Source organism: Carnobacterium sp. 17-4 (assembly GCF_000195575.1).
In the GTDB taxonomy this organism is placed as follows: domain Bacteria; phylum Bacillota; class Bacilli; order Lactobacillales; family Carnobacteriaceae; genus Carnobacterium_B.
The window spans coordinates 1073872-1304557 of the sequence record NC_015391.1 but is presented as its reverse complement, the minus strand read 5'-3'; the positions used below and the strand labels follow the sequence as shown (position 1 = coordinate 1304557).

The window sequence follows — 230686 nt, the reverse complement described above, 5'->3', positions numbered from 1 at the left end:
GTTAGAAGATTTAGCCATTGAAGGTGTACAAGTCTTTGATTCTAGAAGTACTCATATACCATCATCATTATGGAAAATTGAAGAAGCAGACTTTGTCTTTTTTGATCAACTTAATGTTGAAAAATACGCTCATCTTTTATCAGAGAAGAGTTATAGTCACGCATTAACGACTCCTGAATCCTTTTCACAATTTGAAATGAGAACGACTCAATTGATTTTTGTCGACTGTCCTTCTGATATTGATTCGATCAAAGAACTTTTAGCTCAGTCTAGTCCTGAAAAAATTATTGCTTGTTTTTATAGCCGAGAAGAATTGTATTTAAATGGAATGCCAAATCGTAGTCAATTTGGACAAGTTTTTAAGTACACGGCAACACATGTCGATATTGATGTTCGTAATAAACTGAATTTATTAGCTTCTCATTTAAAAATAAAAGAAAATAATTTAATTTTTATTATTTCAGTGTTTTTAGAGATTGGATTTGTTACAATAACAGATGGTGTTATGAATGTCGTTACAGACGTTCAGAAAAAAGAATTAGAGCAAGCAGCAGCTTATCAAAAACGACTAAAACAAATTCAATCTGAAAACTTTTTTGTTTACAGTCATTTTTCTGAGTTGGAGAATTGGATGAAACAACAAATAAAAGCAACACCTTAAAATTGAATGGAGGAAAAGTTTCAATGGATTTAAAAAAATATATTGCAGATGTCCCTGATTTTCCTGAAAAAGGCATTATTTTTCGTGACATTTCTCCTTTAATGGCGGATGGAGAGGCATACCGTTTTGCCACGAACGAAATTGTGAAATATGCTAAAGACAAAGGCGTTGAAATGATCGTTGGCCCTGAAGCGCGCGGCTTTATTGTTGGCTGCCCGGTAGCTTATGAAATGGGAATCGGCTTCGCTCCTGCACGTAAAAAAGGGAAGTTGCCTCGTGAAACAATTGAAGTTACGTATGGTTTAGAATACGGAAAAGATACCTTGCAGATCCATCAAGATGCCATCAAACCTGGTCAAAAAGTTCTTGTTTGTGATGATTTATTAGCAACGGGTGGAACGATTGCTGCAACAATCGAGTTGATTGAAAAACTTGGTGGAATAGTTGTTGGAACTGCTTTTCTAGTTGAATTAAAAGACTTAAATGGTCGTGACAAAATTAAAGGATACGATATTTTAGCTTTAATGGAGTATTAATACCATTTAGCAAAAAAGGAGAGTGGTACAAAAAGCGTTTAGGCCCGAATAATTGGAACGAATACGCGCAGTATGGTCATTGACCATCGAGCATTATTCGTGAAATGGACGTCGGGTCTGCTTTTTGGAGCACGTTTTAGAATAGATATTCGTATATAGAGAAGAGGCTGGGATTTTTGTTCCAGCCTTTTTTTTGCGTTATTTTTTTGTAAAAAATGACATCCTTCTTTAATTGCGGAAATTATCTATAGAATATGAACATTTCGCAATAGAAAAGGAGAGTGTGACATGCAAACAACAAGTCTAAATCAGATGCTATTTCATTTAACTTTATGTAAAGGAATTGGTGCAACGAGCCGCATTCGTATGCTCTCAGCCTTAATAGATAACCCTTATTTAACCGCTTATGAACTAGCTAGTTGTGCCCAACTAAATTCAACAAAGACAAGATTATTTATAGATAGTTTTGCTGCTGTTGATTTAGAGAAAAACTTGGACGAGTACGATAATAAGCAAATCAAATGGATTTCTATTTTGGATAAAACGTATCCTGAATACTTAAAGAACATCTATAATCCACCGGCATTGTTATTCTATCAAGGAGATCTTTCGTTGCTCAATCAGCAATTACTTGGCATCGTTGGATCTCGCTTGACTAGTTCGTATGGCGAAAAAGCATTAACACTTTTATTGCCTGAATTGATTAGTCATGAGATTACAACGGTAAGTGGGTTAGCTAAAGGAATTGATAAAGCAGTTCACCAGAAAACCATTGAACTAGGCGGACGGACGATTGGCATCATAGGGACGGGGTTAGATCACTACTACCCTTTTGAAAATGAATCGCTGCAAAGAGAAATCGCTAAGAATCATTTACTAATCTCTGAGTACCCATTAGGAACTAAGCCATTGAAACACCATTTTCCGATGCGCAACCGAATTATTGCGGGCCTTTCATTAGGCACATTGGTCATTGAAGCTAAGTATCGCAGTGGCAGTTTGATCACAGCTAATTTAGCCCTGCAAGAGGGCCGTGAAGTTTTTGCTGTGCCTGGAAACATCACAAATCCTTATTCAGAAGGTACCAATGATCTAATCCTACATGGTGCAAAATGCGTCTTAACGCCACAGCATATCTTAGAAGAACTAAATAGATAAAAAAGTAAAAGCGCGCTTCAAAGAAACAGCTCAACTGTTTTTTTGAAGTTTTTTTTAGTGCCAAGAATAAAAGTGTGAAATGGTAAAAAAGGAAAGGTTTTCAATGGGAGAAAACTGTTTTTTTCTTCTATTATATGCCATCTATTTTCACAAATATAAATAAGGATGGTTGACAAAGTGCCTAAAGATAGCATAAGATGATTAACGATTTCAATTATAGATTAGAGAACGACTGAATTAGTAAAAAATTACGCTCATTTGAGAGGAGCATTTCATTGGCATATAAATACCTGGTGATTGTAGAATCACCTGCTAAAGCAAAAACAATTGAAAAATATTTAGGTCGAAATTATAAAGTTGTAGCTAGCCTAGGACATATTCGTGATCTTCCTAAAAGTCGTATGGCAGTGGATGTTGAAAATAATTACCAACCTGAGTACATTTCTATACGAGGAAAAGGTCCGTTAATCAAGGAATTAAAAAAATACGCAAAAAAAGCTGAAAAAGTTTTTCTCGCAGCTGACCCGGATAGAGAAGGGGAAGCAATTGCATGGCATCTAAGCTTTTTATTAGGACTTGATGTAGAAGACAAAAATCGTGTGGTTTTTAATGAAATTACAAAGGACGCTGTAAAAAATGCCTTCAAAGAACCACGTTCCATTAATATGGACTTGGTAAATTCACAACAAGCTCGAAGAATATTAGATAGACTTGTTGGATATACCATCAGTCCAATTTTGTGGAAAAAGTTAAAAAAGGTTTAAGTGCAGGGAGAGTACAATCTGTAGCGTTAAAGCTGATTTGTGAACGAGAAGATGAAATCAATCGATTTGAACCGGAAGAGTATTGGTCAATCGGTGCTAATTTCAAAAAAGATAAGAAAAAATTCAAAGCTAATTTTTATGGTTTAAAAGGAAAAAAACAAGCCTTGAGCAATGCTGAAGATGTCCAAAAAATTATTAAAGAATTGGATGGCGATCAGTTCGAAGTCATGTCAGTTACGAAAAAGGAACGGTTAAGAAATCCGGCGCTTCCGTTTAAGACAAGTAGTTTGCAACAAGAAGCCGCAAGAAAATTAAATTTTAGAACACGTAAAACAATGATGGTTGCTCAACAACTTTATGAAGGAATTTCGTTAGGCCGTGGTGGGGCTGTCGGTTTGATTACGTATATGCGTACCGATTCCACCAGAATCGCTCTTTCGGCTAAAAATGAAGCCGCGGAATACATTATCAAAGAATTTGGACCAGAATACGCAGCATCTAAACCTCGAATTGGAAAAAAAGCTGAAGGCGACCAAGATGCTCATGAAGGTATTCGTCCTTCCAGCGTGTTACGGACACCAAAAGAAGTTGAAAAGTATCTGACAAAAGACCAGTATAAATTGTATAATCTGATTTGGTCACGATTGGTAGCCAGTCAAATGACACCTGCTGTATTTGATACCATGAAGGTCGATATTGCTCAAAAAGATGTTTACTTTAGAGCGAATGGGTCTAAAGTGAAATTTCCTGGTTATCAAAAAGTCTATATTGAAGGCAATGATGAAGGTAAAGAAGAAAAAGATAACTTGCTACCAGAGATGGAAAAAGGCGATAAAGTTAAGTCGATCGATATCGAGCCAAAACAACATTTCACTCAACCACCTGCTCGCTTCTCTGAATCGACATTGATTCGTGTGCTGGAAGATAACGGTGTAGGTCGTCCTTCTACGTATGCTCCAACATTGGAAACCATTCAACGTAGGTATTATGTTAAACTCCAAAACAAACGTTTTGAAGTAACCGAACTGGGGGGGATTGTGAATGGGCTTATTAATGAGTTCTTCCCTCAGATCGTGGATGTTCACTTTACTGCAGATATGGAAAAAAATCTGGATGAAGTCGAAGAAGGCAATAAAGAATGGGAAAAAGTTATTGATCAATTCTATCAACCATTTGCTGTGGAAGTCGAAAAAGCAGAAGAGAATATGGAAAAAGTTCAGATCAAAGATGAGCCAGCCGGATTTGACTGTGAGCTTTGCGGACATCCAATGGTGATTAAGTTGGGTCGTTATGGAAAATTTTATGCATGCAGTAATTTTCCGGATTGCCGTAACACTAAACCCATTGTGAAAGAAATAGGTGTAGCTTGTCCAGTATGTGGTGAAGGGCATGTAATTGAACGGAAATCAAAGAAAAATCGTATTTTTTATGGCTGTGACCGTTACCCAACATGCGAATTTGTATCATGGGATAAACCAGTTGGACGCAGCTGTCCGAAATGCGAACATTATTTAGTAGAGAAAAAAGCAAAAGGCAGCAAGCAAGTCATCTGCAGCAATTGTGATTATAAAGAAGAAGTCCAAAAATAAAATAGCTAAATAAAATAAATACTAGTTAAGTTTGAGTAGAAATGGCTCTCACTTAACTAGTATTTTTGCATCTAAGTCAAGAGTCCTTCATAAATTCATCCATATTTAATAACGATTGTTTAAAAATAGCTGAATTGTTTTAAAATTCAATTAATTTAAATCTTAATCGATTGTAATCTAAATATTTGTATGATAAAGTAGCTTTGTTGTAGGAGTGGAGGGATTATTCTTGATAGATCAAACGATTAAAGAGACATTCTTACAGTATTTGATTATTGAAAGACACTATTCTGAGCTGACTAAAAAAGCGTATCAAGAAGATATCACTCATTTTGAATTATTTTTAAATCAAACAGGGGATACGGATTTTAATAGCGTGACTCTTCAGGATGTACGTATCTATTTAGGTGAATTAAATGAACAAGGGTTAAGTCGAAACAGTATTTCAAGAAAGATTTCGAGCTTACGCGCATTTTTATCAATTCTTATTAAAAAATCAGCTAGTTAAAGACAATCCGTTTTCTTATGTCCATCTCAAAAAGAAAACGCTTCGTTTGCCTAAGTTTTTTTATGAAAAAGAAATGGATGCTTTATTTGAAGCAGTAAAAGGAGATGGCCCGCTAGATTTTCGTAATGAAGCCATCCTCGAAGTGCTGTATGGTACTGGTATACGAGTGAGCGAATGTAGTGGCATTAAGTTAAAAGACATTGATTTTGAATTAAGTGTCTTATTGATCCGTGGTAAGGGGAATAAAGAGCGTTATGTTCCATTTGGCCATTATGCGGCTGTTGCTATTCGCGATTATATGGAAAAGAGCCGTACTCCTTTAATGACAAAACACAAACGGATTCATGATTTTTTATTTGTTAATCATCATGGTGACCCAATAACGGCTACTGGTATCGAATATGTCCTAAACCAAGTAATTAAAAGAAGCAGCTTAACTTCTGATATCCATCCGCATATGTTGCGTCATTCCTTTGCGACCCATTTATTGAATAATGGAGCTGATATGCGGACTGTTCAAGAACTATTGGGCCATGCGAGTTTATCTTCAACTCAGATTTATGCTCATGTGACTAAGGATCTTTTACAAAAAAATTATCGCCAATTTCATCCAAGAGCCTAAGGTTTGGATAATTGACTGGAGGAAAAAAACAATGACAGAATTTCATGCAACAACTATTTTTGCTATTCAGCATAATGGAAAATGTGCAATGGCCGGAGACGGTCAAGTAACTATGGGCGAACAAGTAATCATGAAAGGCACTGCTCGAAAAGTTCGTCGCATTTATAACGATGAAGTGTTGGTCGGGTTTGCTGGGAGTGTTGCGGATGCTTTTACTCTAGAAGAAAAATTCGAAGCCAAATTACATGAATACAAGGGAAATCTAACTCGTGCAGCTGTAGAATTGGCTCAAGAATGGCGTTCTGATCGTGCAATGCAAAAACTTGAAGCGTTACTGATCGTAATGAACAAAGAAGAGATGTTGATGGTATCAGGTGGCGGAGAAGTTATCCAGCCAGACGATGGAATATTAGCCATTGGGTCAGGTGGAAACTTTGCACTTGCTGCTGGACGAGCGTTAAAAAAACTTGGGAAAGATTTAACAGCAGCTCAAATTGCTCAAGAAAGCTTAACAACTGCTGCAGACATCTGTGTATTTACGAATCACAATATTATTGTTGAAGAACTATAAGGAGTGAACTAAATGATGACTAAAGAAGACATGACTCCAAGAGAGATCGTTGCTGAGTTAGATAAATACATTATTGGACAAACAATGGCTAAAAAGTCAGTTGCTGTCGCCTTACGCAATCGACAAAGACGTTTAAAATTAGATGAAGCTATGCAAAAAGAAATCACACCTAAAAATTTGTTAATGATTGGTGCAACAGGGGTTGGTAAAACAGAGATTGCTCGACGTTTAGCTACCATTGTTCGAGCGCCATTTGTAAAAGTGGAAGCCACTAAATTTACAGAAGTCGGCTACATCGGACGAGACGTTGAATCTATGGTGCGCGATTTAGTAGAAGCTTCGATTCAAATTGTAGAAAAACAACAATACTCACAAGTCTATTCTCGAGCAGAAAAAAATGCAATCGAGCGTATTGTAAAAATACTGATACCGGGGATAAAAAAAGAAAAACGACAAAGCACTAGTAGTAACCCTCTTGAGTCGATGTTTAAAAATATGGGAGTAGATCCTAATCAATTAGCTCCACAAGCTGAAGAAGAGGAAGAAGAAGTAACGGAAGCCATTTCGACAGACCGTGAAACAATGAAACAACAAATTCGTAATGGCCTTTTAGATGAAAGGGAACTGACGATACAAGTAGAAAGTCAAAAAAAATCAATGAACTCTCCTATGGGTGCCGGATTGGAACAAATGGGTATTGATTTAAATGAAACTTTAGGTGCTTTACGTCCAAAGTCAAAAGTTAAACGTACGGTTACTGTAAAGAAAGCCATTGAACTGTTTATCCAAGAAGAATCAGCTAAATTAGTCAATCAAGAAGACATTCAATCGATGGCTGTAGATCTGGCACAAAATGCCGGCATTATCTTCATTGACGAGTTTGATAAAATCACCTCTAAAAATGAAAATAGTGGGACTGTCTCTCGAGAAGGTGTCCAACGAGACATATTGCCAATCGTTGAGGGGTCACAAGTTAGCACAAAATATGGTCCAATTCAAACCGACCATATCTTATTTATTGCTTCTGGAGCGTTCCATGTCTCTAAACCAAGTGATTTAATTCCTGAATTGCAAGGAAGATTCCCTATTCGTGTAGAGTTAGATGATTTAACTAAAGAAGATTTTGTAAAAATTCTAACAGAACCAGATAATGCGTTACTCAAACAATATATTGCGATGTTAGGGACTGAAAATGTCAACATCACTTTTACGTATGAGTCGATTGAACGGTTAGCTGACATTGCTTATCAAGTAAACCATGAGACGGATAATATCGGAGCCAGACGTTTGCATACGATTTTAGAAAAATTACTAGAAGATTTATTATTTGAAGCACCTGATATGCAAATGGGAGACATTACCATTACTGAAAATTATGTCAACGAAAAAATTGAACACATTGTAGAAGACAAAGATTTAAGTCGCTACATTTTATAAAAAGAATGATGGAGGCTTCTCATGAATGATTTACTGCAAAAAATGCGCAAAATTAATTACCTATTACAAACAAAGGGTGGCGTTGTAAAGAAGGATTCGTCAACGGATGGAAAATTAGCTTTCACTGATATGGCGATTGTATTAGGCGATATTCTTAATGCAAACACGTATTTGATTGATGACGCTGGAAACTTGCTCGGCTATCATGAAAAACATGAAATCAATAACGAACGTGTGAAACAAATGCTCGTGGATGAAAAATTCTCCGAAAAGTATACACGCAGTATGTTAGAAATTTATGAAACAAGAGCCAATATTGATATTGAAAGTGACTATACCGTCTTTCCAATTGAAACAAGAGATATGTTTGTAGAAGGCTTGACAACAGTCATTCCTGTTTTTGTAGCAGGGCAGCGATTAGGGACACTTTTACTCGCACGTTTGCAACCAGTGTTTGACGACGCTGATTTAATCTTGGGTGAGCATGCAGCAACGGTTGTTGGAATAGAGATTTTATTTAAGAAGTCTACTCAAATCGCTGAATCTGCTCGCAATACGGCAACTGTTCAGATGGCGATCAAGACGCTGTCTTATAGTGAACTAAAGGCTATCAAGGCTATTTTTGAAGAATTAGATGGTACTGAAGGTCGCATAACAGCTTCTAATGTGGCGGATAAAGTTGGAATCACCCGTTCGGTCATTGTTAATGCCTTGCGTAAGTTAGAATCTGGCGGCATTATTGAATCCAGATCATTAGGAATGAAAGGCACCTATATTAAAGTACAGAATGAAAAATTTATTGATGCATTAGAGAAAGAATCGATCTATTAATGAATTTTAAAGTATAAAAAGTAATCCTTTAACTTAACAGTATTAAAGGATTGCTTTTTTACATCCGTATAATTCCGTAACAATAGAAAGAATGAGTTGCAAATGAGGAGGCAGATAAAATTGATCACATTAAAGAATGAGCTGTTAACGGTATCTATTTCTACAAAGGGTGCTGAACTTCAAAGTATCAAACGTACAGATGAAGGGTTAGAATACTTATGGCAAGGAGACCCAGATTTTTGGGGTAGAAAAGCTCCTGTTTTATTTCCAATTGTTGGGCGTTTAAAAAATGATGAATATCGTTACAATGGAAAAACCTATGCATTAAATCAACACGGATTTGCAAGAGACAGTGATTTTCAAGTAGAAGAACAAACAGAGACGACTGTGCGGTTAACGACCACTTCTTCATTGCAAACAAAAGAACACTATCCATTTGATTTTCAATTATCGTTAACGTATACCCTGAAAAAAAACACGGTTAACGTCAGCTATTTTGTAAAAAACACAGACGAATCTGAAGTAATGTATTTTTCTATTGGAGGCCATCCTGGATTCAATGTTCCACTGACTAGTAATACCACGTTTGAAGATTACTATTTAGCTTTCTTACCTAGACGATCTCGCCGTCAAATTCCATTAGTCGGTCCATACTTAGACTTAGAAAGTACCACATTAGCTCAAACCAATACAGAGATCGACTTAAAAAGAGCTTTATTTGATAATGACGCTTTGATTTATGAAACCAAAGGAAAAAATGTTTTTTCAATCAACTCTGAAAAAACAACTCATTCCGTATCAATCACTTTTGAAGGCTTTCCCTATACAGGTATTTGGTCCCCTCCTAAAAAAGAGGCTCCTTTTGTTTGTATTGAGCCGTGGTATGGGATTGCAGATTCAAGTGAGTTTACAGGTGAGTTGAATGACAAACTTGGTATACAACAACTAGAGGGTGCAGAGTCATTTTCTGCTAACTATACGATCTCTCTAACTTAAATGCAGACAAAAAGGAACTGAGACATGATGTCCCAGTTCCTTTGATGTTACGTTCTATTAAAAAGAATCTTTCTCGTCTTTTTTATACCCTAAACCAAATGGAACTTTACTTTCTGTACCATTCCGGATACGTTTAATATTTTCTCGATGTCTATAAATAATAAAGAGGGTCAAGATAAACGCAATTGTTGTTAAGATCCAATCCCCGATAAATAAACTCGAAAGGGTAATGAGTGGTAATGAGATCATACTTGACAGACTTACCATTCTGGTTAAGAATAATAAGACTAAGAATAGACACACACTGTAAATAAAGAATGGTGGGTTGTAGGCTAATAAAACACCTGCACTTGTAGCCACCGCTTTGCCACCTTTAAATTGAGCAAATAAGGGGTAAGTATGACCAACTATAGCTCCTAAACCGATAACCATTGGATTGATTGGCACATGAAACAATAAAGGCAAACAAGCAGCCAGTGTTCCTTTTAATACATCAGCCAACAATACGACTGTTCCAGCAGTTTTTCCTAATACTCTAAATGTATTTGTTGTTCCAGAGTTTCCACTGCCAAACTGACGGATATCTTTTCCGTAAATCTTTTTCCCAACCCAAACACCTGAAGGAATTGAACCTAGTAAATAAGCAATAATAAACATGAGTATGATTTTAATCAACAAACTTCTCTCCTTGAAATGCAGTATACATAGATTAACGTATTCATCATTTTACCATTTATCGTATTAGAAGGCTAGATAAAAACCGTTTTATTCACAAAGGCCAATGAACGCTAAATAAGGACCTTTTCTCCGCTGGCTTGCAATTCAAAAAAATAAATAGTTTAATGAGAAGAGAATTCTTCTTGTTTTAAGGCGAACGTATTTTCGGTTTTTATAAAAAAAACTACTGTTTAGTGCTTTCTATTCCTTAAAATATAGAGTATGATTAAAAAGGTGCTTCACTAAAATGAAGCAGTTGATTGATGCTAGTATGGGTTAACCTTACTGGAGAATTAAAAAGAGACTAGAGAAAACTTTAAGATAAAGCAAGAAACTACTTGTGTCCAGCTAAAATAATACCCATTGTTTTGTTGAATAGATAAGTAGGAATCACTTTATGTTTAAAGCCTTAAGGAGTTTTAGTATGCCAAAAGAGTTAAATAAAGAGTATAACGATGATTCGATCCAAGTACTAGAAGGATTAGAAGCGGTAAGAAAAAGACCGGGTATGTACATTGGATCTACGGATGCACGTGGTTTGCACCATTTAGTTTATGAAATAGTGGATAATTCAGTTGATGAAGCATTATCTGGCTTTGGAACTGAAATCGATGTAACATTGCATAAAGACAATAGCATCAGTGTCAAAGATAATGGGCGCGGTATGCCAATTGGAATGCATTCATCTGGCATCCCTACTGTCCAAGTTATTTTCACGGTATTGCATGCAGGAGGTAAGTTTGGCCAAGGCGGCTACAAGACTTCAGGAGGTCTGCATGGTGTGGGAGCAAGTGTGGTTAACGCATTATCTGAATGGCTTACCGTTACCATCATTCGTGAAGGCGTCCATTACCAACAAAAATTTGTTGAAGGTGGAAAAGCCAAAGGATCTCTAAAGAAAATTAAAACCAATAATGAAAAAAATGGAACCATTGTGCACTTCAAGCCTGATCCTACGATTTTTACCACGACTAATTTATCGTACGATGTATTGGCAGAACGTTTAAGAGAATCGGCTTTCTTATTAAAAGGTTTGCGCATAACCCTAACCGATGAACGAAACGAACAATCAGAAGTTTTTTATTACGAAGAAGGAATTAAAGAATTTGTCAGCTATTTGAATGAAGACAAAGACAATTTAACACCCGTAGCTTACTTTGAAGGCGAAAATAACGAGATTGAAGTTGAATTTTCTTTTCAATACAATGACGGCTATTCTGAAACGATTTTATCTTTTGTTAACAACGTACGGACAAAAGATGGTGGTACCCATGAAGCGGGTATGAAGACAGCTATCACGAAGACTTTTAATGAGTACGCGCGTAAAGTTAATTTACTGAAAGAAAAAGAGAAAAATTTAGAAGGTACAGACTTTAGAGAAGGTCTAGCAGCCGTTATTTCCATTCGTATACCAGAGAATCTTTTGCAATTTGAAGGTCAAACGAAAAGTAAATTGGGTACTCCGCAAGCAAGGTCGGCTGTAGAGACGGTTGTAAGTGATCAACTAAACTTTTATTTGATCGAAAATGGCGATCTTAGCCAACAATTGATCCGTAAGGCACTAAAAGCAAGAGAAGCGCGTGACGCAGCTAGAAAAGCGCGTGAAGAAAGTCGTAATGGAAAAAAACGCAAAAAAAATGACACCCTTTTGTCTGGCAAACTAACGCCAGCTCAAAGTAAGAATGCTAAGCGTAATGAATTGTACTTGGTTGAGGGAGATTCAGCTGGTGGTTCGGCAAAACAAGGCCGAGACCGTAAATTTCAAGCCATCTTACCTCTTCGTGGGAAAGTAATCAACACGGAAAAAGCTAAATTGCAAGACGTTATGAAAAATGAAGAAATCAGCACTATGATCTATACGATCGGTGCAGGTGTTGGACCAGAATTTGATATTGCAGACTGCAACTACGATAAAATCATCATCATGACCGATGCGGATACCGATGGAGCGCATATTCAAACACTGTTGCTAACGTTCTTTTATCGTTACATGAAACCTCTTTTTGAAGCGGGAAAAGTCTATTTAGCTTTACCACCGTTATATAAATTATCAAGGGGTATTGGTAAAAAAGAAAAAATTGCTTATGCATGGACAGATGACGAGTTAGTTCAAGTCACAAAAGATTTTGGCAAAAATTATATTTTGCAACGCTACAAAGGGCTAGGTGAAATGAATGCGGACCAACTATGGGATACAACAATGAACCCAGAAACTCGCACATTAATCCGAGTGAAAATTGACGATGCTGCCCAAGCTGAAAAACGTGTCTCCGTCTTAATGGGAGATAAAGTAGAACCTAGACGTAAATGGATCGAATCTCACGTAGAGTTTACTTTCGAAGAAGGCGGCAGTATTTTAGAAAACAGTCAAATTATGGATCAAATTGAAACAGTAGATGAAGGAAGTGTCGAAGATGGAGAATAGAGCGGATATTCAGGAATTGACCCTGGAAGAAGTAATGGGAGATCGTTTTGGACGCTATTCAAAATATATTATTCAAGAACGAGCTTTACCAGATATTCGGGATGGTTTAAAACCGGTTCAACGTCGCATTTTATATGCAATGAACGTAGAAGGCAATACGTCAGACAAAGGATTTAGAAAATCGGCTAAGACAGTGGGAAACGTAATCGGGAATTATCACCCGCATGGGGACAGCAGTGTCTATGAGGCGATGGTCCGATTGAGTCAAAATTGGAAACAACGAGAAGTTTTGATTGAAATGCACGGGAACAACGGGAGTATGGATGGAGATCCACCTGCAGCTATGCGGTATACTGAAGCACGTTTATCAAAAATATCTGCTGAGTTAGTAAGGGATATCGACAAAGAAACCGTTGATTTTGTTTTAAACTTTGATGATACAGACGAAGAACCAACCGTATTTCCAGCTAGCTACCCTAATTTACTTGTAAATGGGGCTACTGGAATCTCTGCAGGTTATGCAACAGATATCCCTCCTCATAATTTAGGAGAGGTAATTGATGCAACGGTTCACTTAATTGATCATCCAGATGCATCTGTATCAGATTTAATGCAGCATATTAAAGGACCTGATTTTCCAACTGGAGCTATTCTACAAGGTGTAGCTGGAATAAAACAAGCTTATGAAACTGGAAAAGGAAAAATCATTGTCCGTTCTAAAACCCGAATCGAGGAAGTTAGAGGCGGTAAAGAACAGATCGTTATCAATGAAATTCCTTATGAAGTAAATAAAGCTGTTTTAGTTCGTAAAATGGATGAAATTCGGTTGAATAAAAAAGTTGACGGTATTGCCGAAGTCCGTGATGAATCCGATCGTAACGGTCTTCAAATTGTAGTTGAATTAAAAAAAGAAGCAAATGCAAAAGGAATTTTAAATTATTTATTGAAAAATACTGATTTACAAGTTGCTTACAATTTTAATATGGTTGCCATTGATAAAAAAAAGACCTAAGCAATCTGGAATCAATAGAATGATTGAGGCCTATCTAGAGCATAAACGAGAAGTGCTTACTAGAAGAACGAATTACAATCTTCGTAAAGCTGAAAGTAGACAACACATCGTTTCTGGACTAATTAAAGCTTTATCTATTTTAGATCAAGTAATTGACGCTATTCGCAGCAGTAAAGATAAAAAAAATGCAAAAGAAAATTTGATTGAACGTTTTGATTTCACTGAAATCCAAGCTGAAGCGATTGTTTCTTTGCAACTGTACCGATTGACTAATACCGATATCACAGCGTTAGAGAATGAAGCAGCTGCTTTAAGCAGAGCTATCATATCTTATAACAAAATTTTATCAAGTTCTAAAGAGTTAGATAAAGTGATGAAAAAGGAATTAGCTGAAGTGAAGAAAAATTACGCTTCACCTCGACTTACTGTTATTCAAGATCAAATCGAAGAATTGAAAATTGATACTGAAGTTTTGATTGCTTCAGAAGAGGTTATTGTTTCAGTTACAAAAGAAGGATACATTAAGAGAACCAGTCTGCGTTCATATGGTGCTTCTAAACCTAATGAGTTAGGAATTAAAGAAGGAGATTACCCACTCTATATTCAACAGCTGAATACATTGAATCATCTTTTGATATTTACTAGCAAAGGGAATATCATTTACCGTCCAGTTAATGAAATTTCTGATTTAAGATGGAAGGACATGGGAGAGCATTTATCACAAAATATTGCTTTTTCTGCCGATGAAACAGTTGTGAAAGTTTTTGGTATTACGCAGCAACTACCTCAAGCAACATTTACCTTTATTACTAAAGAGGGGTACATTAAACAAACAGCTGTTTCAGAATACGTTATTGGGCGTAATTATAAGAATAAATCTTTTTCAGCAATAAAACTTAAAACAGCTACGGATGAACTGATAAATATTATTCATACAGAAAATCCATTGTTAAAAGATGTCTTCTTAGTCACTCATAGAGGATTTGGCTTGCGTTATTCTTTAGAAGAAGTTCCAGTTGTCGGTTCAAAAGCGGCTGGTGTAAAATCAATCAATCTTAAAGAGGGCGACTATGTTATAAATGGCGTTTTAATAGATGTTGAAGCTTCTAAAAAAGAGTTAATGATTTTAACGCATCGTGGATCAATTAAAAAAATGAACATTCTTGATTTTGAATCACTAGGCAGAGCTAAACGAGGGTTACTGCTCTTAAGAGAATTAAAGAAAAATCCTCATCGTGTAGCTTTTGCTTTTGAAGTATCTAAAGAAGACCATTATGTTATCTTAACCTCAAAAGGGAAAGAAATTCCGTTATCTAGTGCATCCTATGCCATAAGTGATCGTTATTCAAATGGATCATTTATTTTGGATGAAGTAGCCGATGGAACACCTATCGAGATCAAAAAAGATTTATTAGTTAAAGAAACGAAGTAGAGAAAAGGTGTAGCCTAACAGCTACACCTTTTTTGGTCTGTTTTATAATTTAGTAGTACAGTTTGTATTTTTGTGAAAAAGTGTACAAAAATAAAAAGATATTAAAAACAACAAAAATACCTTTAAACCCTTTAAATTAATGTTTATTAATGATTAAATATCATTTTAGTAACTAAAATCAATTGATTTGTTTTTAGTTCGTGTTATAATGAGCATGAAGAATCTGTTAGATTAGTTCAACAGATAAAAAGGAGGATGTTTGAATATGGAACAATGGAAAGGCTTTAAAGGAAGAGTATGGCAAGAAGAAATCAATGTACGTGACTTCATTCAACAGAATTACAAACCTTATGATGGGACAGATGAATTTTTAGAAGGTCCTACAGAAGCTACTGAATTATTATGGAAACAAGTAATGGAACTGAATACTAAAGAACGTGATGCAGGCGGAGTATTAGATATGGATACTAAAGTTGTTTCCTCTATCACTTCTCATGAAGCCGGTTACTTAAATAAAGAACTAGAACGTATTACAGGATTCCAAACCGATAAACCTTTTAAACGTGGGCTACAACCCTTTGGTGGTATCCGAATGAGTGAACTAGCAGCAGAATCATATGGGTATGAAATCGATCCGGAAGTTTCTCATATTTTTAGAGATTACCGTAAAACACATAACCAAGGAGTATTCGATGCTTACACACCTGAAATTCGTGCTGCAAGACGTAGTGGTGTAATTACCGGTTTACCAGATGCCTACGGACGTGGACGTATCATTGGTGACTATAGACGAGTTGCTTTGTATGGTGTTGATCGTTTGATTGAAGAAAAGAAAAAAGATTTAGCCGATAAAGGATACGGCACTATGAGTGAAGACATCATACGCGATCGTGAAGAATTAAATGAGCAGACTCGTGCTTTGAATGAATTGAATGAGTTAGGAAGAATTTATGGATTTGATATTTCACGACCAGCTCAAACTGCACAAGAAGCTTTCCAATGGTTATATCTTGGTTATTTAGCTGCTGTAAAAGAACAAAATGGAGCTGCAATGTCTCTAGGACGTACATCTACATTTTTGGATATCTACATTGAACGTGATCTAGCACAAGGCATCCTTACTGAAGCTGAAGCACAAGAGATCACAGACCATTTTATTATGAAATTACGTTTAGTAAAATTTGCACGTACTCCAGAATACAATGATTTATTCTCAGGTGATCCTACATGGGTGACGGAAGCAATTGCTGGATTAGGTGATGACGGAAGACATCTGGTAACAAAAAACAGTTACCGTTTCTTACACACACTCTCTAACTTAGGACCTGCTCCAGAACCAAACTTAACAGTATTATGGTCTACAAGACTTCCTGAGAACTTTAAAAAGTTTTGTGCAAAAGCTTCTATTACGTCAAGTGCGATCCAATATGAAAATGATGACATCATGCGCTTAGAGTGGGGCGATGATTATGGAATTGCTTGTTGTGTTTCAGCTATGCGTATTGGGAAACAAATGCAGTTCTTCGGAGCACGTGCTAACTTAGCCAAAACGCTCTTGTATGCAATCAATGGTGGGGTAGATGAAAAAACAAAAGATCAAGTTGCTCCAAAATACCAATCAATTACTTCAGAGTACTTAGACTATGACGAAGTAATGGAAAAATACGATGTATTATTAGAATGGATTGCCGGATTGTATTTAAATACTTTAAATATCATTCACTTTATGCATGATAAATATTCATATGAACGCATTGAAATGGCGTTACATGACAGTGATATTATGAGAACAATGGCAACAGGTATTGCAGGTTTCTCCGTAGCAGTTGACTCATTATCTGCAATCAAACACTCAAAAGTAAAAACAATCCGTGATGAAAATGGCTTGGTAGTCGATTATGAAATCGAAGGCGATTATCCTAAATTCGGGAACAATGATGACAGTGTAGATGATATCGGAATTTGGTTGTTAAAAACATTCATGTCAAAAGTGAAAAAACATCCAGCATATCGTAATGCCGTTCATACTACTTCAATTTTAACGATTACATCTAATGTAGTTTATGGTAAAAAGACAGGAAATACACCTGACGGACGTCGTTCTGGAGAACCATTTGCACCAGGTGCGAACCCAATGCATGGCAGAGATACACATGGAGCTTTAGCAAGTTTAACTTCTGTAGCTAAAATTCCTTATAAATACTCACTAGATGGTATTTCAAATACGTTCTCTATTATTCCTAAAGCTTTAGGTAAAGAAGACGACATCCAACAAGAAAACTTAGCAAGTCTATTAGATGGTTATGCTAAAAAAGGCGGTCACCATTTGAATGTTAATGTCTTTAACCGCGAAACATTAGTTGACGCGATGGATCATCCGGAAAATTATCCACAATTAACTATCCGTGTGTCAGGTTATGCAGTTAACTTTATTAAACTAACGCGTGAACAACAATTAGATGTTATTAATCGTACAATGCATGATAGCATGTAACGTTTAAAATAAAAAAAGGAGTCGTCGACATGACTGAGCCAGCAATTGGGTACGTACATTCAACTGAGAGTTTTGGATCGGTTGATGGACCAGGTATTCGTTTTGTAACCTTTATGCAAGGATGCCGTATGAGGTGCGAGTTTTGCCATAATCCTGATACATGGAACATGGGAGGCGGAACACCTTATACAGCAGATCAATTACTAGAAGAAGCTTTATCCTATAAAGATTATTGGGGCAAAAAGGGTGGTATCACCGTAAGTGGAGGAGAGCCGCTCTTGCATATCGATTTTCTTATTGAGTACTTTAGAAAGGCCAAAGAAGAGGGAATACACACAACTTTAGATACTTGCGGGCAACCGTTCACCTATGAAGAACCTTTTTTTAGTCGTTTTGAAGAACTCATGAAGTATACAGATCTGCTTCTATTTGATATCAAACACATTGACAATGAAAAGCATAAACGTTTAACGATGCACGGTAATGAAAACATTTTAAATATGTCTAGTTATTTATCAAAAATAAATAAACCGGTTTGGATCCGTCATGTATTGGTACCTGAGCGTTCAGATGATGATGATGACTTGATCCGTTTAAGTGAATTCATTCATTCTTTGGGAAATGTCTATAAAGTTGAAATATTACCTTATCATAAACTAGGTGTTTATAAATATGCTGCTTTAAATATTCCTTATAAATTAAAAGATATTGAACCACCAACACTTGAACGTGTAGAAAATGCGAATCGTCTACTACGTGTGCACGAGTATATAGGCTACCAAACACTATAGAGACAAAGAGGAGAAATAGGCTGATGTTTTTCAGTTTCATTTCTTCTTTTTTTCATTTTTTTATTGAAAATTAACATAATACTAGCTAAAATCGCTCATTTGAGATAAAATTTTAGTGTTAGTTATAGTTTAAAGGAGAGATAATAATATGAGTAAAGTTTTAGTTTTTGGTCATAAAAATCCAGATACAGATGCGATTACATCTGCCATTTCATTTGCTTACCTGCAAAAAAAACTAGGTTTTGACGCAGAAGCCGTTGCATTAGGAGAAGTAGGCGAGGAGACACAATATGCTTTAGACCACTTTAAAGTTGAAGCTCCACGTGTTGTAGAGACAGTTGCAAATGAAACAGATAAGGTTATGCTGGTAGATCACAACGAATTCCAACAAAGCGTAAAAGACATTGCGGATGTGGAAGTTTTATCTGTAGTTGATCATCACCGTATTGCTAATTTCGAAACAGCAAATCCGTTGTATTATCGTGCAGAACCTGTAGGATGTACAAATACAATCATTGCTAAATTATTTAAAGAAAAAGACATCACGATTCCTAAAGAAATTGCTGGATTAATGTTATCTGCCATTGTTTCAGATACGTTACTATTCAAATCACCAACATGTACAGATGAAGATATCTCTATTGCAAAAGAACTTGCAGTTATTGCTGATGTTGACATTGATTCATATGGCTTAGAAATGTTGAAAGCTGGAACAAACTTAAGCGATAAATCAGCAGCAGAATTATTAGATATGGATGCTAAAAGTTTCCCAATGGCGGATAAAAATGTTCGTATTGCACAAATTAATGTAGTAGATGTGAATGATGTTCTTTCAATCCAATCAGAATTGGAACAAGAGATGTTAAAGGAAAATCAAGCTAAAAATTATGATTTATTTATTTTAGTTGTGACAAACATCTTAGACAGTGATTCAGTAATCTTAGCATTAGGAAATCCAATCAACGCAGTAGAAGAAGCTTTTAATATTTCTTTAGAAAATAATCGTGCTTTATTAAAAGGTGTGGTTTCACGAAAAAAACAAGTTGTGCCACAATTAACTGAAGCATTAACAAAATAAAACAAAAAAGCTAATTCATGACTAATTTAGTTGTGAACTAGCTTTTTTTGTTTTATAAAGGAAAGATCTTACTTAAACGGTTTGTGTATTGAAAGAATAAGAACTAAAAGTCATTTAAAAGCAATTAACGGACAATGATCAACAAAAGAATGCTAATTGATCTTAAAAGTGCTCAAAATCGACACGAAAAAACGAGAAATCCTAATTTAGAACAACATAACTACTTTGTATAATATATATTATGTAAACTAGAAAAAAAGATGAAATTAGCAAACTGATTAACAGGCCCATTATTCTGGTCCTTCTCTCTTTTAGTTATAAACAACCCTTTTTATATAATCCGAATTCATTTTAGTCCAAAAAAATAAATTCTTTAAATTTTTATAATACTTGGATAAACAAACTTACGCTAACGAGAAAAATATTGCACGTAACTTTCTCGTTAATCATAATTGTAGACAGATTTAAATTTACTTCAATTTAGCTGCTGACTAATTCCTGTAGTTTTAAATCTTTTTATAACTGGCTGATTTAGTTTTACGTTTTAATATTGAAATTAATTTTGATCTATTTATGAGCTTCAAGAAATATTAAAACGGCTAATTATTCTTTAGATAAGCTTATCTAGACTAATCAGTTATTATAAGCCATAAATATCAACTTGTTTTTAGCGGTCTTTATGGCTTATTATTCAGGAGCTACCAACTCCAATTTAATCCTGTCTGGATCTTCAAAGAAAACAGCATAATAATTTGTTCCTCCTGCAAATGGGTGTTTTTCAGGATACAGAATTGTAATGCCTTTTTCTTCCAGTTTTTTCGTCATTTCATCGACCTGATACCGTGATTCTGCATGGAAAGCCAAATGATTAAGACCGACTCTACTACGATGATATGGAACATCTAAAAATCGGTCTTCTGTTTGTACAAAAACGATATAAGTATCCTTTAATTTCCAACTTCGCCCGTTTTCCCAATCTTGAAAAGGTACGTAGCCTAAATCTTCCAGAAACCAACCCCAAAATGTTACCGTTTTGCTTAAGTCGGATACGTAGAGCTCAATATGGTGAAGCAATCCTGTTGACAATGACCATACCTCCTTGTCTTTTCTTTAAATTTTACCACAATGAGAAACGAGATTCCTTAATTAGTGAAGCTCTCTCCTACTATTCGACGTAAAAAGAGAGGAGAGAAGGTTATTTCTCCTCTCTCCCCCCTACTTTTATGCTTGTTTTTGTTTCTCGTAATTAATATGATCGTATTTATCTGGGTTCTCTTGAAACTTCCAAACAACATCAGTAACTAATTTGTCCAATAACTGTTCGGCGATTCCATGACCTCTTAAACTTTCATCTACTAATGTATGGTCGGCAACGATATAGTCTTCATCTGTTTCTTCTTTTTTAAATTTATTATCCAATACACTCATCTTCTCTTTTATTAATACAGTTCATATACCTTATCAAACAAGTCCTTTTCAGTTTCGATTTGGCCCTTATTCCCTATTACGACCACCGTGCTCTCTTCCAATACGCTGTCTAGGCCCTTATTAAGCATCTTTAAGGCATTTGAATCAACCGCTAGAATCTCTTCCTTCAAATGAACTAACTCTTCGCGAGTCACGCCTGTTTTCAGACGATTGAATGCGGTTAAACCTTTGCTGAAAGCAGATTTCGGCTGTTCCATGGGACTAATCGTGCCAATAATGTATTTTAATAGCTCGCTGTCAGACAACTTTATTTGTGCTACATAGTTAGGCAAACCTTTATAAGTTTCCAACGTTTTACGGATATTGGGGTCACGATAAGAACTCAAGGCAAACTGACCAGTTCGTTGATGGTTATACAGCGAACCATAAGCACCACCTTTGACACGGATCTCATTCCACAAGTAACTGTAACGAATAGCTGTTGCCAATACTTTCGCTGCTCCAGTGTAATCAAATTTATCGTTGGCATTTGAAGCAACAGCTACATAATTCACGTCTTGAGCAGTGACATAAGCTTCATGTTGCTTTGCACCCGGCTTAATGACGGCTGGTTCACCTAATTCAGCACTAGGCAACTCAGAAAATGCTGCTTGTAATTTTTCTTTGACCAGTACTCCTCGATCTTTCTCACCGACGTATAAAATGTTCAAGCGATTTTTATTCAGTAAACCGTTTACTGTCTGCAGGATACGCTCTGTTACCTCTTTTGACTTATCGGATTGCAAATCAGCACGAATGTCTTTCAAAAAATGGAATTGATCCATTCCGCTAATCAGTTCATTTAATTTGGCCGAATATTTTACTTGACTCAATGCCCGATTTGCAGCTAGAACATGAGAACTGGAATTAATGCGTCGTTCGAAATTAGAAATCAGCTGTTGAGTGATTTTCAAAATCTCATCTTTATTTTCAAATTGCGTGTGGCACATGATTTCTTGCATTAATGTGACCAACTCTTCAAAAGAAGACTCCAAAGATTTTCCGCGTAAAATAAAATAAGGTTGCAACTGTCCTGCTTTATCTTCATAAATGTCTAGCTTTCCGTAAATGCCGCCTGTGTACAGATCTTTTTGACGTTGCAAAGTTGCGACATCATATTTATCAGTGGCTAGCTTACCAAGCAGATGACTCAATAAACTCAACCACTGATATTCTTCAGCTGCAACATCTTTCAAATCAATGTACAAACTAAGGTAGTCAATGCCAGAAGTGAATTGTTCAGCCTGATAAAAATGAGTTCCTTCATTAAAAGGAATTTCTGTTAGTGGATACTCTTCTACCTGTGTGCTTAAATCTTCTTTTGTCAATGTTGGAATCTTTGCTAAATCTTCCGGTTTATCCGGCGCTTCTTGACGCTTGATCAACTCTTGTGTTTGAGCTATCATTTTGTCGATTTCTTCTTTTGATAGATTAGCTTTATATTCTTGCAATTGCTGATGAGTTTTCGCTTCAAATTGATCGCTTTTACCAGGTTCAGCTTTTAGAATCACTGCAGTACGCAAAGGATTGTTTACTAGTTTTTCTTTGATCAGTTGCTCAAAATACCCCCTACCTGCCAATTCTCCTAGTTCTTTCAAATAGCCTGAAAATTGCAAGTTCACATAAGGACTCTTATCATACAGCCAAGATTGATAAGCATTGATGGCATAAATGACTCCACGTGGGTTGTCTTCCGAAATAGCGGCTTCTTTCGTTTGAAAAGTAATTTTATTCAATGCTGCATTAATCAGCCCTTCATCGATTCCTTCAGTCATTAACTGCTTTAAAGTCTCTTGAACAACTTCTTTGAATCGAGTCATCTTAGAGGCATCAGAATATTTAGCAGTGATTATAAACCCCGTTGGATAGCCAAAATCAGCAACGCCACCTACTATGTCCCCACCTATATCCGCATCCAATAAAGCTTTTTTAAGCGGTGATTGATTATTGCCAAATAAAATTTCTTCCAAAACCTCTAGTCCATACTTATCCAGTACATCATTCGGTTCAGACACATGCCACCCTAAAGCCAAATAATCTTTTCCTTTAGGGTTGTCCCCTGCAGTTATTGAGTAAGTATCTTCAAATACCGCATCATCAGGTACAGCTGGTTCAAAAGATAAGTCGACTTTTTCACTCTGTTTGCCTGAGCCACTGAAATAGTCCTCTAATGCAGCAAAAGTTTCTTTTTCATCTATGTCTCCATATAAGACAGTCAGAGAATTACTTGGGTGGTAATAAGTTTGATGGAAAGCAACAAATTCTTCTTGTGTTAAACTAGGGATGGCTTTTGGATTTCCACCAGATTCGTGACGGTAAATACTGTTGGGATACAACTGATGAGTCAAATGCTGTTGAACTTGTCTTTCAGGAGAGGCTGTCGCCCCTTTCATTTCATTGTAAACAACGCCTTTATAAATCAGGTCATCTTCTGCTGACTCTAAATGATGATGCCAACCTTCTTGTGCTAATATTTGTGCATTATCGTAAAAATTCGGCTTGAACACAGCATCTAAATAAACATTCATTAAATGCATAAAGTCTTTTTTATTAGTTGAAGCAACTGGATAAATTGTCTTATCTGAAAAAGTCATTGCATTGACGAACGTATTCAATGACCCTTTGACTAATTCAACAAATGGTTCTTTTGAAGGGTATTTTTCAGATCCATTTAAAACTGAATGCTCTATGATATGAGCAATCCCGTTATCGTTATACGGAGGCGTCTTAAACCCAATCGTAAACGCCTTATTGGAATCGTCATTTGCGAGATAAAGAACCTTTGCTCCTGTCTCAACGTGTTCATAAATGGTTCCCACGGATTGAATATCCGGTAACTCTTGTGTCTCAATTTGCTTAAATGCCATAGAATTCTCCTTTTCCTTATGCATAATGACTTTATTCTACACCTTGTCCTTATAGTTTATAATATATAAGGGAATAAAAGCTACCTTGATTATTTAAGTACCTATTCCAAAGCCCAATGATTCAACAAAAAGCGAATCTCAACAATTGATTCCTTTACAGCTGCATCATCAGAAAATAAAGAAGTAACTGACGATAATCAACAAAGTGCTCAATAAGGTTCCCAGTAAATAGTATTCTGCAAACTGAGGATTTTCTGAAATTTTATTGTACCGAGCAATCGACTTCGCTGTCAGAACAAATCCAATGGCAGTAAATTGATTAGCATACAGCATCAGCAAAATAAAGAAGCGTTCAAAAACACCAATCAACGCCCCCGCACTTGGGATTCCCTCATCTACTTGATTTTCATTGGTTGGGCGATAGTGATTCAATACTTTTTTTATAGTTACACTGCATGGCCGGATCATCAACAATAGAATCAATATCCATGACAATATATTTTTCATATCCAAACCTAAACTGCTCGACAAGGTTTCTAATCCTGGCATATATTCAATCTCTATAGAAGATATTGTGATAGAGACAACTGCCGCAAGTAATACAAGGATGTGTAACCCTTGGTCTACTAGAAAGATAGCCGTATCTTTATTATTATGAATGAAAAAGCGATTCGTAATAATAAATTTCAGACCATCAATCATGAAATGCAGCACTGAGACCCCTATAGCCACTTTTAATAAAGGCCAACTAAAAATAGGAATAATCACCCCTACCATAGTGATCAAATAAATAAAACAATGGAGCACTAATTTCTTACCAGATACTTCCTTTTCTCTAGCTAACACAGACGATTGGAAATAAAAGTCTCCCAAGATATGTCCGATAAATAATACTATCCCTACGACTTGATTCAACTACTCATCCTCCTCAATATCCTGAACTAAAAAGTGGCTAGCTTCTATCAAAGCTGTTTTATAGGTATAATATTTCGCTGTATTCAGAGCTTTGTTAACGCTAGATTGGCCAATCCCTAATTCTTCAGCTGTCTTATACTGATTTTCTCCATGCGTGAAATAAGCATACATAACTTCTTTTTGTCTAGCGGACCACTTTGATTTCAATGCTGTGGCCAGTGACAGAATAGTATTCAATAGCTGATCTGTTTGTTGGTAGCCTTCTCCGGAACAAATCATCATATTGGTCTCTCTTGTGGTATATTTATTTTCATTTCCTTCAATGGTTTCAATCATTTGCCTTGCGCGGTGGTAGGCTGTGCCATCCATCTCCATAGAATTATCTCGTTGGATGGTTGTACTGATATCGCCTAAGCCAATGCCAAATCTTAGTTCAATTGGAGACAAGGCCAATTCGATTTCAAAAATAATGCTTAAAATCACTTGTTTATTTTTTAGTAATCCTTGGAAGCTGTCTCCTAAAGTAATAATGAAATTAGAAGCAATGTCCTCTGCATATTTCTCATTTATTATTTGCAAAATAGAATGAAATTGTTCTTGCACTTCTTTTCGATCCGCAATTTTACGAGAGTCTTTAATATCTCCTATAATGGCTGCATATGGAGTCCTTACAGTTTTTCTGGTCATCTGATCACCTCTTTCTTTGATTATACCATAAGATTCACCTTAAAGTGAATCTTTATATAAAATTCATCTAAGACTGAATCTTTAGAGGAAACTTTATTAATTAGCGCTAAATCGTTCTATGTAGTTAACCATAATTTAATTATGTTAACTACATAGAACTGTAAAAAAATTCAGATCCTTTACCTCTTCCTATTAGTACTTGAGAAAAGTGTCTACTTTCTTAAAAAAGGCTCTAATACATTACGTTTTTCGTAAATACTGTAAATTTTATATCGTTGTTGAACTGAATATTTTTCAACATGATGTAGAGGTTGCGGTGATTAAGAGTAAAATTTTCTTGAGAGGAATTACTGCTGAATTATTATAATTAATGAAAAAACCAAAATAATTATTTTGGTTTTAAAGTATTTTGCTATTCTTTTAATTTAGGACAAAATGTATTTATGAATTATTTTTAGATTTTTTTCGTCTTAGTTAACCTTTTAAATTTACTTTAAAAAACGAATCTTTTTTGTAATCGTCTAAGTCTAAGTTTTCTTTTGATAAATCAGTTGTTAAATCAAGATTCTTATTGATTTTAGAACCTTTTTTAAGACGAGCTTGGAATTTTTCTTTCATTAAAACTTCAATATTTTTAAGATCTGGGTATTTTCCATCTTTTTCTCCTGCAGCTATGATAGCCAACACCTCAATATAGCTCATAGAAAGCGCTGTTGTGATGATTGCTGCGGTTGAACCGCTAATGACTCCTCCAACAACTGTACCGGCTCCAGGTATCATTTTTATCACATTTGAAACGATGTACCTTCCTGCAAAAGTTGCTCCCCCTGTCCCTCCTATTGCTGCGACAAGACTTGCAATGGTAGATTTGTCCATTGAAATACCAAAAATAGCTGTGATATGAGCCAATAAGGTTACTTGCATAGGAACAAGAACAGATGCGTCAGAAAAAGGTATTGGCAAAAATCCAACACCGAAAGATGTCGCAATGTATCTCAACGCCCAAGTACGAGCAGCATTAGCTTTTCGTGCTATATCTACTTGTTGGGCGTTATTAAAAGCTTTTTTTGCCTCTTCAGGTATAATTTCAAGACTCATTTCAATCAATTCTTTTAAACCAAATGCTGGAACAGAAAACTCTTCAGTTACTTTAAACTCTTCAGCCATAATAGATATTACGCCATAGATTGGCAGATTAAGAGCTTCAATATACTCTTTAAATAGTTTTGCAGGTTCTCCGATTGATTGAGTTAAAATGATAACTACAGGAATTTTTTCACTCAATTCGCTGATCAATTCAAGCTCTGTGGGTTCTATACGCGATGAATTTGCATTAATACAGTAGTAAGCTAAGTGTATTTCTTCTTTGATACCTAATTTTTTATTTTCATTAATCGTCTCAAAAATTTCATTTTTAATTTCTTTTTGAACTTCAAGACTTAGTTCCAACCCCCTGGTATCATATAACACCAATGGTACTCCCTCTTTAGAAATACGTCTTAAATGTTTCGTAATCGGTCTTCCAATTCCGGTCAAAGCAAGATTCTCTCTAAAAACATTATTAATTAAGGTACTCTTCCCTACCCCAGTCTTCCCAACGACCATAACATTAACAGGGGTCATTTTTTTTAATTCGTCTTCAGTTTTATTTAAAATATCTTGTACCATATTAAAATTCTTATCTAAATTTTTCATCTTACCCCTCCATTTATTAAAAAACTATCTTATAGATCTATATAGTTTATCTTACCATTATCTCTATTCTGAAGAAATAGATACGTATCTATCATTTATTACCTACAAAAAAACCTAACTGCAAATAGTTTTGCAGTTAGGTTTTTTTAAATTTTTTATTGTTTATCATTTTCTTTTAGTTCTTCTACTTTCGTTGGTTGCCATCCTTGATCATCTACCCAATTCAAGTAAACGCGGTAAGTTTTTGTTTGGCTACTATCTGAAACAGTTGCTACTACCTGCTCTGCCCCACCATTTTCAACCCACCATTCGATCATATCTGATTCACTTAAACCTGTTGCCACTGCAGCAGCTTTTTTGATTTCGGCACGATCTTGAGAACCATTATTAAAGTCTGTTGTATGTTCTCCTTGTTGTTCCGTAGCTATTGGATCCCAGTCACCGGTGTAAGCTTCTGTCACATTCTCATCAGAAGGTTCGGTTTCATTTGTTTCAACCGACTCGGATTCAGATTCTTCACTTTCTTCTGACTCGCTTGATTCACTTTCAGATGACTCTGATTCAGAACTACTTTCAGAACTGCTTTCAGAACTTTGAGAGTCACTTTGAGTTGATTCAGCGCTGTCTTTTACAATCATGCTAGAACTTTCAGTTGTGCTTTCTTGTGGCTCATCTCCGCCACTGAAAAGTGACATGATGATTAGTACGACAACAACCAGTGCAGCGACTACGACTGCAAAAGTTAATATTTTTATCGTTTTTCTTTCTTTATCATATTTATTTGAACGTGTACTTTTTTTATTGCCTTTAGGATCCTTCATACGTAATTCCCCAATCTTTGAAATGATTTATTCTGTTTTTATTTTTTGAAAACTTCTTAAGCTAGTATACCATTGAATTGGATTAATTACGTTAAGCTAGCATTACTATTCTATTTCGTTTTTTCATTTTTTTGTTAGTTTGTAATTTAGTTTGTAATAAGGCTTGAATAGTGATTTTAATTGAAAAAGTAAAAGATCCATGCTAAACTATACATGAAAAGAGAGATATGCGTCAACATACCCCTCTTTAGAATAGAACCGTTAAAGACGGCAGCTACTATAGAACATAATACAAAAAGTAATCGTCCTACTCGCTAAAGCTTAGACGGTTACTTTTTTTTGTTTGACGAGATTTTTAAAACAAGAGTTGCAAAAGCTAATGCAAACATCAGTGCCTCATAAATGCTCATGAGTTTTCCTTTCTAGGGAAAGCCCAAACAAAAACATTGGCATCACCCCATTTTACAAGAGTTAGCCACCGCCTTAAACTTTTCTACGTTTTAAATTATACCATAGGCGAAAACAAAAATAAAATGAAGACGAAACGTTTGTTCGTTTTAAATCCCTTTATTGGAATATCTTCTAATATCTATTATACTAAAAGTGAACGATGACATTTCAACTATAGATTGGAGATAAATAAAATGACTCAGAAAATTCGAATTGGATTGGTTGGCTACGGTAATATTGGTAAAGGTGTTGAACTAGCAATCAATCAATTTAACGATATGGAAGGTGTTGCGGTCTTTACTAGACGTAATCCTGAGGATGTAGACTCAAACTTGCCTACAGTAAGTATAGACAATATTTTAAATTATAAAGATGCTATTGACGTTTTACTACTATGTGGCGGATCAGCTACTGACTTGCCACAACAAGGGCCAGAGTTAGCAAAACATTTTTCGACCATTGATAGTTACGATAATCATGGGAAAATTCCAGCATACTTTGAATCAATAGATCTTGCTGCTAATAGCGGTCAAAATGTTAGTATTATCTCAGTAGGTTGGGATCCAGGTTTATTTTCGCTTAACCGTGCATTATTTGAAGCTGTCCTACCCGTTGGACAAACGTATACCTTCTGGGGAAAAGGCCTTAGTCAGGGACATTCAGATGCTATTCGTCGTGTTGCGGGAGTAAACAAAGGGGTTCAATATACTGTCCCTCTTGATCAAGCTTTAAATGAAGTCCGCACAGGTCAAAATCCTGAACTTACAACTCGAGAAAAACATATGCGGATTTGTTACATTGTTTCTGATGAAGGAGCAAATCAAGCAGAGATCGAAAATACGATCAAAACTATGCCAAATTATTTTGAACCTTACGAAACAGTCGTTCACTTTATTGATGAAGAACAATTTGAAAAAGATCATCAGAAAATGCCTCATGGTGGATTTGTTATCCGAACTGGAGAATCTGAGACCGGAAGTAAGCAAAAAGCTGAATTCCAACTTGAATTAGAAAGTAATCCTGAGTTTACTTCTTCTATCTTGGTGGCTTACGCAAGAGCTGCAGTTAAGTTTAAACAAGAAGGAAAAACTGGTGCTTTTAGTGTATTGGATGTTCCAATGACTTACTTGTCAGATAAATCTCCTGCACAATTAAGAAAAGAATTGCTATAATAATAAAAAATCCTTAGAAGAGGTTAACTCTTCTAAGGATTTTTTAATTTTGCGTACTAAATTTCTTTAAGGGGCGTGCGATAATAGGTGCAATAATAGCTGCTGCTATCGCCTCACCTACTCCATTTGTTAAGACAACTGTCCCTAAAACTCCTAACAGGTTTGAGTAGTCTACCTCTAACATAGAAGCATAAGTCTCACCATAAATAACATAGATTAACCCTAATACCATTACTGTATTTGTTAATGAAGCTAAGATAGAAGAAATAATCATTGCTGTTGAATCTTTAGCTACTCTTTTTTTTAATACATTATACGTATACCCAGCTACAAAACCAACAAGAATACGCGGAAGGATCGCAATAATGGGATTCCTCCATAAAAAATAATCAAATGGCGAAGCAGGCATTGTAAAGGCTTTAATCATACGGGTAATTCCCCAAACCGATCCAATAATCATCCCATCTTTTGTTCCAAGTGTAATGGATACTACAATAACCGTAATATGAATGATTGTAGGATTTAAGGGAGGAATAGGAATGTACCCTAATAATGGAACGAAATTTTGAATAATAATAATAGCTGTAAGAATACCTAAGATAGCTGTTCTATAAGCATTCCTATTTTTTTTGTACATCTTAACCCTTCTTTCTTTGGAAAAATCTACATTCAGTGTATATACTGTTATTTTACATTAATTTGTACATAATATCATTATAAATCTCTCTAGTCCTCAACTCGTCTAAAGAATGAGAGATTTCCTATCTGAGTATGATTTAACTATTAATTTCTACCGTTAATATTACTCTTTTATTAAACATACAATGTCTTTGCGCGTACAAAAAAAGAAAAGTCCTAATATATTGAGCTTCAAAATTAAGCATTTGCTCATATTTTTGAAGCATAACTTTAGGAACTTTTCCCATTTCATTAAAAAATATTCTGTGAGCTTTATTTATTTAGCTGGCTCAAATGCTGGCTCTAGATGTCCGATTTTTGATAATTCATCCAAGTAATCATAAACTTCTTGAGATGTAAAAGCTTCAAGCAACGCTTGAATTTCAGCTGAATCTTGATTGTCTTCACGAGCAATCAATTGTAGCGCAAAGGTATAGTCTTCGTCCTCTTCTAATAAAACAGCATCTTCTGTTTTCAGTCCAATACTATCAATGTAAGTTGGGTAGTTAAAAACCAATTCTACTCCGTCTTCATATGCACCTGTTAAGTTTAATAAATCAATGTGTGTAAAAGTTAAATTCTTAGGATTTTCTGTGATATCTTCTACGGTTGCTTCATGGTTGTCTATTTCGGGATCCAGTGTAATCACTTCGTAGTGATCTAATATAGATAATGCTCTAGCTTCATTAGAAACGTCACTAGGAATCGCTACTTCAGCCCCATCTTCAAGTTCTTCGATTGAATCATAAACAGGTGAATAAAATCCTACAACTGGATTATAAATAGTTTGAAGAGCCACCAAATTTCCATCTCGTTCAGTATTGAATTTTTCCATAAATGGTTTATGTTGCGCAAAGTTCGCATCTACCTCATCATTAAGTAAAGCTTCGTTGTATTGAATGTTATCAGATACTTCGACTAACTCCACTTTGTAAGGTTCAGCAATTACCTCTCCGGCAATGTCAACAATATCGGTCATTGGTGGCAAATGTGATGCTACTTTGATGACAATCTCTTCTTGTTCAGCTGATCCATCAGTAGTTGCAACCTCTGATGAACTGCCTGAATCTGAATTACCTGTACCGCATGCTGCTAAAACTAATGCCAAACTACTTAAAAACAACCCTTTTTTTATCATTAAATTCTCTCCTTTTGAAAATAAATTGTGTTACCTTTTATCGATCTTGTGCGCAATTTTTAGTCCTAACCATTGCACTAAGACGACAAAAATAATAATAATGATGATTGCTGTATACATAATATCGGTTTCATATCGTTGATAGCCATAGCGAATCGCAAAGTCACCAATTCCCCCTCCGCCAACAACTCCCATAATAGTAGAATAGGAAATAAAACTAACAAAAGCTGTAGTGAACCCAATCAATAACGAACTTCGTGCTTCTACATATAAAAATTTCCATACCAGTTGTGGGATAGTTGCGCCCATAGACTGAGCCGTTTCTAATACACCTTTAGGCACGTCAAGCAAGGACTGCTCAACAAAACGTGCATAAAGTACGATCGCAATAAGCATCATTGGAAATGAAGCAGCTATTGGATCCCCTGTTGCACGTCCATAAAAGTGACGAATAGCTGGCTGCATGGCAATCACTAATAATAAAAAGGGAAATGAACGGATAATATTGACAAAAATATTGGCTAATTGATAGAGAAAATTATTTTCCATTGGTCTTCCTTTTGCCGTTAAAAAGAGCAAGGTCCCCAAAGGCAGTCCTAAAAGAATAGCAGCAACCATAGAAAAGCCCATCATAATGGCGGTTTCGTAGAGGCTTTCTATCAAATTTGGAGCGTGATCAATCATGCGCTCAAGATAAATTTCCAGCGAATCAGACATTTCCTAACACCTCCAACGCCCTTTGGTGGTAAGACTTAAAGACTTTCTGCTCATTTTTACGTGTTACTTGAATAGTATCAATCAATCGTCCCTTTTCGATCACTGCAGCACGTGTGCATAATTCTTTAATCACTTCTAACTCATGCGTCACGATTACTACAGTCATTCCGAATTCTTGATGAGCCCTCTTTAGCACATCGACGATTTCCTTCGTTGTTCCCTGGTCTAAAGCAGACGTTGGTTCATCACAAAGTAGGATGGTGGGTCGTGTAATCAATGCGCGCGCGATACCGACACGTTGCTTTTGTCCACCGGAAAGCTCAGCAGGATAACTAATGCGTTTATCATTCAATCCAACAAAATCCAATACGGTTTCAATCGGTAAAGTGTGTTTGTAATCATATAGTTCTAAAGGCAACAGGATATTTTCTTCAACAGTTTTATTGCTGAGTAAATTAAATTGTTGAAAGATCATACTGATTTTTTTTTGATAGAGTCGTAATTCTTTTTTAGATAGTTGCTGAATATCTACATTGTCAACGATTATTTGACCCTCATCCGGCTTTTCTAGGGCATTAATAAACCGCAATAAGGTTGACTTTCCTGCTCCGCTTTCTCCAATAACACCAAAAAGTTCATTTTTTTCAATAGACAAACTCACCTGATCAACAGCTTTGAATGCTCCATTTTGTCCAATGAATCCTTTTGAGACCCCTTTCAACTCAATCATTTAGAAACACCTCCTATTGTTATGAAACTGTTCCTGTTCATTAAGATAGATAACTAGCGCAAGGGTCATTTCATCTCGTTAAACTAGAGAACTTAAGTAGCATTCTGTTCTTTCACACAAAAATTAGTATAGTTTTTTTCAAAACTAGAAGCAATAAAAGGTCTAATTTTTTAAATGGCTAAAAAAATAAAATTTAGTAAAACTTGAAGTAGAGCGTTTTTTCAGCTTACTTTTTCTTAAATATAATGCTATAAAAACAATGTTGTTCCTAATAGTCTTTTAAAGTCATCTATCTTAATGTAGTGAACCTAGAAATACTAATATTCCTATTTCTTTAGCAAATTTTATTGAGTATTTCTCATTATTTAAACGGTCTAGGTGCTAAAAAGTCCAATAAAAAAGGAGTAAGACATTTGTCTTACTCCTTTTAAAACAAATACAATTAAGTTTGTTTATTCAAATGATGCAATGTACTGTTTCATATAATCAGGAAGATCTGGCGGTCTGCGACTTGAAACAATATGTCCATCTGTAATAGCTGCAGTATCATGCCAAATGGCTCCGGCATTAGTCATATCATCTTTAATTCCAGGAGTACTTGTAACGTTTACGCCATTAAGAATTCCTGCTGAGATCAGTACCCAACCAGCATGGCAAATTTGTCCGATAGGTTTCTTTTGTTGATCAAAATATTGAACGAATTCAATAACTTTTGGAAAACGTCTTAATTTATCCGGCGACCATCCTCCGGGAACTAAAATGCCATCGTATTCTTCTTTAGTAATTTCTTCAAAACTATAATCAGACGTTACCGGCACTCCATATTTCCCATGATAAACGGTATCTTTCTTTTCGCCTACTAAATGTACAACAGCTCCAGCTTCTCTTAAACGCAGGACCGGGTACCACAACTCTAAATCTTCAAAATCATCACTGACTAAAGCAATAATTTTTTTATTTTCTACAGACATCTTTTTATTCCTCCTCAACAATTCAATATATGACTATCATTAGTTTATCAATTCTACTAAAGGACTGCAAATCTTGGAGAACTTAAATCTTATCTTCAATAAACTCTTCCATTAACTCCCGAACGGGTTCGCTTCCATAATCGTTGATAAAATCTTCTAAAATACCTAAAAAGATGCTTCCTTTTTTAGCAGTTCCTTCGCTTTCATCTTCAAAAAAACGAATAAAATAATTTTGATAATTTTTGTATCCATCTACAAATCCTAAACTTTTTATAAATCGATTTTCTTCTACTTCAGCTTCTAAATGAATATCTTGTTCTTTCAGTTCTTCACTCTGATTGATGATAAGTTCTATCAATTCATCTTTCGTTAAACCATTAAGTGTTTTTGGATCCATGTATTCATCTCCTTCGGTTTCAATCTTCCTTCATAATTGTAACTGCTTTTGAGCGAATTGCAAAAAACTTCTACTTTTCTACTTGGAAAGATTGAATGCTTCGATTGACCCTGCCCATTAAAACAAGTAAAAGTTGTTTTTCATCATCAGGCCAGCTTTTAAAAATAGTACTGTATGCTTTCTCAAGTTCAAATGAAACCATTAAAAGCAATTGTCGTGCTTCAGGAGTTACTGAGAGTTGACTAACTCTTTTGTCGATTCCTTGTTCCTTTAAAATAAACCCTTTTTTTCTAATGCTTTAATTTGACGACTTAAAGTTGATTTATCTAATTCAGAATGGTTGGTCAATTCATTTAAGGTTATTTTTTCATCTTTTATAAAAGACATAATCAAGAATCCTGATTTAGTTATCTTATGTTTAGCAAGTAATTGTTTTTCTAATTTAGCATAACTTTGACTAAATTTTGTGAAACGTTGGATCAACGAATGTATTGGAATTTCAGGATGATTATCCATTTAAACACTCCTATCTAGGGTCTGTTGCATTATACAACTAATATATATGTATTATACAACTATCGATTGAAATTGTACACTGAAACAAAATAGTCCAAGGCACATGCCCTGAACTATTCGTTATCATTGTATTTTGGTATTGTAATTTGTTTAACGACTTAATAAAAGTTCATCCGATAATTGACTATTAGAGTCTGTGGCTGTTTGAAAAAGAACCAGTACATCTGGAACGGTTAAGCTCTTTTTTTCTTCTCCAGATAAATCAACGATCACTTTTCCACCATCTAGCATAATTAATCGATTGCCATATTTTAACGCATCGTTCATATTATGTGTGATCATCAGAGCTGTCAATTCTTCTTGCTCAATTCGTCTTTTAGTCAGTTCTAAAACAACTTTTGCTGTTTTGGGATCTAACGCTGCTGTATGCTCATCTAATAATAAAAGTTCTGGTTTATTCATCGTTGCCATTAACAGTGCAATAGATTGGCGTTGACCACCAGACAGTAATCCCATTTCGCTATCCAAACGATTTTCTAAACCTAAGCCTAATTCAGCTAAGACCTGTTTAAAGTACTCTCGCTCCTTATCCGATGTTCCTTTTCGAAGAGAACGTTTCTTTCCTCTACGATAAGCAATAGCCAAATTTTCACCTACAGTCATTCGAGGAGCTGTTCCCATAACAGGGTCTTGAAAGACACGACCAATTGATTCCGCACGTTTTTCTTCTTTCAAAGGAGTTAAATCTTTCTCTCCCAACAGGATAGAGCCTTTATCGATCATAAAATTACCAGCAATGCTGTTTAACAACGTCGATTTCCCAGCTCCGTTTCCACCAATAATCGTAATAAAATCACCTTTTTTTACTTCTAAGTTTAAATCATTCAACACGGTGTTTTGATTAGGTGTTCCTTTATTGAATTGTTTTGTTAGTCCTTTTAATGATAAAACTGGTGTATTAGTAGTCATCTTACAACAACTCCTTTTTTTGGAAGAAATTCAAATTATATTTTGTACGTATACTTGGTAATGCTAGACAGAAAGCTAAAATGATTGCTGAAATAAGTTTCAAATCATTTGGCTGTAATCCGATCAGTAAGACGAACATGATGATAAAACGATAAATAATCGCTCCTAAAATGACACAAATCAGACGGTTAACAAAAGATAAATTTCCAAAAATCACTTCACCAATAATAACTGAAGCTAGACCGATAACGATTGTCCCAATGCCCATACTGATGTCAGCATAACCATTGTCTTGAGCAATAAGTGCTCCTGCAGCGGAAATCAGTCCATTTGAAAGCATAAGTCCGAGTATTTTAGTTTGATTGGTAGAAATTCCCAATGAACGTGCCATTTTTTCATTATCACCAGTTGCGATAACAGCTTGACCCAATTCTGTTTTGAAAAATAAGACCAACAATGTAATCACGATACAAACAAGAATGATTCCTAAGAAAATCGTATCAAATTGGCTAGGTAGATTAAATCCAGTAAAGAAATCGGTTAATCTAGCCTCTCCAAGTAAACTCAAGTTAGCTCGTTTCATGATACGCAAATTAATAGAATATAAACCAGTCATTGTTAATATTCCTGCTAATAATCCAGGAATATGAGCTTTTGTAATAAGAAACCCGGTAACTGCTCCAGCCAAAGCTCCTATGACGAAGGCAATGGCGGTTGCAATTAAAGGATGAACGCCTGAAATAATAAGTTGAGCACATACTGCAGCTCCTAAAGGAAAGGAACCCTCTGCTGTCATATCTGGTAAATTTAAAATACGATAAGTAATGAATATGCCTAAAGCCATCATGCCCCACAATAATCCTTGTGCTGTTGCTGTAACAATTAAATCCATTTGATTTCCCCCATTCTAGTTAATTAAGCTATTCTTTGGCTTTTTCCAATACCTGAGTTGGAATAGTAAGACCAAGCTGTTCAGCTTTTTCTTCATTGATGATGATATCCCCTTGATCGAGATAGCGAATAGGAGTAGTTGCAGGATTTGTATCACCATTTAAAATGGCTACTACCATTTCACCGGTCAAACGACCTAATTCGTATTGATCTAATCCAACAGTTGCTAAGCCGCCTTCTTCTACCATAGTATCTACAGCTGGAAAAACTGGAATCAGATTTGAATCTGCAGCGGACACTAATGTGTTCATTGCACTAGCTATAGTATTATCAGTAGGAACCCATATAGCGTCAACTTGTGCAGCTAAGGTAGATGCCACCTGAGCAACATCGTTCGTTGAAGAAACCGTCATGACTTGAGTATCCAATCCCATTTCTTCAGCAATCTCAATGGCTTGTTCAGCTTGCACAATTGAATTGTCTTCACTTGATGAATATAAAATACCGATTGTTTGAGCTTCTGGTAGAATTTCCTTGATCAAGGAAAATTGTTCTTTAATGGGTGTTAGGTCACTCACCCCTGTAATGTTCCCACCAGGAGCTTCATTGCTTTTGACTAAACCAGAGCCCTCAGGATCCGTAACAGCACCTAATACGATAGGAATATCTTGAGAGCTGTTCGCTAATGCTTGAGCCGAAGGAGTTGCTATACCGACCATCACATCAGCTCCTCTACTAACAAATCGAGTACTCATCGAATTTAAGTTGCTTTGGTCACCTTGAGCATTTTGAAAATCCAATGTCATCGTTTCCCCGTCAATATAACCCGCATCGTTTAGCTCATCTACAATTCCTTTATAAATGAGGTCAAGAGCTGGATGACTTGTCAGTTGTAGAATACCAACCATCGGTTTTTCCTTTTTTGTAACTGTTTCAGTTTTAGTAGTAAAAAAAGCAACCGTTAAAAGTGCTACTAAACAAATAATGAAGCCAATCATTTTTTTCATTTCCTTCATCCTCCAATAATGATTAAATTTTATTTAGCCTTACCAACAAAAGCGCCATCGTTTCATTTCCATTGTACACACCCCAGTAATCAAAATAAAAAAACAGCTGCCACAAATAATCCGTGGAAGCTGTTTTTATGCAAAACAAAATCCACATAGAAATAGAATTAAGTATTCTCTCTACGTGGATTGGAAGTCTAGCCTGTCTTCAAATAAACCAACATAGATACATACATTCAGTACACTGAAGGTTGCATCTATGAGCGTTCTCATGGATCAACCTATCTATCTTGGCTTTGCCAACTGCTATTCAATTGTCCATTATAAGATAAGTTATTTAGCATCCTGAGAACTCCTTTGCTGTTTTTCTATTACGACAATCTTACTAGTTGTATAGTGACGTGTCAAGCAATAAAATGAGAATTACATGAACAATTAACAATCTGATAAATAGATCGGTCTGTCTGATCTAGGTTGTAGTGGTCTATTTGTTTTCCCAACATTTCGTTTAAATGCTTGGAGTAAACCTTGTCTCATATATGTTTGGTGCCGGAACACAATCCAATCTACTGGGCCTGACGTTGGAGGTGTGGTTAATGATCCAGTATAATGATAAAACTGTTTTTTTTCTGGCAATAGACGGGACAATTCGATTGGAACAGTCAAGCCTCTTTCCGCGATACGCGGATGTAAAGCCTTCTCATCTATTGCTGCTAATGTAGTATTCATCGGGCGTTCTGAAGGCAATACAGTGACTCCTACAACGAGAAGATCATTTTTCACAGAACGGTGCACCAAATGAAATTCTAATGGAAAAGATTCTTGGTTAATTTCATGCTCACTTGGCAAATGAAAATGAAGATCTTCTAAAAAATATTTTTTATGCTTAAAGGTAACAAAGTTTACTTTTTCATTTGTTTTTGGCGATAAATGAACCGTATGGTTAAAAAACGATGATTCAAATAACGTTCTATTGTAATCAAATCTCAGTGAATACTGTGAGATAGTTAAGTTTGCTTGATTATCATCTAATGCGATTGGCGATTGCAAACTTTCTGTTTCTGCTTGATAAAAGGCCGAACAAATGGTTTTCCAATTGCCTGGACCTCTATCTCCTTGGTAATTCCATTCCATTTGTTTCCCTCCTAGAGTTTCCAATAGTTATTGTATCTTTTTTTATTCTTAATATGCAACTATTTGTATCCAACTTTCTACTAACCATTTTTAATAAAAAAATGGTATACTGATAAATACAGCACGATTAAGGCTGATTTAGTTAAAAAGTTAAATAGAATCGATTCAACTAATCGATCATGAAAGAAGGGAAATACATGTCATTTGATGGTATTTTTACCCATGCGATGGTAAATGAGTTAAGCGAAGCATTAAAAAATGGACGAGTGTCAAAAATCCATCAACCTTATCCAAATGAGATAGTTGTTGTTATGCGAGCAAATGGGAAGAATCACAAATTACTCTTATCTGCTCACCCAAGCTATGCACGTATTCAACTAACAGAGATTCCTTATGAAAATCCTAGCTCTCCTCCAAATTTTTGTATGATTATGAGGAAACATCTTGAAGGAGCTATCTTAGAAGACATTCAACAAGTAGGCAATGACCGTGTCATTCATTTTAGGTTCAAGAGCCGTGATGAAATTGGCGATGTTCAAAATGTTATCTTGATTGTAGAGTTGATGGGCCGACACAGTAATATTCTTCTGATAGAGCAAGATACACAGCGTATTTTAGATACGATCAAACATGTACCGACGAGTCAAAATTCATTTCGTTTTATTATGCCCGGTGCTACCTACCAATCTCCACCTCACCAAGATAAATTGAATCCCTTTGAAACAAGCAGTTCTGAATTAGCTGAACTAATAACAGCTTTTGAAGATCCAGATTTGCCTTATGAAAAAAGATTGCAGCAAATTTATCAAGGAATCGGTGCGGATACGGCAAAAGAACTCTTTTACCGTAGTGAAAATAATGTGGAAAATTTATCGGTCTTATTTGATTCATTTATGGATACTGTGCGCAGTGGAAATATCTCTCCGACCTTAACGATCGGTTCTAAAAAAGAATTTTTTACCCCACTTCCTTATCTAAGTATCGAAGGAGAACATGTGGGTTATCCTTCTTTAAGCAAACTGCTTGATAAGTATTACGAGAGTAAAGCAGATAGAGACCGTGTTCAGCAGCAAGGATCAGATTTAATTCATTTGATTCAAGTCGAACTTCAACGAAATAAGAAAAAAATGAAAAAACTTCAAAAGACGCTTGATGAAACTGAATTAGCCGATGAATACAGAGTTCAAGGTGAATTGTTAACAGCTTATCTCTACAAGATGACTAAAGGACAAAAAGAAGTTACGTTAACCAATTTTTATGATAATGAAAAACCTATGACGATTTCTCTTGATCCTAGAAAAACACCTTCTCAAAATGCACAAAAATATTTTTCAAAATATCAAAAATTAAAAAATGCTATTGCCTATGTTAATGAGCAAATGCGCTTAACTAAAGAAGAAATCGATTACTTGGAGTCTGTCTCAACACAACTAGAATTAGCTACTCCAAAAGATATCGCTGAGATTAAAGAAGAATTAATACAACAAGGCTATATGAAGAAAAAGAAATCCAAGAAAAAACAAAAACAAGCTAAATTAAGTCAACCGGATCTTTACCGTTCTTCCGATGGCACACCAATTTTAGTAGGGAAAAACAATTTGCAAAATGATCAATTAACACTTAAAACTGCTCGGAAATCAGATATTTGGTTGCACACCAAAAACATTCCAGGTTCACATGTGATCATTCAGTCTGCTGATCCTAGCGAAGAAACAATTTTAGAAGCGGCTAATATAGCTGCCTACTTCTCTAAGTCACAGCTGTCTGCATCTGTTCCAGTAGATTATGTCAACGTGAAAAAAATTAAGAAACCGAATGGAGCAAAACCTGGTTTTGTTATCTACGAAGGTCAACGTACAGTCTATGTTACCCCAGATAAAGAGTTAGTTAATCGCTTAAAAGAATAATTCTTACACTCATTTTTAAACTTAAAAGTAACGCATCCCTACTGGAATACTAGGGATGCGTTACTTTTTTTAGTTGTTCAACCAATTCACTGGATCTTTTTTCCATTCTTGTAACAGTGCTATCTCAGACTCTTTAATTATTCCTCTTTCAAAAGCTGTTTCAATCAGTGCAGAATAATGAGTTAACGTAACTAATGGAAGCCTATTTTTTTCAAAATTTTCTATTCCTTGCGGCAGCTCATAATTAAAGATGGCTGCTACACCTAGAATATCTGCGCCTTCATTAGCTGCTGCCTGCGCAGCTTCGATGACACTTCCACCTGTAGAAATTAAATCTTCAATCACAACCATTTTTTGATTATCCGATATTCGACCTTCAATTTGATTCCCTTTACCGTGATCTTTTGCCTTGCTACGAATGTACACCATAGGCAAATTCAGCAATTCGGCTACCCATGCAGCATGTGGAATGCCTGCAGTAGCTGTTCCAGCAATGACTTCTACTTCTGGATAGTGGGTAGTAATCATTTCAGCTAACCCCTTTGCTATTTCTCGTCTTACGGCTGGATAACTCATCGTAATACGATTGTCACAATAAATCGGACTTTTCATTCCACTAGCCCAAGTAAAGGGATCTGTTGGATTTAAACTTACTGCGTTAATTAATAATAGTTGTTCAGCAATTCGTTTTTCATTAGTCATGTTTCTTATCGCCTCCTTGCCATTGCTCTTTTATTGCATGATAGGCAGCCACCGGATCAGCTGCTTGTGTGATGGGACGACCAACAACGATCATAGATGCACCGCTTTCTCTAGCACTCGACGGTGTAGCAATCCGTTTTTGGTCGCCAACATCTGATCCAGCTAAACGTATACCAGGTGTGACACATAAAAATTCTTTTCCAGTCGCTTCCCTGATACTTTTCGCCTCTAGAGCTGAACAAACAACACCGTCTAAACCAGCAGACTGAGTTAATTTAGCATAATGAAGAACACTTTCCATTAAAGATACAGAAATCAACTGGTATTGCTGCATCATAGTTTGTGTTGTAGATGTCAATTGAGTGACCGCAATCAATTTAGGCGGTTGGTTGCCTGTTGGAGTACCTGAAAGTAACCCCTCCATTGCAGCTTCCATCATGGATTTACCGCCAGCAGCATGGACATTGATCATATCGACGCCCATAGCTGCTATTCCCTTCATTGATCGTTGAACAGTATTTGGAATATCGTGCAGTTTTAGATCTAAAAAAACATCATGGCCTAATTGTTTAAGTTGCGTTACAATTTCAGGACCATTTTGGTAAAACAGTTCCAGGCCAACTTTAACAAATAACGGTTCATCCTTAAACTGGTCTAAGAAATGAGTTACTTGAGGTAACGTTGAGAAATCTAAGGCAATGATTGGTCTACTTTCCATCTCTTTGCCCCTCCTTTACTTCTTTCACTAATGATTCAATCGACTCAATACCGAGTTCATCCATTCGTTTAGGTAAAGCTTCAATTAATTCTTTGCAAATCATTGGATTAGCATAATTAGCTGTACCGATTGCAACTGCGCTAGCTCCAGCCATGAACATCTCAAGCACATCATCCACGGTTGAAATACCACCCATTCCAATTATTGGAATGGAAACTGCACGAGATACTTGATAGACCATACGGATAGCGATCGGCTTGACAGCTGGACCGGAAAGTCCACCGGTTTTATTTGCTAAGATCGGCCTTTTGGTCTCAACATCAATACTCATTCCCAATAAGGTATTGATCATGCTGATACCGTCTGCTCCACCTTTTTCAGCAGCTTGAGCGATTTCGACAATATTGGTTACATTTGGGGTTAGTTTAATATAAATCGGAACCGTAGAAACAGTTTTTACTGCTCTTGTGATGTCATACACTGATTCAGGTTTAGAACCAAATGTTAACCCGCCCTCTTTGACATTGGGGCAGGATACATTGATTTCAAGTGCGCGAACGGTTGGTGATTGACATAGTTTTTTTGTAACTTCAATATATTCTTCAACTGTTGTACCGGCAACACTAGCAATCACGGGTGTATCAAATTTAGCTAACAACGGTAATTTCTCAGCTACGATTACGTCCACTCCTGGATTTTTTAAGCCTACCGCATTTAAAACGCCATTTTCTAAATGATGATAACGCGGATTCGCATTTCCTTCTCGTGCATCAATTGTCGTTGACTTGATAATAATGGCTCCTAATATATTGTAGTCATATTGATCCAAATAGAGTTCGCCAAACCCAAATGTTCCACTGGCTGGCATAATAGGATTTTTCAAATCTAATCCTGGTAATTTTACTGCTAAGCGATTCATTTTCTAACCCCCGTTTAGTTCTTTTTTATCCTTATTTCAAAAAATTCTTACTTTATAATGGACTAGTCATAAAATTACGCGATTCAAGGACCTTAAGAATAGCCGATACTGTATCGAGTGATGTTAGTAAGGGAATGCCTTGTTCAATGGCTGTTTTCCGAATGATTTCTCCATCATTGACCACTCCAATTCCTGTAGTCATCGTATTAATCACTACTTGAATGGCATTTCCTTGAATGAGGTCCAAGACCGTTTCATCGGCATCTTGCTGTAGCTTAGCCACAATTTGAACCGGTAGATGGTGTTCGGCAAAAAACTCCCCTGTTCCTTCAGTCGTCACTATCGTATAGCCAATGTCGTAAAATCGCTTAGCTAAAATCAGGGATTCTTCTTTGTCTTCATCGGAAATCGTAAACAATACCGTTCCGTGATCATGCAAATGCATGTAGCTTCCTTCAAAAGCTTTATAAAGCGCCTTTTCCATCGTGGTATCACTTCCCATGACTTCTCCTGTAGATTTCATCTCTGGTCCTAATATGGCATCTACTTTTTGCAGTTTTGTAAATGAGAATATTGGAGCTTTCACGTGAATCAAAGTCGACTCTTTATATAACCCATTATTGTAACCTTGTTCCTTAAGAGATTGACCTAAAATTGCTTTAGTTGCAACTTGAGCCATTAAGATCCCTGTGACTTTGCTTAAAAATGGCACGGTCCGACTTGCTCGAGGGTTAACTTCTATGACGTAAACAGTGTTGTCATGCAGGACAAATTGAACGTTCATCATGCCGATACAATTCAAACCGAGTGCCAATCGAGTGGTGTAATCTACAATCGTATCTTGAATCTCTTTTGATAAGGTTTGTGGAGGATACACCGCCATCGAATCCCCAGAATGGACGCCTGAACGTTCGATGTGTTCCATGATCCCAGGGATAAGAACTGTTTCACCATCGCAGATAGCGTCTACTTCAACTTCTTTTCCTACTAAGTAGCGGTCAATCAATACTGGGTGTTCTGGAGAAGCCTTTACAGCATTTCGCATGTAATTTTCTAAATCTGGCTGAGTATCCACAATTTGCATACCCCGACCGCCTAAAACGTAACTTGGACGAACCAAAACGGGGTATCCAATCCGATTCGCAATGACTACTGCTTCACTTTCGGTTGTAGCCGTATCCCCTAAAGGTTGAGGTACCTGTAGTTCATTTAGTGCTTGTTCAAATAAATTTCTATTTTCTGCGCGATCTAAATCTTCTACACTCGTTCCTAATAATGTAATACCCATGTTCGTTAGTGGTTCTGCTAGGTTAATGGCTGTTTGCCCTCCGAACTGAACAATGACACCTATTGGCTGCTCTAGACGAATGACATGCATGACATCTTCTAGTGTCAAAGGTTCAAAATAGAGTTTGTCTGAAATGGAGAAGTCCGTTGAAACGGTTTCTGGATTGCTGTTCATGATAATCGCTTCATATCCTGCTTGTTGGATGGCTTTAACAGAATGGACCGTCGCATAATCGAATTCAACTCCTTGTCCGATTCGAATGGGACCTGACCCTAGTACTAAGACAGATTTTTTATCTGAGACAATGCTCTCGTTTTCTTCTTCATACGTACTATAAAAATAAGGCGTATTGGAATCAAACTCTGCAGCACAAGTATCGACTGTTTTATAAACAGGGACGATGTCATTTTTGTAACGCATGTTCATTACCGCACGCTCATCGGTATTCCATAGTTTTGCAATTGCGTTATCTGAGAAGCCATATTCTTTGGCTGTAACCAATACATCAATAGCGTTCACATTTTCTTTCAGTTCATCTTCCAACTCCACAATATGAAGCATTTTGTCTAAGAAAAACAAATCGATCTTGGTTAAATTGGCTAAGTCTTCAATGGTGTACCCACGACGAATACCTTCTGCAACATAGAATAAGCGATCATCCTCAGCTTTGATAATTTTTTCAATCAATACTTCGTCCGTTGCTAGTGAAGCTTCTTCTAACAAGATATGAGAGACACCTATTTCGAGTGAACGTACCGCTTTTAATAAGGCTTCTTCAATTGTCCGGCCGATCGCCATAACTTCTCCTGTAGCTTTCATTTGAGTTCCTAATCGACGGTCACCTTGTTCAAACTTATCAAATGGCCAACGCGGGATTTTTGCGACAACATAATCTAAAGCCGGCTCGAATTCAGCATACGTTGTTCCGGTCACTGGGTTTTTCATTTCATCCAAAGTTAAACCGACAGCAATTTTTGCCGCTAGCTTAGCAATCGGGTAGCCTGTTGCTTTACTTGCTAATGCTGAGGAACGACTGACACGTGGGTTTACTTCAATGATGTAGTAGTTAAAGCTATCTGGATCAAGTGCTAGTTGAACATTGCACCCTCCTTCAATACCTAAAGCGCGAATGATTTTTAATGAAGAGTCACGCAACATTTGGTGTTCTTTATCTGTTAGGGTCTGCGTCGGAGCAAAGACGATGGAATCTCCTGTATGGATCCCAACAGGATCAAAGTTTTCCATATTACAGACGACGATCGCATTGTCATTTTTATCCCGCATGACTTCGTACTCGATTTCTTTGTATCCCGCAATACTGATTTCGACTAGACATTGGTTTACTGGCGATAATTTCAATCCATTTTTAACGATTTCTTTCAACTCTTCCTCGTTATCACAAATTCCTCCACCAGTCCCTCCCATTGTAAATGCCGGGCGAACGATTAAGGGGAAACCAATTTGTTCAGCAAACATCAATGCTTCTGCAACGGTATGAACGATCTCACTTTCAGGAACGGGTTCATTCAGTTCTTTCATCAGTGTCCGAAACAGATCTCTGTCTTCAGCTTGATCGATAGCACTTAATTTTGTTCCCAGCAATTCAATGCTCAACTCTTCTAGTATGCCAGAATTGGATAATTCCATAGCCATATTTAGTCCTGTTTGGCCACCTAATGTGGGTACAATGGCATCTGGACGTTCCTTGCGCAAGATTTGTGAAACAAATTCTAATGTGAGGGGTTCGATGTACACTTTGTCGGCAATTTCTTTATCCGTCATAATGGTCGCTGGATTTGAGTTGACCAATACGACTTCATAACCTTCTTCTTTTAATGCTAGACACGCTTGAGTACCTGCGTAATCAAATTCAGCTGCTTGACCAATAATGATCGGTCCTGATCCAATAACCATGATTTTAGTTAAGTCTATCCGTTTAGGCATTCTTTTTTGTCTCCTTCCAAGCGTCCATTAATTCCATAAATTGATCAAATAAGTGTGCTGCATCATGTGGTCCTGGTGCTGCATCTGGATGATACTGGACACTGAAGACTGGGTGATAGCGGTGCTTAACACCTTCGACTGTTTCGTCATTTAATTCGATGTGCGTCACAAGCAGTTTTTCTTTATCGATCGAGGCTGCATCAACAGCATACCCATGATTCTGTGAGGTGAAATCAATTCTTCCTGTTGCGATCTCTTTCACCGGATGATTAAAGCCGCGGTGACCAAACTTCATTTTAAATGTACTGGCTCCATTTGCTAAAGCAATCAATTGATGTCCTAAACAAATACCGAATACTGGAAGCTTTTCTTGGATTTCTTGGATCATGGTTAATACATGCGGCAATGATGTAGGATCTCCTGGTCCATTGGTCAACATGACCCCATCTGGTTGTAGACTCAATATGGTTTCAGCACTTGTATTGTATGGCAAAACCGTCACGTGACAGTCTCGTTTGTTTAATTCGTTTAAGATACTGTGTTTCAGTCCAAAATCAATGACAACGACGTTTTTTCCCTTTCCAGGGCTAACATAAGAACGAGTCGTAGAAACTTGGGCAACTTGATTAGAAGGCAGCACTGTCGCTTTCAACTGATCAAATGCATGTCTGATATCATCTTCTGCATCAATGATCATGCCGCGCATAGTACCGTGTTCTCGGATGACCCGTGTTAGCTTCCTTGTATCAACGCCAGCTAAACCAGGAATTTTTTTATTTTTTAAAAATTCATCTAAACTCATTTGACTTCTCCAGTTTGAAGGAACGCGGGCAAATTCTTTTACGATGACCGCTTTTGTGGTGGGATCAATGGATTCATAATCGTCACGATTGATCCCTGCGTTTCCAATCAATGGATAGGTGAAGACTAACATTTGGCCATTGTAGGACTGATCCGTAATAGATTCTTGGTAACCGGTCATTCCGGTTGAAAAAACGACTTCTCCGGTTGCGTCACTTGCAGCCCCAAATCCTCTTCCTTTAAAAACACTTCCGTCTTCTAGCAGCAATAATCGATTCATTGTACGGATCCCTCCTGATAAACTAATTTTCCATCAACGAATGTCATTGTGGTCGTCCCTTTAGCAGACCATCCTATAAAAGGTGTGTTCGTGGCCAAAGAATGAAAGTCTTCGGTTAAAATCTCTTTAGACGTTGAGAGATCGAAAAAGGCTAAATCGGCTTTTTGACCGACTTCAATCGTTCCACCGTCTAAATGAAAGAGTCTTGCTGGTTTATAGGCCATCCAATCAATAAGTTGAGCAAGGGATACGATGCCTTTTCCTACTAGGTGTGTATATAGTAAGGAAAAAGCTGTTTCACTGCCTACGATTCCAAAAGGCGAATCTACCATTCCACCAGCTTTTTCTTCTTTGCTATGTGGGGCATGGTCGGTTGCGATTATATCGATCGTGCCATCCAACAAACCGTCGATTAATGCTTGGCGGTCTTCTTTCCCTCTCAACGGAGGATTCATTTTATAGATACTGGTATCATTTGGAATGTCATCTTCTGTCAACAATAAATGATGGGGTGCAACTTCAGCAGTCACATGGATACCCGCACGTTTTGCATCCCGAATGACTCTTACGCTTTCTTTCGTTGAGACATGACAGACATGGTAATGAGCGCCAGTTGCTTCACTAAGCAATACATCTCGGGCAATTTGACTCGCTTCAGCCACATTTAAGATTCCTGGCAGTCCTAATGTTTGATTGCGTGTGCCTTCATGCATGACGCCTCCAAACAGTAAGGAATCATCTTCTGTATGTGCCACGATAATGGTGTTGTTTTTTGCGGCTTCTTTCATAGCTAAATACATCGTACCGGCTGTCTGCACACCTACTCCATCATTGGTAAAGGCAAATGCTCCAGCTTCTAACAACTCTTTTTGATTGGTTAATGTTTCACTACGTAGACCCATTGTAATTGGCGCATATTGTTTGACCTTTACTACAGCATCTCGAGCAATTTTTTCTTGAAGAGATTGCATTCTCTCAGTTGTATCCGGTTCTGGTTGAACATTGGGCATAGCGCAAACCGTTGTGAATCCGCCACGTGCGGCTGCCATCGTTCCTGTCTTAATGGTTTCTTTATACGAAAACCCCGGTTCTCTTAAATGAACATGGACATCAATCAAGCCGGGAGCAACTAGTGCTCCGCGAGCGTCGATGACCTTATCCGTATCTTGGATAAGCGATGTTAAATCTGATCCAATAGCTTGGATCTGTTCTCCATCGATCAACAGTTCAATGGGCTGATAGTCTTCATTTTTGGTTAACATAATGGCATTTTTAATCCAGATCGTCATGGCTTCATCTCCTGAGGTAAATTTATAAAGGTGTTTTGCTGTTCGCTCTTCCCACTATGATGGCTTCTAAAATTGCCATTCTGGCGTAGACGCCATTCGACATTTGAGTCACGATTCGTGATCGTTCACACTCAACCAGTGAGCTTTGTAACTCCACATCACGGTTGACTGGTGCAGGATGCATCAAGATTGCGGAAGGTTTCATATTCTTTTCGCGTAATTCGTTAATGCCATATTGATCTAGATAGCTGGCGATCAACGCATCGTTATAAGATTCATGGCGTTCATGCTGTACACGTAAGAGCATGATCACGTCGGCTTCACAAATAAGGTCATCCACTGCCGCGTATTGGCCGTACTCTTTAAAAGAGTCATCTATCCATTCAGTCGGACCAGAGAAGAGAACCTCTGCACCCAGTCGTTTTAGCATATGCATATTTGATTTAGCTACTCTGGAATGTTTTAAATCTCCAATGATAGCGATCTTTAAGCCGTCAAAATGACCGTATTCTTCGTAAATGGTCATTAAGTCCAATAAACATTGGCTGGGGTGTTGGCCTGTTCCATCTCCGCCGTTAATGATGGAGCATTTAATGGATGGGCTATTGATTAATTCAGTATAAAAAGCTTCTTTACTGTCACGAATAACGGCAATTTCCGTTCCAAGTGCGGACATGGTCAATACCGTGTCGTAAAGGCTCTCTCCTTTTTTGATGCTGCTTGTTGAAGGTTCAAAGTCAATGATTTCGATGCCCAATTTTTTTTCAGCCATTTCAAAACTTTTGTGTGTGCGTGTACTGTTCTCAAAGAATAAATTCACCGCGTAAAGTGGCTCCATTACTTGAGCAGAGATCGTCCCTTTTTTAAATTGTGACGCCCGCTTGATCAACGTTAGAACCTCTTCATTTGTTAGATCTTCTACTGAGACAAAATGGTCTAAAGAAATTGTTGCAGAAATTTTTTCCATTGTCTTTTCCTCCTTATCATTTTTAAAGTCTAGTGGAGTGGAAATTTGTATAAAAAAAGAACCTAAAGTTTTGTGGAGAATTTTAGGTTCTAGAATAATTCCCTTCTGCTTGTGCAGCACTTCCAGTATGGAATCAGGGTACGATTATAGTAGTGACCTTATTAGTCTCACAGGACTAATTTAAAGTTTCACTTAGCTTTATTTAGTTATTTTTTGGATGAGCACATGATCTTCGCCATCCAGTTCTTGAACGCCAACTTTAATTTGTTCTTCTAAGGAAGTAGGAATGTTTTTACCAACAAAATCGGCACGAATCGGCAATTCTCTGTGCCCTCTATCAACTAATACAGCCACAGAGATTTTACTTGGGCGACCGATGTCCATCAGTGCATCTAGTGCCGCTCTAATCGTCCGGCCAGTAAACAATACGTCATCAACTAGAATGACTTGCTTGCCTTCAATAGAAACCGGAATATCCGATCCGTTTATCGTAGGTTCATTATTGTCGTTCATTTCATGGACGTCATCTCTATAAAGTGATATATCTAACTCACCCACAGGGATCTCCACGTTTTCCAACTGTTTCATGCGTTCAGCAATTCGCCTTGCAAGGTAAATGCCCCGCGTTTTGATCCCAACTAGAACCAAGTCTTCAATTCCTTTGTTTCTTTCGATGATCTCATAAGTGATCCGAGTCAATGCGCGTTTTACAGCAGCTTGATCGACTACTTCTACTTCTGATTTAATTGACATATCTTCCCCTCCAACTTTTCATATCGCTTTAATAGGATTGGCCAATAAAAAATGCCCTCCTAACCTTTAATGGTCAAAGAGGGCATATTACTGTTGAGTAAATATAAGAGAAGGTACGTTCACCTTTTCTTACTATGCTCCTTCTTAGTCTCACAGGACTAGGATTAAAGGATAAGTTTATTTTTCTGTCACTTATGACTATATAGAACGTCTCTAAAAAAGTCAAACAAAAAATTTAGACATTTCTTAAGTCGTTTAATGTATCTTCAAACAACTTAGGTAAAGGTGCTTCAAAAGTTAAGAATTCACCAGACGTTGGGTGTTTAAAACCTAATGTCGTTGCATGCAAGAACTGTCCCTTGCCTTCTAATGTTTTTCTTGGTCCGTATATTGGGTCTCCTGCTAAAGGATAACCAATGTATTTCATGTGCACACGAATTTGATGTGTTCTACCCGTTTCTAATTTCAATGAAACCAATGTAAAATCTTTAAAGCGTTCAAGAACGGTAAAGTGCGTTACAGCTGCTCTTCCGCCATCAATGATGTCTTGTTTTTTGCGGTCTTGTTTTGAACGGCCAAGTGGAGCATCAATCGTTCCTTTTTCATGAGGGATCACACCATGCACTAAGGCAATGTATTCTCTTAATGACGTTTTGTCTTTTAATTGAGCAGCTAATTTTTCATGTGCAGCATCATTTTTAGCAACCATTAATAAACCTGAAGTATCCTTATCGATACGGTGAACGATTCCTGGACGTATCGTTCCGTTGATACCAGACAAATCAGTGATGTGGTGCATCAATGCATTCACTAATGTTCCTGTTTGATGACCAGCAGAAGGATGGACAACCATTCCTTGTGCTTTATTCACGACTACGACATCTTCATCTTGATACACGATTTCGATTGGGATATCTTCTGCAAGCACCTCTAAAGAAACAAGCTCTGGTTCAACGATAGCAATCTCGTCTCCTGGTTGTACTTTATAATTAGCTTTCATTTTTTCTCCATTTACAGAGACGTTTCCTTCTTTGATCCATTGTTGAATGTGCGAACGTGTAATAGACGGCAATAAGTCTGTCAAGACCTTATCTAAGCGACCTGATTCTTCGTTAATAATAAAATTATGTTCTTGTAACATGTTTGATCTCCTTCTTTAAACCCTTAATTTATATTTAAATAATGGTTTAGCGTTTCTTTTTTTCATTTCTTTCGTCTATGAAAACAAAAATAATCATTAAAAATACTCCGATACTTAATGACATATCGGCTACGTTAAAAATCGGAAAATTAATAAATTCCAAACGAACCATGTCGATAACATATTCAAATCGAATACGATCAATAAAATTCCCTATTGAACCAGCTAAAATAAGTGCTAAAGCAATTGAAAATAACCGACTTTGCTTACCATATTTTTGCAAATAATAAATAACAAAGCCAATTACTATAATCGTTATAATATAAAAGAACCACATTTGGCCTTCTAAAATGCTCCAAGCAGCTCCGTTATTTTGAATGTACATCCATGATAAGACATTTGGAACAACTTCTACAATTTCATATAAGTCAATGTTTTGCACGGTTAAAAATTTAGTGAACTGATCAACGGCCACTATGATGGCTGCTAAGATATAATATATGAACATATTAGCCCTCTCTTTACCTCATTCTGTTTTCCACTTACTTACCCATTTTACATGATTCTATACGTAAGAGATAGTTTTTTATTTTTTCCTACTTATCCTCTTTAATATTAAATAACGGGTCATATTGCTTTAGAAAACAGGAAGCGTTTGCTATAATGGTTAAAGTTATTGATTAAATGAAAACGAAAAAAATGTGCTTTTTCGTTTGTTTTTTCTTTACTTTGATGTTTTCTAAATTAAAAAAGGAGTTTTCGTACAATGAAAAAAAGATATTTAGTCACAAATTTATTTGCTGTTTCCTTATTCTTGACAGCTTGCGGCAACGATGATGTTGCAAAAGCATTGGAATCCACCACCTCTGTCGAGACTCAAAATGAACAGATCGTAAATGACTTAAATGCCATTTCAGAACAAGAAAAAAGTTTACAGGGAACGTTTGAAACGACGCTTTCTGAAGACGATTCATTAAGCACTTTAGCGGATAAGTCTTCTGCTGTTTTTGAAAATGTTGAGACTCGTTCCTCTTCCCTTTCCGAATTAAAAGAGACGGTTTCTGCGATGAAAGAAGAACAAGTTCTCCTAGCAGAAAAAACAAGTGATAAACTGCCGCAAGAAGAACTAACGGCATTATCTACAAACATAGAAGAACTGACCGCTAGCTTAGAGGAGTATATCGCTCATTACGAAACAGTATTAGCCGAACAGGAAACCTATTTTTCAGATTTAGGCAAAGAAGAAGCCACTTATGAGACCCTTACTGCCGGTATCGAAACCATTAATAAATCTGATGCTGAAACAAAAGCATTATTGGCTAAACTTGATCAAGAACTTGTTGCTGTGCAAGATACTCAAGCTCAATCAACAGCGTCTCTTAACGATTTAAACGAATCATCTAAATCTAAATAAGCACATACTAAAGGAGTCTTTGAAAATGAAACCTATTCTATTAGGAGTATCTCTTATGAGCGCTCTTATCTTAAGCGGATGTCAAACTGCTGATACGTCAACTGACGATTCGACCACTTCTTCGCTTGCTTCTAACACAAGTGAGACTCAATCGAGTAGCACAGAAGAATCTTCTACAAGTGAACAAAGCAGTGAAGTCCAAAGTTCAATGGAGTCTTCCGAGCAGCCTTCTGATAAACAAGAAGCATTTCGGTACCACATTAACCCAACCACCTCAGTTGTAGAACCAATCGATGAGGCCGTTGACCCTAAAGTAGCCCTTTTAACTTTTGACGATTCTCCTGATCAACACGCAGTGGAAATAGCTGAACAATTGAAAGCAATCAATGCACCTGCCATCTTCTTTGTTAACGGTATGTACATAGAATCAGATGAAGGTAAAGAAAAGTTGAAACAAATTTATGATATGGGATTTGAAATTGGAAATCACACCCAAACACATCCTAATTTAAGTACCATCAGTCCAGAAAACCAACGCGAAGAAATCTTACAAACCAATCAATTGATTTATGAAGTAACTGGTGAAAAACCGCGCTTCTTTCGTGCCCCTCATGGCGTAACGACGGAAACATCTGATGCTATAATGGCTGAAGAAGACATGGTTTCAATGAACTGGACGTATGGATACGATTGGGAAGCAGATTACCAAACAAGTGAAGCTTTATCCGGTATCATGTTAAACACGGAATACCTAAATAATGGAGCTAACCTATTGATGCATGATCGTTCATGGACGAATGGAGCCGTCATTTCTATTGCTGAAGGCTTAATCGAAAAAGGGTTTACCCTAGTTGACCCTAATCTTATTGAATCACCTGAAAGAGAGGAATAAAAAAGTATGAAAAAAAGTGCATCATTTTGGCTGGGATTACTAGCAACAGCGAGCATTGGTTTCGCTCCTCTTGCAGTATCAGCTGAAGAAAATCCTGAACCAACTTTATTAGAAATCAACTCAGAACCAATCCTCAGAACACCTGTTGAGTTTCCTTCACAGTTTACATACGATAGTGGCATCACTATCGAGTATCCTGAGAATGGCGTAAAAGGAATTTACGTAACAGCTTATTCAGCTGGTGGAACAGATAAAATGAAAGAATTGATTAATTTTGTTAATACCAGTGGACTAAATGCTATGGTCATTGATGTCAAAGACGATGTTGGAAAAATGACAATGGATCTTCAATCTGAAAATGAAATTGTTCAAAAAAGTACAGAAGAATTCGTGACTGATCCAGCGGCTATGATGAAACAATTAGAAGAAAATAAAGTCTACCCTATCGCTCGTGTCGTTGTCTTTAAAGACACTTTACTAGCTGAAGCTAGACCGGAACTTTCTTTCAAAAAAGCGGATGGCAGTGTTTGGAAGAATGGCAATGGCGACGCTTTTGTTAATCCTTTTTCTAAAGAAGTATGGGATTACAACGTTGAAGTGGCTAAGCAAGCTGCTAAAATGGGCTTCAAGGAAATCCAATTTGATTATGTTCGTTTCCCAGAAGGTTTCGAAAATGAAAGTGATTCATTAACCTATACCCGTGGCGACTATGAGACTAGCGAATTAGATGATATTCAACAACGTGTTGAAGCAGTAACTGATTTTGTTGAATACGCTCGCGAAGAGTTAAAACCGTATGACGTTGAAGTATCCGTAGATATTTTTGGTTATGCAGCTACAGTTCCCGAAGCTCCTGGTATTGGACAAAACTTTGCTAAAATCTCAGAAAATGTCGATGTCATTTCATCAATGATCTACCCAAGTCACTGGAATTCTTACTTTGGTATCAGCAAACCTGATTTAGAACCTTATAAATTAGTTGCTGAATACATGAAAGTTGAAAATAACTTGCTAGCAGGCTTAGAAACACCTCCTCAATCCAGACCTTGGATACAAGATTTTACAGCTTCATACTTAGGTGCAGGAAATTACCAAAATTATGGTGCCCCTCAAGTTGAAGACCAAGTAAGAGCCTTACACGATGCTGGCGTAAATGAATTTTTACTATGGGATGCATCCAACACCTACACTGAAGGCGTTAATTACAATATGGAATAAAATGACAGTTTCTCATCTCTTGAATTTGTAAACAAAGAACCCCCCTCTAAAATTAGAGGGGGTTCTTTACTTTGAGTGATATGTAAACTAAAGAGTATTATCATCTTTACTCTCCATTTTATAAACCCAATCCATTTACAGTAAAGCGACATTCTTTATTTCAACTAAATCTATTCGTTTACTAGAAATGATTATCTTCTTACCAAACACCATTTGTCTTAGGGATTTTTCTGTTTTTCATTTAATTGACATCTTTTATCGTTAACTTTTTTTCTGGCGTAAAACTAACATAATCATAAATTTCTTCACCATCAATAAAGCTACGATACCCTACTTCAGCTGAATAATAATCAATAGATTCATCATTCAATTGCTGTTGGATTGCCTTACCCTGCTCCAGCATCTGCTCTTTTGTCAAGTCGCCTTTATCCATTCCCGTCATAATGAGAATAGGCTTTGGGGTTTTCAATTGTGGTGTCCATTCCTCAGCAACATTACCATAAACCTCTACATCTGTTGAGACTCCATCGATTTCTGGAACTTTTTCCTGAAGAAGCGCTAAAATATACTGCTCTGCCTCTTGATTTAATTTGTTTGACGCCTCTTTATCTATGCTGGATACGTGGATCGTATCGTCAAGGATTTCATACGGTTCGAAAGCGGAGACATCGAACGGATAGATGGTTTCAACTCCTATCGAATCCCTTGCCACTACATTAAACCGAAAAGTGTCATCAACCCATCCATATTCTGCCAACCGCTTGATCTCGTAGTCCATGTCCGGATACGCTTGTTCTAAAAACTCCTCTAGACTCTCCTTTGATCTGTTTTTCTCAATTGGATTTCCGCTCATTTGTATATAGGCGAACCCTACGATAGCAATTAATGAGATTGCCACCACACTGTATATTATTTTCTTTTTCATGATTAATTTTCCTCCTTTATTTTAAGAATACAATAGCCGATGAAGACTCCGATAATTGTAAACACTAAATACATGATCAGTGAAACCAGGACTATCAGAACTCCATCCGAAAAACTTTCAGTATAGAATTCACCGAACGAATCTGTCATATATATCAGGCAATTCCAGACGAATGTCGGCACAACTGCAAGTAATACAGCAACGAGGGTCGAACGGTAAAACAGATAGGTTACTGCCCCTAAAATAGTGTAGGACAAGATAAATCCTGAGCTATTATTCATAACTGTTGTACCGAGCGCTAATACAAACGCAATTGTTACAAAGAATATTTGTATCGTTGTTAATCGTAAGGTTATTTTTTGGATCATCTTTTTGGAAGGCTCACCTGTCTTCACTTCAGCAGGTAGAGGGATATGGGAATTTTTTGCGATATGCCGGCATTCTTGACATCTTTTCAAATGCTCTTCGATAAACTCTTCCGTATCCGGATGCAATAATTTTTCTTCGTATAACGGTAACAGATCTTGCAAAATTGCACAATCCTTATCCTTATTCATAGTGTCACCTCCATTAGTTTTTGAATTTTTAATTTCAAGCGATGAAATGTCACACGCGCGTAGTTTTCTGATTTACCAATCAATGCGCCGATTTCTAAAAAACTCAGCTCTCCATATATGCGCAACAATACGATTTCTCTTGCAACGTCATCCAATTTTGAAATATGGTGCAAAAGTATTTTTGTATCTTCATTGATTTCCGTCAACCCTTCTAATGAATGAATTTCAGTTTCTGGAATTAGTGCGAGTTTTTGCATTAAGCTTTGCTGATACTTATTTTTGCGGTAATACTTTTTCAACAAATTAATGGCAATCGAAAATATCCATGTCGATAAGGTGGAATGACTATTAAAAGATGTTATATTTTTACACGCTTCATAAAAGGTGTCCTGGCAAAGATCTTGAGCAGTCGCCTGATTTCCTGTCTTAGCATAGAAAAACGCATATATTTTCGGATAGATCTTTTCGTATTCTTCCTCAAGCCTATTCATAACTGCCCTCTCTTTCTTGCTGTTCATAGTATTAATACCTTGACTAGCTATTTCGTTACAAATTTTTTAAAAATAATTTATCTTCTACCTATCATTCTATAGCTTTTATTAATGAAAGTTTTAAAAATATTTTGTGAATCTCAATCAAAGGTTAAAAACAAGCTCTTTCGAACGACAAAAAAAGAGGATTTCGGACCAAAGTACCGGAATCCTCTGTATTCTCTTCCTTCGTATTTAAACAGCTTCTGATAATTAAAAATTATGTACACTTTATATATCTTCAAAAAATCCTATTTTTACTGCAAAAGAGCTTATTTTGACTGTATTATTCGGAAGCGTTTACTTAGATAATAAAGATAGAATTATCAAATAGAAAAGGAGATAGACTATGAAATTTAAAAATCCGATTATCAGCGGCTTTTACCCAGATCCAAGCATTTGCAGAGTGGAAAACGACTTTTATTTAGTGACCAGTACATTCGAGTATTTTCCTGGTGTACCGATTTTCCATAGTACCGATTTAGTGAATTGGGACCAAATAGGTCATTGTTTAACGACAACACAACAGTTACCTTTGAATGATACACCAAGTTCTTGTGGAATTTATGCACCTACGATTCGTTATCATGAGGGTGTATTTTATGTTGTGACAACAAATGTATTAGAGGGTGGGAACTTTTTCGTTACAGCTATCAATCCAGCCGGCCCATGGTCAGAACCTATTTGGTTTGAAAATAGCCAAGGAATTGATCCGTCGCTATTTTTTGATGAGGACGGCAAATGTTACCTAACTGGAACAAGTGGCAACCATGAAAAATCTGGTATCTATCAAGTGGAAATCGATATAAAAACTGGGAAATACTTATCTGAACGGAAATTTATTTGGGAAGGAACTGGCGGAGCTTTCCCGGAAGGGCCACATCTTTATAAGATAGGGAAGTATTATTACTTAATGATTTCAGAAGGAGGAACAGAGTACGGGCACATGCTGACGATTTCTAGAAGTAAGAATCTCTATGGACCCTTTGAAAGTTATGAAGGGAACCCGATCATGACCCATCGTAGTAAGAATCATCCGATACAAGCAACCGGTCATGCTGATTTAGTACAACATACAGATAGTTCTTGGTGGGCTGTTTTCTTAGCATTTAGACCAATTGGGTATCCAAAGAAACATCATTTAGGACGCGAAACATTCTTAGCTCCCATAACGTGGACAGAAGCTGGATGGCCAATAGTTGGAGACAACGGCATTATTGGTGAAGAAATTGAAAGTGAGTCTATTACATCAGCACAACATGTGGAATGGAAAGAACGAGATGATTTTGATCAATCTGTATTAGATTTTAAGTGGATCTTCAGAAGAAACCTGCTTAAAGAAAATTATCTATTGAATGGTGAAGAAGGTTTCTTAAGTTTGATTGGTTCGTCAGCAACCTTAAGAGATACTGCGACACATACTTTCGTTGGTCGCCGACAAGAACATTTTGACTGTGAAATTTCAACATCGCTTCAATTTAAACCGCAAGATTCAGAAGAAGCTGGACTGACGATTTTTGCTAATGAAAATTTCCATTATGAAATCGGTCTAAGAAATATGAACGGAAAAACAGAAGTCTTTTTCAGAAAAAATATTGGTTCAATAAGTGTTATTGAAAAACAGTTGGATTATGAAGAGAATACAATTGAATTCCGTATCATATCTGATGCTGAATGCTATAGCTTTGAGATCGTTTCGCCAACTGGTGACGTCACTAGTTTAGGGACTGGAGAATGCGGCTTGTTGTCAACCGAAGTAGCAGGTGGATTTACAGGGAATGTCTTTGGGTTATATGCAACTGGTAATGGTGAACAAAGCCGCAATGAAGCTCGATTCAACTGGTTTAACTATAAAATAGCTAGAAAATAGTAAAGCTACTTTAGTTGTTTAGTTTGTTTTTTGATTTAAATATAATATATGATTGAATACATCAAACATTCGAAAAAGTAATGTATCTATTAACATCTGTTGCTAGCCTACTCTTTGTTTTAGTTACTTTGCTCTCTATTTCGGAACCTACTTTAAAGTCCATCAACATTTAGTAATTTTCTATCTGCTGTGTCCACATATTTTCATCGATGTAGCCACGTCTTTATTTCTCTTGTAAATAGTAATTGCCAAATCTCTTCCGCAATGTGTGCGTGCTTATATCCTCTCTTCTTAACTATTTTAAGACAGACACTTTTGTTAAGGGAGATTGTGTCTACCATACTTTAAATGACAATTAAAAAATTAATTTTTAATTTATTTCTTCTTCTGTCTCTGATAAGTTCAATTATAGTAAGCGCTATAGCGGTATATAATGCTCCGGCGATAAAGTCTTGATTTACTATATACTCTATTGAAATACCAATAAGACTAGTAAATACCATTATTAGTATAATATTAGCATACGGGTGCTTTTCTGCAAATTCTTTATATTTATTAAACATAAACTCACCTCTAACCTATATAGTTACTTCATAGCTACTTCGTTTTGTATTTAGTTGCAACATGTTTTTCTGCTGCATTATACTATTTGCTCATATAAAATTATACCCAACCATTTATATCCCATTCTTTTGCAACTGCAACTCCTAGTTTAATCCATCCTGATGCTGCAGGTCTCATTTATTTTTAGAATTGTTGTTAGTTGAAACATAAACGTTACTTAATTTTATTCTCACTTTTTTTTATTGCATTTGCGACTTGAATTTCTATTGAAACCCCTGTTTCTCTCTTAGTTTTTATCATATTCCCAAATACGGTGACACCCATTTCTGATAAGACAAACAAAGTGCTAAGAATAAATCCACTAACGGCTATATATTTTAACATTAATCATCTCTCCTTTTTATCGCTATCGCTATTAAAAAAAGTATTTATTATAAGATTAGTTTAACATTATGCTAATTTTTTATTTCTTTAAACGGTATTATCTTAAAAAATGAAGTTAAAGTGTTGTGGAGTTCTATATGAGAAATATTTGCTCTTACCCTTTTTATGTTAAATAATTAATTATCGTATATATCAGCAAGATAGCACATATAACAACGACAACTATTTCAAGTACACTATATATTTTAGGTATTTTTTTATAGTTCAACCAAATATTATAACTAACTGAAGGTATACCTATTAAAAAAACAGAATAGTTAAGAGACTGTCTTCACCAGGGGTTCCTGGGAAAATTAGAACTATTGTAAAAATGATAGTCATAATTATTAAAAATGAACCTGCTTGTTTTACTGGAGCCATTAAATTACTTCTATTCATTTAGTTTATAATATACCTTAGCGATCTTTATAGATGTGAAGGAAGGAGTATTTTTTTTTAGTCCTCTAAATCTGATTTTCGCAGGAGATAATAACCTAGAATAATTAAAAAATAGCCAAAAATAAGTTCTGTATTTAATACAGCCAAAATAGCCCCACAAAAAATAAGAATCGATATAACCTGATAACAATTTCTTTTAGTTATTTTTTTCATTATGATATCTCCCATAACCATTCTCCTAACCTGGTAGTTCATAATCAAATTATCTATCTAATCTACTAGAACTAAAAGAACGTGCTGGTTTACATGGTAGCAACCAATGGTTGCTACCATGTAAACCAATGCGTTATAGTCATTGATCCTTACTTTCAGTATGATAGAGATAAGTAAAAGGTAAGAAAGAAGATCTTTGTTATTAGGCGGAAAATTAAAAAGTAGTCGAGTCAAAAAATGTAGCAGAACAGTTACATATTTCAAGACAATTTATTTCCAAATAGAAAAATGACATCAGCTATCCTGACTTAGATAAATTGGTTAAATTGAGTACCTATTATCAAGTTTCAATTGACCATTTATTAAAAGATAAGCCCTAATAAAAAACAGAACCGCCTAAAGGATAAAGGAGTGACAATAAAAATGAAAAAAACTAAATTAAGCCGATTAAAAGAAGGGTTTTTATATGCCTTGCTTTATATAGGATTCAAGGGAACCAAAAACCTCATTTTTGATTATGGAGAAACGAGTCAACTTTTCCTTGAATTAAGCCACGCACCAAGGTATGTACTTGGAGTAGTTACCCTTACTATCTTAGGATTATGGCTCTTTATTGGTTTACTAATTGGAGGAGTATTAATTATTTCAGATGTCTCTAAAAGATAATGACTTTAATTTACTACAGTAGTTTACAAAGTACACGAAAGATCAAACTACTAACAACGATTTTAGTATGACTATACGTTTTTAGTTACCTAGCTCTCAATTATGGAAGGTATTTCTAGGACTAACTCTATATATTAAACTTATAGACCAGAAACAACAGCCCAACGAATCAAACTCCATAAGATAGTTAATAAAGCACTTAAACCAATAATAAATAAACTATCAAAAAGATACTTATATTTTTTTGATTTTGAATAGTTGTTGAAAAGATAATAGGCACTAAAAATAATGACTCCACGTATAACATGTAAAATACTTAATGGCTCATTAAAAAGAGTATGGACTAGCAACACATAACCTAACGTTCCTCCGATAATAAAAAACCATACATTGTTAAAAATTGAAGCGACTTTAATTTTTTTATCTATATCTTCAACAATATCGGATTCCTCCAACAATAAATTATCTAAAGATAAATCATATAATTGAGCTAATCGAATTAAACTGTAAATATCAGGGAATGTTTTCCCGGTCTCCCAATTTGAAACTGATTTTTGAGAGACAAATATTTTTTGTGCTACTTGTTCTTGAGTTAACTTTAGCTCTTTTCTTTTTTGTTTCAAAATTAAATTAATTTCCATAGTTCCTCCCTAAAGTTTCTGTAGTGGATAACTGATCCTGATATTAAATTTACTTTCTAACTAGATAGATAACAATAGAAAGAGATTACTAATCCTTTAAAGCCAACGTTTACACAGTCATTATTTAGTTTATTATAGTAAGGTTAACTAGTAGAAAGAAGGAAAACATTTGTCAGATAAAGTAAAAAAATTTCTTAAAACATTCGCTTATTCCTATTTATCATTTATATTAGTCCTTTCAGGTACTAAATTTATGGTTATGTTGAATAATAAAGAGACTATAAAAAGTACATTTACTTCAGGATTTTTCTATAGTTTAATTTGGACTATTCCCTTGCTAATGATAATCGTGTTGATTAGAGTAGTTGTCATTAATTATAGAGAAAAAAAGCATAAATAATTCGATTGTGTTTATTTTAAAATGATAAAAAAAACTAATCGAAAATTTAACAGTATCTCCTTATAATAGTTGCCGGTAGTCTGATTATTAATTGGGTTGCAAGACATTCAAAAGGAACAGTAATTAATAGTTTGCAAAAAAAATTGATTATACCTTAAATAGGTAGCTATGATAACTGAAATTATTTATACTTAAAAGAGAAAATTAACCAGGAGGAATGATTATTTTGATAGGAACACTTAGAGATTTCCATGCTAATTATAAAGCGATTATTCATTCAGAAAAATTAAGTAACTGTAAAAAGAACGACTTACTTAGAAATGTTCTAGCTGACATTGAAATTGTCTTTTTTGGAACACATGATCAAGAACAAAATCTTATTCAACAACAGGAAGAGGCTCAACAACTTTATAATGACATTAGAACGAATTTTCTTGCTTGTTAAGGTAAAAAAAAGTCGACAGTGATACTAATCTGTCGGCTTTTTCTATTGCAAAAGTATTAAAAACCTAGTCTAAAATTAAGTAATGTCTCGCTAATTTCATCTTCATTGATCCCAATATAGTGTTTTGTTATTTTCTCGCTGCTGTGACCGAGTATTTCCATCAGTGTGGCCACGTCTTTGGTTTTCTTGTAATAAGTGGTAACCAAACGTCTTACGCAGCGTGTGCGTGCCAATATCGTCTCTTCCTAACAGCTTAGCGACCTTTTGAAACATCTGATAGACCATATTGACTTCTATATGCCCACCTTTAGTACTAGGAAGCAAATAATCCTCTGATTCTAAGTCTTTTGTATAGTCTTTGATCAAGTCCTGAAGACTACTCAAATACAAAATACAAATTTCCCCTATTTTTTTCTCGACGATTCAAGGACTTTTCGAGGAAATAAGGTCTTTTTTCTTCAATTTCACGATATCTGACATGCGTAACCCGCTATTAATGCCAATCAAAAAATAAAAAAACATCCCAATCTGCGTTTTTGTTGCGTCTCAAACAGAATAAAAAGTCGTTTATTTCTTGCTGCGTGCGTAATGGTTGGACGTTATAACTCATTATGACCCCACTTACTTTTAACAAAAAAAATAATTTTAGATATAACGTAAAAGTAAATTACATAGAAGATTAAAAAGTATCCCCAACGAACTAAACTATTTCCTACTGTTAAAAAATCTAGCCTAGGTAACTGACTTTGAGTGAGAAAGGTTAAAAAAATAGCCAGAATAACTGTTACAATTGTTAATAAAATATCTTTTGTTTTTTCCTTCATCTCAAATCCTCCATAATTTAAATTTGAATACCTGATTTTGTTTAACATACCACATAATCGTGTATTGAAGACCTTTAAAAAAAGAACTCTGTTTTAATAGGATTCCCTATACACTATTTCACATGAGATAGTGTATCAAAGAATTATTTTATATTATCAAGAATCTTTGCTGCTACAGGCAATAAAGATTCTGTTTTATATGAAATAAGTAACCTTTTAACAACATCTTCATGAAATTCTATTTCTATGGAATCTTTAATATCCTTTGTTACCTTTTCCAAAGTTGGAACTTCATTGTGCATATTATAAATAGCTAGTATTTTATCAATAGCAGCTATTTGATCGGTTGTTAAATCCATTTCAAGATACCATAATTGACTGGAATCAATCTCGAGCTTCTCACAAATTTGTGATAAAACAGATTTTATTAAATTAAGGTCATTGCATAGTTCTTGATTTTCGTATTTCATTAAACTACTCACTCCAATTCTAATAGTTATCCGTTAGTTAATGTTTTTACAGCACCCGATACACGATTTCATCTAATTTTATGTATTAAATTTTGAAAATAATATGGATTAACAGCTAAATTTTATTATAGTAATAAAGATATGTAACTAGTTGTGAAAAAAAAGTGAGAATGAAAACAATCCCAAAAGCTACAGCTGAACCGATAAGAGCTGCACCGATAAGTCCATTTATTCTACCTAGATACCATACAATAACAGCGACAATCACAAGAATAAAAGAAGCGATTTGAATAATTATAATCGAGGCATTAGCAGATTTTAAATTGACGAGTTCTTCTCTTTCGTCTTTTTCTTGTTCCGCTCTTTTTGCTTGCTTATAACTTAAGCTTTCCTGAACAAGCCAAAAGCCAACAAACGTATCAAATACTAGATGCATAAGGACCTTTACAATTTCCCCACCGCTCATGCTGTCAAAGAAAAAAATTAATTCCCTTACAGAAACTAAAGATAGCAATAAAAAAAATATTCCTAGCCAAAACGTTTTTTTATTATAAATTTTATTTTTCATTTTCTACATTCTCCTCCAAACAATATAATTCTTCGATTGTTGTTCCAAAAACAAGAGCTATTTTATAAGCGAGCATAAGAGAAGGATTATAATTTTCTTTCTCTAAAGAAATAATGGTTCTTGAAGAAACAAATACTAAATCAGCTAGTTGTTGTTGAGTCATATTGCGTATATTCCTATACTCTTTCACTCTATTTTTCAAAATAAATCTTCTCCCTTTTTGTGAAGCATACTTCACGTGAAGCTTGATTCACATTTTAATGATAATATGATAGACTGTCAATAGTTATTTGAATTTTAGTTAATAAAAATTATTTAAAAGAAAAAAAAGAACCTTGAATCAACAAGGTTTTAGATACATATTTTTATGGAATTTCATGTATCACTTTAATGAATATAAAAAATAAGAACTACTTTTATTTGTAATGAAGTATTATCAATTAAATTTTTAAGGAGTGATAAAATGAATATGTTTCAAGAAGCCTTAAGATATATAAATAAAACAATTTATGAACCAAAACAATTAACGGTAGAATATATTCAAGAAGAAAAGCAAAATTCTGAATATGGTGCTGGTGTTTTTAGTTTATCTTCTAAAACTATTCGATTTAGAGTTGCGAAAATCACACCTACAAAAATAGGACAGTTTGTTGCTTTCTGGGAAAAAGATAGCAACAATAAAAACCGTCCTTTTTTATCTGAAGAATCACCTGAGTTATTAGTTGTAACAACTTTTAAAAATAATAAAGAATTTGGACAATTTGTTTTTCCAAAAGAAATTCTTGTTGAAAAAAACATACTTCGATCTCCCTCTACTACAGGAAAATGGCTATAAGAGTCTACCCTATTTTGGATACACCAACTAGCAAACAAGCAATGAACACTCAAAAATGGCAATTACCTTATTTTGTTGACATGAGTACTCTTAATCAAGAGTCTATAGATAAAATAATTAACCTTTACTCTTTGTAATTTAAAGAATAATAAAGAATAAACGCAAAAAATCACCTTATTAAAGCAAGGTTCTGGATACATGAATCTATCTAATTTGATGTATCTTTAGAGATAAGCCTGAACTCCAATTAACTGAAGTTAAACCACTAAATAAATACAATTCCCAGAAGGTTCATAAGTTACAAAAGAATCGTTTTTTTCTGTTACAAGTGCACCAATACTCTTCAACTGAGCGATCACCTTATTCCTTGCTTCCTCATCAGCTAAGATGGTTGTAAACGAATCAAGACCAACACTATTCGAAGAGGGTGCTGGTGCGCCAACTCCCATCCACGTGTTCAATGCGATATGGTGATGGTATTTACCAGTAGAGATGAATAGCACCTGATCACTATAGCGGCTAACCACTTCAAATCCAAGCCCTTTACTGTAAAACAAGAGATGACATTTCTAGATAATACAGGTTATTAGGTTGCCTATTCTTTTCTTTGTTCAAGCTCTAGCCGTTTGCCTGTTTAATCTGTTCCTGTAAATGGTTGGATAAATTTTCAAAAGAAACCGATTCAATCCATTTACAAAAGGAATTTTTCCGTATAAACTTATCCATAATAGCAGTTCTTTATAGCGGTCTTGGATAAGTCCTCTTACCAGCCATTATAAAGGATTTTTTGATTTCCATATGAAAATCAGTCTGTTTATTTTTAGTGCACCACTGATTATCGCCAATTTATTTGGTTTACTCGATTAAGGAGGAGATAGAATGTTTGAATTAGATCATATTGTTCACTATACAAATAATCCCGAAAAAGCTGCTTCAACATTAGAAAAATTGGGAGTCTATTCTAATCCAGGCGGCCGCCATGAACAATTCGGAACTTACAATATTCTCAGCTATTTCGATAATTTAACTTATATTGAACTAATTGGTTCGTTTGATAAAGAGTTGGTTAAGAAGAGTGCAAAAGAACCATATACCTTATGGAATCAATTTGACAAACACCATTACCAAGATAATCTTGAACGTATTGCGCTGCGTCATAACGACTTGAATGCCGTTTCCAAACGTCTCAAACAATTCAATTTAGACGTTTACGGACCATATCCTTACAGCCGTAAAACACCAGATGGAAATGAAATCCATTGGGAACTCCTCTATGCCATTGATAAAAATAGTGACCTCACCTTACCGTTTTTCATTGATTGGAAAAGATCAAATTCAGAACGCGAAGCAGAATTAAAGGAACAAGGGAGTATTAAACCACACAAACTTGGTGATTTAGCCATTCAATCAGTTGGATTTGCTGTTAAAGATGCAGAAGCTGCTGCAAATAAATGGGCTCAGTTTTTTGAGTTTGAAACTGGTGAAAATATAATTAACGATGATTTGAATGCAGAAGGAAAATCATTGATTGTTGAGAATAAATCATTCGTTTTCTATGAACCAAAAGGCGAGGGGATTGCTCAACATTATTTAGAGGAACAAGGTGAGGGGCCTTTCCTAATTACTATTACTGGATCATCTGAAGAAAAAACGGTTGAAATAAACGGTACTTTGTATCATTTTAAGAACTAACCTATTCAAAAATACTCTACACGGGTTGGATAATTCACTCAAACCGTGTAGGGTACTTCATTATGATCATTATTCAAAATCTTCACTCAAAATTTCCACACGTTCTTCAAAAGATACTTCGTGATGGATTTCGCGTAATTTTTTTAATACACTACTTTATGTAAAATAATGTGTTTTAGGCCACAAGGATACAAATATCCTTGTGGCCTGTTTTATCAATACCTGATTTTATGGAATTTACTGTCAATTTTTAAAGTAAATTATTTTTGTATCCGAAGAATTAAAACCCTTTATTTTAATTTTTTCTAGCACTTAGAATAAACCTTGATGTTTCTTGTTCATCATTCTCTTTTTCCGCATCATAAAAGATGTCTGACTGGATGTTTTGAAAGCCTATCTCTGATAAATCAGCAGTTAATACAGCTCTATCTATTCCATGTCCACTTGCTTTTTCTTCTGGTCTTTCCATTTCAATAATCAGTAATTGTCCATCTTCATTTAAGGCATCATAAAGTTTTGTTAATAGTTTATGGCTGTCGGAAATGTGATGCAATACTAAAGAAAGGATAATGGTATCTGCTTTATAGGGAAGATGACCGTCTTTTTCAATATCTAGACAAAGTACGGACGCTTTTTTAGTATCTATATCTGCTAATTTCTTCTCAACCTGTTCAATCATTGCTGGAGATGCATCTACAAACAACATAGATTCAAAATCCTCTAACAAATCTAGTCCTACATTTCCTGTACCGCAACCGAAATCTATAGCTGTCTTTGTATGATTTTTATCTAACAAACTGCGTATAGCTTCGGTAGAAAGTTTTGCCATATCCGTATTTTTTGCTGTATCGTATTTTGCTGCCAATTGATTAAATTGATTTATATGTCCCATTGCTTTCACTCCGCTCTTTTTTATAGATCTATTTATATTTCTTGAAAAGCTTCCTCACAAGAGTCCGCTATAATCCCTGCGCCTGCCATATGACCTTGACTGGCAGAAACAATTAATTGAGAAGGCCCTGTTATTTCTCCAGCTGCGTAAATACCTTTGATATTCGTGTGTCCCATCATATCCGTGACAATAAAGCCTGCTTCGTTGACTTCTATGCCCAATTGTTCAACAAAAGGAAAGTTAGTATCCAATACTGTTGTACAAAAGCCACCTGATCTGCTGTTTTCTTCTCCGTTTTCGAAGACAATGCTCTGAAGTTCTCCACCTGTACCTTTTAATTCAACGATACTTTCTTCGATCAGGCGAATATTATTTATTTCCAAAACTTTCTTCTGCTCAGCAGTAAAAACGCTGTTTCCGTTAGTGGCCACAATCAGATCATCTGTCCAATTTTTCAATAATTTAGCAACATGTATAGCCTGAATCGATTCTGCTATGAGTACCAAGGGTCTGTCTTTCATTTCCCATCCATCGCAGAAAGGACAAGAGAAAATACTATTTCCGTAATACTGTTCAATTCCTTTCACATCCGGAAGTGTCTCTTTCACTCCTGTAGCTAAAACGATATTTTTAGTCTGAATTGTTTCCCTTGACTCGGTGGTCAACTTAAATGAGTTTTCCAGCGTTTTTTCAATAAATAGAATTTTGTCATTTTTGATAGAAATGGTTGGATAGTTTAGTAAATCTCTTCTGCCTTCTTTTCTGAAATCTTCTGGCTTAATTCTATCTCTCGTTAAAAAAGCGTGAGTTTCATGTGTCACAGCATTTCTAGGTTTTTCTTCATCGATAAGAAGCACCTGATTTTTACCTCTTCCGGCTACTAAAGCAGCACTCATACCTGCTGGACCTCCACCGATTACAACAACGTCTATCATCTTTTCTCCTCCTATAAACTCTATTAAAGACCTTTAATATCTACAATTAGCATAAAAATTAGCGAAACACTAATTTTTTTCTTGCCTTTGCTTCAAAATATCCGCAATTGTCTTGCGTGCAAGTTCATCTTTCAGCTTATCCTCTGCATCTGCTACTGCACGTTCGATCAAACAGTGTCTATTCCACTTACCATCATGAGACATCGTACAGTTCAGTAATGATTCATACCCTTCAATTGCTTGAATAATATCAAGAAATGTACATTCTTCTGGTGAACGCAGTAACCGGTATCCACCTTTTACTCCCGGAGTTGATACGATCAATCCAGCTTTTGATAATTTTGTCAGTATTTTTGACAAATAAGTGGGGGATATTTTTTGGCGTTTGGCTAAATCTTCTACCCTGACTGCTCCACTGGTAGATTCCATTGCCAAATGAACCATAGAATGTAAAGCATAGTTTGTAGCTTTTGAGTACTTCATTTTGCTCTTCCTTTAATTACAGATTCATTTTGTCTTTAATTGAATATAAGGTAAATCTAACTTAAAGTCAACACATTTTTTATAAGATACGAAAATGAATCAGTCATAAAAAAACTTTTTAAGACCTGGTTTTAAAAACACGCTTTTAAGCAATTTCATGTATTACTTAAAATATATAAATTAACTAGTTTTTATAATAGAATCTAGATTATCACTTTGTGACGTTTAAAGAAAAATAAAGTTTAAATCTTACTTTTTTTACTTATCAGGACACTAGAGATAAGGATACATAAAATAGAATAAGCGAATAAACAGATTAATCCACCTGTGAAGTTAATATGTTCATTAATTACAGGGAAATCTTCTGTCCCATATGTAATTACTTTTGTTAAATCAAAATAAGTGATAAGTAAATTAATAAAATATTATCGAAAATGCACTTGTCGCATCAGATACACAAATGAATAAAGATTATTAATAAAAAATAAGGATTCTATTACCTTTTGGGCAGTAGAATCCTTATTTTTATTAAGTTATAAATTAATTTAGAGTGATACAGTTATTGTTTAGCTAATCTTTAACAATCGAAGTCCGTTTAGTATAACAACCAAAGTACTTCCTTCATGAACGATCACACTAATTGCTATATCCGTTAATCCTAATAAGCTTACGATAATTAGAAAAGCTACGACTATCATTGAGAATATGATATTTTGCCAAATAACTCGATTCATTTTTAAAGAAATCTCATGAGCTTTTACCAATTTGGATAAATCATTTTTCATCAACACTAGATCAGATACATCTACTGCAACATCCGTACCATCACCCATAGCAATTCCGACATCTGCCTTCACAAGAGCAGGTGCGTCATTCACACCATCTCCCACCATAGCGGTTATGCCATAGTGTTCCATTTGTTCATTGATAATTTCAGATTTATCTTCTGGCATGACGTTCGCAATTACTTGGTCTATTCCTAATTGTTTACCAACAGCTTGCCCTGTCATTTCAGAGTCCCCAGTAATTAAAGTGGTATGGATACCACACTTCTTAAAGTGCTCTATTGTTGCCTTCGCATTTTCACTTGGAATATCCATTAATGCTATCAGACCAATTACTTTTTCATTTTCTGATACGTATACAACCGTATTACCTTCTGAAGCCCATTCTTTATTCAAACGTGTATAGTCATCCGATACAGCTTCAAAGGAAGTTGGTTTGCCTATACGATAAGTTTTTCCGTTATAATCGCCTATTAAACCTTTTCCAATCTGATTTTCCACTTCAATTGCTAGTTTATTTTTTGGCTCAAACTTGTCTAAAATAGCACTTGCTAACGGGTGATTTGATTCTTTTTCAAGAGCCACTATGATATCAATAATATTTTCCTCATTCACAGAAGTAGCAAAATAATAATTTGTTACTTCTGGTTTGCCATTAGTTAAAGTTCCTGTTTTATCAAAGGCAATGGCTTGAATATCGGCTAATTGAGACAAATAGGCACTTCCTTTTGAAAGTACGCCTCTTTTTGCTAGATTAGAAGTGGCTGACAACGTTACAGATACGGTAGCTGCTGCTAAAGCACACGGAGAAGCTGCTACTAAAAGGACTAATCCTCTATAAATACTTTGTGACCAGGTCAAATCAAAAAGCATAGGAGCAAGTAAAATGACAAGCGGGATTGCAATTAAAACAAATTTAACATACTTAGGCTCAAACTTTTGGATAATACTAGACACTTTTGTTTGATTCTCTTGATTTTGATTCACTAGTTGTAAAATCTTTGAAAAGACAGTATCGTTATTCTCTTTTGTAACTTTCATAGTAAACGTACCAGTTCCATTAATTGTACTCCCAAAAACTCCGTCTCCCTTTGACTTCTCTTTAGGCATACTCTCACCATTAATAGAAGACTCATCGATCGACGTAGAGCCAGATACTATCACTCCGTCAATAGGTACTTGGTCACCGTTTAAAACTTGGAGTTTATCTCCTACTTTTAACTCATTAACATTAACAATTTTTGTATTGCCATCTAGCATGATTAACCTAGCAGTTGTTGGATTCATTTCTAGCAACTTGGTAATTTCCCTTTTACTTCTTCCTTCAGCATAATCTTCAAGAAAGTGTGCACCAGAGAAAATAAGGATCAATAACGTTCCTTCCCAAAAATTTCCTATCAGAGAAGCACCTATTGCAGCTACTCCCATTAAAATATGAGAATTAGGTGTAAATTTGTGTTGGATTCGAGAGTTCTCGATCGTTTCTCCAATTCCTTCAAGAACAATGACATGATAGCCAGCACTAATTGAAGCAATGAAAAATAAACTATTTTGTAATAAACTATTTTCTCCGTTTAAAAATAACGCAATAAGCGACAATGCTAAACCAATAAAGTACAAAGTAACTGGCATATTGCCATGATCATGGTCATGATTTTCGTGTGAGTGTTGTGCTTGAATCTCTTTCATTTTTATCACCTTTCTTAATAAAACTATTATTTTTGGAATCGTAATGTTTACGAATTACATTTGAATGAACATTCATATGTCTACACGTTCATTATATGCCGCTATGTATGATTTGTCAAAAAAATGTTATCTTATTTACTTAGTAAAGATACTCTACTCTAAAATAGCTCTCCTTATAGAAAAAACTTGCTTTATAAAAATCTTATGATAATCTAAACATGAACGAACACACATATGAAGGGGAGGAAATCTTATGAAATCATCATTAACTTCTCCATTAACAAATGAAGCTATTCAAGAGGTAAGTAAAATATTTAAAATGATTAGTGATCCTACACGACTTTCTATTTTATTCCTCTTGCAGAAAGAAGAACTTAGTGTTGGAGCTATTGCACAGTCTTTAAGTATGGAACAATCAGCAATTTCTCACCAGTTAAAAACTTTAAGGACTTCAAGATTAGTAAAATCAAAAAGAGCTGGTAAAAATATGATTTATAGCCTTGATGATCTTCATGTATTTAGTATTCTTGAGCAAGTTTTAACTCATATCGAAGAACAAGAGCAAGAAAAATAAAGACTAACTACAAGGTTAAAATGATCTTACAATTCATTAGTTCAAAATAAAAAAAGACAGCGAGATTTTAACTCGCTGTCTTTTTTCACCTTCACTATCGTAATTATTTATATAAAATTTAATAACATTTGAATCGTACCATTTTCAATCAATATATAAATTCCTAAACCAACAAACACGATAGGAACAATGATTTGTTCATATTTTTCTAACTTTTTGGAAACAAAGGAAATTTTGGTTGATTTGTAACTGATAAAGCAAATAATCGCAACAGAGAGCGCGAATACAATTAAAGCAATAAATAATTTCCGAAACAGCTAACGAGGTAAAGAATGGAATATAAATTCCTGAATTATCGCTACCAGAAGCAATTGTTATTAAGTCTACTGTCCAAAATACATGATTCTATCTAATATCAGATATTTACTTCTTATATCGATTTTAACGAAGTTAGGTAGTTATTTTGTCATTTCATAACTTGTATCAATCAAACTATATATTTCTTCATCCGAAACGGTTCCATCTAAAATAACCGTTAACCAGTGTTCTTTATTCATATGGTATGCACGGGAAAATCCTTCTCGTGATGACAAAGGTGCAACCATTTCAGGTTCACACTTTATGTCTAATATATCAATAACTTCATCGCCTTCTAAACCAACTTTGTTTTTAGGCACATTCATGATAATAGCATACCATTTTTTATTATGCTTATGCCGTAACACTTCATAACTTGGAAATTTATCCCACAAATGCTCTGAAATAGTTTTATAGTTTTCTTCTGCGTATCTTAAAACATCTGAACGAGTAACCATACTATTACCTCCCACAAATTTAATTATAAATATATCACATTTTGTCAAAAGGGCAAATGAAATAGTATTTTCATATAAACCTTCCTCCTATTTCTAAAATAAAATTTAAACTAAATGAATTCATTCAATTTATATCCTTCTATAAACAGACATCGAAATAAGTTTTTTTTTAGGTAAATATTAGAAATTATGATCACCTTGTATCTTGGAAACCCCAAGAAATTGCATATGAAAGAAAACCTATACAAATTACAAGTGTAAGTAATACTACTCCTGAAACAAATAAATTTAGTTCAGTATAAAATGGTGGATTGAAGTATTCTGAACATACTTTTACTTGCTTATAATTCATCTTCTATCTTATTGACATATTGAAACATACATATGATAGCTTACTTAATTTTTAAATATTTCTTTTGAAAAGTTCGGTAATCATTACTATGATATTGCTTACATTGTTACAGCTTTAATCTTTAAAGAATTTATATAACTCCTCGTAAGTCTCTTGAGGTGCTTCTTCTGCTAAATAATGCCCACAATTTATTCCACGTCCTTGTACTTCATCAGCCCAATCTTTCCAGACTGACAACACATCATACCAGTCAGGAAGTTCACCTTGATCACTCCACAATGCCAGAACCGGACAACTGATTTTTCTTATTCCTCGGTCCTCCTCATCTAGTTTAAGGTCGATAGAAGCACCCGCCCGATAATCCTCGCACATTGCATGGATCGTATCAGGCTGGCGAATACAGCGTAAATAATCAGCTAATGCTTCAGGATGAAATAGACTTCTGTCTCCTTGGAAATAGAAGTTATCTGGATTTTCTCCAATCATCTTTTCAGGAAAATCGAAGGGCTGTGCTAGAAAGAACCAATGCCAGAATCCCATAGCAAAGTCTTTATTAGTATGCTTAAACGCTTCTCCAGTGGGGATGATGTCTAGGATAGCAAGCTTTGTAATAGCTTCAGGAAAATCAAGTGCTAAGCGATAGGCACATCTACCACCTCTATCGTGTCCTGCAACAGCAAATTGGGTAAATCCTAGATATTTCATCACAGCTATTTGATCTCTTGCCATTGCTCGTTTGGAATAAGGAAAATGATCTATCGTTGTTGGAGGTTTAGAACTGTCCCCATATCCCCTCAAATCAGGCATAACGACTGTAAAGTCTCTAGCCAAAAGCGGAGCGATAAGATGCCACATCATGTGAGTTTGGGGATGACCATGTAGAAGCAGCAACGATGGACCTTCACCACCATAGCGTAAACGAATTTTAACTTCACCAGTATCTACCGTTTTTAGTTTAAAGTCTTCGAATAGCATCTTTTCACTCCTTTGATAGTTATTCAGTTAAATGTACTTTATTTTAAAGTGATTTAAAAGTAAAAAGTCCAATCTTAAGTACAACAAAATTGCTTTAATTTCATCTTCAATGATTCAGATATTGAGAAAGAACAAAAAATCGAGCTGTTATACATTTTAGAAATGTATAACAGCTCGATTTTAATTTTTTTTATAAGTGTATTTCCTAATTTTAAAATTAAATCATACCTAACAGTTTTCCTAAGAAGAATACGATCAAACAAATAACACCTAAGTACAAAGCAAAGTATTTAAATACTTTTTTAGTGATTGCACCTTCTTGTCCAATCAAACCTGTAGCTGCAGTTGCTACAGCTATACTTTGAGGAGAAATCATCTTACCAGCTGTTGCTCCCGCCATGTTAGCTGAAGCCAACCAGTATTCATTCGCACCTAACGATTGAGCAGCATTAACTTGCAACGATCCAAAGAGAATGTTCGCATTTGTATCACTACCCGTAATAAATGTACCAACGGCTCCAATTAGAGGAGATATCAATGGGAATAAAGATCCTGTAAAAGTAACAAGCGAGGTTGATAGTACACTGATCATACCACTATATCCCATTAATTTAGATAGGGCTACGATTGCGCTTACAGTCACAGCGGTATTTTTAAGCTGCTTGATCGTACTCCAAAGAATGCCAGTAATTTTGCTAAAAGAAACACCTTGAATCAATCCACCTAAATAAGTTGCTAAGATAATCAATGTCCCTGGAGTAGTCAACCACTTGATCACATAAGGTTTTGCACCTTCTCCAGAATAGATTACAAATGAAGACTGTATTTTTCCCAATGTACCACTGATGGCCGGGAATAAAGATGAAGATAAAATGATAAATAGAAAAACAAAAATATAAGGCAGACAAGCTTTAAAAGCTACCGAGAAGGTAACTGATGACTTTCCTACGTGATCATTATCTTTAATCAAGTAAGGAGAATCTTCTGGCGTTTTTACAAAACGGGCCGCCAAGACTGTGACCAAAATACAAATTAAAGAACCAATAACAGCCGGCAACTCAGGACCAATGTAGCGAGCTACAAAAATCTGAGGCAAACCAAATGCAAGCCCTGATAATAAGGTGATCAGAGTAACGCCTTTTAATGATTTTATGCTTTCACCTGTCAGCATAACTAAAATAAAGGGAACGATTAGAATAAGCAAGAATAACTGCAATGAGACTATATAAGATGTTTGCATAACCTCCAGCCCTCCTGCTTGAGCTAATGAGGTTACAGGCAATCCTATTGCTCCAAATGCTGTTGGGGTAGTATTCGCAATCAAACAAATAACAGCTGCCATAACTGGGCTTACACCTAATGAAGCTAGAATTCCAGCCGGGATTGCAACTGCCGTACCAAATCCAGCAATTGATTCCAAAAACCCACCAAATCCCCAAGCAATCAGTAAAACCAATACTCGCATATCTTTGGAGACTCCTGTCAACAATTGGTTGATAATTTTCATACTTCCAGAATAAGTAGCTAAATTATACGTGAATAAAGCGGCTACAATAATATAAACGATTGGCCAAATGCCATTAATAACGCCTTCTAATGTTGCTGTAAAAGCATCAATAATTGGGAAATCAAAACCAACGATGCTGATTCCAAGTGTAAGAAGCAGTCCAATCAAGCAAGCTTTTGTACCTGGCATCTTTAGTACGCCAAGTGAAATGATTAGCCATGCAATAGGCAGTACTGCAAGTAATGTCTGTAATATCATAATTTTTTTCCTTCCATTATCCGTTTTTTATTAAGTGAGTTTCAGAGCTTGATTCTTTTATATAAGTGCATTTTTTTCATCTTTCATAAATCCTCTGCTCCACTTAATATGTAGCGATGCCGTTTAGTCGGCACCGCTCCCTCAAATTCACATAAATTTATTTTTTCATATCAAACAAACGAGCATTTTTAACGTCTTCTATCGTTTGAGTTCCAGCTAATTGCATAACACGTCTCAGGTCTGTTTCGAAGTAATCTAAAACAGATTTAACGCCTTTCCATCCGCCTAAAGCTAATCCGTATAATACTGGACGACCTACAGCCACAATATCTGCACCGCTTGCTAAAGCTTTGAAAATGTGTTCTCCACGACGAATACCGCTGTCAAATACAATTGGAACACGACCAGCAACAACTTTAGAAATGTTTTCCAAAGTATCAAATGATCCAGGTGCACCATCTAATTGACGTCCACCATGGTTGGATACCCAAATACCAGCTGCTCCTGCACCAATCGCTAATGAAGCATCTTCAGGAGTTTGAATTCCTTTAACAAATACTGGCAAACCTGAGTAATCTGAAATGAACTTCACATCACTTGGAGTGATTTTTTGTTTGGATTGAGCATAGATATTGTTCAAAGACATATTCTTCCCTGATCCAGTCAAGTAACGAGAAACAATTGGCATACCGAATGGGTAAACAAATTTATTCAGCATATCTTTTTCACGATTACCACTTAACGTCGAGTCCGCTGTTAAGATGATCGCTGTCGCACCATCAGCTTTAGCTTCATCAAGAATATTTCTATTCATTTCATCATCTTTACTCATATAAATTTGGAACCAACGTGGATTGCCTTTCAAGCCATCTTCGATTTCTTCAAATGTAGCTCCTGAATAAGCACTGATAGACATAATCGTACCGCCAAATTCAGCGATTCCTTTAGCTGTTCCTGCTTCTTTTGTTTCATGAGCTAACCCATGAGCTGCAATAGGCGCCATAATAAAAGGTACTTTAATGTCATGTCCTAAAATAGAAGTCGATGTGTCCGGATTTTCTACATCAGCTAATACACGAGGCAGAATTCCTTTGTGTGACCAAGCTTCATTATTTTGTTTTAATGTGAATTCATCTCCTGAAGCACCTGACATATAATCAAATCCGCCAGCTGGAACGACTTCACGAGCTCTGTCTTCAAGTCGATAAGCGCTTATTACTTCAATTTCTTGCTCTACTGTTGGTGCATCGTATTTAATCGTTTGTTCATTTGCCATAAATTGTCAACCATCCTTTTTATATAATGAGTTTAAAATTTTATCCCTAAGTTTTAAACAGCCATTTCAATTTATGAGAGGAGCTTCCTAAAGCGCCTCTTTAGCAACTAGGTCATCCAATCTTGAATACTTTGAAAACTGTTTAATCCCTTTAAAAATGTCACACCTTTCACCATTAATTTGGAAGCGCTTCAGTACATGTATTACTTTATCACGTTCCTTTACACTTAGAAAATATCGTTTTTTTATGGTATGATAAATAATATTTATGTAAAGATAGTTTAGTATACGTTTTGCTTATGTTATTAAATTCACAAAAACCTACAGGAGGAAACGATGAACCTACAAGATTTAGTTTACTTTAATCAATTGGCTGAAACCTTGAACTTTACTGCAACAGCAGAACATTTTTACGTCTCTCAGCCTTCCATTTCGATGGCTTTAAAACGCCTTGAAAAGGAACTTGAAACGGTACTGATAGATAGAAAAAGACTTCACAAACATTTACGTTTGACAGAAACTGGTGAAATTTTATTTAAGCATTCAACCCATATTTTGCAAACAGTAGAACAAGTTAAAGAAGAAATTCATGATTTAAAAAATCAGGTCGTTTACTTTGGCTTCTTACCAACCATTGGCGGCCATTTCATGGCAAAATTAATGCCACATTTAACAAAATTCTCAGCCTCTATGAAACTCATCGAAAAAGAAAGTTCCGATGTGATGTTGGATTTGGTATGCAAAGGTCAAGTTCCATTGGCCATTATTGGGAGCGATCGCCCTACTTTTTCAGCAGAAAATTTATTACAAGTCCCTTTGCGAACAGAAGAAATAGCGCTTTGGGTATCCCCTGACAATCCTTTAGCCAAGAAAAGTATCATCATGGCATCAGAGCTTCAAGATGAGCTATTTATCTCCTTAGCGCAAGGTTACACCCACCAACGTATTTTTGAAGAGTGGACTAAAAACAACCAAATTAAACAGCCACAGACTCTTTATACTAAGGAAATCCAAACGGCATTGTCCATTGCTTCTTCCACTAATATGGTTGCTTTTATGAGCGATATTTTAGTAGATGATCGCCCACGGCTAGTCAGAGTTCCCATTGAAAATGCGCCTCACTTTTACATTAGCCTCATCGTGAATAAGGACCACCACAACATCACATATTTCCAAAAAGAATTCAATGAAGCAATGATTGAATTCGCTAAGACCTTCAATAATCGTTGAATTTAAATTTATGTAGCAAAAAGTTCTACTTAATTTTGGCACAAATATTTTAGCTATTCACATAGTAGCTTATTTTATGAACGATATCCTGTTTCCTATCAGAAATAAAATTTTCTAAAAAGAATATAACTACTGTTAATATAATTAATTTAAAAATATTTCCCTTAGAATCTTTTAAAAAATACAGAAAAAAAAGAACCTTGTTAAGAAAAGGTTCTAGATACATATTTCTATAGAATTTTATGCATCTAAATAAATTTATCTGTCGCTATATGCCTCTAACCAATGATGAGGTTGTAATTCTTTTAATGTTTTAAATAACAAAATATTATCTTTTGTAGTGACTGCTGCTTTTACATCTGATTCCCAATAAACTAAACGTTCTTGGCACGTTCCACATGGAGTTAATATTTTGAATGGAGCACTTTCATTTTCTCTAACCACACAGATGCTATGTGTAACAGAAGTATCCAATTTGTGTGCTTCTAATATTGATCCTGTCTCCATACATAACTCAGTTGAAGCATTCAAAACATCTGGAGATACACTCGTTAAAATTCGATTATTTTTTGTATACATAGCAGCTGCGCCACCCCAACCTTTAGGGTATCTTTTTTCTATTAATTCTATAGCTGCCTGGTATAAAGATTCTTCTATATTCATTGTATTCCTCGCTAACTTTAGATTTTGTGGGTAACGTGAACCTCCTAATTTAATATTTACTGATAAATATATTTTCTATGTCCAATCTCTAATCTTAAAATAGTGACCGTTTCATCATTGATATCATGAGATATGAGTATGCTTAAAATCATCTAAATATTTTAATTCATATCCAAAAACAAGAAGTACGCATGGAGCAATTAAATTATGAGCAAAGTTATAAATATAGGCTCCAATTTGCTTGTTAATTAAGTAGCTCAACAAAGATATGTCGATTAAAAAGAAGAAGATCAGCAGCACAAAAGCGGACGAAAATCCTTTAAATCTTCATTTGTGTGCTTTCTATAACCATTTTTATTTCTTTCAGGAACTAAATTTTTTTGATCCTCGTAATATCTAATTGTAGATTTACTTGCTCCTGTAGCAGATAATAATTCTCCTATATTCATTAAAACAGCTCCTCTCTTTAAATATACTGTAACATTCAACTATACTTTAAGGTCAACTAATAAAATAATCTTTACAATTTTAAAAGGTATTGTAGTTATGTTTTCAGTGCTTATCTATAGTAAAGTTGTTAGTAGAATCATAAATCGCATTCAAAAAATAAAATAAACCTTACTTTACCTATTTTCTAGATATATATTTTATTATTAGATTCACAAATCATTAAGGAGAATAAAATGAAGATCAGAAAGTTGAATAAATTTGAAGATAGGCCGTTCAATCTTCTATTATCAGCAGATCCTTCTCAAAATAGTATCAATGATTATGTTTTGTAGCTGAAGAACAACAAAATATTATTGGTGTATTTGTACTTCTTCCCACACTTTTCATAATAAAAAAGAGAATAGATGCTATTAAACATCTACTCTCTTTTAAAAAAAATATCGACCAATTTTTTTATGATGGAACAGATATGATTTCTCCTGTATCCAGTAAACATAGATAGGTTTCAGTGACTTTTTTATCTAAAATAGATTCTAATGCAGATCGGTATAAATTCATTTGACCTTTATACTTCTCTAACATTTTCTCACCTGATTGTGATCCATAATGACTGACTCTATCTGTTTTGTAGTCAAATAAAACAATGTGATCCTCTAACTCGATATAGCCGTCAATAATTCCGTGAATCAATATTTTATCTTCAGCGTCGCCATTCATATCTGTAAACAGTTTTTCAGCTTCTAATAAGAGTGAGAACGGTTCTTCACGATGGACATCTTTTGAAAAATCAATGATCATTTTCCCAAGCACAGTTGTAAAAAACTCTTCTACTTGTTCAACATTAACTTTTGAAGCAACGTCTTCTTTTAAGACGCCATTTTTTATCAATGAAGCAATCAGGGTTTCAAGTGTTTCTTTGGTAGGAGCCGTGCTTAAATCAATAGCTTGCATCACGGAATGCGTTGCCGTTCCTATTTCTGCATTTGAAGGAGCAGTTAATTCAGCCATAAACAGTGGTCGATCTAAGGTTTCTTCAACATAACGGTTTCGATTTCTCGGTTGATTGATATCGATTTTAACCATTTGATCGCTTTCCGGCTCTTCAAATAACCGTTTGATTTCTGAAACCGATTGATAACTTGTTGTATGAGAAGCCCCTTCATGCTCGTAAATGTAATTCATCAATTCTAACGCTTTTTGAACGGTGCGTTTTTTGGGTTGTTCAGTCTCAGAAATTTTGTCTTGTAGCTGATCCAATTTCTCTAACCAGTTTTCATCCGTTCCATTGTCTTTTGAAATCAATTGTTCTTGAATCGCACTTTCATCATAAAAGTGAATACTAAAATGGGCAGATTGATTGGTAATGGCTCCATTTCTGGCACTGACAGAGATCTCCTCGTTTTGACTTGAAGGATGACGAACAAGGGATAACCCGATCCACTTCATTAAACTACTAGCAGTAAACCGAATATCGGCTGGCAAGACGGTTGGATTGTGGGAACTAACGACACCCCATTCTTTCCACGCTGCTGCTTCATCTTTATACGAACCCACTAAAAACAACTTTTCTTCTGCACGTGTCAATGCCACATATAATTTCCGCATTTCTTCAGATAACAATTTCGTTTTCTTCTCCACTTTTAAAGCGATTTCCGGTAAAGAAGGGTATCGAATGCGACGGTCCAAATCTTTAAAATCTGTTCCCACTCCATATTGTTCGTTAAAAATGTAACTTTTTTTGATATCTTGCAAATTAAATTTTTTCGTTAAATCTAATACAAAGACGACTGGAAACTCTAACCCTTTACTTGCGTGGATCGTCATCACTCGAACAGCGTTCTCATCTTCAGATATAGCTGTAGGCTCTGCCAGATCTTTGTCTTTTTCTTGCATTTTTTCGATGAATCGTACAAATTGAAACAGCCCTTTAAAACTTGTTTTTTCATAGCTAGATGCACGCTCATATAAAGCATGCAAATTAGCTTTGCGCTGTTTACCCGAACTCATTCCTCCAACATAGTCTAAAAAGCCTGTATCATCATAAATCGTCCATATTAGTGCAACTAAATGGTCTCGTCGAGCAATTTCACGCCATTTGTTCAACCGTGTTAAAAACATGTCGATTTTTCCATATAAATTTGATGTAAAACGACTCGCTTTTTCTACACCTGGGTAAGATTGATAGAACGTTTTTAAGGCATCAAAGTAATCCCCAGTTTTTTGGCTAATCCTAATTGAAGCCAATTCATTCTCATCTAACCCAACAAGTGGCGAACGCAACACTGCAGCCAAGGGAATATCTTGATAAGGGTTATCAATGACTTTCAGCAAAGACATCATGATTGTGATCTCAGTTGTTTGAAAGTAATTTTGCGTGTCGTTTACTTGAAGTGGAATAGCCAATCGTTTGAACATTTCCATTAATACTAAGTTATTCTTTTTAGTCGGTGTCAACAAAACAATATCTCGATAATTAATTGGCCGCGTTGTTTTAGCCCGTTTATCATAAATTGGAAATTGAGTTTGGATCAACTCTTGGATTTTTTGGCCGACCATCAATAATTCGCCTTCCGTTTTATCTTCAATCCGCATATCCCAATTAACCGATTCTGTTTCTTCTTCCTCATCTTCGGTGTCATTGGTGCCTTTTTCGTAGATCAAAAGTTCCGGTTGGTGTTTTTGCAATTCTGGAAAACCCGTAAAACCCTGTACGAGTTTAGCTGCTTCATCATAATCCATTTGTCCAACTGCTTTATCCATTAGTTGTTCAAAGACTAAATTAGTGAATTGCAGTACTTCACCTCGTGAACGGAAGTTTTCAGCCAGTATAATCCTTTCACCTAATTGGTGGTGCTCGTACTGTTCATATTTTTTTAAAAATAATCCTGGATCAGCTAAACGAAACGAATAAATAGATTGTTTCACATCCCCTACCATGAACAAGTTTCCTTGATCTGATTGATCATGGGCCAACCAACGCAATATATTTTCTTGAAGTTGATTGATATCTTGGTATTCATCAACCATGACTTCTTTAAATTTGTCTCGATAATGCTTCGAAGCTTCAGTTGGAATCCAGTTTTCCTCATTGAACTGAGCCAGAATTTGAAGAGTCAAATGTTCTAAATCATTAAAATCTAATAGGTTCCGTTCATCCTTGCGCTGACGAAAAGCCTCCGTGAAGAGTTGTGTCACACGTGCCATTTCTTCAACCAAGGGAGCAGCACTTAGCATTAAGTCGATTTGTTCTTGAGGAGAGGCAGAGAAATAATCATTAGCTAATTCTTTAAAACGAGCTTTATACTGATCACGTAACCCCTTCATTTCCTCAGCTGTTTCTTTTATTGCTTCATCGGTTCCCTTTTTGATTGCTTTCCAACGAGCAAATTCAAAGTTTTTACAGCAATTATACGCTGCTTGATAATTGTGTTCGTTGATATGCGCTTGAATTTCTTGCAACGCAATCCATTCACTGCGAACCAAATCGGTTTGGTTTTTTAGCTCTTCAGTACCTTCACCTAGTTGAGCAGCAACTTGAGAAAGCTCGACTAGACTGTCTAACACCGATAAAATTTGAGGTTTTAACAGTTCTTTAAATAAAACACCAGTCGTTAAATCATTTTCTTCTACTTGGTATAAATAGGATAATTGTTCTAGCCACACAGCAGGTCTAGGGTTAGCTCTTGAAAATTCATACAATGAGAAAATCAAGTCCGTTAGACCCGCATCGCTACGATCGTTGGAGTACGAAGCTGTCAAATCTTTAAAAAGGGTGTCTTCTTCTCCGTATAACTCTTCTCTTACTTCTTCCCAGACACTTTCTTTAAGTAAAAGGATCTCTGTTTCATCCGTCAATAGTCTAAATATAGGATCTAAATTAATCAAATAATAATAACGACGGATAACTTGAAGACAAAAAGCATGCAATGTACTGATTGACGCTTGGTGGATTAAGGTTACTTGTCGAGTAAGGTGTCTTTTTAACTCCATATCGCTTTCAGATGTGACTGCTTCTTGGATCGCAACTTGGATCCGAGCCTTCATTTCTTTCGCGGCTGCTTCTGTATAAGTCACGATCAGCATCTCATCAACATTGGTGCCGGATTTTATTTTTTCAATCACACGTTGAACAAGAACCGTTGTTTTACCTGAACCCGCCGAAGCAGACACAAGTATATTATGGCCTTCTTCATAGATTGCCTGCCATTGTCCATCGGTAAAATGACTGTTTTCGGGTTTTAGCGGAAGTGGGTTCATCATTCTTCATCTTCCTCCTCTTCTTGCATTTTCTTAAGTATATCTTCTCTTTTTAACGATTCCATCCGACGATAATTATTTTCAGGCAACATCGCATCAAATTGTGAAACCGCACGTAATGGTCCATTAACGGTAGGAATAAATTGCCTTTTTTCATAGAAAGGATTCAATGTATTTACTCCTTCTACGATTTTATTGCCGGCATCAACAATCAGTTTTTGATTGTGTTGGCGTAACGCAGTCATTTCATCTAGCGTGACAAATTTGTTCGATTTTAAAGCTTCACTTTTCAATTGATTAAAGGGATACACAAGTGAGGTTTTTGTCGGTTCAATTGTTGGATCTAATGACAAGAGCATATCTTCATCTTCAAGCAACAATCCGTCCATTTTATAGGATTTTAACAACTCATTGATATATGCGTCTTCATCTAAAAATGTTCCTTTTTTCATAAATGGATTGGATACATGCAAATAAAACGCACCTGCAGGTTTAGCTTCATGTCCAATCAATCCAACAGCATTTTGAAGAGCCGTATCCAAGTACGTGATCATTTGCATGGCTAGACCATAATAAGCATCCTGGTAATTGAATTTATGCGCGCTTGACTTGTAATCTACTACACTTAGGTAATAGTCATCACCTAAGTTCATGGCATCCACTCGATCGATTTTTCCACGTAAATGTAGGGTTCCACCATTGTTAAGTGGAAAAGATAATCCTTCAATGCCGGTTTGATTCGCAACTTGCCCGAATAAAACTTCTGTTTGAACATTTTTCATATTTGTCCGTCGGCTTTGATTGCCGATGACCCACACCATTTTTTTAATCGTTTGTCCTAGTTGGTCACGAATATACTTCATGCGATTTGAAGCATTTAAAATGGAGAATTTCGGTTTTCCATAAAGTTCAGTTAGCACTTCTGATGTCAATTGTTCCAGCATGTCTTCCGTTAATTGATCAAAGCTGAGATTCTTTTGGATTATCTGTTTAAACAAGTGATCCAACGCATCATGAAAGAATTCTCCCGTACCGGCTGGAGACAGCTCAAAAACATCTCGTTCTTGTAACTTCAATCCATATGTCAAGAAATGACCATAATGATCTGCATAAAAAGCTTCTAAACGAGAAACAGATAAATAGAGATCTTTGCCATACAGGTCTGTTGCAATGGTACTTTTCAAGGGTACTGGTAGGTTTTTCTTAACCAAACTAACAAGTAAATGGTTAAAGTCACGAGCCACTTGTTTATCTCGTTTAAAGAAAGTATAAAGATTTTGCCAAAATAAACTTAACTGACCTTTTTGGTCTTGCTCTTTGCGCAAAATCATCAACAACTGACTGATTGTTGTTTTTTTCGTTCCAACAAAATCCATTAATTCTTTATCGGATGGATTTTCTAGTGATGTGACATCCATCAATTTGGCTTGGATTGGAAGATGAAACGCTTTTGCTATCCTGTCCACATAAGGCGATAATTTCGGACCATTCTTCGTTTCATCGCTGGTCGGGTAACTAAAAATCAATTTCTCAGAAGAATCTAAAAAGGCTTGATAAGCAATAAACGGTTCAGAAGCCATAACCGCTTCAACAGTTGGTTTTAAATATTTTGTATCGTCTAGGAATTGTGAAAAGAAATCCCGGTCTTCTTCAGTTAAAATACTTTTATTTTCTGTTTTAGCCGGCAAGTGGGCATCGGTTACTCCCAACATGAACGTAACTTTTGCTGTCCCAATACGTGTTCCTTCAATACCTGAAAAAGTTACTTGATCAATACTTGGTGGAACCATGCTATAAGTTGCATTATCAAACCCAGTCATTAAGATCGCATAGAAACTATCCAAGTTGAACGGTTCCTCTCCCAACACTTCTACATATTCATCTAAAAGTTGCAAAAAAGTTTGCCATGTTTGTTCGTGTTTGCGTGCTTCTTCAAGATCGTTGTCTTCAATCGCTTGATCTCTCCAAAAGCCTATTTGATCTTTAACTCCAATATTTTCCATAAATACATACAGTTCTTTTGCAGCATCTTTACTGGTTTGCGCTTTTTCTAATCGGTTGAAGAATGGAACCAACAGCCCTGTCAGATCCGTTTTAATGGAATTGGCAATCTGTTCAATCCGCTGATCATTATCCGACTGAAACTCGGCATCTTCATAGAAGTAGCGTGTGTAGTGCCAAGGATCTGATTTGGTCCATTGGTACCCCTCATAACCATAAGATAATAATACATTTTCCGTTACATCCACTCGTTCTCTAAACTGTCGTGCACGGTGCACCTGCTGACTCACCCGTTGTGCGCGTTCTTTTGAAAGAACTTCTTCCCCTTCGCTTTTCGGAATTACTAACTCTGTTCTAAGAAGCCGCATCACATCTGCGTATCGCCAATTGCGTTTGTAAATGCTGACTAAAGAGTCAATCACTTCAATAAGCGGATGTTGATTCATCAATTCTGCACTATCAACGAATAACTCTATATCGTGACTGCTAAATAATGGCTCTATGATGGCTAAATAATCATCCATATTACGAGTCAATACTAAAATATCCTTATAACGGTAATTGCCAGTGGCGACCAATTTACGAATTTCTTTGGCCACATGTGTGATTTCTGCTTGTCTATTCTCTGCAGCCCATATCTCAATACAATTGCCCATTGCGTCAAGACCGTCTACTCGTTCATTGTTTGCGGGAGTCAATTGGCTAGTCTCAACCCAAAATTCTTCCAGTTGATTTAATTCCCCACAATAAGCCTCATCAACTTCTTGGATTAGCTTGTCTTTGTAGACTGGAACATTATTTTGGCGTGCCAGTTGATACAATTTATAATAGGTTGCTCCGGATGTCTGAAACAAGTTATGCATTTCCGGTTTTTCAACGGCATATGCTTTATCTGACGTCAGCGCGATTGTCACTTTCTTAGCAGCTTTCATTAAGGCCAAAATAAGTGCTTGTTCTTGAGCAGTAAATTGATAGTAACTCTCAATGTAAAATGTGGTTTGGGATAAATCCAACTCTTCCACTTTTTGAATCAGCGCGGACACGATATCTTCAGACTCGATATATTTATTCAATAAAGCTGCATCAAAAGCTTGATAAATTAAGGATAAATCTTGTAATTTTAATTTAAAATCCGCTTCTTTAGGTGAAGTACCTAGACTAAACATCATATGATTCAAATCTGCTTGTGCAATCCGCCCGCTGCGTAATTCTAAAAACAGATCTGTCATTTGCTGAACAAATCCATCTTTGCGGACTTCACCACGGTAGATGGTTAACTCTTCTTCATGTTCGATCAATAATTTACGGATCAGCATCGATAAACCTGTTGTGGTTAATTGTGGCTTAGCGTAAATATCTGTATCTTTTAACCAGTACCACGCTAATCGTGTAAAACTAAATACCTGTAAATGCATCATACCCATAATCGGCTTCTTTTCAAAATAAGGGTAGTGACTAAGTTTTTCTAAAATGGTCATTTCAGCCTGGAATTTAATATGGTCCGGAACTAAATAAAAAATAGACTCTTCCGTTTGTTTAGTCAGGCTTTCTGCTATCTCATCCAATAGTACCGAACGTTTATCACGATTCGCACGGCCTAACACAAATTGCAATCCCATCTTATTTCGCACATCCTCTCATTCAACTTCTCTGTCTCTCATTTTAACATACGCAAAAAAATAACGAGAGAAGAAACGTAATCTAACATCAACATTCATTTTTACCTTTTCATGGAAGAGTGAGTGCTATTTCTTGCTTCACTTGTTCGTGAAACCACCTTTGACGGAAGAGTGACGCTCATTTAGCCTGTCACTCTTCCGTGTAGAGCTGTTTCATGGAAGAGTGACACCTATTTTATGCTCCACTCTTCCATGAACAAACATTTTGTCGTCGAATTTGTTAACCGAATTGCTTCTGGCTAATTTTCTAGACGAAAAAAGGCTGAGACAAATGTCCCAACCCACTATCCATTAACGGTTAACATACACCAACAAGAAAACAGCAAAGGCAGCTCCTAAAGTATAGATTGTTTTAAACGATCGTTTCATTGTTTTATGTCGAAATGTTTTCATACTTATCAGACCACCAAAGCCACCGCCAATAAGACCTAAAAGTAACAGCGTCTTTTCAGGAATTCTCCATTGTCTTTTTACAGCTTTTTGTTTATCTATATACATCAGCACAAACAAGAGGCTATTGCATATAAGAAGATAACTCATTACAAAAATCATTCTTAAACTCCTTTTACAGCATTCAAACGCGCGATCTCTACGATTACGGCAGTAGCTTTTTCCATACTTTCAACGGCTACAAATTCATAACGGCCATGGAAGTTTTCTCCACCAGCAAAAATATTCGGCGTTGGAAGTCCCATAAAGGAAATTTTAGAACCATCTGTACCGCCACGAATGGGTTCGATGATTGGTTCGATAGACAGATTTTTCATCGCTTCTTCAGCTAGATCCACTACGGTCATATCTTTTTCAATGATTTCTCCCATGTTGTAGTAAGAATCATTTAAGTCAATTGTGATTCGTTCGCTGCCATATTCTTTATTTAACATAGCCGCTTGTTCTAGCATAAAGGCTTTACGCGCTTCGAATTTTTCACGGTCATGGTCTCGAATAATATAAGTCAACGTTGCTTCATCTACTTCACCAGTTATTCCAACTAAATGGTAGAATCCTTCACGGCCTTCAGTTTTTTCAGGAACTTCATCTTGAGGCAATAGCGCATCAAAAGCCATTCCAATTTTCACTGCATTAACCATCGTATTTTTTGCAGTACCTGGATGAACATTTTTCCCCTGAATCTTAACAATTGCTGAGGCTGCATTGAAGCTTTCAAATTCTAATTCTCCAATAGGACCACCATCCATTGTGTAAGCAAATGTAGCATTGAACCCTGGAACATCAAAACGATCTGCTCCGATACCGATTTCTTCATCTGGACCAAAACCAACACGTATATCGCCATGTTCAATCGAATCATCATTAATCAAAATTTCCATAGCTGTCATGATTTCGGCAATTCCCGCTTTATCGTCGGCTCCTAATAACGTCGTACCATCGGTTGTGATCAACGTTTGGCCAATATAATTTTTTAGGTTAGGAAAATCTATAGGATCTAAAACGACTTGTTGTTCTTCGTTTAAAACAATCGCTTCTCCATTGTATTGCTCATGGAATTGCGGATTTACATTTTCTGCATTAAAATCAGCTGTATCCATATGTGCAATAAAACCAACAGTCGGAACTTTTTTAGCTGTATTACTTGGCAATGTTGCAGTCACATAGCCATTGGTTTCATTATAAGAAATATCACTTAGACCAATGTCTTTTAATTCTTTCATTAACGTCTTAGCAAATGCCACTTGGCTTTGAGTTGATGGAATAGTTGAGCTATTTTCATCAGAACGTGTTTCTGTTTTCACATAACGAATAAAACGAGGGACTAGATTTTCATACATAGAAGATAACTTCCTTTCAACGTTGTTTTTTAGATAAATTCATAAGGATCTGTATTTAATTCTGATTGGATGATGTCAAAATCCCATTCAAGATCAGATTTCCACTCCGTAAACAGTTCAACCAATTTTGGTTTACATATGCTTTCAATGTGATGACCAGGATCGATGACACTTAACCCGTCAGCTAACATATCATGAGCTGTATGGTAATAAACATCTCCAGTGATAAACACATCTGCTTTTTTGCTTAAGGCATCTGGGTAATAGCTTCCTGCATCCCCACCACAAACTGCAACACGTTGAATCAGTTTATCTTTATCCGGGGTTACGTAGCGTAAGCCCGATACACCAAAAGTTTCTTTAACCTTTTGAGCAAACTCCTGAACAGAAATAGGTTCAGCTAAATTCCCTATTCTTCCAAGACCATATTCATCAACGAAATTCTCAATCGTATACAAATCATACGGCGGTTCTTCATAAGGGTGAGCTTCAAATAAGGCTTTTTCAATTGTTTGTGTTAGGTGTTCAGGAAAAACAACTTCAATTCGAACTTCCGCTACATGTTCAGGTTCATCGATTTCTCCAATGGTCGGATTAGCATGATTGATTGGTGTGAAGCGTCCAACACCTTCAAACGTATACGTACAATCCTTGTAATTCGGACCGATTTGACCCGCTCCTGCAGCGGTTAATGCTTTTCGAACCTCTTCTTCATTTTCTTTCGGAACAAACACTGCAATCTTTTTATAGGCCAGTCTTTTCGTGACATGTAAAATCTCAGTTTCTTTTAAGTTCAACTCATCTGCTAACCACGTGTTCATCCCATTTGTAGCCACATCTAAATTTGTATGCGCAGCATAGACGGTTATATCGTTTTTCAATAGATCTGCATACATCTTCGTTTGTGCATCATCTGTGGCTAAATTTTTAAGCGGGCGGAAAATAGGTGGATGATGTGCAAAGATAAAGTCAACGTGTTGTTCAATGGCTTCTTGCACCACTTCTGGACGAACATCTAACGTCACCATTATTTTTTTTATGGGCTTCTTTAACGTTCCAACAGCTAAGCCAACCGGGTCTCCAGCTTCAGCTAAATATTTTGGAGCAAATGATTCAAATTTTTGGATAAACTCACTTCCATAAGTCTTAGTCATTTTAGCACCTCTTCTATTTTTTGAATTTCTGCTTGGATTTTTTGAATTTTAATTGTTTGATCCACACTTGAATGCGTTAAACTATCTAGAATATAGCGGTTTTTTTCTAGTTCTTTTTGCCATTTCTTTTTAAAGATAGCAGAATTTTCCTCTTTTAGATGAAAACCAAACGTTAAGTAAGTTTCAGTTACAGTTTGTTTTGATAACGGATCTTTCACTGCCACCATCACTTCATAAATTTTATTATTTTCTTCAATGATTTCTTCAGCCGTAATCGTGTACTCATGATCGACCAACCATTCACGCAAGGTTCTTTCTCCTACGTTCGGTTGCAAGATTAAGCGTTCCTTACCTGTCAAATGACCTTTTTTAAATCCATTGTCCAAGATAGAGGCAATTAAGTAACCGCCCATGCCGCATATCGTAATCGCAGTTACATCATCTTCAGGAGACAAAACTTCTAACCCATCCCCTAAACGCACACTGATTTGGTCTGTTAAACCAAGACGTCGCACTTGGTTTTTTGCTGCTTGGAAAGGGCCCTCTACAACTTCTCCTGCAATAGCAAAAGTAATACGATTGTTACTCGCTAAAGCACAAGGCAAATAAGCGTGGTCAGAACCGATATCGGCTAAACGATCACCCGGTTCGACATAAGACGCCGCTCTGCTTAAACGCAGCGATAATTGACTTTCGTCCATACTCATCACTTCTTTCTTTTCATGATCATTGTTTATCCTTGGAAGAACTCTTCATCCATTAAATAACCTTCTGCAGCATCTTTTGAATTAAAAACTCCTTCAACTTGATCATTCGGTAAAGTAACGACCCATGTAGGATTATCATAAACTAAACGCAAAACATCTCCGTTATTGTCAAACCATAATTCAGAATAGCCTTCTTCGTATCCGTCAGCTGTTTTCTTTAAATGAGCAATCGCTTGATCCACTAAAGAACGAATTGTTGCTTCATCTTCATCTCTTACAGAAATATAGCCTTTATCCGTTTCTTCTTTAGGTAAATATCCTGCATAAATCAAAGCATTTCCATTCGGGTGAAGGAAGCGCACAGCCATTGTCTTAGGCACTGCACTGTCTTTAAAATGGTAATTCAAACGATTCATTGATACTTTTGTTGCTGTTAATTCTTCGTAGCTATCAAAAATAGCCTTTTTTTCTTCAAATGATAACATGTCATTCATCCCTTCATTCCTACATCGTCTATTATTATAACAGTTTTTTCTTTCATTCGTTGAGTTTTATCTCTCAATACGAAAGAAGGCCGTCCAAATAATGTTGATTTTGGACGACCTTCATCTATTCTTATTCTAAGAAGTCTTTTAATTGTTTTGAACGGCTAGGGTGACGTAATTTGCGAAGTGCTTTAGCTTCGATTTGACGAATACGCTCGCGTGTTACACCAAATACTTTACCAACATCTTCAAGAGTACGATTACGTCCATCATCTAAACCGAAACGCAAACGAAGTACATTCTCTTCACGATCTGTAAGAGTATCTAGTACATCCTCTAGTTGTTCTTTTAGCAATTCATAAGCAGCGTTTTCTGCTGGACTTGTCGCATCGTGATCTTCAATAAAGTCGCCTAAGTGAGAATCATCTTCTTCTCCAATAGGTGTTTCTAAAGAAACTGGCTCTTGTGCAATTTTTAGAATCTCACGAACTTTTTCAGTTGGAAGATCCATTTCTGCTCCGATTTCTTCAGGAGTTGGTTCGCGGCCTAAATCTTGAAGCAATTGACGTTGGATACGAATCAGTTTATTGATTGTTTCAACCATGTGCACCGGAATACGAATTGTACGTGCTTGGTCGGCAATCGCACGTGTAATTGCTTGACGAATCCACCAAGTCGCATAAGTTGAGAATTTAAATCCTTTTTTATAGTCGAATTTTTCAACAGCTTTCATTAATCCCATGTTTCCTTCTTGGATCAAATCTAAGAACTGCATACCACGCCCAACATAACGTTTAGCAATACTAACAACTAAACGTAAGTTAGCTTCTGCAAGACGTTGACGTGCTTCTTGGTCGCCTTCTTCAATTTTTATCGCTAATTCAACTTCTTCAGCAGCCGTTAATAAATTCACCCGTCCAATTTCTTTCAAGTACATTCTAACGGGATCGTTAATTTTAACTCCAGGAGGAGCCGTTAAGTCTTCTGGTTTTTCTGCTTCTCTTTCAGCTTTCATTTCTTTGAGTTTCAGTTGTCGAGCTGTCGGACCACCATCGTCTCCAACTACTCCAACTCCTGCATCTTCAATCGTTTGGATCAATTGATCCATTTTTACAGCATTTAAAGAAAAAGGAGTTGCTATTTTATTTGTTAACTCATCGTAATGAATAGTTCCTGCTGCTTTATACTCTTTGATCAAACTCTTTACTTCACTATCATACGCCTTTTTTGTTGTCAGTTTTTTTTCAGCCATTAAAAAGCCTCCTCTTTCAATCTTACTCGTACATATTATGAACCATTTTTATTTATTTTTCAATAAACGAGATAAATTAACTACTTCGATCATCAACACACGAAGCTGCTCTTTATCGCCTCGCCTGGATGCTTCTTTCAATGCATCTTGTTTTTCTTTCAATTGCAATTGAAGTCCAGATTTCCTAGAGATTACATCTAAATAATCTTCTATTTCTCTTGTCGAAACTTCGCTGCTAATTGATAACAGTTCAATTTCAACGATTAAATTTTTCAATTCCGGTTCTTTTACAAAATCAATAAACGCATCGATCATACCTTCATTAGCTGTGTGTTCTCGAAAGCTTTCATACAAAATAAAGACCATCTGATACTCATCGTGTACAAAATGAAAGTCATCTGCAGCATTCCTCAAAATAATCCAAGCTTCTTCAAAATGAAATAACCGATTTAATAATAATCGCTCTGCGTGTTCAATATTAGTCGGTTTCCTTTTCTGGGTCTGCACTTGCGGGTAATTTGCCTCAGCAGGATGATTCTGCTGACTTTGCTGTTGTTTTTCTTTTGTTCGCTTATTACGAGACTCGTGGAATTTCTGTTGAAACTGTTCTTTTAAAGAATCGATTGAAAGTTCAAATTCCGTTGCTAATTGTTTAAAATAAAGCTCACGTTCAACAGCTGAAGTGACTGAAAGCAGTTCGGATAATATCTTTTCAATATATCCAAGTCGTTGACTCTCATTTGATAAATTGAGCGACTTGCGGTAATACGACATCTTGAATCCGAAATGTGTTTCTCTTCCATGAGCAATCAGTTCTTTAAAAGCATCTGCACCATTCTTTTTAATGTATTCATCCGGATCCATACCTTCAGCGAATCGAATGATATCAATATCAAAATTGGTCTCTGCCGCTAAAAGATCACTGGCTCTTTTGGTCGCTTCAACTCCAGCAGAATCTCCATCATAAGCAATTACGACATGATCTGTTGTGCGGTCAATTAAATGAATTTGTTCGTTGGTAAGACTGGTCCCCATTGAAGCAATTCCATTGGTTATACCAGCCTTCCAAGCTCCAATAACATCCATAAAACCTTCAAACAAAATGACTTCTTTTTCTCGTCTGATCGAAGAACGTGCAAGATCAAAATTAAACAGAATGGTTCGTTTATTGAATAATTGGGTCTCCGGACTATTTAAATATTTTGGCGCACTATCATCAGCATCTTGCTGAAAGATTCGACCTGAAAAGGCTACGGTTTTCCCTTGTTGATTGCGAATGGGAAAAATAATTCGATTATAAAATCGGTCTAGCAGTTCCCCACTATCTTTTTCAACAAACAAGCCCGTTTTCTTTAATAATTCTTGCTCATAATTTTTTCCAACTAAATACTGACGAAGCATGGTTCTTTCTCGTGGAGCAAACCCGATATTAAAAGTATCAATTACTTCACGGGTCAATCCTCTTTGAGTTAAATACTCTAAAGCTTCTTCTCCTATTGTGGTATTCAATAGAATATGATGAAATAATTCTGCACTTTCTTCATGGACACGGATTAGTTTTTCTTTAGCTGAGTCATTTGGTTGGTTTTTATGATCGAGGTCTTGTACCAAGGATTCATCTAATTCAAATTGACTCAATTCAGCTGTTTTAACGACGGCTTCTGGGAAAGTTAACCCATCGACTTCCATTAAAAAAGTAAAAACATTTCCACCACGCCCACAACTAAAACAGTGAAAAATTTGTTTTTCTTCTGCTACCGAAAATGAAGGGGTTCGCTCTTCGTGGAAAGGACAAAAACCAAAAAGATTTTTACCTTTCTTTTTTAATTGAACATACTGACTGACAACATCCACTATATTGGTTTCTTGTCTTACTTTATTGACCGTTTCTTCTGGAATCATTATCGCCAAGCTGTTCACCTCTTAATCAAAAAAATAAAGAACGTTAGGCTCTATCAGAAATTACATTTAGCATCTAAAAGCCGCACTCAAATACTAGTGCGACTTCACTCTAAAAATCTATTCTCAGACAGAACTATACATGTTTTATAATAGCACATTTTCTATAAGAAAACAAATCTTTAAATTAGTTAACTAAATAGCCCCACATTGCCTATAACTAGGTTTTTATTACAAATAATAATAAAAGTTATTTATTTTACACTAACCTTTTTTATTAGTTTCTTTTTTATTTACAGACAAACGTAAAATAAAACAATTGGTTTGGAACAATACGCTATGCGATGTTCCAAACCAATTGTTCACTTTAATCATTTTAATTTTGCTACTGTTGCCGAGAATGTCGAGCGGCTCATTAAAGATTTCCATACAACATGTGCAAGTGTGAAATCAATCATGCTGTGAACAATCGTACCTGCTCCAACCAACAAGAAGACTGATTGCAAGAAACCTTGCGTATAGTAAGCAGTTGTCATCTCACCACCAAAATAAAAAACAGAGACTACAGCGACTTCACAAATGGCGTGCAGCAAGCCGATCAAAAATGAAAAGAGTTGTGTTTTAGCGGTTGATTGCAGGATAGAAGGATTTCTAAGTAGGAAATAAGATCCGACTCCCGCAAAAACAACATGGGTTAAAGCTCTCAAAGCGATAATAATCGGGAAACCACCAAGCAAAAAACCGAGAGCCGTTCCTAAAGCCACAGTTAATGCAATCATAGGCGAGATAAACATTGCAATAAAAATCGCTACGTGACTTGCCAATGTAAAAGATGCGGGTTCCAAGATCAACTTAACTGGTGAAACCATTGGAATTAAAATACCTACCGCGACTAACAAAGCTGCAATCGTTAATTTGTGAACTCTATTCGTTTTCATTTCAACAACTCCTATCATTAAATGCGCATTTACACGTGTCAAGACACGTTAATAAATTTAATTATAGGTGTTTTCAAAAAGATGTCAAGACACCTTTTAATTTTTGTATAAAAACCCTAAGGTATTCAATTCTTTTTTGATTCGATCAAACGTTTTTTTGTCTGGACAAGCTATTGTATGCAAATGAACGCCACCGGTTAATTCAGATAGTAAGTTGGCTTGTTTATTTTTGATTGCCTCCATAAATTGATCGGCATCATATCGCGAAGAAATCATTAACCGTCCTTTTAATTCTCCGTATATCGGGTGCTCAACGATAACATCAACCACTTCTCCTCCATTGTCTACTACAGCATACAATTCAGTTTTTGTTTCTGCTGCACTATGGGAACTAGCTAATTGGCCAAGATATTTGTTCGTCATAGAAGCAGATTCCAATACGTATCCTTTTGGGGTAGCGATGACATCAACTCCACTCGCTCTTAACAAAGCCACATCGCCCACAATAATTTGGCGACTCACATTTAATCGCGCAGCCAGATTCCTTGCACTTATGGGTCTGTTTTCTTGTGATAAAATTGAAATAATGCTGTCTCTTCTTTTCGTTGCCTCCATAAAAATCAGTCCTTTTCCATTATTGCGCTCGTTTTAATCTTATTATACCTTAATTGACCACGTTTGAAGCCTTTAAACAAAACTTCTTATGTGTAGGAACTATTTCTAAATATGCTATACTTTAAAAAACGATTTCAGTTAGGAGGTTCAAATGAAACTATTTAAACTCAGTTTACTTATCTTGATCAGTTTAACGCTTCCCTTTTGTCTATATGGTTACTATCAAAATCGTTCATTAGACGTTGAGTACCAAACGATTGCACTCGATGATCTACCCCCAGAATTAGATCAATTAAAAATCGTCCACGTATCAGATACCCATTTTGAAAGAAACCGCATCTCAATTGAAACGTTGCTTTCTGAAATCGAACAAGCTCAACCAGATCTGATTTTCTTAACTGGAGATTTAATTGACCGCACAGCTGACTTAAGTAAGATACCTTTAGAAGAATTTGGCCGCTCCTTGAGTGCTCTTGCGCCAACTTATGCTGTATCGGGAAACCACGAAACGAGCAGCGGTCAATTAGATGAATGGGATCAAGAAATCAATCAAAGCGGAGTTACATTATTAAACAATGAACAGATTACTATAGAATTCAACGGTGCTCAGTTAGCTTTAGTAGGTGTTAAAGATGAAGATTATCCTATTGATGTGCCTATGATAAATCCTATAACGGACATGCCCGTATTGTTACTCGCTCATCACCCTGAATATTTTGAAGACTATCTAACTTCTAACCCTCTTATTGAACCAGATATCACATTTAGCGGTCATGCTCATGGTGGCCAAATAAGAATCCCTCTTATAGGTCCGTTGTACGCTCCTGGTCAGGGCTTTTTTCCTAAATACACCACAGGAATCTATAATAGTGAAGTAGACCCCTCAAAAAAATTAGTCGTTAGCAGAGGAATTGGAAATAGCCTATTTCCTTTTCGTATCAATAACAAACCCCATCTGTTAGTGATTACCCTTGAACGCACTAAATAAAAGAAACCACTTATACAAGGTATTTTGTTAAATCCTCATAAGTGGTTTCTTTTTATATCTACTTTATTGACTAAATTGAGCCTCATACAATCTCTTATATGGCCCATTTTTTGCTAATAATTCTTCGTGACTGCCTTGTTCAGCAATCCCTTCTTCACTTACCACGATAATGCGTGTAGCGTGCTTGATCGTCGCTAAACGATGCGCAATAATCAACGTCGTACGACCTTCAGCCAATGAGTTTAAAGATTCTTGAATCACTTGTTCTGTTTCAGTATCCAAAGCAGAGGTTGCTTCATCTAAAATTAAAATCGGAGGATTCTTTAAAAACATGCGCGCAATAGATAAGCGTTGTTTTTGACCGCCAGATAATTTTACGCCTCGCTCACCAATAATCGTATCCAGCCCTTCCGGCATCTCGTCAACAACTTTTTCCAAATGAGCTAATTGGACTGCTTTACGTATTTCTTCTTCACTAGCATCTAATTTCCCATAGGCCACATTTTCTCTGATGCTCCCTGGGAAAAGGTACACATCTTGTTGGACAACACCAACTTGATCCCGCAATGACTGCATCGTCATATCTTGAATGTTGATTCCATCGATGGTTACTTCTCCTTCACTGACCTCATAAAAACGAGGCAGCAAATTACAGATAGTCGTCTTCCCTGCTCCACTAGGGCCAACAAACGCTACCGTTTCACCTGCACGAATCGATAAATTGATTTTGTCCAACACTTTTTTGGATGAGTCGTACCAAAATGAAACTTGTTTGTACTCAATATCCCCTTTTAAGCGGTCGACTTCAATGGCATTTTCTTTGTCCTGAATAGTAGGTTTTTTATCAAGTTCTTCTGTTAATCTCTTAAATCCTGCAATTCCTTTAGGATAACTTTCAATCATCGTGTTCACTTTTTCAATCGGACGAACAAATACATTAGATAATAAGATAAATCCTACAAAATCACCATAACTTATTTCACCTTGGATCGTATAATACGCTCCAAAAAATAAGGCAAACAAATTAATTAAACGAATCAGTAAATAATTATATGAAGAGCTGATTGCCATCATCTTATAGAATAAAATTTTTGATGATCGGTAAGCTTGATTAAGTAACTCAAATCTTCCGGCTTCGTGTTCTTCATTTGCAAAGGCTTGAACCACACGTATCCCACTAACGGAAGACTCAATACCTGCACTAAATTCGCCTAAATCATTAAAGATCTTTGTATTGATTTTGGTCATGCGTTTATTGAAAAACACTAATGCAATCGTGATAAAAGGAATCATTACAAACGTTGCCAAAGCTAATTGAACGTGCACTGTTAACATCAGTAAAAAGGCTCCACCTAAAGTAATGATGGTAATAAACACATCTTCAGGACCATGATGAGCAACTTCCGATATTTCGAATAAGTCCGTTGTCAAGCGCGTCATTAACTTCCCTGTCTTTTGATTGTCGTAATAACTGAACGGCTGCTCTTGCAAGTGGCCATATAATTCGCGACGCATATCTGTCTCGATATTCACACCCAGTTTGTGCCCGAAATAAACAACGACATACTGCAAATAAGTATTTACAACATACAAAAACAATAAAGATAGCGAAACTGTAACAATCAATGTCCAATTTGCTGAAGGCAAAAGGTCATCGACTACTCGATTAACTACTAGCGGAAAAGACAATTCTAAAACAGCTGCAAGTATCGCACAGCTAAAATCTAAGATAAATAATTTTTTATACGGCTTATAATAACTAAAAAAACGTTTTAACATAGAATCCTCCAATCTGGTTTAGCTCATTTGATTAATAAAATATTTTTTATGTAACTTGTTTAGTTTGAACATACTCCATCAAAATTACTACATGATTGTATTGTTCATCTTTAGCAGCATAGATAAACGTCACCGGCGTTTGTTGCAATTGTTCAAAGATATGCTGTTTAAATTTTTCCGCGTGTGGATTGGCTTCTAATTCAGCCCAATAAGCTTGTTTAAACGCATCAAATTTTTGCGGTTGATGGTTAAACGCTTTACGAATCATTGGAGTTGGTGTAATTTCTTTTGCCCATTCTTTTATATTGGCTTTTTCTTTCGCTACTCCTCTTGGCCATAGTCTATCTACTAAAATACGGTACCCATCTTCTTTTTCTACTTTTTCATAAACTCGTTTCATAGTTAAGGGATGATTAGTCATATTTTTCCACTCCTTTGTCCAATTAAACAAAAACCCCACTAAGGAAAATTCTATCCTTAATGGAGTATAAAGTAAACTTATTTGCTAAAGGTTATTTAACAACTAATTTGTCTACACTTGCAAAAGATAACACAAAATCAGAGATCTGCATCAATAACGCTAATCGGTTATTTCGAACCGCTTCATTGTCTGCCATAACCATATTTTCATTAAAAAAGGCTTCGATCAATGGTTGTAGCTGTTCAAAAGCTTCGTAGCTTTGACTGCTGTTTTCTTGGCTAGACTTTGTTGCAATTTTAGCAAAAGAGTCATGTAAGTTTTTTTCAGATATTGTTTCAAATAAAGCAGGATCAACTGATGCTTGCTCTTGAGCAAGTAGTTCTTTCCCTTTATCAGCTAGATTTAAGACACGCGTCAACGCTTCGATGGTTGATTTAAAAATAGCATCTGATAAATGACCATTGATGATTCGACTTGCTTCGATCAATTTCAGCACATTTTCTTGGCGAGAATTTAAAGCCGCATCGATAACATCATGGCGAATGCTCTCTGCCATCAATAATTGTCGTACACGAGCTTTAATGAAATCAATGACTTGTGCAGTACTTGATTGGTAACCTTCAATCAAAGCGCTCTGATTGATGACTGGAGCAGCTAAAATGCCTTCTTTAAGTGAATCCATAGGGAAAACCCAATTTTTTGATTCAATAATGCGAACAATACCGTATGTCTGACGTCTCAAGGCATATGGATCATTAGATCCAGTTGGAATCATTCCGACTGCGAAGAAACTCAAGACACTTTCCAATTTATCGGCAATAGCTAATACTGCTCCGACAGACGATTGTGGAAGTTCTCCTTCACTTGAGATTGGCATGTAGTGTTCTCTGATAGCAGCAGCTACAGTTGGATTCTCACCTTGCATCAAGGCATACTTTTCACCCATGATTCCTTGTAATTCAGGGAATTCTCCTACCATATTGGTTACCAAATCAAATTTATAAATTTCAGAGGCACGATTTAAATCAGTTAACTCAGTCGTCGTTAAGCCAACTTGTTTCCCAATTAATTGAGCAATAGCTTGTACTCGGTTCATTTTTTCATAGATTGAACCGATTTTTTCATGAAAAGTTACTTGTTTTAAACGATCTACACAAGAAGCGATCGTTAATTTTTGGTCTTCTTCAAAGAAAAATTGACCATCATCTAAGCGGGCAGTCAATACTTTTTCATTTCCCTTTGCAACTGTCTCAATGTGTTCAGCATTTCCATTACGAACAGAGATAAAGTAAGGTAAAATAATTCCTTCGCCGTCTTTCACTCCAAAATAACGCTGATGGTCTTTCATCGATGTAATCAATACTTCTTCTGGTAAATCGAGGTATTTTTTATCAAATGAGCCATAAAAAGCAGTTGGGTATTCAATCAAATTGTTTACTTCTTCTAGTAATTTTTCATCAAATGTAACAGACCATTGATTTGCTTCCATCAACTCTTCAATTTGACTAACGATCATTTGTTTACGTTTGGCACTGTCCGCAATTACATAAACGTTTTCTAACGTTTTTTCATAGTCTAATGCACTAGCAAAAGTGACATCTTGTCCTAAAAAACGGTGTCCGCGTGAGGTATTTGCTGTTTGAACATCCAAGATTTCAAAAGGAATCACTTCTTCATCCAACATCGCAGTCAACCAATGAAATGGGCGGATGTATTTAAATGAGTGGCTTCCCCAATGCATACTTACGGGGAAAGTCATAGATGTGATTACTTCATCTAAACCAACTAAAATATCTTTAACGGTTTTACCTGAAATAAATTTATCTACATAAACATATTCAACGTCTTTGATTGATTTGAAATAAATGTCCTCTGTCGTTGCCCCTTGTCCTCGCGCAAATCCAATAGCTGCTTTACTCCAATTTCCTTCAGCATCTTGAGCTATTTTTTTAGCAGGGCCTTTTACAGATTCTTCAATGTCTTCTTGTTTTTCGGCGATATCCTTCACAATGACCGCTAGACGACGAGGCGTTGAAAAAGGAATCACTTCTCCGTGTGCTAACCTATTTTCTTTTAAAAAGGCAGCTACTTTTTGTGTTAATTGTTTGCTGCTCGGAGTAACGATATGAGCTGGAACTTCTTCTAAACCGATTTCTAACAACAGATTTTTAGTCATATTACTTTGCCTCCTTATTTTCGATAGATTGACCTTGAAGCAAAGGGAATCCTAATTTTTCACGTTCTGTAACGAAAGCTTTTGCAATTGAACGAGCCATTTTACGAATACGAGCCAGATAACCGGCACGTTCTGTAACTGAAACGGCCCCTCTTGCGTCTAATAAATTAAAGGTGTGACTACATTTTAAAACATAATCATAGGCTGGGTGAACCAGGCCTGCTTCAATTTGGGTAGTAGCTTCTTTTTCATATTCATTAAATAACATTAGAAGCATTTCTTGATTGCTATTTTCAAAAGCGTATTTTGAATGCTCGTATTCAGGTTGAATAAAGATTTCGCCATATTTCACGCCTTTTGTCCATTCAATGTCATAAACACTGTCGACATCTTGAATGTAAGAAGCTAAACGTTCTAAACCAAATGTGATCTCACTGGTTACAGGATTGCATTCTAACCCACCAACCTGTTGGAAATACGTAAATTGAGTGATTTCCATTCCATCTAACCAAACTTCCCAACCTAAACCTGCACATCCCATAGAAGGATTTTCCCAGTTGTCTTCCACAAAACGAATATCGTGTTCTAAAGGATCAATGCCTAATAAGCGAAGGCTTTCTAAATAAAGTTCTTGGATGTTATCCGGTGAAGGTTTCATAACGACTTGAAATTGATGATGTTGGAATAAACGGTTTGGATTTTCACCATAACGGCCATCTGCTGGACGTCTTGAAGGCTCTACATAAGCTGCATTCCATGGTTCAGGTCCAATAGCACGTAAAAACGTATAAGGACTCATCGTTCCTGCACCTTTTTCTGTGTCATAGGATTGGAGCAATAGACACCCTTGATCAGACCAATATTTTTGTAAAGTCAAAATGATTTCTTGAAACGTTAAACTATTTTCTTTCATTCGGCATTCTCCTTTTCATTTCAAATCCTAATGGGTAACTAAAAAATAATACAAAAAAAGTCCCTATGCTGATCAGGATCAGCATAGGGACGATAGTACAATCGCGGTTCCACCCTAATTCTAGCTTATAAAAAACTAGCATCTCTTTTTGTAATCAGCTCCAGAAGGCCTTTCAAAACTTTGTCTATACTTGGCTTTCACTATCCCAAGTTCGCTCTTAAATAGAGGGAAAATTTTTACTCTTTTCTTTCATCGCTGGTTATTCACTTATTACTATATTAACCTGTAATATTGACTATTGTCAATATTTACTTTTCATTCTCGTCTGGTGTTTCATTCGGAGGAACTCTCTTATCTATTAGGAGGTTACCCCAAGTATACATTTGATCGATAAATTTTTTACTTTTCAACTTTATTCCGACAGACTCTTCATAGATGAGGTCAATCAACGTCCTGATCTCTCGCTTTGTTTCCTCTTTAACTGTAATAGCACCTAACTGATCCAACGAGACCACTGAAAACAAACGAATAAAATGAATCGCTCTTCTGCTTGCATGGTAACGGTGACGATCTAAATGCCAATGATTTTGGCATAGTAGGCCACCATAACTGCCTGAGTAATCAAAAGGTCCCTCAGTATTCCCGCATACCCGACAGCCTCTTAATTCGGGCGAAACACCAAAGTATGGAAGAATCTGTATTTCAAATATATTCACGACAATCTCAGGATCCGTTTCTTCATCGATTTCGGTTAAACACCGGTCTATCTTATGAAATAACGTACTATCCACAATTCCATCATCTAAAGCTGCATCTGCTAAATTCAAAATATACGTTGCATAAGCATTTAAGAAAATATCGGTTTGCATACTTTTATACTGATCAACTTCTTTTGCATCTCTTATAAAACAAAGCCCAGTGTCACGAATGTCCGCAATATACGTCGCTTTCGTAAATGGCAACACCGCAGTTCTAAGTTTGTTCTTTTGCTTTCTGGTTCCTTTAACAAAAAACATTCTCTTGCCAAAGCGATTAGTAAATAATTTAACTAATTGATCGTTTTCGCGATGATTTCGCACAGATAGCACAATGCCTTCTACTTCTTCTACTTGAGCCATTTAGAATCCTCCTACGAGATACAATCTCCGCTTAAAAAAACAAACCATAAAAATATGGTTTGTTTTTTTAGTTGGTTAGTGCTAATTAATAATCATCTTTGCGGTAACCATAGTCTTGTAAATTTATTTGACGATCGCGCCAATCTTTTTGAACTTTTACCCAAAGATCAAGGTAAATTTTGTCTCCCAGCAATACTTCGATATCTCTTCTCGCACGGATACCAATATCTTTCAGCATTTTTCCGCCCTTGCCAATAATAATACCTTTTTGACTTGAACGTTCTACGATGATCGCTGCATGAACTTGAACTTTCCCCAGTTCATTGCGTTGCATACTCTCTACTACTACCGCCACAGAATGAGGAACTTCTTCTCTAGTCAACTCTAATACTTTCTCACGAATCAATTCAGAAACAATAAAGTATTCGGGATGATCGGTCACTTGATCTTCTGGGTAGAATTGAGGTCCAGTAGGTAGATATTTTGTGATTTCCTCTAATAATGTATCTACATTATTTCCTTCAGAGGCTGAAATTGGAATAACTTGTGCAAAATCTACTAGTGAACGGTAGTCTTCGATAATCGGCAGCAATTGATCTGGATGTATTTTATCAATTTTATTCAATACTAAAAACACGGGACTTTTTACTGTTTTTAGTTTTTCCATAATAAAGTTATCTCCAGGGCCACGTTTTTCTGTAATATTTACCATAAATAAAATCACATCAACTTCTCTAAAAGCACTAAAAGCTGAATTCACCATGAAATCCCCTAGACGATGTTTCGGTTTATGAATACCAGGAGTATCAATAAATACGATTTGTGATTCTGGAGTCGTGTAGATCCCTTGAATTTTATTTCTTGTTGTTTGAGCTTTATCACTCATGATTGCTATTTTTTGCCCTACAATTCTATTTAACAACGTTGATTTACCAACATTTGGACGTCCTACTATAGAAACAAAACCTGATTTGTGCTCATTTGTATTTTTCATTAAACCATATCCTCCGATTTAAAAGCTCCGGGCAGCAATTCGCCAACCGTTGTTATCTGTTTATTTCCTTTATTGTTCGTTAATAAGACAGGCATATCTGGACCACAAAATTCTGCTAGTACTTGTCTGCAAGCCCCACAAGGTGAGATAGGTCCATCTGTATCACCGGTAACCACCAAATAATCAAACTCTTTTTTTCCTTCAGAAACTGCTTTAAAAATTGCTGTACGCTCAGCACAATTGGTTAAACCAAAAGAGGCGTTCTCAATATTACATCCTGAAAATACTTCTCCCTCTTTCGTTAAAAGAGCTGCTCCAACTGGAAAATTGGAATAAGGAACATAAGCTTTATCTAGCATGTCCGTTGCTTTTTGAATTAATTCTTCGACTTTTTGTTCTGTAGTGTGCATAAATGTTGATCCCCTTTAAAATAGTATTTGCCATAATTTAGGTAATATAATAATCGCTGCTACCACAACGGAAAATCCTGCTGTCATTAGAACAGCTGCGGCAGCCATATCTTTCGCTTTCTTTGCCAGAGAATGATATTGTTCACCAGCAGCTAAATCAACCACGTTTTCAATGACCGTATTCCAAACTTCCATTATGATCACTAAAAATATACTGAAAATAACCCATAACCATTCATTGACAGCTAAATTAAGGAACACACAAAACAATAGGACTATTGAACCAATCATAATATGGCAACGCATATTCCGTTCTTCTTGAAATACCGTTAGAACTCCCTTAAATGCGTATTTAAAGGAATCTGAAAATCTAGAGTTTTTCACTACTTCCTTTTTATCTTTTAAGTCCATAGGCTTCTAATATCTCTTTCTGCAATCCAAACATTTCTTTTTCATCTTCAGGGGTCATATGATCGTACCCATTCAAATGCAAGAACCCATGTAAGGCCAAAAATCCTAATTCTCGATCAAAAGAATGTCCATATTCATCGGCTTGGCTTGCGGTTTTATCAACAGAAATAATAATATCTCCAATATTTCTTGGCATCGGTTCTTCTAAAGTATCAAAGTTGATCATCAATTCGTCTTCTGCTTCATCTTCAATTGCAAAACTAATGACGTCCGTTGGTTGATCTTTTCCACGATACGTCTTATTGATTTTTTGAATATTTTCATTATCAACAAACGTTACTGACATCTCAGTATCTTTTGGCAACTCTAGATGATTTCCAGCAAATTCTAATAACGACTGGATTAATTCTTTTTGTTCAGTAGCAATTTTGTTGGTTTCATCATACAAATCTAATTCCATGAGTATTATCTCACTCCTTTTTTCCCCTCAGCTGATATTACTTATTCAGCGTCGGGTATTCGATCCTCGAATGGAAAGTACCATTCAATCCTTCACAAATCGCTTTTTCAACTATCTTCAATTCTTGTAAAGAAATCGAACATTCATCAAATTGACCATCTGTGATCCTTCCATTAATTAAATTATGAACGAATTTTTCAATGGATTCTTTAGTCGGATGCGACATCGACCTTACAGCTGCCTCGGCACTATCTGCAATATTGATGACGGCTGCTTCTTTTGTTTGCGGTTTTGGCCCCGGATACCTAAAATCACTTTCAAGTACGGTTTCATCTTTTTCTTTAGCCGTAACATAAAAATATTTCATAAGTGTTGTCCCATGGTGCTGAGCACAGATATCAATAATCGATTGAGGCATTTTAGCTTTTTCAAGCATTTTGACCCCTTCACTAACATGTCCAAAAATAATTTCTTTACTTTCAAAAGGGGTTAATAAATCATGTGGATTTTCCATCCCAGGTGGTAAATTTTCTACAAAAAAGAGTGAATGACGCAATTTTCCAACATCATGATAGTAACAAGCCACTCGAGCAAATAAGGAATCTCCTCCAATAGCCCCGACTGCATTTGCGCTTAAGTTCGCTACCATCAAACTATGGTGATAGGTCCCTGGAGCTTTTGTCAGCAGTTCTTTTAGCAATGGGCTGTTCGGGTTAGATAATTCAGTTAACGTCAATACGGCATTTTCCTCAAATAAAACTTCAATATACGGTGATAGAAGTACAGCCAGTAAGTAAGAGATGATTCCACTTAAGAGCGCGTAGAAAATCATTAGAAAAACTTGTTGTGACCAAAAATGCATATTTAAGTATAAAATAAATGAACTGATAAATAAGGCATTGAATACAGTGACCCAAATGAAACTAGACCAGAACTGGTTGGTAATTTTAGTACGCGTAATCATTGTACCCATCATACCGCTCAATAGATAAAAGAGGACTAATATGATACTAAAACTAGTGCCTGAATCTGGGCTGAAAATAAAGATAGAAAATGCGGCTGTAAATCCATTTGCCAATATTCCAAAACGTCGTGAGCCAAATGCTGTTAATAACGTTGAAGCTAACGCAGCTGGATATAGTAAACCGATGTAATCGATATCCGAGTTTTGAAGCAGTTGCAAGCTTTTCATCAGCAATAACGAGACTATCATAATGATGGCATAGAAAGTAATTTGACGCCCATGGTCTATTCGATCTATTTTTCTAGATTTTCCTAAATAATATAAAAGCAACGCTTGGGTAAAAATCAATACTATTAGACCATATAAAGATTGTTTTGAAAAAGTATTGTCTAACACACCTAGTAATTCAAGTTGATGCATATCGTTGCTGTCAACAACATGGCCTTCTTGAACGATTACTTGTCCTTGCAAAATCAGTGAAGGAGGAACATTAGCCATTTCTTCAACTTTCTTTTCCTCAGTAGCATTTGCATTGTAAGTATTATTTTCAACAATAGCATTATCGATGATCAGACTTGCGATGCGCTGGTTATTTGAGTCCAAATCAGAATAATCCAAATTATTATTGGCTTCTACTTTAATTTCACTTACTTCTTCACTTTTAATAGGATGGGTCATGAATTGTGATACCACAGAAACAATTGATTCTCTCATTCCTGCTAATGTTGCTTCATTCGTAGACAACAAATCTAAAACAGCCCAATCTGGAAGCATATCAATAAATTCTTTTGTAGCATCGTCTAAGTTATTTAGTTTTTCTTTAAATAACCTTAACATTTCATCTTCTGATAATCTAGATACTTTTATTTCTGATAATTCCTCAGCACTTATATCAGGTTTGTCTTCGGTAGCTTTTTTTCTAGCTTCTTTTAAATCAGCTTCATATTTTTTATCTGTTTCTTGAATCACTTCATCTATCGTAGCAAATAAAACTTCTACTTTTGATGTTTGGATAGCCTTCAAGTCTGGGTTATACGTATATACAGGAGAAACCGTTGCTGCGACAGTTTCTTTGTTTTCTTTTGTTTTTTCTGTATCTTCTACAGTTGCATTGGCACGTATGGTATCTTCTGCCACTTGAAACAATTCAATGTCTAAAGCAGTTGGTTTAACATTGCTATACATGATGAAAAATAAAACCACAGAAGTAAACAAAAGAATAGAAGGAATATATAGTTTGCCCATTTTTTTCTGAAGGCGTATTAAATTTCTTCGCATTCATTCACTTCCTATTCATTTTTTTCAGTGCTCAGTTTTTCAATTTCATCTTTTTTGACTTCACTCATTGTTTTTTCTTCGCTGTAAGCATTTATAATACTAGCAACTACTGGATGGCGCACGACATCATTCGAGTCAAATTGAACAAAATCAATCCCCTTAACATTATTCAATACTTTTTCAGCATGAACCAATCCACTGATAGCTCCTCTAGGCAAATCAATCTGAGTAACGTCTCCATTTACAATCATTTTTGAGCCAAAACCAAGACGAGTCAGGAACATCTTCATTTGAGCTTTTGTCGTATTTTGCGCCTCATCCAATATGACAAAAGCATCTTCCAACGTACGTCCTCGCATATAAGCTAATGGAGCAATCTCGATAACGTTGCGATCCATTAAACGAGTAGTGTGCTCCAAGCCAAACACGTTATACAAAGCATCATAGATTGGACGTAAATACGGATCGACTTTTTCTTTTAGATCTCCAGGTAAAAAACCAAGATTTTCGCCTGCTTCAACAGCCGGACGAGTCAAGATGATTTTTTTCACTTCCCCTTTTTTCATAGCAGCAACTGCCATGAAAACAGCTAAATAGGTTTTACCTGTTCCAGCGGGACCTACACCAAAAGTAATATCATTTTTTTTAATGGATTGAATATATTGGCGTTGACCAAATGTTTTTGCTCGTATAGGTTTGCCGCCATGATCTTTCCCAATTTCTTCTTCATACATGCTGATGAAAAATTGCAATGTATTCTTTTTAGCCATCTTGATGGCAGTGACCACATCTGATGGGCCAACTTGAATGGAGCGTTTGATCAACTCTTCTAATTGATTAAGGATTTCCTCAACTATAGCTGTGTTTTCTTCAAAACCAATAATTTCTAAATGGCTTCCACGGCTGTTAATAATAACTTCCATTGACTCTTCTAATAACGTTAAATGTTTATCTTGAGTACCAAATAGAATAGCTGTAGTATTTTCATTTTTCAAATTTACTAAACGTGTTTCATTCGTCAAGTTAGTCAACCAAACAACACTCTCCTTCTTCTTTCTATACTTTAAAGAATAGCACATTTTTTGTTTAAAATGAAGCTTTCCTTCTTAGATAGAAGACCAAATCTTAAACCTTAAGAGCAAAAAAAAGATAAAGTTAAGAATTATCTTAACTTTATCTTTTTTCACGGATAATTGCTTATCCTTTATGCATTCAAAAGTTCTTTTACTAATCGATTGACTTCGTTACCGTCTGCTTTACCTTTTGTTAAAGGTACAACAACTCCCATAACTTTTCCAAAATCTTTCATAGACTTAGCATCTACTTTAGTAATAGCCTCTTGAATAATCGCTTTAAGTTCGTTTACAGAAAGTTGCTGAGGTAAATAGTTACCAACGAGGTTCATGGCTGCTTCAGTTTGTTCAACTAGGTCTTCTCGACCAGCATCTTTAAACTCCGCAAGAGATTCACGACGTTGTTTCATTTCGCGAGAAAGAACTGTTAACTCTTCATCCTCACTTAATTCATTACCTTTGCTGATTTGATCATTTTGCAATGCAGCTTTTAACATACGTAGAACAGCTAAAGATTCTTTATCTTTGGCTTTCATCGCAGTTTTAATGTCGTCATTAATGGTTTCTAAAAGTGACAAGACTTTCCCACCCTCAATTCTAAAAGCTTTTTTTACTAGAATTTACGTTTTCTAGCAGCTTCAGATTTTTTCTTACGTTTCACACTTGGTTTTTCATAGAATTCGCGTTTACGAGCTTCTTGTAAAGTACCTGTTTTTGAAACGGAACGTTTAAAGCGACGAAGAGCATCATCAAGAGATTCATTTTTCTTAAGAACTGTTTTTGACATATAGATTCCCTCCCTCCGTGCTTGAAAAAGTAACTGTTGTTTAAGAACACATTAATAAAATTACTATATTCTTAAACACTGTCCTTCCTTATTATATCGAATGTATTTTTTTACGTCAATACAACATTTCCATATTTTAATAAAAAATAAGCAGTTTTTTGCTTTTTAGACCATTTATTAAGAACAATTTTCACATTTCCCAAAAATTTCAAATCGATGGGATTCAATCTGGCACCCATTTAGTTGAGTTTCAAAGAAATTCATTGGGCACATTTCGATTTGTTTTGTTTTTCCGCAATTTGTACAAATAAAATGATGGTGGTGTCCGGTGTGTTTACACCCAAAACGGAACATTTTTTCTCCATTTAATTCAGTTTCTTCAAGTACCTCTAATTCTACAAAGGTATAAATATTTCGATAAATCGTATCGTAACTAATAGAAGGGTATCTTTCTTTCAAACCAAGTTGCACTTCTTTTGCGGTTAGATATCGATTTTCAGCTGCAAATACGGATAACATGTTCTCACGTTTATCTGTGTATTTATATCCGTGTTCTTTCAACGTTTCAATTGCTTGTTCAACTGCTGTCATATAAGTGATCGCCTCCTTTACATGATCCAATTACCATCACATAGTATAACGCATTTACTACAGCTTAATCAAGTTCTTGATTTTACATTTTTTTAGTGATTTATTTTTGTTTAGTTAATGATTCCTGTATACTATTAATAAAGTAAGCAGATACAAAAAGGAGGAAAAACATGTCTTCAAAATCAACTATTAATTTTTATATCATCTCCGATTCAGTAGGCGGAACAGCTAGTCAACTTGGACAAGCTGCTATGACTCAGTTTCCTGATGCAGATATTAAAGTTTCAGCCTATCCTTTCATTCGCGGATCAGACACCCTTTTATCTATCTTAGAAAAAGCAGAAGCCGATAATGCGATTGTCCTTCATACATTGGTAGATGAAAATTTAAATGAAACAGCTAAAACATTTTGTGAATCACATGAGTTGGTTTGTTTTGATCCGCTATCTCCAATCATAAGTGAACTTGAAAAACGTTCTGAAATGACTCCTATTCAAAAACCAGGAGCTTTGCATCTTCTAGATGAGACCTATTTTAATCGAATTAAGGCAATTGAATTTGCTGTTAAATTTGATGATGGTCGTGATCCGAAAGGCTTTTTAGAAGCTGACATCGTTTTGCTAGGAATTTCTAGAACGTCAAAAACACCTTTAAGTATGTTTTTAGCTAATCAGAATTATAAGGTTGCTAACTTGCCTCTTATTCCTGAAGCTCACATACCTGAACAAATATGGGAAGTAGATCCGAAAAAAATAGTTGGTTTAACCAGTGACCGTGAAGCGCTGAACTCTATTCGTCGTGAAAGAATGATTACTTATGGAATGAATCCAGATACGGAATATTCTAAATTAGACCGAATTGATCGAGAACTTGTTTTCGCAAAAGATTTGTATGATAAGTTAGGATGTTTAGTGATTAATGTTTCAAAAAAATCAATTGAAGAGACAGCTGCAATTATTATCAATACTTTGCAAATCGAACATAAAAAATACGAACAGAACTAATTATAGCCTCTTCCTAACTGAATAGATCATACAATATTTCTATTCATAACCTTAAAAAAAATAAGCCTAAGGAATTATAGCTTAAAAAGCTTTATTCTTTAGGTTTATTTTTTTCATTCTGAAAGACCAGTCCACTATCTAGATAAATTTTAGCTAAAGATAGTAATGGTAACTCGCTAAATCGTCTAATTAGTCATAATAAACTTCATCTAGGAACAATCCTTGAGAAGGAACTGTCATCCCAGCATCACTTCTGATCCCACTCTTAAAGATAGCATCTATAGATGATGGATCTGCCATACCTGACCCAATTTCCAAGAGTGTTCCCATAATGATTCGAATCATTTTATATAGGAAACCCTCTCCTTTAAACGTAAAGTGAAGCAAATCGCCTTCTTTATGGATCTTGATTTCATCGATCGTTCTAACAGTCGATTTTTTAGATTTTTTGAGTGAAGAGAAACCTATGAAGTCATGGGTTCCAACAAGCTTATTGCAAGCCTCATTCATTTTGTCAATATCAAGTTCTCCAGGAAAATCATAGCTGAAATTACGGTCAAATACAGAAGGAATACTATTATTCCAGACATAGTAGCTGTATTTTTTTCCACTGGCATTATACCTAGCATGAAATCTTTCTGGTACTTCCTCAAGTTTCTTCACGACAATATCGCGTGGGAGATAACGGTTTAGATGATCCAACATCGCTGGAAATTCCATGGTAGATGTTGTTTTGAAATTGGCTACCTGTCCCTTAGCATGAGCTCCGGCATCCGTACGTCCTGATCCGATTATTTCAGTTTTTGTTCCTGTCATTGCGGTCAAGATATTTTCTATTTTTCCTTGAATGGTTTTGTCTGAATCACTGAGCCTTTGCCAGCCTAAATATCTACCGCCATCATACTCAATCGTCATTTTAATATTTCTCATTATATCCCTCTTAATCATCTAATTCTGCCCTATTTCCATGTCGTATACTTCTCTATTAGACCTATAATTGTTTATTAGATTAGACATTAACAGTATTTGTTACTAAATTACTCGTTTATTTATGCCCCTTTATACGACAGGGGCATTTATTTTTTTTCTACTGATTTAGTTCAAAGGATTTAGCTAGACTTTAGAAACCTCGGCTTGATCCTCCACCACCGGATGATCCGCCGCCTCCAAAGCCGCCACCACCACCGAAACCTCCGCCGCCAAAACCGCCACCGCCTCCACGGTATCGACTTCCGCCGGACATTCCAAGTAAGAACGGCCACAAACTGCTTCCTCTTCCTCTTCCACCGCCTGACCCGCCGCCTCCAAAGAAACTGCTGATAACAAAGAAGATAAGCACCACTATAAGAATAGCTGGAAAGTCTCCTGAGTCGTCTTCATAATCTTCGGCATTGACGTCGTAGCCAGAAAAAATAGTATCGTTATCAAACTGATATTCTTCATTAACTTTTATCGCAGTTTCAGTAAAAATGTTTTTCAATGCTGCATTGTAATCATCATTGGATAAATCTTCAATATTTCGATCTAAGATCGCTCCAGTTCCACTATCTGTCAGAGCACCTTCTAACCCATAACCAATTTCAAAACGAATTTCACGTTCCTCAGCAGATAACAAAATCAAAACTCCATTATCTAACTCAGTATTACCAATACCCCACTTTTCAAACAGTTCTACCGTGTACTCTTCAATCGTCACACCTTGCAAACTTTTTACAGTAGCTACAACTATTTGCGGTTTCTCTTGGGTATCTTCATAATGCTTGTTGACATCTATAATAAATTTTTCTGTTTCATCAGAAAGCAAATTCGCTTCATCGTAAACATAAAATTCATTAGAAGGTTCAGGATAATCAACAGCCGCCTCAGCAGTTAAAGGAAACAGCAGCATAAGCAACAATCCGAAAGAAATCGAGAAAAAACTCAAAATTGAAAAACGGTCAACTTTTCTCACTAAATTTCCTCCTTACACATAAGACTTTACAGTTATTCCTCATCATTACCAAAATTCACTTCAGGAGCTATTTCAGCACCTTCAACTGCTTCAAAATAAGGTTTTTCTGAAAATCCAGTCATACTTGCAATAATTGAACCTGGGAAACGTTTCACACGATTGTTGTATCCTTGTACTGTTTCATTGTAACGTTGTCTTTCAACAGCAATTCGATTTTCTGTACCTGCTAATTCATCCATTAAAGCTGTTACATTTTCATTAGATTTAAGCTCTGGATAACTTTCAACCACTACTAATAATCGTGATAAAGCTGAATTCATTTCGTTGTTTGCTTCTACTTCTTCTTCCATTGAACCCGCTCCACTTAGTGAAGCACGTGCATCTGCAATTGCTGTAAATACTTCTTCTTCTTGATCCATCGCGCCTTGAACGGAATTAACCAAGTTAGGAATCAAGTCATTTCTACGTTGCAACTGTGATTCAACTTGTGACCAAGCAAGATCCACGTTACTTTCTTCTTTGATTAATCCATTGTATGAACTAATTAGTGGAATGGCGATAATCACTACAGCTACGATAATTCCTATAATTATTTTTGTGCCGCTTTTCATATTTTTCATTTTGTCATCCTTCTTTCTTATAATATTCTACTGCTTTAATTATACTGTATATTTACGATTGATGCATCCGCCTTAAGGATGAAAGCACTATACTTATTCTTAAAGGGATACTTTATTTTTCTGTAAAGTTTTATTTACCTATTAAGTATGTCATAAAACTTTTTATTTAGGAAATAATCGAGCTAAGAAAAGAGAAAAAGAAAGGTTGCTTTCTTTTTCTCTTAGGGTTAATCCTTGAGTGATTAATAACCTACTTGATTTAAAATGTCCTCTAATAAGTTCGGATTAAATGCTTGCTCTTTTAGCATCTTGATTTCATAGCCATAAGGTGCTTTTTTATCTTTCTTATCTTCTCCTACATAGGGTGTTTCCAATATTTTAGGTACATTAGTTAATTGAGGATGGTGGACAACTTTATTTAAAGCATCAAACCCAATCGTTCCAAAACCAATATTTGCATGACGGTCTTTATGACTGCCTTGTGGATTTTTTGAATCATTCACATGAACCACTTTAAGACGTTCCAATCCTACAATTTTATCAAACTCATTTAAAACACCATCAAAATCTTCTCTCACGTTATATCCAGCATCATTTATATGGCAAGTATCCATTGTTACAGAAAGTTTGTCATTTAAAGTTACGCCCTCAATAATTTTAGCGATTTCTTCAAAATTACGTCCTACTTCAGTTCCTTTTCCAGCCATTGTTTCTAAAGCAATCTGTGCTAATTGATCTTTATGCAAAACTTCATTTAATCCTTTAATAATTTGAGCAATACCTGCCTCTGATCCAGCACCTACATGTGCGCCTGGATGCATAGTAATTTGTCTAGCTCCTAATGCTTCAGCTCTTAAAATTTCTGCTCTTAAAAACTCAATCGCAAATGTGAAATTTTCAGGTTTGATAGTATTGCCTAGATTAATGATATATGGAGCATGAACAACCATGTTAGACAAATTATTTTCTTGCATAAAGGAAGTACCCAGCGGAATATTCATATCTTCAATTGCTTTGCGTCGAGTGTTTTGTGGAGCTCCAGTATAAATCATGAACGTTGTAGCGTTGTAACTGCTCGCTTCTTCAGCTGAACCTAACAACATTTTTTTTCCACTCATTGAAACATGTGAACCTAATAGAACCATCTTTTTTTCTCCTAACATTAAATGCATTTTCTTTTATTCTAAGCTAGTTGTTTCAAAAGAACAACCAAGATTGAACTTGTTCTTCCATTTATTGCTTTTCAAATGACAACTGGTTTGCCCGAATTAAATTCTCAGAGACCACAGATGTATCACTGAAAAAATCACCTAGATGTTGTTTTTCTTGTGTGAACAACACCATTAGATAAATAAATGGGAATACTTTTAAAATATAGCGACTAAAGCATTCACGGATAATTACCGTTGCCCAACTTAGCTTTTCTTCTTTAAAGCTGACTACTCGAATACCAAAAATGATTTTCCCAATTGTTTGGCCATTCGTTAATTTTGTTACCAGTACAAAATAAAGTAAGTATATAGCCAACTTACTTAATGAGAATGCTGAAAATGCATCATCATTTAATGGATACCTTAATAATAAGAACAGCGGTTGAACAATTAATCGATTGATACTTGAGATTACGAGTAAATCAATTAAAAAAGCAAAAAGTCTAAACCAAAATCCCGTATAAAAAAAGGTAGGGTAACTGTGATAAGGTTTGCGTTTGCGTTCTTCTTGTTTTTGTTTTTCTTGCCAGTACTTTCGTCTAGCATCTCTAAGATCTTGCGGATTCATTTTTTCTGTTGATTTAACTTGAGATTCTTGTGAAGCTGGCTTAACAGCAGAATCTTCCTCAATAATCGTTGCTTTCATTTGTTCTTTTTGTTGTTCCAAACGGTTTAACCGTTTGGCTTGTTCAAGTTCTGCTTCTTCAATAGCTAATGCTTTTTTCAACTCACTCAAATCTAGTTCTTTTGTATCGCCTTTTTTTGCTTGGGTCGCCTCTTTCAAGTGCTCCTGCTCATTATTATTGGAAGTTGTACTCATTCTATTCACCTCCATAATAATACATCATCTTAGGAGAATCTGGTGTTCCAATTGCCGTCATCAATTTATCAATATCTGAGTTCATTGACTCACCTGATTGAAATAGACTACTTACTTTAGAACTAAATAACGAAGAAAATGACATTGCAGGACCTTGATAAGTAAATATTTCTGCATCTTCTAAATCGTAATCTTTTTTAATCGCTTCAAGTGCATCTTCTTGATAACCGATTTCATCGACTAAACCATTTGAAACAGCTTGTGCTCCATCGTAAATACGGCCATCAGCTATTGTCCTAACGACTGCTTCATCCATTCCACGTCCTTCAACAATAACATCTACAAAGCGATCATACGATGTATTTACCATTGTTTGTAAAATTTCTGCGTCTTCTTCAGTCATTGTTCGAGTTGAAGATCCAATATCTTTAAACTCACCACTTTTAATGGTAGTGTCATCGACTCCGATTTTTTCAAACAACTCGCTAAAATTCGTTCCAGACATAATCACACCAATCGATCCTGTCAGAGTTTCTTCAGAAGCAAATATTTTTTCTGCTGAAGCTGAAATATAGTACCCACCACTAGCAGCCATGCTTCCCATTGAAACATAAATAGGTTTTTCAGTTGTTTCTTGAATTTCAACTAATTTGTCTTTTATTTGAGCACTTTCATATGTACCACCGCCTGGAGTATTGACGGATAAAACAATTGCTTTAATCGTATCATCTACTAATACTTGTTCCAACTGTTGTAAAAATAAGTCATGATCGTATACTGAATCTCCAGTGAAGCCAGATGTCTGACCATCTAAAATTGTTCCATCTACAGACAATAATACGATCCGTTTAGAAGTGTCTCCAGCTTCTAATAAACTTTCTTCCAATACAGTTGTACCCAAAAAACCTAATAAGTTATCGCTTAACGATTCAGTTGCTTCTTGTTCTTCAACAATATAAGAAAAATAATTACTAAAAAATAGTGAAAAAATAAAAATACCTAGTGCAACACCAATTGCACTCCATCTTTTTGCATTCATCTATAAACCTCCCAAATTTTGTTTCCATAGTCTATTTTGACAAAATTGACTATGAATAACAAGCTAAATCTTAATTCGTTTCGACATAATTTTTTCTAATGAAACAAAAAAACGTGAGCAACAATCATTTGCTCACGTTTTTTTCTGTCAAAGAAATTTTTACAGTTTAATCTTCAATTTTTGTTGTATGAATTGATAATTCATCTAATTGTGCTTCACTAACCAAACTAGGTGCTGAAGTTAATGGATCTGTCGCTTTTCCATTTTTAGGGAAAGCAATCACTTCACGAATATTTTCTTTACCTGCCAATAGCATTGCAAATCGGTCAAGTCCTAAGGCAATTCCACCATGTGGAGGGAAACCATAGTCAAGTGCTTCTAACAAGAACCCAAATTGTTCTTCTGCTTCTTCTTTTGAAAATCCTAAAGCTGTAAACATTTTTTCTTGTAAGTCACGAGTATGAATTCTAATTGAACCTCCGCCCAATTCGTAGCCATTTAATACAATATCATATGCTTGAGCATAGACTTTTCCAGGATCCGTTTCAAGTAAATCAATATCAGATTCTTTTGGCATTGTGAACGGGTGATGAGCAGCTGAGTAGCGTCCTGCTTCTTCATCATACTCCAGTAATGGCCAGTCAACGATCCACATAAACGCATAAACGGATTCATCGATTAATTCTAATTCTTTCCCTAATTTCGAACGCAGTGCGCCTAATGAATCATGGACAACAGATTTTTTATCAGCCACAAACAACAACAAGTCACCTGTTTCAGCTTCCATTTTTTCAATCAATGCTTCTGCATCTTCTTTAAAGAATTTAGCGATTGGTCCTTTTAAGCCATCATCTTCAACTTTCAACCATGCTAAACCTTTAGCTCCATAGACAGAAACGAATTCGCCTAGAGCATCAATATCTTTTCGAGAGTAGTTGCTGGCAGCTCCTTTAGCGTTGATGGCTTTAACAGCTCCACCATTTTCAATTGCTCCACTAAAGACTTTGAAACTAGAATCTTTCACTAAATCACTAACGTCTACTAATTCTAATCCAAAACGAACATCTGGTTTATCACTACCGTAACGACTAATTGCTTCGTCATATCCCATACGTGGGAATGGTAACGTCAATTCAACGTCTTTTGTATCTTTTAGTACTTTAGCTAATAATTCTTCAGTAAATGATTGGATTTCTTCAGGCTCCAAAAAGCTGGTTTCAATATCGACTTGAGTAAACTCCGGTTGACGGTCTCCACGTAAATCTTCATCTCTAAAACAACGCACAATTTGATAATAGCGATCAAATCCAGCACCCATTAATAGTTGTTTGAATAATTGTGGCGATTGAGGCAATGCATAAAAATGACCTGGATGAACTCGTGACGGTACCAAGTAGTCTCGCGCACCTTCTGGAGTTGATTTTGTTAAATACGGTGTTTCAGTATCAATAAAGTTGCGGTCATCTAAATAGTGACGAATTGATTTTGTCATTTGGTGACGCAAAATCATATTCTGAGTCATCTCTGGACGTCTTAGATCAAGGTAACGGTATTGCATTCTTTTATCATCGGATACGGCTACACCATCTTCAATATAAAACGGTGTTGTTTTTGAAGCGTTAAGAACCTTGACATCGTATACTTCGACTTCTAATTCTCCTGTTGAGATATTCTTATTTACAACAGCTTCTTTTCTTTCAACAACTTTCCCTTTAACTTCAAGGACATATTCACTACGTACGTCTTCAGCGATAGCTAATGCTTCTTTTGAAAAAGTTGGGTTAAAAACGATTTGAACGATTCCTTCGCGGTCGCGTAAATCAATAAAAATCAAATCTCCTAAATCTCTTCTTTTTTGTACCCATCCTTTTAAGATTATTTCTTGTCCTAATAAATCACGAGAGACTTTCCCGCAATATTCTGTTCTTTTTCCCATTTGCTCCAGCTCCTATCACTAGTTGTTCCTAATTAATCTTCTTTATTGAAAAAGTCATTGAAAGCTGTCATATCTGCTACTTTTAAATTGAATAGTTTTTCAAAATCTTTGTAGACCTCTGTTAATGGAACTTTTGATTCATTTCCAGTCTTCATGACTTTAAAATTCACTTCTTTTTGTTCTAATTCTGCATCGCCTAAAGTAATTACCACTTTGGCATTTAGTTTTGAAGCTGTTTTAAACTGGCCTTTTATTTTACGATTCATGTAATCCCGTTCAGCAGACAACCCAGCTCCTCGAGCAGCTTGAACAATCTTAAGTGACTCAAGGTTTGTTGCTTCTCCTAAACCAATTACATAGACATCTACTTCATGGGTATCCGGTATGTCAATTTCTTCTGCTTCTAATGTCATCATTAAACGTTCTAAGCCTAATGCGAAACCAAAACCAGGAGTAGCAGGACCACCGACTTCTTCTACTAATCCGTCATAACGGCCACCGGCACAAATTGTTGTGATTGCACCAAATCCTGGAGCATCGCTCATTACTTCAAAAATCGTGTGCGTATAGTAGTCTAATCCTCTAACCATGTTGCTGTCGATCACAAAAGGAATGTCTAAAGCTGTTAACATTTCTTTAACGGTTTCAAAGTGTTTTGCTGAATCTTCACTTAAATAATCTAGAATAGATGGAGCATTTTTAACGATTTCTTTATCTTTTTTATCTTTACTGTCTAATACACGTAATGGATTTTTGTGCAAACGTGTTTGCGAATCGGCACTTAACTCTTCGAAATGAGGTTTTAAATAAGCAATTAAAGCTTCTCTATAAGCTACACGACTTTCAGAATCCCCTAGTGAATTGATCACTAAAGTCAATTTTTCTAGCCCAAGTTCTTCAAACAAAGCCATAGCAAGAGCCATTGATTCTACATCTGTTGCCGGGTTCGTACTGCCAAAAACTTCAACACCTAATTGGTGAAATTGTCTCATTCTGCCGCCTTGAGGACGTTCATAGCGGAACATTGGACCTTTATAATAAACTTTGTATGGTTTATTGTGTTCAGGTCCGAATAATTTATTTTCAACAAATGCACGAACAACTGGAGCTGTTCCTTCTGGACGAAGCGACATATGACGTTCGCCTTTATCAAAGAAATCATACATTTCTTTTGAAACGATATCGCTTGTTTCTCCTACACCGCGAGAAAATAAATCATAGCTCTCAAAAATAGGTGTTCTTATTTCTCCAAATTGATAATCAGCCAATACCATATTTAAAATTTCTTCAACGTATTGCCATTTTCTTGAATCTTCGGGTAATAAATCTGCTGTCCCTTTAGGTTTTTGAATAGCCATTAATTAACACTCCTTATTTTTTACAATTATTCTAAAAAAATACAAAAAAAACGCCCTTATTCTAAATAGAATAAGGACGAATGATTAGTTATTATCGTGGTACCACCTTTGTTTGAAAGCCTAAGCTTTCCTCAACGATTAACGCTCGTAACGTAACAGCTTTTCACTGCTAACCCTCAAGAATGTCTTTCAGTTAACTCTACGGGAATTTCTTTCAGCCAAGGAAATTCTCTCTATTCACACGTCAGAACTACTTACTTTTTCTCTCATTGGGTGTTATATACAATAATGTAAGATTACAAGAAAGGATAAACAATGTCAAGACTAGAAAGCAAAAAGGTCTTGTTCTATTCATTTGTAAAAAAAACGAAAGAATATTAGGATTTAATTGCATATTAAAGCGCATCATTGCTATAATTGAAAAGTACATATAATCTATAGTTGGTTGCGTTACCGCCATTAAGAAAGTAGTGAAACTATCAGTGGAAAATAAATTAACATTAAAAAAGAAAAAAAAGATTGTTACATTGTTCATCATTGCATTGTTTATCGGCTTAACTACTTTTGCCACTGTCGTTCTGGCTAATCAAGGAACCATCAAAGTGGATGCAAGTGTTGTCAATGTCCGAACGGGGCCAGGACTATCTTACGACATTATGACACAGGTTACTGGTGGAGAAAAAGTAACCATGTTAACCGAGGAAAATGAATGGTATAAAGTGCGTTTAAGCAATGATCAGATCGGTTGGATCGCCAGCTGGCTTATTGAAAATACCGAAGTGAGTGCTGCAACCAATAAAATTGGTGTGGTTACTGGAGAAGAAGTAAATATACGTAGTGAAAGCAATGCGGACTCTACTATTCTTGGAAAAGTAGTCAATGGAACAGAGCTAACCGTGTTGTTCCAACAAGAAGGCTGGACACAAATTCAATACTATGGACAAGTTGCTTGGATCAGTTCAGAGTTAATTGAAATTACTGAATCAGCTACTGAAACAACCACAGTTGCAGTAGCTGAAGAAAATTCAGCGCCTATACAAACCGTTACAACTCGTAGCGGTAGCACGAATATCCGTACCAGTCCTTCTGTTGAAAGTAGTGTTGTAGCAACTGCTGAAAAAGGAGAAAGTTTCACCTATCTCTCTGCTGAAGGCGATTGGTATCAAATAGAGTTAGCAAGTGGCGAAACAGGTTATGTAGCAAACTGGGTGGTAGACTTATCAGCCAACAAAACACCTGCACCACCTGCCAATATCACTTCTTTAGCTGAAGCAACAATCGTAATTGATGCCGGACATGGTGGAGATGATCCTGGTGCCTTAGCACATTCATTTTATGAAAAAGATGTTACGTTAGATACAGCTAAACTCGTGGCTAACCGATTGCGTGATGCTGGAGCAAATGTTATCTTGACGCGTTCAGATGATGAATTTGTCAGTTTAGATGAGCGAGCGGTCATCAGTAATCAATCAAATGCAGATGCATTCATTAGTTTACATTATGATTCAACTGAAATAGCTAATGAAATCAGTGGTACTACAACGTACTATTACCATGACAAAGACATGCCATTAGCTGAGATCGTAAATGCTAATTTGAAACAAAATGGCTTATTGCCAAATAACGGTGTACGATTCGGGGATTTCTACGTCACTAGAGAAAATACTCAGCCTGCTATCCTGCTTGAATTGGGATATCTAAATAATGATGTAGATCAAGATACGGTCAATTCCGTATCCTATCAATCTTCTATTGCAGAAATTCTTTATCAATCATTGAATCAATACTTTATTCCGTAAATTAAAAAACTGACTATACAAGGAAATCTCCTTGTATGGTCAGTTTTTTTAACGTTGTTTACTATCTATGATAATGGTTACCGGACCATCATTTACAAGTGAAACTTGCATGTCTGCGCCAAAGGTTCCTGTTTGAACCGTTAGACCGGTCGCTCTTAACTGAGCATTAAACGCATCATAAATTGGAATAGCCGTGTCTGGTTTTGCTGCTTTAATAAAACTTGGGCGATTCCCTTTTTTAGTGTCAGCATGTAGTGTAAATTGAGAAATGGAAAGAATTTCTCCACCAACATCCTCTATACTTAAATTCATTTTTCCTTGTGTATCTTCAAAGATACGCATTTTACTGATTTTACGTACAAGGTATTCAATATCATCTTGTTGATCCTCTTCTTCTATTCCAACCAATAGAACGAATCCGTGAGTAATCTCTCCCACAACCGATTCTTCAATACTGACGCTTGCGTGCTTTGTTCTTTGTATGACAACTCTCATCTTATAACCACCTTTTTACTTTCTAAGAATTTTACTTGGCTATCTTCTTGTTTAACAATTGTATCGGACCTGGTACTAATTTGAAAGATAAGATTACTTCTATTCTAAAAGAAATATCCTTTGGAGCATCATCATCAGTTGTCAAACAACCCCATAAAAAAAGCGGAAATTGCCTATACGATAGGCAATTTCCGCTTTTTTATTTTACTATTAAGAAGACATTCTTTTCACATTGTATACATCAGGAATTGATTTTATTTTTTCAACAATTTTATCTAATTGTTGAATATTTTGAATACCCACTGTTAATGTAATAGTAGCCATTTTGTTATTGTCTACTTTTCCATTCACATTGTTTAAATTTTTGGTCATACTGTTTACAACTTGCAATACTTCATTCAACAAACCGGAACGATTATAACCAATAATCTGTAATTCCGCATTGTATTCTTGACTCTTAGATGTCGTATCTTCCCACTCAACATCAATCAATCGATTTTCAGCATCTTTTGCTGCTAAAACATTTGGACATGTTTTCCGATGAATCGAAACCCCGCGGCCTTTTGTAATATACCCAACAATCTCATCACCCGGAACAGGATTGCAACAACGACTAATCCGAATCAGTAAATTGTCTATTCCTTGAATGACAATGCCGCCCTCATGTTTTATTTTAATTTTTTCAGGCTCTTTTTTAGTTTTCAATTCTATTGACGTAGTATCTTGGATTTTCTTTTCAAGATCTCGCTCTCTGCGCTCTTTTTCCGTTAAGCGATTGGCTACTACAAGAGCTGTTAATTCACCATATCCTACAGCAGCGTATAGATCGTCTTCTGAAGTAAAATTAAATCTTTCTAAAAGCATTTTGATATTATTTTTTGTCAAGAAATTTTTCGGCGGAAATTGCATTTCAGTTAACTGTTTTTCAACCAATTCGCGACCCTTTATGACATTAACTTCACGATCTTGTAGTTTAAAGAAACGTTTTATTTTATTTTTGGCTTTACTGGTTGATACTAAATTAATCCAATCACGACTTGGTCCATAAGAATTTGGAGAAGTTAATATTTCAATGATGTCACCCGTTTTTAATTTGTAATTTAAGGGAACAATTTTTCCATTAACTTTAGCACCAGTCGTCTTATTTCCTATTTCAGTATGAATATTAAATGCAAAATCTAACGGACCAGCACCAGAAGGCAATTCACTGACATCGCCTTTTGGTGTAAAGACGTAAACTTTGTCTTTAAAAATATCTTCTTTGACACTTTCCATAAAGTCACTTGCATCACTGGATTCATCTTGTAATTCAATAATATCTCTAAACCAAGAGATTTTTTTACCATCTGAATCATCTTCAACTTTTCTGGTAATGCCTTCTTTATATGCCCAGTGAGCCGCAACTCCATATTCCGCAACTGCATGCATTTCTTTTGTGCGGATTTGAACTTCTATAGGTTTACCAAATTCCCCTATAACGGTAGTATGGATGGATTGATACATATTCGATTTTGGCATGGCAATATAATCTTTAAATCTGCCAGGCATCGGTTTCCAACGTGTATGGATCGCACCTAACACTGCATAACAATCTTTAATAGAGTCTACAATAACCCGTATAGCTAATAGATCATAAATTTGATCAAACTGTTTCTTCTGATCGCGCATTTTGCGGTAAATGGAATAGATGTGTTTTGGTCTGCCTGTAATATCTGCAGATATATTTAATTCCTCTACAGATTCTTCAATTTTTGAAATAGAATCTGTGATATATTTTTCTCGTTCTTCTCTTTTAGAATTCATTAAATGAACAATACGGTAATATTGTTGAGGATTTAGGTAACGCAAAGAAGTGTCTTCTAATTCCCATTTAATTAAATTGATCCCTAATCGATGAGCTAGTGGAGCATAGACTTCAAGAGTTTCATTTGCGATACGTCTTTGCTTTTCTGGTCTATGGAATTTTAATGTGCGTAAATTGTGCAAACGGTCAGCTAACTTAACCATGATAACTCTTAGGTCTTTTGCCATTGCCAGCAACATTTTACGGTGATTTTCTGCTTGTTGTTCTTCGTGTGATTTATATTTAATTTTCCCTAATTTAGTAACGCCATCAACGAGCATGGCTACTTCAGGTGAAAACTCTCTGGAAATATCTTCAAAAGTGTATTCAGTATCTTCTACAACATCATGAAGAAATCCCGTTGCCACTGTTACAGGGTCCATTTTTAATTCAGCTAAAATGCCCGCTACTTGTATCGGATGAATAATATAAGGCTCTCCAGATTTCCTGAATTGATCTTTATGGGCATTCGTAGCAAAATCGCATGCTTTTTTGACAAAAGCCACATGACTGCTATTCATATAAGTAACAGTTAAGGCAATTACTTCTTGTGCAGTATAATCTTTATTTTTAGGCATCTTGTCACCTTCTTTTCATTTATCCCTAGCTTGTTAAAAATTCATTACAAAATAAGCACTCCAAAATGAGTGCTTTAATTCCTGTATTCTCATTATATTATACTCATTTTAGTCCTTAATTTCAATATAAACAAAAAAATCAACTAAAACAGTCTTTATTTTAATAATTTTTTTTGATAAAAAAGAATACGAGTCAATCATTCGACTCGTATTCTTTCAAATTAGTTATTTAATTTATTAGAGGCACGACTAACCTTTAACGATTGCTAGTCCATTTGAAGAACCTAAGCGAGTTGCTCCAGCTTCAATAAATTGTTTAGCATCTTCAGTTGTGCGAACACCGCCACTTGCTTTAACTCCCATATCTGGCCCTACAGTAGCACGCATTAATTTAATATCTTCAAGTGTTGCTCCACCTGTTGAAAAACCAGTAGATGTTTTCACATAATCAGCTCCTGCTTTTTTAGCAAGTTCACATGCACGTACTTTTTCTTCATCAGTTAATAGAGCTGTTTCAATAATAACTTTTGATAAAGCTTTTCCTTTTGAAACATTTACTACACTTTCAATATCACGTTGAACTAAAGCGTCATCTCCACCTTTAAGAGCGCCAATATTGATAACCATGTCTACTTCTGTTGCGCCATTTTGAATCGCATTTTCTGCTTCAAAAGCCTTAACTTCTGGTGTATTAGCTCCTAAAGGAAAACCAATAACTGTACAAACTTTTACATCTGTACCCTTAAGTAACTCAGCGGATTTTTTAACCCAAGTTGGATTTACACATACAGACATAAAGTTATACTCTGCAGCTTCTTCACAAAGTGTAATGATTTGTGCTTCTGTTGCTTCTGGTTTTAATATCGTGTGGTCAATTGTTTTATTTAATTCTATTGTCATATTATATCCCTCTTTCTTATACTGTTGATAGCATTTTCATTATACCCGACTTTTCATTTTGGAACAAAAAGAAATTTCTCATTTATGCATTAATTCAAAATGATACGAGGTTGCTGCTAAAGCATATAACGGTGCAGTTTCTGTTCTTAAAATTCTTGGACCTAATGCACAAGGTAAAAAACCATTTTGGAGGAAAGCATCGACTTCTTCTTTTGATAATCCGCCTTCTGGACCAAAAATGATCAACAACTTACCGCCAACAGGAACCTGTTTCAATCCTTTAACGAAATTTTGATCTTCTCCCGCTTTAGCACTTTCTTCATAAGCTACTAAACAGACATCAAAATTTCCTTTCATCTCAACCAACTGTTTTACTGAAGAGAGCGACTCAATTGTTGGGATTTTTGTACGATGAGATTGTTCAGCTGCTTCTTGCGCAATTTTTTGTAACCGTTCAATTTTTTTAACCGCTTTTTTGGTGTCCCATTTTGTAATTGAAAAAGAACCTGCAAAAGGAATAAAAGCACTTGCGCCTAATTCTGTTCCCTTTTGAATGATTAAATCTAACTTATCGCCTTTAGGAAGTCCACTTGCGATTGTTACTTCAATTGGTAATTCTTGTTGTCTAAGGTCATCTTCTACCCAATTTAACTGAACTTCTTTCTCTTCTATAGCATTGATTCTAGCAATGAAAGCTTTTTGACCTTTTGTGACAAGATACACACGATGATCAACTTTCATGCGCATAACTTTTACCATATGATGAAAAGCATCTCCGCTAATTGAAATGGTTTGATTTTTATAATCTGTTAAATCCTCTTTCAAAAAATAACGTTGCATCTATTTATCCTCCACCAACGGTTTTTGAGCAACAATACTACACCAATCTTTCATTTGTTGCACTTGAATTATGATGAAACCTTGTTTCTTTTGCTCAGAAATAATGAGTTCTTTTTTATCTTCAATAATTCCAGATGTTAAAAATAGACCGCCTGGTTTTAAAACGTCATAAGCTTCTGGTATAAGCGGTACAATAATTTCTGACAAGATATTAGCTACGACGATATCTGCTTTGATCGTTACACCTTTCAGCAAGTCATTAGCTTCTACAGTAACGTCTTTAGCATAGTCATTTAACTTAATATTATCCATTGCTGATTTTACTGCAACATCATCTAAATCATATGCATGAACATGCTTGGCGCCTAGAGCTTTACTGGCAATACTTAATACACCTGAACCTGTTCCTACATCTAAAATCGTTTCGTTTCCACGAATGTACGTTTCAAGAGCTTGCAAGGAAAGCATAGTAGTTGGGTGAGTTCCTGTACCGAAAGCTAAGCCTGGATCTAATCGAATCACACGCTCGTCTGCATGTTTTAATTCATACTCTTCCCAACTTGGAACAACCGTTAAAAATCGTGTTACTTGCAAAGGATGGTAATATTTTTTCCACGCTGTAGCCCAGTTTTCTTCCACAACTTCGTCTACTTTTACAATATTTGGCGCAATGGTTAAACCAAACGCTTCTAATTCATTGATACGATGTTTAATGCTTGGGAGCAATTCAGGTAAGAATAGTGTATTTGGAAAATACCCTTTTATAATTACGCCTTCTTGCGAAAAATCGGTTTCATCTAGTGCCCAAATTTCACCAAATCCATCATCTGGAGAATTTAAAAAATCGTGAATATCTTCAATAGCTACCCCTTGCGAACCTGCTTCAATAAGAATATTTGACACCGCATCTAAAGCTTCGTTTGATGTTTGTATTTGTACTTCTGTCCATTTCATCTTGTTACGTGGCCTCCAATAAAAAATATAGTTGATTCTACTCGTTCAGTACTTCGGATAGATTAGCTTTTCCTCACTGTAGCGATTAATATCTTTCAACGTTTTAATCGTTCCGTAAAAATTCGTATCGTTCCAATTTAATTCAAATGTATCAATTGCTGGGTCAGTAGCAAAGTCTAACAGATCTGATTGCCCTTCCGTTACTACTATACGCAAAGTTTTTAATACTGCATCAATATATCCTTTTTCGATGCCCATTTTAAAATCAAATGGAAAAGCTTTTAAGTAGTTGTCCATTTGAATTTTTGATTTTTTAGGATCAAAAAAGCAAATAGCGTCTTCAAATTGAATAATCTCACCTTCATTTGCAGTTCCTTCAACATCTTCAATCACAACATGATTTTCTTTATTTTCAGCAAAAATCGAAAAATATAGTTCAATAGCATGTTGACGCTTATTCCACTCTAATTTCCAATCAAACTCAAAATCACTTTCTTCCAATGCTTCTCCTAAATAATCTAATACTGTTTCTTGTGCCATTATTTTTCGCCTCCGTTAGTTGTCGGTTTCTTCCAACCGAAATCTGCATCTATCTTGCCTTTTTTTCTTGATACATATGGATTTCCTGCCACAGTATACCGAAGCAAAGCTTCTGTCCATTCTCCTTTATTCGGAATACCTATTCTGGAAGAAACATCAATTTTTTTAGGGATTTTTCTCGTTTCCACATCAATGGTCAATGGAGGTTCTGTAGCCAATGTACCGTCGTCCATTTTTGTAATGTTCATCGCTTTTGTTAATTTACCTGGTCCATCTGTTACTATAAATCCAGATTTCCCTCGTCTTTCTGTCATTAATACTAATCCTTTTTGAGGTTCAATGGCTCGAATCAAAATAGCTTCCGGGATACCTTTACCTTGAACTACAACGTTTAGCATCAAATGAGTGTGCATACTATAGATATAAATCGTCCCTGCTTCTTTGTACATAGAAGCTAGGCGAGGTGTCTTTTTCAACCCATAACTGTGAGCAGCTTCATCCACTTCACCCAAGTAGGCTTCTGTTTCTACGATCCAGCCAGATGTTACCCCTTCGTCCGTTTCGTTGATCACCAAACACCCAAGTAAGTCTTGAGCAATTTCTTGTGTTGTTTTTGTCTGATCTGTCCAAAAATTCATTTCAATCCTCTTTCTAGTTCAGTGCACATTAAATGCGATTTCCTTCACCTCTTAGTATACAATAAAATAACGCTTAGAGAAAAAGAAACTCATTTTTGTGTCTCTTTATTTGGTAAAGTAGGCACCTATTATATATAAAAAGTACAAAGAATTTTGCACACTGTTAACCTAAATTTTGTATTCAACTGGCATCAATAATTTTGATTTTTGAAAATAAACCCTATAAATTAATGAGTTTTTCTATATTTTTTACGCATATTAATAGTGACAAAATTTTTGTAAAGGGTGATTTTGCTTGATCATAAAAAAACGTACCAAGCCACTGATGCTGCAGATTTTAGAATCCTTAAATTATCGAACTGTACTCAATTCTTCAGAGAAAAAAGATTATTACAATCAACTCAAAGGCTATAATGGTGAATTACAATTCGATAACTATTTGGGAAAATTGCAGTTTGAATGCTTGGTAATAAACGACTTATTACTTAAAGAACGGGGTAAAATGGTTCAAATCGATGCGCTTATTTTAATGGGAAATACCATTCATCTCTATGAAATAAAAAACTATTCGGGAAATTATGATTACAAAGAGGATGGTCTTTACGCCCAATCTGATTTCGTCATCACTGATCCTCTGACTCAAATCCATAATAGCCAACCCCTTCTATACAATTTAGTGCGCAAGTTAGGACACAAAATGGAGATACGATCACAAGTTGTTTTCATTGATCCAAATTTTTATTTGTACCAGTTGCCTCGAGATAAGCCATTCTTGTTTGCCCATCAGTTGACTCGTTATTTTGATTACATGGAGAAAAAGCAAACCGCTATAAAACAAACTAATACGCAGCTTGCCACCCAGTTGAGTGATTTACATATTACAAACTACCGCCCATCTGATTTGCCAGAATATAATTTCAGTACTATTAAGAAGGGAACTTACTGTCCGAAATGTTTTTCATTTGAACACACGAATACGCGAAATAACCGTCTTTGTTCTTCTTGCAGTCATAGAGAAAGTATCACAGAAACCATTAAACGTTCATCAGAGGAATTTCATCACCTTTTTCCTGAATTAAAAGTCACAAAGCACCTTATTTATGAGTGGTGCGGAGGAACGTACAGTGAACAAAGGATTCAAAGAGTTTTGAGCAGTAATTACGTATCACACGGTAACTACAAATCGACTTATTATGAAGTAAACTATCCGATATTAATCAAATAAAATATGAATTGGGGTTTCATTTGATTAATAAAGTGGGTTTATTGATCAAATAAGCACTTGAGCAAGGTTCAGTTTGACTAATAAGTAGATTTGTTAATTAAATGAGTACTGCGGCAAGACCCCATTTGACTAATAAACAGATATTATTGATTAAACGAGCAACAAAGAAAGTCCAACTTGACTAATAAGCACACCTCCAAGACAATTTAAAAAGCCCTATTGAAGATTTTATCGTCTTCAATAGAGCTTTCTATTCCTTTAAATATAAATTGGCTTAAAAGGTACCAGTTAATCCATTTCAAAAGCACCAGTATAAAGTTGGTAATATTCTCCTTCTTGAGAAATCAACTCTTCATGGTTTCCTCTTTCAATGATGCGTCCTTGTTCCATCACCATGATGGCATCCGAGTTTCGGACAGTTGAAAGGCGATGAGCAATTACCAATACTGTTCTGCCTTTCATCAAAGCATCCATTCCGCTCTGTACAACCGTCTCTGTACGCGTATCGATACTAGACGTTGCTTCGTCAAGAATCAAGACAGGTGGATTCGCAACAGCTGCTCTAGCAATTGCCAACAATTGTCTTTGTCCTTGAGAAAGCGAACCGCCATCTCCTGTTAATTCTGTATCATACCCATGTGGCAATTGTCTAATGAAGAAGTCCGCATTGACTAGTTTTGCCGCTGCTTCAATTTCTTCATCCGTAGCATCTAAACGTCCGTAACGAATATTGTCTTTAATCGTTCCTGAGAATAAATGCGTGTCTTGTAGAACAATGCCTAACGATCTTCTTAGATCATCTTTCTTGATGTTTTTGACATCGATTCCATCGTAAGTGATGGTTCCTTTTTGAATATCATAAAAGCGATTTATCAGGTTGGTGATAGTTGTTTTCCCAGCACCCGTTGCTCCAACAAAAGCAAGTTTTTGTCCTGGTTTTGCAAATAAATTAATGTTATGAAGAATCGTTTTATCTGAATTATAGCCAAAGGTCACATCTTTAAAACGTACATCCCCGGTTAACTCCTTGTACACAACTTCATTGGCAGTAACAGCTTGTTTCCATGCCCAACTACCTGTCCGTTGTGTAGATTCTACAATTGTTCCATCAGCTTGTTTGGTAATATTTACTAACTCAACCGTTCCACTATCTTCTTCAGGTTTTTCATCCAATAGTTTAAAGATACGTTCTGCACCCGCAAGCGATAAGATAATCACATTAAACTGTTGTGAAATCTGCGCTACAGGCATAGTGATACTTTTCGTAAATTGAACAAAAGACGCTATACTACCAACCGTTAAAGCCGTTAAGCCGGTGATCGACAACGTAGCTCCTATGACAGCTGTTAACAAATACATAAAGTTCCCAATATTTCCCATAATCGGCATTAAAATATTCGCATACGTATTGGCTTTTGTAGCATTTTCTCTCAAAACTTCATTTAATTTACTAAAGTCAGCAACTGCTTCTTCCTCATGATTGAATACTTTCACGACTTTTTGTCCTTCAATCATTTCTTCCACATAACCATTCAACGTACCCAATGCGGCTTGTTGAATCGAGAAGTAACGTCCACTTTTCCCACCAATCGTACGAATAACAGCAACCATAATCCCAACCATAAATAAAACCACTAAGGTCATTGGGATATTAATAATAAACATTGCAATAATAATCGATAAAATCATGATCAAGGAAGAAAAAATTTGCGGAATGGATTGACTGATCATCTGTCTTAACGTATCCGTATCATTCGTATAGTGGCTCATGATATCGCCTGTTGCATTGCTGTCAAAATAACGAATTGGCAAAGATTCCATGTGCGTAAACATTTCATCACGAATGTCTTTAAGGATTCCCTGTGACACTGTAACCATTGTGCGATTAAAAATATAGGTAAATAGAGCACCGGTCAAATACAGCATCGCCATTAGCCCAATAGTACGCGCTAAGTTCGAAAAATCAGGTGTTGTTTGAGTAAGAAGTGGCGCAATGTACTCATCAATCAAAGTCTTTGTAAAACTGATCCCAATCGCATTAGTTGCCGCACTAATGACAATGCTGACAACTACCACAATGATCCGTAATTTGTATTGTTTCGTTGCATAAGACAGAATTCTTTTAAATATTTTTAATGGACTAACAGTTGGTCTCGTAATCGGATTATTCTTCAACTATTGTCCCCCCTTTTACTTGAGAATCAAATACTTCTTTATAGATCTCATTATTTTCCAACAATTCTTCGTGTGTTCCAATCCCACTGATTTCCCCTTCGTCTAACACGACAATACGGTCAGCATCTTGAATGGAAGAAATACGTTGTGACACAATAATTTTTGTTGTATTTGGAATTTCTTCAATAAATGCTTTTCGAATATAAGCATCTGTTTTTGTATCTACAGCACTTGTTGAATCGTCTAAAATCAAAATTTTTGGTTGTTTTAACAAGGCACGTGCAATTGTTAATCGCTGTTTTTGACCACCGGAGACGTTTGAACCACCTTGGTCCAGCATTGTTTCATATTTATTTGGAAATTCTTGAATAAAATCATCCGCTTGGGCTAATTTCGCAACGCGGCGAATTTCCTCTTCAGAGGCCTCTTTATTTCCCCAACGTAAGTTGTCGATGATCGTTCCTGAAAACAACGTATTTTTTTGCAGTACCATTGCAATTTGATCACGCAAGGTAACTAAATCATACTCATTTACGTTATGACCTGAAACATATACCTCACCTTTAGTCACGTCGTATAAGCGTGGGATTAATTGAATCAGTGAAGTTTTACCACTACCTGTTCCACCGATGATCCCTATTGTTTCCCCAGATTTGATTGTAAAGTTAATATTATTTAAATCTGGTTCTTCTGATAGTTCATTGTATTTGAATTGAACATTTCTAAACTCAATTTCACCATTTTCAATCGTTGTAATTGGGTTTTTAGGATTTACTAAGGTTGCTTTTTCTTTTAAGACTTCTGTTACACGCTCTACTGAAGCTTCCGAGATGACAATCATGATAAAGATCATAGAAATCATCATGATGCTGCTTAGAATCTGCATCATGTACGTAATGAAACTTGTTAATTCACCCGTACTCATTGTTCCGCCTACAACGTATTTCGCCCCAAACCAATAAACAAGAAGCAAACAAGAGTAAATAGCGATCTGCATTACTGGAGCATTCAATGCTGTGATTTTTTCTGCTTTTGTAAACAGCTTTTTAATATCCTCAGATGCTATTTTGAATTTTTCGATTTCTTTCTCTTCACGAACAAACGATTTCACAACACGTACACCATTGATATCTTCTTGTACGGTTTGATTCAATCGATCATATTTCTTAAATACTTGTATAAAATAAGGATGCACGCGATAGATTAGTCCAACTAAAATAAAACCTGCAATCGGAACAATAATTAAAATAGTTAAAGATAATTTCAAATTCGTATAAGAGGCCATTGCAAAGGCAAATGCAATCATGAATGGTGCTCGAATAATGGTTTTTAAAATCATTTGAAAAGCCATTTGAATATTGGTAATATCCGTTGTCAGTCTTGTAATCAGACTGGATGAAGAATATTTATCAATATTATCAAAGGCAAATGTTTGAATATTTTCGTAGATATCTTGACGAAGATTCGTCGAAAGTCCTACAGCGGCATCTGAAGAAAATTTTCCACCTAATACTCCAAATAACATTGACATGCAGGCCATCAGAAACATGAGTGATCCGATTTTAAAAACATAATCTAGATCACCTGCTATCAACCCTTTGTCAATAATTTTTGCCATAAGAAATGGAATGAAAATTTCTGTAGCAACTTCTAATGCCATAAAAAGCATAGTTAAATACGACGGTTTCTTGTATTGTCGCAATGATTTCATTAATGTTTTATACATTGTTAGCTTCTCTCCTTCTAATTGAGCGAATGTTCTTGCTCCATTAAATCATATATTCGGTAAATCGTTTTTATCGTTAGTCGGATATCTTCTTCCGGAATATCCTTTAGAATCTGACTATTTTTGTGATGGAATTCATAGACCACTTTTTCATACAACGCTTGTCCTTTTTTGGTCAATTTGATATTTACTACCCGTTTATCCTCAATGTTGGCTACTTTTTTTATATAACCTAGGTCTTCTAACAAGGTTATATTTTTTGTGATACTTGGCAGTGTTACGCCAAGTGTCTCAGCGATGTCACTGATACGTACCTCAGTTAACTCTTTTGATAAATTGTATAATGTTTTGATGATATAAACGTGTCTCTGTTGGACTTCAGGAGGTGGTTCAGGCAGCAACCGCATCGTGTGTTTTGCACTTAAACATGCATCAATATATTCTTCAGATAGTTGACTATCCATTGCTCAGCCCTCTTTTCTAATTAGTTTACCTAGTATAATTACTACAGGTAACTATATTAGCAAAAAAAAGAATAAATAGATAGTAAAATCTACTTATTCTTTCAAAGTAATTTTATTCAGTTCTTATTTAATTTTACCTAAGCCTGTTAAAAACTTAACGGTCTCTGGATCGTAATGAGAGAAAAACAAACTTTCTTTTTGGTTTAACCCTAGAATCGTTGCCATTTCTTCATCCGTCAATGAAAAGTTAAAGACATCAAAATTTTGGATCATGCGCTCTTTTGTTACTGTTTTAGGAATGACCACAATATTTCGCTGAATCAAATACCGTAAAGCAACTTGCGCTACAGACTTGCCATAGTTCTCACCGATTTTTTTCAATAGTTCATTGTTAAAGAAATCATTTCTACCTTCAGCAAATGGTCCCCAAGATTCAATTTGAGTATTGTACTCTTCCATAATACTCTGTGCTTCTACTTGCTGGTTAAATACATGCGTTTCAACTTGGTTCACCATAGGTTTGATATCGCTAAACTCAGCAATATCAATAAAGCGGTCTGGATAAAAATTACTGACTCCAATAGCTTTTATTTTTCCTGCTCTATAATATTCTTCCATTGCACGATAAGTTCCATAGTAATCGTTAAATGGTTGGTGGATCAAAACTAAATCCAAATAGTCTGTTTGCAATTTTTCCATAGACTCTTCAATAGAAGCTTTTGCTTTTTCATATCCTGCATTTGAGATCCAAACTTTTGTTGTGATAAAAAAGTCTGCACGAGGAATTCCACTCTTCTTCACAGCATTTCCAACAGCGGATTCATTCCTGTAGGCTTGTGCGGTATCAATCGAACGATACCCTACCTCAATGGCTTCGCTTACCACACGTTCACATTCTTCAATATCATTTACTTGATACACTCCATAGCCTAAAATTGGCATTTTTATACCATTTGCTAGTGTAACTGTTTCCATTTAACCGACCTCCATGTTTTTATTTTGTTTATTTATTTTCCTATGAGAAACCCACAATACGATGTGGAATATAAGGTTCTTCTAAAAATTGAACATCTTCTGGAGTAAGTTTAAAATCTACTGCAGCAACAGCTGTTTCTACATGTTCAAGTTTAGTTGCTCCAATAATCGGTGCAGCTACTCCCTCTTTTTGCAAGAGCCATGCAAGTGCTACATGCACTCTACTGACTTCATAACGTTCCGCTAGTTGTGCAACTCTTTCAATAATTTCAAGGTCCTGATCAGCTGTTTTGTCATATTTAAGACGTGCTATCTTATCCGTTTCTGTACGTTTTGTTTGAATGGATAAATCTCTTGTTAGGCGCCCTGAAGCTAAAGGACTGTATGGTGTCAGAGAAATTTTTTCTGATAAGCAATAAGGAATCATCTCGCGTTCTTCTTCACGGTAAATCAAATTCAAATGATCTTGCATAGATATAAATTTAGTCCATCCGTTTTTTTCTGCAATATTTTGTGCTTTTTGAAATTGCCAAGCATACATTGAAGAAGCACCAATATACCTTGCTTTGCCAGATTTCACGATATCATGCAGTGCTTCCATCGTTTCCTCTATTGGCGTATCATAATCCCAGCGATGAGTAATGTACAAATCAACATAATCGGTTTGCAATCGTTCTAAACTTTGGTCAATTTGAGAAAGAACAGCTTTTCTTGATAGACCGCCACCGTTTGGACCGTCAAACATGTGACCATGGACTTTTGTTGCTAATACAATTTCATCTCGATTGGCATACTCTTCTAATACTTTTCCTAAAATTTCTTCACTTTTTCCAATCGAATAGATATTAGCAGTATCAAAAAAATTGATACCCAGTTCCAATGCTCGTTTAATAATGGGACGACTTTCCTCTTCATTTAATACCCACTTATGAATCCATTTTTCTGGATCTCCAAAACTCATTGCTCCCAGACAAATCCTTGAAACATCCATTCCTGTATTTCCTAGCTTTGTATATTCCATCATTACACTCCTTTACTAATAATGAATCTACCTCGTAAAGCTTATTTTACTAAATCATGCCTAATCTTCCTACTTAAAAGTCTTTTCAGTAAAAATCACCTTATTAAGGATTAGGATACACCTTGGAGTGAACTTTAAGTCAAGTAAAAATATTTTTTTTTTATGTAGCTTCCTCAATCATTGCACCTTCAATTTCATAGTGAATTTTTTATGGAGTGTTCGCTTTACAAATAGAACGTGCGTTCGTATAATAGAATGAAAGGAGGGGTTCTTATGTCATTCAATTATGCTAAAGAAAAAAGCGATGATATTTTTTGTATTGACGTTAAATCTTTTTATGCTTCTGTGGAATGTGTTGAACGTGGCTTACATCCTCTAAAAGCTCTATTAGTTGTTATGAGTAACGCAGATAAGCCCGGTGGCATCGTGTTAGCTGCTTCACCAATGGCTAAAAAAGTATTAGGTATTAGAAACGTTACTAGGAAATGGGAAATCCCTTATCACCCTAATTTGGTTATCGTACCACCTAGAATGAGCTATTATATCGAAAAGAATACTGAAATCAACGATATCTTTCGTAAGTACGTTTCTGATGAAGATTTACATATTTATAGTATCGACGAATCGTTTATTTCTGTTCGAGGAAGTCTAAAGCTTTTCAAAAGAAAAAGTGCCTATGATATGGCTAGAATGATTCAATACCATATTTTTAAGAAGACCGGTCTATACGTAACGATTGGTATTGGTGATAATATGCTAATGGCTAAGCTAGCTTTAGACAATGGGGCCAAATATAATGACGACTTTATTGCTGAATGGCGGTATAAAGATGTTCCCAACACGGTTTGGAAAATAGAAAAACTAACCGACATGTGGGGTATCGGAAGTCGAACAGCAAGACGATTAGACAGTCTAGGAATTAAAACAGTCTATGATCTAGCCCATGCAAATTTTTATCAGCTGAGAGATTCAATGGGTTTGATTGGTGAACAATTATATGCAAATGCTTGGGGCATCGATCGCAGCGACATTAGAGACTCCTATCGTCCTTTAGAAAAAAGTTATGGAAACTCTCAAATTCTCAAAAAAGACTATTATAAAAAACATGAAATTAAAATTGTTATTCGTGAAATGGCTGAACAAGTTGCTACCCGAATTAGAAAGCATCATTGTCAAACAGGATGTGTCAGTCTTTCTGTTAGTTACTCTAAGTATGAGGAACAAGATGGTTTTTCGCGCCAATTAAAGATACCAAGTACTTCTAATACCAAAAAGTTAGTTGACTCCTGCTTTGAAATCTTTAATAAGTATTACGAAGATGACAAATCTGTCCGGCGTATAGGCATTACCTACTCAAAATTATCCTATACGAGTGATATTCAATTGGATCTATTTGAAGATCCGACTGAACAAATTACAAATGAAAAATTAGATTTACTAGTCGATAAAATAAGAGAGAAATATGGTTTTCAATCATTAGTACATGCTAGTAGTCTTATGGATGGCGCAACAGCTATCGACCGTAGTTCTCTTGTTGGCGGCCATGCTGGCGGAATGGAGGGTATAAAATGAATGACTTAAATGATGAATACCGTGATCGGGGTATTAAAAAATGGGCAGGATTTTATTTGTCCGAACACACCGCTGCTCAAGAAAAATTAACGAACGAGAAAAAGAAATTCAATCCACAAAAAAGACAAATGAACTCACAAGAAATCACAACTGTAATCAATGAAGCTGTACTCAAGAATAAATCTATTGCTATTCAAATAGAAGCCGTCGACCAAAATGGGCATTATAAGGACGATGTTGTCGGTCTAGTTATTGGTGGAGATGAACTAGGTATCTATGTAAAGGATACAAAAGTTGATTTCGATGAGATTCGCAATATTCAATTTATCAGTCAAAGAAAATGGACTGATCTTACTGATAACAATGAAATGGAGGGAAATATATGAATACAGCTATCATTACAGGAAAAGTTGATTCAGATGTTAAAGTGATCAATACAAAAAATGGCACACCTTTCTGTAGGTTTACTCTACTCTCGGATGGCCGCAAGTTTAATTGTTTAATGGCTGGTAAAAAAGCTTTTAGTTTTGTATATGAAGTAGAACTTGGTTCAGAAATTACGATTGAATCTGTCATTAATGATCGCAATCAACTAGTGGTACAAAAATTCAAATTATTAAGCCCACCTAATTACTTTGGCCAAGTATTTGATTACAAAGGACGTCGGATGCCGCATAAAAAGGTTATGTTTTAAGGATTATTACTATTAAATAGGTCAGCAATTTCAATAAGTTGGTCAGCCTAATTATTTTTAATACAAGTTTGGTAGTGATATACTCCAATTAGGTAATGAAAATTATCTAATCAAAAAATAACACTAACAGAATAGTTTACTTCTTCTTTTCTCAAACTATTCCTATTACGAAAGGAGAAAAAAATGAAAAAATTAAGTATGACTATAACTATGCTAATGGGGTTATTTATTTTAACCAGCTGCGGTACTAGCAATGGAGATGAAGAAGCTTCTTCACAATCTTCTGTTGCACAAAGTAGTTCGGAAGAGTCGGCAGAAAGCACTTCAAGTACAACCAGTTCAGTTGAACAAAGTGAATCAGCGAATTCAAGCAGCTTGGAAGAACCAGCAGAAAGCACTTCAAGTAGTTCAGAAGAAACTACAGAAAGTACTCCAAGCACATCAGAAAATGTCATTAATTCTGAAGAAGAAGCTTTTACTCTCATCAAAGAACAAACTGGAATTGAAGCTGATAATACTGATATCGTCTATGAAGTTGTAGAATCAGATGAAGACTCTTACACATTGAAATTAATAAGCAAATCCTTACAAGAGCAAGGCGGTTCTGGAACTGCTGGTATATATAAAGTTTATAAAGATGGTACTTATGAAGTAATCGCTTAGATAAATTAAACAATAGATTCATTGACGGCCTTACATATAATGTGTAGGGCCGGTTTTTATTCTTATTATAAGTATTATTTTAATAGTAGTTCTATTATCAAGTAGGATACTAATGAATTAATTTAATATATAAAAAAAAGACCCCAAAAAGGAGTCTTGAAGTTTATTGCACTTTATAAACAACTGTTGTAAGTAAAACATGCGGTTCAGTCATAACTTGGTTGACAGAAACAATTTCTCCTTCATTCTCACTTACTTCTCCTAACAATACTTCTAAATCGTTTTGTACGGTTTCGCGCCCTTCAAATTCTCCAATAGGATTACTCGTAACAGTTAAAACTCTATAGTTATACATCATATTTCTCCCTCCTTTCTGGTGCTTATATTATACCAGAAAGCAATCTCAACTCGATGTAGTTAGCTTACTAAAAAATCCACATAAAAGAATAGTTGTACAATAAACCTATGAATCTCAATAGGTAGTTGTGCCTCAAAACATATTTTTTTTATTTTCAGATACACAAGGTACTCTTATAATGCTAAAATCAATTATATACATTCACTGACATTTAAAATATCCTAGAGAACAAATAAGAATAATTTTCCGAGAAAGAACATCACATATATACATACTTAAGTCATATTATGGAGGCTTTTTAATGGAAGGATTTATTTTATTTATAGACGTTCTACAATTCGTTGCAATACCAATTATGCTGATTCAGGCTTTAATTTCATTTGTTAAGAATAGAGCCAACAAATATCAGTGGATCTGTTCGCTAAGTTATGCATTGACTTTCTTTTATCTAGCATCTATCAACTCTAATTCAAATTGGTTGTTTTACGCTGGTTGGCTGTTAATGCTTTTCTCTTTTTTCCTCAACCATGTCGCTGATAGATATAAAGTGGGAGTAAATGTGTTTGATTCAGCTGATACCTCTAAGAAAAGAGCTAAATTATACCAAATCACTCTATATTCAATTCCAACAGTAATCCTGCTCTTTATCTCACTTTATTTTATACTTCCTCAAAACTATTAAGAACAACAAGAGTTTTTTACTCTCTTTTTGAAAACAAAAAATTAAAACTTCTATAGATTTTTTTAGATAAGCTGCCTGACACCTTAATTTTTTTTATTTTTTAGATAATGAATGCATTAAAAAAATGGAGGAATTCAAATGACTGTAGTTAATAAATCGATGTTACAGATCAAAAATGGACGAGAAAAAATTGGTATTGGTTTTGCTGGTTTAGGAGAAATGAAACAAAATGAAGCTGGTTTAGTCTTCTTCAATAAAAAGGATCCTGTTTATTTTGAATTACTTGAATATGTTTTTGATGGTCCCCTCTACAATACTGTTATTGAATCAAAACAGAATAGAATGTCTGTTACTAAAAAAAAAAACAAATCAAAGAAAAAAGCTACGTTAAGGAAAATTATTGGCGGAGCTATTTTGGGAACAATGTTATTCCCAGGAGCAGGCACCATAGTTGGTGCCTATGCTGGAGGAAGAAGTAAGGATAAGAAAAAAGATAAGAATAATTCAGTTACAGAAGATAGTTCTCAGTTTACTAAGACCAAAAAAAGAGTAGAAGTTTCTAGCACAGCTACGTTAAAATTTAAAAAAGTTACAAATTCAGAAGAATTTAGCATACAAATCATTTGTGATTCCTCTAAAAATGCTCAATTAACGAACTTTAAAACTACAAAATCTAAGTCTGCCTCACTTGTATCGATTTCAAAAAGTAATATTGAACAAATAAAAGAATACAAAGAACTTTTAGATCTGGATATTATCAATCAAGAAGAATTTAGCAAAAAGAAAGTAGAGCTATTAAATCTATAAATAAAGATAAGTACTTAATAGACTATTTTCAAAATTAAATTAGACACTTAGTGAATAACAAATAAATACCTACTACATTTTTTCAAACTATTTTTTATTGGAAATATACTATTTTTATCGTGAGTATGGCTACTCTGATTATATTTTCCAACTTAAATTTTAATTTAAGTTCATAATAATTCGTAATTCTAATATTGTGTGCGATACTTCTACAAAGGAGATGTCATAACATGAAATTAGTTATTACATTTATTGATGGAGAAGAACTTGAACTGATTGAGTCTTCAATTCTTAATGGTTACGTTACTACACATAAACAGAATAAAAAAAACGGACTCGAGAAAATATTTTCAAACTCGTTTGATGGTTTACATACAAATGTTTTTTCTTTAATCGCTACTAGTACACCTCAGTTAGGCTATGCTAGTTTAATTAGTGAAGCAGATTGGATTACAGTAGGAAAAAATAGTGAATTTGCTACTTTTTATAAAACTTCATCTATTAAATCTATTTCACGAAAATTAATGTAACTATAAACGTTAATATACTGCACCCAAAAAGTTAGAGAGAAAAATCTGATTTTTTGGGTGCAGTTTTTTTGTGATTACTTCTGTGTGTTCTTAATTAGAATTACATTATTTGTCTAGCTTAATTTTATATTCGGAGTAGTACAAACTGTTTATTTTATTCCTTTGTTTCTTCTTTTATTATCTAAAATAATTTTTAATGCACGTTTCTTTGTTTTTATATTTGGACTTTTCATTCTTCGTCTAGCGCTCGCTAAATCTTGTTTTTCAGACATCATGCCCTCTCCTTATCTTTAATTCCATTAAATATGGTCAACTAGTAACTGTTTATATTTTCTAAATGATGCTGTTTATTATTTAACAGCTTACTAAAACCTAAAGTATTACCAGCTGGCTTTTTTCACACCGGGTATAAGTCCAGCATGAGCCAGATTCCTGAACGTAATTCTAGACATACCAAATTTGCGCATGTAACCTCTTGGTCGACCATCTATAAGATCACGATGATGCAAACGGGTTGGTGAAGCATCGCGAGGCAACTTCTGTAAAGCTGTATAGTCCCCATCTGCTTTTAGCTCTTTTCGAATAACAGCATATTTTTCAACTGTTGCTTGTTGGCGTTTATGTTTTTCAATTTTACTTTTTTTAGCCATTATTCATTTCCTCATTTCCTATTTATATAATATTAGCACCTAAAAATTGATAAACCAATAAAGCCATTTTATAATTAATAATCTTTATTTCTTATATATCCGAGATGAAATTCTCAAAAGCAATCTCCCTTACGATTCCTGATGCTACTTTACTTCCGGAGCTTGCTGAGTGAACGAGTTGTTCTCCGAATGTTGCATTAATGTCTCCAGCTGCATAAATATTTTTGAAAGATGTGCCTCCAAATTCATCCGTTTGAATTCTTCCTACATCATTTAATTTTACCGAAAGATTTTTAGCAAAAGTCATGTTCAATTCAAACCGAGGTACTAAAAATCCTCCATAAACTTCTATCGATTGGCTGTTGTGTAAATTGATTTCACCTTTACTATCCTCTTTTTCAATGGATTCAATTTTATCCTCAAACAATTCAATCTCATTTTTGGCAAGAATTGATTTAATAGAATCAGCAACTTTCATTCCATTCGTGAAAACAGTTAATTGTTTGCTCCAATGAAAAATCATTGTTGAAAAATGTACTATATGTTCTTCTTGTTCGACAATGATAGCTAATTTCTGATCTTTCAACTCCCAACCATCACAAAAAGGGCAATTAAAAAATAGATCTCCATATACTGACTTTAACCCTTTAATATTAGGAAGAGTTTCTTTCAAACCTGTTGCTAAAATAATTCGTTTTGTTTCAAAATTATTTTTTAGCGTTTCAATGATAAAAAAAGAACTTTGATCAGAAATATCGGCAACAGTATCAGATATCAGTTGAATATTTGAGTATTTTAGTAGGTCTTTTTTTGCTTTTTCTCTGATAGCGAACGGAGATAAGCTGTCATTCGTGATAAATCCATGTGATTCATTTGTTACTTTATTACGCGGGTCGTCATTGTCGATTAAAAGAACATTAAGTTTGGCTCTCCCTAAAACAAGTGCTGCACTAAGACCTGCAGGGCCTCCTCCAATAATCACGCAATCATATACCATAAACATTCTCCTTTTTATAAATAGTTTATATGATTCATACTTTCTACTTTGTTTCTTTAATGCAACTCTAAGTTAGTATTTACAAGAAAGATAAATTAAATTTATGTATAAGAAAAAAAGACTTATACAAAAGAGAAAAAAAATTTTATAACTAAATGAACTAACAAATTTCTTTATACAAGGTTTTCTTTCTTAATTTAGGAGAGTACTTCATTAATTCTAATCGTTCTGGTTGAGTTCGTTTATTTTTAGTTGTGTGATAATTCCTCTCACCTGTTTCAACAATTTCAAGTATCACTTTTACTTGCATATAAAGTCCACCTTTCTTTTTTAAAACGTAATGATTACGTTTTAAAAATAGCACAGTTTAATAATCCCGTCAACTTAAATATTCAAAAGAGCATTACTTTTTAATTTGAGCGTCTGTTTAAGATGACGCCCGCCTTACAATTTTGCAACATGATTTTTATTTGAAAACAAATAAACCTTCCGTTAAAAATAGTATAAAAATTATTTTTAACGGAAGGTTATCAAAAGGATGCCATTATGTATATGAATTAATGTTTAATTTTAAATTTAAGGCTTTTTAAATCATTAGAAAAAACCTTGTGCAATATGCAATAGGTTAACTAACTATGGAATAAACTCAGGTACCTCCGATTGTAAAATCAATTTTCCAATTTTAATTTTTATTTGTTCATTTCTATTAACCTTAAAAATTTTTCTATTGTTTCCACTTCTCTTACCTGAATCCTTTTCAAATAAATCAAATAAAACGGATGAACTACATTAAAATCACTTAACGGAATCTTTTTTAAGATGCCTTTTTTCAGTTCTTCTTCAACAGCTTTCTGATACACAAAAGTAATACCTAAATTTTTTTCGACCAATTTTTTTATTGCACCGATACTCCCAATCGTCATGACTTTCGAAAAGCTATCTAAATGGATTCCTTTATTTTTTATGGCTGTTTCGAAAATAAGCCGTGATCCAGATCCTTCTTCACGCACCAAAAGAGACGTAGAAAATACTTCATTGATGCTTTGTTCCTTTTCCCATAAAGGACTGTCCCCGGAACAAACAGCGATAAACGGTTCCTCAGTAATCTTTTTAAATTCAAATACCGATTGATTGAATTCTCCTTCCACCAGTGCAAAATCGATTTTCCCATGTTCCAATAGTTCGATCAAGTGTTGAGTGTTGTCCGTTACCATCGAAATATTATGTGTTGGATATTGATTTAAATACAACTCAATGAGGTCCGGCATCATATATTCCCCAATCGTCAAAGAAGCTCCAAATATAAGAGTAGTGTGTTCTACAGTAGAGGCCAATTGTTTTTGCACCTTAGTAATCTCTCTTTGCAGCAAATAAAGATCCTTTTGCAGTTGCTTGCCTTTAGCTGTTAAGGACAGTTGTCTGTTTTCATAGCGAATCAGTTCGACCCCTAATTCCTGCTGCAAATACTGGATGTGTTGAGTGACAGCGGGTTGAGTAATGTGCAGTCTTTTGGCTGTTGCTGTGTAATTCATTTCTTCTGTCAGCGTAAGAAACGTTTGGTATCGGTAATCTAGCATCTCAAACAGCTCCTCCATAATATTATCTTATAAAGATATAATAAATGATTATTTTATTTTATACAAATTACCTTATATGATAATCCTATAAACAAAGGATTGAAGGAGGTTTAATATGTATACTCAAATGAAAAATAACCGTTCCATCTTGCCTGGTCTAATGATCAGCATCATAATTTCATTCATCAGTCAGTATTTGACCAACTTTATACCGAACATAGGTGCAGCATTGATCGCTATTTTTCTAGGTATCCTATTAGGGAATACTTTTTTAAACAAACCTTACTTAAAAAGTGGAACCAAGTTTTCCGAAAAAGCACTCCTAGAGTGGTCGATCGTATTAAACGGCATAATTTTAGATTTTCAAATCATCAAGCAAGTTGGTTTTACCGGATTTATTTTTGTGATTCTCCAAATGGTCTTGACGATATTATTTGCTTATTGGATCGGTCGAACTATGAAGTTCAATAAAAAGATGTCTTTATTGATGGGTGCGGGTAACGCAGTATGTGGCTCTTCTGCTATCGGGACCGTTTCTCCGGTGATTGAAGCTGATAAGAAAGATAAAGCCATGTCTATTACTATAGTCAATGTCATCGGAACGATATTGATGGTTCTATTGCCTATCCTTTCTTCTGTTCTGTATCAAAATGAAGTCGTTCAAACATCTGCTTTGATTGGAGGAACGGTCCAATCTATAGGACAAGTCGTTGCTTCAGCTAAGTTGGTCAGCGTCGACGTAACCAATTTGTCCATTGTCTTTAAACTCATGAGAGTTCTCCTCATTGTTGGTGTAGCCTTATGTTTCAGCAAATTAAATACCCAAGAGGAAGAATCGCTATTTTCTAAAACGACTACTCGCTCAACTTCTGAAGTGAAAAAGAATTCTAGTCTAATGACTGTTCCTTGGTTTATTATCGGCTTCTTCTTTTTGTTCGTACTTAGAAGCTTTTTGCCTCTGCCTTCCCTAATGATCCACAGCTCGGAAGTCATCAGCAATCAATTTGAGATTACTGCTTTAGCTGCGATTGGATTACAGGTTAAGTTCTCAGATATCTTAAAAGAAGGACCTCGAACGATGTTATACGGTTTACTGATTGGCTTCTTCCAAATCGTATTGGCTGTTGTATTAATTACTTGGCTGTTCTGATAGAATTATTTAGTAGATATAAAAAGTCGTTTTACATCAATGATTCCAGTAGTTAGTTGCACGTAGAGGAAAAATTTCAAGTAAGGAGAGCATAGAAATGAAACAAGAAACTATCTTAAGAAAGATGATGCCTGAAGATTATGATTCTATTTTGGATTTAGTGATTAACACTTGGGATTATCGGTCATGGGTCCCAAACAATTTAGTAGCTCCAATGGCCGATTTTTTTCTAAGTGATTTATTACTAGAATCAGATGATGTTTTTGTTGCTCAAATAGACGATAATATAGTAGGAATTGTAGCATCCGGCTTAGTAGACCAAACCAATATTCAGAAAATCAGTACTAGGAAGAATATTTCTTCATTGGAAAAAATTTTACGCATTACTGAACCTGATTCTATCTTTTTGAAATACATTCAAACGCTGGAAATCAATGAATTTCTTTTAGAAAAAAGCCAGAAAAATTATGACGCCGGTTTAAATTTGCTTATCGTGAAAAAAGAATTTAAAGGATTGGGCATTGGGGGACTGTTGTATAATCATTTTTATGATTACCTTAAACAACATAAAGCAGAGAATTTCTATTTGTTTACCGACAACTCTTCTAATTATCATTACTATGAACACAAAGGTCTATCCCGCGTAGCTGAGAAAAAATATTATTGGGAACCAGGAAATAATGATACCTTAGAAATTTACTATCTATATGAAGGAACACTAAACTTATCCAACAAAACAAATTAACCGTTCCAGTTCAAAGTTTATTTTATGAATATATGAATGACATACAAGCAGTTGAGCTGATTCGTCATCTACAACTTTCTTATGCTCCACATGTGTTCGATCGAATACTTTTTTACCTAATAGCGTTAATTTTTCGTAACCTTCGATTTCCATATAAATTCCTCTTGCATTCATATAGCTTGTTCCATTTGCGTACCCTTAATATAACAATAATCCGGCCATTTCGAAATTCATACGCATGTGAACAAAAAAGCCCAGAACCACAAAGGGTTCTGAGCTCATTTCATTGTTAAATTATCGTTCGTCCATAAACGCTTTTGCTGTATATTGGGCTTGCTGAATCGTTTGCCCGGCATCATTATTCTCATGTTGTGTTCCACCAATTAATAGACCGAGGAAGAATAAATTATCCATACGTCCATATTGTTGGTTAATCACACGACACTGTGGCCAATCGACTAAGATAAATTTCCCATTCACATGTGGCATAATTAAGCGGCGATGGAACAGATTTTTAATTAACTCAGAGTGTTTAGTCAGTATTTCAATATTGTTTATAAAACCTGTTGCGTTAACGACAATATCAGCTTCGGCTTCGCTATCTTCCGTCACAAATTGGAAGCGACCATTTTCTAAAGCATTTACTTCTTTCAAACCAGCAACAGTTTCTACTTTACCCGCATCGATTAATTCAAATAACCGCTGATAGCTGTAGTAAGGTACTTTCATTTTGAAAAACAACATACTCTGATGATAGTTTTTCATATACTCTTGTTGGTCTTCACCTGACAATGCATTATATAAATGCGGAAGATTTGGAACAGAAGTAGCCGCGTATTTCTGAACAGCTGCCAATTCCTGGTCTTTCATATCAAATGCTTTGCGGAAAACGTCTAGCGTTCCTGATTTATAACGATTATAAACTGCCATTGGCTCAGCATTCTCTTGTTTTAAATCATCTTTAATCGTATCGAGTATGACTTGGAGCGGAATAAAACCATTGTGTACTTCTTTTTGTTCTTCCACCCAATCTTTTGTTAAGTGATATGTAAAATCATCCTTCTCATAAGGAATAGCTACACAGTAAAACGGTTCTTTTAAATCATAAAATGTTAGAGGTTGCTCTAATTCATAATTAGACGTGAAGAAACGCATCAAGTCAACACCTGTAGCACCACTTCCAACAACCGAAATCTTTTGATTATTGTCAAAATTTGCTAGTTTTTCTTTCATTGGGTAAGGGTTATGAATATAATTTTCAGTACCTTTTAAATCATAGAAATCATTGTATTCAGGATGTCCGACTGAAAAGAATACAGCATCATAGACACCATCTTGCCAGCCGTTTTCCGTTTTAATACGGTACACAAAATTGCCGTCTTGTGTATCATCTGCTGGTTCTTTTGTTGCAGCATCTAGCACTTCAACGTCAACAACAGTATTTTGAACGTGGTGTACTTGTTCGTGCGTATAGAATGGGGAAAAGCGCTCCACTAAATATTTTCCATAATGTGGCCGTGAAACGAGTTGCTCAAAATTCGTTGGTTCTTTAAAATGACTTTCTAACCATTCCGTAAAATCTAATTCATTATTTTCATCCACACTCAAAACATCCGAAGAGGTGTTTAACATAATTGATTCGTCGTCAGTTGGTTCATAAGGTAAACCTGAGCCTAGAGACTGACGGGGTTCATAGACATCAATTAAGTCATCCGCTTGGAAATTCGGATGGGTTATTAAACTTTTTAATACATTGGAACCAGAAATTCCAGCTCCTACAATAGCAATATCCATTGTTATCCTCCTGTAACTACAAAACTAATCCATCTAATTATACCTGAACAATTCATACTTTTAAATATCAAGTTATTTTAGTCGTTATTTTTCAATTTCGAATCGGTTTATCGAAATTAAAATGTTTTTATCGATTTTCAAAGCTAAAGAAATTTTTTTTAGTCTCATCCCACGAATTTTGGGCGCGCTTCTCCCTAGGCCATTTAAACGGTTTAAAAAAAACAGGTTCTTTAAATGTACTGCCGAATCCTTTGGGTTTTCCTGAATACGGCATCAAACTCTCGCTTATAAACATGGGAACTTGATAGTTTTAAGTAGATTTGTCTTGCCGTAGTGACGAGATTTCCAACCACTTTAAACAGACGAAGACGTATCTTATTCACTTGGAGTCCTTTTGATTTTGGTTCAAAACATATGGTACGCAATAAATTAACCACACTGTATGCCAAGAGACTAAAAAAACAGCGTGAGTCCGTTGCCTCACGCTGCCTAAATCAGATTTTATTTTTAACTAAATTTAGCTCATCCACACCTTGAAATACATTCAGACGCTGGAAATCAATGAATTTCTTTTAGAAAAAAGCCAGGAAAATTATGATGCTGGTTTAAATTTGCTTATCGTGAAAGAAGAATTTAAAGGATTGGGTATTGGAGGACTGTTGTACAATCATTTTTATGATTACCTTAAACAACATCAAGCAGAGAATTTCTATTTGTTTACCGACAACTCTTCTAATTATCATTACTATGAACATAAAAGTCTATCCCGCGTAGCTGAGAAAAAATATTATTGGGAACCAGTAAATAATGATACTTTAGAAATTTACTATCTATATGAAGGAACACTAAACTTATCCGACTAAACAAATTAACCGTTCCAGTCCAAAGATTATTTTACAATTTAGAAAGAAAAGCAGGCAGAATCAATCCTAAATTTATCCACTTTAGAGTTGATTATGCCTATAAAGTACAGTGTTATCTAACTTGTCTTTGCAAAACGCTCCAGGTTTTCCAATGTGGAATTCAACCCATCAAGATGAGCTTCCTTTTTGATGCCTTTAGGGACATTTTCAGCGACAATCGTTACTTTTGTGCTTGAGACTGCTTCCTCAAAGTACCAGGTCATCACCATATGCCCTACAAAGGCAGGGTCATCTGACTCAAATACACCAGCCTCTACGATTTTCTTATCGGGTATCAATTCGATAAAGGTACCTTCTAAAGTGTCTGAGTTTTCAGTTGTTTTACCTTGAACAGCATATTCATCCTCGTAGATGAGTGTTAATTGAAATCTCCCACCTATTACTGGTTCAAACAGACTTATTTCTCCTCTCATACCCTCCGGAGGCAACCATTTAACTAAAGAATTTGGATCCATAAATGCTTGATAAAGTTTTTGTGGCGAAGCATCAATTACTTTTGAGACAGTGTCAATCCTTCCACTCTTCAGATTGTTTTCCATGATAAACGCTCCTTTATCAATAAAATCGACTCTTTTACTTTTTTAAAGTATACCACCATAAGTAGAGAGATTCTTCTAGAATGTTTTAATCTTCAACAATATCAATATATTCTTATGTCAGCAGCAAATTGAGTATGCTAGTTTTCATTCACAAAAAAAGAACTGCCATATAGACAATTATTTTTAATATATAACGTTATATTAACGTTTTTAGTATTGAGACGCTGTATGAGCTTTCTTAAGACCTGGTTTTTTATTTGACGTCTTGAATGGGTATGAAAAGACTTGATATGACAGTATTTTGAAAAGAATCATATTGGAGGAATTTGAATAGACTCGAACCTAATGTGTTCTAATTTTGGGTTCTAAAATTGGTAGTATATTTCGTTGCTTTATTTTATATAATCAAGTTTCTAGCTCAACTTATATTACCACTGAATACAAATAAAAAAATGTTTAATTTATTTGTAGGAAATTAAGTATGATACTAGTCTAGATACTTCTATTTTAATCGATGTGTCTATTTATTTTCCGATATTTGAGACAATCATTTAGACTTTCCTGTTATAATTTAATTATTACCTAGGATTGAAGAACAGGAGAATAAAAATGACCCTAAAAAATCACATTGAGCAAATTTTTAAGGATAATACCCAATATATAAACCCTAGTCAAGCTGTGAATCAAGCTAGTTCCTTAGATGCGTTATCTGGAGATCTTTATACAGATTCGACAAGATTTATCTATGAACTTTTACAAAATGCTGACGACTCTTCATCAAATAACAATTTAATTAAAGTATGGATTAAAATCTTCGATGAATATTTAGTTATCGCTCACTCAGGAACCCCATTCAATATACAAGACATTCGTGGAATTTGTAATGTAAATAATGGTACAAAAAAATCTGATATTACTAAAACTGGTTATAAAGGAATTGGATTTAAATCAGTATTTGGGCAGTCTAATTATGTAACAATTTATACTAATAATGAATATCTTAGGTTTGATTCATCGTATAAACATAAATGGGACTGGGAAAAATCTCAAGAAGAATGGGAAATTAATAATGGTAGAGCGTTCCAATTTCCTTGGCAAATTATTCCTATATACACTAAAGAAGAAGAAATTCCAAAACACATCACTCAATTTATAAAAGGAATTAATGCCAATGTTTCAACAATAGTCAAGTTAAATAACGCTAGTGAAACATCTATATCAGTTGAAAAAATATCTCAGAATACAAATTTATTTTTATTCTTAAAAAACATATGTGAAATAACTTTTGATATTGAAAAGTTAAGTACTGTTAAAATTAATAGACCATCAAAAGATAAAATTTCCATTCAAAAAAATAATAGCGAGGAAATTAATTGGTTGGCAAACACTATTCAACTACCTGTTCCAACAAATGTAAAAAATATTTTGATGAAAGAAAAAAACATACCCGATAAATTAATTAATGCTTCTTCAATAGAATTAACTTTAGTAGCTAAATTAGGTAAAAACGGAATTAGTAAATTAAGCCAAGGCGATAAACTGCTATATTCTTATTTACCAACCGATGAACGTAATTATCCTTTGCCAGTATTAGTTAATACCAATTTTCTTACATCTGCCAATAGAGAATCTCTTCATATAGATTCAAAATGGAATCAATGGATTTTCAAAGAAATTGCTATAGAAATTTTTAAATGGATTTCAAAATTAGCTTTAAGCGAATTTAAGTCTCAAGCATATCAGCTAATACCTTCTGAGCTTACTGATAATGATTTAGGTAAAGAATTTAACAGTGGCATTAAAGATGCCCTTAATGAAATTCCATTCATACTCTCCAAAGAAGATGAACTTCTCAAAGTTGAGGAGACCATTGTTGACTATACTTTGTTATCTGATAAATCATTTATAGATTCTCAGAAAATAAAAAATTTCGTATCCAACTGTGGTCCGGATGAAAAAAAGAATATACCTAAAAAATTTGCTAAAGACTTTCAATATTTTCGTAATTTTAAACTACTAGGAGCAAAAAGCTTTGAGTGGAAAAACTTAAAAAACTTTTTAATGTCTCCATACTTTCGTCAATCTCACACTATTGATAGAAATATCGAATTAATAAAGTTTCTTAAAAAAGTTGCTAATTCAGAAAGGTTTGAAGAAGTTTCTACTCAGTTTGTTACAGGACTTCCTTTTGTTTGGGATCATAAAAATGTGCTGAATTATCCAAATCAAGTTTGTTTTCCAGAGGCAGGTGACAAGAATTGGCAAAACAAAGATAATGAACTATCATTCATTCACCCTTCACTACTACAATGGTTATCAGAAGATTTAGAAACTAGAAGATGGTTAGAAGATTTAGGGATGACTGAAAAAACAGATATAACTTATATTACTCAAAAAATAATACCCAACATTGAAACTTACATTACTAAAGAAAATGCTATTACTATTGTTAGAGAATTATTCAATTTATATAAAAATGGATCTCTATCTAAAGAAATACTACAACAATTAAATGGACTAAAATTACTAACCACTACTGGTTTTCTTCATTCGGCAAAAGATTGTTATTTTTCGAATTATTATAATCCGAGATTAAAAATTGAAGATTTACTAGAAATAGATAATTTAATAAGTGAATTGTATTGTACTAACCTCAATGAAAAAGATGATTGGAAAATTTTCTTTAAACATCTTGGAGTAGAGGAAGGGATTTCAAAAAAAATATTAAAAGATAAATTCTCTAGTTCAAGTACTGATATAGATATAATCAGCGCTTATTTTAATACAGATGATAAAAAATTTAAACCCTTTGTTTCAGAATTTACTGCAAACGAGTTTAGCAATATCACAACTTTAAAGCTTAGCAAATTTACTGAAAATAATTTTAAATTTGCTTCCCCTTTTTGGTCAGATTATATTAATAACTTCAATCCTGACAATATAGAGATTCCTGCGATAGCTTTTTGGGGACGTAATAATTATGAAGGCCGTACAACTGGGGATAAAATACAAAATTATGTTCCTTGGTTGATCAGAAATAAAAAATGCATACCAACACTTTCAAATACATGTGAAACTACACATGAAGTATTTCTTAACACAAATGATATTAAAGATATATCTTCAAAATATTTACCTGTTTTTAATGGTCCAGATTTAACTTCAGATTGGAGAGCTTTTTTCGGATTTAAAACCTCACTATGTCTCAATGATTATTTAACAATACTCGAAAAAATTTCTAATGATATGGATGATAATGGTCGAATAAAGAAATCAAATATTGAAAGAGTTCAATTGATCTATGAAATCTTATTAGATAAATGTGTTAATTGGAGCTCTTCTGAAATTGAAATAGTCAGTAAATGGGCTGAAAATGAGAGCTTGTTAAATACAAAAATGGGATTCAGTGAATGTAAAAATCTGAAATGTTTTATTTATGGCAATGAGTCTATTTTTCAAGATCAATATATTTTCATACTACTCAACGCTGAAAATAGAAAAAATCCCCATTTAGAAATTTTATTCCAGTACTTTGGGGTGCAACTGCTTAAACAAGATGAATTCCAATTAATTTCTACCAAAAAGGAAGAATGTGTACCTCTAAAAAGTAATTTACAATCTATTATTCCTTACTTATTGCTTTGGATTAATAGTGGCTCCTATGCTGATAATTTAAGTATTAACATTGAAAAATTAAATAATATGATTAGTTCATTGATGATTTTTCAATCTGATAAACTAGAAATCACTTATGAAGGGATTAATTTTGTAAAAAGTGTAAATACTCATTATTCAAATTCTACTTTATATGTGACTAATCCATGGAATAGCAATAGTGTATTTTTAAACCTATCAAATATTCTTTGTAATTATCTTGAGTTAACTGGACATGAAGAAAAGTTGGATTTTCTATTAAGATCAACAAAAGAAGAAATTCATGACTATTTTATACAAGAAGAGCTAGGTATTCCTGAGCAAAGTCTGTATGATGATTTGTCCGATAGCCAAACAACAAAAAATATTAATTCGTTTAAAGATATACGAAATGCAATAGATACAGAAAATGTACGTCCTGAATTTTTCCATTTATCTAGATCTGATTATAACTCAATGCTTTATGTTGAAAGTTTAATTTCTAGAGCAATTCCAAATATACTTGCTCACCTGGGAAAATTACCTGAATATGATTGTTCTCATCACTATAATATTACTGATAGTATAATTGGAGGTATAACTAAAAATGGAAACAACGTAACAATCGTTGCCCGTCCCTCTGATAATCATCAAGTATTAATTTACTACACTTCTGAGTTTGATGTTCTAGAACATGTTGATGCAGAACTTTGGTATGAGGATGGGATAAATGTTCCCAAAAAAATTACTCTTGGACAACTTTTGAAAACAACAGGTATAAATAGAATACCAATAAATAATATTGATATAACAGAATACAATTGGGAATATTTAGAGCAAAAAACTAAATCTGAAGTATTTGATTTTAATGCAGTTCCATTCGATCCTTATAGAATAGCTCAGATTACGTCTTCTTTTGCTAATACTGAAGGTGGAAAATTGATTTTCGGTATGAAAGAAATAGATATGAATAAAAATGAAATAGTTGGACTTAGTGACGATTTTCCAATGTTAGACATTATACAAAAATCGATTTCTTTACTTTCTATAACTCCAGTTGTCACTTATAACTGGATAGAAAATGATGATAAAAAAATATTTATAATAGAAACAAAAAAAGCAGAGGAAGAAATTCTCCTTGAAGGTAAAAAATATACTCGTCAAGGTATCCAAAGTATTCATGAAAGAAAAGAAATTCAATTAATTGAACCAGAATATAATAGAACCGTAGCTGTTATTATTGCAATTGAAGAGTATGCTCCTAGATCGAGCAATCAAATATCTAAAGTTAAATATGCGAAAGATGATGCATATTTGTTTAAACAAATGTTAGAAGAAAGTATGCATATCACCGAAGATGATATCACAATGATTATTAACGAAAAGGCTTTAAAATCTAATTTAGAATATGATTTAAAAGGCTTGTTCGCTTCTTTGACTGAACAAGACAGATTAATTTTCTATTATGTTGGGCATGGATTCCATAACGGAGTTACTAATTACTTATCAACTTATGATATGCATCCATCCAATATAAATGAAACTGCGATCTCTTTACAACATATGTTACTCAATCCTTTACAAGAATCTAAATGTAAAAATGCTCTTATTTTTATAGACGCTTGTGCACAAGCTTTTCAAAATCCAATGCAGAGAAACAGTATTACTGATTTAAACGATGAAGAAATTAGAGTTCTTATTAGTGAATTTCCCTACTATGCAACTTTCTTATCATGCCAACCCGGTGAAAGTTCTTATTCTAGTGATGAGTTAAAACATGGAATATGGACATATCATTTAGTTGATGCAATGAATGGTAATGTATCGAATATTCTTTTGGAAAAGAAATATCTTACAGATATATCATTACAAGAGTATCTTTCAAAAAAAGTTACAATATATACAAAAGAAGAACTTAACTATGAACAAAATCCAAAAGCAGTCTTAGATTCCAGTAGATCAAGTATTATTGTTAAAATTAAGAAAGATATATCTTTTAAATGATTAAATAGGTATGAAAAGACTTGTTATAATATCTTTAAAAAAATTCGTATTGAATGAGTTTAATTACATTTGAATCTAATATATTCTAAAATTGGTAGTATATTTCGTTTATTCTATCTATTAAAAATTAAATTTTAAAGGTGATTAGAAAAACATTCTAGTCACTTTTTTTATCTGCTTAATTGTTCTAAATTACTTTAAAGCAAATTTAGATTTCACCTCTTAAATATTAACTGGTAATCTATGAATATACTATACTTATTCACTTCAGTAGTTTAGATCCAAGTCTTCTTATGTATATTTTTACTATCTGTAATTGTTGATAAAATTTTGTGTTTTATCTATATATAATGATTGTATTGATATTAATAATTTTCATACTCTTGTAGAAAGTTTTGAAACTTTTACTTTATTTTATTGGTAAGTATTTATAAACCATATTATTTGATTTAGGAAAATTGTTTTCAAATCCTAAACTATGATAAAAGTTAATTAATTCAATTTGATTTAGTTCGTTTTCTATTTTTTCTATAGCAGTACTAGCAAACAATGTTAACTCTGAAAATCTTTGAACTTCCCCCCAGGCAATTGCTTTTTTCATCATGTAAGTAGCAATCCCTTGGTTTCTATACTCTTTAGCTACACAGACCTTTTCTATCTTTGCTTGATTCTCAATAATTAATCCAAATTCCAATTTACCAATAAGAGTTGCAAAACTTTCATATTGAAGACTGAATCCTAGATCAAACATCCATTGCTCAGCTGGACAATCTAACTTATAGATATAAATTGCAGTAACATTTGTGATATCCAATTGATCAATGACTATATGGTTAGTTCCTTCTAGAATATGCTTATGATGCTCTTTACAACGTTTATCGTTAACTCTCTGTTGTTCAACTATTTTTTTATAATAAGAAAGCTCTTTTATTTCTTGTTTGTAAAAAGAAAGCTCATATAGTAATTTTTCTTTCTTAGAGTTTCGATAAAACATTAATTTTCTCTCCTTTAAACTAACTATAATTTCCACCTATATTATACTTATTATTGAGAAGTGTTATAATTAAAATAACATATTTTTTATTTTTTTCCTTAATATAATAAATTATTCCGTAAATTTGCATTATATTAAATAAAAGGAGATAGTTATGAAAAAGATATTCGAACAAGGCGAATTTAAGAATTATTCTCAACATAATTTAAATGAAGCAAGAGCATCAATAAAAAAAAGCTATCAGTTCTCAGAAACTAAAACTACAATTTTTATTTCACATAAGCATGATGAACTAGAAAATCTTAAAGATATATTAGGATTTTTGGAAAAAAATTTTGATGTGAAAGTTTACATTGATAGTAAAGATCCTTCACTCCCAACAATTACATCTGGAGAAACAGCTTCAAGAATAAAAAAAAGAATTAATGATTGCGACAAGTTTATATTACTTGCTACAAATGGAGCTATTGAATCAAAATGGTGTAATTGGGAATTAGGTTTTGGTGACGCAAAAAAGTTCGAAAAAAATATTGCCTTGTTTCCTATGAAGCCGGCAGAAACATCTGATTGGAGTTATAAAGGCTCGGAGTATATGTCTATTTATCCTTATATTACGTTTTTTGATGGGTCTGAAACTGATATTGATGGAAACTTTGTTCCAAAAGGATATTATATTTTTACTGATAAAAAAGATGGTACCTATATAACCTCTTTCAAAGAATGGCTTTTAGAAAAATAATTTTACTAGCATTTTATAATTTGAGAACAAGGAGTGCATTAAAATAGCAACTATAGAAGAATTTATACGGGAATATACTAGAGCCGTATCAGAAGGTTATGCTGCTGTATTCGCAGGTGCTGGGTTATCCAGAAGCTCGGGATATGTTAGTTGGAAAGAACTTGTACGCCCACTTGCTAAAGATATCGGATTAAATGTTGATAAAGAAGATGATTTAATTGCAGTTGCACAATACTATAAGAATGTTCGAGGAAATAGATCTGGTATCAATTCAAAAATTTTAAATGAATTTAATAAAGAAGTAGAAATTAATGAAAATGTCGAAATTATTACTAGATTACCTATTTCGACTTATTGGACCACCAATTATGATGATCTTATAGAAAAAGGCCTAGAATTGAATGATAGAAAAGCTGATATAAAGATGACACAGCAGTCATTAGCAGATAATATTTATGATAGAGATGCTGTTGTCTATAAAATGCATGGAGATTCGAAATTACCTGCTCAAGCAGTTTTAACTAAAGATGATTACGAGATTTACGAAAACGAACGACCTCTTTTTAGAACCGTACTACAAGGTGACTTAGTGTCGAAAACATTTGTTTTTATTGGGTTTAGTTTTGAAGATCCTAATCTAAATTATGTTCTTGGTCAAATTCGAGTTCTCTTAAAGGAATCAACTCGTGATCATTATTGCTTTTTCGAAAAAGTAAAACAAGAAAAAGGAGAAATACAAGAAGACTTCTTGTATCGAAAAGCTAAACAGAAATTACGTATAGAGGATCTGCAACGGTATGGTATACAAGCTATTACCTTAGATAGTTATTCAGAAATTACAAACTTATTATCTGAAATTGAAAATGGATATCTCCGAAAAAATATTTTTATTTCTGGTAGTGCATCAATATTTTCAGAACCTTGGACTAAAGAGAAGTGTGAAAGTTTAGCATATTTATTATCAAAAGAACTAGTTTGCAAGAATTATAAAGTTATTTCAGGTTTTGGTTTAGGAATTGGTTCTTCTGTTGTTAATGGTGCATTAGAAGAAATTATGTCTAGTAAATTTAAACACATTGATGAACATCTTTCTTTAAGGCCTTTTCCACAAACAATTAACGGACTTATCCCAAAAGAAGATAAATGGAAAAAATATCGAACTGATATGATCAGTCAATCTGGAATTGCTATCTTTATGTTTGGTAATAAACTTAAAGATGAAAATCCTGAGATAGCAAGGGGGGTTTTAGATGAGTATGAAATTGCTAAAAAAAACAACGTCGCATTGATTCCAATCGGAAGCACTGGATGGGCAGCTAGAGAAATATTTAATGAAGTCAGTCAAAATATTTCTGATTACCCCTATTTAGAAGAACATATTGATATCCTTAGTAAAAGTAATGATCAAACACAATTGATTAATACTATTTTAAAAATTATAGACAGTTTACAAGTATTTTAGCTTATTAAGGAGGAGAATTTATGGCAATAAGACAAGTATTTTTCAGTTTTCATTTTTCGAATGATGTTTGGAGAACTGGTCAAATTAGAAATATCGGTGTTGTAGAAAGTCAACCAATTTTTTCTGATAACGGTTGGGAAAAAGTTCGTTTAAAAAGCGATACATCTATTAAATCTTGGATTGATAATGAAATGAAAAAACGCTCATGTCTCGTTGTTCTTATAGGTAGCGAGACGTCTTCAAGAAAATGGGTTCGTTATGAAATTGAGCAAGCTTGGAAACAAGGAAAAGGTATTGTAGGTATCTATATTCATAATCTTGAAGATATAGAGGGCAAGCAATCTTCAAAAGGAGCTAATCCGTTCAAAAATTTCTGTATAGACAAAACATTTAATTATATTGCACAGCATGATTTACCCGCAGATTCTAATGAAATAAGACTTAGTTCGATTTGTAGTACTTATGAATCAAGTTATCAAACAAGTAAGTATGTATACAAAGATATAAAAGATAATATAGAACTATTGATTGAAGAAGCTATTCAGATTCGCAATAGATACCCAAAATAAATTAACAATATTTTTCGTTAATCATTAAACGCACTATTTTTTAAGACGCTCAAAAATGAGCGTCTTTTTTCTTATACTAATTTTATATCTAAAGGAGTTAATATTATGATACTTGTAAAACAAGTGCGCTCTCCCCCCTTCCGCAAGTATTACAGCATTTTTATTCAAAAACTAATTAGACATTTAAAGAAGGAATGAGGAAAAACATATGGAACTAAATTTACTTGGATAGATAGTATATCATTTAACAACTATAATTGTTCTTTTTCCGTTGGGGTTGAAGACTTTGCAATTTTGTTTATGACCTTCACGACTGATCCAACAGGTGTGAGCGTTATAGCTATTTTCAAAAGTTTATTCAAAATGTTTTCCTTCTTCAAATTTTTTTGAATTAGATAATCTCTTTAAAGAAGGTGATACCATTGAAATTAATGCATGTTCAAGCTGTTTATTTTTCACTTAATTTAGTTTCAGAAGACAAACATAATTTTGATTTAATTATTGAATGCAACGGTGAAAGGTTTTCTGCTGATTGGAAACCCCAGTCAAATATTGTTACGTCAATTAAATTTTCAGACAACGAAAGTTATGAAAATTATTTTTTAGAAGGTCAAGACTATAGAATTGTTTCTATAAAAGTTTCAAAAAATTAGATTCATATTTTAATTTGTTATAGGTTCATTCGAGACTGGCGTATGCTTCTTCATACGTTAGATCTCGATTTTTTAATTTTCCAACGATAGCTTCACCAGCTAGTTCAACCTCTTTTGAAAAACCAAACTCTGAAACATTATTTTGTATTTTAAATTTCTTTAAATATTCTTCTTTTTCCACTCTTCTCACCACTTCCGTATTTCTTCTGCTTTTATTCCTATAATTTCGTATTTTGTGGGGTTTCAATACGGTAACTTATAAGAATTTAATTTTATATTTACTAACTAACGAAATTTTAGTGTCTCCGAAAAGTATCAAATGGAAATGCGAAAAATTAGAGATAAACTGCAATTCGATTTTTCATTTCATTCGTTTCGACACACTCACGCTACTATGTTGTTAGAGAACGGAGCTAAAATGAAAGATGTTCAAGAAAGACTTGGGCACTCTCTTATTTCTACTACTATGGATATATATGCTCACGTAGCTGAGAAAACAAAAAAAAGAAACAGTGATATATTTGAAAATTATTTAAATAATGATTTATAATTTGCTTACTTATAAAACAAAAATTGCCAACATTCGACCTAAAAATCAAGTCAATGTTGGCAATTTCTTTTATTTAGTTGTACGAATCCAGATAAAACATTGTTATATCAACCTTTTACTCGTCATCCATCTTAAGAACGGACATGAACGCCTCTTGAGGTACTTCAACTGATCCGACTTGTTTCATACGTTTTTTACCAGCTTTTTGTTTCTTCAATAGTTTTTGACGACGGGTTACGTCACCACCATAAAGTTTAGCTGTAACGTCTTTACGTAAAGCTTTGATGTTTGAACGCGCAACAATTTTTTGTCCGATTGCTGCTTGAACAGGAATTTCGAATTGGTGTCTTGGAATAATCGTCTTCAATTGATCAACGATCGCTTTTCCACGGTTGAAAGCAAAGTCTTTATGGACGATAAATCCTAAAGCATCTACTTTTTCGCCGTTTAATAGAATATCCATCTTAGATAGAGCACTCTTCTTATAGCCAATCATTTCGTAGTCTAAAGAAGCATAGCCTTTAGTACTTGATTTTAATTTATCGAAGAAATCATATACGATTTCAGATAATGGAATTTCATAAACCACGTTTACTCGGTTATCATCCATGTAATCCATCGTTAAGAAGTCGCCACGTTTGCGTTGTGCGATTTCCATAACTGCACCAACGTAATCATTTGGAACCATGATTGTTGCTTTTACATAAGGTTCTTCGATCGATTCAATTACACCTGGTTCAGGCATTTCAGCTGGATTTGCTACGACTTTTTGAGTACCATCTGTCAAGTTTGCATGATAGATAACAGACGGAGCTGTTGTAATCAAATCTAAGTTAAATTCACGTTCAAGGCGTTCTTGGATAACGTCCATGTGTAAGAGTCCTAAGAACCCACAACGGTACCCAAATCCAAGCGCTTGTGAAGTTTCAGCTTCGAATTGAAGTGCTGCATCATTTAATTGTAATTTGTCTAGAGCGTCTCTTAAATCGCCATAACGAGAAGAATCAATTGGGTACATTCCACAATAAACCATTGGCGTCATTTTACGGTATCCTTCTAATGATTCTGTAGCCGGATTGTCAGCTAATGTAATAGTATCCCCAACTCGAGTATCTTGGACTGTTTTGATATTTGCAGTAACATATCCAACATCTCCAACCATTAGGAATTCGCGTTTGATCGGTTTAGGTGAAAAGATCCCAACTTCAGCTACTTCAAATGTTTTTCCATTACTCATCATTTTCATAGTATCGCCAGGTTTGATCATACCTTCCATCACGCGGATGTTTAAGACAACTCCACGATAAGCATCGTAAGCAGAATCAAATATCAAAGCTTTCAAAGGATTGTCTGTATCGCCAACTGGAGCAGGAACTCTTTCAACGATTTGTTCTAAGATATCTTCGATCCCAATACCTGCTTTAGCACTCGCTAAAACTGCATCGCTTGCATCGATTCCAATTACATCTTCAATCTCAGCACGAACACGTTCTGGATCTGCAGCTGGCAAATCAATTTTATTGATAACAGGTATAATCTCAAGGTCATTGTCTAAAGCAAGATAAACGTTAGCCAGTGTTTGAGCTTCGATTCCTTGTGCTGCATCAACAACTAGAATCGCCCCTTCACACGCTGCTAAACTTCTTGAAACTTCGTACGTGAAATCGACGTGTCCTGGTGTATCGATTAAGTGTAACGTATATGTTTCTCCATCTTTTGCAGTATAGTTCAATTCAATCGCGTTTAATTTGATCGTGATGCCTCGTTCACGTTCAAGATCCATCGAGTCCAATAATTGTGCTTGCATATCACGGTCAGCAACTGTGTGCGTCATTTGTAGGATACGATCTGCTAAAGTCGATTTTCCATGGTCAATATGGGCAATAATGGAAAAATTCCGAATGCGTTTTTGTCTTTCATTTAATTCCTGTTTATTCATCTAGTCGTGCCTACCTTCTTTATTTATTCCGAAAAAGTGTCACTGTAAATTATACCAGTGAAAAGCTTGAATTACAATGAGTTGGCTCAAACTAGATCTTAAGACGAAAGAAAAACCTAAGCATTAGCTCAGGCTTTTCTTTGTGTTTTAAATAAAACTCATACTTATTTAAAAAAATCGGTTCATTTCTTTTTCTTATCTGCTTTAAATGCATCTTTTACTTTATCAAAAATCGAACCATCTTGTTCTTCGACTTCCATACCGCTAGATTTAGCGAACTGTCTCAACAAGTCTGTTTGTTCTTTTGTTAAGTTTTTCGGAGTCATTAATTTAACTTTCACGTGTTGGTCTCCTGTACCAGTACCACGCAATTTTGGTGCTCCTTTGCCTCTCAAGCGGAAATTCGTTCCAGTTTGTGTTCCAGCAGGTATTTTTAATTTAACCTTACCATGAACGGTTGGAACTTCCACTTCATCCCCTAAAGATGCTTGGACGATATTAATTGGCAATTCGTAATAAATTTCTGATCCATCTCGATCAAATTGGTTGCTAGCTTTAACACGGAAAACAACATAAAGATCACCATAAGGTCCGCCATTTTTACCGGCTTCCCCTTGTCCATTTAAGCGCATTTGATTTCCATCTTCAACACCTGCAGGAACAGTAACTTTAACAGTATGTTTGTCTTTCGTATGTCCAGAACCATGACAAGTTGGACAAGCTTCTTTAATTTCTTGACCAGTACCATGACAAACATCACATGTTTGACGTGTCATTACTCGGCCAAGTGGTGTATTTCGTTCAACATTTAATGAACCTGTACCATGACATTTAGAACAAGTTACAGGGTGTGTGCCTGGTTTAGCTCCGTCACCATGACACGTTTTACATTCTTCTTCACGGTTATAACTGATGGTGGTTTCTTTACCGAAAATAGCTTCTTCAAATTCAAGGTTGATTGTGTATTGTAAATCATCTCCTTGACGAGGAGCGTTTGGATTTTGCGAACGACCGCCGCCACCAAAGAACGATTCAAAAATATCTTCGAATCCACCACCGCCGCCGAATCCACCAAAGCCTCCGCCGCCGTAACCGCCGCCACCTGCTCCAAAGTTTGGATCCGTGCTTGCATGTCCATATTGGTCATATGCCGCGCGTTTGTCAGGGTTACTTAATACTTCATAAGCTTCCGCAACTTCTTTAAATTTTTCTTCAGATCCAGCTTCTTTATTAATATCCGGATGGAACTTTTTTGATAATTTTCTGTATGCCTTTTTTATTTCATCATCAGAAGCACCTTTTGATACTCCTAATACTTCATATAAATCTCTTTTAGCCATAATTTCCCTCCATCGTCACTTGACAATTTTTTAATGTATCCTCAAATTCACCTTCATGAGCATAGCATATCTAGAAGAAAAAGCCAAAAGCAATTTGCCTTGGCTTTTCCATTCCATCCTTAAATTATGAAGGTTATTTAGCATCATCATCGATTTCTTCAAAATCAGCATCTACAACATCTTCAGATCCATCTTGTGCTTGTTCTGCAGCTTCAGGATTTGCTTCTCCTTGTGCTTGAGCAGCTTGTTCATATAATTTAACTGTTAAAGCTTGTACGATTTCATTTAACTCATCGCGTTTTGTTTTCATTGCTTCAAGATCATTTGCTTCAACAGCAGCTTTCAATTCATCACGAGCTTCTTCAGCTTTTTTAACTTCAGCTTCATCAACTTTACCTTCTAATTCACCAATAGTTTTATCTACTTGGAATAATAATTGATCCACTTCGTTACGTAATTCTACTTCTTCTTTACGAGCTTTATCAGCTTCAGCATTAGCTTCTGCATCTTTAACCATACGTTCAATTTCTTCGTCTGTTAAACCTGAAGAAGATTTGATCGTAATTGTTTGTTCTTTTTGAGTTCCTAAGTCTTTAGCACTTACGTTAACGATTCCGTTTTTATCAATATCAAATGTTACTTCGATTTGAGGAATTCCACGTGGTGCAGCAGGAATATCTGTTAATTGGAAGCGACCTAATGTTTTGTTGTCGGCTGCCATTGGACGTTCCCCTTGCATTACATGTACGTCAACAGCTGGTTGGTTGTCAGCAGCAGTTGAGAATACTTGTGATTTACTTGTTGGGATCGTTGTGTTACGTTCGATCAATTTAGTAAATACGCCACCCATTGTTTCAATACCTAATGATAACGGAGTAACATCTAACAATACGATGTCTTTAACGTCACCAGTGATAACTCCACCTTGGATTGCAGCACCCATTGCTACAACTTCATCAGGGTTAACTGATTTGTTTGGTTCTTTTCCAGCTTCTTTACGTACTGCTTCTACAACAGAAGGGATACGTGTTGATCCACCAACTAAGATTACTTCATCTATTTCAGATGTTGATAATCCAGCATCTTTCAATGCTTGGCGAACAGGTCCTTTAGTACGCTCTACTAAGTCATAAGTTAATTCGTCAAATTTAGCACGAGTCAAGTTGATTTCCAAGTGTAATGGTCCAGCTTCTCCAGCAGTGATAAATGGTAAGCTGATTTGAGTTGAAGTTACGCCTGATAAGTCTTTTTTAGCTTTTTCAGCAGCGTCTTTCAAACGTTGTACAGCCATTTTGTCTTTAGATAAGTCAACGCCGTTTTCTTTTTTGAATTCAGCTACCAAGTATTCCATGATTTTGTTATCAAAATCATCTCCACCTAATTTGTTGTCACCTGCAGTAGCTAATACATCAAATACGCCGTCTCCTAATTCAAGGATTGAAACGTCAAAAGTACCACCGCCAAGGTCAAATACTAAAACTTTTTCATCTTTGTCTACTTTGTCTAAACCATATGCTAATGCTGCAGCAGTTGGTTCATTAACGATACGTTCCACTTCAAGACCAGCAATTTTACCAGCATCTTTTGTTGCTTGACGTTGTGCATCATTGAAGTAAGCAGGAACAGTGATAACAGCTTTATCAACTGTTTCGCCTAAATAGCTTTCAGCATAACCTTTCAAGTATTGAAGAATTGTTGCAGAAACTTCTTGTGGAGTATATTTTTTACCATCAACTTCAACTGAAAATCCAGCTTCGCCGATATGACGTTTAATTGAACTAATTGTATTAGGGTTTGTTACAGCTTGGCGTTTAGCTACTTCCCCTACTTGCATTTCTCCATTTTTAAACGCAACAACTGATGGTGTCGTACGGTTACCTTCTGGATTCGGAATAATTTTTGCTTCTCCGCCTTCTAATACAGCAACTGCTGAATTTGTTGTTCCTAAGTCAATACCAATCATTTTACCCATAATAAATCCCTCATTTTTTTATTATTTTTTTTACAGTTATCTAAATTTTATTGAGCAACAATTACCATTGCGGGACGTAATACGCGTCCGTTTAAATCATAACCTTTTTGGAAAACTTGTACAACTGTTTCGCTTGCTTGACCTTCTTCAACAGGAACGGTTTGAATCGCCTGATGGAAGTTTGGATCAAAAGGTTCATTTAAAGGATCAATAACTTCAATGCCTTCACTTTTCAATGCAGCATTGAATGTTTCCATAACCATTTCAATTCCTTTTTTCAAACTTTTCCCTTGCTCATCTGTTACTTCAATAGCTAGAGCTCGTTCTAAGTTATCAATAACGGGAAGCAATTCTGTTGCTAAAGATTGAGCACGGAATTTAGCAGCATCTTCACGTTCTTTTGCATTGCGTTTTTGGATATTTGCCATTTCAGCTTGCACACGCAAATATTTATTTTCCATTTCTTCTAATTCAGCTTTTACTTTAGCAAGTTCATCAACTTCTGGTTGTTCCACTTCTACAGATTCAGTTGTTTCTTCTACCAATTCTGTTGGTGTTTCTTCAACCATTTCTTGTTCTTGCTTTTTATCTTTATTTCTAGACACAACAACAGCTCCTTTTTATTAATCGTCTACAACTTGATAGTAGTCGATTATTTTTTTTGAAAGCTCATTTCGAAATACATCCACCAAACCGATCATTTTAGAATACGGCATATTTGTTGGACCTAATAATGCAATAACACCTGAACTATATCCTTCAATGTCATAACTTGCTGTAATTAAACTGAACTCATTAAAAAGCTCATTGTTTAACTCCGTACCAATTTTCACATTGATTCCGGTAGTACTTGGAACCAATAAAGAAGATAAGTCATGAGTACCATCCATTAAGGAATAAATAGACTTGAATTTTTCGACATTTAATTCATTCGAGAAATCGAGTATATTCATTCTTCCACCTACGTGCATCCTATCTTGTCTATCTTGTCCAGCTTTCAAAAAGACATCTTCGAAGATATTTAGTATTCCTTCATTTGTTCGAACATACTTATTCAACAATATCGGAATTTCTGTCTTCAGTCTTTTAAATACTTCCATTAGCGGAAGACCAACTAATTGTTCATTAAAAATACGAACAATTTTTTCTAGCTCGTTAACATCCATTGACCTCGGAATCGTTACTATTTGATTTTCTACATGGCCCTTATCGGTTACTAAGATAGCCATCACTTGATAATCATTTAATGGCACCAATCGAAAACCGGTTAGAATACTTTCTTTGATTTCAGAACCTAACGTAATCGCCGTGTAACTGGTCAACCGAGAAAGCAATTCAGCCGATTGAAAAACAATTTCATCCAATTGCCTGAACTGATTTCCTAAAGCACTCTTTATGACCGCAAGATCTTTTTTTTGAATTTTTGCTGGATGTACCAGATGGTCCACGTAAAAACGGTACCCTTTTAATGATGGGACACGACCGGATGACGAATGCGTTTTTTCAATGAAGCCTAATTCTTCGAGACGCCCCATTTCATTACGAATGGTTGCTGAACTAAAATTGATTTCAGCTTCATTCATTAAAGTTTTGGAACCTATGGGTGTCTCATATGAAGTGTATAAGCGAATGATAGATTTTAAAATTAAAATCTGCCTTTCAGTTAACATATTGCATCACCTCTTTTTTAGCACTTGAAACTATTGAGTGCTAATACATTTATTAATTTACCAAATATAACTGTATCTGTCAATAATTTTTGCTTATTTTTTGACTAATTTTGACGTTTATCTAAAAAGCCGGTCTAACGCTTGATTTATCCTACTTTTACTAAAAAGACAATGTCAAAAATGGAAAGTTCCATCTTCAACACTGTCTTTTAATTCTTCTTATATTAGATTAAATTCTAGTTTGGCTTTTTCAATTTCATTTCTAATTTGTTCGAATCCAGTACCACCTAATGAATTTCTACGTTCAACAGCTACACGAGATTCCAATAACGTATAAACGTCTTCCTCGATATTAGGAGCGACCTGTTGAAATTCGGTTAGAGGAATATCTTGTAAAAAATGGCCATTTTTTAAGCACTTCAACACAAGTTTCCCAACAATTTCATGCGCTTCTCTAAATGGGATACCTTTTGAAGCCAGATAATCCGCTAATTCAGTTGCATTTGAAAAATCTTTCGTTGTCGCTTCACTCATATTTTCTTCATGCACGATCATATCTTCCAACATACCAGCAAATATTTCCAAACAATCTTTAACAGTTTTTACCGTATCAAACATGCCTTCTTTGTCTTCTTGTAGATCCTTGTTATAGGCAAGTGGCAAACTTTTCATTGTCGTTAACAACGAAAATAAATTGCCGTACACTCTGCCTGTTTTTCCACGAATCAATTCTGCCATATCTGGATTTTTCTTTTGCGGCATAATGGAACTACCCGTCGAAAAAGTATCGGTTAAACTGGCGAATTGATATTCATGACTGGTCCAAAGAATCATTTCTTCGCAAAAACGTGAAAGATGCATCATCAGTATACTGCTGGTGGATAGAAACTCTAAGATGAAATCTCGATCGCTAACGGCATCCATACTATTAGAATAGATGGAGCTAAAACCTAACTGTTCAGCGGTATACAAACGATCGATTGGAAATGTTGTTCCTGCCAATGCAGCTGCCCCTAGTGGAGAGCAATCGATTCGTTTCAAACTGTCTTGATACCGTTCTAAATCACGTTTAAACATATTGTAATACGCCAATAAATGATGAGCAAAAGAAATTGGCTGTGCATGCTGCAAATGCGTATATCCAGGAACAATCGTTTCAACATATTTTTCTGCTTTCAGTAAAATAACTTTTTCCAGATCCTCAAGCGATACGGAAATTTCACCTACTTGACGTTTTAAATACAGGTGCATGTCTGTAGCCACTTGATCATTTCGGCTTCTTGCAGTGTGCAACTTTCCAGCAACAGGACCGATTTCTTTATGGAGAAGTGTTTCAATATTCAAATGAATATCTTCATTTTCAATAGAGAATACCAACTCTTTCTTTCGGGCTTTTACTAAAAGATTTTCTAACCCTTTGATGATTTCATCTGCTTCTTCTTGAAGAATAATCGCTGTTTTAGCCAACATTTTAACATGTGCCAAACTTCCTAAAATGTCTTCTTCAGCTAAAACTTGGTCTACTTCAATTGAAGCTCCAAACTCATCAATCCATTTTTGGTTTTCTCCTTCAAAACGACCGCCCCATAATTTTTTCATATTTGTCATCCTATCTTTTATTAAGTGTACTTTCTTCGATTTTACTTGGTTTTAATGGTATCTTTTGGCTTATTTACTTCTGCGTGTACTTTTGTAGGCAATCCCCACAATTTGATAAAGCCAACAGATGACTCTTGGTTAAATGTATCTGCAGAAGTATAAGTCGCCAAGTTCTCATCATACAATGAGTTAGGTGATTTTCTGCCTTCTACAATGGCATGTCCTTTAAACAATTTCACCCGAACGGTTCCGTTAACGTACTTTTGAGTAGATTTCAAAAAGGCAATCAAACTTTCAGTTAATGGGTTGAACCATAATCCGTTGTAAATCATTTCAGTTATTTTTTGTTCGATCATTGGTTTAAAGTGTGCGATATCTTTAACAAAAGTAAGATCTTCTAGCTCTTTATGTGCTGTCATTAATGTTACAGCTCCAGGCGCTTCATAAACCTCACGAGATTTGATTCCAATCAATCTGTTTTCAATATGATCAATCCGTCCGACTCCATGTTTCCCAGCAATACTGTTTAACTGTTGAATTAACTCAGACAATTCATATTTTGAACCGTCAATCGCTATCGGTACACCTGCTAAAAATTCAATTTCAATAATTTCAGGAATGTCTGGTGTATTTTCTAAACTAACGGTTAAGTCATACGCAACTTCTGGTGGAGCAATCCAGGGATTTTCTAAAACACCACACTCATTGCTTCTTCCCCATAGATTTTGATCGATAGAGAAAGGGTTGTCTAAGTCAATTGGAACCGGAATAGAGTGCTCAATAGCATAATTGATTTCTTCTTCTCTTGACCATGTCCAGTCACGAACTGGTGCAAGTACTTTTAAATCTGGTGCTAAAGAATGAATGGCAACTTCAAAACGAACTTGATCATTCCCTTTTCCCGTACATCCATGTGCTACTGCTACAGCTTCTTCTTTTATAGCTACTTCAACTAATTTTTTAGCAATTAAAGGACGAGATAACGCTGAGATTAACGGATACTTACCTTCATAATACGTGTGCGCTTGTAACGCAATTAATGCAAAGTCATTAGCAAATTCATCTTTAGCATCAATCGTATAAGAAGCTACCGCACCAATTTCGATTGCTTTATCTTTAATAAAATCTAAGTTCTTTCCTTCTCCAACATCTAAACAACAAGCTATTACATCATATCCTTCATCCATTAACCATTTAATAGAGACTGATGTATCCAGTCCTCCTGAGTAAGCTAAAACAACTTTTCCTTTATTCATAAAAACACCTCATCCGATTAATTTTATTGCATGAAAGTATCCTAACATGGCAAAAAGATTAAAACAAGCATAAAGTGTTTTTTTATACTGTTTTTTGTATTATTTCGCTTATTTAAGAAAAAATACTGTATATACATATGTTTTATTCATTAATTATGTATAAACGAATATAGGAAAAACAATTAACGACTCATGCTTTTTTCATTTTATACACAAAAAAAGACAAGATAGTTATATCTCGTCTTTTTGTATTATTTTAGTGTTCACTTAAAAAGTTCTTATGAGTCAATCCTTTATAGTTTTCAAAAAAATGTGCGGTGTCTAATTCATCTTGTTTCAACTGAGCAATCAAAGCATCAATCGAATCAAATTTTTCCTCATTACGTAAATAGTCGTACCAAAATACAGTTACATTTTCACCATAAATATCTTCATTAAAATCAAGAATGTACACTTCAACCGTCAGCGGACGATTCGGTTCAAATGTGACATTATGACCGATAGAGGCCATTCCTTTATAAACTTGACCACCTACTGAAATTTCAACAGCATATACGCCTATACGCGGCAATTTAACAAAGTTCTCAACTTCGATATTCGCTGTTGGAAATCCTAATAACCTTCCTCTTGCATCTCCATGTACGACTCTTCCAGGAGTAGCATAAACATAACCTAGTAGATTATTTGCAGCATCCATATCTCCGACCTCTAGGGCTAAGCGAATACGCGTAGAACTGATTTTGTCTTCTTTTGAGAGTTGTTTCTCCACCACTACGATCTCAAAACGATCTTTCGCATATAGCGGTAAGTGCTCCATGGAGGCCACTTCTTTTTTTCCAAATGAATAATCAAAACCGGCTACAACCGTTTGAGCATGTAAACCAATAATGTACTGTTCTACAAACTCTTGAGGAGTCAACCCTGCAAAAGCAGACGTAAAGTCTACTTCATAAAGAAAATCAACACCAATTTTTCCCATTAATTCTTCTTTACGAGAAATAGTGGAAAGGTATTTATGATGATCCGGGTTTAATTTTTTAAAAACAATTGAAGGATGCTGATTAAACGTCATAACTGCTAATTTCAACTGATTTTTTTCGGCAATTTTTTTTGCTCTGCCGATTACTTCTTGATGTCCTCTGTGGACGCCATCAAAAAAACCTAAAGCTAATACTACTTTATCTTTAGGGATTTCACCTTCCTTATATGGATGATGTAATTTAATGATTTCCATGGTGTGAAAACTCCTTTATAAATTATTTCGTAACACTTTAATTGGTTTTAAATACTCTTTTTTTCGCGGGTGAACTGCGTAAATACTGACAGCTTTTTGAAGATACATAAAGACGATTGGCTTAGACAATAACTCTTCGGGCACAGTATTTATTGGGAGTACTGTGCCATTTTTAACTTTATCCCAAAGCTCTTGATCAATTTCAAAAGAAGCCAACTCTTTCAAGCCAAATTCCAAAGGAAATAAAGCTTCTTCTATTTCTTGTTGTTCCATTTTTTCAGCAACTTGCGCTAAGGTTAAACAATCACTGGCTTTAAAAGTTCCACTTAGTATACGTGTTAAGTCTGACATATGCGCAGGGTAACCCAAATTTGCGCCTAGATCCACTGCTAACGTACGGACATAAGTCCCTTTTCCACAAGCTACTTCAAATTTCCAAGAAACCGTCCCTTGCTCTTCATCTACCAAAAGATCTGAAGTGCGTTTAAATGATTTTATATCAGCAATTCTAACAGGTCGCTCAACCGTTTCACCAGCACGAGCATATTCATACAATTTTTTTCCATTTACTTTTACAGCAGAATACATTGGTGGAATCTGAGTAATCTTTCCCACCATGCTATTCATAGCTTTATCAATACTTTCCAGTGATGGAATAGTTTTGACACTAACTTGCTCAACAATTTCTCCGCTGCGGTCTTCTGTTGTAGTGGAATAGCCAAGTGTGATTTCACCTATGTAACCTTTACCCGTTTCCATCATGTACTCAACAACTTTTGTCGCTTTTCCAACACAAATAGGCAACACGCCATCAACATCTGGATCTAATGTACCTGTGTGTCCAATTTTTTTAGTTTTTAAAATCTTTCTGAGTTTAAATACACAATCATGGCTGGTCATGCCACGTTCTTTCCATAAGGGGAGAATACCTTCCATAGCTAAATCCCAACCTTCCTTTTTTTAACTCTCCTAGTATACCATAATTACCAAAATACCGTCATCCATTAAAAGTGACTAAAAAGCAACAAATACCGATTAGATTTTCAGTTGAAGATGTGATACTAAAATAAATGGATGGCTTCTATTCCCTGTTTTAGTTCAGGAAATAACTACCATCCGGATAAATATAACGTAAAAAAATTAAAGATCACTCTCTTTTACTCGAAATTGCACCATTTTACGAATTAAGTCGTACGGTATAGGTTGATTTAATGGAAATTGAACAGATCCTTTAGCATATTTATACTCTTTTAGTTGATCTTCAAATTGAGAAATTGCACTTGGTGCTGGATAGAAGCCAATATGTTTTTTGTAACCCGCAAAATGTACTAAGTTGCCGTTTGTGAAAAAAGTAGGCATCCCATAACTAATTTTTTCCTTTACTCCTGGCGCTTCTTGATGAATAATGGTACGCATTTGCTGCATAATACTCTGTGTTTGTTCTGGAAATTCTGAAATATAATCATCTACTACTGTCATACTGACCCCTCCAAATACAATGAATGGTGTTCCCTTAAATTAATTAACTTCGTTATAAGTTCAAATTTTTTTCACTCTAATTATATTCTTTTTGATAGATGAAAAAAACTCCCCACATATGATACGCTAGAATTTTCATCTGGCATCTACTTCGGGGAGTCTATTTTAATCATCACTTTACTCATTTTTCAGGTTAACGGTTATTCGTTAGACGTTAAGAATCACTTAGTCGGTATTTTTAACACTTGACCAACCTTTATCACGTTAGCATTGGCTAATTTATTAGCTGTAACGATTTGTTGGACCGTAATGCCATACTTTTTAGCAATACTATACAGTGTATCTCCTGATTTAACCGTATAATTCGTTGTCGTTGGTACAGGATTTGGGATGGTTGGTGTACTTGCTTTAGCAGGAATTTTTAATACTTGTCCGATTTTTAATATATTGGGATTTGACAACTGATTAATAGCCACTAGTTGTTGGACTGTTACCTTATGAGCCTGAGCAATTTTTATTAAAGTATCGCCTGCTTTAACGGTGTAGTTAGTTGTCGGAATAGTCAAGAGCTGACCAACACGAATCAAGTTCGTATTCGTTAACTTATTAGCTGTTGCCAATTGTTGAACAATAACGCCATACAATGCAGCAATTTTAGTTAACGTATCCCCAGGTTTGACAATGTGTTGACCACTGCTAACTTTAGTTGGTGGGGTCGTCAATAATTGCCCCACCGTTACGAACGTATAGCCTTTCGCTTTCAATTGGTTGATCATAGTTTGAAGGGCTCCTGGAGTGCCTGGCGCTCCTTCTCCTGCATGCATCAAAACAATCATTCCTGGAGTTGCATTGTTTACTACTTTGTTAGTGATTTCAGTTGAAGAGATACCTTTCCAATCGACTGTATCAATTGTCCAGCCAATGGTTTTTGTATAGCCTAGATTTCCCACTGCCAACAACGTAGCCGTGTTTACCGAACCAAAAGGTGCACGGAAATAAGGTTTTGTAGACTTTCCAGAAGCTTTTTTGATTGCAGCATCTGCTTTATCCAATTCAGTTTTTATCTGAGTTGCTGTCATTTTAGTGAAATCAGGATGAGAATAAGAATGATTTCCTATTTCATGTCCTTGAGAAACAATCGTTTTAATCAATTGCGGATGATTTTCAGCTGCTTTTCCAGTGATGAAAAAGGTGGCTTTAATTTTATTGGTAGTTAGAATTTGTAGAATCTTAGTAATATTTTTACCATCGGCACCATCATCAAATGTTAAGGCAACCACTTTAGACGTTGTATTTCCTTTAGTAACATACTGAGAGCTGGCTGCGGTAACTGGTAAAGCAAAAGTTAAACTGAATAAGAGCAGCAATGACAGCAGGAGGCTAGCCAATCCAAATTTAAAACGCATTTTACTCACCCCTTTATTTTTTTAAGTAGGTTTTTCCAATGCATTTCAGCTATGTTTTGAGCTCTTCTTTTTCACCTTTATTATACCACCTTAAGCAACTATTTGTTTTTTTTAACTATTCTATTTTTTAATTTTTAGTCAAAAAAAACCTTCAAAAGGCTGACCCTTTGAAGGTTAAAAATAAAACTATTTTTAGTCTTTATTTAAGTTACGCAATAATTCATCAATATGATTACCATATTCAACAGATTCATCACGCTCAAATTTAATTTCTGGTGTTTTATAAAGTGACAAACGTTGGCCTAATTCACTTCTAACTAAACCAGAAGCTTTATCCAATCCTAGCTGTGTTTTTTCACGATCGCTAGCTTTATCAGATAAAATACTGTAGAAAACCGTCGCTTGTTGTAGATCACCTGTTACACGTACGTCGGTTATATTTACATCAGCAACACGGGGATCTTTCACACGTTTTTTCAAGATATCGTTTACTTCTCTTTGAATTTCTTGAGAAACGCGACCAATTCTATGATTTGCCATGTTTAACCCTTCTTTCTTACGTATTACTTACGTTTAATTTCAACCATTTCATAAGCTTCAATAACATCATCCACTTGAACTTCGTTGTAATCTTTAATCATAAAGCCACATTCGAATCCTTTTTTAACTTCTTTAGCATCGTCTTTAAAGCGTTTCAAACTTGCTAATTCGCCTTCAAAGATAACAATGTTGTCACGAATCAAACGGATACTGCTGCTACGAGTGATGTAACCATCTGTAACAAATCCTCCGGCAATTGTTCCAACTTTAGATACTTTGAATGTTTCACGAACAACTGCTTGTCCAGTTACTTTTTCTTCGTATTCAGGATCTAATAGACCCTTCATAGCTGTTTCAATTTCATCAATAGCGTTATAGATGATACGGTGTAAACGAATATCAACTTGTTCTTGATCAGCTTGAATTTTAGCTTGTGGAGTTGGACGAACGTTAAATCCGATAATGATCGCATTACTTGCAGCTGCCAAAGTGACATCACTTTCGTTAATCGCTCCTACTGCTGTATGGATCATTTTCACACGAACGCCTTCTACATCAATTTTTTGTAAACTTGATGATAAAGCTTCTGCAGAACCTTGTACATCTGCTTTAATAATAACATTAACGTCTTTTAATTCGCCTTCTTGTAAACTAGAGAATAAGTTGTCAATGGTTACACGGTTCGTTACCGAACGTTGTTCAGCCATCGCTTTTTTCTCACGAGTTTCTCCAGCTGTACGAGCTGTTTTTTCGTCTTCAAAGACAACGAATTGATCTCCTGCTTGAGGAGCATTGTTTAAACCAGTAATTTCAACTGGAGCAGACGGGCCAGCATGTTTAACACGACGACCATTTTCGTTAACCATTACACGAACACGTCCGTAAGTATTCCCAACTACAATAGGATCTCCCACATTCAATGTTCCTTCTTGAACAAGTAAAGTAGCAATTGGACCTTTTGATTTATCTAAACGAGCTTCAATAACTGAACCAAGTGCTAAACGAGTAGGATCTGCTTTTAAATCTTCCACTTCAGCTACAAGTAAAATCATTTCTAATAATTCATCTAAGTTTTGTTTGAATTTAGCTGAGATTTCAACAAAGATAGTGTCTCCACCCCATGATTCAGGAACCAAACCATATTCAGTTAATTCTTGCATAACACGTTCAGGATTTGCATCTGGTTTATCAACTTTGTTCACTGCTACAATAATTGGAACTTCAGCAGCTTTAGCATGGTTGATTGCTTCAACCGTTTGAGGCATAACGCCATCGTCTGCTGCTACTACAATGATCGTAATATCCGTTACATCCGCACCACGAGCACGCATTGTTGTAAACGCAGCATGTCCTGGAGTATCTAGGAAGGTAATGATTTTTCCATCAACATCTACTTGATAAGCTCCGATATGTTGTGTGATTCCACCGGCTTCGCCTAAACTAACTTTTGTATCTCTAAGTGAGTCTAGTAAAGTTGTTTTACCATGGTCAACGTGTCCCATAATTGTTACTACTGGTGGGCGAGAAGTAAGGTTTTCTTCAGCAGATTCTTGCTCAAAGTATACATCTAAATCAGATACGTCTACTTGAACTTTTTCTTCCGTTGCAATTCCGTACTCTTCAGCCAATAATTCAATTGTTTCTTTGCTTAAGCTTTGATTCAATGTTGCTACGATACCAAGTAGGAATAATTTTTTGATGATCTCAGCTGGTTCGCGGTAAATCTTTTTAGAAATATCTGCTACAGTCATACCATCTGTATACACCAGTACTTCTGGTAACTCTTTAAATTTACGTGCTACTGGTGGTGCTACTGGTTTAGTTTCACCTTTTTTACCTTTTCTCTTACGTTTGTTAAATCCGCCATGTGTTCCCACACTTCCGCGGTTAAACGGTCTATTACCTGTTCGTTTATTTCTATTGCCTGCTGGAGCTGGAGCTGCTGCTGCGCGTTGTGGCGCTTGATTTCCAGTTCCACTTTGAGCAGTTTGACTGCTTGTTTGCGTTTTTGGTTTAGCTGATGCAGCTGGTTTAGCTGCTGGTTTGTTTGTTGCTGCTGGTTTGTTTGTTGATGCCGGTTTTGCAGTTGTTGTGTTTTTCGGTTTGCTTGTACCAGCTTGATTTTCTTTTGCTGCTGGACGGTTTGGTTGATTGGATTGGTTCTTCTGATTCGTTATAGTATTACCACCTTTTTGATTTTTTGCACTTGAAGTGCTCGTTGATTCTGTTTGAACACTTTTGTTAGGAGCTACACTGTCTTTTTTATTTGAAACAAATGCTTGGTTTAATTTTTCAACTTGTGTGTCTTCCATTGAAGACATATGGCTATTGTAATCAATTCCAAGTTCCTTTGCTTTATCAATAACACTTTTAGTTGGTACATCTAATTCTTTAGCGTACTCATATACACGTTTTTTAGCCATGATATCACCCTCCAATTAAATTGATAATAATTCTCGGAATTTTTTTCCAAAGCCTTTATCCGTGATAGTGCAAATGGTTCGTTCTCTTCCTATTGCTTGGCTTAATTCACTTCTAGTAAAGTGAATTATAAAAGGAATTTCATAATAACTACACTTATCCGAGACTTTTTTCTTCGTATTTTCACTTGCATCAGTCGCTACAATCACAATTTTAGCAGATTGATTTCTGATTTCTTTTAGACTTAAATCTTCACCAGTAGTCAATTTCCCTGCTCGTGTTGCCATGCCTAAAAGATTTAATACTTTTTGTTCTTCAATCATAAACTCATCCTAGCTTTTTGATGCGTAACATAGTCCAAAAGTTCTTGATAAAAAGCATCATCTAATGGTGTCCTCAATACTTTATCCAACGTATGTTTTTCCCATGCAGATTGTACAATTTCAGGTTCAATTGAGACATAAGCTCCTCGTCCAGGCAGTTTTCCGCTTGGATCGATAGATACTTGATTTTCTTTATTAATCACAATTCGAAGCATGTCTTTTTTAGGTTTCATTTCGTTGGAAATAACACATTTCCTCATAGGAATTTTACGGTTTGGCATTATTTTCACCTCTTGTTAGTCTTCCACGTTATCCCGTTCTTCAGCTAATTCAATCAATTCTTCTGCAGATTCAGCATCTAAATTACCTTCTCCAATGTCATCAGCTATTGTGATTTCATCAAACTCAGAATCTAGGTCTTCAACAGATTCGATGATTTCTTCTTCATTCATTTCTTGTTCTTGATTTTCAATCGTTTCAATTACTTCAGCATATTTAGCATCTTTTTCTAAACCAGTTTCTTCTTTAGCTAAATTGATAGCCTCCATGTCTGTTTCAGATTTGATATCAATTTTATATCCTGTTAATTTAGCCGCTAAGCGAGCATTTTGTCCGCGTTTACCAATTGCAAGAGACAGTTGGTAATCAGGAACGACTACTAAACAGCTACCGTTAGACTCATTGAATGTCACACTGACAACTTGAGCAGGATTTAAAGCATTTCCGATATAAGTTGCAGGATCTGCATCCCATTCAACGATATCCATGTTTTCACCTTTTAACTCATTTACGATCGCTTGAACACGTTGTCCTTTAGGTCCTACACATGTTCCAACTGGATCAATGTGTTCTTCTCTCGAACGAACGGCTACCTTAGCACGGTCACCCGCTTCTCTAGCGATTGAAACGATTTCGACCACTCCATCATAGATCTCAGGAACTTCTTGTTCGAATAAACGTTTCAATAAATCAGGATGGCTACGACTAACAAAAATTTGTGGACCTTTTGATGTATTTTCAACTTTTGTTACGTAAACCTTGATACGATCATGAGGTTTGTATACTTCATTAGGAATTTGTTCTTGTTTAGATAAAACAGCTTCAATTTTGCCTAAATTAACATAGATGTAACGGTGATCTTGTCTTTCAACAATTCCTTGCATGATATCATTTTCATAAGCAATGAATTCATTGTAGATAATATTTCTTTCAGCTTCTCGTACACGTTGCATGATGACTTGTTTAGCTGTTTGAGCAGCAATTCTCCCAAAATCTTTAGGCGTTACTTCAAAACGAATTTTGTCGCCTAATTCATACGCTTTGTTTATTTCTAAAGCTTCTTCTATGCCTACTTCAAGACGAGAGTCATAAACAACATCTACCACTTCTTTAACAGAGTAAACATGGATGTTCCCTTTTTTCAAATCAAATTCAACTTCAACGTTTTGTGCTTGATCATAGTTTCTTTTGTACGCTGAAACTAAAGCAACTTCTAAAGCTTCGATAACGAATTCTTTCGAAATTCCTTTTTCTTGTTCCAAAGCCTCAAGAGCATTTAACATTTCTTTGCTCATTTTTCACTTCTCTCCTATCCTTAACAATGATTTAACTTAAAATTGAATCGCTCTTCTAGCTTTCGCAATTGTTTTTCGACTGAATTCGATATCTTTCACTCTAGTTTTAACGCGAATAGTCAATGTCAATGTTTCATCGTTTACTTCTTTTAATGTGCCTTCATAAACTTTTTCGCCATCTACAGGTTCGTATAAAGAAATATGGATGTATTCTCCTACTGCATTAACATAATCTTCTTCTTTTTTTAATGGTCTTTCAGCTCCAGGAGATGAAACCTCTAAGAAGTATGCTTGCGGTATTGGATCCGGATTGATTTTGTCCATGTGTTCGCTAATTTGTTCGCTAACCAATGCACAATCCTCTAAATCGATACCTTCTGGTTTATCGATATAAACTCTCAAGAACCAGTTTTTACCTTCTTTTATAAATTCTATATCTTCTAATTCAAACTGATTTCTTTCAACAATAGGTTTCACGATTTCAGTTACTGTTTCTACCACATTACTCAACTTTTTCGCCTCCTTATAGTTAGTTTTCTAACTTACTGCCGAAAAAGAGTGAGCGTCACCGCTCACTCTCAACAGAATATCTAAATCCAAATAAATAGTACCATAAATTCAGGCAATAAGCAACAAAACACCATCAAATAAGTCTTTCCAGTTGTGTTTCATTTTAAAAAATTTTCTACTCTAAATTAGTTTAGCTCTTAAAAGAGATCAAATAATGATAATTGATTTTCATCTGGCAATCCTTTTAAGACACCATTTTCATTTAAATACTCAATAACAGTTTTAGAAACTTTCCCTCTTTTAGCTAGATCTTCTTTAGAAAGGAACGGTTTGTCGTTTCTGGCTTCTTTAATTTGTTTGGCCACATTGGCTCCCAAACTTGGCACAGCTCTAAATGGTGCGATCAGTGAATTACCTTCAATAACAAAATTAGTTGGATCTGATTTTTCTAGATCCACCATTTTAAAATTGAATCCACGCTCAACCATCTCATTACACAATTCTAAAACGGTTAGTGTATTTTTTTCTTTCGTTGAAGCATCTAATCCTTTATCAGTGATTTCTTTCATTTTTAATTTTAAGCTTTCTTTCCCTTTCGCCATAGCGACTAAATCAAAATCATCCGCACGCACGGAGAAATATGCCGCATAATAAAGAATAGGAAAGTGTACTTTGTAATAAGCTACTCGTAAAGCCATTAGTACATATGCCGCAGCATGGGCTTTAGGGAACATATATTTAATTTTCAAACAAGATTCGATATACCATTCAGGTATTTTTTGATCTCGCATAGCTTTTTGCCAATCATCTGGGATGCCTTTTCCTTTACGAACAGACTCCATGATTTTGAAGGCTATCCCATCTTCTAACCCGTTATGGATAAGATACACCATGATATCATCACGACAACCGATTACTTCTGACAAGGGAATATTATTCATACGAATCAATTCTTCTGCATTTCCTAACCATACATCTGTTCCATGTGACAATCCGGATATTTGAAGCAACTCAGCAAAAGTTGTCGGCATAGTTTCTTCTAGCATCCCTCTTACAAAACGTGTACCAAATTCTGGTATACCTAATGTACCCGTTTTTGATTGGATTTGTTCTGGCGTTACGCCAAGAACTTCAGTACCACCAAAAATCTTCATGACTTCTGGATCATCAGTCGGAATAGTTTTAGGATCAACACCAGATAAATCTTGCAACATTCTAATAACGGTTGGATCATCATGACCCAAGATATCTAATTTCAGCACATTGTCATGGATAGAGTGGAAATCAAAGTGCGTTGTTTTCCATTCTGAATCTTGAGCATCTGCTGGAAATTGTATAGGAGTAAAATCATAAACATCCATATAGTCCGGTATAACAATAATTCCGCCTGGGTGCTGACCGGTTGTCCGTTTAACTCCAGTTGAACCTTTTGCTAATCGATCAATTTCTGCAGCACGTAAGGTCAAATTATTGTCTCGTTCGTATCCTTTTACATAACCAAATGCCGTTCTATCTGCAACAGTACCAATCGTTCCAGCACGAAATACGTATTCTTCTCCAAAAAGTTCTTTCGTATAATTATGGGCTTTCGCTTGATAATCACCCGAGAAATTTAAATCGATATCCGGTACTTTGTCCCCGTAAAAACCTAAGAACGTTTCAAAAGGAATATCGTGTCCATCTTTGTGCAAACGTGCTTCACATTTCGGACAGTTTTTATCTGGCAGATCATACCCCGAACCAACCGAGCCATCTGTAAAGAATTCAGAAAACTGACAATTAGGGCAAGTATAGTGTGGCGGCATCGGGTTAACTTCTGTTATCCCGGTCATTGTTGCAACAAAACTAGAACCAACTGATCCCCTTGAACCAACTAGGTAACCATCTGACATACTCTTATGAACCAATTTTTGTGAAATCAAATAGATAACCGAGAACCCATTTCCAATAATACTGTTCAGTTCTTTTTCGATTCTTTTTTCAATAATTTCTGGTAAAGGATTGCCATATAATCTGTGCGCTTCATCATAGCTCAATTGACGTATTTCATCTTCTGAACCTTCAATTTTTGGTGTATATAGATCCGTTTTGACTGGTGTAATACCGTCTTCCACCATATCTGCAATCTTGTTTGTATTCTCAACAACAATTTGTTGGGCTGTTTCTTTTCCTAAAAATGAAAAAGTTTCTAACATTTCCGTTGTCGTTCTAAAATGAACTTCCGGCAATTCTGCCCGGTTTAATGGATTCGCTCCACCTTGAGAATTGATCAAAATTTTACGATAAATACTGTCTTCTGGGTTTAAATAATGAACATTTCCAGTTGCAACTACCGGTATATTCAACTCTTTGCCTATTTTAACAAGATTACGAATAATTTCTTCTAAATCTGATTCATTTGTAACCAACTCTTGTTCGATCAAAGGTGCATAAACTTCTTTTGGCATGACTTCAATGTAATCATAAAATTTCGCTTTATTTTTTGCTTCATCGTACCCTTTTTGCATCATGGCTTCAAAAACCTCTCCTTGACTGCAAGCCGTACCAATGATCAATCCTTCTCTAAGCTTATTCAGTTCGGAACGCGGCAATCGTGCAGTCCGGAAGAAATAATTGACCATCGATGAAGAAACCAATTTAAAGAGATTTTTCAACCCTGCTTGAGAGGTAGCCATAATGGTTGCATGAAATGGTCGAGCCCGTTTATAGGCATCGCCTTCTCCAATGTGTTCGTTTAATTGATCATGATAAAACATTTCATGCTCTTCCTTAGCCTCTTTAAGAAAAAGCCAGCACAATTGTCCAGTTGTTTCCGAGTCAAAAATAGCACGGTGATGTTGTTCTAAATTAATTCCATACTTTTTAGCTAATGTGTTTAACCGATGACTCTTATATTGTGGATGTAAAAAACGAGACAATTCAAGCGTATCAATCACCGGATTTGTAGCATCTGGGATATTGTGTTTAGCGTTACTTGTGTTTAAAAAGCCCATATCAAAACTAGCATTATGAGCAACAAGTATATGATCGCCCGCAAATTCTTTAAATAACGTTAAGACTTCTTCCTCAGACTTTGAGCCATGAACCATTTCATCCGTAATACCTGTTAAATTAATCGTTGTCTGTGACAACGGATGACCGGGATCAATAAATTGTTCAAAAGACTCAATAATATTGCCTTTGTGCATTTTAACTGCTGATAACTCAATAATGCTGTTGTACACGGCTGAAAGCCCGGTTGTCTCCACGTCAAAGACAACATAAATCGCTTCTGATAACTCAATGTGTTCAGGATTATAAGCAATCGGAACACCATCATCTACAATATTCGCTTCAATTCCATAAAGAATTTTAATGCCATTTTTTTGACCCGCATGAAAAGCATCTGGAAAAGATTGTGCGCCAAAATGATCTGTTATCGCAACAGCTTTATGGCCCCATTTAGCTGCTTGGTCCACTAAATCTACAACTGTATTCGTTGCATCCATTTGACTCATATTGCTATGCAAATGCAACTCAACACGTTTATTGTCTTCTGGAGCAGTATCTTTACGTGTCTCATGATCCCATTCCGTAATATCTTGAGCATTCAACACGAGATCTCGCATAAAGTTGTCTTCTTGGACACTACCTCTTACTCGAATCCACATTCCTTTTTTTACAGCTGCAAAAGCTGCTTCATCTTCAGGAGAGTTAGAGAATTTTTTTACTGAAAAAGAAGACGTATAGTCAGTCATTTTTAGTATAAGTAATTGTCTTTCAGATCGTAATACCCGCACCTCAACATCAAAAACATATCCTTCGATTGTAACACGACGCTCTTCTTCAACAATTTGATCCATCTGTTTGACTTCTTCTTTAGCCGTAATTTTCCGACCTAAAACGATTGGACCTTTTTGAGCTTGAACTTGATTTTTATTGTGTTTCTTTTCTTGTTCTGCTTTTTGTATATTCTCATTTGCTCGAATAGCTAATAAAGTTTCCGATTCTTCTTTTTTCGCTTGGAAATCGGCTATTTTCTTTAGATGAGATTCTTCATCAATAACAGGTTCAATTTTGAATCTTGGAAAGCCTAAAGAAACGTACGCTTCCTCAACTGGTGGCAAGTACTGGTTCATTAAATGTCCTTTGACAACTTCATTTTCAACATAAAATTGAATCTTTTTCCCATTTAAAAGTGGGAATTGTTCTCTAAAAGGTTTATCACAAATTGGCGAAGAAACTGCACTTAATTTCACTGCAGATGACCAATAATGTTCAAGTTTTTCAATGGTTAGTTTTGGTTGAAGCGTTTCAATGGTCAGTTGTACACTGGCAATCGGATTAAAAGCCAACTGCATTTTTTCAGAAAGATTTTGATATACTTCAAATGGCAAAATATCTGGAAATTGCAAATGGAAGTTCCAACATTTTGATAATTTATGAACCGTTACCTTTAAAACTTTCGCTTGAGAAAAATGAACCTTGTAACGTTCTTCATGTTGCAAACCGATTTGTTCTAGTAATTTTTGAAATAATTCTTCTTGATTTAAACTCATGAGAAACTCCTTTCACTTACTAAGGTAGTACTAAGAAGCAAAACTAACAATCAAAGTACAATTGTAAAAGGAGTACAGACAAGTGGATGTGCGTACTTGTTTGAACTCCTTTAATAGTAGTGTCTTCGTGCGATTAAATAGAACTTAGTAGAATATTTAATGTATCGATTAGTTCTTCGGTACGTACTTCTAAAGCTTCTCCAGTTTTTCTAAGTTTCAATTCAACAATGTTTTCTTGAGCTTTTTTACCTACTGTAATTCGGATAGGCATTCCAATTAAATCTGAATCCTTGAATTTTACCCCGACACGTTCATTACGGTCGTCTAATAAAACTGAAAAACCAGCATTTTGTAATGACGTATACAGCTCATTTGATAGGTTAACTTGATCATCAGCTTTCATATTAACAGGAATCAAATGTAGTTCATATGGCGCTAAGTGTCTTGGCCAGTTCAAACCTTCCTCACTCGATTGTTGCTCTGTAATAGCAGAAAGTAAGCGACTAACACCAATTCCGTAACAACCCATCACTACTGGTATAGAACGTCCATTATTATCTAAAACCGTAGCATTCATTGATTCTGAATAACGAGTTCCCAATTTGAAGATATGACCTATCTCGATTCCTTTAGCGAATTTCAATACTCCTTGTCCATCAGGGGATAGTTCTCCTTCTTGAACAAAGCGTAAATCAATGTAATCTTCAACCCTTGAATCACGGTTTAAATTAACATTCAAATAATGATAGCCATTTTCATTCGCTCCAGCAACAGCATTAACCATATCTTGAACATACACATCTGCAAGAACTCTTACTTCTTCACTGATGCCAACTGGGCCAATCGAACCAGCATTTACACCAAGATAGTTAACTGTTTCTTCATCTGTTGCTAACTCTAAGAAAGCAGCATCAAGATAGTTTTTTAATTTAACATCATTTACTTCATGATCACCTCGAACGATAACTAAAACAGGTTTTTCATCTGCTATAAACAAGAGGCTCTTCATAATTTTTTCTGGTGCTACTTGCAAGAATTCAGAAACTTCAACAATCGTTTTGCTATTTGGCGTTTCAACTTTTTCTAAAGCTTTTTCATTCTCAAGCGATTTTTTATGCATGTGGAAACTTGTAGCCATTTCTAAGTTTGCAGAATAGTCACTTGAATCTGAATAAACAATCGTGTCTTCGCCGATATCCGATAAAGCCATAAATTCTTTCGAATTGCTGCCTCCCATTGCACCAGCGTCACCAATAATGTTTCTAAAATCCAAACCACAACGTTCAAATATTCTTGTATAAGCTTTTTCGAAATCTTGATAAGTTGCATCTAAGCTTTCAAAACTATCATGAAAAGAGTAAGCATCTTTCATAATAAATTCTCTTCCTCTTAACAAACCAGAACGAGGACGTTTCTCATCTCGGAACTTTGTTTGGATTTGATACAAAGAAAGCGGCAACCGTTTATACGAAGTAATTTCATCACGTATTAAAGTTGTAAAAGCTTCTTCATGAGTAGGCCCTAAAAGATAGTCACGTCCATGACGGTCTTGTAATGTCATCAAGTCTTCGCCATATGTTTCATAACGTCCGGATTCTTCCCATAGTTCACGTGGCAATAGTGAAGGCATCAACATTTCAACTGCATTGATTTTTTCAAATTCTTCACGCATAATATTTTTCAATTTTTCTAATACACGCGTTGCCAATGGCAAGTAGCTGTAAACACCACTTGATATTTGTCTAATGTATCCAGCTCTTAACAACATTTTATGGCTAAGAACTTCTGCCTCATTGGGTACATCTCTTAAAGTTGGAATAAATAATTTTGATTGTTTCATCGTTTGCTGTCTCCTTTTTGATACGTTAAATTCATCTCTATCAATTTTTTGTTACGCTTTAATTAAAAAAATACGTTTGGATATCGTTCCATGTAACTAAAACCATCAATAACAACAGTAAGGCGATACCAACCAATGTGATGATGCCTTCCTTTTCTTCACTTAGTGGTTTGCCTCGTATACCCTCTACAATGTTTAATATCAGTTTCCCACCATCAAGACCTGGGATAGGCAACAAGTTAACGATTCCTAAATTTACACTTAAGACGGCTAGCCAATTGACTATTCCTATTAATCCTGTTCTAACAACCGTTTCAGTCGTTGCATAAATAGCAACTGGACCACCAAACATGTCGATTGAGAATCCTTTTGTAAACATCGAACCTAATACAGTAAACAATTGAGTCATCAAAAACCAAGTTTGAGTGAAACCAAAACCGATTTTTGCCCAAAATGATGTATTCAAACTATTTTGTACACCAATTTGTCCTACTTCAGTTCCATCGGCCGTTTCATTAGCAGCTGGTATTAATGGAACAGTTTTCTCAGTTCCATCAGGGGATTCGATATGAAATAGCAATTCCTTATCAGGATTTACTCGTACAATTTCTACCATTTCAGTCCAGTTGGTAATTTTTTCATCATCAATTTGAACAACACGATCGCCAGCTTTTAAGCCAGCTTCTGCTGCCGGGCTATCTGGAACCACAGTGCCTAAAACATTTTCTGGGCTGACTACTCCACCTTGCATGAAAGCAAGCACCATAAATGCAACAATAGCTAATATAATGTTGTTCATTGGACCTGCAAAGTTTGTCATCATTCTTTTTGGCAAACTTGCAGATTGAAATTGGACGTCAAGCGGTGCAATCTGAACTTCAGTTCCATCTTCTTCTATGATCATGGCATCTCTTAGTACTGGGTAGCGAACCAAATTTGTTTCATCTCCAGCTAAGTAACCCTCCACATATAAATCTTTTTCTAAATCAATAGCACTTATTTCCATTGGGACAGCATCTAATAATTGCTTTTTCTTATAATTATTGATTAATGTCACTTCATTATTGTCGTTTACTATTAAACCAATCGGTGTACCTGGTTTTATTTCAGTTTCTTCTTCATATCCAGCCATACGAACATATCCGCCCACAGGTAAGATGCGAATCGTAAACGTTGTTTCACCTTTACGATAAGAAAATATTTTAGGTCCAAATCCAATAGCAAATTCTCTAACTAAAATACCTGCTTTTTTTGCAAAATAATAATGTCCGAATTCGTGAAAAATTACTAAAATACTAAACACTATGATAAAGGTAATAATGGTAGTGATCATATACTCTCTCCTTTGTACTTCATTAAAAATTTATTCTTAATTTTATGATTAAACCTGCGTACAAAACAAGTTTAATTCTATCATAATTTGAGTGTAATAACCAATCGACTTATCAATTTATTGTCTATACGAGAAAAGTAGCCATCACAATAAAGGACAACTACTTTCTTGTTTCATATGAAGATTAAATCAACCCTGAAAAATAAAGGATCGGCAATACAAAAAGCAAGCTGTCAAATCGATCTAAAATACCGCCATGACCAGGAAGCAAATTACCAGAATCTTTCACATTGTAATACCGCTTAAATGCAGATTCAACTAAGTCGCCTAGTTGACCAGCTCCTGAAAGAACAACCGTTAAAGCTAACATCCAACCTGTATTGTAATTTTGTGGATAGTAGGTCAGATAAATGAATGCTACAATCAGGGCCATAACTATTCCGCCCAAAGCACCTTCAATGGTTTTATTAGGGCTAATGGATGGAGCAAGCTTGTGTTTACCCAATTTCCTACCAATTAAGTAAGCTCCAATATCTGTTGCCCAAACTACAAATAAAACAAATAACAATAAATCTAATCCTGAATCTCTTGTTAACAACAAGAATTTAAATCCGTACCCTATGTACATTATTCCTAGAACTGAAACCGCAACGTCATCAAACGTAAAATTGTTTTTTGAAAATACGGTACAGACTAACAATAATAAGACAAAGAGATACAAAATCACTTGTGTATTCATATATTCTGGTAAAAACATAGCCACATAATGTGGAAATAATAATCCTAACAAAGCCAAAATAGAAATAATACCTTCTATAGTAAAGAGCTTATTGCCCTTCATTCTAAATAGTTCAAATAATGCAATTATCCCCAGACCTGCAACTACAAGTTCTAGAATCCAAGAACCCATATAAACGACTGGAACAAAAAGAATAAGAGCAATAATTGCCGTTATAATGCGTTGTTTCACTTGTATTTCCTCCTAACTTAATTATAATCCCCCAAAACGTCGATGTCGTTTTTGATAAACTCCGATAGCTTGTTCTAATGCTTGTTCATTAAAGTCAGGCCAAAGATCTTGAGAAAAGTAAAATTCACTATACGCATTTTGCCATAACATAAAATTACTGATTCGCTCTTCACCACTCGTACGAATCATGAAATCAACATCTTGATAATCCTTTAACGCATGTGTCATTAAAGATTCTTCAAATAAAGATTCTGTAATATCTTCAACTTCAATTTCTCCAACTTTGACTTTCTCAGCAAGAACTTTAGAAGCTTCAATCAATTCACTGCGTCCTCCATAATTGAGCGCAAAATTTAATACCATACCTGTATTCTGTTTAGTATCTGCTATTGCCTTTTCGACAGCCTCACGAGTATGTTTAGGGAGTTGTTCTGTAAAACCCATAACTTGTACTTGAACATTTTGCTCCATTAACTCAGGTACAAAAGCGTCAAAAAAATCAACCGGTAATTGCATTAAAAAACTTACTTCATCATCAGGACGTTTCCAATTTTCAGTTGAAAATGCGTAAAGTGATAATACCTTTACACCCATTTGACTTGCTCTTTTGGTTATTTTTTTTACAGTATTCATTCCTTCTTTATGACCAGCGATTCGAGGCATGAATTTTTTTTGAGCCCAACGTCCGTTTCCATCCATAATAATAGCAATATGGTGTGGAATTTTTTCATCAGCATTAAAAGAAACATCTGTGATTTCTTTTTCTTTTTGATTTCTTTTCTTAAATAACCAGTTCAAGTGTTTCCCTCCACTTCGTAATTCACCATTACTCATTGTAGCAAAAAAGGGGGTAAAATCCTATTAAATTTAATAATAAACAGTTTTTTTAGCAAATCCTTAAGAAATAGCAATAGTTGTGTCATTTAATTCTTTTATAAATTCCATTCCTTCTCTTCTTTATTCATCAAATGATCATAACAAGAGCCTTTTATTGGGCTCAAAAATTGAATAATGCTATAATAAATTATACTCAGTTAGTTACTTAAGGAGGACACTAAAATGAACAGAAGAATCAAAAAATTCATAGTCGGTTTAATTATTTCTGCTATAGTAACCAAGTTAACAAGTTTGTTAATGGGTGACGATAAAAGAAAAGCTTAATGCAAAGTGTTTTTCATAATCAAAAAGCACTACAGACCTTACGTAAAGGCCTGTAGTGCTTTTTGATTGTTCCAAGATTATACGTCTAATAATTCTTTTTCTTTATCTGCAGCGATACCATCAATATTTTTAACACTTGTATTTGTAATTTTTTGGATATCTTCTTCAAAAGTACGCAAATCATCTTGAGTAATTTCGTTATTTTTTTCTGCTTTTTTCAATTCATCAATTGCTTCACGACGAATATTACGAACAGAAACTTTAGCATTTTCAGCTTCCTTACCCACTTTTTTTGCTAATTCTTTACGACGCTCTTCTGTTAATTGTGGAATCACTAAGCGAATAACATTTCCATCGTTTGCTGGGCTGATCCCAAGATCACTTTGCATAATCGCTTTTTCAATATCAGAAATAGATGTTTTATCAAATGGAGTAACCATTAAAACACGAGGTTCTGGTATTGAAATTTGAGCTAATTGTTTTAATGGTGTTGGTGCTCCATAATAAACAACATTGATTCTGTCTAATAGTCCTGCATTAGCACGACCTGCACGAATTGTTCCTAGTTCACGCTGTAAAGCACCTTCTGTTTTAACCATTTTTTCTTTCATTGTTTCTAAAATTGCGTTTGTCATAGTTATTTCCCCCTAACCGTTGTTCCAATAGTTTCACCTAATGCAACACGTTTTATGTTTCCAGTTTCATTTAAATTAAATACGACCAATGGAATGTTATTGTCCATACTCAAAGAACTTGCAGTTGTATCCATCACTTGTAAACCTTTATTGATGATTTCCAAATGCGTCAATTCTTCAAATTTTGTAGCTGTTTTATCTAGTTTAGGATCCGCTGAGTAAATACCATCAACGTTATTTTTAGCCATTAAGATAACGTCAGCATCAATTTCTGCTGCTCTTAAAGCAGATGTTGTATCTGTTGAGAAATAAGGATTTCCAGTTCCACCAGCAAAGATGACAACTCGTCCTTTTTCTAAATGACGCACTGCTTTTCTACGAATATACGGTTCAGCAATTTGGCGCATCTCGATAGACGTTTGCACACGAGTTGGGACTCCTTCGTTTTCAAGGCAATCTTGCAATGCTAAAGCATTCATTACTGTAGCGAGCATTCCCATATAATCTGCTTGTGCTCGTTCCATGCCCATCTCAGAACCAACTTGACCGCGCCAAATATTTCCGCCTCCAACAACGATGGCAATTTCTACACCTAATTCTTTTACTTCTTTAATTTCTTTACAAATTTCTTTTATTGTTGGTGGTTTTATTCCAAATCCTGTATCACCAGCTAAGGCTTCACCGCTTAGTTTTAAAACAACACGTTTGTACTTTGGTTCATTCATTTATATTTCCCTCCATTGGCTCGTTCACTTTTACTATTTTACCATACTCTGACAGAAACTTCATTTAAAAAATGAGCCTTGTACCGGTTCCATTATCAAGATCACTATGTATCAAAAATATACAGAACGAACAGGTTTACTCTCTTAACTAGCTCGGTCAAAAGCAAATGAGTCAACAAAAAACTATAGTAAAAAAGGAACGCAACTATTGCGCTCCTTTTTTAACTAAATCGATTTATTTATTAACTTGATTCATAACTTCTTCAGCAAAATTATCTTCACGTTTTTCAATTCCTTCGCCAACTTCAAAGCGAACAAATGATTTAACTACAGCACCTTTAGATGCAATATATTTACCAACTGTTAAATCAGGATCTTTAACAAAAGGTTGGTCAACTAAAGAAATTTCAGCTAAATATTTGTTTAAACGACCTTGGATCATTTTTTCAACGATATTAGCTGGTTTGCCTTCGTTTAAAGCTTGCTCAGTCAATATTTTTGTTTCGTGATCGATTTCTTCTTGAGAAACTTGGTCACGAGAAACGTATTTAGGGTTGATAGCAGCAATATGCATAGCAATATCGCGAGCAACATCTTCATCAGTTGTTCCTTCAAGAACAACTAATACAGCAATACGTCCTCCCATGTGAGAGTAAGCACCAAAAGCGTCTGCGTCAGTTTTTTCAACACGTGCAAAACGACGTAATTCGATTTTTTCACCGATTTTAGTTACTCCTGCTAATATTTCAGTTTCTACAGTACCGTCTCCTGCTTTAAGAGATTGAGCCGCTTCAACTGTTTCAGGATTACCTTCAGCAATTGCTTCAGTTACATCTTTAACTAATTTTTGGAATTGTTGATTTTTAGAAACAAAGTCAGTTTCAGAGTTGATTTCTGTAATAGAACCAACATTTCCGTTAACATATACGCCAGCTAATCCTTCAGCAGCGATACGGTCAGCTTTTTTAGCTGCTTTTGCCATACCTGTTTCTCTTAAGTGATCCACTGCAGCGTCGATGTCTCCATCAACAGCAACCAATGCTTTTTTAGCGTCCATCATTCCAACGCCTGTCATATCACGTAATTTTTTAACTAGTTGAGCTGTTACTTTTGCCATTCTATATTTCCTCCTAGTGAGTTCTATTAGTCATTTTTTTAAGTTAATTTTCATAAAAAAAGACTGTCTCGTCATGAAAGAAATGACGCCGCTTCGTAAAAAGTCGCTTCTCACTTCTCCCTACTCGAGACAGCCTATATTAAATTAATTAGTTATTATTCAGCGTTTTTTCCTTCAACAACTTCAACGATTTCTTCAATTGAAGCAGTTTCAGAAGCTTCTGGCGCTTCAGCTGTGAAAGTTTCTTCAACAACTTCATCTTCACCTTGATTTCCTTCGATCATAGCATCAGCCATTTTTGAAGTAATCAATTTAACAGCGCGGATAGCGTCATCGTTTGATGGGATGATAACATCGATCTCATCTGGATCACAGTTAGTATCAACCATTGCTACTACTGGAATGTTTAATTTGTGTGCTTCTTGAATCGCAATACGTTCTTTACGAGGGTCAACAACAAACATTACATCTGGAATTCTTGGCATATCTTGAATACCACCTAAGAATTTTTCAAGACGGTCACGTTGTTTGATCAAGATTCCGACTTCTTTTTTAGGAAGCAAATCAAAAGTTCCGTCTTCTTCCATTTTGTTGATAGCTTTCAAACGTTTGATACGTTTTTGGATAGTGTCCCAGTTTGTTAATGTTCCACCTAACCAACGGTGGTTTACAAAGTATTGTCCAGAACGAGTTGCTTCGTCTTTAATAGCTTCTTGTGCTTGTTTTTTAGTACCAACGAATAAAGCGATTCCGCCATTTTCAGATACTTCTTTCATGTAGTTGTATGCTGTATCAGCTAACTTAACAGTTTTTTGTAAGTCGATGATGTAGATACCGTTTCTTTCTGTAAAGATGTAACGTTTCATTTTAGGGTTCCAACGACGTGTTTGGTGACCAAAATGAACTCCTGCTTCAAGCAATTGTTTCATTGAAATTACTGCCATAATATATTTCCTCCATTGGTTTTTTATTTTCCTCCTTCAAATTCAACTGTAAGGAGACTTGAATAATCAAGCACCGTCCTTTACATCCTTTGAAGTGTGAAATAATTTTCAGTGCTTTTAGCACCGTTAATAATTGTATAGGATATAGAATAAAAAATCAAGCCTAACTATCGTTTTTTATTTCTTATTACATCCCGATACTCAAAATTTCACGAATGTCATCTTCACTTAACTGACTTCCTTCTTTTTGTATCGTTCCGTCTTCTGTAATAATTTGATCAAACAAGGCCTTTTTCTCTTGTTGCAATTGGTCGATTTTCTCCTCAATAGTTCCTTCAGCAATTAGACGTAACACTTGGACAACTTTTTTCTGTCCGATTCTATGTGCACGGCCTGCTGCCTGTTCTTCAACTGCTGGGTTCCACCATAGATCATAAAGAATAACCATATCGGCACCGGTAAGATTCAATCCTGTTCCACCTGCTTTAAGGGAAATAAGGAATACATCTTTTTCTCCAGCATTAAATTTATTAACCATTTCAATTCGTTCTTTTGGTTTTGTTTGACCACTTAAATAAAATGTTTCAACTTCTTGCTCATCTAATTCTTTTTCAATAATTGCCAGCATAGAAGTAAATTGAGAAAAAATTAAAATACGTCTCCCATTCTCTCTTGCAGTTTGAATCGTTTCTTTAAGTTGCTCCAATTTTCCGGAACTGCCTTCGTAATCATCAATGAATAATTTAGGATCACAACAAATTTGTCTTAGACGTGTTAATCCTGCCAAGATCTCGATACGATTCTTTTTAAATTCTGCTCCATTCATGCTATTTACACTTTCTTGGATTCGTTGTAAATATGCAAGGTAGACAGTTTTTTGTTCTTTTGTCATTTGACTGTATAAGTTGGTTTCAATTTTATCTGGTAACTCTTTCAGCACATCTTTTTTGATTCGTCTTAATACAAAAGGACGAATCATTTTAGCAATCTGCTCATTTGAAAGAGTTTTGAATTTTTTGATTGAAGGAAAAAATCCTGGCATAATCAATTGGAAAATTGCCCATAATTCTTCAATTTTATTTTCAATAGGTGTTCCACTTAATGCAAAACGTTTTTTTATGGTTAGGTCTCTTAACGCTTGAGACGTTTTCGTGTTATGATTTTTCACCATTTGCGATTCGTCTAAAATCAGTGTGCTAAACGGCATTTTCTTATAATGAACAACATCTTGCCTAAAACTAGGATAGGATGTAATCAAAACTTGATTTGGCTTAACATTTTCAATCAACTGCATTCTTTCTTCTGCTGTACCAGATATCACGATACTTTCAACTGAAGGAGCAAATTTTTCAATTTCAAAATGCCAATTATAGATCAACGACGCTGGAGCAACGATAAGGAAAGGATCATTTTCCCCCTTTTCCTCAATTTCAGATAAAATATAAGTGATGACTTGAATGGTTTTCCCCAGTCCCATATCGTCCGCTAAGATACCGCCAAATCCATATTGAGACAACATTTTTAACCACTGAAATCCTGTTTTTTGGTAAGGTCTTAATTCAGCATTTAAAGACTTAGGAACGTCAACTTCAAATTCTTCTGGGAAGTTTAAATCGCGTATCAAGTTTTTGAATTTCTTTGATACGGTTCCTTTGGTTTTTTCATCCAGTGAAAATTTTTCATTCAGTTCTAAACCACGATAGCTTGGCAGTTGGACCCCACCATTTTGAAATTTCTTTGTGACGCGCAATTCGTTTAATACATCGCTGACTTGCTTGAAGCTTTCTGATTCTAATGAAAGAATGGTTCCATTATCAAATTTATGAAAAGCTTTTTTTTCTACTAAACTTTTCAATACATCATCTACTTCTTCCGGTGTAATTCCTTTAATATCAAAACGGACATCCAGAAATGACCCTTCATTTTGCAAGTCGATAATAGTTTCAGGATCAATTTGATTCAAGAACATACTGTCCAACAAATCATCTACATAAACAGTAGCATCTAATTCTAGTGTTGGAATCTCTTTTGTAAATAAGGTATAAAAATCATCATCACGAACCATACGTTTCGTATAATTTGTATCTGTACGGTGGTAATCAAATCCAATAAGCTGATTAATGACTTTCATTTCTTTTTCACTGTCTCGAATAATTTGTACGCCTTCTTCTGGTAATTGATTTTTAGAAGGGTCAGTAGACAAAATCATGTGTTTATAATTAAACTCTACTGTCGCATGTACTGCCTCATTCCGATATTCAAAATAAACGGATGTTGCTAAAGGTTCTTGCACAAAAGAATCTTTCAATTGATCATCAATCGAGACATTTCCTATTTTCATAAGTAACGGCATGACATAGGCAGTAAAATCTGGCATATCTGTAGGTTCTATTGTAATATTGTCGCTATCGTACCGTTGTAAAAATTGTTGTAGCGGACGATATGCACGCATCTGTTCTAATGTTGGCTGGAATACAATGTTGTCAGCAACAAACCAATCGTATTCTTTTAGATGGCTGTCTGCTAGACTTGTAATGGACAACATTACCGTATTATTTTTTTGTGAAATATCAAAAGAAAATGGCATTTTATCTTCTACAAACATAATAGTTTTATGCGTGCTAGTTGCTGCAACAAACTGCAAATTCCCACTATCTTGTAAATCTAAAAGTGTTTCTTCCGCTAAGGCAGTCATCAATATCAAATAACGACTGTTTGACAATAATGATTTTGCATCTTTATTTTCTCCAGAAAGCAATTGAATAGATTTCTGTTGCTTATATAGATTTGTTAAAATTTCATTGTCTTCTTTTCTAATCGAAATATCTTTAAAATTAATTTCTTGACCGGCTTTTAACTCTACCGTTTCCTTTTTAATAAAACTCTCTAAAAATAATGGTAAATCTTTTATAATATACATTTTATCTGTTCCAGCTTTAAAACTTAAGGCTAGTACATCAAATGAGGTTCTTATAAGTGCAGTAGTCATTGGTTTTACTTCAACTTTATATTCTATTTTCAATGATTGTTTTTGTTTAGCAGAAGCAGTCATTTTTCTATTTTCATTTAAAAATATACGCGTAAAAGACTCCGTTAACTCTTGACCTGGATTAGGTGAGTCAATAGCGACTTTTTTTGCATTCTCAGCTGTCATTACTCGGCTGATTTTTCTGTCTCTCAATTCCAGTTCAACAGCAACTGTATGTTTGCAATAGCCATGATTTTTCCAATAAAGACATTCACAAAAATCATCTTCCTTGGTTGAACCATCTAATTCAACATGAAATATGTCGCTCCCCATGACTTCGGCAGACCATATTTTTTTATCTAATATTGAGTTGACTGAAAGGACGCGTTTTTCTGCAACGTATTGTCTTCCTTGCTCAATCACGCGTTCTGGTATACTCCATTTCATTCAACATTCCCCTACTTTCTTGCTTTTCATAAAATAATTATTTTTCAAGCACGTTTTTTCTATCTCTCTATTGTACGTCATTATGGGTAAAAAAGAAAATTTTTTCTTTCAAATTTGTAGGGTTCTGCTGTTTTCATTCTGCAAATTTTTTATATTTTCTAACCTATAATGGATAAATTAAAAATAACTTGCTAAAATACCGGTTATGAATCATACTATTAGTATAAAAATGTACTAGAAAATTGAATTAATGAGAGGTTGAATCATTTTGTTTTATAGAATTTTACGCGGCACTTTACGCTTTTTGTTAGCGATTTTAAATGGCAATGCCCATTATGAAAATCGTGACAAACTTCCAACAGATACATCATATATATTAGTGGCACCCCATAGAACCTGGATTGACCCAGTCTATTTAGCCATAGCTGCTAGCCCTAAACCATTTACATTTATGGCAAAAAAAGAATTGTTCAAAAATCCTATCCTTAGTTGGATCATCAGACACGCAAATGCTTTTCCAGTCGATCGGGCTAATCCAGGTCCAAGTGCTATTAAAACGCCAGTGAAGATCCTTAAAAAGGGCAATTTAAGTTTAATGATTTTCCCAACAGGAACAAGACATTCAAATGAAATAAAAGGTGGCGCTGCTACAATTGCTAAATTAAGCGGTGTACCAATCATTCCAGCTGTTTATCAAGGACCCATGACTTTAAGCGGGCTGTTAACAAGGAAAAAAGTGACTGTGCGTTTTGGAGATCCAATCACTATAGATCGCACAGTAAAACTTTCAAAAGATAACTTAAAGGCAATCGATGAACAAATTCAACATGCCTTTGACCAATTAGATAAGGAAATTGATCCTTCATTTAAATACGACTTTACAAAATAACAAAAAGGAGCTGGGACAATTTGTCTCAGCTCCTTTTTTGTATACATAATATGTCGTAGTCACCTTACACTAAATTTTATTTAGTATGAGCCTAAATGCTTTCGGACACACTTTCTTCGTTCTGAAGACCATTATTTTGCAAGCGATACATATCATAATAGATGCCATTTTGTTGAATCAACTCATCATGGGTGCCGCGCTCGACAATTCTTCCATGGTCCAAGACAAGAATTAAATCAGCATCACGAATGGTAGATAGACGATGAGCAATAGCCAACGTTGTACGACCTTTTCGCATTTTTCTGAGCCCTTCTTGAATCAGTGCTTCGGTTTCAGTATCAATATTTGCCGTTGCTTCATCCAAAATCAAAATTTTAGGATCAGTAACTATTGTACTGGCAAAAGAAATCAATTGCTTTTGCCCTGTTGAATAACTGGCTCCCCGCTCAATGACTTTAGAATCATATTGGTTCGGCAATTTCTCAATAAAGGTATCTGCTTGAACAAATTGAGCAGCTTCTTCTATTTGAAAATCTGTTATAGATGGATTTTTCAAGCGGATGTTGTCTTTGATCGTCCCGTAAAATAAAAAGGAATCTTGTAAAACTAATCCCATTTTTTTCCTTAATTCCTTTATCGGATAATTTCTAATAGGAATATCATCAATCAAAATTTCACCTTCAAAAAATTCATAAAAGCGCATCATAACATTAATGATAGAACTTTTACCACTCCCTGTATGACCTACCAAGGCAACCGTTTGTCCAGGTAAAGCAACAAAAGAAATATCGTTTAATACATTGTGTTTGCCATCATAAGAAAAACTCACATGTTTAAATTCAATTTTAGCAGCCTGAATTTCAGCGTCTGCTGTTTTGTGCTGTTGTGGTGTATATTCATCATTATCTAATACATTCAACACTCGACTGCTTGAAACTATACCATCTTGAAAGATGCTCAAGCTATCCATCATGCTCGTCATAGGATTGAAGAAGTTGCGCGCATAGGATGTAAATGCATAAATCACCCCTACACTTACAGGTCCGTTTAACGAATCATATCCAAAAAAACCTAAAATAAGAATTAGTGAAAGGGTATATAGAAAATCGATCACTGGACTTAATAAAATTGAATTTGTCTTCACCATTGCATAGCGTAATTTATAATAATCCATATTCGTTTCATCAAACTCTTTTTGTAATCTTTTTTCTTGACGAAATTGCTGGATAATACTCATTCCATTAACTGATTCAGCTAATTTTGCATTTAACAAACTTAATTTTTCTCTCATATTTCGGTACAATCTTGAACTAAACTTTTGATAATACCATATGACCACTCCTAATATCGGGATCAACGCAACGATCCATAGAGAAATCTGAACATTCAAAAGCATCATAGCAATAAGAGATGTGATAACGCCCAGCATCCCTTGTATGATCGTCAGGAATACCGACCAAAATTCTTTAATGGTTTCTGTATCATTTGTCACTCTTGTAACAATTGAACCAGCAGGAGTTTGATCAAAAAAACGCATACCTAAAGTGTGCAGTTTTTTAAAAATTGCATTACGGATATTTTCTACTGTTTGTTCAGAAGCCATATTATATAAATAAAGATTCAGGTACCAAAAAACAATTTTTACCATCGTCATACCAAAATAAATTAAAGCAAACATTCCAATAATTTGATTTGTTGCCGTCCCTTTTGATAAATAATTGTCAATAAACACCTGAAGGATCCTTGGCAAAATAATATTTGTGATAGCTAACAAAACACCAAATAAGATACCAGCTGTGAATTGAAATTTGAAGGGTGAGGCAAACGTAATGATCCGTCTTAAAATAGTCACTTGTTCTTTAGTGGTAAATGATTTTGACCAAACTGATTCTTGTTCCACTAGTCTGCACCTCCTTCAATTTTTTGTTCAAGCTGCTGACTATCAAACATCTCTTTATACCATCCATTTTGAATGAGTAAATCAGCATGTGTTCCTCGTTCAATAACCTCACCATTGTCGATAACAATAATTTCATCTGCATGCATAACACTGCTGATTCGATGAGCAGCTATAATCGTTGTTTGTTCCGAACGTTCTTTTTTCAAAGCAGATAATATTCTCTCTTCAGTTTTAGCATCCACTGCTGATAAAGCATCGTCTAGAATTAACAGCTCTGGTTTAATGATTAGCGCACGAGCAATTGAGATCCGTTGTTTTTGACCTCCCGATAATGAAACTCCCCGTTCTCCGACTACCGTATCATACCCATTAGGCATTTCCATGATATCAGAATGAATGGCCGTTAACTCTGCAGCTTTTTCAACTTCTTCTTGTGATAGTTCTGGATTAGCAAAGCGAATGTTTTCTTTGATACTCGTTGAGAACAAAAATTGGTCTTGTGGCACATAACCAATTTGCTGTAGCAAAGCATCTAATGTGTAGTCTCTGATATCTTCATTCCCATATAAAATACGTCCACGATAACGATCGTATTCTCTTAAAAGCAATTTAAAAATACTGGTTTTCCCAGCTCCTGTTTTCCCTACTACACCAAGTGTTTGTCCACGTTTCAATTCAAAATGAACCTCTTTTAGCGCCGGAACATCGGATTTAGGGTAAGAAAATTTATCAATGGAATAGTGAATATCTCCTCTTATTTCTTTTGTTAATGCTGAGGGTTTTTCAATAATTTTTGAACGTTCTAAAAGCAGTTTCTCAACTCGATTATAGCTTGCACTTCCACGCTCCAAGATATTAAATAAACGACCGATGGCAAACATAGGCCATACAAGCATAGCTATATAGTTGATAAAAGAAATTAAGTCACCAATAGTTATGGTGCCTGAGTTTATATATCTCCCACCCATTACGATGGTCAGTACATATGAAATCCCCATGATAAAAGTAATCGTAGGGTCAAATAATGAATCAATTTTATAGACTTTTCTATTTTCAGCAACTACTTGTTCCGTTTTTTGTCTGAATTCTTCTACGTCTTCATCTTCTTGACCGAATGTTTTTAAGACTTTCATTCCTGATATACTCTCTTGCGCTTTATCATTCATATTAGAAAAAGCCGCTTGCGCTCCTCTAAATCGCTCATGGAGTTTTGAACCCAAAACACGTGAGGCTATAGCAAGCAATGGGAGTGGTATCAACGCAATCAACGTTAATCTCCAGTCAACTACTAGAGCCATGGCAATGATCGTTGTACCCCCCGTAATAATTGAATCAGCTAAGGTCAATATCCCACCACCTGCTACATTTCGAACTGCTGTTAAATCATTTGTTGCATGTGCCATTAAATCCCCAGTACGATATTTTTGAAAAAAACTATTGTCCATTTCAGTAAAGTGATTAAATAACCGTGTTCTAAGTATCCGTTCCAATTTAGCAGATGTTCCCCAAATATTTACACGCCAAATGTAACGAAACAGATAACTCGCAATTGCCGCCACTACTAAAAAACTTAACCATTGGATCAGCTTTTTAGGCGTTAACGTTCCTTGACCAACTTCATCTACAATAATTCCCACTATCCTAGGAGGAATTAATTGAATAATCGCTACAAGAAACAAAAATATCACACCCGTAATATATGCCTTTTTTTCTTGTTTAAAAAACCAACCTAATTTTTTATAAATTCCCATTTTCTTCCCTCACCTCTGTACTAATGTTCATTTTAATCAAAAAACGCGAACAGATAAGTATCTGTTCGCAAGTTAGTATTATAAGGCATTATGTGCCCTTATTTTTTTTTAGTCGTTTTTGTTGTTTGTGTTTTCATTGACGACATCATTTGTTTAATTTTCTTTTCTGATGGTTTTTGTCCCATTTGCATCATTAACATACGCAACATATTTTCGTCGACTGGCGGATTTTTTTTGAAATAATCCATCATGTATTTTCTAGCAAGAAAGAAACCACCGACTGCTCCACCAACTAAGGCTAAAATAATTAAAAAAATAGCAAGACCTAAATTCATTTTTGATTCACTCCTTTCGAACCTCTCAAGACTTAATTGTACTAAATATTAATAGAAAAATAAACTAAAATTCCACTTCTTACGCTAAAAAGTCGCAATTCATCCCAATTACTCACAAAAGAAAGCCATGTAAGTTAAAATTTCAACTTACATGGCCATTTTTTTATAAGTTGTTGTATGTTTTTACAACATTTTCAACTGTAAAGCCATAGTTTTCAATAACTGTTGCTCCTGGAGCACTTGCACCGTATTTATCTATACCTACTGAAGCACCATCTAGGCCGACATACCGTTCCCAACCAAATGTGGCACCCATTTCAATAGATACACGTTTGCGTACTTCATTTGGTAAGACTGTTTCTTTGTATGCTGCATCTTGTTTGTCGAATAAATCAAAACTTGGAACAGAAACAACGGAAACATCTTGTCCGCTTTCTTTCAAAGCTTTTTGAGCTTCAATAGCTAACGCTACTTCAGAACCGGATGCCAAAAGAATTCCTTCTGGTTTTTCGCCAACTTGAGGAGAAATAACATAAGCTCCCTTGGCAACATTTGTACGCGCGCCTTCTTTAGTTCCTGGCAATACAGGTAAATTTTGACGAGATAAGACCAACATTGTTGGGTGATCAACTGAAGTGATCGCTAATTCCCAAGCAGCTACAACTTCATTTCCATCTGCTGGACGAAGAATAGATAGGTTAGGCATACTGCGTAAGCTAGATAATTGTTCCACCGGTTCATGTGTTGGTCCATCTTCTCCAACAGCTACTGAATCATGTGTGAACACGTATGTTACAGGTAACTTAGATATAGCCGCTAAACGAACAGCCGCACGCAAGTAATCTGTAAAGACAAAGAATGTTCCGCCGTAAGTTCTAGTTCCACCGTGCAAGACGATTCCGTTCATTGCAGCTGTCATCGCAAATTCACGAACACCATACCAAATGTTTCTTCCATCATATTGACCAGCTTGGAAATCTTTTACATCTGCTATCATCGTATTATTAGAGGAAGACAGATCCGCAGAACCACCCCATAAATAAGGAACTTTTTTTGCAATAGCATTTAACACTTGGCTACTTGTAACACGAGAGGCCAATGCATTGTCTCCAACTTCATATGTTGGTAATTCAGCATCCCAGTTTTGTGGCAATTCATTTTTTAAAGATAACTCGAATTGTTCAGCTAACTCTGGATATTCCGTACGGTAAGCTTCAAATGATGCCTTCCATTCTTCTTCCACTTTAGCTCCTTGATCAACCATTGTTTCTTTAAAGCGTTCCGCTACTTCAGCAGGAACAAAGAAGTCTTCGCCTTCCCAGCCATATGCTTTTTTAGCAGCTTCAATTCCTTCAGCTCCAAGTGGTGCACCATGGACTTTATGTGTTCCAGCATTCGGAGCACCAAATCCAATAATCGTTTTCACTTCAATTAGAGTAGGTTTTTTTGTTTCAGCTTTTGCAGCTTCAATTGCTGCATTAATTTCTTCTAAATCATTTCCATCTTTTACAAGAATATGTTGCCATCCATAAGCTTCAAAACGTTGTCCAACATTTTCAGTAAAGGCTTTAGATGTCGGTCCATCCAAAGATATATCGTTTGAATCATAAAGAACAACTAATTTTCCAAGTTCCAAATGAGCAGCTAAACTAGCAGCTTCAGCTGAAATACCTTCCATTAAGTCGCCGTCTCCACATAAAGAATAAGTAAAGTGATCTACAATAGCATGACCCTTTTTGTTGTACACTGCAGCTAAATGAGCTTCTGTCATCGCCATTCCAACAGCATTTGCAATTCCTTGACCTAATGGGCCAGTTGTTGCTTCTACTCCATCAGTATGGTTCACTTCTGGATGTCCAGGTGTTTTACTGTCCCATTGACGGAACTGTTTTAAATCATCAATTTTAACATCATATCCAGCTAAATGCAGCAAGCTGTATAATAACATTGATCCATGTCCAGCTGATAATACAAAACGGTCACGGTCAAACCATTTCGAGTTTTTTGGATTTACTTTTAATTGTTTAGTCCACAATGTGTAAGCCATTGGAGCAGCCCCCATAGGTAATCCTGGGTGTCCAGAATTGGCTTTTTGTATACCATCCATACTTAGTGTTCTTATTGTATTTACTGCTAATTGGTCTGTGTTATCAAACAAAAAAATCATCCTTTCGATTTTAACTCTCTTATCGTACTCTATTAGTTTACTATTATTTCACTTCAAGTGCAACGCTTTCACGGTTAGAATGTTATTAAATGGGAGAACTTCATGATTATCACATTAATGAACAAACACTCTATTATCTCCCGTGAAGACCTTTATCTTTTTGTATGTCTTTCAATTTATCGGGGGTTACGTCATTGCCTTCTTCATCTACAATTTTTACACCCTCAATGGTATTTCTCATTCCGCCTCGAAAAGCTGTTATATAATCATCTCTTAATTTTTTTTGTTCAATTTGTTCTTGAATAGTCAATCCTTTGTTTTTTGATTTATTTGCTAATTCATTTATTCGTTCTATTTGATCTTTTGGCAACATCTAATCACTCCACTTTTTTATTTATTATTCAACTATAACAAATTTCTTTGAAAAAAACACCTTTTAATCCTCTAAATCTACGAACGTTTGTTTGATTTGTTCTATCATATATGGTAATCTTAAAATGATAAAATAATAGAAACGAGGTGTTTATATATATTATGAGTAAAAATCCCGAATCAAGACAAGTTGAAGTTCTACAATATATATACAGTCAAGTTAAATTGAAAGGATACCCTCCAACTGTAAGAGAAATTGGAACGGCTGTTTCTTTATCTTCTACCTCAACCGTTCATGGTCACCTTTCTCGTTTAGAAAAAAATGGTTATATCCAAAGAGATCCCAGCAAACCAAGAGCAATAGAACTAACACAACTAGGATTATCAAAATTAGGCATTGCACTTGATAAAATACCTTTATTGGGAACTGTAACAGCTGGTGAACCAATCTTAGCTGTAGAAGAAGCGACAGATTATTTTCCACTACCTCCAAACTTGCAATTTGAAAACGACTCTCTTTTTATGTTAACCATACGTGGAGAAAGCATGATCAATGCTGGTATTTTTGATGGTGATGAAGTGATCATTCGTAAACAAAGCACAGCAAATAATGGCGATATTGTCATTGCTATGACCGTAGAAGATGAAGCAACTTGTAAAAGATTTTATAAGGAAGAAGATCATTACCGATTAGAACCAGAAAATGACACTATGAGTCCTATTCTACTTAATGAATTAACGATTTTAGGCAAAGTAATCGGATTGTATCGTAGTCATATTCAATAAAAAAACGAAGAACCGGGTTTTATCCGGTCCTTCGTTTTTTATTTTATCGTTTTAAGTGCACAACAATTTATCTTGTGGTTGCACTATAAACCTTTTTAACCTAATAAATTTTTTACAGGAGCAAAAGTTTTTCGATGAATAGGACATATTCCGTGTTTTTCTAATCCTTCTAAATGGATTTTTGTTCCATAACCCGCATTCTTAGAAAAACCATATCCCGGATATAACGTATCATATTCGGCCATCATTCTGTCTCTTGTTACTTTCGCAATAATACTAGCAGCAGCTATAGACAAACTTTTTGAATCTCCCTTGATGAAGCTTTCTTGGGGAATAGTGATTGGTAGATGCATTGCATCAATAAGCAATTGTTCTGGCTGTTGAGGTAGTTGCTCAACAGCTTCAATCATAGCCAGCTTAGTTGCTTGGTAAATATTGACTTTATCAATTACTTGATGGTCTTTTATACCAATCCCAATAGCTAATGCAGATTCTTGAATTTGGTCAAATAACACTTCTCTTTTTGCACTTGATAATTGTTTAGAGTCATTGATTTCCAGTACATTAAAATCTTGCGGCAATATGACCGCAGCTGCAACAACAGGGCCAGCTAATGGACCTCTTCCTACCTCATCGATTCCAGCAACAAATTGTGTTCCTTGTTCCCAAAAAAATTGCTCTATTTGCAGCATTTCTTGTTGTTTTTCGAGAATCAATTGTTGTTTTCTCATTTGATTTTCCCAAGATTTATACGCATTTAATACACCTTTACGTGAATCGCTCTTGATAAAAACCAATCGTTCATCATCCGTATGGGTAATGGTCGTTAGTAGTTCCTTTATTGCCGTAATGGTCAACGGTTTTTCCATTTTAGCTATCCTGCCTTTTTGGTAAAGAAATCGGCGCTATATCTAATGTGTATTTCCCAATTTTACCGCTTCTAATTTCAAAAACAATCAATTCAGCTGCACGAGTATAGTCTTCTTTATACCCTTTACGTTCGCTGATCAACATAAGCAATTCTGGCGATTCAAGATCCAATTCTTCTTCAGTTAATCTGTATCGTTTAGCAAGCATTTCTGGATTTCGAATTTTCATTTCTTCCAATCCATACATTGCAATTTCATCTAGCTGTAAAATAGTGTCTTTAATTGCTCCAGTTAAAGCCAATTTCTTTCCAATTTCAGGATCTTCAAACTTCGGCCAAAGAATTCCTGGCGTATCAAGCAATTCCAATTCTTTACCTAACTTCAGCCATTGTTGTGCCTTTGTCACACCAGGTTTATTTCCTGTTTGAGCAATATTTTTCTTTACAAAACGATTGATCAATGTTGATTTTCCAACGTTAGGAATTCCAATACTCATTGCTCGAATTGCACGAGGTTTTATACCTTTAGCGGCTCTTCTATCAAATTTTGGTTGTAAAAGCTCTTTTGCTTTTGCCATCAATTGTTTCATACCGTGTCCTTCTTGAGCAACAATTGGGACAGCCGCAATTCCTTGATCATTAAAATAGGCTACCCATTTTTTTGTTTCTAGTGGGTCCGCTAAATCACTTTTATTTAAAATGATGATTCTTGGTTTTTCTCCAATTATTTCATCTAATATTGGATTACGGCTTGATAATGGTAGTCTTGCATCTACTAGTTCAAAAACAATGTCTACTAGTTTAATTTTTTCTGTTACTTGGCGTCTTGCTTTTGCCATATGTCCTGGAAACCATTGAATGGTCATTTAATTTTCACCTTTCTATTTACACAAAAAAAAGAACCACATTATGGTATTCTTTTTTTTATTTCATTTGTTAATCCTCGTCAATTGCACCAAATTCTTTAAGTGGCCAAATACGAAGATTCGTTGTTCCACTAACAGTGGACGCATCTATAAACCCTACTTCACTAAACCGGCTATCTTTTGAATTTTGACGATTGTCTCCCATTACAAAATAAGTACCCTCGGGAACAGTTTCTTCACCTGTTTTAGCAGCTAATAAGAAGTCTTCTGTGAAATTATCTCCTGGTGTCATATTTTCGATGGAATCTTCTAAATACTCTTCTTCAACCGGTTCTCCATTGACATACAATACATCATCTTGATACTGAATCGTATCTCCGGGCAGACCGATAACCCGTTTGATATACTGTTTATCCGGCTCATCTGGAGCTGGGAATACAATCACATCAAAACGGTCTATTTTGTCAATTTTATTTAAAATCAAACGATCTTGATCTTCTAAAGTAGGTGCCATTGATTCCCCATCTACACTTACCGGAGCAAAAAGAAAGTGTCGGATTAGTAGAAAAATAATCAGTGCTACAACACAATATAGTAAGGTGCTTAGAAATTCACTGCCGCGACCTTTATTTTCTTTGCGTTTTTGACTTGGAGAAAGATGACGCGTGTTTCTGGGCTCGAAAGTATCTTCATTCTTGTGTTGATTATCAGAAAAATTAATTTTACTCAATTGCATCTCCCTACCTTCTTATGCTATTTATGGAATAAACTTAATACGATTAAATGGATAGTAAGTAATAGACGTTTCGCCAATAATCGAATCTACTGGAACACTCCCAAAATATCGACTATCATTACTTGATCTGCGATTATCTCCTAATACAAAATACTCATCTTCTGGAACTATTTGAGTTCCAGTTAACTCTTCTAAAGTGAAATCGGATGTCCATACCCCACCAGCATGATTAACTAAATTATTATCAAGAAATTTTTCCTCTATTTTTTGATCATCTATATACAACTGATCATTTTCGTAGCGAATTTCCTCTCCCGGTAACCCAATGACTCTTTTCACAAGTGTTCGATTTGACGAATCATGAAATACAACTAGATCAAATCTTTCTATATTATTATAGATGGTTCTAACTATGATCTGATCGTCCTGTTGAAAAGTTGGTATCATAGAAGAACCTTCAATAGTCATAGGAATAAATATAAAATTTCGCAGTAAAACAGTGATTGATCCAGCTAATAAAAACGCCTTAAACCATTCCCATGAAAATTCCTTCCAAGACTTTTGCCTCATTACATTCGCTCCAAATCAATCTATTTATTCTATCATACAAGAAAATCCAGAAAATAACTATTTATTTAGAACAATGATTTAACCAAAAGAGAGATAGCAAATTCCTATCTCTCTTTTGGCATCAAGTTATTAACAATCCTATTTCCTAGCTATCCCTATTTATTCAGCAGTTTTACTAGATTGCAATTCTTTGATAGCTGCCTCATATTGAGTATCATTTTCATCTATTAAGGTCCTTAATGATTCAATGAGTTGAGTAGCCGTTTCGCCTGTTACAATACCATCAACAGGTAATTTTTTATCTGTTTGAAATTGTTTAACGGCTTCTTCAGTAGATTCATCAAAATATCCATCTACTGATTCTACAGGATAACCTAACGCTTCTAATACTTTTTCTAAATTCTCAACTTCTGCGGATACATCTTTTAGTTGATACGTTTTTGAACCATCAATTATCAATAAATTGGCGTAATCTGGTAATGGTACTTCAATAGTAGGTTTAATTCCTTCTTCATTAATCCACTTGCCGCTTGGCGTTAACCATTTCGCAACTGTCATTTTCAATTCACTACTATCATCAAATGTAGCTACATTTTGAACAGTTCCTTTTCCAAATGTCTGAGTACCGATCAGTTTGACATTACCAGACTCGCTAACTGCACCCGCTAATATTTCAGAGGCACTGGCACTTCCTTCATCTATTAATAAAACAGAAGGTTCAGTCACTTTAAAGTCACCCATTGTCGCATCATCTGAAACGATTGGAATCGGTTCTTGATCTTTCTCCTGTGTTTGTAAAATAGTATCGCCATTTTCTAAAAATAAATTAGAAATACTCAACCCGGCATTTAATAACCCACCAGGATTTTGACGAACATCAAAGACAAAGGATTCAGCACCCTGTTCTCTTAGATCTTCAATCGCAGCTACTAAGTCATCATAAGTTGGTGTAGAAAAACTTGTGATGGCAATATACCCAATCGTTGGATCTTTTTCATCTAACTGGTAAACTACTGTCTCAACAGGTATGGTATCCCGCACAACAGTCACTTCAAAAGTAGAATCGCCACGTTTAATAGTTAGCACCACTTCTGAGCCTTTTTCACCTCGAATATAAGAAACAGCTTCATTTAAGTTTAAGCCTGTTAATTCTTGATCATCTGCTTTTAAAATAATATCATTTGGCAGCAATCCTGCTTTTTCAGCTGGAGAACCTGCAATAGGAGACACGATCATGACATTGTCCCCTTGTTTCATTACTTCAGCACCAATTCCTTCAAAGGAAGCAGAAATACTTTCATTTAAAGAAGTAGACTCTTCTACATCAAGGTATTGTGTATAAGGATCTTTAACAGATTCCGTCATACCAGTAATGGCACCTTCAATCAACGTTTCTCCTTCAATCCCTTGGTAGTAATCCGACATTAACGCATCATATACCTCTTGGATTTTTGCAAATTCATCTGCATTCATTTCTACGCTTACTTCTGATGAACTTAATTGATTTTTACTAGGTGATTCATCATCATTATTTGCATTTGTGACAGCCACGGTTCCACCAATTGAAAGTGCAGCAACTACTATGAGAGAAGCTCCATATGCCCAAGGCTTAATGCCTTTTTTATTCTTTTCTTCGTTTGGTTCATTCTCCATGTGTAAGCTTCCTCTCTAGTTTCAATTAATTATAGGATGCGGTTAGTTGATTTTACTGCTGAAGTTATTTTTAAATACTACCCACTTATTTAAATTTTAAAGCAGTTTCTAATGCTACGATCATCATATCATTAAATGTTGTTTCACGCTCATCTGAGGACGTTTCTTCCCCAGTAATCAGATGGTCACTTATGGTTAAAATAGCTAAGGCGCGACGATTGTGTTTAGCTGCTAATGTGTAAAGACCAGCTGCTTCCATTTCAGTAGCCAATACACCATAATCTGCAAGTTTCTTTTTGTCGAGCTCTTCATTATAAAAGCGGTCAGCAGACAAGATATTTCCTACCTTAACATCCATTCCTTGTTCGACAGCAATTTCATAAGCTGTTCTCAATAAGTCGAAATCAGCGATAGGTGCAAATTGAACTTGATCATTAAATGTATTTTTAACAACAGCAGAATCTGTTGTTGCACCTTGAGCTAAGATTACATCACGTACTTTAACGTCTTTTTGCATTCCACCAGCAGTTCCTACACGTATTAAGTTCTTCACGTTGTATCCTGTGATCAATTCTTCAGCGTAAATCATCATAGATGGAATTCCCATACCGGTTCCTTGAACGGATACTCGGTGACCTTTGTACGTTCCTGTGTAGCCGAACATATTTCTCACTCGATTGTATTGTTCTACATCTGTTAAAAAGGTTTCAGCAATATATTTTGCTCTTAATGGATCTCCTGGTAACAATACCGTTTCTGCGATTTGGCCTTCTTTAGCTTCAATGTGTACACTCATGATTATTTCCTCCTAATTGTATGGTAGTTTGTTTTTAATTATCTTTGTCCAAATAGATTTCCCAAGCTTTATCAAAAGTTGTCATTTCTTCTAAGTATGTGCCATTTAATTCTAAATAATGGCTAACTTCATGATAATCTTCTGACTGTTTTGGGAAACCATCATCTAAATAAACAGCATTTGCAAATAAGGTAACAACATCTTTTTTATGTGGATCTCTTTCAGTCATTAAATAGTGATAAAACGGACGTTGCATTGAACTAATTCCTTTCTTTACTTTGCTGATAGTGCAAACGCTCTTCTTTTTCTTGAGCATACTTTTCTGGATTTTTTTGATAAAACTCTTGATGCTGTTCTTCAGCTGGATAAAAAGGTTGAACCTCTTCAATTACTGTTACAATAGGATTTTTATACTTTCCACTTTCGCTTAACAGTTGTCTAGATTTCTCCGCAATATTTCTTTGGTTCTCATTGAGAACAAAAATGACGGGACGGTAGTTGTCGCCCCTATCTTGAAATTGACCCATTGCATCTGTGGGATCCGTTTGATTCCAATAGATATCTACCAATTCCTCATATGAAATAACTGAAGGATCAAAGGTTATTTCAACAGCTTCAGTGTGTCCAGTTGTTTGGGTCAGCACTTCTTCGTAAGTAGGATTGATGGTATGGCCTCCAGTGTAGCCTGATACAACTCTTTCAATTCCAGGTTGTTCGTCGAAAGGCGAAACCATACACCAAAAGCACCCTCCTGCAAATATAGCAGTCTCTTTCACTCGCCTCATCCTTTCCTACTTCTTCTAACTCTAATCAGCCGGAACGAAAACGTTCACTCGAATATCATTTTCAGCTAAATTAATCTTGTCAACTGAAAAATGAATACCGCTATCTAAAGTGAATTCATTTAAATTAAAAACAATCGTTTCTTGTTCACTATCAATCGCTACCCAATCCGGAATATTCAATTGATTTTCAATTTGATTCATTGCAAAAGTAATAGGAACGTTAAATCTCCCAATTGAAAGACCAGTTGCTTTAAATTGTAAATTACCATTTTCCATAACAAATGGTTCTAAAAATAACTGGAATTGGATATCATGACCAAACAATTGAAAAGTACCCACTAATTGTGCCTGCTCTTCCAATCTGAACTGATAATTAACGGGACCTTTTACAATTTTTTCATCTTTAAGGTATGAAGCTACCAATTGATTAACGTCATCTTTTTTCGTTGATATTTGAAACATGACTTCATCTTTAGTGTCTCTAGTCTCAAGATTTGGTTCTCCTATAATAATAGGAGTCATTTGAGTAAAGGCCCATATGATAATACCTAATACCACTGAAAGCAACCCTAGAAAAGCCCACTTCCAACTATTTACTTTATTCTTTTGCTGATCTCTTTTTTTATCCATAATACACCTTTTACTTTCAAAAAAATTCTTTTTAGTTATTTACGATAGCCTGGAACAATTCCTCGCCCATCAATCTATAACCGGCTCTATTAGGATGAAACAAATCTTCTTCATATAAATACGGATTGACAACTTCTGTTGCATCAATGGTTTGCTCATCCAATAGCTGATTTTCTTTTCCTTCTGACTCCGAGGATTGATTAAATAAGCTAGATATAGAAAGAAAAGCAGCATTATCTGTTTCACTTACGATTGCTTGCGTTTTTTCATTCCATTCATCTACTATTGTTTGCATTTCAGTAATTTCAGGAAAATAAACATAATAGGGATTATAGATACCAAAGACATAGATTTCTATCTTAGGATTTAATGCTTTAAACTCCGTTAGAAGACTCTTCAAGTTTTGTTGGTATGTTTTTTCTGGAGCAATAAATTTTTGCTCGTCGATAGTTAAAAAATCTTTTTTAAATGTTTGGATAATATCATTTCCACCAATGGTTAAAACGACCATATCAGCAGTTTTGATGTCTTCTTGCATCATTTCATCTTCGTAAAATCGGTTTAATATTTGGTCACTTCGATCCCCACTTTTTCCATAATTACTAGTAGTCACCTCTTGATAATTTTGAGTTTCTTCTAGTAATTCATCGACAATTGAAACATATCCTCCGCTGTTAGCAGAATCTCCAACACCTTCAGTTAATGAATCACCTATAGCAACAATGTGAAGCGGTTCTTTCTTTGTTTCTGTTGTCTCTTGATCATCATTTGAACGAGTTCGGAATAAGACTGTCAGAGTACCCACCACTAAAACAATTCCAATAATTAAAAAAAGGAAGCTTTTGAGAATTGATTTTCCTTTTTTCATAAGAAAAACTCCTTTACTTGTAAATATATGGAAATAGTATACCAGATTCTTTATTCTTCGTATACTATTTGTGAAGGGAGAATGAGTTTACTTTTTCCGTGCATATGTTTCAAAAACGTGAGGGTACTTATTGCGTTCATCTAAAACGCCCTCTTCTATTTTCTCAAGTTTCCATTTCGTCCAATCTATTTCTGGAATAAAGGTATCTCCTTCAAACTCGCCTTCGATCATTGTGCGGTGCAATACATCCACGTCATCCATAAAGAAGCTAAACACTTTCGCTCCCCCAGTAATAAACGTATCTCCAGAGTAGTCTTTTGCAAAATCCAACACTTCTTCTCGGCTGTGCATGATTTTGACCCCTTCAGCCTGATAATTAAGATCAGTAGTTAAAATAATATTGATACGGTCTGGTAAAGGACGTTTGTTCATTCCTTCAAACGTTTTTCTTCCCATCACTACAGCGTTATTTATAGTCATTTGTTTGAAAAACTTTAAATCATTTGGCAGATACCAAGGCAAAGTACCTTTATACCCAATTGCACCATTTTTATCTTGAGCCCATAAAAAAGCAATCATTTCGTTTCCTACTTTCTCTTCAGATTAAACAGCTATTGGAGCTTTTATTCCTGGATGAGGATCATATCCTTCGATTTGTATGTCCTCCATCTCAAAATCAAAGATACTATTCTTTGATTCATTCAATGCGATCGTCGGAAAGTCCCTAGGTTCTCTTGCTAATTGTTTTTTCATTTGTTCAAAATGATTTGAATACAAATGTGCATCACCTAACGTATGAACAAATTCTCCAACCTCTAAACCAACCTCATGCGCTATTAAATGTGTTAACAAAGCATAGCTCGCAATATTAAATGGCACACCTAAAAAGATGTCTGCACTTCGTTGATACAATTGGCAACTTAATTTTCCATCAGCAACATAAAATTGAAATAACGTATGACAAGGAGGTAAAGCCATATTAGGAACGTCTTCTGGATTCCATGCTGAAACAAGCATACGCCTTGAATCTGGTGTTGTTTTGATTTGTTGAATGACATCTTTCAGTTGATCTATGGTCTCTCCTTGGGTCGTTTTCCATCTTCTCCATTGAGCCCCATATACATTTCCCAGTTCACCGTATTTAGCAGCAAATGCATCATCTTCTAAAATACGAGTACAAAAGGCTTCTTTTTCAACATCATAAACAGCTTTAAATTCTTCGTCAACTAAGGCTCTTCTGCCGAAATCAGTCATATCAGGTCCCACATATTCTTCACTTTTGACAAAACGTTCAAAAGCCCATTCATCCCAAATATGGTTATTGTGCTGCAATAAATAACGAATATTCGTATTGCCTTTAATAAACCAAAGCAATTCACTTTTAATTAAACCAAAGGGGACTCTTTTCGTTGTTAATAATGGGAAACCTTTTTGTAAATCATAACGCATTTGATAACCAAAAAGACTTTTAGTTCCTGTTCCTGTCCGATCTGTCTTTACATGACCATCTTCCAAGACTTTTTTTCCTAAATTTAAATATTCTGATTCCACCATTTTACCTCCTATAAATTAATCATTCGCATATTGGCTTAAATATTCCCAACGATTCATTTTTTCTTCTAACTCTTTTTCTAAAGTGGCTACTTGTTCTTGTTGTTCTTGTAATAAACTGAAATTACTGCCCGCTTCTAACATTTCTTCTTTAAGGGTTTCTATTTTTTTTTCAAGATTAAGCATCTCTTCTTCAATCGTGCTCCACTCTTTTTGTTCTGTAAATGTTAACTTCACTTTCTCATCAACATTAATTGGTTCAGGTTCTGTAGCAACTTTTGCAACTGAACCACTATTTTGAACAGAGCGTCCTTGTTTTTTCTCTTGCTCTTCTTCTATATAATCTGTAATACTTCCATAAAATGGTCTGATTTTTCCATTGCCATCAAATATCAGCAATTTCTCTACTGTCTTATCTAAGAAGTAACGGTCATGTGAAACTGAAATAACTGCTCCAGGGAATGTTTCAATGTAGTCTTCTAAGACCGTTAAAGTTGCGATATCTAAATCATTTGTTGGTTCATCAAGCAACAATACATTTGGTTGTTGCATCAATAACTTCAATAGATACAGTCGTCTTTTTTCTCCACCTGATAATTTACCGATAAGTGTACCATGCGTATGGCGCTCGAATAAGAATTGTTCCAATAGATTAGTTACGCTGATTCTCTCACCATTGGTTGTTTCCACTTCTTCTCCAACTTCTTGTAAATAAGAGATCACACGTTTGTTAGGATTCATTTCTTCAATTACTTGCGTAAAATAAGCGATTTTTACAGTTTCGCCGACAACTATTTCTCCTGAATCTAATGGGAATTTACCAGCTAAAGCATTTAAGAAAGTTGATTTACCTGCTCCATTTTCACCGCTGATCCCAATTCGATCTTTCGTTTGAATCAACATATTGAAGTGATCTAAAATTACTTTTCCACCTAAATTAAGCGATGCATCTTTTAACTCGAATACTCTTTTCCCTAAACGAGAACCTTCTAAATTCATTTCAACTGATTCGTCTACATTAGATTGATTTAAATTGTCTTCTAGGTCTTTAAATCGACCGATCCTAGCTTGTTGTTTTGTTGAACGTGCTTTTGCTCCGGTACGCATCCAAGCTAACTCTTTCGTATACATTTGTTTTCTTTTATGATCTGCTACTACAGCTGCTTCTTGTCTTTGAGCTCTTTCAACTACATATTGTTCATAATTCCCTGTATAAAAAGTAGCATTTCCATGGAACAATTCAATCATTCGATTAACGATCCGGTCCAAGAAATAACGGTCATGAGTTACTAGCAATAGAGCTCCTCTATACGAACTTAAATAGCTTTCTAACCAAGTAATTGTTTCAAAGTCTAGATGGTTTGTTGGTTCATCTAAAACGAGCAAATCCGGTTCTTGAATCAACACTTGCGCTAAGCCGACACGTTTCTTCTGTCCACCGGATAGCGTTCCTACCAATTGCTCTAAATCAATGACTCCAAGTTTATTCAAAATCATTTTTGCGTTTGTATCAGCTATCCAAGCATTTTCATCATTCATTGCCTGTTCAGCTCTTGAATATCTATTTTGGTTTTTTTCATCCATTGGATCTTCTGTTAACAAATCTAAGGCTCTTTCGTAGTTTCTAACGGCTGCTAAGATAGGTGTATCTCCCTCAAAAACAGCATCAAAAACGGATTTTTCAAGGTTCAAATCTGGTTCTTGCATCAAATAACTGATGGTATAATCTTTTGGTTTTTGGATACTGCCTTTTTCAGCACTATCATTTCCAGTAATCACATTCAGTAGGTTCGTTTTACCAGAACCATTTACACCGATCAGACCAATTCTTTCACCTTCCATTATTGAAAAATTGATTCCATCGAATAATACTTTTTCCCCATAGGTTTTTGTTAAATTCTGTACTTTTAATTCTTTCATCTTTTATCTCCACTTTCCTCTATCAAACATTTTCATCCATCTCTAACATTCTACCATTTTTTATTCATAATATCTTTAAGTTACTCTAATTAAGTTTTATTAATCAGTTTTTTAAATTGTGCTAAATCCTCATGAATGGTTTCGACTAATCCTCGATTATAGAAAATGGACGCCGGATGAAACGTTGGAAAAACGGCATAGTGTTTTTCAGTCCAAGTATACGTATCGTCTTCCGAAGAAGCTAAACACATTACTGGCCCATGATACAGTTTTCCATGCTGCTCAGAAACTTTCATTTTTGGACCAAGCAACCTTTGTAATCCAATATTTCCCATTGTCAAAATATAAGGTGTCTGGATTGTTTCTACTTCATAATCTAGTAAGGGAGCATGAGCAATCAGTTCTTGTTTAGTTGGTGGGCGATTGTATTTTCGATACACAAGTTGCTTGGTTTTACGATCCATTTTTTCTTTATAACGGTAAGGACGACTTCTAAAAGCACTTGTGATATAAACTTCTGTGCGATCAACTTCTAATAGTTCAAAAAAGCGCATAAGTTCCTTGCCCGCCCTTCCAGAAAAAGGAATACCGTTCACTGCTTCTGTCTCTCCTGGAGCCTCTCCTACTAATAAAAACTTAGGATTAATAGGTCCTTGCCCATAAACAAAGCCCTCAACACTAAACTCCTGCGACCGTTTCTTAGCCAGTTCAACTAAATGACTTGTTAACACCGTATTCAAATCAATCAACCTCCTGCCTGTAGTTTAGCGTATTTTATCCAAATAAGTGAACTATTTGCGTACTCTATTTTTGAACCATACATCATTGACGAATGTAGCGTTTATTCCTATAATAGCATTAGGTCCTTTCTTATATTTCTGTTAAGAAAATTGACTCGATTCTACTTGAACAGCTTATTAGGGGAGGGTGTCGTAGATGGAACAAGGAACAGTCAAATGGTTCAGTAATGAAAAGGGTTACGGATTCATTGAATACAACGAAACTGAAGACATTTTTATTCACTTTACAGGAATCGATAATGGAGAAGACTTTAAATCGTTAAGCAGCGGACAACATGTTTCTTTTGAAATTTTAGAAGGTGCAAGAGGCCCTCAAGCAACTAAGGTTATCGTTGTTGACTAACCGCACCCTTTTAATTAGAGTGATTTTTTAAAAACACCTAAAAAAACGATACACCTTTAGGCGTATCGTTTTTCTTATTCAAATTTAGAGAACTCGTCCCACTGATTTTTCTCTTCTAAAAAAATCAAAGGTGCATTCTTTTTTAGATACTCATAAAATTTCATTTTGTTTTTTTGTTTAAATAAATATGAACTACTTTATCTTGATTTAAAAATAAACTAACTTCTCTTTTAGCAGAAAAGGTTATTTTTTTTATTTCATTTATTGGAATACACTTGTTGCGGATTCCTCTATAATAACTAACTTTCAAACTGTTGTTTTTTATCCGTAGAGTAGAACCTAAGCCATAAAATATAAGTATTCCAACAAGGATCGCCAAGAAAATCAGTATTAAATTAAACGTTTGTGTTTCCAAAGCTACAATAAGTAGCGAAAAAAATAGTAACCAGCAAATTGACCAATAAATAACTTGAAAAGCTGGTTCTAATGAAAGGGAAAATTTTACTCTAGAATTCTCATCCAATACGTTGCGCTCCTTATACGAAAGTAATGTTAGTCTAACATACCCCAACTTAAAAACCCATTTAAACGAAAGGAAATGAACGGAATATGATAAAAATATACACAGACGCTTCTACAAAAAACAATCCTGGACCTAGCGGTGTAGGGATTGTTGTCAGTGCCGAAAACAGATATGAACAATTATCTATTCCACTTGATAAAGAAATGAGTAACCACGAAGCTGAATTTGAAGCAGTTATAAAGGGACTTGATTACTTAATTGATCATCAACTAACAGATGAGACTTTAATGATGTATATGGATAGTAAATTAGTAGCATCTGCAATTAAAAAGAATTACGTGAAAAAAGATATGTTCCAAGTCTATCTCGTCCTTATTAAAGAAAAACTCCGTCACTTTCCTTTATTTTTTGTTCAGTGGATTCCGCAATCTCAAAATAAAGGAGCCGATCAGTTAGCGAGACAAGCCTTGCAGAAATTACTTTTAAAAAACTAACCCTCATAAGAAAAAAACTTTTCTTATGAGGGTTAGTTTTTTTATTTCTTATTTTATTTATGCGCGAGGTGCTCTAGGAGGACGTTCGCCCCAAAATTGGAATAAGTCCGTTCTTAAAGCTCCATTATACAATTTACGCTTCTTAGTAGCTCTTTCACCATAGAAGGTTTCAAAAGCTAAATCACTTGTAATGATGTATTTGCTCCATGTTTTTAGCGGACGATAAACTTGTCCCATTTGTTTGTACAAGTAGTGAACTTCATTTTCTTCACCTAATCGTTCTCCATATGGAGGATTAGCCAAGATTACACCGTATTCTTTTTCCGTCGTAAAATCAGCTACTTGCATTTGTTTGAAGGTAATACTGCTTCCTACTCCAGCTTCATTCGCATTTTCTTTCGCAATTTCAATCATAGTGCCATCAATATCTGAGCCCATAATATCCAGTTCGATATCATGATCTACTGCAGCTTCTGCTTCAGTGCGAACTTCTTCAAAAACGCTTTGATCAAACCATTCCCACTCTTCGCAGCTAAATGATCGATTAGAACCAGGTGCAATATTATGTCCAATCAGTGCTGCTTCAATGACGATCGTTCCTGACCCACAAACTGGATCATAGAAAGGACGGTCTTTACGCCAATTAGTCAGTTGAACCAGCGCAGCAGCCATATTTTCTTTTAACGGTGCCCCACCTTTAGCAGAACGGTATCCACGTTTGAATAAACTTGGCCCTGTAGTATCTAGTGTTAGAGTAACTTTATCTTTCAATAAAGCTACTTCAAGTTGATACAAAGCACCTGTTTCAGGTAAACGTGTATTACGATGATAAACTTCGCTCAAACGATTAACAATTGCTTTTTTTACAATCGCTTGACAATCCGACACACTGTACAACTTTGATTTTATAGATTTTCCAGCTACAGGAAAATTAGCATCCATTGGCAATAAATCTTCCCAAGGCAATGCTTTTGTTTTTTCAAATAACTCATCAAATTCATATGCATCAAATTCGCCAACGATAATTTTGACACGATCAGCCGTTCTTAACCAAAGATTTGTTTTAGCTATATCTTTTTCAGTTCCTTCAAAAAAGACTTTACCGTTCTCTACTTGGCAATCATAGCCTAATGCTTTGATTTCTTTTCCTACCAATGCTTCTATTCCGCTGGCTGCCGTTGCAACAAGTTGAAATGTTTTCATATAATTAATTTCTCCAATTCTTTTCAATTTCTTTACATAAATATAAAACCCTCCAAAAAGGAGGGTTCTATACCTGAATTTGTAAATTTCTGTAAGCCATGTTCTGTCTCAGATAAAAAGTCAGGTCTGTTTTATCCGGAGGTAATTATCTGTCTGCAATTACTGCCTCTTCCATCGGTTCAATTCCCTAGGAAAAGTGCCCCTACCAAAGTTTGGGTTGCTCGCTCGAGGGGTTTACCGCGTTCCACCAATACCGTTTCCCGTATTGCTTCGTCACTGTGGCACTTTCAAGAATACTCAAGCATAGTTTTACAACCTTAGCTCTTTTTTCTGCCGTCTCTCTATACTTAAATAGAGGCCCTGGCTTATGATTTCGCCAGGCACGAACACTACAAGCATCGCAGCTTGTGCGAGCATGGACTTTCCTCAGTTTAGTCAAGCTAAACCGCAATTACCCGAAATTTACAAATGTGTTTTATGTGCGAATCATTTTTGATTCATTTTAAGAATATACTGATTAAAGTTCATCTTCTGTTTCATCTAATTTTGATCCAAAGACATGACGTTCTAAATTAGATAGACGTTTTAGGATATCAAAATTAGTCACTGTACTATTTGGTTGAGAAGAATAGCTAGGTTTACCAATTGAAGCTTGTTTTGTTAACTCATCAATTTTACTTAATAAACGATCATTTTCAGCTTTTAATTGAGTGATCTCTTTATTGTAGGATTCATAATCACGAATCACTTCATCTAAGTATTCATCTACCTCAGTTGGGCTGTAACCGCGCATATTTGTTTTAAATTCTTTTTGAAGAATGTCTTTTGTTGTTAATGCTCTATTTGCCATGTTTACACCTCTTTGTTTGCTTCATCTTCTAACAAAACATTGTTCTTATTTCTCATTATAACAAAGATTATGAGAAATAAAAACTTATTTTTACATTTATATTGCTCTTGCAAAAATAAACTACATAAAAGAACTATTTTCATAAAATTAAATCACTCAATTAGTACTCTTCTTCTATACTACTATTTTGTAATTGGTCAACATCTATCAATCGCAATTCGAATTCCGATGTTTCTTGTTTCTTTTTTATTGCTTGATAAACAAACTTAGTTTTCCCTTCAAATTCAGGGTCATATACCAATAGTGCTGCTTGACAATGATCTAATAGAAACGCTTGATGGTTCTTTAGTTGGGATGGATCTTGATACGTTTGGTGAGAAGTTGCCTCAACATAGTCTGCTAATTTTTTCAACTCCATCAACTTACTTTGGTTCTTTTCGTTCCAATTTGAACCAAACTCTAAAAATGGAAAAATAATGCCCACTTTAATGTTTGGGTACTCTTTTTTCAAATCATTTACAACTTCAATAGCCCATTGTTCTGTGCCAAACTGCGCACTTGTTAGAACCCATTCAATTCCTTCTTCAATAAACTGACTAATTTCTTGTTTCAAACATTTCTTTATTACTGCTACTTTCGGATCATCATCCTTAAATACACCAAGTTCAAATGTCCGATATCCGCTAATATATAAGTTTCTCATAAACTCATTTGATTCTCCTTTTCTTTAAAGGCCGTTCTTTGATATAATGAACCTTAGGAGTGTGATTTCATTTGGCTATACGATATCCTAATGGTAAAACCTATATCCATAGTGACAAAGTTCCACCAAAAAAGCAACTAAACAAACAGATGACTTCATTCAGTAAGCGAGGTATGTCCTTAGAAGATGATATTAATGCAAGCAATCAATATTATTTAGCAAAAGGAAATGCTGTTATTCATAAAAAGCCTACCCCTATTCAGATTGTAAAAGTAGATTACCCTAAGAGAAGTGCAGCTGTCATTAAAGAAGCTTACTTTAGACAGGCATCTACAACCGACTACAATGGAGTTTATAAAGGTTATTATTTGGATTTCGAAGCAAAAGAAACAAAAAACAAACTTTCTTTTCCTTTGAAAAATTTTCATGACCATCAAATCGTTCATATGCAGCAATGCATCGAACAACATGCTATTTGTTTTGTCATCATGCGTTTTACTACAAGTGAGCGTCTTTTTTTATTGGAAGCAAGTCATTTAATTGAGTATTGGAACAACCAATACCAAGATGGGAGAAAATCGATTCCATTAAAAGAACTTGAAAAGAGTGGATATGAAATGTATTATGAACTATCGCCGCGCATTCCCTATTTAAAAGTCGTGGATCAGCTAATTGCTAAGCTAGAAAATGTGAACACATTAGCAATAGAATAAATAGTCGTTCATGTAAGAAAGAAATAGTTTGTTCTCTTATTAAATTTGAGAATTAAGGAGTAGATTTAACATGTCAGAAAAAAAAGAAATGTCACGCGTGTCAAAGAAACAAGCACAAAAATCAAAACATACAAAAAAAGGTAAAAAGAGCAAAAAATCCTCTTCTCCCCTTTGGAAAAAAATTCTTATTGGAATTCTAGCCTTAATAGCAGCAGTGGTAATTGGCGGTATGGGATTATTTGCTTATTACGTATCCTCTGCACCTGATGTCACAGAAAACAGTTTAACCGATACGGTTTCCTCAACATTACTAGATTCAGAAGGAAATGAATTTTTAACTCTTGGAGGAGAAAGTCGCGAACTGGTATCAGAAAATGATGTCCCCCAAGTGCTAAAAGATGCAATCGTTGCTATTGAGGATCAACGTTTTTATACCCATATCGGTATTGATCCTATCCGTATTGCAGGAGCAGTGGTAGCGAACATTACGGATGGTTTCGCTTCAGAAGGTGGAAGCACGATTACACAACAGTTGATCAAGCTTTCTGTTTTCTCAACAGGCTCGGAAGATCAAACGTTAAAACGAAAAGCACAAGAAGCTTGGTTATCCTTGCAGTTAGAACAAAAGTATTCAAAAGAACAAATTTTAACTTTTTATATCAATAAGGTCTATATGTCCGACAATCAATATGGAATGGGAACAGCTAGTGATTATTATTTTGGTAAACCGTTGGCTGAATTGACTTTGCCAGAAGCAGCATTACTTGCTGGAATGCCACAAGCTCCAAATGCATATAATCCACTTACCAATCCAGACGATGCCACAAAACGACGCAACTTAGTATTAGATATGATGGTGGAAAATGAAGCTATTACGGCTGCAGAAGCCCAAGAAGCTAAATCAGTTGATGTTTCAGAAGGTTTAATCGACCATTCTGGAGAAGAAACAAATAACCTTGTGTTCGACCCATATGTCAAAGAAGTTCTTGCTGAAGTTGAGAGAAAAACCAATTTAGATCCTTACACCTCTGGATTGACCATACACACGAATTTGGATATGGATGCACAACAACGTCTTTACGATATTGTGAATTCCGATGAATACGTCCAAATTGAAGATGAAGACATTCAAACCGGTATTTCTTTAGTCGATGTCAACACTGGGCAATTAAAAGCTCTAGGTGGCGCACGTGATCAAGAAGTTCAATTAGGAACCAATTATGCTACAGAGTTAAAACGAAGTGTTGGATCGAATATCAAACCTTTGTCAGCTTATGGTCCCGCTATAGAGTATTTAAACTACTCTACTTATGAACAAGTAGTAGATGAACCCTATACATTTAAAGATGGGACTCCTATCAACAACTACGACAATAACTATGAAGGTCAAATTAGTATGCGCAGAGCTCTAGTTGATTCACGTAACGTGCCTACTACTAAGATTTACAATGACGTCCCTAGAGAGAAAGCAAATGAGTTTTTAACAAATATTGGCATTGATACCTCCACTTTAAATACTAAAGAAAAGACTTTAGTTGAGTCAAATGCTTTTACTGGAGATATTACTCCAGTTGATTTATCGGCGGCCTATGCTGCGTTCGCAAACGGTGGAACGTACACTGAACCTTACACGGTTTCAAAAATCATTTTAGACGATGGCGAAGAAATCAGTTTGAAACCTGAATCGAATAAGGCTATGGAAGAATCAACAGCTTACATGATCACAGATATGTTAAAAGATGTCGCTAGTAATAACTCTTCTAGAGTAGGATTGAACGGTATTCCTCAAGCTGGGAAAACCGGTACGACAAACTATACTCCAGATGAAAAAATTGAACATGGTATCCAAGAAAATGGCGTGCCTGATAAATGGTATACAGGTTACACAACAAATTATGCATTATCTGTTTGGGTCGGAAAAGATAATTACTTTGACTCAATCGATAATAAAGGCAGTGAACGTTTATTACCTCAGCAAATCTATCAAGCTTTGATGTCATATGTTTCAGAGTCAGTTGAATCTAGCGACTGGGAAAAACCAAGTTCAGTTGTTGAAGTAGCCGTTGAAAAAGGTTCAATGCCTGCAAAACTTGCTGGACCTAAAACTCCTTCAGACAAAATTGTTACAGAATTGTTTGTTAAAGGAACTGAGCCAACTGCAGTAGCCGTTGACAGCTCTGAAGAAGAAAGTGAAGAAGATGAAAGTGAAGAAATCGAATTAAATGCACCGGAAGGCTTAGCTGCTACCTATGACGAAGAAGCAGATGCTCTATCGATTAAATGGAATGCTTATTCCGAAAAAGATATATCCTATCTGTTAACAATAGGATCTGAATCGTATTCGACTAATGATCTTTCTTATATTTTACAAAATCCTCCTGAAGGTGAAATCTCTATTACACTTGCGGTTCAGGCTGGCGATAAAACAGGCCCTGCGGCTTCAACGAGTGTTCTTATCCCACCTAAAGAAGAGGAACCTGAAGAGGAGGAACCTGAGGAAGAACCTGAGGCAGAAAGCAGCGAAAGTTCTGAATCAAGCAGTAGTTCTGAATCGAGCAGCAGCGCTCCACCTGAAAGTTCTGAATCGAGCAGTAGTTCTGAATCAAGTAGCAGTGCTCCACCTGTAAGCTCTGAATCGAGCAGTAGTTCTGAATCAAGTAGCAGTGCTCCAGAAGAATAAGTTCCTTCTATCTTAAAATTTATAAAAAAAACAAGAAGAGGCGTATCTAAAGCGATACACTTCTTCTTGTTTTTTTATTGTACTTTTGCAGGGCTATTTTCTTTCAACAATTGAATACAAATATCATGATCGTGGTTTCTTGCCGTACACTGATAGCGCCCAAAAAAGATTAGTCTATGATGCGCAATGCTCCAAAGTTCTTTTGGTAGTTGTTGCATCAAGATCTCTTCCACTTCACGAACAGTAGCTTTTGGAGGGCAGATACCCAATCTCTTCGTCACCCTTTCTACATGTGTATCCACAGCAATCGCCGGGAGATTAAATGCCACACTCAGGACAACGTTCGCTGTTTTTCTACCCACACCTGGTAAAGATTCTAATTCGCTTCTTTTATTTGGGACCATTCCATTAAACTCATCAATCAACTTACGGCAACAGCCTTTAATAAATTTTGCTTTATTACGGTATAAACCAATCGTTTTTAACTGTTCCATAATGTCTTCTACAGGCGCATCTAAAAAGGCTTCCGGTGTAGGGTATTTACGAAACAGTTCTGGTGTAATTTTATTTACAGAAACATCTGTGGTCTGTGCACTTAACATAACAGCAATCAATAATTCAAAAGCATTTTTATGAACAAGTTCGCAAGTTGCATGAGGAAACAAATTTCCCATTGCCTCAATCATTTGAATTGTTTGCGTTTTAGGTAGCATCTTTTCACCCCTTGTTAAGGATTTTCGTTATTATTTAACCAATTGTGCAATGGCACTTTAGTAGTCGGTTCCTTAGACACTGAATAATTTTGCGTTTTAGTGCCTGCTTTTCTGCGACGACTCGCTTCTTTTTCAACTTGATCTTTGGTTCGGATATTTTTTCTTTCCCAATTCAGTAAGATACGATCTACATATTTCAAACTGTATACTTGATTCAAAACAGCTTCTCTTAACGCTAATTCAATTAGCTCAATGGCATAATGATCTTCATCCAACCACATCCCTATTGTCTGCATTTCTATTGGAGACAAAGGCCTACCGAATTCCGCTTCAAATAATTGAAATAGATCTTGTTCAGATAAATGCTGTTTTTCAAAACGCTGTTGGTTTTCTTGTTGGGAAATAGCCATTGCCAGTTTATCCCATAATAAATCCAACCGGTAGCTATCACGTGTTTTTCCTTCATTATTTTTTTCTGTTTCAATGATGATCAATTTTTTATTGATTAATTCATGAATCATTTGAAAGACATCTGAAGAAGAAATTTGCATTCGTTTTGAAATAACTTCTGTATCCGGAAAATCATTTCCAGCGTCAATAAATGATTTTAACTGCAAGACTAAAATCAATTGTTCACTACTTAAACCAAGATCTTTATAATGGGTTAACAAGACATTTGATATCGTCGTATTTCCTGCTTTCAGCCATTTCTGTAATAAGTGATTATTCATTGAGTTCTATCCTCCTTGTTGTTCTCAATTAAAGGGATCTTTCTTTGTCTTATACGATTAAAAAACAGCAACTTAGAAAGACTCAAGTTGCTGTACTCGTTTTTATGGGTAGATACGATTTATTAAGCGAGGGAACGGAATAGACTCACGAATATGCTCTGTTCCACAGATCCATGTTACTGTACGTTCTAATCCTAATCCAAATCCTGAATGAGGAACACTGCCGTATTTACGTAAATCCATGTACCATGCGTAATCTTCTTCTTTTAGACCAAAATCTTTAATTCGTTGAGATAATGCGTCGAAATCAACTTCACGTTCACTTCCACCAACTATTTCTCCATACCCTTCAGGAGCAATTAAATCAGCACACAACACAACATCTTCTCTTTCAGGATGTGGCTTCATATAGAAAGCTTTTATAGCTTTAGGATAATTTAAAATAAAGACAGGTTTGTCGTATTGATTTGCAATAAAGGTTTCATGAGGTGATCCAAAATCATCTCCCCAAGTAATATCGTCAAACCCATTTTCATTTAATAAGGTTACTGCATCATCATATGAAATTCTTGGATAAGGCAATTCTGTGTATTTTTTCAACACTTCTTTGTCGCGTTCTAATGTATTTAATGCATCATCACAATTATCAAGAACACTTTGAATCAAATAAGCAACATATTTTTCTTGTACTTCTAAACTTTGCTCATGATCCATAAAAGCCATCTCAGGTTCAATCATCCAAAATTCAATTAAATGACGACGCGTCTTCGATTTTTCTGCTCTAAAAGTAGGACCAAAAGAAAAGACTTTCCCAAATGCCATTGCAGCTGCTTCCATATATAATTGACCACTTTGTGAAAGGAAAGCTTCTTGATCAAAATATTCTGTATGGAATAATTCTGTTGAATCTTCCGCAGCATTTGCTGTTAAGATTGGTGGATCGACCTTGATGAATCCTTCTTCATTGAAGAAATTATAAGTAGCACGGATAATCTCATTACGAATACGCATAATCGCATGTTGTTTTGAAGAACGTAGCCATAAATGACGGTGATCCATTAAAAATTCTGTCCCATGTTCTTTTGGAGTAATGGGATAATCATGGCTTTCACCGATTACTTTGATTGATTTCACGGCAATTTCATAACCGAATTTTGAACGTGCATCTTCTTGAATAACACCGGTTAATAGAATAGAAGTTTCTTGATTCAATGATTTCGCTAATTGGAAAACTTCTTCTTCAACTTCACTTTTTACTACGATTCCTTGAAAAAATCCAGAACCATCACGTAATTGTAAAAATGCGATCTTACCACTTGAACGTTTATTCGCTACCCAAGCTCCGATCTCTACTTCTTCTCCAACATGATTTTTGGATTCTATAATTGTAATATGTTCCACAGTTAAAACTCCTTTAAATAAATTTTGATGGTTACTTATTTTTACTGCCTTGATTATTATACAAGAAAAACGTACTCTATAACGGTCTTTTTTAAGAAACTTTAAATATTTTCAATATCGCTTACCCATTTGCCAGATTTAGCGGTCAAAACATAATAACCTAGTCTTCCGTTCTCTTGTTTGTAAGAAATCTCCCAAATAGGTGTTTCACCATCAAGGCCGATACGAGCTTCAAGAATGTCAACTGCGCCTTTATCTTCGCGTGTTAATGCTTTAGCTTGTTGTTCGGTAATAAATTCATCTTGATTCAAAACCGTTGTGGCTCCACCATCTTTAGCTACTATTACCATAATTTCTTCATCAGATTCGTTCAATCCCGAAACTGAAAAATAGGTCTTATCACGATTGTACCAATAAAAATCAGTTGCTTTCACTAGACCAGCAGATTCTTTTGCAATGGCAATCGTCTCTTTTTCTGCTTTTTTTATTGGATCTTGACTAATCAATAAAAGAGTAATTGAGCAGACAAGTATCACACTCATGACAATTGCTGAAGTGATTATTATTCCTTTTTTCATAAGTATCCCTACTTTTAGTTTATTCTTTTTTTCTTCTTTCATCTATTGCTTTTAATAGTTTATTATAACAGAAAACCATTATTTTTACTGAACATTCTATTATAAAATTTGGCCGTTTAGTTCATTTTTTTTCTTCTACATTTAAAAAATGACGCAATTTTTCACCGATATTTTTTGTTGGTACTTCTTCGATAGGTAATTCTTTAGGTAGTGCAGCTAAAATCTGTTTGCCATAGCTTGTTTGGATCAAACGATTATCCAGTACAATCATAATACCTTTATCATTCTCAGAACGAATGAGTCTTCCCAAACCTTGTTTTAAACGCAAGGTTGCTTTTGGCAGTGAATCGATGGTAAATGGATTTAAATGTTTTTGTTCTAAATAGCGATGTTTGGCTTTAACAAAGGGTCTGTCTGGAGATTCAAAAGGCAATCGAGTAATGACAATCACACTTAACGATTTTCCAGGCAAATCAACGCCTTCCCAAAAACTGTCTGCTCCTAAGAGGATGCCTCCTGTAGACCTAAAGAAACGTTTTAACATACGTTCCCGACTGCCGGAAAAACCTTGTGCTAATAACTCTCGTCCAGAAACTGAAGGTTTTTGTTGAAGTGAAAAATATACTTCTTGTAACATCTCGTAAGAATTAAATAAAACCATCGTATTTTCAATGGAATGTTCAATAATGTTTTCTACTTGTTCTACGATCATTTGGACATAATCTTTCTTCGATAATGCCTTTATGGGTTTAAGCTCTTTAGGAATCCACAGTCTGGCTTGTTCCTTGTAATCATATGGCGAATCAATAACTAATTCCCTTAACTGTGATTCTCCTAGCTGCGCTTCAAAATAACTGAACGAACCGCTAATTTCTAATGTGGCACCTGTGTACAAAATAAAGGGCGTATGGTCTAGTAATTTTTCTTTTAAAAACTTACTGCTGTCTACTTTTGAACGCTTAATAGTGAAAGTGTTCTTAGGACTTTTTTCTTTATATGAAAACCAAGTCACTTCATTATCTTCATTTTTTTGAAAAACAGCATAAAAAATATCTTTTTGATTTTCAAATTTCGTCAATACATCAAAAAAATCTTCAAGTAAATAGCGTTCTCTTTGGGTTAATTGATGTTTTTCATTTAATCCATGGTTGACTAATTCAAGCCCTAAATAATTGATTTCATTCATCAATGTCAAAACATTCTTTGACGCTTTTTTTAACGCCAAATTCCAGCTGGTTTCTCTGTTAAATTGAATATCTATTTGTTCTTGTTCGTAAAGCTTGTTGGCTGTAGTGTTTTTACAGTACATAAGCAGTTGGTGAATAAAATCGGATAATTCATCCTCTAATGAAAGTAGGTTCAACTCCATATTTTCTATATGAGAACGGTCCATTTCAGGAAGCTGTTGTGTGAGTTGACTTAGCCTACCTAAAAAACTCTTCTCATCAGATTTACGACCGATGAGTTTTATTAATTGCTGTATACCGTAATAACCAAAAATTTCGCTAGAAGCTTCTGTTGCTACATCTGGCAAATGTTGGGCTTCATCAACAATCAGTTTGCCAATCGTTGGCAACTCTTTTTCTTTACGGTTTAAATCATGACATAAAAAAGAATGGTTCGTAATAATCACACTGGCATGCTTGATTTTTTGTTGGGCATGCAAATAAAAATCTTCATTATGCCACAAATCTTCTTCAGGTTTCGTCAACCAACCACGATGACGAATTTTACTCCAAAATATATGATTGTAATTGGTTAAATTCAACTCATCCAAGTCTCCGGTCTCTGTTTCAGTCAACCAAGTCAATAGCTTCATTTTATAAATAGCTTCCACTTTTTGCTCTATAGGGTCTCTTAATACTTCTTGAAACTTCGTTAAGTGAATGTAATGATTTTTGCTTTTTAAAATGGCCGCTTGTACCATAAAAGGCAAAATCGTATTTAATTGAACAATATCTTTTTCTAATAGTTGTTTTTGTAATAATGTAGTATACGTACTGATGACTACTGGTTCTTCAACCGTTGCAATATAAGCTAACGGCAATAA

Annotated in this window: 211 protein-coding genes, 1 other RNA gene, 7 pseudogenes and 2 other annotated features (2 of these 221 running past the window's edge); of the genes and pseudogenes, 52 read left to right on the top strand and 167 right to left on the bottom strand. The window is 35.2% G+C overall.

The annotated features are described in order from the left end of the window. From recJ to CAR_RS06250, 9 genes and pseudogenes are all read left to right on the top strand, one after another. Positions 1-661, top strand: partial view of a single-stranded-DNA-specific exonuclease RecJ gene (gene recJ, locus CAR_RS06290; protein ID WP_013710891.1) — the 3' portion only. Its footprint begins 1439 nt before the window's first position; 661 of the gene's 2100 nt are visible here — the last part of the coding sequence; its start codon lies beyond the left edge, outside the window; the stop codon is at positions 659-661. 23 nt (positions 662-684) lie between these two features. After that, the gene (locus CAR_RS06285) at positions 685-1197 is read left to right on the top strand and encodes an adenine phosphoribosyltransferase (RefSeq protein WP_041556872.1); all 513 of its coding nucleotides are present in this window, start codon (positions 685-687) and stop codon (positions 1195-1197) included. Between the two features lie 288 nt (positions 1198-1485). Then, the gene (dprA, locus tag CAR_RS06280) at positions 1486-2355 is read left to right on the top strand and encodes a DNA-processing protein DprA (RefSeq protein WP_013710889.1); all 870 of its coding nucleotides are present in this window, start codon (positions 1486-1488) and stop codon (positions 2353-2355) included. A 275-nt stretch (positions 2356-2630) separates the two neighbouring features. After that, positions 2631-4708: pseudogene (gene topA, locus CAR_RS06275) on the top strand (type I DNA topoisomerase). A gap of 229 nt (positions 4709-4937) precedes the next feature. Continuing rightward, positions 4938-5838: pseudogene (gene xerC, locus CAR_RS06270) on the top strand (tyrosine recombinase XerC). A 31-nt stretch (positions 5839-5869) separates the two neighbouring features. Beyond that, on the top strand, positions 5870-6409 hold the full coding sequence (gene hslV, locus CAR_RS06265; RefSeq protein ID WP_013710884.1) for an ATP-dependent protease subunit HslV: 540 nt from the start codon (positions 5870-5872) through the stop codon (positions 6407-6409). Positions 6410-6421: 12 nt separating this feature from the next. Further along, complete coding sequence (hslU, locus tag CAR_RS06260) at positions 6422-7846, top strand: ATP-dependent protease ATPase subunit HslU (protein WP_013710883.1); 1425 nt, start codon at positions 6422-6424, stop codon at positions 7844-7846. 21 nt (positions 7847-7867) lie between these two features. Continuing rightward, positions 7868-8677, top strand: coding sequence for a GTP-sensing pleiotropic transcriptional regulator CodY (codY, locus tag CAR_RS06255; RefSeq protein WP_013710882.1), 810 nt, complete (start codon positions 7868-7870; stop codon positions 8675-8677). A gap of 102 nt (positions 8678-8779) precedes the next feature. Beyond that, entirely contained in the window at positions 8780-9673 is an 894-nt protein-coding gene (locus CAR_RS06250; protein WP_041556340.1) for an aldose 1-epimerase family protein, read from the top strand. 57 nt (positions 9674-9730) lie between these two features. On the opposite strand, the gene plsY is transcribed toward CAR_RS06250, so the two are convergent. After that, positions 9731-10345 (bottom strand): glycerol-3-phosphate 1-O-acyltransferase PlsY, encoded by a 615-nt coding sequence (plsY, locus tag CAR_RS06245; RefSeq protein ID WP_041556869.1) that lies wholly within the window; start codon positions 10343-10345, stop codon positions 9731-9733. 469 nt (positions 10346-10814) lie between these two features. On the opposite strand from plsY, the gene parE reads away from it, so the two are divergent. The 5 genes and pseudogenes from parE to CAR_RS06220 all read left to right on the top strand — a co-directional run bounded on the left by parE (position 10815) and on the right by CAR_RS06220 (position 19622). Beyond that, complete coding sequence (parE, locus tag CAR_RS06240) at positions 10815-12815, top strand: DNA topoisomerase IV subunit B (RefSeq protein WP_041556338.1); 2001 nt, start codon at positions 10815-10817, stop codon at positions 12813-12815. Beyond that, positions 12805-15259: pseudogene (parC, locus tag CAR_RS06235) on the top strand (DNA topoisomerase IV subunit A). The gene parE and the pseudogene parC overlap by 11 nt, the downstream one beginning before the upstream one ends. 265 nt (positions 15260-15524) lie before the next feature. Beyond that, a complete protein-coding gene (gene pflB, locus CAR_RS06230; protein WP_013710876.1) occupies positions 15525-17753 on the top strand; it encodes a formate C-acetyltransferase in 2229 nt (742 codons plus the stop codon). Positions 17754-17782: 29 nt separating this feature from the next. Further along, the gene (gene pflA / locus CAR_RS06225; RefSeq protein WP_013710875.1) at positions 17783-18544 is read left to right on the top strand and encodes a pyruvate formate-lyase-activating protein; all 762 of its coding nucleotides are present in this window, start codon (positions 17783-17785) and stop codon (positions 18542-18544) included. Positions 18545-18692: 148 nt separating this feature from the next. Beyond that, on the top strand, positions 18693-19622 hold the full coding sequence (locus CAR_RS06220; RefSeq protein ID WP_013710874.1) for a manganese-dependent inorganic pyrophosphatase: 930 nt from the start codon (positions 18693-18695) through the stop codon (positions 19620-19622). Between the two features lie 687 nt (positions 19623-20309). Here CAR_RS06220 and CAR_RS06215 read toward each other — a convergent pair. The 7 genes from CAR_RS06215 to CAR_RS06185 form a co-directional block, all read right to left on the bottom strand. Next, the gene (locus tag CAR_RS06215; RefSeq protein WP_013710873.1) at positions 20310-20708 is read right to left on the bottom strand and encodes a VOC family protein; all 399 of its coding nucleotides are present in this window, start codon (positions 20706-20708) and stop codon (positions 20310-20312) included. 135 nt (positions 20709-20843) lie between these two features. Further along, the gene (locus CAR_RS13265; RefSeq protein ID WP_052303136.1) at positions 20844-21041 is read right to left on the bottom strand and encodes a hypothetical protein; all 198 of its coding nucleotides are present in this window, start codon (positions 21039-21041) and stop codon (positions 20844-20846) included. Positions 21042-21061: 20 nt separating this feature from the next. Further along, positions 21062-23956 carry an insulinase family protein gene (locus CAR_RS06205; RefSeq protein WP_013710871.1) on the bottom strand — a complete coding sequence of 965 codons (2895 nt, stop codon included), beginning with the start codon at positions 23954-23956 and terminating at the stop codon, positions 21062-21064. A 168-nt stretch (positions 23957-24124) separates the two neighbouring features. Continuing rightward, the gene (locus tag CAR_RS06200) at positions 24125-24871 is read right to left on the bottom strand and encodes a DUF3307 domain-containing protein (protein ID WP_013710870.1); all 747 of its coding nucleotides are present in this window, start codon (positions 24869-24871) and stop codon (positions 24125-24127) included. Then, complete coding sequence (locus CAR_RS06195) at positions 24872-25558, bottom strand: SatD family protein (protein ID WP_013710869.1); 687 nt, start codon at positions 25556-25558, stop codon at positions 24872-24874. A 474-nt stretch (positions 25559-26032) separates the two neighbouring features. Beyond that, entirely contained in the window at positions 26033-27253 is a 1221-nt protein-coding gene (locus tag CAR_RS06190) for a GTPase (protein WP_013710868.1), read from the bottom strand. A gap of 155 nt (positions 27254-27408) precedes the next feature. Then, a complete protein-coding gene (locus CAR_RS06185; RefSeq protein ID WP_013710867.1) occupies positions 27409-28074 on the bottom strand; it encodes a YrrS family protein in 666 nt (221 codons plus the stop codon). A 644-nt stretch (positions 28075-28718) separates the two neighbouring features. On the opposite strand from CAR_RS06185, the gene CAR_RS06180 reads away from it, so the two are divergent. Next, a complete protein-coding gene (locus tag CAR_RS06180; RefSeq protein WP_013710866.1) occupies positions 28719-29696 on the top strand; it encodes a diaminopimelate dehydrogenase in 978 nt (325 codons plus the stop codon). A gap of 43 nt (positions 29697-29739) precedes the next feature. On the opposite strand, the gene CAR_RS06175 is transcribed toward CAR_RS06180, so the two are convergent. The 11 genes from CAR_RS06175 to CAR_RS06125 all read right to left on the bottom strand — a co-directional run bounded on the left by CAR_RS06175 (position 29740) and on the right by CAR_RS06125 (position 38844). Further along, positions 29740-30333: an ECF transporter S component gene (locus CAR_RS06175; protein ID WP_013710865.1), complete on the bottom strand. Its 594-nt coding sequence runs from the start codon at positions 30331-30333 to the stop codon at positions 29740-29742. 318 nt (positions 30334-30651) lie between these two features. After that, the gene (locus tag CAR_RS06170) at positions 30652-31512 is read right to left on the bottom strand and encodes a MetQ/NlpA family ABC transporter substrate-binding protein (RefSeq protein ID WP_013710864.1); all 861 of its coding nucleotides are present in this window, start codon (positions 31510-31512) and stop codon (positions 30652-30654) included. 30 nt (positions 31513-31542) lie between these two features. Next, complete coding sequence (locus CAR_RS06165) at positions 31543-32229, bottom strand: methionine ABC transporter permease (protein WP_013710863.1); 687 nt, start codon at positions 32227-32229, stop codon at positions 31543-31545. Further along, the gene (locus CAR_RS06160) at positions 32222-32959 is read right to left on the bottom strand and encodes a methionine ABC transporter ATP-binding protein (protein ID WP_013710862.1); all 738 of its coding nucleotides are present in this window, start codon (positions 32957-32959) and stop codon (positions 32222-32224) included. The genes CAR_RS06165 and CAR_RS06160 overlap by 8 nt, the downstream gene beginning before the upstream one ends. Positions 32960-33411: 452 nt before the next feature. Beyond that, a complete protein-coding gene (locus CAR_RS06155) occupies positions 33412-33930 on the bottom strand; it encodes a type 1 glutamine amidotransferase domain-containing protein (protein WP_013710861.1) in 519 nt (172 codons plus the stop codon). 82 nt (positions 33931-34012) lie between these two features. Then, entirely contained in the window at positions 34013-34327 is a 315-nt protein-coding gene (locus CAR_RS06150) for a hypothetical protein (protein ID WP_013710860.1), read from the bottom strand. A 270-nt stretch (positions 34328-34597) separates the two neighbouring features. Beyond that, positions 34598-34843, bottom strand: coding sequence for a MarR family winged helix-turn-helix transcriptional regulator (locus CAR_RS06145; protein WP_013710858.1), 246 nt, complete (start codon positions 34841-34843; stop codon positions 34598-34600). Between the two features lie 150 nt (positions 34844-34993). Continuing rightward, the gene (locus tag CAR_RS06140; protein ID WP_013710857.1) at positions 34994-35812 is read right to left on the bottom strand and encodes an ABC transporter ATP-binding protein; all 819 of its coding nucleotides are present in this window, start codon (positions 35810-35812) and stop codon (positions 34994-34996) included. A 1-nt stretch (position 35813) separates the two neighbouring features. Then, positions 35814-36704: an ABC transporter permease gene (locus tag CAR_RS06135; RefSeq protein ID WP_013710856.1), complete on the bottom strand. Its 891-nt coding sequence runs from the start codon at positions 36702-36704 to the stop codon at positions 35814-35816. A gap of 28 nt (positions 36705-36732) precedes the next feature. Beyond that, on the bottom strand, positions 36733-37710 hold the full coding sequence (trpX, locus tag CAR_RS06130) for a tryptophan ABC transporter substrate-binding protein (protein ID WP_041556336.1): 978 nt from the start codon (positions 37708-37710) through the stop codon (positions 36733-36735). Between the two features lie 435 nt (positions 37711-38145). Beyond that, a complete protein-coding gene (locus tag CAR_RS06125) occupies positions 38146-38844 on the bottom strand; it encodes a carbonic anhydrase family protein (RefSeq protein WP_041556334.1) in 699 nt (232 codons plus the stop codon). A gap of 197 nt (positions 38845-39041) precedes the next feature. On the opposite strand from CAR_RS06125, the gene CAR_RS06120 reads away from it, so the two are divergent. Next, positions 39042-40751 carry an NFACT RNA binding domain-containing protein gene (locus CAR_RS06120; protein WP_041556332.1) on the top strand — a complete coding sequence of 570 codons (1710 nt, stop codon included), beginning with the start codon at positions 39042-39044 and terminating at the stop codon, positions 40749-40751. A 69-nt stretch (positions 40752-40820) separates the two neighbouring features. Here the strand turns inward: CAR_RS06120 and pyrE are convergent, their stop codons facing one another. The 10 genes from pyrE to lspA form a co-directional block, all read right to left on the bottom strand. Next, on the bottom strand, positions 40821-41453 hold the full coding sequence (gene pyrE, locus CAR_RS06115; RefSeq protein WP_013710852.1) for an orotate phosphoribosyltransferase: 633 nt from the start codon (positions 41451-41453) through the stop codon (positions 40821-40823). After that, a complete protein-coding gene (gene pyrF, locus CAR_RS06110) occupies positions 41446-42171 on the bottom strand; it encodes an orotidine-5'-phosphate decarboxylase (RefSeq protein ID WP_013710851.1) in 726 nt (241 codons plus the stop codon). The genes pyrE and pyrF overlap by 8 nt, the downstream gene beginning before the upstream one ends. Further along, a complete protein-coding gene (locus tag CAR_RS06105; RefSeq protein WP_013710850.1) occupies positions 42161-43090 on the bottom strand; it encodes a dihydroorotate dehydrogenase in 930 nt (309 codons plus the stop codon). Before CAR_RS06105 ends, pyrF begins: the two co-directional genes overlap by 11 nt. 52 nt (positions 43091-43142) lie before the next feature. Beyond that, entirely contained in the window at positions 43143-46322 is a 3180-nt protein-coding gene (gene carB, locus CAR_RS06100) for a carbamoyl-phosphate synthase large subunit (RefSeq protein WP_013710849.1), read from the bottom strand. After that, a complete protein-coding gene (locus tag CAR_RS06095) occupies positions 46315-47403 on the bottom strand; it encodes a carbamoyl phosphate synthase small subunit (RefSeq protein WP_013710848.1) in 1089 nt (362 codons plus the stop codon). Before CAR_RS06095 ends, carB begins: the two co-directional genes overlap by 8 nt. Continuing rightward, the gene (locus CAR_RS06090) at positions 47400-48692 is read right to left on the bottom strand and encodes a dihydroorotase (RefSeq protein ID WP_013710847.1); all 1293 of its coding nucleotides are present in this window, start codon (positions 48690-48692) and stop codon (positions 47400-47402) included. Before CAR_RS06090 ends, CAR_RS06095 begins: the two co-directional genes overlap by 4 nt. A 22-nt stretch (positions 48693-48714) precedes the next feature. Continuing rightward, entirely contained in the window at positions 48715-49659 is a 945-nt protein-coding gene (locus CAR_RS06085) for an aspartate carbamoyltransferase catalytic subunit (protein ID WP_013710846.1), read from the bottom strand. Positions 49660-49857: 198 nt separating this feature from the next. After that, positions 49858-50412, bottom strand: coding sequence for a bifunctional pyr operon transcriptional regulator/uracil phosphoribosyltransferase PyrR (gene pyrR, locus CAR_RS06080; RefSeq protein WP_013710845.1), 555 nt, complete (start codon positions 50410-50412; stop codon positions 49858-49860). A 235-nt stretch (positions 50413-50647) separates the two neighbouring features. Further along, positions 50648-51553: an RluA family pseudouridine synthase gene (locus tag CAR_RS06075; protein ID WP_013710844.1), complete on the bottom strand. Its 906-nt coding sequence runs from the start codon at positions 51551-51553 to the stop codon at positions 50648-50650. Positions 51554-51599: 46 nt separating this feature from the next. Beyond that, positions 51600-52061 carry a signal peptidase II gene (gene lspA / locus CAR_RS06070; RefSeq protein WP_041556331.1) on the bottom strand — a complete coding sequence of 154 codons (462 nt, stop codon included), beginning with the start codon at positions 52059-52061 and terminating at the stop codon, positions 51600-51602. A 258-nt stretch (positions 52062-52319) separates the two neighbouring features. On the opposite strand from lspA, the gene CAR_RS06065 reads away from it, so the two are divergent. Genes CAR_RS06065 through CAR_RS06055 form a run of 3 tightly spaced genes read left to right on the top strand, consistent with a single transcriptional unit; the run spans position 52320 to position 55077 of the window. Next, complete coding sequence (locus CAR_RS06065; RefSeq protein WP_013710842.1) at positions 52320-52967, top strand: YkyA family protein; 648 nt, start codon at positions 52320-52322, stop codon at positions 52965-52967. 25 nt (positions 52968-52992) lie between these two features. Next, positions 52993-53859 (top strand): polysaccharide deacetylase family protein, encoded by an 867-nt coding sequence (locus CAR_RS06060; protein WP_013710841.1) that lies wholly within the window; start codon positions 52993-52995, stop codon positions 53857-53859. A 6-nt stretch (positions 53860-53865) separates the two neighbouring features. Beyond that, on the top strand, positions 53866-55077 hold the full coding sequence (locus CAR_RS06055) for a putative glycoside hydrolase (protein ID WP_013710840.1): 1212 nt from the start codon (positions 53866-53868) through the stop codon (positions 55075-55077). A 241-nt stretch (positions 55078-55318) separates the two neighbouring features. Here CAR_RS06055 and CAR_RS06050 read toward each other — a convergent pair whose 3' ends face one another. From CAR_RS06050 to CAR_RS06040, 3 genes are read right to left on the bottom strand one after another with little or no spacing between them, the layout of a single operon-like run. Further along, a complete protein-coding gene (locus tag CAR_RS06050; RefSeq protein WP_041556328.1) occupies positions 55319-56002 on the bottom strand; it encodes a YfjL-like protein in 684 nt (227 codons plus the stop codon). Between the two features lie 2 nt (positions 56003-56004). Next, positions 56005-56559, bottom strand: a complete 555-nt coding sequence (locus CAR_RS06045) for a zf-HC2 domain-containing protein (protein ID WP_013710838.1) — start codon at positions 56557-56559, stop codon at positions 56005-56007. Further along, positions 56556-57050, bottom strand: a complete 495-nt coding sequence (locus CAR_RS06040; protein WP_041556326.1) for an RNA polymerase sigma factor — start codon at positions 57048-57050, stop codon at positions 56556-56558. The genes CAR_RS06045 and CAR_RS06040 overlap by 4 nt, the downstream gene beginning before the upstream one ends. A gap of 388 nt (positions 57051-57438) precedes the next feature. Between CAR_RS06040 and CAR_RS06035 the strand changes: the two genes are divergently transcribed. Next, positions 57439-58959, top strand: a complete 1521-nt coding sequence (locus CAR_RS06035; protein ID WP_013710836.1) for a glycoside hydrolase family 43 protein — start codon at positions 57439-57441, stop codon at positions 58957-58959. A 344-nt stretch (positions 58960-59303) separates the two neighbouring features. Here the strand turns inward: CAR_RS06035 and CAR_RS06030 are convergent, their stop codons facing one another. The 3 genes from CAR_RS06030 to CAR_RS13200 form a co-directional block, all read right to left on the bottom strand. After that, positions 59304-59522, bottom strand: coding sequence for a hypothetical protein (locus CAR_RS06030; protein WP_041556325.1), 219 nt, complete (start codon positions 59520-59522; stop codon positions 59304-59306). 214 nt (positions 59523-59736) lie between these two features. Continuing rightward, positions 59737-59907, bottom strand: coding sequence for a hypothetical protein (locus CAR_RS13165; protein WP_013710835.1), 171 nt, complete (start codon positions 59905-59907; stop codon positions 59737-59739). 495 nt (positions 59908-60402) lie between these two features. After that, positions 60403-60558 carry a hypothetical protein gene (locus tag CAR_RS13200; RefSeq protein ID WP_162467527.1) on the bottom strand — a complete coding sequence of 52 codons (156 nt, stop codon included), beginning with the start codon at positions 60556-60558 and terminating at the stop codon, positions 60403-60405. 423 nt (positions 60559-60981) lie between these two features. Here CAR_RS13200 and CAR_RS06025 point away from each other — a divergent pair, with 423 nt between their 5' ends. After that, the gene (locus CAR_RS06025) at positions 60982-61224 is read left to right on the top strand and encodes a hypothetical protein (RefSeq protein ID WP_041556323.1); all 243 of its coding nucleotides are present in this window, start codon (positions 60982-60984) and stop codon (positions 61222-61224) included. A gap of 140 nt (positions 61225-61364) precedes the next feature. On the opposite strand, the gene CAR_RS12835 is transcribed toward CAR_RS06025, so the two are convergent. Next, positions 61365-61865 (bottom strand): helix-turn-helix domain-containing protein, encoded by a 501-nt coding sequence (locus CAR_RS12835; protein WP_013710832.1) that lies wholly within the window; start codon positions 61863-61865, stop codon positions 61365-61367. Positions 61866-62482: 617 nt separating this feature from the next. Between CAR_RS12835 and CAR_RS06010 the strand changes: the two genes are divergently transcribed. Further along, positions 62483-62710 (top strand): hypothetical protein, encoded by a 228-nt coding sequence (locus CAR_RS06010; protein WP_013710831.1) that lies wholly within the window; start codon positions 62483-62485, stop codon positions 62708-62710. A gap of 56 nt (positions 62711-62766) precedes the next feature. Here the strand turns inward: CAR_RS06010 and CAR_RS06005 are convergent. From CAR_RS06005 to CAR_RS05985, 5 genes and pseudogenes are all read right to left on the bottom strand, one after another. Beyond that, positions 62767-63320: pseudogene (locus CAR_RS06005) on the bottom strand (tyrosine-type recombinase/integrase). Then, complete coding sequence (locus CAR_RS06000) at positions 63310-63534, bottom strand: hypothetical protein (protein ID WP_041556319.1); 225 nt, start codon at positions 63532-63534, stop codon at positions 63310-63312. The pseudogene CAR_RS06005 and the gene CAR_RS06000 overlap by 11 nt, the downstream one beginning before the upstream one ends. Before the next feature lie 143 nt (positions 63535-63677). Further along, positions 63678-64004, bottom strand: coding sequence for a hypothetical protein (locus CAR_RS05995; RefSeq protein WP_013710828.1), 327 nt, complete (start codon positions 64002-64004; stop codon positions 63678-63680). A gap of 115 nt (positions 64005-64119) precedes the next feature. Beyond that, positions 64120-64572: a hypothetical protein gene (locus tag CAR_RS05990; RefSeq protein ID WP_013710827.1), complete on the bottom strand. Its 453-nt coding sequence runs from the start codon at positions 64570-64572 to the stop codon at positions 64120-64122. Beyond that, on the bottom strand, positions 64562-64774 hold the full coding sequence (locus CAR_RS05985) for a helix-turn-helix transcriptional regulator (protein WP_041556317.1): 213 nt from the start codon (positions 64772-64774) through the stop codon (positions 64562-64564). Before CAR_RS05985 ends, CAR_RS05990 begins: the two co-directional genes overlap by 11 nt. Before the next feature lie 261 nt (positions 64775-65035). Between CAR_RS05985 and CAR_RS05980 the strand changes: the two are divergent. Further along, positions 65036-65544 (top strand): annotated as a pseudogene (locus CAR_RS05980) (MepB family protein). Positions 65545-65664: 120 nt separating this feature from the next. Here the strand turns inward: CAR_RS05980 and CAR_RS05975 are convergent. Next, the gene (locus tag CAR_RS05975; RefSeq protein ID WP_052303135.1) at positions 65665-65964 is read right to left on the bottom strand and encodes a glyoxalase/bleomycin resistance/dioxygenase family protein; all 300 of its coding nucleotides are present in this window, start codon (positions 65962-65964) and stop codon (positions 65665-65667) included. A 322-nt stretch (positions 65965-66286) separates the two neighbouring features. Here CAR_RS05975 and CAR_RS05970 point away from each other — a divergent pair, with 322 nt between their 5' ends. Next, complete coding sequence (locus tag CAR_RS05970; RefSeq protein ID WP_013710823.1) at positions 66287-67099, top strand: VOC family protein; 813 nt, start codon at positions 66287-66289, stop codon at positions 67097-67099. Between the two features lie 295 nt (positions 67100-67394). On the opposite strand, the gene CAR_RS05965 is transcribed toward CAR_RS05970, so the two are convergent. From CAR_RS05965 to CAR_RS05950, 4 genes are all read right to left on the bottom strand, one after another. Further along, on the bottom strand, positions 67395-67991 hold the full coding sequence (locus CAR_RS05965) for a class I SAM-dependent methyltransferase (RefSeq protein ID WP_041556316.1): 597 nt from the start codon (positions 67989-67991) through the stop codon (positions 67395-67397). A 32-nt stretch (positions 67992-68023) separates the two neighbouring features. Then, positions 68024-68926, bottom strand: a complete 903-nt coding sequence (locus tag CAR_RS05960) for an NAD(P)/FAD-dependent oxidoreductase (protein WP_013710821.1) — start codon at positions 68924-68926, stop codon at positions 68024-68026. A gap of 69 nt (positions 68927-68995) precedes the next feature. Beyond that, entirely contained in the window at positions 68996-69409 is a 414-nt protein-coding gene (locus tag CAR_RS05955) for an RrF2 family transcriptional regulator (protein WP_013710820.1), read from the bottom strand. A 566-nt stretch (positions 69410-69975) separates the two neighbouring features. After that, positions 69976-71883: a heavy metal translocating P-type ATPase gene (locus CAR_RS05950; RefSeq protein ID WP_013710819.1), complete on the bottom strand. Its 1908-nt coding sequence runs from the start codon at positions 71881-71883 to the stop codon at positions 69976-69978. Positions 71884-72136: 253 nt separating this feature from the next. Here CAR_RS05950 and CAR_RS05945 point away from each other — a divergent pair, with 253 nt between their 5' ends. Beyond that, a complete protein-coding gene (locus tag CAR_RS05945; protein WP_013710818.1) occupies positions 72137-72457 on the top strand; it encodes an ArsR/SmtB family transcription factor in 321 nt (106 codons plus the stop codon). A 107-nt stretch (positions 72458-72564) separates the two neighbouring features. Here the strand turns inward: CAR_RS05945 and CAR_RS12935 are convergent. The 5 genes and pseudogenes from CAR_RS12935 to CAR_RS05925 all read right to left on the bottom strand — a co-directional run. Next, positions 72565-72862 (bottom strand): annotated as a pseudogene (locus CAR_RS12935) (cadmium resistance transporter); the annotation flags it as partial. A 53-nt stretch (positions 72863-72915) separates the two neighbouring features. Beyond that, on the bottom strand, positions 72916-73272 hold the full coding sequence (locus CAR_RS05940; RefSeq protein ID WP_013710817.1) for an MmcQ/YjbR family DNA-binding protein: 357 nt from the start codon (positions 73270-73272) through the stop codon (positions 72916-72918). A 466-nt stretch (positions 73273-73738) separates the two neighbouring features. Then, the gene (locus CAR_RS05935; protein ID WP_013710816.1) at positions 73739-74599 is read right to left on the bottom strand and encodes an alpha/beta fold hydrolase; all 861 of its coding nucleotides are present in this window, start codon (positions 74597-74599) and stop codon (positions 73739-73741) included. 217 nt (positions 74600-74816) lie between these two features. Beyond that, positions 74817-76364: an L-lactate permease gene (locus CAR_RS05930; RefSeq protein ID WP_202945001.1), complete on the bottom strand. Its 1548-nt coding sequence runs from the start codon at positions 76362-76364 to the stop codon at positions 74817-74819. A 157-nt stretch (positions 76365-76521) separates the two neighbouring features. After that, a complete protein-coding gene (locus CAR_RS05925; RefSeq protein WP_013710814.1) occupies positions 76522-77640 on the bottom strand; it encodes a lactate oxidase in 1119 nt (372 codons plus the stop codon). A 336-nt stretch (positions 77641-77976) separates the two neighbouring features. On the opposite strand from CAR_RS05925, the gene CAR_RS05920 reads away from it, so the two are divergent. After that, entirely contained in the window at positions 77977-78870 is an 894-nt protein-coding gene (locus CAR_RS05920) for a LysR family transcriptional regulator (protein WP_013710813.1), read from the top strand. Positions 78871-79128: 258 nt separating this feature from the next. Here CAR_RS05920 and CAR_RS05915 read toward each other — a convergent pair whose 3' ends face one another. From CAR_RS05915 to CAR_RS05860, 14 genes are all read right to left on the bottom strand, one after another. Then, the gene (locus tag CAR_RS05915) at positions 79129-79533 is read right to left on the bottom strand and encodes a cytidine deaminase (protein WP_013710812.1); all 405 of its coding nucleotides are present in this window, start codon (positions 79531-79533) and stop codon (positions 79129-79131) included. 123 nt (positions 79534-79656) lie between these two features. Further along, the gene (locus CAR_RS13460) at positions 79657-79833 is read right to left on the bottom strand and encodes a DUF4260 family protein (RefSeq protein ID WP_083806885.1); all 177 of its coding nucleotides are present in this window, start codon (positions 79831-79833) and stop codon (positions 79657-79659) included. After that, complete coding sequence (locus CAR_RS12925) at positions 79824-79982, bottom strand: MerR family transcriptional regulator (protein ID WP_013710811.1); 159 nt, start codon at positions 79980-79982, stop codon at positions 79824-79826. The genes CAR_RS13460 and CAR_RS12925 overlap by 10 nt, the downstream gene beginning before the upstream one ends. A gap of 454 nt (positions 79983-80436) precedes the next feature. Next, entirely contained in the window at positions 80437-84243 is a 3807-nt protein-coding gene (gene addA, locus CAR_RS05910; RefSeq protein WP_013710810.1) for a helicase-exonuclease AddAB subunit AddA, read from the bottom strand. Then, the gene (locus CAR_RS05905) at positions 84240-87860 is read right to left on the bottom strand and encodes a PD-(D/E)XK nuclease family protein (RefSeq protein ID WP_013710809.1); all 3621 of its coding nucleotides are present in this window, start codon (positions 87858-87860) and stop codon (positions 84240-84242) included. The genes addA and CAR_RS05905 overlap by 4 nt, the downstream gene beginning before the upstream one ends. 351 nt (positions 87861-88211) lie before the next feature. After that, a complete protein-coding gene (locus CAR_RS05900; RefSeq protein WP_013710808.1) occupies positions 88212-88472 on the bottom strand; it encodes a DUF1294 domain-containing protein in 261 nt (86 codons plus the stop codon). 2 nt (positions 88473-88474) lie between these two features. Further along, the gene (pepT, locus tag CAR_RS05895) at positions 88475-89710 is read right to left on the bottom strand and encodes a peptidase T (protein WP_013710807.1); all 1236 of its coding nucleotides are present in this window, start codon (positions 89708-89710) and stop codon (positions 88475-88477) included. A gap of 29 nt (positions 89711-89739) precedes the next feature. Further along, entirely contained in the window at positions 89740-90864 is a 1125-nt protein-coding gene (locus CAR_RS05890; protein WP_013710806.1) for a Nif3-like dinuclear metal center hexameric protein, read from the bottom strand. Continuing rightward, entirely contained in the window at positions 90861-91565 is a 705-nt protein-coding gene (locus CAR_RS05885; RefSeq protein WP_013710805.1) for a tRNA (adenine(22)-N(1))-methyltransferase, read from the bottom strand. The genes CAR_RS05890 and CAR_RS05885 overlap by 4 nt, the downstream gene beginning before the upstream one ends. A 32-nt stretch (positions 91566-91597) precedes the next feature. Next, positions 91598-92065, bottom strand: a complete 468-nt coding sequence (locus CAR_RS05880) for a hypothetical protein (RefSeq protein WP_013710804.1) — start codon at positions 92063-92065, stop codon at positions 91598-91600. Between the two features lie 121 nt (positions 92066-92186). Further along, positions 92187-93308: an RNA polymerase sigma factor RpoD gene (rpoD, locus tag CAR_RS05875; RefSeq protein ID WP_013710803.1), complete on the bottom strand. Its 1122-nt coding sequence runs from the start codon at positions 93306-93308 to the stop codon at positions 92187-92189. Positions 93309-93356: 48 nt separating this feature from the next. Next, a complete protein-coding gene (dnaG, locus tag CAR_RS05870; RefSeq protein ID WP_013710802.1) occupies positions 93357-95210 on the bottom strand; it encodes a DNA primase in 1854 nt (617 codons plus the stop codon). A gap of 368 nt (positions 95211-95578) precedes the next feature. Further along, the gene (locus CAR_RS05865; protein ID WP_041556310.1) at positions 95579-96145 is read right to left on the bottom strand and encodes a hypothetical protein; all 567 of its coding nucleotides are present in this window, start codon (positions 96143-96145) and stop codon (positions 95579-95581) included. A 96-nt stretch (positions 96146-96241) separates the two neighbouring features. Then, positions 96242-96760: a transcription repressor NadR gene (locus tag CAR_RS05860; protein WP_013710800.1), complete on the bottom strand. Its 519-nt coding sequence runs from the start codon at positions 96758-96760 to the stop codon at positions 96242-96244. A 151-nt stretch (positions 96761-96911) separates the two neighbouring features. On the opposite strand from CAR_RS05860, the gene CAR_RS05855 reads away from it, so the two are divergent. Beyond that, positions 96912-97748, top strand: coding sequence for a metallophosphoesterase (locus tag CAR_RS05855; protein ID WP_013710799.1), 837 nt, complete (start codon positions 96912-96914; stop codon positions 97746-97748). 63 nt (positions 97749-97811) lie between these two features. Here CAR_RS05855 and CAR_RS05850 read toward each other — a convergent pair whose 3' ends face one another. The 14 genes from CAR_RS05850 to CAR_RS05785 all read right to left on the bottom strand — a co-directional run bounded on the left by CAR_RS05850 (position 97812) and on the right by CAR_RS05785 (position 111132). After that, on the bottom strand, positions 97812-99527 hold the full coding sequence (locus CAR_RS05850) for an ABC transporter ATP-binding protein (protein WP_013710798.1): 1716 nt from the start codon (positions 99525-99527) through the stop codon (positions 97812-97814). 46 nt (positions 99528-99573) lie between these two features. Then, a complete protein-coding gene (locus CAR_RS05845; protein WP_041556308.1) occupies positions 99574-99948 on the bottom strand; it encodes a DUF488 domain-containing protein in 375 nt (124 codons plus the stop codon). Between the two features lie 91 nt (positions 99949-100039). Beyond that, complete coding sequence (gene glyS, locus CAR_RS05840) at positions 100040-102124, bottom strand: glycine--tRNA ligase subunit beta (RefSeq protein ID WP_013710796.1); 2085 nt, start codon at positions 102122-102124, stop codon at positions 100040-100042. Position 102125: 1 nt separating this feature from the next. After that, complete coding sequence (gene glyQ, locus CAR_RS05835; protein WP_013710795.1) at positions 102126-103037, bottom strand: glycine--tRNA ligase subunit alpha; 912 nt, start codon at positions 103035-103037, stop codon at positions 102126-102128. 82 nt (positions 103038-103119) lie between these two features. Further along, positions 103120-103299 (bottom strand) — a binding site (T-box leader). A gap of 46 nt (positions 103300-103345) precedes the next feature. Then, positions 103346-104155 carry a DNA repair protein RecO gene (gene recO, locus CAR_RS05830; RefSeq protein WP_013710794.1) on the bottom strand — a complete coding sequence of 270 codons (810 nt, stop codon included), beginning with the start codon at positions 104153-104155 and terminating at the stop codon, positions 103346-103348. Between the two features lie 85 nt (positions 104156-104240). Further along, positions 104241-105149 carry a GTPase Era gene (gene era, locus CAR_RS05825; RefSeq protein WP_013710793.1) on the bottom strand — a complete coding sequence of 303 codons (909 nt, stop codon included), beginning with the start codon at positions 105147-105149 and terminating at the stop codon, positions 104241-104243. Next, on the bottom strand, positions 105149-105559 hold the full coding sequence (locus CAR_RS05820) for a cytidine deaminase (RefSeq protein ID WP_013710792.1): 411 nt from the start codon (positions 105557-105559) through the stop codon (positions 105149-105151). Before CAR_RS05820 ends, era begins: the two co-directional genes overlap by 1 nt. A gap of 15 nt (positions 105560-105574) precedes the next feature. Continuing rightward, on the bottom strand, positions 105575-105943 hold the full coding sequence (locus CAR_RS05815; protein ID WP_238526712.1) for a diacylglycerol kinase family protein: 369 nt from the start codon (positions 105941-105943) through the stop codon (positions 105575-105577). 10 nt (positions 105944-105953) lie between these two features. Beyond that, on the bottom strand, positions 105954-106430 hold the full coding sequence (gene ybeY / locus CAR_RS05810) for an rRNA maturation RNase YbeY (RefSeq protein WP_013710790.1): 477 nt from the start codon (positions 106428-106430) through the stop codon (positions 105954-105956). A 37-nt stretch (positions 106431-106467) separates the two neighbouring features. Continuing rightward, on the bottom strand, positions 106468-108672 hold the full coding sequence (locus CAR_RS05805) for an HD family phosphohydrolase (RefSeq protein WP_041556306.1): 2205 nt from the start codon (positions 108670-108672) through the stop codon (positions 106468-106470). An 11-nt stretch (positions 108673-108683) separates the two neighbouring features. Then, positions 108684-109694 carry a PhoH family protein gene (locus tag CAR_RS05800; protein WP_013710788.1) on the bottom strand — a complete coding sequence of 337 codons (1011 nt, stop codon included), beginning with the start codon at positions 109692-109694 and terminating at the stop codon, positions 108684-108686. Positions 109695-109876: 182 nt separating this feature from the next. Continuing rightward, the gene (locus tag CAR_RS05795) at positions 109877-110323 is read right to left on the bottom strand and encodes a GatB/YqeY domain-containing protein (protein WP_041556305.1); all 447 of its coding nucleotides are present in this window, start codon (positions 110321-110323) and stop codon (positions 109877-109879) included. 35 nt (positions 110324-110358) lie between these two features. After that, positions 110359-110532, bottom strand: a complete 174-nt coding sequence (gene rpsU / locus CAR_RS05790) for a 30S ribosomal protein S21 (protein WP_013710786.1) — start codon at positions 110530-110532, stop codon at positions 110359-110361. A 177-nt stretch (positions 110533-110709) separates the two neighbouring features. After that, positions 110710-111132: a Fur family transcriptional regulator gene (locus CAR_RS05785; protein ID WP_274413432.1), complete on the bottom strand. Its 423-nt coding sequence runs from the start codon at positions 111130-111132 to the stop codon at positions 110710-110712. A gap of 161 nt (positions 111133-111293) precedes the next feature. On the opposite strand from CAR_RS05785, the gene CAR_RS05780 reads away from it, so the two are divergent. Continuing rightward, positions 111294-112127, top strand: a complete 834-nt coding sequence (locus CAR_RS05780) for a pyruvate, water dikinase regulatory protein (protein ID WP_013710784.1) — start codon at positions 111294-111296, stop codon at positions 112125-112127. A gap of 189 nt (positions 112128-112316) precedes the next feature. Here CAR_RS05780 and truA read toward each other — a convergent pair whose 3' ends face one another. The 8 genes from truA to hisS all read right to left on the bottom strand — a co-directional run bounded on the left by truA (position 112317) and on the right by hisS (position 121062). Further along, on the bottom strand, positions 112317-113057 hold the full coding sequence (gene truA / locus CAR_RS05775) for a tRNA pseudouridine(38-40) synthase TruA (protein WP_013710783.1): 741 nt from the start codon (positions 113055-113057) through the stop codon (positions 112317-112319). A 190-nt stretch (positions 113058-113247) separates the two neighbouring features. After that, the gene (locus CAR_RS13380) at positions 113248-114078 is read right to left on the bottom strand and encodes a TPM domain-containing protein (protein ID WP_013710782.1); all 831 of its coding nucleotides are present in this window, start codon (positions 114076-114078) and stop codon (positions 113248-113250) included. A 32-nt stretch (positions 114079-114110) separates the two neighbouring features. Beyond that, positions 114111-114698: a LemA family protein gene (locus CAR_RS05765; RefSeq protein WP_013710781.1), complete on the bottom strand. Its 588-nt coding sequence runs from the start codon at positions 114696-114698 to the stop codon at positions 114111-114113. 242 nt (positions 114699-114940) lie between these two features. Then, entirely contained in the window at positions 114941-115843 is a 903-nt protein-coding gene (locus CAR_RS05760; protein WP_041556303.1) for a deoxyribonuclease IV, read from the bottom strand. A gap of 88 nt (positions 115844-115931) precedes the next feature. Beyond that, the gene (locus CAR_RS05755; protein WP_013710779.1) at positions 115932-116729 is read right to left on the bottom strand and encodes an RDD family protein; all 798 of its coding nucleotides are present in this window, start codon (positions 116727-116729) and stop codon (positions 115932-115934) included. Position 116730: 1 nt separating this feature from the next. Continuing rightward, positions 116731-117768: a signal peptide peptidase SppA gene (gene sppA, locus CAR_RS05750; protein ID WP_013710778.1), complete on the bottom strand. Its 1038-nt coding sequence runs from the start codon at positions 117766-117768 to the stop codon at positions 116731-116733. A gap of 166 nt (positions 117769-117934) precedes the next feature. Beyond that, on the bottom strand, positions 117935-119704 hold the full coding sequence (aspS, locus tag CAR_RS05745) for an aspartate--tRNA ligase (protein WP_013710777.1): 1770 nt from the start codon (positions 119702-119704) through the stop codon (positions 117935-117937). A 32-nt stretch (positions 119705-119736) separates the two neighbouring features. Then, positions 119737-121062, bottom strand: coding sequence for a histidine--tRNA ligase (gene hisS, locus CAR_RS05740; RefSeq protein WP_013710776.1), 1326 nt, complete (start codon positions 121060-121062; stop codon positions 119737-119739). Positions 121063-121131: 69 nt separating this feature from the next. Further along, positions 121132-121341, bottom strand: a binding site (T-box leader). A 203-nt stretch (positions 121342-121544) separates the two neighbouring features. On the opposite strand from hisS, the gene CAR_RS05735 reads away from it, so the two are divergent. Continuing rightward, positions 121545-122861, top strand: a complete 1317-nt coding sequence (locus CAR_RS05735; RefSeq protein ID WP_013710775.1) for an N-acetylmuramoyl-L-alanine amidase — start codon at positions 121545-121547, stop codon at positions 122859-122861. 48 nt (positions 122862-122909) lie between these two features. Here CAR_RS05735 and dtd read toward each other — a convergent pair whose 3' ends face one another. The 7 genes from dtd to CAR_RS05700 form a co-directional block, all read right to left on the bottom strand. Beyond that, the gene (gene dtd, locus CAR_RS05730) at positions 122910-123356 is read right to left on the bottom strand and encodes a D-aminoacyl-tRNA deacylase (protein ID WP_041556301.1); all 447 of its coding nucleotides are present in this window, start codon (positions 123354-123356) and stop codon (positions 122910-122912) included. Between the two features lie 210 nt (positions 123357-123566). Then, entirely contained in the window at positions 123567-125777 is a 2211-nt protein-coding gene (locus CAR_RS05725) for a RelA/SpoT family protein (protein ID WP_013710773.1), read from the bottom strand. A gap of 249 nt (positions 125778-126026) precedes the next feature. Beyond that, positions 126027-126671 (bottom strand): deoxyribose-phosphate aldolase, encoded by a 645-nt coding sequence (deoC, locus tag CAR_RS05720; protein WP_202945007.1) that lies wholly within the window; start codon positions 126669-126671, stop codon positions 126027-126029. 84 nt (positions 126672-126755) lie between these two features. Next, positions 126756-127517, bottom strand: a complete 762-nt coding sequence (locus CAR_RS05715; protein WP_013710771.1) for a 16S rRNA (uracil(1498)-N(3))-methyltransferase — start codon at positions 127515-127517, stop codon at positions 126756-126758. Next, positions 127518-128471: a 50S ribosomal protein L11 methyltransferase gene (prmA, locus tag CAR_RS05710; protein WP_013710770.1), complete on the bottom strand. Its 954-nt coding sequence runs from the start codon at positions 128469-128471 to the stop codon at positions 127518-127520. 45 nt (positions 128472-128516) lie between these two features. Further along, positions 128517-129011, bottom strand: a complete 495-nt coding sequence (locus tag CAR_RS05705) for a DUF3013 family protein (protein ID WP_013710769.1) — start codon at positions 129009-129011, stop codon at positions 128517-128519. After that, the gene (locus CAR_RS05700; protein WP_013710768.1) at positions 129011-129649 is read right to left on the bottom strand and encodes a DNA-3-methyladenine glycosylase; all 639 of its coding nucleotides are present in this window, start codon (positions 129647-129649) and stop codon (positions 129011-129013) included. Before CAR_RS05700 ends, CAR_RS05705 begins: the two co-directional genes overlap by 1 nt. Before the next feature lie 295 nt (positions 129650-129944). Here CAR_RS05700 and CAR_RS05695 point away from each other — a divergent pair, with 295 nt between their 5' ends. Continuing rightward, on the top strand, positions 129945-130874 hold the full coding sequence (locus CAR_RS05695; RefSeq protein WP_041556299.1) for a nuclease-related domain-containing protein: 930 nt from the start codon (positions 129945-129947) through the stop codon (positions 130872-130874). A 288-nt stretch (positions 130875-131162) separates the two neighbouring features. Here the strand turns inward: CAR_RS05695 and CAR_RS05690 are convergent, their stop codons facing one another. The 5 genes from CAR_RS05690 to CAR_RS05670 form a co-directional block, all read right to left on the bottom strand. Continuing rightward, positions 131163-133049: an ABC transporter ATP-binding protein gene (locus CAR_RS05690; RefSeq protein ID WP_041556297.1), complete on the bottom strand. Its 1887-nt coding sequence runs from the start codon at positions 133047-133049 to the stop codon at positions 131163-131165. Further along, positions 133039-134775: an ABC transporter ATP-binding protein gene (locus CAR_RS05685; RefSeq protein ID WP_041556295.1), complete on the bottom strand. Its 1737-nt coding sequence runs from the start codon at positions 134773-134775 to the stop codon at positions 133039-133041. The genes CAR_RS05690 and CAR_RS05685 overlap by 11 nt, the downstream gene beginning before the upstream one ends. Positions 134776-134792: 17 nt before the next feature. Then, the gene (locus CAR_RS05680; protein ID WP_013710764.1) at positions 134793-135239 is read right to left on the bottom strand and encodes a MarR family winged helix-turn-helix transcriptional regulator; all 447 of its coding nucleotides are present in this window, start codon (positions 135237-135239) and stop codon (positions 134793-134795) included. A 123-nt stretch (positions 135240-135362) separates the two neighbouring features. Further along, complete coding sequence (locus CAR_RS05675) at positions 135363-136214, bottom strand: aldo/keto reductase (RefSeq protein ID WP_013710763.1); 852 nt, start codon at positions 136212-136214, stop codon at positions 135363-135365. Between the two features lie 40 nt (positions 136215-136254). Next, the gene (locus tag CAR_RS05670; RefSeq protein WP_041556293.1) at positions 136255-137235 is read right to left on the bottom strand and encodes an aldo/keto reductase; all 981 of its coding nucleotides are present in this window, start codon (positions 137233-137235) and stop codon (positions 136255-136257) included. Between the two features lie 273 nt (positions 137236-137508). On the opposite strand from CAR_RS05670, the gene CAR_RS05665 reads away from it, so the two are divergent. The 4 genes from CAR_RS05665 (at position 137509) to CAR_RS05650 (ending at position 140164) form a co-directional block, all read left to right on the top strand. Beyond that, on the top strand, positions 137509-138807 hold the full coding sequence (locus CAR_RS05665; protein WP_041556291.1) for a Y-family DNA polymerase: 1299 nt from the start codon (positions 137509-137511) through the stop codon (positions 138805-138807). Further along, on the top strand, positions 138804-139193 hold the full coding sequence (locus CAR_RS05660) for a hypothetical protein (protein ID WP_013710760.1): 390 nt from the start codon (positions 138804-138806) through the stop codon (positions 139191-139193). Before CAR_RS05665 ends, CAR_RS05660 begins: the two co-directional genes overlap by 4 nt. Next, positions 139190-139501 (top strand): hypothetical protein, encoded by a 312-nt coding sequence (locus tag CAR_RS05655; RefSeq protein ID WP_013710759.1) that lies wholly within the window; start codon positions 139190-139192, stop codon positions 139499-139501. Before CAR_RS05660 ends, CAR_RS05655 begins: the two co-directional genes overlap by 4 nt. A 183-nt stretch (positions 139502-139684) precedes the next feature. After that, a complete protein-coding gene (locus CAR_RS05650) occupies positions 139685-140164 on the top strand; it encodes a hypothetical protein (RefSeq protein WP_041556289.1) in 480 nt (159 codons plus the stop codon). A 163-nt stretch (positions 140165-140327) separates the two neighbouring features. Here CAR_RS05650 and CAR_RS05645 read toward each other — a convergent pair whose 3' ends face one another. After that, positions 140328-140522 carry a hypothetical protein gene (locus CAR_RS05645; RefSeq protein ID WP_013710757.1) on the bottom strand — a complete coding sequence of 65 codons (195 nt, stop codon included), beginning with the start codon at positions 140520-140522 and terminating at the stop codon, positions 140328-140330. 301 nt (positions 140523-140823) lie between these two features. Here CAR_RS05645 and CAR_RS05640 point away from each other — a divergent pair, with 301 nt between their 5' ends. From CAR_RS05640 to CAR_RS05630, 3 genes are all read left to right on the top strand, one after another. Then, entirely contained in the window at positions 140824-141204 is a 381-nt protein-coding gene (locus tag CAR_RS05640; protein WP_013710756.1) for a hypothetical protein, read from the top strand. Positions 141205-141342: 138 nt separating this feature from the next. Continuing rightward, positions 141343-142011: an SHOCT domain-containing protein gene (locus CAR_RS05635; RefSeq protein WP_148229388.1), complete on the top strand. Its 669-nt coding sequence runs from the start codon at positions 141343-141345 to the stop codon at positions 142009-142011. Positions 142012-142241: 230 nt separating this feature from the next. Then, positions 142242-142541 (top strand): hypothetical protein, encoded by a 300-nt coding sequence (locus CAR_RS05630; RefSeq protein WP_013710754.1) that lies wholly within the window; start codon positions 142242-142244, stop codon positions 142539-142541. 149 nt (positions 142542-142690) lie between these two features. Here CAR_RS05630 and CAR_RS13160 read toward each other — a convergent pair whose 3' ends face one another. From CAR_RS13160 to CAR_RS05610, 5 genes are all read right to left on the bottom strand, one after another. Continuing rightward, complete coding sequence (locus tag CAR_RS13160; RefSeq protein ID WP_158305246.1) at positions 142691-142813, bottom strand: putative metal homeostasis protein; 123 nt, start codon at positions 142811-142813, stop codon at positions 142691-142693. 108 nt (positions 142814-142921) lie between these two features. Beyond that, a complete protein-coding gene (rpsN, locus tag CAR_RS05625) occupies positions 142922-143191 on the bottom strand; it encodes a 30S ribosomal protein S14 (RefSeq protein WP_013710752.1) in 270 nt (89 codons plus the stop codon). A 91-nt stretch (positions 143192-143282) separates the two neighbouring features. Beyond that, positions 143283-144188 (bottom strand): NAD(P)/FAD-dependent oxidoreductase, encoded by a 906-nt coding sequence (locus CAR_RS05620; protein ID WP_041556287.1) that lies wholly within the window; start codon positions 144186-144188, stop codon positions 143283-143285. Between the two features lie 160 nt (positions 144189-144348). After that, complete coding sequence (rpmG, locus tag CAR_RS05615; RefSeq protein ID WP_013710750.1) at positions 144349-144498, bottom strand: 50S ribosomal protein L33; 150 nt, start codon at positions 144496-144498, stop codon at positions 144349-144351. 379 nt (positions 144499-144877) lie between these two features. Next, positions 144878-145765: a LysR family transcriptional regulator gene (locus CAR_RS05610; protein WP_158305245.1), complete on the bottom strand. Its 888-nt coding sequence runs from the start codon at positions 145763-145765 to the stop codon at positions 144878-144880. A 115-nt stretch (positions 145766-145880) separates the two neighbouring features. Between CAR_RS05610 and CAR_RS05605 the strand changes: the two genes are divergently transcribed. Together CAR_RS05605 and CAR_RS05600 are read left to right on the top strand one after the other, a co-directional pair. Beyond that, positions 145881-146915: a YeiH family protein gene (locus tag CAR_RS05605; protein ID WP_013710748.1), complete on the top strand. Its 1035-nt coding sequence runs from the start codon at positions 145881-145883 to the stop codon at positions 146913-146915. Between the two features lie 97 nt (positions 146916-147012). Next, on the top strand, positions 147013-147660 hold the full coding sequence (locus CAR_RS05600) for a GNAT family N-acetyltransferase (RefSeq protein WP_013710747.1): 648 nt from the start codon (positions 147013-147015) through the stop codon (positions 147658-147660). Here the strand turns inward: CAR_RS05600 and CAR_RS13155 are convergent. The 3 genes and pseudogenes from CAR_RS13155 to CAR_RS13455 all read right to left on the bottom strand — a co-directional run. Next, positions 147640-147813, bottom strand: a complete 174-nt coding sequence (locus CAR_RS13155) for a hypothetical protein (protein WP_158305244.1) — start codon at positions 147811-147813, stop codon at positions 147640-147642. The two genes, CAR_RS05600 and CAR_RS13155, sit on opposite strands and share 21 nt — an antisense overlap. Before the next feature lie 141 nt (positions 147814-147954). Further along, positions 147955-149454, bottom strand: a complete 1500-nt coding sequence (locus CAR_RS05595) for an FAD/NAD(P)-binding protein (protein ID WP_013710745.1) — start codon at positions 149452-149454, stop codon at positions 147955-147957. A gap of 230 nt (positions 149455-149684) precedes the next feature. Continuing rightward, positions 149685-149915 (bottom strand): annotated as a pseudogene (locus CAR_RS13455) (transposase); the annotation flags it as partial. 72 nt (positions 149916-149987) lie between these two features. Between CAR_RS13455 and CAR_RS05590 the strand changes: the two are divergent. After that, complete coding sequence (locus CAR_RS05590) at positions 149988-150317, top strand: GNAT family N-acetyltransferase (RefSeq protein ID WP_013710744.1); 330 nt, start codon at positions 149988-149990, stop codon at positions 150315-150317. Between the two features lie 116 nt (positions 150318-150433). On the opposite strand, the gene CAR_RS05585 is transcribed toward CAR_RS05590, so the two are convergent. Next, on the bottom strand, positions 150434-150916 hold the full coding sequence (locus CAR_RS05585) for an SRPBCC domain-containing protein (protein ID WP_013710743.1): 483 nt from the start codon (positions 150914-150916) through the stop codon (positions 150434-150436). Between the two features lie 609 nt (positions 150917-151525). Here CAR_RS05585 and CAR_RS05580 point away from each other — a divergent pair. Beyond that, the gene (locus tag CAR_RS05580) at positions 151526-156553 is read left to right on the top strand and encodes a sacsin N-terminal ATP-binding-like domain-containing protein (RefSeq protein WP_013710742.1); all 5028 of its coding nucleotides are present in this window, start codon (positions 151526-151528) and stop codon (positions 156551-156553) included. 409 nt (positions 156554-156962) lie between these two features. On the opposite strand, the gene CAR_RS05575 is transcribed toward CAR_RS05580, so the two are convergent. After that, positions 156963-157547, bottom strand: a complete 585-nt coding sequence (locus CAR_RS05575) for a GNAT family N-acetyltransferase (RefSeq protein WP_013710741.1) — start codon at positions 157545-157547, stop codon at positions 156963-156965. A 154-nt stretch (positions 157548-157701) separates the two neighbouring features. Between CAR_RS05575 and CAR_RS05570 the strand changes: the two genes are divergently transcribed. From CAR_RS05570 to CAR_RS05555, 4 genes are all read left to right on the top strand, one after another. Then, positions 157702-158286 (top strand): toll/interleukin-1 receptor domain-containing protein, encoded by a 585-nt coding sequence (locus tag CAR_RS05570; protein WP_013710740.1) that lies wholly within the window; start codon positions 157702-157704, stop codon positions 158284-158286. 37 nt (positions 158287-158323) lie between these two features. After that, positions 158324-159748 (top strand): SIR2 family protein, encoded by a 1425-nt coding sequence (locus tag CAR_RS05565; protein ID WP_202945006.1) that lies wholly within the window; start codon positions 158324-158326, stop codon positions 159746-159748. Positions 159749-159768: 20 nt separating this feature from the next. Next, on the top strand, positions 159769-160317 hold the full coding sequence (locus CAR_RS05560; protein ID WP_013710738.1) for a TIR domain-containing protein: 549 nt from the start codon (positions 159769-159771) through the stop codon (positions 160315-160317). 422 nt (positions 160318-160739) lie between these two features. Further along, a complete protein-coding gene (locus CAR_RS05555) occupies positions 160740-160970 on the top strand; it encodes a hypothetical protein (protein ID WP_041556284.1) in 231 nt (76 codons plus the stop codon). Between the two features lie 25 nt (positions 160971-160995). On the opposite strand, the gene CAR_RS13195 is transcribed toward CAR_RS05555, so the two are convergent. Next, positions 160996-161151: a hypothetical protein gene (locus CAR_RS13195; RefSeq protein ID WP_162467526.1), complete on the bottom strand. Its 156-nt coding sequence runs from the start codon at positions 161149-161151 to the stop codon at positions 160996-160998. Between the two features lie 138 nt (positions 161152-161289). Here CAR_RS13195 and CAR_RS05545 point away from each other — a divergent pair, with 138 nt between their 5' ends. After that, positions 161290-161520, top strand: a complete 231-nt coding sequence (locus tag CAR_RS05545) for a tyrosine-type recombinase/integrase (RefSeq protein WP_041556282.1) — start codon at positions 161290-161292, stop codon at positions 161518-161520. A gap of 115 nt (positions 161521-161635) precedes the next feature. Here the strand turns inward: CAR_RS05545 and lepA are convergent, their stop codons facing one another. The 27 genes from lepA to CAR_RS05410 all read right to left on the bottom strand — a co-directional run bounded on the left by lepA (position 161636) and on the right by CAR_RS05410 (position 197461). After that, the gene (gene lepA / locus CAR_RS05540) at positions 161636-163459 is read right to left on the bottom strand and encodes a translation elongation factor 4 (RefSeq protein WP_013710735.1); all 1824 of its coding nucleotides are present in this window, start codon (positions 163457-163459) and stop codon (positions 161636-161638) included. Positions 163460-163641: 182 nt separating this feature from the next. Continuing rightward, a complete protein-coding gene (gene dnaJ, locus CAR_RS05535) occupies positions 163642-164802 on the bottom strand; it encodes a molecular chaperone DnaJ (protein WP_148229387.1) in 1161 nt (386 codons plus the stop codon). 130 nt (positions 164803-164932) lie between these two features. After that, complete coding sequence (gene dnaK, locus CAR_RS05530) at positions 164933-166771, bottom strand: molecular chaperone DnaK (protein ID WP_013710733.1); 1839 nt, start codon at positions 166769-166771, stop codon at positions 164933-164935. Positions 166772-166818: 47 nt separating this feature from the next. Next, on the bottom strand, positions 166819-167376 hold the full coding sequence (gene grpE / locus CAR_RS05525; RefSeq protein WP_013710732.1) for a nucleotide exchange factor GrpE: 558 nt from the start codon (positions 167374-167376) through the stop codon (positions 166819-166821). A gap of 18 nt (positions 167377-167394) precedes the next feature. Next, positions 167395-168441: a heat-inducible transcriptional repressor HrcA gene (gene hrcA / locus CAR_RS05520; protein WP_041556279.1), complete on the bottom strand. Its 1047-nt coding sequence runs from the start codon at positions 168439-168441 to the stop codon at positions 167395-167397. A gap of 219 nt (positions 168442-168660) precedes the next feature. Further along, positions 168661-170040, bottom strand: coding sequence for an argininosuccinate lyase (gene argH, locus CAR_RS05515; RefSeq protein WP_041556278.1), 1380 nt, complete (start codon positions 170038-170040; stop codon positions 168661-168663). Positions 170041-170081: 41 nt separating this feature from the next. Beyond that, positions 170082-171296 (bottom strand): argininosuccinate synthase, encoded by a 1215-nt coding sequence (locus tag CAR_RS05510; RefSeq protein ID WP_013710729.1) that lies wholly within the window; start codon positions 171294-171296, stop codon positions 170082-170084. A 256-nt stretch (positions 171297-171552) separates the two neighbouring features. After that, the gene (gene ribF, locus CAR_RS05505; protein ID WP_013710728.1) at positions 171553-172530 is read right to left on the bottom strand and encodes a riboflavin biosynthesis protein RibF; all 978 of its coding nucleotides are present in this window, start codon (positions 172528-172530) and stop codon (positions 171553-171555) included. A gap of 15 nt (positions 172531-172545) precedes the next feature. Further along, a complete protein-coding gene (truB, locus tag CAR_RS05500) occupies positions 172546-173466 on the bottom strand; it encodes a tRNA pseudouridine(55) synthase TruB (protein ID WP_013710727.1) in 921 nt (306 codons plus the stop codon). Between the two features lie 204 nt (positions 173467-173670). Further along, complete coding sequence (locus CAR_RS05495; RefSeq protein ID WP_013710726.1) at positions 173671-174009, bottom strand: iron chaperone; 339 nt, start codon at positions 174007-174009, stop codon at positions 173671-173673. 221 nt (positions 174010-174230) lie between these two features. Next, complete coding sequence (locus tag CAR_RS05490) at positions 174231-175415, bottom strand: LysM peptidoglycan-binding domain-containing protein (RefSeq protein ID WP_013710725.1); 1185 nt, start codon at positions 175413-175415, stop codon at positions 174231-174233. 192 nt (positions 175416-175607) lie between these two features. Continuing rightward, the gene (gene rbfA, locus CAR_RS05485) at positions 175608-175955 is read right to left on the bottom strand and encodes a 30S ribosome-binding factor RbfA (protein WP_013710724.1); all 348 of its coding nucleotides are present in this window, start codon (positions 175953-175955) and stop codon (positions 175608-175610) included. 23 nt (positions 175956-175978) lie between these two features. Then, the gene (gene infB, locus CAR_RS05480) at positions 175979-178378 is read right to left on the bottom strand and encodes a translation initiation factor IF-2 (RefSeq protein WP_013710723.1); all 2400 of its coding nucleotides are present in this window, start codon (positions 178376-178378) and stop codon (positions 175979-175981) included. 15 nt (positions 178379-178393) lie between these two features. Further along, positions 178394-178699 (bottom strand): YlxQ-related RNA-binding protein, encoded by a 306-nt coding sequence (locus CAR_RS05475; RefSeq protein WP_013710722.1) that lies wholly within the window; start codon positions 178697-178699, stop codon positions 178394-178396. Further along, positions 178696-178980 (bottom strand): RNase P modulator RnpM, encoded by a 285-nt coding sequence (gene rnpM / locus CAR_RS05470; protein WP_041556276.1) that lies wholly within the window; start codon positions 178978-178980, stop codon positions 178696-178698. The genes CAR_RS05475 and rnpM overlap by 4 nt, the downstream gene beginning before the upstream one ends. Positions 178981-178995: 15 nt before the next feature. Beyond that, positions 178996-180273 carry a transcription termination factor NusA gene (gene nusA / locus CAR_RS05465; RefSeq protein WP_013710720.1) on the bottom strand — a complete coding sequence of 426 codons (1278 nt, stop codon included), beginning with the start codon at positions 180271-180273 and terminating at the stop codon, positions 178996-178998. Positions 180274-180309: 36 nt separating this feature from the next. Then, a complete protein-coding gene (gene rimP / locus CAR_RS05460; protein WP_041556274.1) occupies positions 180310-180783 on the bottom strand; it encodes a ribosome maturation factor RimP in 474 nt (157 codons plus the stop codon). Positions 180784-180980: 197 nt separating this feature from the next. Further along, positions 180981-185321, bottom strand: coding sequence for a PolC-type DNA polymerase III (locus CAR_RS05455; RefSeq protein WP_013710718.1), 4341 nt, complete (start codon positions 185319-185321; stop codon positions 180981-180983). Between the two features lie 133 nt (positions 185322-185454). After that, on the bottom strand, positions 185455-187161 hold the full coding sequence (locus CAR_RS05450) for a proline--tRNA ligase (RefSeq protein ID WP_013710717.1): 1707 nt from the start codon (positions 187159-187161) through the stop codon (positions 185455-185457). A 58-nt stretch (positions 187162-187219) separates the two neighbouring features. Further along, positions 187220-188494 (bottom strand): RIP metalloprotease RseP, encoded by a 1275-nt coding sequence (rseP, locus tag CAR_RS05445; protein WP_013710716.1) that lies wholly within the window; start codon positions 188492-188494, stop codon positions 187220-187222. Positions 188495-188678: 184 nt separating this feature from the next. Beyond that, positions 188679-189464, bottom strand: a complete 786-nt coding sequence (locus CAR_RS05440) for a phosphatidate cytidylyltransferase (protein WP_013710715.1) — start codon at positions 189462-189464, stop codon at positions 188679-188681. Positions 189465-189485: 21 nt separating this feature from the next. Further along, the gene (locus CAR_RS05435; protein ID WP_013710714.1) at positions 189486-190298 is read right to left on the bottom strand and encodes an isoprenyl transferase; all 813 of its coding nucleotides are present in this window, start codon (positions 190296-190298) and stop codon (positions 189486-189488) included. A gap of 404 nt (positions 190299-190702) precedes the next feature. Further along, positions 190703-191260 carry a ribosome recycling factor gene (gene frr, locus CAR_RS05430; protein ID WP_013710713.1) on the bottom strand — a complete coding sequence of 186 codons (558 nt, stop codon included), beginning with the start codon at positions 191258-191260 and terminating at the stop codon, positions 190703-190705. 2 nt (positions 191261-191262) lie between these two features. Further along, on the bottom strand, positions 191263-191985 hold the full coding sequence (pyrH, locus tag CAR_RS05425; protein ID WP_013710712.1) for a UMP kinase: 723 nt from the start codon (positions 191983-191985) through the stop codon (positions 191263-191265). Between the two features lie 235 nt (positions 191986-192220). Beyond that, entirely contained in the window at positions 192221-193102 is an 882-nt protein-coding gene (gene tsf, locus CAR_RS05420) for a translation elongation factor Ts (protein WP_013710711.1), read from the bottom strand. A 155-nt stretch (positions 193103-193257) separates the two neighbouring features. After that, a complete protein-coding gene (rpsB, locus tag CAR_RS05415; protein ID WP_013710710.1) occupies positions 193258-194046 on the bottom strand; it encodes a 30S ribosomal protein S2 in 789 nt (262 codons plus the stop codon). A gap of 187 nt (positions 194047-194233) precedes the next feature. Then, on the bottom strand, positions 194234-197461 hold the full coding sequence (locus CAR_RS05410; RefSeq protein ID WP_013710709.1) for a DEAD/DEAH box helicase: 3228 nt from the start codon (positions 197459-197461) through the stop codon (positions 194234-194236). Between the two features lie 268 nt (positions 197462-197729). Here CAR_RS05410 and CAR_RS05405 point away from each other — a divergent pair, with 268 nt between their 5' ends. Continuing rightward, positions 197730-198350: a lysophospholipid acyltransferase family protein gene (locus CAR_RS05405; RefSeq protein ID WP_041556271.1), complete on the top strand. Its 621-nt coding sequence runs from the start codon at positions 197730-197732 to the stop codon at positions 198348-198350. Between the two features lie 91 nt (positions 198351-198441). Here the strand turns inward: CAR_RS05405 and CAR_RS05400 are convergent, their stop codons facing one another. The 5 genes from CAR_RS05400 to CAR_RS05380 form a co-directional block, all read right to left on the bottom strand. Then, positions 198442-200250: an ABC transporter ATP-binding protein gene (locus CAR_RS05400; RefSeq protein WP_013710707.1), complete on the bottom strand. Its 1809-nt coding sequence runs from the start codon at positions 200248-200250 to the stop codon at positions 198442-198444. After that, positions 200250-202001 (bottom strand): ABC transporter ATP-binding protein, encoded by a 1752-nt coding sequence (locus CAR_RS05395; RefSeq protein ID WP_013710706.1) that lies wholly within the window; start codon positions 201999-202001, stop codon positions 200250-200252. Before CAR_RS05395 ends, CAR_RS05400 begins: the two co-directional genes overlap by 1 nt. A 98-nt stretch (positions 202002-202099) precedes the next feature. Next, positions 202100-202336, bottom strand: a complete 237-nt coding sequence (locus CAR_RS05390) for a YneF family protein (RefSeq protein WP_013710705.1) — start codon at positions 202334-202336, stop codon at positions 202100-202102. Positions 202337-202499: 163 nt separating this feature from the next. After that, positions 202500-204503, bottom strand: a complete 2004-nt coding sequence (gene tkt / locus CAR_RS05385) for a transketolase (RefSeq protein WP_013710704.1) — start codon at positions 204501-204503, stop codon at positions 202500-202502. A gap of 133 nt (positions 204504-204636) precedes the next feature. Beyond that, entirely contained in the window at positions 204637-204876 is a 240-nt protein-coding gene (locus CAR_RS05380; RefSeq protein WP_013710703.1) for a DUF896 family protein, read from the bottom strand. Positions 204877-205037: 161 nt separating this feature from the next. Here CAR_RS05380 and lexA point away from each other — a divergent pair, with 161 nt between their 5' ends. Continuing rightward, entirely contained in the window at positions 205038-205661 is a 624-nt protein-coding gene (gene lexA, locus CAR_RS05375; protein WP_041556267.1) for a transcriptional repressor LexA, read from the top strand. A gap of 95 nt (positions 205662-205756) precedes the next feature. Here the strand turns inward: lexA and CAR_RS05370 are convergent, their stop codons facing one another. The 14 genes from CAR_RS05370 to CAR_RS05305 form a co-directional block, all read right to left on the bottom strand. Continuing rightward, on the bottom strand, positions 205757-206530 hold the full coding sequence (locus CAR_RS05370) for a ribonuclease HII (protein ID WP_013710701.1): 774 nt from the start codon (positions 206528-206530) through the stop codon (positions 205757-205759). 1 nt (position 206531) lies between these two features. After that, positions 206532-207395, bottom strand: coding sequence for a ribosome biogenesis GTPase YlqF (gene ylqF, locus CAR_RS05365; RefSeq protein ID WP_013710700.1), 864 nt, complete (start codon positions 207393-207395; stop codon positions 206532-206534). Between the two features lie 70 nt (positions 207396-207465). Then, on the bottom strand, positions 207466-208131 hold the full coding sequence (gene lepB, locus CAR_RS05360) for a signal peptidase I (RefSeq protein ID WP_013710699.1): 666 nt from the start codon (positions 208129-208131) through the stop codon (positions 207466-207468). 21 nt (positions 208132-208152) lie between these two features. Beyond that, positions 208153-208701 carry a signal peptidase I gene (lepB, locus tag CAR_RS05355; protein ID WP_041556265.1) on the bottom strand — a complete coding sequence of 183 codons (549 nt, stop codon included), beginning with the start codon at positions 208699-208701 and terminating at the stop codon, positions 208153-208155. Between the two features lie 159 nt (positions 208702-208860). Beyond that, the gene (locus CAR_RS05350; protein WP_013710697.1) at positions 208861-210354 is read right to left on the bottom strand and encodes a S41 family peptidase; all 1494 of its coding nucleotides are present in this window, start codon (positions 210352-210354) and stop codon (positions 208861-208863) included. A gap of 85 nt (positions 210355-210439) precedes the next feature. After that, positions 210440-211150, bottom strand: a complete 711-nt coding sequence (gene deoD, locus CAR_RS05345) for a purine-nucleoside phosphorylase (protein ID WP_013710696.1) — start codon at positions 211148-211150, stop codon at positions 210440-210442. A gap of 34 nt (positions 211151-211184) precedes the next feature. Further along, positions 211185-211406: a YozE family protein gene (locus CAR_RS05340; RefSeq protein ID WP_013710695.1), complete on the bottom strand. Its 222-nt coding sequence runs from the start codon at positions 211404-211406 to the stop codon at positions 211185-211187. Between the two features lie 4 nt (positions 211407-211410). After that, positions 211411-211926, bottom strand: coding sequence for a peptide-methionine (S)-S-oxide reductase MsrA (gene msrA, locus CAR_RS05335; protein WP_443101007.1), 516 nt, complete (start codon positions 211924-211926; stop codon positions 211411-211413). A gap of 30 nt (positions 211927-211956) precedes the next feature. Further along, positions 211957-212565 (bottom strand): YpmS family protein, encoded by a 609-nt coding sequence (locus tag CAR_RS05330; protein WP_013710693.1) that lies wholly within the window; start codon positions 212563-212565, stop codon positions 211957-211959. A gap of 31 nt (positions 212566-212596) precedes the next feature. Further along, positions 212597-213433, bottom strand: a complete 837-nt coding sequence (locus tag CAR_RS05325; protein WP_013710692.1) for an SGNH/GDSL hydrolase family protein — start codon at positions 213431-213433, stop codon at positions 212597-212599. A gap of 87 nt (positions 213434-213520) precedes the next feature. Next, the gene (locus CAR_RS05320) at positions 213521-214012 is read right to left on the bottom strand and encodes a dihydrofolate reductase (RefSeq protein WP_013710691.1); all 492 of its coding nucleotides are present in this window, start codon (positions 214010-214012) and stop codon (positions 213521-213523) included. Positions 214013-214036: 24 nt separating this feature from the next. Continuing rightward, positions 214037-214984 carry a thymidylate synthase gene (locus CAR_RS05315; RefSeq protein ID WP_041556263.1) on the bottom strand — a complete coding sequence of 316 codons (948 nt, stop codon included), beginning with the start codon at positions 214982-214984 and terminating at the stop codon, positions 214037-214039. Between the two features lie 18 nt (positions 214985-215002). Further along, the gene (locus CAR_RS05310; protein ID WP_013710689.1) at positions 215003-216904 is read right to left on the bottom strand and encodes an ABC-F family ATP-binding cassette domain-containing protein; all 1902 of its coding nucleotides are present in this window, start codon (positions 216902-216904) and stop codon (positions 215003-215005) included. Between the two features lie 89 nt (positions 216905-216993). Then, positions 216994-217644: a uracil-DNA glycosylase gene (locus tag CAR_RS05305; RefSeq protein ID WP_148229386.1), complete on the bottom strand. Its 651-nt coding sequence runs from the start codon at positions 217642-217644 to the stop codon at positions 216994-216996. A gap of 196 nt (positions 217645-217840) precedes the next feature. Here CAR_RS05305 and CAR_RS05300 point away from each other — a divergent pair, with 196 nt between their 5' ends. Then, on the top strand, positions 217841-218047 hold the full coding sequence (locus CAR_RS05300) for a cold-shock protein (RefSeq protein ID WP_013710687.1): 207 nt from the start codon (positions 217841-217843) through the stop codon (positions 218045-218047). 160 nt (positions 218048-218207) lie between these two features. Here the strand turns inward: CAR_RS05300 and CAR_RS05295 are convergent, their stop codons facing one another. Next, positions 218208-218570 carry an EbsA family protein gene (locus CAR_RS05295; protein ID WP_013710686.1) on the bottom strand — a complete coding sequence of 121 codons (363 nt, stop codon included), beginning with the start codon at positions 218568-218570 and terminating at the stop codon, positions 218208-218210. Positions 218571-218656: 86 nt separating this feature from the next. On the opposite strand from CAR_RS05295, the gene CAR_RS05290 reads away from it, so the two are divergent. Then, positions 218657-219064, top strand: a complete 408-nt coding sequence (locus tag CAR_RS05290; RefSeq protein ID WP_013710685.1) for a ribonuclease HI family protein — start codon at positions 218657-218659, stop codon at positions 219062-219064. Positions 219065-219121: 57 nt separating this feature from the next. On the opposite strand, the gene CAR_RS05285 is transcribed toward CAR_RS05290, so the two are convergent. The 4 genes from CAR_RS05285 to CAR_RS05275 all read right to left on the bottom strand — a co-directional run bounded on the left by CAR_RS05285 (position 219122) and on the right by CAR_RS05275 (position 221820). Next, a complete protein-coding gene (locus CAR_RS05285) occupies positions 219122-220276 on the bottom strand; it encodes a THUMP domain-containing class I SAM-dependent RNA methyltransferase (RefSeq protein ID WP_148229439.1) in 1155 nt (384 codons plus the stop codon). Positions 220277-220354: 78 nt separating this feature from the next. Beyond that, positions 220355-220730: RNase P RNA component class B (gene rnpB, locus CAR_RS12915), an RNA gene on the bottom strand. Between the two features lie 54 nt (positions 220731-220784). Continuing rightward, the gene (gene gpsB / locus CAR_RS05280; RefSeq protein WP_013710683.1) at positions 220785-221117 is read right to left on the bottom strand and encodes a cell division regulator GpsB; all 333 of its coding nucleotides are present in this window, start codon (positions 221115-221117) and stop codon (positions 220785-220787) included. Between the two features lie 160 nt (positions 221118-221277). Continuing rightward, positions 221278-221820 carry a DUF1273 domain-containing protein gene (locus tag CAR_RS05275; protein ID WP_013710682.1) on the bottom strand — a complete coding sequence of 181 codons (543 nt, stop codon included), beginning with the start codon at positions 221818-221820 and terminating at the stop codon, positions 221278-221280. Between the two features lie 71 nt (positions 221821-221891). Between CAR_RS05275 and recU the strand changes: the two genes are divergently transcribed. Together recU and CAR_RS05265 are read left to right on the top strand one after the other, a co-directional pair. Next, positions 221892-222533: a Holliday junction resolvase RecU gene (gene recU / locus CAR_RS05270; RefSeq protein WP_041556261.1), complete on the top strand. Its 642-nt coding sequence runs from the start codon at positions 221892-221894 to the stop codon at positions 222531-222533. Positions 222534-222603: 70 nt separating this feature from the next. Then, on the top strand, positions 222604-225213 hold the full coding sequence (locus CAR_RS05265; protein ID WP_013710680.1) for a PBP1A family penicillin-binding protein: 2610 nt from the start codon (positions 222604-222606) through the stop codon (positions 225211-225213). 74 nt (positions 225214-225287) lie between these two features. On the opposite strand, the gene nth is transcribed toward CAR_RS05265, so the two are convergent. The 5 genes from nth to dinG form a co-directional block, all read right to left on the bottom strand. Beyond that, a complete protein-coding gene (gene nth / locus CAR_RS05260) occupies positions 225288-225926 on the bottom strand; it encodes an endonuclease III (RefSeq protein WP_013710679.1) in 639 nt (212 codons plus the stop codon). Positions 225927-225940: 14 nt separating this feature from the next. Continuing rightward, the gene (locus tag CAR_RS05255) at positions 225941-226657 is read right to left on the bottom strand and encodes a DnaD domain-containing protein (RefSeq protein WP_013710678.1); all 717 of its coding nucleotides are present in this window, start codon (positions 226655-226657) and stop codon (positions 225941-225943) included. Between the two features lie 102 nt (positions 226658-226759). Continuing rightward, a complete protein-coding gene (gene asnS / locus CAR_RS05250; protein WP_013710677.1) occupies positions 226760-228058 on the bottom strand; it encodes an asparagine--tRNA ligase in 1299 nt (432 codons plus the stop codon). Positions 228059-228159: 101 nt separating this feature from the next. Continuing rightward, positions 228160-228636, bottom strand: a complete 477-nt coding sequence (locus tag CAR_RS05245; RefSeq protein ID WP_041556259.1) for a cell wall elongation regulator TseB-like domain-containing protein — start codon at positions 228634-228636, stop codon at positions 228160-228162. Positions 228637-228757: 121 nt separating this feature from the next. Next, positions 228758-230686 carry the 3' portion of an ATP-dependent DNA helicase DinG gene (gene dinG, locus CAR_RS05240; protein WP_013710675.1) on the bottom strand. Its footprint extends 894 nt past the window's final position, so the window shows 1929 of its 2823 coding nt (coding positions 895-2823); its start codon lies beyond the right edge, outside the window — the gene reads right to left on this strand; the stop codon is at positions 228758-228760.

Coding starts and splice junctions, on each gene's coding strand:
- truB (WP_013710727.1), bottom strand. CDS start 173,466: ATGGAAGGTATTCTCCCCTTATGGAAAGAACGTGGCATGACCAGCCAT.
- CAR_RS06040 (WP_041556326.1), bottom strand. CDS start 57,050: ATGAATAGGCTTGAGGAAGAATACGAAAAGATCTATCCGAAAATATAT.
- CAR_RS06250 (WP_041556340.1), top strand. CDS start 8,780: ATGAGGAGGCAGATAAAATTGATCACATTAAAGAATGAGCTGTTAACG.
- CAR_RS05650 (WP_041556289.1), top strand. CDS start 139,685: ATGAAAAAATTAAGTATGACTATAACTATGCTAATGGGGTTATTTATT.
- aspS (WP_013710777.1), bottom strand. CDS start 119,704: ATGGGAAAAAGAACAGAATATTGCGGGAAAGTCTCTCGTGATTTATTA.
- CAR_RS06000 (WP_041556319.1), bottom strand. CDS start 63,534: ATGAAGGAAAAAACAAAAGATATTTTATTAACAATTGTAACAGTTATT.
- CAR_RS06010 (WP_013710831.1), top strand. CDS start 62,483: ATGATTATTTTGATAGGAACACTTAGAGATTTCCATGCTAATTATAAA.
- CAR_RS05885 (WP_013710805.1), bottom strand. CDS start 91,565: ATGGACGAAAGTCAATTATCGCTGCGTTTAAGCAGAGCGGCGTCTTAT.
- CAR_RS05320 (WP_013710691.1), bottom strand. CDS start 214,012: ATGATTGCTTTTTTATGGGCTCAAGATAAAAATGGTGCAATTGGGTAT.
- glyS (WP_013710796.1), bottom strand. CDS start 102,124: ATGACTAAAAATCTGTTGTTAGAAATCGGTTTAGAAGAAGTTCCAGCT.
- CAR_RS05680 (WP_013710764.1), bottom strand. CDS start 135,239: ATGGATAGTCAACTATCTGAAGAATATATTGATGCATGTTTAAGTGCA.
- lepB (WP_013710699.1), bottom strand. CDS start 208,131: ATGCAATTGAGTAAAATTAATTTTTCTGATAATCAACACAAGAATGAA.
- CAR_RS05970 (WP_013710823.1), top strand. CDS start 66,287: ATGTTTGAATTAGATCATATTGTTCACTATACAAATAATCCCGAAAAA.
- CAR_RS05715 (WP_013710771.1), bottom strand. CDS start 127,517: ATGCAACGTTATTTTTTGAAAGAGGATTTAACAGATTATAAAAATCAA.
- CAR_RS05380 (WP_013710703.1), bottom strand. CDS start 204,876: ATGTTGCCAAAAGATCAAATAGAACGAATAAATGAATTAGCAAATAAA.
- CAR_RS05310 (WP_013710689.1), bottom strand. CDS start 216,904: ATGAAAGAATTAAAAGTACAGAATTTAACAAAAACCTATGGGGAAAAA.
- CAR_RS06035 (WP_013710836.1), top strand. CDS start 57,439: ATGAAATTTAAAAATCCGATTATCAGCGGCTTTTACCCAGATCCAAGC.
- CAR_RS05670 (WP_041556293.1), bottom strand. CDS start 137,235: ATGGAATATACAAAGCTAGGAAATACAGGAATGGATGTTTCAAGGATT.
- CAR_RS06185 (WP_013710867.1), bottom strand. CDS start 28,074: ATGAAGGATCCTAAAGGCAATAAAAAAAGTACACGTTCAAATAAATAT.
- recO (WP_013710794.1), bottom strand. CDS start 104,155: ATGGCTCAAGTAGAAGAAGTAGAAGGCATTGTGCTATCTGTGCGAAAT.
- pflA (WP_013710875.1), top strand. CDS start 17,783: ATGACTGAGCCAGCAATTGGGTACGTACATTCAACTGAGAGTTTTGGA.
- CAR_RS05300 (WP_013710687.1), top strand. CDS start 217,841: ATGGAACAAGGAACAGTCAAATGGTTCAGTAATGAAAAGGGTTACGGA.
- CAR_RS05950 (WP_013710819.1), bottom strand. CDS start 71,883: ATGAAAGAGATTCAAGCACAACACTCACACGAAAATCATGACCATGAT.
- pflB (WP_013710876.1), top strand. CDS start 15,525: ATGGAACAATGGAAAGGCTTTAAAGGAAGAGTATGGCAAGAAGAAATC.
- trpX (WP_041556336.1), bottom strand. CDS start 37,710: ATGAAAAAAATGATTGGCTTCATTATTTGTTTAGTAGCACTTTTAACG.
- rpsU (WP_013710786.1), bottom strand. CDS start 110,532: ATGTCAAAAACAGTTCTTAAGAAAAATGAATCTCTTGATGATGCTCTT.
- CAR_RS06160 (WP_013710862.1), bottom strand. CDS start 32,959: ATGATTGAGTTGAAAGGGGTCTCAAAAGGATTCATTGGACAAAATGGA.
- CAR_RS05925 (WP_013710814.1), bottom strand. CDS start 77,640: ATGGCAAATGAACAAACGATTAAATACGATGCACCAACAGTAGAGCAA.
- CAR_RS13155 (WP_158305244.1), bottom strand. CDS start 147,813: ATGGAAATCGAAGGTTACGAAAAATTAACGCTATTAGGTAAAAAAGTA.
- hrcA (WP_041556279.1), bottom strand. CDS start 168,441: ATGTTAACTGAAAGGCAGATTTTAATTTTAAAATCTATCATTCGCTTA.
- CAR_RS05330 (WP_013710693.1), bottom strand. CDS start 212,565: ATGGATAAAAAAAGAGATCAGCAAAAGAATAAAGTAAATAGTTGGAAG.
- CAR_RS05630 (WP_013710754.1), top strand. CDS start 142,242: ATGAAATTAGTTATTACATTTATTGATGGAGAAGAACTTGAACTGATT.
- addA (WP_013710810.1), bottom strand. CDS start 84,243: ATGATGAACCCACTTCCGCTAAAACCCGAAAACAGTCATTTTACCGAT.
- CAR_RS05620 (WP_041556287.1), bottom strand. CDS start 144,188: ATGGTATATGATTGCGTGATTATTGGAGGAGGCCCTGCAGGTCTTAGT.
- CAR_RS06220 (WP_013710874.1), top strand. CDS start 18,693: ATGAGTAAAGTTTTAGTTTTTGGTCATAAAAATCCAGATACAGATGCG.
- CAR_RS06095 (WP_013710848.1), bottom strand. CDS start 47,403: ATGAATCGATTATTGCTGCTAGAAGACGGAAGTGTTTTTAAAGGAAGA.
- CAR_RS13165 (WP_013710835.1), bottom strand. CDS start 59,907: ATGTTAAAATATATAGCCGTTAGTGGATTTATTCTTAGCACTTTGTTT.
- dnaK (WP_013710733.1), bottom strand. CDS start 166,771: ATGGGTAAAATGATTGGTATTGACTTAGGAACAACAAATTCAGCAGTT.
- CAR_RS05450 (WP_013710717.1), bottom strand. CDS start 187,161: ATGAAACAATCAAAATTATTTATTCCAACTTTAAGAGATGTACCCAAT.
- CAR_RS05560 (WP_013710738.1), top strand. CDS start 159,769: ATGGCAATAAGACAAGTATTTTTCAGTTTTCATTTTTCGAATGATGTT.
- CAR_RS05685 (WP_041556295.1), bottom strand. CDS start 134,775: ATGTATAAAACATTAATGAAATCATTGCGACAATACAAGAAACCGTCG.
- parE (WP_041556338.1), top strand. CDS start 10,815: ATGCCAAAAGAGTTAAATAAAGAGTATAACGATGATTCGATCCAAGTA.
- pyrE (WP_013710852.1), bottom strand. CDS start 41,453: ATGACTAATGAAAAACGAATTGCTGAACAACTATTATTAATTAACGCA.
- CAR_RS05595 (WP_013710745.1), bottom strand. CDS start 149,454: ATGGATATTGCTATTGTAGGAGCTGGAATTTCTGGTTCCAATGTATTA.
- CAR_RS05725 (WP_013710773.1), bottom strand. CDS start 125,777: ATGCCTAAAAATAAAGATTATACTGCACAAGAAGTAATTGCCTTAACT.
- ylqF (WP_013710700.1), bottom strand. CDS start 207,395: ATGACCATTCAATGGTTTCCAGGACATATGGCAAAAGCAAGACGCCAA.
- CAR_RS06075 (WP_013710844.1), bottom strand. CDS start 51,553: ATGTTACAAGAACATAATTTTATTATTAACGAAGAATCAGGTCGCTTA.
- CAR_RS05995 (WP_013710828.1), bottom strand. CDS start 64,004: ATGAAATACGAAAATCAAGAACTATGCAATGACCTTAATTTAATAAAA.
- CAR_RS05890 (WP_013710806.1), bottom strand. CDS start 90,864: ATGACTAAGACTTATGGAAGTGAGTTTATCCAAAAATTTGAATCATTT.
- rseP (WP_013710716.1), bottom strand. CDS start 188,494: ATGATCACTACCATTATTACCTTTATCATAGTGTTTAGTATTTTAGTA.
- CAR_RS05930 (WP_202945001.1), bottom strand. CDS start 76,364: ATGATATTACAGACATTACTTGCAGTACTGCCTATTGCATGGCTAATC.
- deoD (WP_013710696.1), bottom strand. CDS start 211,150: ATGAGTGTACACATTGAAGCTAAAGAAGGCCAAATCGCAGAAACGGTA.
- CAR_RS05755 (WP_013710779.1), bottom strand. CDS start 116,729: ATGAGTACAACTTCCAATAATAATGAGCAGGAGCACTTGAAAGAGGCG.
- CAR_RS06170 (WP_013710864.1), bottom strand. CDS start 31,512: ATGATAAAAAAAGGGTTGTTTTTAAGTAGTTTGGCATTAGTTTTAGCA.
- pyrR (WP_013710845.1), bottom strand. CDS start 50,412: ATGTCAATTAAATCAGAAGTAGAAGTAGTCGATCAAGCTGCTGTAAAA.
- rpsB (WP_013710710.1), bottom strand. CDS start 194,046: ATGGCAGTAATTTCAATGAAACAATTGCTTGAAGCAGGAGTTCATTTT.
- CAR_RS05655 (WP_013710759.1), top strand. CDS start 139,190: ATGAATACAGCTATCATTACAGGAAAAGTTGATTCAGATGTTAAAGTG.
- CAR_RS13160 (WP_158305246.1), bottom strand. CDS start 142,813: ATGTCTGAAAAACAAGATTTAGCGAGCGCTAGACGAAGAATGAAAAGT.
- CAR_RS05395 (WP_013710706.1), bottom strand. CDS start 202,001: ATGGGAATTTATAAAAAATTAGGTTGGTTTTTTAAACAAGAAAAAAAG.
- rpsN (WP_013710752.1), bottom strand. CDS start 143,191: ATGGCTAAAAAAAGTAAAATTGAAAAACATAAACGCCAACAAGCAACA.
- CAR_RS05570 (WP_013710740.1), top strand. CDS start 157,702: ATGAAAAAGATATTCGAACAAGGCGAATTTAAGAATTATTCTCAACAT.
- CAR_RS06155 (WP_013710861.1), bottom strand. CDS start 33,930: ATGTCTGTAGAAAATAAAAAAATTATTGCTTTAGTCAGTGATGATTTT.
- CAR_RS12925 (WP_013710811.1), bottom strand. CDS start 79,982: ATGAATATAGGAGAATTATTATCTGCTACAGGAGCAAGTAAATCTACA.
- pepT (WP_013710807.1), bottom strand. CDS start 89,710: ATGTATGAAAATCTAGTCCCTCGTTTTATTCGTTATGTGAAAACAGAA.
- CAR_RS05340 (WP_013710695.1), bottom strand. CDS start 211,406: ATGCAACGTCCGTTTTATCACTATTTAATGACTGAAAGAGATCCACAT.
- CAR_RS06030 (WP_041556325.1), bottom strand. CDS start 59,522: ATGTTTAATAAATATAAAGAATTTGCAGAAAAGCACCCGTATGCTAAT.
- CAR_RS05940 (WP_013710817.1), bottom strand. CDS start 73,272: ATGGTTACTCGTTCAGATGTTTTAAGATACGCAGAAGAAAACTATAAA.
- CAR_RS05255 (WP_013710678.1), bottom strand. CDS start 226,657: ATGAATAATCACTTATTACAGAAATGGCTGAAAGCAGGAAATACGACG.
- CAR_RS12835 (WP_013710832.1), bottom strand. CDS start 61,865: ATGGAAATTAATTTAATTTTGAAACAAAAAAGAAAAGAGCTAAAGTTA.
- CAR_RS06180 (WP_013710866.1), top strand. CDS start 28,719: ATGACTCAGAAAATTCGAATTGGATTGGTTGGCTACGGTAATATTGGT.
- hisS (WP_013710776.1), bottom strand. CDS start 121,062: ATGGCTATTCAAAAACCTAAAGGGACAGCAGATTTATTACCCGAAGAT.
- CAR_RS05705 (WP_013710769.1), bottom strand. CDS start 129,011: ATGGCACAAGAAACAGTATTAGATTATTTAGGAGAAGCATTGGAAGAA.
- CAR_RS05665 (WP_041556291.1), top strand. CDS start 137,509: ATGTCATTCAATTATGCTAAAGAAAAAAGCGATGATATTTTTTGTATT.
- CAR_RS05325 (WP_013710692.1), bottom strand. CDS start 213,433: ATGAAAAAAGGAAAATCAATTCTCAAAAGCTTCCTTTTTTTAATTATT.
- CAR_RS05990 (WP_013710827.1), bottom strand. CDS start 64,572: ATGAAAAATAAAATTTATAATAAAAAAACGTTTTGGCTAGGAATATTT.
- CAR_RS05265 (WP_013710680.1), top strand. CDS start 222,604: ATGTCAGAAAAAAAAGAAATGTCACGCGTGTCAAAGAAACAAGCACAA.
- era (WP_013710793.1), bottom strand. CDS start 105,149: ATGAAAAATACAAATGAGCACAAATCAGGTTTTGTTTCTATAGTAGGA.
- CAR_RS05455 (WP_013710718.1), bottom strand. CDS start 185,321: ATGAGTTTAAATCAAGAAGAATTATTTCAAAAATTACTAGAACAAATC.
- CAR_RS05780 (WP_013710784.1), top strand. CDS start 111,294: ATGTCTTCAAAATCAACTATTAATTTTTATATCATCTCCGATTCAGTA.
- codY (WP_013710882.1), top strand. CDS start 7,868: ATGAATGATTTACTGCAAAAAATGCGCAAAATTAATTACCTATTACAA.
- pyrF (WP_013710851.1), bottom strand. CDS start 42,171: ATGGAAAGTAGACCAATCATTGCCTTAGATTTCTCAACGTTACCTCAA.
- dnaG (WP_013710802.1), bottom strand. CDS start 95,210: ATGATTCCAGAAGAAACGGTCAATAAAGTAAGACAAGAAACCAATATA.
- dtd (WP_041556301.1), bottom strand. CDS start 123,356: ATGAGAGTTGTCATACAAAGAACAAAGCACGCAAGCGTCAGTATTGAA.
- CAR_RS05900 (WP_013710808.1), bottom strand. CDS start 88,472: ATGATTTTTGTAATGAGTTATCTTCTTATATGCAATAGCCTCTTGTTT.
- hslU (WP_013710883.1), top strand. CDS start 6,422: ATGATGACTAAAGAAGACATGACTCCAAGAGAGATCGTTGCTGAGTTA.
- argH (WP_041556278.1), bottom strand. CDS start 170,040: ATGAAAAAATTATGGGGCGGTCGTTTTGAAGGAGAAAACCAAAAATGG.
- CAR_RS05955 (WP_013710820.1), bottom strand. CDS start 69,409: ATGAAGTACTCAAAAGCTACAAACTATGCTTTACATTCTATGGTTCAT.
- CAR_RS05605 (WP_013710748.1), top strand. CDS start 145,881: ATGTATACTCAAATGAAAAATAACCGTTCCATCTTGCCTGGTCTAATG.
- CAR_RS06150 (WP_013710860.1), bottom strand. CDS start 34,327: ATGGATCCAAAAACACTTAATGGTTTAACGAAAGATGAATTGATAGAA.
- CAR_RS06165 (WP_013710863.1), bottom strand. CDS start 32,229: ATGTCTGATTCGCTGGAAATTTATCTTGAGCGCATGATTGATCACGCT.
- carB (WP_013710849.1), bottom strand. CDS start 46,322: ATGCCTAAACGGATAGACTTAACTAAAATCATGGTTATTGGATCAGGA.
- CAR_RS05495 (WP_013710726.1), bottom strand. CDS start 174,009: ATGACAGTAGTAGATGATTATATTTCAGAATTTCCAGAACAAACACAG.
- CAR_RS05765 (WP_013710781.1), bottom strand. CDS start 114,698: ATGAAAAATATGAAAAGCGGCACAAAAATAATTATAGGAATTATCGTA.
- CAR_RS05760 (WP_041556303.1), bottom strand. CDS start 115,843: ATGGTTCTATTAGGTTCACATGTTTCAATGAGTGGAAAAAAAATGTTG.
- CAR_RS06090 (WP_013710847.1), bottom strand. CDS start 48,692: ATGACGATCTGGATTAAAAATGCCATTATGTTAACCAAAAATGAAGAC.
- CAR_RS06085 (WP_013710846.1), bottom strand. CDS start 49,659: ATGGAAAAAATTTCTGCAACAATTTCTTTAGACCATTTTGTCTCAGTA.
- CAR_RS05920 (WP_013710813.1), top strand. CDS start 77,977: ATGAACCTACAAGATTTAGTTTACTTTAATCAATTGGCTGAAACCTTG.
- lepB (WP_041556265.1), bottom strand. CDS start 208,701: ATGAGGCAAAAGTCTTGGAAGGAATTTTCATGGGAATGGTTTAAGGCG.
- CAR_RS05935 (WP_013710816.1), bottom strand. CDS start 74,599: ATGCTATTCGAAGACTTTAAACTAAAAACGGTAGATACTGGTGAAGTT.
- glyQ (WP_013710795.1), bottom strand. CDS start 103,037: ATGAAAGAAAATAGTTTAACGTTTCAAGAAATCATTTTGACTTTACAA.
- CAR_RS06145 (WP_013710858.1), bottom strand. CDS start 34,843: ATGGATAATCATCCTGAAATTCCAATACATTCGTTGATCCAACGTTTC.
- CAR_RS05640 (WP_013710756.1), top strand. CDS start 140,824: ATGGAAGGATTTATTTTATTTATAGACGTTCTACAATTCGTTGCAATA.
- CAR_RS05700 (WP_013710768.1), bottom strand. CDS start 129,649: ATGAATTTTTGGACAGATCAGACAAAAACAACACAAGAAATTGCTCAA.
- CAR_RS05660 (WP_013710760.1), top strand. CDS start 138,804: ATGAATGACTTAAATGATGAATACCGTGATCGGGGTATTAAAAAATGG.
- CAR_RS05850 (WP_013710798.1), bottom strand. CDS start 99,527: ATGTTAAAACGTTTTTTTAGTTATTATAAGCCGTATAAAAAATTATTT.
- CAR_RS05290 (WP_013710685.1), top strand. CDS start 218,657: ATGATAAAAATATACACAGACGCTTCTACAAAAAACAATCCTGGACCT.
- CAR_RS05600 (WP_013710747.1), top strand. CDS start 147,013: ATGAAACAAGAAACTATCTTAAGAAAGATGATGCCTGAAGATTATGAT.
- CAR_RS05945 (WP_013710818.1), top strand. CDS start 72,137: ATGAAATCATCATTAACTTCTCCATTAACAAATGAAGCTATTCAAGAG.
- dprA (WP_013710889.1), top strand. CDS start 1,486: ATGCAAACAACAAGTCTAAATCAGATGCTATTTCATTTAACTTTATGT.
- CAR_RS06285 (WP_041556872.1), top strand. CDS start 685: ATGGATTTAAAAAAATATATTGCAGATGTCCCTGATTTTCCTGAAAAA.
- gpsB (WP_013710683.1), bottom strand. CDS start 221,117: ATGGCAAATAGAGCATTAACAACAAAAGACATTCTTCAAAAAGAATTT.
- frr (WP_013710713.1), bottom strand. CDS start 191,260: ATGACAAACGCAATTTTAGAAACAATGAAAGAAAAAATGGTTAAAACA.
- CAR_RS06055 (WP_013710840.1), top strand. CDS start 53,866: ATGAAAAAAAGTGCATCATTTTGGCTGGGATTACTAGCAACAGCGAGC.
- lspA (WP_041556331.1), bottom strand. CDS start 52,061: ATGTTCATATATTATATCTTAGCAGCCATCATAGTGGCCGTTGATCAG.
- CAR_RS06140 (WP_013710857.1), bottom strand. CDS start 35,812: ATGACTACTAATACACCAGTTTTATCATTAAAAGGACTAACAAAACAA.
- CAR_RS05370 (WP_013710701.1), bottom strand. CDS start 206,530: ATGGAAAAACCGTTGACCATTACGGCAATAAAGGAACTACTAACGACC.
- rnpM (WP_041556276.1), bottom strand. CDS start 178,980: ATGCCAAACCGTAAAATTCCTATGAGGAAATGTGTTATTTCCAACGAA.
- CAR_RS05645 (WP_013710757.1), bottom strand. CDS start 140,522: ATGATGTATAACTATAGAGTTTTAACTGTTACGAGTAATCCTATTGGA.
- CAR_RS05880 (WP_013710804.1), bottom strand. CDS start 92,065: ATGAATGACATGTTATCATTTGAAGAAAAAAAGGCTATTTTTGATAGC.
- CAR_RS06190 (WP_013710868.1), bottom strand. CDS start 27,253: ATGAAAAATTTAGATAAGAATTTTAATATGGTACAAGATATTTTAAAT.
- CAR_RS06065 (WP_013710842.1), top strand. CDS start 52,320: ATGAAAAAAAGATATTTAGTCACAAATTTATTTGCTGTTTCCTTATTC.
- rbfA (WP_013710724.1), bottom strand. CDS start 175,955: ATGGCAAATCATAGAATTGGTCGCGTTTCTCAAGAAATTCAAAGAGAA.
- CAR_RS05865 (WP_041556310.1), bottom strand. CDS start 96,145: ATGAAAACGAATAGAGTTCACAAATTAACGATTGCAGCTTTGTTAGTC.
- CAR_RS05820 (WP_013710792.1), bottom strand. CDS start 105,559: ATGCACACTACAGAACAAAAAGTCGAAGAATTAATTCAAAAAGCAACG.
- rpmG (WP_013710750.1), bottom strand. CDS start 144,498: ATGCAAGTAAAAGTGATACTTGAAATTGTTGAAACAGGTGAGAGGAAT.
- CAR_RS05580 (WP_013710742.1), top strand. CDS start 151,526: ATGACCCTAAAAAATCACATTGAGCAAATTTTTAAGGATAATACCCAA.
- CAR_RS05960 (WP_013710821.1), bottom strand. CDS start 68,926: ATGATAGACGTTGTTGTAATCGGTGGAGGTCCAGCAGGTATGAGTGCT.
- CAR_RS05490 (WP_013710725.1), bottom strand. CDS start 175,415: ATGCGTTTTAAATTTGGATTGGCTAGCCTCCTGCTGTCATTGCTGCTC.
- CAR_RS06045 (WP_013710838.1), bottom strand. CDS start 56,559: ATGAATAAGGATAAGGATTGTGCAATTTTGCAAGATCTGTTACCGTTA.
- CAR_RS13200 (WP_162467527.1), bottom strand. CDS start 60,558: ATGAAAAAAATAACTAAAAGAAATTGTTATCAGGTTATATCGATTCTT.
- CAR_RS05575 (WP_013710741.1), bottom strand. CDS start 157,547: ATGTTTTATCGAAACTCTAAGAAAGAAAAATTACTATATGAGCTTTCT.
- CAR_RS05635 (WP_148229388.1), top strand. CDS start 141,343: ATGACTGTAGTTAATAAATCGATGTTACAGATCAAAAATGGACGAGAA.
- ribF (WP_013710728.1), bottom strand. CDS start 172,530: ATGGAAATCATTAAATTACATCATCCATATAAGGAAGGTGAAATCCCT.
- CAR_RS06025 (WP_041556323.1), top strand. CDS start 60,982: ATGAAAAAAACTAAATTAAGCCGATTAAAAGAAGGGTTTTTATATGCC.
- prmA (WP_013710770.1), bottom strand. CDS start 128,471: ATGAAATGGACAGAAGTACAAATACAAACATCAAACGAAGCTTTAGAT.
- CAR_RS05475 (WP_013710722.1), bottom strand. CDS start 178,699: ATGATTGAAGAACAAAAAGTATTAAATCTTTTAGGCATGGCAACACGA.
- CAR_RS06125 (WP_041556334.1), bottom strand. CDS start 38,844: ATGGAATGGAATTACCAAGGAGATAGAGGTCCAGGCAATTGGAAAACC.
- tsf (WP_013710711.1), bottom strand. CDS start 193,102: ATGGCAAAAGTAACAGCTCAACTAGTTAAAAAATTACGTGATATGACA.
- pyrH (WP_013710712.1), bottom strand. CDS start 191,985: ATGAATGAACCAAAGTACAAACGTGTTGTTTTAAAACTAAGCGGTGAA.
- tkt (WP_013710704.1), bottom strand. CDS start 204,503: ATGATTTTTTTGTTTGATAACACAGACCAATTAGCAGTAAATACAATA.
- CAR_RS06205 (WP_013710871.1), bottom strand. CDS start 23,956: ATGGCATTTAAGCAAATTGAGACACAAGAGTTACCGGATATTCAATCC.
- CAR_RS05905 (WP_013710809.1), bottom strand. CDS start 87,860: ATGGGATTGCAATTTGTGTTAGGCCGTGCGAATCGTGATAAACGTTCG.
- CAR_RS05965 (WP_041556316.1), bottom strand. CDS start 67,991: ATGGGACATATAAATCAATTTAATCAATTGGCAGCAAAATACGATACA.
- hslV (WP_013710884.1), top strand. CDS start 5,870: ATGACAGAATTTCATGCAACAACTATTTTTGCTATTCAGCATAATGGA.
- truA (WP_013710783.1), bottom strand. CDS start 113,057: ATGAGAAATATTAAAATGACGATTGAGTATGATGGCGGTAGATATTTA.
- CAR_RS05545 (WP_041556282.1), top strand. CDS start 161,290: ATGGAAATGCGAAAAATTAGAGATAAACTGCAATTCGATTTTTCATTT.
- CAR_RS05350 (WP_013710697.1), bottom strand. CDS start 210,354: ATGGAGAATGAACCAAACGAAGAAAAGAATAAAAAAGGCATTAAGCCT.
- rpoD (WP_013710803.1), bottom strand. CDS start 93,308: ATGGCTGAAAAAAAACTGACAACAAAAAAGGCGTATGATAGTGAAGTA.
- sppA (WP_013710778.1), bottom strand. CDS start 117,768: ATGAATGCAAAAAGATGGAGTGCAATTGGTGTTGCACTAGGTATTTTT.
- CAR_RS05390 (WP_013710705.1), bottom strand. CDS start 202,336: ATGAATTTAGGTCTTGCTATTTTTTTAATTATTTTAGCCTTAGTTGGT.
- CAR_RS06060 (WP_013710841.1), top strand. CDS start 52,993: ATGAAACCTATTCTATTAGGAGTATCTCTTATGAGCGCTCTTATCTTA.
- CAR_RS05845 (WP_041556308.1), bottom strand. CDS start 99,948: ATGACTAATCATCCCTTAACTATGAAACGAGTTTATGAAAAAGTAGAA.
- lepA (WP_013710735.1), bottom strand. CDS start 163,459: ATGAATAAACAGGAATTAAATGAAAGACAAAAACGCATTCGGAATTTT.
- CAR_RS05435 (WP_013710714.1), bottom strand. CDS start 190,298: ATGAGTAATGGTGAATTACGAAGTGGAGGGAAACACTTGAACTGGTTA.
- ybeY (WP_013710790.1), bottom strand. CDS start 106,430: ATGGAATTAGATTTGTATGATGAAACCAACAAAATTGCTACTGAACAA.
- CAR_RS06105 (WP_013710850.1), bottom strand. CDS start 43,090: ATGAATCGCTTAGCAGTAAAATTACCAGGATTAGATTTGAAAAATCCT.
- infB (WP_013710723.1), bottom strand. CDS start 178,378: ATGGCTAAAAAACGTGTATATGAGTACGCTAAAGAATTAGATGTACCA.
- CAR_RS05610 (WP_158305245.1), bottom strand. CDS start 145,765: ATGCTAGATTACCGATACCAAACGTTTCTTACGCTGACAGAAGAAATG.
- nth (WP_013710679.1), bottom strand. CDS start 225,926: ATGCTACCTAAAACGCAAACAATTCAAATGATTGAGGCAATGGGAAAT.
- lexA (WP_041556267.1), top strand. CDS start 205,038: ATGAGTAAAAATCCCGAATCAAGACAAGTTGAAGTTCTACAATATATA.
- CAR_RS05275 (WP_013710682.1), bottom strand. CDS start 221,820: ATGAGAAACTTATATATTAGCGGATATCGGACATTTGAACTTGGTGTA.
- CAR_RS05915 (WP_013710812.1), bottom strand. CDS start 79,533: ATGAATATAGAAGAATCTTTATACCAGGCAGCTATAGAATTAATAGAA.
- CAR_RS06175 (WP_013710865.1), bottom strand. CDS start 30,333: ATGTACAAAAAAAATAGGAATGCTTATAGAACAGCTATCTTAGGTATT.
- CAR_RS06120 (WP_041556332.1), top strand. CDS start 39,042: ATGTCATTTGATGGTATTTTTACCCATGCGATGGTAAATGAGTTAAGC.
- CAR_RS06050 (WP_041556328.1), bottom strand. CDS start 56,002: ATGAAAAAGAAAATAATATACAGTGTGGTGGCAATCTCATTAATTGCT.
- CAR_RS05585 (WP_013710743.1), bottom strand. CDS start 150,916: ATGGAAAACAATCTGAAGAGTGGAAGGATTGACACTGTCTCAAAAGTA.
- CAR_RS06195 (WP_013710869.1), bottom strand. CDS start 25,558: ATGACCAGAAAAACTGTAAGGACTCCATATGCAGCCATTATAGGAGAT.
- CAR_RS05510 (WP_013710729.1), bottom strand. CDS start 171,296: ATGAATAAAGGAAAAGTTGTTTTAGCTTACTCAGGAGGACTGGATACA.
- nusA (WP_013710720.1), bottom strand. CDS start 180,273: ATGAGCAAAGAAATGTTAAATGCTCTTGAGGCTTTGGAACAAGAAAAA.
- CAR_RS05860 (WP_013710800.1), bottom strand. CDS start 96,760: ATGGAGGCAACGAAAAGAAGAGACAGCATTATTTCAATTTTATCACAA.
- CAR_RS05410 (WP_013710709.1), bottom strand. CDS start 197,461: ATGAAATGGAGTATACCAGAACGCGTGATTGAGCAAGGAAGACAATAC.
- CAR_RS05675 (WP_013710763.1), bottom strand. CDS start 136,214: ATGGAAACAGTTACACTAGCAAATGGTATAAAAATGCCAATTTTAGGC.
- CAR_RS05805 (WP_041556306.1), bottom strand. CDS start 108,672: ATGCGAAGAAATTTAATACGCCTTCAGAAAAAAATGGGCAAACTATAT.
- CAR_RS05855 (WP_013710799.1), top strand. CDS start 96,912: ATGAAACTATTTAAACTCAGTTTACTTATCTTGATCAGTTTAACGCTT.
- CAR_RS05245 (WP_041556259.1), bottom strand. CDS start 228,636: ATGAAAAAAGGAATAATAATCACTTCAGCAATTGTCATGAGTGTGATA.
- CAR_RS06135 (WP_013710856.1), bottom strand. CDS start 36,704: ATGGATTTAATTGTTACAGCAACAGCACAAGGATTATTGTGGGGCATG.